Source organism: Flavobacterium pallidum (assembly GCF_003097535.1).
In the GTDB taxonomy this organism is placed as follows: Bacteria; Bacteroidota; Bacteroidia; order Flavobacteriales; family Flavobacteriaceae; genus Flavobacterium; species Flavobacterium pallidum.
The window spans coordinates 1-230686 of sequence record NZ_CP029187.1; the positions used below are offsets into that span (position 1 = coordinate 1).

175 protein-coding genes and 5 pseudogenes (1 of these 180 cut by a window edge) are annotated in these 230686 nt (G+C 44.9%); 33 read left to right on the plus strand and 147 right to left on the minus strand.

Annotated features, from left to right (window positions below; genetic code table 11):
* The 3 genes from dnaA to HYN49_RS00015 are packed head-to-tail and all read left to right on the plus strand — an operon-like array spanning position 1 to position 2663.
* Positions 1-1428, plus strand: coding sequence for a chromosomal replication initiator protein DnaA (gene dnaA, locus HYN49_RS00005; protein ID WP_108369182.1), 1428 nt, complete (start codon positions 1-3; stop codon positions 1426-1428).
* Entirely contained in the window at positions 1428-1895 is a 468-nt protein-coding gene (locus HYN49_RS00010) for a low molecular weight protein-tyrosine-phosphatase (protein ID WP_108902212.1), read from the plus strand. The genes dnaA and HYN49_RS00010 overlap by 1 nt, the downstream gene beginning before the upstream one ends.
* A 21-nt stretch (positions 1896-1916) precedes the next feature.
* Positions 1917-2663, plus strand: coding sequence for an SAM-dependent methyltransferase (locus HYN49_RS00015; protein ID WP_108902213.1), 747 nt, complete (start codon positions 1917-1919; stop codon positions 2661-2663).
* Between the two features lie 23 nt (positions 2664-2686).
* On the opposite strand, the gene HYN49_RS00020 is transcribed toward HYN49_RS00015, so the two are convergent.
* The 7 genes and pseudogenes from HYN49_RS00020 to dapF form a co-directional block, all read right to left on the minus strand.
* Positions 2687-2893, minus strand: a complete 207-nt coding sequence (locus HYN49_RS00020) for a helix-turn-helix transcriptional regulator (RefSeq protein ID WP_108902214.1) — start codon at positions 2891-2893, stop codon at positions 2687-2689.
* A complete protein-coding gene (locus HYN49_RS00025) occupies positions 2883-3359 on the minus strand; it encodes a hypothetical protein (RefSeq protein ID WP_146185021.1) in 477 nt (158 codons plus the stop codon). The genes HYN49_RS00020 and HYN49_RS00025 overlap by 11 nt, the downstream gene beginning before the upstream one ends.
* A gap of 180 nt (positions 3360-3539) precedes the next feature.
* Positions 3540-4178 carry a peptidoglycan-binding protein LysM gene (locus HYN49_RS00030; RefSeq protein ID WP_108904886.1) on the minus strand — a complete coding sequence of 213 codons (639 nt, stop codon included), beginning with the start codon at positions 4176-4178 and terminating at the stop codon, positions 3540-3542.
* A gap of 98 nt (positions 4179-4276) precedes the next feature.
* On the minus strand, positions 4277-5221 hold the full coding sequence (locus tag HYN49_RS00035) for a DUF2279 domain-containing protein (protein WP_108902216.1): 945 nt from the start codon (positions 5219-5221) through the stop codon (positions 4277-4279).
* Positions 5191-6231, minus strand: coding sequence for an endolytic transglycosylase MltG (mltG, locus tag HYN49_RS00040; protein WP_108902217.1), 1041 nt, complete (start codon positions 6229-6231; stop codon positions 5191-5193). Before mltG ends, HYN49_RS00035 begins: the two co-directional genes overlap by 31 nt.
* A gap of 11 nt (positions 6232-6242) precedes the next feature.
* Entirely contained in the window at positions 6243-6776 is a 534-nt protein-coding gene (locus tag HYN49_RS00045; protein WP_108902218.1) for a GNAT family N-acetyltransferase, read from the minus strand.
* Positions 6777-6780: 4 nt separating this feature from the next.
* Positions 6781-7562 (minus strand): annotated as a pseudogene (dapF, locus tag HYN49_RS00050) (diaminopimelate epimerase).
* A 151-nt stretch (positions 7563-7713) separates the two neighbouring features.
* Between dapF and HYN49_RS00055 the strand changes: the two are divergent.
* The 7 genes and pseudogenes from HYN49_RS00055 to HYN49_RS00085 all read left to right on the plus strand — a co-directional run bounded on the left by HYN49_RS00055 (position 7714) and on the right by HYN49_RS00085 (position 15526).
* Positions 7714-9110: pseudogene (locus HYN49_RS00055) on the plus strand (Do family serine endopeptidase).
* Between the two features lie 188 nt (positions 9111-9298).
* Positions 9299-10747 carry a glyceraldehyde-3-phosphate dehydrogenase gene (locus HYN49_RS00060; protein ID WP_108902219.1) on the plus strand — a complete coding sequence of 483 codons (1449 nt, stop codon included), beginning with the start codon at positions 9299-9301 and terminating at the stop codon, positions 10745-10747.
* A 197-nt stretch (positions 10748-10944) separates the two neighbouring features.
* Positions 10945-12117, plus strand: a complete 1173-nt coding sequence (locus HYN49_RS00065) for a transglutaminase domain-containing protein (protein WP_108902220.1) — start codon at positions 10945-10947, stop codon at positions 12115-12117.
* 309 nt (positions 12118-12426) lie between these two features.
* Complete coding sequence (locus HYN49_RS00070) at positions 12427-13917, plus strand: hypothetical protein (RefSeq protein WP_108902221.1); 1491 nt, start codon at positions 12427-12429, stop codon at positions 13915-13917.
* A gap of 12 nt (positions 13918-13929) precedes the next feature.
* Positions 13930-14508 carry a DUF6705 family protein gene (locus tag HYN49_RS00075; RefSeq protein ID WP_108902222.1) on the plus strand — a complete coding sequence of 193 codons (579 nt, stop codon included), beginning with the start codon at positions 13930-13932 and terminating at the stop codon, positions 14506-14508.
* A 73-nt stretch (positions 14509-14581) separates the two neighbouring features.
* Entirely contained in the window at positions 14582-14986 is a 405-nt protein-coding gene (locus HYN49_RS00080; protein ID WP_108902223.1) for a hypothetical protein, read from the plus strand.
* A gap of 66 nt (positions 14987-15052) precedes the next feature.
* Positions 15053-15526, plus strand: coding sequence for a hypothetical protein (locus HYN49_RS00085; RefSeq protein WP_108902224.1), 474 nt, complete (start codon positions 15053-15055; stop codon positions 15524-15526).
* Positions 15527-15605: 79 nt separating this feature from the next.
* Here HYN49_RS00085 and HYN49_RS00090 read toward each other — a convergent pair whose 3' ends face one another.
* Positions 15606-17873 carry an aconitate hydratase gene (locus tag HYN49_RS00090; RefSeq protein WP_108902225.1) on the minus strand — a complete coding sequence of 756 codons (2268 nt, stop codon included), beginning with the start codon at positions 17871-17873 and terminating at the stop codon, positions 15606-15608.
* A 286-nt stretch (positions 17874-18159) separates the two neighbouring features.
* Between HYN49_RS00090 and HYN49_RS00095 the strand changes: the two genes are divergently transcribed.
* Positions 18160-19308 (plus strand): hypothetical protein, encoded by a 1149-nt coding sequence (locus tag HYN49_RS00095; RefSeq protein ID WP_108902226.1) that lies wholly within the window; start codon positions 18160-18162, stop codon positions 19306-19308.
* On the opposite strand, the gene HYN49_RS00100 is transcribed toward HYN49_RS00095, so the two are convergent.
* From HYN49_RS00100 to HYN49_RS00170, 19 genes and pseudogenes are all read right to left on the minus strand, one after another.
* Complete coding sequence (locus HYN49_RS00100) at positions 19289-20242, minus strand: AAA family ATPase (RefSeq protein WP_108902227.1); 954 nt, start codon at positions 20240-20242, stop codon at positions 19289-19291. The genes HYN49_RS00095 and HYN49_RS00100 overlap by 20 nt on opposite strands.
* A gap of 45 nt (positions 20243-20287) precedes the next feature.
* The gene (locus HYN49_RS00105) at positions 20288-21667 is read right to left on the minus strand and encodes a peptidylprolyl isomerase (protein ID WP_245892215.1); all 1380 of its coding nucleotides are present in this window, start codon (positions 21665-21667) and stop codon (positions 20288-20290) included.
* 10 nt (positions 21668-21677) lie between these two features.
* Positions 21678-22523 carry a hypothetical protein gene (locus HYN49_RS00110; RefSeq protein ID WP_108902229.1) on the minus strand — a complete coding sequence of 282 codons (846 nt, stop codon included), beginning with the start codon at positions 22521-22523 and terminating at the stop codon, positions 21678-21680.
* Positions 22524-24488 carry a peptidylprolyl isomerase gene (locus tag HYN49_RS00115; RefSeq protein ID WP_108902230.1) on the minus strand — a complete coding sequence of 655 codons (1965 nt, stop codon included), beginning with the start codon at positions 24486-24488 and terminating at the stop codon, positions 22524-22526. It lies immediately after the preceding gene.
* 182 nt (positions 24489-24670) lie between these two features.
* Positions 24671-26608 (minus strand): OmpA family protein, encoded by a 1938-nt coding sequence (locus HYN49_RS00120; protein WP_108902231.1) that lies wholly within the window; start codon positions 26606-26608, stop codon positions 24671-24673.
* Between the two features lie 90 nt (positions 26609-26698).
* A complete protein-coding gene (locus HYN49_RS00125) occupies positions 26699-28651 on the minus strand; it encodes an OmpA family protein (RefSeq protein WP_108902232.1) in 1953 nt (650 codons plus the stop codon).
* A gap of 11 nt (positions 28652-28662) precedes the next feature.
* Positions 28663-29580: a PorP/SprF family type IX secretion system membrane protein gene (locus tag HYN49_RS00130; protein ID WP_108902233.1), complete on the minus strand. Its 918-nt coding sequence runs from the start codon at positions 29578-29580 to the stop codon at positions 28663-28665.
* 51 nt (positions 29581-29631) lie between these two features.
* Positions 29632-47331 carry an Ig-like domain-containing protein gene (locus HYN49_RS00135; RefSeq protein WP_245892305.1) on the minus strand — a complete coding sequence of 5900 codons (17700 nt, stop codon included), beginning with the start codon at positions 47329-47331 and terminating at the stop codon, positions 29632-29634.
* Positions 47292-61196 (minus strand): Ig-like domain-containing protein, encoded by a 13905-nt coding sequence (locus tag HYN49_RS00140; RefSeq protein ID WP_108902235.1) that lies wholly within the window; start codon positions 61194-61196, stop codon positions 47292-47294. The genes HYN49_RS00135 and HYN49_RS00140 overlap by 40 nt, the downstream gene beginning before the upstream one ends.
* Positions 61197-61244: 48 nt before the next feature.
* On the minus strand, positions 61245-61547 hold the full coding sequence (locus HYN49_RS00145; protein WP_108902236.1) for an Ig-like domain-containing protein: 303 nt from the start codon (positions 61545-61547) through the stop codon (positions 61245-61247).
* Positions 61548-61623: 76 nt separating this feature from the next.
* A complete protein-coding gene (locus HYN49_RS15105) occupies positions 61624-61752 on the minus strand; it encodes an Ig-like domain-containing protein (RefSeq protein ID WP_181368979.1) in 129 nt (42 codons plus the stop codon).
* A 58-nt stretch (positions 61753-61810) separates the two neighbouring features.
* Positions 61811-61978: pseudogene (locus HYN49_RS15270) on the minus strand (Ig-like domain-containing protein); the annotation flags it as partial.
* Between the two features lie 146 nt (positions 61979-62124).
* Entirely contained in the window at positions 62125-62271 is a 147-nt protein-coding gene (locus HYN49_RS15275) for an Ig-like domain-containing protein (protein WP_394336409.1), read from the minus strand.
* On the minus strand, positions 62211-62375 hold the full coding sequence (locus HYN49_RS15115) for an Ig-like domain-containing protein (RefSeq protein WP_181368980.1): 165 nt from the start codon (positions 62373-62375) through the stop codon (positions 62211-62213). The genes HYN49_RS15275 and HYN49_RS15115 overlap by 61 nt, the downstream gene beginning before the upstream one ends.
* Positions 62376-62711 carry an Ig-like domain-containing protein gene (locus tag HYN49_RS15255; RefSeq protein ID WP_181369010.1) on the minus strand — a complete coding sequence of 112 codons (336 nt, stop codon included), beginning with the start codon at positions 62709-62711 and terminating at the stop codon, positions 62376-62378.
* A 181-nt stretch (positions 62712-62892) separates the two neighbouring features.
* Positions 62893-63944: pseudogene (locus HYN49_RS15125) on the minus strand (Ig-like domain-containing protein); the annotation flags it as partial.
* Positions 63865-64665 (minus strand): Ig-like domain-containing protein, encoded by an 801-nt coding sequence (locus HYN49_RS00160; RefSeq protein WP_108902237.1) that lies wholly within the window; start codon positions 64663-64665, stop codon positions 63865-63867. The pseudogene HYN49_RS15125 and the gene HYN49_RS00160, both read right to left, overlap by 80 nt.
* Positions 64662-65939 carry an Ig-like domain-containing protein gene (locus tag HYN49_RS00165; protein WP_317045878.1) on the minus strand — a complete coding sequence of 426 codons (1278 nt, stop codon included), beginning with the start codon at positions 65937-65939 and terminating at the stop codon, positions 64662-64664. Before HYN49_RS00165 ends, HYN49_RS00160 begins: the two co-directional genes overlap by 4 nt.
* The gene (locus HYN49_RS00170) at positions 65834-80374 is read right to left on the minus strand and encodes an Ig-like domain-containing protein (RefSeq protein ID WP_108902239.1); all 14541 of its coding nucleotides are present in this window, start codon (positions 80372-80374) and stop codon (positions 65834-65836) included. The genes HYN49_RS00165 and HYN49_RS00170 overlap by 106 nt, the downstream gene beginning before the upstream one ends.
* Positions 80375-81265: 891 nt before the next feature.
* Between HYN49_RS00170 and HYN49_RS00175 the strand changes: the two genes are divergently transcribed.
* The gene (locus HYN49_RS00175) at positions 81266-84292 is read left to right on the plus strand and encodes a sensor histidine kinase (RefSeq protein WP_108902240.1); all 3027 of its coding nucleotides are present in this window, start codon (positions 81266-81268) and stop codon (positions 84290-84292) included.
* Here the strand turns inward: HYN49_RS00175 and HYN49_RS00180 are convergent.
* The gene (locus HYN49_RS00180) at positions 84282-84923 is read right to left on the minus strand and encodes a response regulator transcription factor (RefSeq protein ID WP_108902241.1); all 642 of its coding nucleotides are present in this window, start codon (positions 84921-84923) and stop codon (positions 84282-84284) included. The two genes, HYN49_RS00175 and HYN49_RS00180, sit on opposite strands and share 11 nt — an antisense overlap.
* A gap of 148 nt (positions 84924-85071) precedes the next feature.
* On the opposite strand from HYN49_RS00180, the gene HYN49_RS00185 reads away from it, so the two are divergent.
* The 3 genes from HYN49_RS00185 (at position 85072) to HYN49_RS00195 (ending at position 87905) form a co-directional block, all read left to right on the plus strand.
* Positions 85072-86661, plus strand: coding sequence for a peptide chain release factor 3 (locus HYN49_RS00185; protein WP_108902242.1), 1590 nt, complete (start codon positions 85072-85074; stop codon positions 86659-86661).
* A 210-nt stretch (positions 86662-86871) separates the two neighbouring features.
* Positions 86872-87084, plus strand: coding sequence for a hypothetical protein (locus tag HYN49_RS00190; protein WP_146185022.1), 213 nt, complete (start codon positions 86872-86874; stop codon positions 87082-87084).
* 86 nt (positions 87085-87170) lie between these two features.
* On the plus strand, positions 87171-87905 hold the full coding sequence (locus tag HYN49_RS00195; RefSeq protein ID WP_108902244.1) for a tyrosine-protein phosphatase: 735 nt from the start codon (positions 87171-87173) through the stop codon (positions 87903-87905).
* A 23-nt stretch (positions 87906-87928) separates the two neighbouring features.
* On the opposite strand, the gene HYN49_RS00200 is transcribed toward HYN49_RS00195, so the two are convergent.
* From HYN49_RS00200 to recR, 41 genes are all read right to left on the minus strand, one after another.
* Positions 87929-90349 (minus strand): GumC family protein, encoded by a 2421-nt coding sequence (locus HYN49_RS00200; RefSeq protein WP_108902245.1) that lies wholly within the window; start codon positions 90347-90349, stop codon positions 87929-87931.
* A 2-nt stretch (positions 90350-90351) separates the two neighbouring features.
* Complete coding sequence (locus HYN49_RS00205) at positions 90352-91056, minus strand: polysaccharide biosynthesis/export family protein (protein WP_245892218.1); 705 nt, start codon at positions 91054-91056, stop codon at positions 90352-90354.
* Positions 91057-91232: 176 nt separating this feature from the next.
* Positions 91233-93125 carry a polysaccharide biosynthesis protein gene (locus HYN49_RS00210; RefSeq protein ID WP_108904887.1) on the minus strand — a complete coding sequence of 631 codons (1893 nt, stop codon included), beginning with the start codon at positions 93123-93125 and terminating at the stop codon, positions 91233-91235.
* Between the two features lie 185 nt (positions 93126-93310).
* On the minus strand, positions 93311-94453 hold the full coding sequence (locus tag HYN49_RS00215; protein ID WP_108902247.1) for a DegT/DnrJ/EryC1/StrS family aminotransferase: 1143 nt from the start codon (positions 94451-94453) through the stop codon (positions 93311-93313).
* A gap of 72 nt (positions 94454-94525) precedes the next feature.
* A complete protein-coding gene (locus tag HYN49_RS00220) occupies positions 94526-95122 on the minus strand; it encodes a sugar transferase (protein WP_108902248.1) in 597 nt (198 codons plus the stop codon).
* A 3-nt stretch (positions 95123-95125) separates the two neighbouring features.
* Positions 95126-95866 (minus strand): YdcF family protein, encoded by a 741-nt coding sequence (locus HYN49_RS00225; RefSeq protein ID WP_108902249.1) that lies wholly within the window; start codon positions 95864-95866, stop codon positions 95126-95128.
* 4 nt (positions 95867-95870) lie between these two features.
* Positions 95871-96932, minus strand: coding sequence for an ATP-grasp domain-containing protein (locus HYN49_RS15210; protein ID WP_219928755.1), 1062 nt, complete (start codon positions 96930-96932; stop codon positions 95871-95873).
* Between the two features lie 6 nt (positions 96933-96938).
* Positions 96939-98225, minus strand: a complete 1287-nt coding sequence (locus HYN49_RS00235) for a phenylacetate--CoA ligase family protein (RefSeq protein WP_108902250.1) — start codon at positions 98223-98225, stop codon at positions 96939-96941.
* 1 nt (position 98226) lies between these two features.
* Positions 98227-98829, minus strand: a complete 603-nt coding sequence (locus HYN49_RS00240) for a sugar transferase (protein ID WP_108902251.1) — start codon at positions 98827-98829, stop codon at positions 98227-98229.
* 3 nt (positions 98830-98832) lie between these two features.
* A complete protein-coding gene (locus HYN49_RS00245) occupies positions 98833-99954 on the minus strand; it encodes a hypothetical protein (protein ID WP_108902252.1) in 1122 nt (373 codons plus the stop codon).
* Between the two features lie 6 nt (positions 99955-99960).
* Positions 99961-100476, minus strand: a complete 516-nt coding sequence (locus HYN49_RS00250; protein ID WP_108902253.1) for an acyltransferase — start codon at positions 100474-100476, stop codon at positions 99961-99963.
* A 35-nt stretch (positions 100477-100511) separates the two neighbouring features.
* Positions 100512-101657: a glycosyltransferase family 4 protein gene (locus tag HYN49_RS00255; RefSeq protein ID WP_181368982.1), complete on the minus strand. Its 1146-nt coding sequence runs from the start codon at positions 101655-101657 to the stop codon at positions 100512-100514.
* A 7-nt stretch (positions 101658-101664) separates the two neighbouring features.
* Positions 101665-102852: a glycosyltransferase family 4 protein gene (locus HYN49_RS00260; RefSeq protein WP_108902255.1), complete on the minus strand. Its 1188-nt coding sequence runs from the start codon at positions 102850-102852 to the stop codon at positions 101665-101667.
* Between the two features lie 2 nt (positions 102853-102854).
* Complete coding sequence (locus HYN49_RS00265) at positions 102855-103955, minus strand: glycosyltransferase (RefSeq protein ID WP_108902256.1); 1101 nt, start codon at positions 103953-103955, stop codon at positions 102855-102857.
* Positions 103952-104971: an NAD-dependent epimerase/dehydratase family protein gene (locus HYN49_RS00270; protein WP_108902257.1), complete on the minus strand. Its 1020-nt coding sequence runs from the start codon at positions 104969-104971 to the stop codon at positions 103952-103954. The genes HYN49_RS00265 and HYN49_RS00270 overlap by 4 nt, the downstream gene beginning before the upstream one ends.
* Complete coding sequence (locus HYN49_RS00275) at positions 104968-106086, minus strand: polysaccharide (de)acetylase (RefSeq protein ID WP_108902258.1); 1119 nt, start codon at positions 106084-106086, stop codon at positions 104968-104970. Before HYN49_RS00275 ends, HYN49_RS00270 begins: the two co-directional genes overlap by 4 nt.
* Before the next feature lies 1 nt (position 106087).
* A complete protein-coding gene (locus HYN49_RS00280) occupies positions 106088-107341 on the minus strand; it encodes an EpsG family protein (protein ID WP_108902259.1) in 1254 nt (417 codons plus the stop codon).
* 6 nt (positions 107342-107347) lie between these two features.
* Positions 107348-108400: a polysialyltransferase family glycosyltransferase gene (locus HYN49_RS00285; RefSeq protein ID WP_108902260.1), complete on the minus strand. Its 1053-nt coding sequence runs from the start codon at positions 108398-108400 to the stop codon at positions 107348-107350.
* Positions 108401-109039 (minus strand): HAD family hydrolase, encoded by a 639-nt coding sequence (locus tag HYN49_RS00290; protein WP_181368983.1) that lies wholly within the window; start codon positions 109037-109039, stop codon positions 108401-108403.
* Entirely contained in the window at positions 109032-109757 is a 726-nt protein-coding gene (locus HYN49_RS00295; protein WP_108902262.1) for a 3-deoxy-manno-octulosonate cytidylyltransferase, read from the minus strand. The genes HYN49_RS00290 and HYN49_RS00295 overlap by 8 nt, the downstream gene beginning before the upstream one ends.
* A gap of 3 nt (positions 109758-109760) precedes the next feature.
* The gene (locus tag HYN49_RS00300) at positions 109761-111296 is read right to left on the minus strand and encodes an aldolase catalytic domain-containing protein (protein WP_108902263.1); all 1536 of its coding nucleotides are present in this window, start codon (positions 111294-111296) and stop codon (positions 109761-109763) included.
* Positions 111297-111307: 11 nt separating this feature from the next.
* Positions 111308-112837, minus strand: a complete 1530-nt coding sequence (locus HYN49_RS00305; protein ID WP_108902264.1) for a hypothetical protein — start codon at positions 112835-112837, stop codon at positions 111308-111310.
* On the minus strand, positions 112830-114134 hold the full coding sequence (locus tag HYN49_RS00310; protein ID WP_108902265.1) for a lipopolysaccharide biosynthesis protein: 1305 nt from the start codon (positions 114132-114134) through the stop codon (positions 112830-112832). The genes HYN49_RS00305 and HYN49_RS00310 overlap by 8 nt, the downstream gene beginning before the upstream one ends.
* 12 nt (positions 114135-114146) lie before the next feature.
* Entirely contained in the window at positions 114147-115190 is a 1044-nt protein-coding gene (gene pseI, locus HYN49_RS00315; protein WP_108902266.1) for a pseudaminic acid synthase, read from the minus strand.
* Entirely contained in the window at positions 115190-116056 is an 867-nt protein-coding gene (locus tag HYN49_RS00320; protein ID WP_108902267.1) for a methionyl-tRNA formyltransferase, read from the minus strand. Before HYN49_RS00320 ends, pseI begins: the two co-directional genes overlap by 1 nt.
* On the minus strand, positions 116057-117016 hold the full coding sequence (gene pseG, locus HYN49_RS00325) for a UDP-2,4-diacetamido-2,4,6-trideoxy-beta-L-altropyranose hydrolase (RefSeq protein WP_108902268.1): 960 nt from the start codon (positions 117014-117016) through the stop codon (positions 116057-116059).
* 2 nt (positions 117017-117018) lie between these two features.
* Entirely contained in the window at positions 117019-117465 is a 447-nt protein-coding gene (locus HYN49_RS00330; protein WP_108902269.1) for a YhcH/YjgK/YiaL family protein, read from the minus strand.
* Positions 117466-117470: 5 nt separating this feature from the next.
* On the minus strand, positions 117471-119255 hold the full coding sequence (locus HYN49_RS00335) for a cytidylyltransferase domain-containing protein (RefSeq protein WP_108902270.1): 1785 nt from the start codon (positions 119253-119255) through the stop codon (positions 117471-117473).
* A gap of 22 nt (positions 119256-119277) precedes the next feature.
* The gene (locus HYN49_RS00340) at positions 119278-120048 is read right to left on the minus strand and encodes an SDR family NAD(P)-dependent oxidoreductase (protein ID WP_108902271.1); all 771 of its coding nucleotides are present in this window, start codon (positions 120046-120048) and stop codon (positions 119278-119280) included.
* Between the two features lies 1 nt (position 120049).
* Positions 120050-120889, minus strand: coding sequence for an aldo/keto reductase (locus tag HYN49_RS00345; RefSeq protein ID WP_108902272.1), 840 nt, complete (start codon positions 120887-120889; stop codon positions 120050-120052).
* Positions 120876-122066 (minus strand): UDP-4-amino-4,6-dideoxy-N-acetyl-beta-L-altrosamine transaminase, encoded by a 1191-nt coding sequence (pseC, locus tag HYN49_RS00350; RefSeq protein ID WP_245892220.1) that lies wholly within the window; start codon positions 122064-122066, stop codon positions 120876-120878. The genes HYN49_RS00345 and pseC overlap by 14 nt, the downstream gene beginning before the upstream one ends.
* Entirely contained in the window at positions 122066-123079 is a 1014-nt protein-coding gene (pseB, locus tag HYN49_RS00355) for a UDP-N-acetylglucosamine 4,6-dehydratase (inverting) (RefSeq protein ID WP_108902273.1), read from the minus strand. Before pseB ends, pseC begins: the two co-directional genes overlap by 1 nt.
* 32 nt (positions 123080-123111) lie before the next feature.
* The gene (rfbB, locus tag HYN49_RS00360) at positions 123112-124167 is read right to left on the minus strand and encodes a dTDP-glucose 4,6-dehydratase (protein WP_108902274.1); all 1056 of its coding nucleotides are present in this window, start codon (positions 124165-124167) and stop codon (positions 123112-123114) included.
* 80 nt (positions 124168-124247) lie between these two features.
* Complete coding sequence (locus tag HYN49_RS00365) at positions 124248-124718, minus strand: UpxY family transcription antiterminator (RefSeq protein WP_108902275.1); 471 nt, start codon at positions 124716-124718, stop codon at positions 124248-124250.
* Positions 124718-125239: a winged helix-turn-helix domain-containing protein gene (locus HYN49_RS00370; RefSeq protein ID WP_108902276.1), complete on the minus strand. Its 522-nt coding sequence runs from the start codon at positions 125237-125239 to the stop codon at positions 124718-124720. Before HYN49_RS00370 ends, HYN49_RS00365 begins: the two co-directional genes overlap by 1 nt.
* A 101-nt stretch (positions 125240-125340) precedes the next feature.
* On the minus strand, positions 125341-126738 hold the full coding sequence (locus HYN49_RS00375) for a UDP-glucose 6-dehydrogenase (RefSeq protein ID WP_108902277.1): 1398 nt from the start codon (positions 126736-126738) through the stop codon (positions 125341-125343).
* Between the two features lie 32 nt (positions 126739-126770).
* A complete protein-coding gene (locus HYN49_RS00380) occupies positions 126771-128045 on the minus strand; it encodes a nucleotide sugar dehydrogenase (RefSeq protein WP_108902278.1) in 1275 nt (424 codons plus the stop codon).
* Positions 128046-128060: 15 nt separating this feature from the next.
* Positions 128061-129032 (minus strand): SDR family oxidoreductase, encoded by a 972-nt coding sequence (locus tag HYN49_RS00385; RefSeq protein ID WP_108902279.1) that lies wholly within the window; start codon positions 129030-129032, stop codon positions 128061-128063.
* A 63-nt stretch (positions 129033-129095) separates the two neighbouring features.
* Entirely contained in the window at positions 129096-131582 is a 2487-nt protein-coding gene (locus tag HYN49_RS00390) for a polysaccharide biosynthesis tyrosine autokinase (protein ID WP_108902280.1), read from the minus strand.
* A 10-nt stretch (positions 131583-131592) separates the two neighbouring features.
* Complete coding sequence (locus HYN49_RS00395) at positions 131593-132384, minus strand: polysaccharide biosynthesis/export family protein (protein ID WP_108902281.1); 792 nt, start codon at positions 132382-132384, stop codon at positions 131593-131595.
* A 58-nt stretch (positions 132385-132442) separates the two neighbouring features.
* Positions 132443-133063: a recombination mediator RecR gene (recR, locus tag HYN49_RS00400; RefSeq protein ID WP_108902282.1), complete on the minus strand. Its 621-nt coding sequence runs from the start codon at positions 133061-133063 to the stop codon at positions 132443-132445.
* Positions 133064-133194: 131 nt separating this feature from the next.
* Between recR and HYN49_RS00405 the strand changes: the two genes are divergently transcribed.
* Positions 133195-134691: a sodium:solute symporter gene (locus HYN49_RS00405; protein ID WP_108902283.1), complete on the plus strand. Its 1497-nt coding sequence runs from the start codon at positions 133195-133197 to the stop codon at positions 134689-134691.
* Here HYN49_RS00405 and HYN49_RS00410 read toward each other — a convergent pair.
* On the minus strand, positions 134688-135053 hold the full coding sequence (locus tag HYN49_RS00410; protein WP_108902284.1) for a CoA-binding protein: 366 nt from the start codon (positions 135051-135053) through the stop codon (positions 134688-134690). The two genes, HYN49_RS00405 and HYN49_RS00410, sit on opposite strands and share 4 nt — an antisense overlap.
* Before the next feature lie 105 nt (positions 135054-135158).
* Between HYN49_RS00410 and HYN49_RS00415 the strand changes: the two genes are divergently transcribed.
* Positions 135159-135788: a MarC family NAAT transporter gene (locus HYN49_RS00415; RefSeq protein WP_108902285.1), complete on the plus strand. Its 630-nt coding sequence runs from the start codon at positions 135159-135161 to the stop codon at positions 135786-135788.
* Between the two features lie 49 nt (positions 135789-135837).
* On the opposite strand, the gene HYN49_RS00420 is transcribed toward HYN49_RS00415, so the two are convergent.
* From HYN49_RS00420 to HYN49_RS00430, 3 genes are read right to left on the minus strand one after another with little or no spacing between them, the layout of a single operon-like run.
* Positions 135838-136299, minus strand: coding sequence for a DoxX family membrane protein (locus HYN49_RS00420; protein WP_108902286.1), 462 nt, complete (start codon positions 136297-136299; stop codon positions 135838-135840).
* A gap of 2 nt (positions 136300-136301) precedes the next feature.
* Positions 136302-137726, minus strand: a complete 1425-nt coding sequence (locus HYN49_RS00425) for an HmuY family protein (protein ID WP_245892223.1) — start codon at positions 137724-137726, stop codon at positions 136302-136304.
* 6 nt (positions 137727-137732) lie between these two features.
* Positions 137733-139880, minus strand: coding sequence for a TonB-dependent receptor plug domain-containing protein (locus tag HYN49_RS00430; protein ID WP_108902287.1), 2148 nt, complete (start codon positions 139878-139880; stop codon positions 137733-137735).
* Between the two features lie 101 nt (positions 139881-139981).
* Between HYN49_RS00430 and HYN49_RS00435 the strand changes: the two genes are divergently transcribed.
* Positions 139982-140923 (plus strand): DUF6607 family protein, encoded by a 942-nt coding sequence (locus HYN49_RS00435; RefSeq protein ID WP_245892225.1) that lies wholly within the window; start codon positions 139982-139984, stop codon positions 140921-140923.
* 68 nt (positions 140924-140991) lie between these two features.
* Here the strand turns inward: HYN49_RS00435 and ctlX are convergent, their stop codons facing one another.
* Both ctlX and HYN49_RS00445 read right to left on the minus strand, forming a co-directional pair.
* Entirely contained in the window at positions 140992-141930 is a 939-nt protein-coding gene (ctlX, locus tag HYN49_RS00440; protein ID WP_108902288.1) for a citrulline utilization hydrolase CtlX, read from the minus strand.
* 207 nt (positions 141931-142137) lie between these two features.
* A complete protein-coding gene (locus HYN49_RS00445; protein WP_108904892.1) occupies positions 142138-143094 on the minus strand; it encodes an arginase in 957 nt (318 codons plus the stop codon).
* A 311-nt stretch (positions 143095-143405) separates the two neighbouring features.
* Between HYN49_RS00445 and HYN49_RS00450 the strand changes: the two genes are divergently transcribed.
* Positions 143406-144902: a T9SS-dependent choice-of-anchor J family protein gene (locus HYN49_RS00450; protein ID WP_108902289.1), complete on the plus strand. Its 1497-nt coding sequence runs from the start codon at positions 143406-143408 to the stop codon at positions 144900-144902.
* 275 nt (positions 144903-145177) lie between these two features.
* Here the strand turns inward: HYN49_RS00450 and HYN49_RS00455 are convergent, their stop codons facing one another.
* The 39 genes and pseudogenes from HYN49_RS00455 to rpsL form a co-directional block, all read right to left on the minus strand.
* Positions 145178-146461, minus strand: a complete 1284-nt coding sequence (locus HYN49_RS00455; RefSeq protein WP_108902290.1) for a citrate synthase — start codon at positions 146459-146461, stop codon at positions 145178-145180.
* A gap of 204 nt (positions 146462-146665) precedes the next feature.
* Positions 146666-148834, minus strand: coding sequence for a T9SS type A sorting domain-containing protein (locus HYN49_RS00460; RefSeq protein ID WP_108902291.1), 2169 nt, complete (start codon positions 148832-148834; stop codon positions 146666-146668).
* A 209-nt stretch (positions 148835-149043) separates the two neighbouring features.
* The gene (locus tag HYN49_RS00465; protein WP_108902292.1) at positions 149044-149805 is read right to left on the minus strand and encodes a LytR/AlgR family response regulator transcription factor; all 762 of its coding nucleotides are present in this window, start codon (positions 149803-149805) and stop codon (positions 149044-149046) included.
* Positions 149805-151760, minus strand: coding sequence for a tetratricopeptide repeat-containing sensor histidine kinase (locus tag HYN49_RS00470; RefSeq protein ID WP_181368984.1), 1956 nt, complete (start codon positions 151758-151760; stop codon positions 149805-149807). The genes HYN49_RS00465 and HYN49_RS00470 overlap by 1 nt, the downstream gene beginning before the upstream one ends.
* 119 nt (positions 151761-151879) lie before the next feature.
* Positions 151880-154321 carry a DUF7619 domain-containing protein gene (locus tag HYN49_RS00475; RefSeq protein ID WP_108902294.1) on the minus strand — a complete coding sequence of 814 codons (2442 nt, stop codon included), beginning with the start codon at positions 154319-154321 and terminating at the stop codon, positions 151880-151882.
* Positions 154322-154490: 169 nt separating this feature from the next.
* The gene (eno, locus tag HYN49_RS00480; protein ID WP_108902295.1) at positions 154491-155783 is read right to left on the minus strand and encodes a phosphopyruvate hydratase; all 1293 of its coding nucleotides are present in this window, start codon (positions 155781-155783) and stop codon (positions 154491-154493) included.
* 298 nt (positions 155784-156081) lie between these two features.
* Positions 156082-157182: a glutamine-hydrolyzing carbamoyl-phosphate synthase small subunit gene (carA, locus tag HYN49_RS00485; protein WP_108902296.1), complete on the minus strand. Its 1101-nt coding sequence runs from the start codon at positions 157180-157182 to the stop codon at positions 156082-156084.
* Between the two features lie 551 nt (positions 157183-157733).
* Positions 157734-158225, minus strand: a pseudogene (gene rplQ, locus HYN49_RS00490) (50S ribosomal protein L17); the annotation flags it as partial.
* 63 nt (positions 158226-158288) lie between these two features.
* The gene (locus tag HYN49_RS00495; protein ID WP_108902297.1) at positions 158289-159281 is read right to left on the minus strand and encodes a DNA-directed RNA polymerase subunit alpha; all 993 of its coding nucleotides are present in this window, start codon (positions 159279-159281) and stop codon (positions 158289-158291) included.
* A gap of 20 nt (positions 159282-159301) precedes the next feature.
* On the minus strand, positions 159302-159907 hold the full coding sequence (gene rpsD, locus HYN49_RS00500) for a 30S ribosomal protein S4 (protein WP_108902298.1): 606 nt from the start codon (positions 159905-159907) through the stop codon (positions 159302-159304).
* A gap of 87 nt (positions 159908-159994) precedes the next feature.
* Complete coding sequence (rpsK, locus tag HYN49_RS00505) at positions 159995-160378, minus strand: 30S ribosomal protein S11 (protein ID WP_023574076.1); 384 nt, start codon at positions 160376-160378, stop codon at positions 159995-159997.
* Positions 160379-160386: 8 nt separating this feature from the next.
* Positions 160387-160761 (minus strand): 30S ribosomal protein S13, encoded by a 375-nt coding sequence (gene rpsM, locus HYN49_RS00510; protein WP_108902299.1) that lies wholly within the window; start codon positions 160759-160761, stop codon positions 160387-160389.
* A 2-nt stretch (positions 160762-160763) separates the two neighbouring features.
* On the minus strand, positions 160764-160880 hold the full coding sequence (gene ykgO, locus HYN49_RS00515; RefSeq protein ID WP_084139925.1) for a type B 50S ribosomal protein L36: 117 nt from the start codon (positions 160878-160880) through the stop codon (positions 160764-160766).
* An 11-nt stretch (positions 160881-160891) separates the two neighbouring features.
* Complete coding sequence (gene infA, locus HYN49_RS00520; protein ID WP_007136545.1) at positions 160892-161107, minus strand: translation initiation factor IF-1; 216 nt, start codon at positions 161105-161107, stop codon at positions 160892-160894.
* A 4-nt stretch (positions 161108-161111) separates the two neighbouring features.
* Positions 161112-162455: a preprotein translocase subunit SecY gene (gene secY / locus HYN49_RS00525; RefSeq protein WP_108902300.1), complete on the minus strand. Its 1344-nt coding sequence runs from the start codon at positions 162453-162455 to the stop codon at positions 161112-161114.
* Between the two features lie 11 nt (positions 162456-162466).
* The gene (rplO, locus tag HYN49_RS00530; protein WP_108902301.1) at positions 162467-162919 is read right to left on the minus strand and encodes a 50S ribosomal protein L15; all 453 of its coding nucleotides are present in this window, start codon (positions 162917-162919) and stop codon (positions 162467-162469) included.
* Positions 162920-162930: 11 nt separating this feature from the next.
* Positions 162931-163113: a 50S ribosomal protein L30 gene (gene rpmD, locus HYN49_RS00535; protein WP_108902302.1), complete on the minus strand. Its 183-nt coding sequence runs from the start codon at positions 163111-163113 to the stop codon at positions 162931-162933.
* 12 nt (positions 163114-163125) lie between these two features.
* Entirely contained in the window at positions 163126-163644 is a 519-nt protein-coding gene (gene rpsE / locus HYN49_RS00540; RefSeq protein WP_108902303.1) for a 30S ribosomal protein S5, read from the minus strand.
* Positions 163645-163650: 6 nt separating this feature from the next.
* A complete protein-coding gene (gene rplR, locus HYN49_RS00545; RefSeq protein ID WP_108902304.1) occupies positions 163651-164001 on the minus strand; it encodes a 50S ribosomal protein L18 in 351 nt (116 codons plus the stop codon).
* 14 nt (positions 164002-164015) lie between these two features.
* Positions 164016-164558, minus strand: a complete 543-nt coding sequence (gene rplF / locus HYN49_RS00550) for a 50S ribosomal protein L6 (protein ID WP_108902305.1) — start codon at positions 164556-164558, stop codon at positions 164016-164018.
* A 16-nt stretch (positions 164559-164574) separates the two neighbouring features.
* Entirely contained in the window at positions 164575-164973 is a 399-nt protein-coding gene (rpsH, locus tag HYN49_RS00555; RefSeq protein WP_108904893.1) for a 30S ribosomal protein S8, read from the minus strand.
* A 158-nt stretch (positions 164974-165131) separates the two neighbouring features.
* Entirely contained in the window at positions 165132-165401 is a 270-nt protein-coding gene (gene rpsN, locus HYN49_RS00560) for a 30S ribosomal protein S14 (protein WP_108902306.1), read from the minus strand.
* A 3-nt stretch (positions 165402-165404) separates the two neighbouring features.
* Complete coding sequence (gene rplE, locus HYN49_RS00565; protein ID WP_108369286.1) at positions 165405-165956, minus strand: 50S ribosomal protein L5; 552 nt, start codon at positions 165954-165956, stop codon at positions 165405-165407.
* Between the two features lie 2 nt (positions 165957-165958).
* Entirely contained in the window at positions 165959-166240 is a 282-nt protein-coding gene (gene rplX / locus HYN49_RS00570; protein WP_108902307.1) for a 50S ribosomal protein L24, read from the minus strand.
* An 11-nt stretch (positions 166241-166251) separates the two neighbouring features.
* A complete protein-coding gene (rplN, locus tag HYN49_RS00575) occupies positions 166252-166620 on the minus strand; it encodes a 50S ribosomal protein L14 (protein ID WP_108369288.1) in 369 nt (122 codons plus the stop codon).
* Between the two features lie 2 nt (positions 166621-166622).
* Positions 166623-166883 (minus strand): 30S ribosomal protein S17, encoded by a 261-nt coding sequence (gene rpsQ / locus HYN49_RS00580; RefSeq protein ID WP_108902308.1) that lies wholly within the window; start codon positions 166881-166883, stop codon positions 166623-166625.
* Positions 166884-166893: 10 nt separating this feature from the next.
* Complete coding sequence (gene rpmC / locus HYN49_RS00585; RefSeq protein ID WP_108902309.1) at positions 166894-167085, minus strand: 50S ribosomal protein L29; 192 nt, start codon at positions 167083-167085, stop codon at positions 166894-166896.
* An 11-nt stretch (positions 167086-167096) separates the two neighbouring features.
* A complete protein-coding gene (rplP, locus tag HYN49_RS00590; protein WP_108902310.1) occupies positions 167097-167522 on the minus strand; it encodes a 50S ribosomal protein L16 in 426 nt (141 codons plus the stop codon).
* A gap of 21 nt (positions 167523-167543) precedes the next feature.
* Positions 167544-168317, minus strand: coding sequence for a 30S ribosomal protein S3 (gene rpsC / locus HYN49_RS00595; RefSeq protein ID WP_108902311.1), 774 nt, complete (start codon positions 168315-168317; stop codon positions 167544-167546).
* A gap of 5 nt (positions 168318-168322) precedes the next feature.
* Positions 168323-168733 carry a 50S ribosomal protein L22 gene (rplV, locus tag HYN49_RS00600; RefSeq protein WP_108369293.1) on the minus strand — a complete coding sequence of 137 codons (411 nt, stop codon included), beginning with the start codon at positions 168731-168733 and terminating at the stop codon, positions 168323-168325.
* Between the two features lie 6 nt (positions 168734-168739).
* Positions 168740-169018 carry a 30S ribosomal protein S19 gene (gene rpsS, locus HYN49_RS00605; protein ID WP_014085019.1) on the minus strand — a complete coding sequence of 93 codons (279 nt, stop codon included), beginning with the start codon at positions 169016-169018 and terminating at the stop codon, positions 168740-168742.
* A 7-nt stretch (positions 169019-169025) separates the two neighbouring features.
* On the minus strand, positions 169026-169850 hold the full coding sequence (gene rplB / locus HYN49_RS00610) for a 50S ribosomal protein L2 (RefSeq protein ID WP_108902312.1): 825 nt from the start codon (positions 169848-169850) through the stop codon (positions 169026-169028).
* A 16-nt stretch (positions 169851-169866) separates the two neighbouring features.
* A complete protein-coding gene (gene rplW / locus HYN49_RS00615) occupies positions 169867-170157 on the minus strand; it encodes a 50S ribosomal protein L23 (protein WP_108369295.1) in 291 nt (96 codons plus the stop codon).
* 7 nt (positions 170158-170164) lie between these two features.
* Positions 170165-170794 (minus strand): 50S ribosomal protein L4, encoded by a 630-nt coding sequence (gene rplD, locus HYN49_RS00620; RefSeq protein ID WP_108902313.1) that lies wholly within the window; start codon positions 170792-170794, stop codon positions 170165-170167.
* Complete coding sequence (rplC, locus tag HYN49_RS00625; RefSeq protein ID WP_108902314.1) at positions 170794-171411, minus strand: 50S ribosomal protein L3; 618 nt, start codon at positions 171409-171411, stop codon at positions 170794-170796. Before rplC ends, rplD begins: the two co-directional genes overlap by 1 nt.
* A gap of 246 nt (positions 171412-171657) precedes the next feature.
* A complete protein-coding gene (rpsJ, locus tag HYN49_RS00630; RefSeq protein ID WP_091141407.1) occupies positions 171658-171963 on the minus strand; it encodes a 30S ribosomal protein S10 in 306 nt (101 codons plus the stop codon).
* Positions 171964-171974: 11 nt separating this feature from the next.
* Positions 171975-174131 carry an elongation factor G gene (gene fusA / locus HYN49_RS00635; protein WP_108902315.1) on the minus strand — a complete coding sequence of 719 codons (2157 nt, stop codon included), beginning with the start codon at positions 174129-174131 and terminating at the stop codon, positions 171975-171977.
* Between the two features lie 9 nt (positions 174132-174140).
* The gene (gene rpsG / locus HYN49_RS00640) at positions 174141-174617 is read right to left on the minus strand and encodes a 30S ribosomal protein S7 (protein ID WP_108902316.1); all 477 of its coding nucleotides are present in this window, start codon (positions 174615-174617) and stop codon (positions 174141-174143) included.
* Between the two features lie 22 nt (positions 174618-174639).
* Positions 174640-175023 (minus strand): 30S ribosomal protein S12, encoded by a 384-nt coding sequence (gene rpsL, locus HYN49_RS00645; RefSeq protein ID WP_007136570.1) that lies wholly within the window; start codon positions 175021-175023, stop codon positions 174640-174642.
* A gap of 182 nt (positions 175024-175205) precedes the next feature.
* On the opposite strand from rpsL, the gene HYN49_RS00650 reads away from it, so the two are divergent.
* From HYN49_RS00650 to rlmB, 5 genes are all read left to right on the plus strand, one after another.
* Positions 175206-176867 (plus strand): BamA/TamA family outer membrane protein, encoded by a 1662-nt coding sequence (locus HYN49_RS00650; RefSeq protein ID WP_108902317.1) that lies wholly within the window; start codon positions 175206-175208, stop codon positions 176865-176867.
* A gap of 95 nt (positions 176868-176962) precedes the next feature.
* Positions 176963-180109, plus strand: a complete 3147-nt coding sequence (locus HYN49_RS00655) for a SusC/RagA family TonB-linked outer membrane protein (RefSeq protein WP_108902318.1) — start codon at positions 176963-176965, stop codon at positions 180107-180109.
* Positions 180110-180119: 10 nt separating this feature from the next.
* Positions 180120-181865 carry a SusD/RagB family nutrient-binding outer membrane lipoprotein gene (locus HYN49_RS00660; RefSeq protein ID WP_108902319.1) on the plus strand — a complete coding sequence of 582 codons (1746 nt, stop codon included), beginning with the start codon at positions 180120-180122 and terminating at the stop codon, positions 181863-181865.
* A 12-nt stretch (positions 181866-181877) separates the two neighbouring features.
* A complete protein-coding gene (locus HYN49_RS00665; protein WP_108902320.1) occupies positions 181878-182774 on the plus strand; it encodes a hypothetical protein in 897 nt (298 codons plus the stop codon).
* A 65-nt stretch (positions 182775-182839) separates the two neighbouring features.
* Positions 182840-183574 carry a 23S rRNA (guanosine(2251)-2'-O)-methyltransferase RlmB gene (rlmB, locus tag HYN49_RS00670; protein WP_108902321.1) on the plus strand — a complete coding sequence of 245 codons (735 nt, stop codon included), beginning with the start codon at positions 182840-182842 and terminating at the stop codon, positions 183572-183574.
* Here rlmB and HYN49_RS00675 read toward each other — a convergent pair.
* Entirely contained in the window at positions 183571-184368 is a 798-nt protein-coding gene (locus tag HYN49_RS00675) for a rhomboid family intramembrane serine protease (protein ID WP_394336398.1), read from the minus strand. The two genes, rlmB and HYN49_RS00675, sit on opposite strands and share 4 nt — an antisense overlap.
* Positions 184369-184466: 98 nt before the next feature.
* On the opposite strand from HYN49_RS00675, the gene HYN49_RS00680 reads away from it, so the two are divergent.
* On the plus strand, positions 184467-185744 hold the full coding sequence (locus HYN49_RS00680) for a replication-associated recombination protein A (RefSeq protein WP_108902322.1): 1278 nt from the start codon (positions 184467-184469) through the stop codon (positions 185742-185744).
* On the opposite strand, the gene HYN49_RS00685 is transcribed toward HYN49_RS00680, so the two are convergent.
* The 9 genes from HYN49_RS00685 to HYN49_RS00725 form a co-directional block, all read right to left on the minus strand.
* Complete coding sequence (locus HYN49_RS00685) at positions 185741-186502, minus strand: hypothetical protein (protein ID WP_108902323.1); 762 nt, start codon at positions 186500-186502, stop codon at positions 185741-185743. The genes HYN49_RS00680 and HYN49_RS00685 overlap by 4 nt on opposite strands.
* 3 nt (positions 186503-186505) lie before the next feature.
* Positions 186506-187192: a YjjG family noncanonical pyrimidine nucleotidase gene (locus HYN49_RS00690; protein WP_108902324.1), complete on the minus strand. Its 687-nt coding sequence runs from the start codon at positions 187190-187192 to the stop codon at positions 186506-186508.
* A 53-nt stretch (positions 187193-187245) separates the two neighbouring features.
* Positions 187246-187941, minus strand: a complete 696-nt coding sequence (radC, locus tag HYN49_RS00695) for a RadC family protein (RefSeq protein ID WP_108902325.1) — start codon at positions 187939-187941, stop codon at positions 187246-187248.
* Between the two features lie 54 nt (positions 187942-187995).
* A complete protein-coding gene (locus tag HYN49_RS00700; RefSeq protein WP_108902326.1) occupies positions 187996-189357 on the minus strand; it encodes a UDP-N-acetylmuramate--L-alanine ligase in 1362 nt (453 codons plus the stop codon).
* Positions 189357-190055: a tetratricopeptide repeat protein gene (locus HYN49_RS00705; protein ID WP_108902327.1), complete on the minus strand. Its 699-nt coding sequence runs from the start codon at positions 190053-190055 to the stop codon at positions 189357-189359. Before HYN49_RS00705 ends, HYN49_RS00700 begins: the two co-directional genes overlap by 1 nt.
* 105 nt (positions 190056-190160) lie before the next feature.
* On the minus strand, positions 190161-191081 hold the full coding sequence (locus HYN49_RS00710) for a lipoprotein (RefSeq protein WP_108902328.1): 921 nt from the start codon (positions 191079-191081) through the stop codon (positions 190161-190163).
* 6 nt (positions 191082-191087) lie between these two features.
* Positions 191088-191903 (minus strand): hypothetical protein, encoded by an 816-nt coding sequence (locus HYN49_RS00715; RefSeq protein ID WP_146185023.1) that lies wholly within the window; start codon positions 191901-191903, stop codon positions 191088-191090.
* An 11-nt stretch (positions 191904-191914) separates the two neighbouring features.
* Positions 191915-193447, minus strand: coding sequence for a RagB/SusD family nutrient uptake outer membrane protein (locus tag HYN49_RS00720; RefSeq protein ID WP_181368985.1), 1533 nt, complete (start codon positions 193445-193447; stop codon positions 191915-191917).
* Positions 193448-193458: 11 nt separating this feature from the next.
* Entirely contained in the window at positions 193459-196518 is a 3060-nt protein-coding gene (locus HYN49_RS00725; RefSeq protein ID WP_108902331.1) for a SusC/RagA family TonB-linked outer membrane protein, read from the minus strand.
* A 338-nt stretch (positions 196519-196856) separates the two neighbouring features.
* Here HYN49_RS00725 and HYN49_RS00730 point away from each other — a divergent pair, with 338 nt between their 5' ends.
* Positions 196857-197471, plus strand: coding sequence for a ribonuclease HII (locus HYN49_RS00730; protein ID WP_108904895.1), 615 nt, complete (start codon positions 196857-196859; stop codon positions 197469-197471).
* Between the two features lies 1 nt (position 197472).
* Here HYN49_RS00730 and lipB read toward each other — a convergent pair whose 3' ends face one another.
* Both lipB and HYN49_RS00740 read right to left on the minus strand, forming a co-directional pair.
* Positions 197473-198174 carry a lipoyl(octanoyl) transferase LipB gene (gene lipB / locus HYN49_RS00735; RefSeq protein ID WP_108902332.1) on the minus strand — a complete coding sequence of 234 codons (702 nt, stop codon included), beginning with the start codon at positions 198172-198174 and terminating at the stop codon, positions 197473-197475.
* A gap of 2 nt (positions 198175-198176) precedes the next feature.
* Positions 198177-198932, minus strand: coding sequence for a hypothetical protein (locus tag HYN49_RS00740; RefSeq protein WP_108902333.1), 756 nt, complete (start codon positions 198930-198932; stop codon positions 198177-198179).
* 131 nt (positions 198933-199063) lie between these two features.
* On the opposite strand from HYN49_RS00740, the gene lysS reads away from it, so the two are divergent.
* The 3 genes from lysS (at position 199064) to HYN49_RS00755 (ending at position 202061) form a co-directional block, all read left to right on the plus strand.
* Positions 199064-200773, plus strand: a complete 1710-nt coding sequence (gene lysS, locus HYN49_RS00745; RefSeq protein ID WP_108902334.1) for a lysine--tRNA ligase — start codon at positions 199064-199066, stop codon at positions 200771-200773.
* Between the two features lie 386 nt (positions 200774-201159).
* Positions 201160-201615: a hypothetical protein gene (locus tag HYN49_RS00750; RefSeq protein ID WP_108902335.1), complete on the plus strand. Its 456-nt coding sequence runs from the start codon at positions 201160-201162 to the stop codon at positions 201613-201615.
* 71 nt (positions 201616-201686) lie between these two features.
* The gene (locus tag HYN49_RS00755; protein WP_108902336.1) at positions 201687-202061 is read left to right on the plus strand and encodes a hypothetical protein; all 375 of its coding nucleotides are present in this window, start codon (positions 201687-201689) and stop codon (positions 202059-202061) included.
* 47 nt (positions 202062-202108) lie between these two features.
* On the opposite strand, the gene hemL is transcribed toward HYN49_RS00755, so the two are convergent.
* From hemL to HYN49_RS00775, 4 genes are read right to left on the minus strand one after another with little or no spacing between them, the layout of a single operon-like run.
* The gene (hemL, locus tag HYN49_RS00760; RefSeq protein WP_108902337.1) at positions 202109-203395 is read right to left on the minus strand and encodes a glutamate-1-semialdehyde 2,1-aminomutase; all 1287 of its coding nucleotides are present in this window, start codon (positions 203393-203395) and stop codon (positions 202109-202111) included.
* A 21-nt stretch (positions 203396-203416) separates the two neighbouring features.
* Positions 203417-204313: a glucosaminidase domain-containing protein gene (locus tag HYN49_RS00765; protein WP_108902338.1), complete on the minus strand. Its 897-nt coding sequence runs from the start codon at positions 204311-204313 to the stop codon at positions 203417-203419.
* Positions 204306-205211: a 1-aminocyclopropane-1-carboxylate deaminase/D-cysteine desulfhydrase gene (locus tag HYN49_RS00770; protein WP_108902339.1), complete on the minus strand. Its 906-nt coding sequence runs from the start codon at positions 205209-205211 to the stop codon at positions 204306-204308. The genes HYN49_RS00765 and HYN49_RS00770 overlap by 8 nt, the downstream gene beginning before the upstream one ends.
* Positions 205212-205214: 3 nt before the next feature.
* The gene (locus tag HYN49_RS00775) at positions 205215-205493 is read right to left on the minus strand and encodes a hypothetical protein (RefSeq protein WP_245892227.1); all 279 of its coding nucleotides are present in this window, start codon (positions 205491-205493) and stop codon (positions 205215-205217) included.
* Between the two features lie 76 nt (positions 205494-205569).
* Here HYN49_RS00775 and HYN49_RS00780 point away from each other — a divergent pair, with 76 nt between their 5' ends.
* From HYN49_RS00780 to HYN49_RS00790, 4 genes are all read left to right on the plus strand, one after another.
* The gene (locus HYN49_RS00780) at positions 205570-205755 is read left to right on the plus strand and encodes a DUF5522 domain-containing protein (RefSeq protein ID WP_108902341.1); all 186 of its coding nucleotides are present in this window, start codon (positions 205570-205572) and stop codon (positions 205753-205755) included.
* Between the two features lie 71 nt (positions 205756-205826).
* Positions 205827-207818 (plus strand): urocanate hydratase, encoded by a 1992-nt coding sequence (locus HYN49_RS00785; RefSeq protein ID WP_108902342.1) that lies wholly within the window; start codon positions 205827-205829, stop codon positions 207816-207818.
* 6 nt (positions 207819-207824) lie between these two features.
* The gene (locus HYN49_RS15130; protein WP_181368986.1) at positions 207825-207995 is read left to right on the plus strand and encodes a hypothetical protein; all 171 of its coding nucleotides are present in this window, start codon (positions 207825-207827) and stop codon (positions 207993-207995) included.
* 17 nt (positions 207996-208012) lie between these two features.
* On the plus strand, positions 208013-208543 hold the full coding sequence (locus tag HYN49_RS00790) for a DUF4136 domain-containing protein (RefSeq protein WP_108902343.1): 531 nt from the start codon (positions 208013-208015) through the stop codon (positions 208541-208543).
* Between the two features lie 346 nt (positions 208544-208889).
* Here HYN49_RS00790 and HYN49_RS00795 read toward each other — a convergent pair whose 3' ends face one another.
* From HYN49_RS00795 to HYN49_RS00875, 17 genes are all read right to left on the minus strand, one after another.
* Positions 208890-210953 carry an alpha-ketoacid dehydrogenase subunit alpha/beta gene (locus HYN49_RS00795; protein WP_108902344.1) on the minus strand — a complete coding sequence of 688 codons (2064 nt, stop codon included), beginning with the start codon at positions 210951-210953 and terminating at the stop codon, positions 208890-208892.
* A 128-nt stretch (positions 210954-211081) separates the two neighbouring features.
* Positions 211082-212158 carry a branched-chain amino acid aminotransferase gene (locus HYN49_RS00800; RefSeq protein ID WP_108902345.1) on the minus strand — a complete coding sequence of 359 codons (1077 nt, stop codon included), beginning with the start codon at positions 212156-212158 and terminating at the stop codon, positions 211082-211084.
* Positions 212159-212178: 20 nt separating this feature from the next.
* Positions 212179-213435: a dihydrolipoamide acetyltransferase family protein gene (locus HYN49_RS00805; RefSeq protein ID WP_245892229.1), complete on the minus strand. Its 1257-nt coding sequence runs from the start codon at positions 213433-213435 to the stop codon at positions 212179-212181.
* 78 nt (positions 213436-213513) lie between these two features.
* Positions 213514-214110, minus strand: coding sequence for an acyltransferase (locus tag HYN49_RS00810; RefSeq protein WP_108902346.1), 597 nt, complete (start codon positions 214108-214110; stop codon positions 213514-213516).
* A 47-nt stretch (positions 214111-214157) separates the two neighbouring features.
* Complete coding sequence (locus HYN49_RS00815; RefSeq protein WP_108902347.1) at positions 214158-214907, minus strand: enoyl-CoA hydratase/isomerase family protein; 750 nt, start codon at positions 214905-214907, stop codon at positions 214158-214160.
* Between the two features lie 74 nt (positions 214908-214981).
* A complete protein-coding gene (gene paaZ / locus HYN49_RS00820) occupies positions 214982-217477 on the minus strand; it encodes a phenylacetic acid degradation bifunctional protein PaaZ (RefSeq protein WP_108902348.1) in 2496 nt (831 codons plus the stop codon).
* Between the two features lie 309 nt (positions 217478-217786).
* Positions 217787-219004 (minus strand): 3-oxoadipyl-CoA thiolase, encoded by a 1218-nt coding sequence (gene pcaF / locus HYN49_RS00825; protein ID WP_108902349.1) that lies wholly within the window; start codon positions 219002-219004, stop codon positions 217787-217789.
* Between the two features lie 22 nt (positions 219005-219026).
* Positions 219027-219431 (minus strand): PaaI family thioesterase, encoded by a 405-nt coding sequence (locus HYN49_RS00830; RefSeq protein ID WP_108902350.1) that lies wholly within the window; start codon positions 219429-219431, stop codon positions 219027-219029.
* On the minus strand, positions 219432-220580 hold the full coding sequence (locus HYN49_RS00835) for a 3-hydroxyacyl-CoA dehydrogenase NAD-binding domain-containing protein (protein ID WP_108902351.1): 1149 nt from the start codon (positions 220578-220580) through the stop codon (positions 219432-219434).
* A 77-nt stretch (positions 220581-220657) separates the two neighbouring features.
* A complete protein-coding gene (locus tag HYN49_RS00840; RefSeq protein ID WP_108902352.1) occupies positions 220658-221437 on the minus strand; it encodes an enoyl-CoA hydratase-related protein in 780 nt (259 codons plus the stop codon).
* Between the two features lie 37 nt (positions 221438-221474).
* Positions 221475-221975: a 1,2-phenylacetyl-CoA epoxidase subunit PaaD gene (paaD, locus tag HYN49_RS00845; RefSeq protein WP_108902353.1), complete on the minus strand. Its 501-nt coding sequence runs from the start codon at positions 221973-221975 to the stop codon at positions 221475-221477.
* Positions 221976-222088: 113 nt separating this feature from the next.
* The gene (gene paaC / locus HYN49_RS00850) at positions 222089-222856 is read right to left on the minus strand and encodes a 1,2-phenylacetyl-CoA epoxidase subunit PaaC (RefSeq protein WP_317045879.1); all 768 of its coding nucleotides are present in this window, start codon (positions 222854-222856) and stop codon (positions 222089-222091) included.
* 54 nt (positions 222857-222910) lie between these two features.
* Positions 222911-223195 (minus strand): 1,2-phenylacetyl-CoA epoxidase subunit PaaB, encoded by a 285-nt coding sequence (gene paaB / locus HYN49_RS00855; RefSeq protein ID WP_219928760.1) that lies wholly within the window; start codon positions 223193-223195, stop codon positions 222911-222913.
* A 64-nt stretch (positions 223196-223259) separates the two neighbouring features.
* A complete protein-coding gene (paaA, locus tag HYN49_RS00860) occupies positions 223260-224198 on the minus strand; it encodes a 1,2-phenylacetyl-CoA epoxidase subunit PaaA (protein WP_108902355.1) in 939 nt (312 codons plus the stop codon).
* Positions 224199-224226: 28 nt separating this feature from the next.
* Positions 224227-225300, minus strand: a complete 1074-nt coding sequence (gene paaE / locus HYN49_RS00865) for a 1,2-phenylacetyl-CoA epoxidase subunit PaaE (protein ID WP_108902356.1) — start codon at positions 225298-225300, stop codon at positions 224227-224229.
* Positions 225301-225380: 80 nt separating this feature from the next.
* Entirely contained in the window at positions 225381-225950 is a 570-nt protein-coding gene (locus HYN49_RS00870) for a TetR/AcrR family transcriptional regulator (protein ID WP_108902357.1), read from the minus strand.
* Positions 225951-226221: 271 nt separating this feature from the next.
* Positions 226222-230686 carry the 3' portion of an Ig-like domain-containing protein gene (locus HYN49_RS00875; RefSeq protein ID WP_108902358.1) on the minus strand. It continues 551 nt past the right edge of the window, so 4465 of the gene's 5016 nt are visible here — the last part of the coding sequence; its start codon lies beyond the right edge, outside the window; its stop codon occupies positions 226222-226224.

The window sequence follows — 230686 nt, forward strand, 5'->3', positions numbered from 1 at the left end:
ATGAACAAAACTGCGCAATCAGTATGGGAGAACTGTCTTCTTTTCATAAAAGATAATATCCAGGATCAGGCCTATAAAACCTGGTTCGAGCCGATTAAGTCAGTAGAGTTAACCGACAATGCATTATACATCCAGGTACCCAGTAAATTCTTTTACGAATGGCTTGAAGAGCACTATGTCAAATTACTGAAAGTGGCCCTCACTAAAGAACTCGGAAAAAACGCGAAGTTACTTTATAAAATCAAGATGGAAAACACTTATGGCAATAAACAACCGTTTACGGAACAATTGCCCAGTGCGCACCGCTCCCCGATGAAAGCCCAGGAAGTCGATGCTCCATTCAAAAACCTGAACCCAGAACTCAAAAATCCATTTGTAATTCCGGGGATCAGGAACCTCAAAATCGAATCACAGCTTAATGCCAATTATAGTTTTGACAATTTCCTTGAAGGAGACTCAAACAGGCTGGCACGTTCTGCAGGTATGGCCGTGGCTAACAAACCTGGCGGAACCTCATTCAATCCATTATTGATTTTTGGTGGTGTTGGATTGGGGAAAACCCACCTGGCCCATGCCATCGGTGTGGAGATTAAAGACAAATACCCTGAAAAAACGGTGCTGTACATTTCAGCCGAGATTTTCACCCAACAATATATTGATTCTGTTAAAAAGAATAACCGCAACGACTTTATCCATTTCTATCAGCTGATTGATGTGCTGATCATTGACGATGTGCAGTTCCTTTCCGGAAAAACAGGTACGCAGGATGTATTTTTCCACATCTTCAATTACCTGCACCAGAATGGAAAACAGGTTATCCTGACTTCAGACAAAGCACCTGTGGATATGCAGGATATTGAGCAACGCTTATTATCCCGTTTCAAGTGGGGTCTTTCTGCAGAATTACACCAACCTGATTATGAAACAAGGATTTCAATCTTAAAGAACATCCTGTATCGTGATGGTGTGGAAATGCCGGAAGAAATCATTGAATACGTAGCACGTAACATCAAATCGAATGTTCGTGAACTCGAAGGTGCCATCATTTCTTTAATTGCACAATCTTCATTCAATAAGAAAGAAGTTACACTCGATCTGGCGAAAGCCGTGGTGGAAAAATTCGTTAAGAATGTCAAACGTGAAATTTCAATTGACTACATCCAAAAAGTAGTTTCTGATTATTTCCAGCTGGACATCGATATGCTGCAATCAAAGACAAGAAAACGTCATGTTGTTCAGGCCCGTCAATTGGCCATGTTCTTTGCGAAGAAATTTACGAAAGCATCTTTGGCCAATATTGGTTCCCAAATCGGGGATCGTGACCACGCCACAGTGCTTCATGCGTGTAAAACTGTTGATAACCTGGTTTCAACAGATAAACAATTTAAAAAATTCGTGGACGATATCCACAAAAAACTATCGTTGTAATGCCCGTAAGGATTTTAATGGTATGCCTGGGAAATATTTGCCGGTCACCACTGGCAGAAGGCGTTCTGGCTTCTAAATTACCAAGGGACAAATTCAGGGTTGACTCTGCAGGGACAGGAAATTACCATAGCGGTAAACAACCTGACCAACGCTCCATCAATATAGCAAACAGAAAAGGACTCGATATTTCGACGCAAAGGGCACGCCAGTTTAAAGCCGAGGATTTTGCAATTTATGACCATATTTACGTGATGGATCATAGCAACTTTCGGGATGTGATGCTTTTGGCGCCAAATAAAGAGGCCGGAAAGAAAGTTTCTTATTTGCTTGACGCATTATTCCCCGGCGAAAATGTAGATGTCCCGGATCCGTATTTCGGATTGGAAAATGGCTTCGAAACAGTCTATGAAATGATTGATGAAAGCTGTACGCTCATAGCTGAAAAACTACTCAAAGAAGTCGAATAACTTCTTATAACATCTTTTTTAATGGCAAATCATTCGACCGGAAAACTATATTTAATTCCGACTACTTTGGGCGTAGCAGGCGATAATGATACTGCCAGACAATCCGAACCGATGGACGTTTTGCCGCATTCCGTAAAGCGGATTGTGGAATTGCTGGATATTTATATCGTGGAAAATGAAAAGACAGCACGTAAATTCATCAAAAGCATTGTTCCCGATAAGATACAAGCGAAGCTTCAATTAAGCGCCTTAAATAAGCACACCCAAACTTCAGAACATACTGAAATGATTAAGCCGTGCCTCGAAGGCAAGGACATCGGCCTGATGAGTGATGCCGGTTGTCCTGGCGTTGCCGATCCCGGCGCTGCGATTGTGAAACTGGCTCACGAAAAAGGCATTCAGGTGATACCGATGGTGGGACCATCATCAATATTGCTGGCTATGATGGCTTCCGGGATGAATGGGCAGAGTTTTACTTTCAATGGATATTTACCCATAGATAAATCCGAAAAGAAATCAGCGGTAAAGCAGCTTGAGAAATTGTCGGCCGATAAAAACCAATCGCAATTGTTTATAGAAACGCCTTACCGCAATAATAAAATGCTTGAGGATCTATTGCAAACACTGCATTCTGAAACACATTTGTGTATCGCTGCAGACATTACACTGCCCACAGAATTTATCAAAACACATCAAATCAAAGACTGGAAAAAAGTCAAGGTTGATTTACAAAACCGCCCTGCGATTTTCATTATTCATAAAATGTAAAAGCCCCCGTCCGGAGGCTTTTTTTATTTCACATCGTCATCTTCCAATTGGAATATTTCTTCTACGGGCTTCTCAAAAAACCGCGCCAGCTTGAGTGCCAGGACCGTTGAAGGCACATACTTTCCGGTTTCCATTGCATTGATGGTCTGCCGGCTTACCTGTATCTTATCTGCCAGATCTCCTTGCGAAATGGAAGCCATCGCCCTTAAAACCTTAAGATTATTCTTCATCACTCGTGTCTTTTTTAAGTTGGTATAATTTATAATGGAACCTGATGATAAAAAAGAAAATCATCGTAAAAGTATTGTAAAACAACACATTCAGGAATGGGAAACCATAAATGAACATGGCCAGGAACAGGATGATACCGTAATTCACATATACTGCCCAAACGAGGCTCTCATGCCTTATTTTGGAAATCAGTTCATCTTCATTCTTCAATCTTGAAAAGCAGATAAAAATCCCACCAATGATGAGGCAAAATAAAAGCAACTCATCAACGATACTATTGTTTATAAAAGCAAAAGCCTGGGATTTAGAGAATATATTATCGTCATTCACCAGAGTAAATACACGGCATACCAGATAATTGTCCGTGTTGATATTGAAAATCGATATGTACAGGCTGACCAGAAATGCCGGAATAAATAAAATCCAGCCAATCTTTTTAAAAGGGTTTGGTAATAAAAATGGCATTTTCATTGTCTAAAGTTTTAAAGTTTATTCAAATGTAAAATAAACTTTACATATAGACAAATATATTTTACAAAAAGAAAAGTTTTCTTTACTAAATAAAATTACCCTTAACAATCATCGCTTTTTAGAATGATCGATAAGGGTTATATTTGCAACAACGAACGTAATTGCAAGAATATACTATCTGAAAACTACAGGATTGTCTTCAGCAATAATATGCGAGGTATCATAATCAGCGTATTTCCTGAGATAACTCTTCAATGAAGTGCCGTAACCATCTACGATTTTCCTCTTTCCATCATATTTAAGGAATTTTTTTACAGAGCCCGCACCAAGCAAATGTGCCGCTGCAAGCATTCCTGATTCGGTCATCCTGATCCCGGCAACAATTTTTCCTTCATACGCAGCAATTTCGTCCTTGAGTTCCCATTTGTTTTTAGCAATCAAAGCACTGAATGCCTTTTCCTGCAACTGTGGATTTCTCAAAAAAGCGGCATTGTCCTTAATCCCAACGGAACGCAAAGCACTCGCACCAAACTGGTACTTGCCCATATAACCGAACGAATTAATTAATTTGTACTGACCCTGAGACTCTTTGAAAGCAATGGCTTCTTTAAAACCGGTAAAGGATTTTCCGGTATAAATCAGGTTTGAAAAAGGATAATCTGATAAATCCTTTGAAGGAAACTGCACGGAAGAAGGTTCATTTTCGGCAGTGGAGAACCACGATGGATTCTGATTTTTGGCAGCTTTAAAACCTGAGGAGATGAAAGCTACGATAAGGGTAATGCTAGTGTAATATATCCATTTTTTTAACATAAATTGGTTTTCTTCCAAGTCTGTCACCCCGGGAAATTACTAAGGGACAAATATACGACAAATAATACAAAACTGAATATCAGCAAGTTAATATTTCCCTAAAAGTAAAATGCATGTACTTTGACCTTTCCTAAACCGTTGACCTCAAAGGCGGGAGCAGGAATCTTAATCGTGTTAAAAAGAGAAAAAACAGTCTTTAAAAAGTGGGATTTTGTCCTGATTTTTTCCAGATTCACGTCGAAACTAAGGTAAAATTGACGTGTTCTCGTCGGATATCCGCTCAAATCCGGTACAGCTTCCCCATTTCCGGAAACCAAACCGTCCGCACCATAGCCAACAGCTACATTAAACCACTTCGGAACCGCATTGCATTTGGTAAAAGCGTATAAATTGGCGGAAAGCCAATACGTCTGCCCATTATAATCTTTTAAAAGCTGCTCCTGAAACGAAGTACCCAATACATCAGGCCTTAATTTTGCATAATGTGTCTGATGGAATGAAAACTTAGGAATAATGCGTTGTTCTTTCCAGAGTAATTCCTGCCCAATAAATAACGCTGTTCCTGATACATTCGCAACCATATCACCCGAAGACGCGCCCCATTCCGCCGAATAGCCATCAAAAACCTCAACGACGGTCAGGAATGCCAAACCGAGTGTACTGCCGTAAACAAGGCTGTTCTGCCGACTTACACCACTCCATCGTAAAGCCTCAAAGCCTGCTTTTCCAATATGGTAAGATGAATATACATGTCCAACCTTATCCATCTGAAGCCAATCGTTGTTGTCGTTGATGAAATGAAACGAACTTTGAGGGTAATCCTTATACCAAACCTGGCTTAAGCCCACCAATGTCCCAGTAGCCAAAACCGTTTCCGTTCCAATTACGAAATTTCGCCGCCCGGCATCCAGGGTGTCCGAAGGTGTAAGGAATGTATCAAATCCGCTTTGAGCAAAGACAATGGTGTTTACAAAGACAAACAGTAAGATGATGTGGTATCTTGAAGCCAAGACTATCTTTTTATGCCCTGGCTGTTGATCCATGCCACATATTTCTGGCGGTTCGCCTCATGTTGCGCTGGAGTGACAGCAAATTCATGGTAACCGAATTTGGTTACACTTGCACAGAAATAAATATAGTTGTGCTGTTCCGGATTTAATACCGCTTCAAGCGCTGTGATGTCCGGCATCGCAATAGGACCCGGCGGCAAACCTTCATACATATAAGTATTGTATGGCGAAACGGTCTGTAAATCTTTATTAAGCACCCTTTTAATAACAAGGCTGAAATCGTTGGCGTTTTTCTTCACGGCATAAATCACCGTCGGGTCGGCTTCGAGTTTCATGCCGCTTTTCAGGCGGTTTAAATAGACTCCGGCAACCCTTGGCCTCTCGTCTTTCTTCACCGTTTCCTTATGCACGATGGAAGCCAACGCGGACACCTGCAATGGTGTCAGGTTTTGCTTTTCTGCCAATGCGATGCGCTCGGGTGTCCAGAACTTCCTGTATTCCTTTGCCATACGGTCACGGAATTTCTCCGCGTTCACATTCCAGAAAAATTCGTATGAATTCGGGATAAACATCGACAACACATTATCTTCCGTAAAGCCATTATCTGCTAAAAATTTCTTGTTGCGGAAGGCATTCAGCAAGGACAAACTATCGGCTTCGATCTGTTTTGAAACCCTCCCGGCGAGATCTTCAAGACGCTCCTGGTTATTGAATGTCAGGTCGAAATGTACATTCTGGCGCAGCGAATTGATGATATCGTTACTGCTCATATCCTTCTTAATCAGGAACTTTCCTGACTTTACATTTTTATCGTATGACTTCTTTTCGGCAACCATCTTAAAACGGTCCATATCCTTTACCAAAGGTGCCATGATCGTCGTTACCTGATTAAAATCGGCATTCGTTGGAATATACACGTACATTTCCTTTTGGTCAAAAGCGGTATTCGGTGCGAAGATTTTCCTGTACAACATATAGCCGTAAACTGAAGCGGCTGTAACAATAACAAGTGATAAGATGATGAGTAATTTCTTAGGTTTCAATTGGTATGGTATTAAAATTGATGATTTATTAATTGGTAAAGGGCTTCATCCCTGTACCTTCCGCCGATCAGGTTCCATTGCTCTTTCACTCCGATCCTGCGGAAGCCAAAATTAGTAAAAAGCTTAATACTTGGCTCATTTTCGGTATCAATATTCGCATACACCTGGTGCAGGTTCAATTTCGAAAAAGCATATTGTATCAAAAGGCCTAAAGCTTCAGTACCGGCACCTTTATTCCTGTCTTTGCTTGCCTGTATCAGTATTCCGATGCCCGCGCGATGGTTCTTCGGATCGTATTCAAACAAATCGATAAGCCCTATCGGGACAGGATTGTCATGGTAACAGATGGCCAGGCGCAATTGTTTCGCCTCGAAAATATCCTGCTGTGCATTTTCAAGGTATTGACGGATCAGGTAATAACTATAAGGAGTGTGGGTATTGCTGACATGCCAGATGCTTTCGTCATTCTCGACATCATAAATGAAATCCAGGTCTTCGGGTTCGAGTGCACGCAGGCGGATGTTGTCTCCTTTTAATGTGATCATGGTATCAGATCTGGAATTCTCCTTTAAACACAAATGTGGCAGGCCCTTTTAAGAATACATTCGAATACACGCCTTCGTTTACAAAGAAGGACACTTCCAACTTCCCCCGGGAACGTTCAGTGTTACCTTGTCAGCATGGGTTTTGCCTAAAGCATGCATCGCAATCGCAACCGCAGTCACGCCGGTACCACAGGATAGTGTCTCATCTTCTACGCCCCTTTCATAAGTGCGTACCTTGAAAGCGGTGTCATTTTCCTGTTCTACAAAATTGACGTTGCTGCCTTTCTGCCCATATAAATCAGAATAACGCACTTTGGCGCCATTGTTTTTCACATCAGTTGAAAGTACGTTTTCGACGAGTTCCACATGGTGTGGCGAACCCGTATCCAGGTATACATATTCCGGAGTGATTGTCAAGGAATCCACGTCTTTCATCTGCAATGAGACGATGCCTTTTTCATAAATGGTAGCATAATGCGCGCCATCGGTAGCGATGAAAGTCGTTTCAACGTCAATGATATCGAGTTTTTTAGCAAATGCGACCAGGCACCTTCCGCCATTACCGCACATCGAACTTTCATTGCCGTCGGAATTGAAATACACCATCCTGAAATCATAATCGGGATCGTTTTCAAGCAAAATCAACCCATCGGCACCAATTCCGAAACGGCGGTCGCACAATCGTTCCACCAGTTTGATATCCGCTTTCGGAAATTCGCCGGAACGGTTGTCAATCATGACAAAATCGTTGCCCGTGCCCTCATATTTACTGAACTCAATCTTCATTGGAAAGCATCGTTTTACAGGTTAAAAACGCCTTTCAAAGGTACGAATATTATAACAGAAAGTTAAACCGTGTTAATCAGGTGTTAAACCGTTTTTTCGAAAAAGTAAATCCTATAATTTTGCCGTTAAATAACTTAAATATATACTACAAATGAAAAGATTTTCTAATTTATTCTTGGTTTGCTTGTTAAGCGGTGCCACAACATTAGGAGCTTACAAGTTATTATTTGAAGGTGATGGATTGCTTTCCCCGAAGAAATCTGTTGTAACACTTGCGAACCCGAATTACAATAAAACAGTCGGTTTTTCTGCGGAAGGGGTCGACTTTGCCGAAGCTGCCGACAAGGCGGTGCATACCGTCGTCCACGTCAAGAACGTTTCCTACCGCACCGTTTCCAACCCGATCATGGAGTACTTTTATGGCTATCGCGGCGGGCAACAGCAGGAGCAGGTAGGTACCGGTTCCGGGGTAATCATCTCAGAAGATGGCTACATCGTCACCAACAACCACGTCGTCCAGGACGCATCCGATCTGGAGATCACCTTAAACAATAAGAAAGTATATAAAGCGAAACTGATCGGTACCGATTCTAAAATGGATATTGCCTTACTGAAAATCGATGCCGACGAGAAACTCCCTTATGCTACTTTCGCTGACAGTGACAATACAAAAGTCGGCGAATGGGTACTGGCCGTCGGAAATCCTTACAACTTAACTTCCACCGTGACTGCGGGGATTATTTCTGCGAAAGCCAGGAACCTCGACACCAACGGCATCCAGTCCTTCATCCAGACGGATGCTGCCGTAAACCCTGGAAACAGCGGTGGCGCACTGGTAAACACCCACGGCGAACTGATCGGGATCAACACGATGATTTCCTCACAAACCGGATCTTATGTAGGGTATTCTTTCGCAATCCCTTCCAATATTGCCCGTAAGATTATCGAAGACATCATGGAATATGGCAATGTACAACGCGGTATATTGGGCGTTCGCGGTGCCGAATTGAATGGCCCCGTATCCAAAGAACTCGGCCTGAACCGTACCGAAGGCTTTTATGTAGGCGGTGTCGACAAGAATTCAGGTGCCGAGAAAGCAGGCATCAAAAAAGGCGATGTGATCATAAAGCTGGACAACAGCAACATCAGTTCCTATGCGGATTTGTCCGGGTTTATAAATACCAAACGCCCGAACGACAAGATCGAGGTAACCTTAGTCCGCGATGGGGATACCAAAACCGTTCCTGTGGTTTTGACAAAGTATGAATTTGTCAACGCAGAGTTTAAAGGACTCGAACTCGAAGACATTTCACCTGCTGACAGCAAAAGATTCAACCTGAACTACGGCGTAAAGATCAAGGACATCTCTAACGAGCGTTTCGCGGCATACGCCAATGATTTAAAAGGGGCATCATCCTGAGCATCAACAATGCGAAGGTCAAGGATATCAAATCCGTAAACGAAATGCTTGAAAACGTCAACGATAATGAAAGCGTGCAGATAGAAATGCTGACACGCAACGGACAGGTAGTCAGGTTTATCCTTTAAAAATTACAACAGTTCAAATTAAGCCGGTTCATACCGGCTTTTTTTATGCAATCTCCTGAAATGCAATATTTCCGCTTTTGAAAAATTCATAATAAAAGTTCAAAAAATATTTTACGAAAACGTTTGAAATACATATTTTTGCATCAAATTTTAAAAAAACAACACTAACCTTATCAAATCACAACGAAATGAATAATACCGCTTCCTACGAAAGAGAGCTTTCCTTCCAGGCCGACAGAAGACGTGCCGGAGTTGAATTTATCAAGATAATCAGCGATTTATGGTATGACAAATCCATCGAGATGGTATTGTTCCGCAACCAACTGATTGACCGTAATGTAAGCGATATCATCAACTTACACGAATATGCAGGCGCCTTCGTAGGCAAACCGATTTCCATTTTTGATTCTGTTGAGATTGCCAAAGCGATTTTGTCTTTGGATTTACCGCCTTCCAAACTCGACATCGGTAAACTGACTTACGAATTCCACCTTGAAGACGATAAATACCCTAATGCGAAGCATTTCGTCATCGACAAACTGAAAGATGCCAAAGACATCAAGGATATCCAGCCAAAAGATGTCGTATTATACGGTTTCGGGCGTATCGGACGTTTATTGGCGCGCGAATTGATGTCGAAAATGGGCAAAGGGAACCAGATGCGCCTTCGTGCTATCGTGACCCGCGACAAGAATGATGCCGTGACTTTGGAAAAAAGGGCTTCCTTGCTGAGGAACGACTCTATCCACGGTGACTTCCAGGGCTCGGTCATTGCCGATCCTGAAAACAATGCGCTGATCATCAACGGCACCACGGTGCATGTCATCACGGCGAATGCCCCTGAGGATATCGACTATACCGTATATGGCATTTCCGATGCCTTATTGATTGACAACACTGGTGCTTTTACTACGCAGGAGGCTTTGGCAAGGCATTTGAAATCCAACGGGGTTTCCAAGGTGCTGCTTACTGCTCCGGGCAAAGGCGTGCCCAACATCGTGCATGGTGTAAACCAAAATGAACACAATCCTGATACGGTGGATATTTTCTCTGCTGCGTCATGCACCACCAATGCCATTACCCCGATATTAAAAGCGGTTGAAGATACGTTAGGCGTTGTAAAAGGCCATTTGGAAACCATCCATGCCTACACCAATGACCAGAACCTTGTCGATAACATGCACAAGAAATACCGTCGTGGCCGTGCCGCCGGCCTAAATATGGTCATTACCGAAACCGGTGCCGGAAGTGCTGTCGCAAAAGCATTGTCAAGCCTTGCCGGAAAACTGACCTCGAACGCGATCCGTGTTCCTGTGCCAAACGGTTCCCTGGTGGTATTAAACCTTGAAGTGAACAAGGAAACCTCTATTGAGGAAGTGAATGCCATCATGAAAAAATATGCTCTCGAAGGAGAACTGGTAGAGCAGATCAAATATTCGTTAAGCAACGAACTGGTATCTTCCGACATCGTGGGCACCTCAGCGCCTTCGATTTATGACAGCAATGCCACGATTGTTTCGGCCGATGGAAAGAACATCGTGCTGTACATCTGGTATGATAACGAATACGGTTACAGCCATCAGGTGATCCGTTTGGCGAAGTATATCGCTAAGGTAAGGAGGTTTACTTACTACTAATAGGTGCAGGGTACAGGGCCTTGACATCATCAATATAAATCCGCTTCAGTTGAGGCGGATTTTTTGTTTTATTACTTTCGCCATCCTGATGCAGCAAAGATTCTACCTCAATCATTCTCTCAGAACTCTGAACCCTGTGCCCTGCACCTTGCAACCTGTACCTTTTTTTAATACTTTTGCCCTCTCGAAAATTGACTATGAAAAAGATACTTTCCCTACTCCTGCTGGTCTGCATCACCCTATCAGCGCAGAAAAAAACCGTAAACCCTTACGCAGCCATCGATGCCAAAGCATTGCAAATCCCGGATTCCTTAACCCGAAGCACCGACAAGATGGCCGCCTGGTTCAAATCGTCGTTTGCGACTGAGAAGGACCGTACCCGTGCGGCATTCATCTGGATTGCCAAAACCATCCATTATGACCTGGACAATATGTTTGCGCTGAATTTCTACGAAAAGCGTGAGGAGAAAATCGATAAGGCGTTGAAGACCCGCAAAGGCATCTGTGCCAATTATGCCGAGCTGTTTGCCGACATCAGCAACAAGATGGGGATCAAATCCTATGTCGTTGAAGGTTACACCAGGCAAAACGGCTTTACCGATTACATCCCGCATGCCTGGTGTGCGGCCTTTGTAGACGGCAGCTGGTTCTTATACGACCCCACCTGGGGCTCCGGGTATGTTAACGGCGGGAAATTCGTACCAAGGATTAACAATGCATATTACGAAACTATGCCGAAGGTATTGGCAAAATCCCATATGCCGTTTGATTACCTGTGGCAGTTCATGAACTACCCGATCACTACGGCAGAGTTCTACCAGGGGAAAACCGAACTGGACCGCAGCAAGCCATTTTTTGATTATCCTGCACAGATTGCGGCATACGAAAAGCTCGACCGCATCGACCAGCTGAAGGCATCGGCCAAAAGGATCGAGGAAATGGGACTGCGGAATTCGATGATCTTCGACAGGCTGCAGCACATCAAAATGGAGATCGACAACGACAGCAATAAGCAGAAGACGACGCTTTACAACGAAGCCGTAAATGATTACAACACCGGCATCAACGAAATGAACGCCTTTATCGAGTACAGGAACAAGCAGTTCAAGCCCGCCATGCCTGATGGCGACATCGAGGGCATGCTCCTTACCTCAGAAAGCAAACTGAACAGCGCCGTGAAAAAACTCGAAGGCGTATCCAGGGACGATGAGCACCTGGGCGCCTCTAAAACCCAATTGCTCAAATCGATACAGGATGCGCTGAAACAGGTCATGGAATACCGCGACTGGTTGGATGTGTACTTCGGCAAAAGCAAATCACAGCGCAAGGGGATGTTTTATGAGAAAAGGAGCATCTGGTCGGGGAAGTAGGCACTGAGTTGCTGAGTTGCTGAGTTTTTTTCAGCTGGCGAGCATCACGCACGCCGGCAGGTACAGAAAAAATTCGTTACAGTGATCACCAAAACGATTAAGGGGAAACCCTTAAAAACCAAAAAGATAATTTAAGTTTATTAAGGGTTTTCCCTACATCATTTTATAGAAAATGTAGGGAAAACCCTTGATGATTTGTAGATTTAATATTTTAGGTTTACCGTGATGGCATGACCCTGTGCCTGTTACGGGAATAACAATCCTTTGCTGCCCGGCTGTCGCGAAATGTGGAGGGGAAACATTTAAAATATGAAAAAAACAAAGTGGCAAAAAAAACTTCTATTCTTTATGACGGCTGTGATGCTGGCGCTTTCTGCATGCCAGAGCGAAGACTTCATTGTAGAAGCCAGGAGGAATGATGAAATCACCAGCAGGAAAGTCTGCCTTCAGGAAATGTATAAACAGACCGGAACTGAAAAAGCGGTCGCCCCCTTCCTTAGGAGAGGGACTGGAAACGCTCTTGCTAAAAACCTCGTATACAACGAAAAATATGGCTTTTATGTAGATACCGATGAAATCCTGATGAAGCAACAGGGTGATGATATTACGTTCACGCTTATGGTGTATAGGGACAATCCTGATGAGAAAACGGAAAACCTTGCTCTTACGAAACAAGCTGACGGCAGTTATGCGGTGTATTTGATTAAATATGATTTATCTGAAGATGATAAGGCAGATTTACAGGAAGGGTTACCCGTACTTGACATAAACCAAAAAACGGAATTTTACACTTTTAATGAGACGGCACGAAGCGGTTCTAACGGCACTACCTGGCATGCAGGAGACATAGTTCACCTTAAAGATGGGAGATGCGCCCGTATTAACCACGTTAATATCTATCAGGATGGCAGTATTTTTTTCGATGTTGAATTTGTAACGTGTGGGCCTGAAGAGCCTGCCAATCTTAGTCTCGGTGAAGATGGCGATGGAGGCGGTGGTAATGGCCCGGCAGTTCCTGTCTGGCATGGCATACCTGTACACGGCGGCGGAAACAATGGGAATGGGACCGGCCCGGGCAATACCGGGAGCAACGGCGGCGGTGGGCAGGGTCCCGATGCACCGCCGGTCTTAACCGGGCCGCTGGCACCGGGCGCCAATCCGGACCCTTGCGAAACGGCGAATAAACTGAAAAACGATCCTGACTTTAAAGCCAAGATGGCTGACCTGAAATTAAGTACAAACCAATGGTTTGAAAAGGTCTATACCGCTTATGACTTCCCGAACCCGGACAATCTATATGACAACTACAATTATATTGATTTCAGTGGAACGAATGAACATCCGGAAATGAATTATAGAATATTTTATCCTGATAAATTCAAAGGATTGATGCATAGTCATTACGACGGTTTGCTGTCTGTATTTTCCGTTACGGATTTGGAAGACCTATATACACAGATGAAAAATCCTGATATTTCAGACAATTTGTTTTCAGCTTTGGTCACTAAAAGCGGCACACAATACCTGATGATTATTTCTGACCCTGTGAAATTTTTGGCTTTCGGGGATAGATATTTATCCAGTGAACATAAGAGGAATAAATTAATTGAACTATCACAAAAGCAATATGCTATAAATGAAAATGGCACAAATCAGGTAAACGAAAAGGGATTTGTGAAAATGTTGTCTAAATTAGCAGGAGGTTTGGATGTATTTTCCGGCAACGCTGATTTTACGAATTGGACGAAATTGACTTATAATGAACAAACTGATGCAGTCATACCTTCTGACTGCCTTTAAAATATATAAATTATGAAAAAAATATATCTGGCACTATTATTAATTGCAGGAATTTACAGCAATGCACAAATTACCGCTGGGCTTCATGATGGTTATTGGCTTGAAGACATGCCTGTTGGCAGCTATGTAAAAGACACTAACAATGAACTTGACCCTTTTGCGGGCAAATGGGTTTGGACCAATGGTGATGAAAAAGTGATTTTCAAATTGCAGAAAGTCGTTCACTACCTCTTCCCCTGCGGATCTTATCAGGACTTTATGATTGGAAATTATTCTTACACAAAGGATAATGGTTTCACAACTGTTGTAAATACAATTAATCAGGTTTTAAGTCTTGATCCTGAATTACACCCAATGTCGGCAATAGGAGCAGAAAATAATTCAAAAATAAAATTTACCTTTCAGGATATAGCATTAAATAAAAAATCTTGTTGGGCTTATTTTGAGTTCTTACCCGGAAGCACAACGCAAATGACAGTTAAATTTGAAAATCCCGAAATAATGGGCGTTGTAGTCGATCCTAACAATCCGCCGCCGCCTTACAATTATGGATTTACAATACCACAGGGAATTATTTTGACCAAACAGTAATTGTAAAAGCCATCTGAGAAGGTGGCTTTGTAGATTTAATGTTTTAGGTTTACCGTGAACTAACCAGATGCGTATGAAAACATTAATTATCCTCTTGTTTACAATCTCTTTTTGTTTCGGACAAAATGCAAAAGAGAAAGAAACACAGCAAAAACTAAGTCATAAATGGGAATTAAAGCAATTCGAAGATGCTGAAAAGAAGGGCGCTGTCGTAACAGTTACACTCGTAAAATATGCTGACAATGTCACATTTGATTTTAAAGAAGACCAAACACTGGAAGTCATTTATTCTGCATCAAAAACAGAAAAGTATTTTTGGGAATTTAAGGGAGACCTTATGGAAATCAAATCTGATGGTTCCCAAAACTTCAATCCTGAGATATTGGGAATTTTTGAAGTTCACTTTCAGGACAAAATTTCCCAGCTTTTTTTGCAGCGGAAAAACGATCCGCATCATGGAATTATGCTGAAACAATAGTAAGTGCCATTTACAAGGCTTCAGCATGCCACCCGTACTACCAAACCTTTTAAAATTAATTCAACTATGAATTCGAAAATACTATTACTTATCATGTTCCTTTGTTACAAAAACCTCTCTGCGCAGTATGAAATGAAAGGCACGCTGAGCAATAGCGAACGGAACACTGTAATCTCTGATCTTTCTAAATTAACCAATACCGAAATAGATACTTTAAAAACCATTGTCATCAATTTTTATCGCAGTCCCGATAAAAAACCAAGCGGAAACTGTATCGATTTTTATACATCTGATGCAAAATACATTAAGTTCTTCAAAAAGAAGAAATCAAATGCAGTACAGTTTTTCATCACGGAAAAAAGTTTCCATTACGAAAAACCATTCGTTAAAGAAGACACCAACAATGTGATAAAGAATCTGCTTTTTACAGATGCTAAGCAATGTGGCAACTATATCATCATAAAACCGGATGGGAAATTCTTAAAACGGCTGAGCGAATACCGCCAATCTGACATTCCGGATATCATCAAAAAAATGTGACGGAAATAGTCAAGCATTTTAACCTATAAAAAAACGCCCTGCATCAACAGGGCGTTTCTATTTGTAAAAACTTCATTAATTATGCATTGCCTGCCTGTGCAATCAGGTTCAATGCCGATCCTGCAACGAACCAGCCGATCTGGCCTTCGTTGTAAGTGTGGTTGGCCAGGATGACATCGACAGACCCGTCTTCGTGTTTGAACTCGAGCGTTAAAGGTACGCCCGGTGCAAACTCGGTCAGGTTCGTAAAGTTGATGGCATCATTTTCCTGGATCTTATCGTAATCGGTTTCGTTGGCAAACGTCAGCGCAAGCATGCCCTGTTTCTTCAGGTTGGTTTCGTGGATCCTTGCAAAGGATTTCACGAGTACCGCTTTCACGCCTAAGAACCTCGGCTCCATGGCGGCATGCTCCCTTGAAGAACCTTCGCCATAGTTATGGTCACCCACCACAATCGAAGGGATTCCTGCCGCTTTGTATGCACGTTGTACTGTTGGTACGGCTTCGTAAACGCCTGTCAATTGGTTCTTCACAGAGTTTGCTTTTTGATTGTATGCGTTGATGGCACCAATCAGCATGTTGTTTGAGATGTTGTCAAGGTGTCCACGGAAACGCAGCCATGGCCCGGCCATAGAGATGTGGTCCGTAGTACATTTCCCGAAAGCCTTGATCAAAAGTTTTGCGTTTGTAATATTCTTTCCATCCCATGGATCGAACGGCGCCAATAACTGAAGCCTTTCTGAAGTTGGGCTCACTACAACCGATACTCCGGAACCGTCAAGCGCAGGTGCCTGGAAACCGGCATCTTCCACTGCGAAACCTCTTGGCGGTAATTCATCGCCCGTTGGTTCGTCTAATTTTACTTCTTCTCCATCTTCATTAATTAGCGTATCTGTCAACGGGTTGAAGGAAAGATCTCCGGCAATCGCTAAAGCGGTTACCAGCTCCGGAGAGCCTACGAAAGCCAAAGTATTCGGATTGCCATCGGCACGCTTCGAGAAGTTACGGTTGAAAGAGTGAACAATGGTGTTCCTTTCCTCTTTCTCGGCCCCTTCCCTGTCCCACATCCCGATACACGGTCCGCAGGCATTTGCGAAAACGGTGGCTCCAATCTTGTCGAAAGTATCAATGAAACCGTCGCGCTCAATGGTATAACGCACCAGCTCAGAACCCGGCGTGATGGTAAAGTTTGATTTTGTCTTTAATTTTTTAGCGGAGACCTGTTTTGCTAAGGAAGCGGCACGGGCGATATCTTCATAAGAAGAGTTCGTACAGGAACCGATCAATCCGTATTCAATCTTCAAAGGCCAGTCATTTTTAATGGCTTCTTCTTTCATTTTCGAAATCGGCGTAGCCAAATCCGGCGTGAACGGGCCGTTTAAGTATGGCTCCAGCTCTGAAAGGTTGATTTCAATCACCTGATCAAAGTACTGCTCAGGGTTGGCATATACTTCAGCATCACCTGTTAGGTAAGACGCGATTTTGTTCGCTTCATCAGCGATATCGGCACGGTCGGTCGAACGAAGGTAACGGTCCATCGACGCGTCGTAACCGAAGGTTGAAGTCGTGGCACCGATTTCGGCACCCATATTACAGATGGTTCCCTTTCCCGTACACGACATGGCTTCAGCACCTTCGCCGAAATATTCCACAATGGCTCCGGTTCCGCCTTTTACGGTCAGGATTCCTGCTACTTTCAGGATCACGTCTTTAGGCGCCGTCCAACCTGATAATTTACCGGTCAGCTTTACCCCAATCAATTTAGGGAATTTCAATTCCCATGCCATGCCGGACATTACATCTACGGCATCAGCGCCACCCACCCCGATGGCTACCATTCCTAAACCTCCTGCATTCACGGTGTGTGAATCGGTCCCGATCATCATACCGCCCGGAAATGCATAGTTTTCCAGAACTACCTGGTGGATGATTCCCGCACCCGGTTTCCAGAACCCGATACCGTATTTATTAGATACCGATGACAGGAAATCGAATACTTCATTGCTTTGTGTCTTGGCGCGGGCCAAATCGGTTACGGCATCTACTTTGGCCTGGATTAGGTGGTCGCAGTGTACCGTGGTCGGGACAGCTACTTTTGCTTTTCCGGCGTGCATGAACTGCAGCAATGCCATTTGTGCGGTCGCATCCTGGCAGGCAACGCGGTCGGGAGCAAAATCTACGTAATCTTTTCCTCTTGTAAATGCCTTGGAAGGGTTTCCTTCCCAAAGGTGGTTGTATAAAATCTTTTCGGTTAGTGTTAATGGGCGGCCGACAATTTCCCTTGCTTTATCCACACGGGTCGTCATGTTCGCGTACACTTTTTTAATCATTTCAATATCAAATGCCATATGAAAAAGTATTGTTTGTTTTCGTGAGGCAAATTTAAGGAATTGAAAGTAAATTTGAACTATTTTTAATAAAAACCATGTTTCAAAGCATTATTATTCCTGAAAATGAATTTTTAGTGATTATTATTGACGAAATTTAGCTTTAGAATTAAAATTTTGCCTAATTGTTAATTTAAAGTGCTTTTTTTGTCAAATTCGGAATCCTGTACATTTTAAATGGCCATTTCCAACCGAAGAACCTTTCTAAATTACACGCAGCAAGGCAAAATTCATTAAGTTTGTCACTATGAAAGCCAAAAAAATCCTCAGCGCATTTTGTATTGCAGGTATCGTATTGCTGCTCACGACTGCTTTGATTTACCATAGGCTGACGAGCAGGAATAAGGCCGTTGCCAAAGGGATTTTTCTTTACAAGACCGGATTGGCAGACAAGAACTGGCAACTGAGAAATAACACTAAAAAGTATACTTTGACTTCGCCCGACTTCCTGATTGACGGCATCTACAAATCGATGGAAGGCCCAACGTCAATGCATGTCGTGGAGCTGACACAGGACACGGCTTTGATTTGGCTTACGGGTTTCAAAGTGCAGGCACTGGATGCGAAAACAAAAAAGAAAATTTCGAATGACTTTGTATGCCACACCAATTTCGATTTGAATGAAGTGAAGTATTATGACGGGCTGCATCTTAAAAACAGGATTGGCACGAAATACCCTCGCGTCACTTCCTTATCGCACGGCATGGAGTCGTTTCATTTCCCCAAAGGTTATGGCGTCCCGATGCGTGGCAACGATTTACTGAATGTGACTACGGAATCGCTGAACCACAATATTAAAGATACTGTGCTATGGGTTAAACACCAGGTGGATATCGAATATTCGCAGCAGGAACTCAAACCGTTGATGTTCGGAAGTGCGTTTATCATGCTGCCATACGATGAATACGACCCATACAAGGAACCGATGGATCCGTCAAAAAATTACTGCATCCCGATTGAAACCGGCGCGCACAATTATAAGAACAGCGAAGGGAAAAGGCTTTCCGGGCATTGGGTGATTCCAAAAGGGAAAAATACTTATAGAAGCAGCGCGAATACACAGCTTCAGATTAAGGACAGTTTGCGCCTGCATGCGGCCGCCATTCATGTGCATCCGTTTGCAACATCGATAACGTTATTTGATAAAACAAAAAATGCTGCCGTTTTTACGAGCAACATTGTGAATTTTAAAGATAGGATCGGTATTGAAAGTATCGAACCATTTTCATCAGAAGAAGGCATCTGGCTTTACAAATCCCACGAGTACGAAGTGGTATTGACGGTCGACAATACTACCCATATCGACCAGGATATGATGGGCACGATGTTCTTGTTTTTTTATGACAGCGAACTCGATGCGCTTTTACATCATAGGTCTAAAACAAAGAAGCTATGATCTTTTCGATTGAAATCCCTTCAGCATCTGCCTTGTAGTTCTTTACCACACGGTGCCTTAAGATTCCGGTAGCTACCGCTTTGACATCTTCAATATCGGGAGAGAATTTTCCGTTGAATGCGGCATTTGCTTTGGCAGCCAAAATCAGGTTTTGCGATGCCCTCGGCCCTGCTCCCCAATCGATGTAATTTTTAATATAATCATTGGAAAGCGCATTGTCAGGACGGGTTTTGCTGACCAGCGTTACGGCATATTCTATGACGTTATCGGCAACCGGGATCCTGCGGATCAAATGCTGGAAGTCGATGATTTCCTGTGCGGAAAACAATGGGTTCACCGTTACTTTCGCATCCGAAGTAGTGCTTTTCACTACCTGCACTTCTTCTGCGAATGACGGATAATCGAGTTTTATCGAAAACATAAAACGGTCGAGTTGTGCTTCAGGAAGCGGGTAGGTTCCCTCCTGCTCTATCGGGTTTTGCGTAGCCAATACGAAATATGGCAAATCGAGTTTGTAATTATGCCCGGCAATGGTTACCGCCCTTTCCTGCATCGCCTCCAGTAAGGCGGCCTGGGTTTTCGGCGGCGTACGGTTGATCTCGTCGGCAAGGATGATATTGGAAAAAATCGGTCCTTTTATAAACTTGAACTGGCGGCTTTCATCGAGGATTTCACTTCCAAGAATGTCCGACGGCATCAAATCCGGGGTAAACTGGATTCTTTTGAAATCCAATCCCAAAGCCTGTGCAATGGTATTGACCATTAAGGTCTTTGCCAAGCCGGGAACACCAACCAAAAGTGCGTGCCCGCCGGAGAAAATACTCAGTAGAATTTGATCTACGACCTCTTGCTGTCCGACAATAACTTTTGAAATCTCGTTTTTAAGTTCGTTTCTTTTTTGGACTAATTTTTCTACAGCGGCTACGTCAGACATGGTTTGATAATGGATTTGGTTGATGATGCGTTGGGCAAATATAAATTATTTTTTAAGCCAGTTATTGGCAAACACACAGTTTCTGTATTCACCGTTGATCTTGATATAAGTCTCCTTGATTTTTTCTTCGGTCCATTTTGCAATTTCCTTGATTTGTTTTTCCTTCAGCGCAAGGTCTTTGATCTTAAGGTAGTCCTTGGAATAGTCAGCAACATGTTCAGGCACTTTGTTGGTTACCATAACGATTTTATACATTTTCTTTCCGCTTTGGTCTTCGTCCTCAAATGGCGCAGAGATTTCTCCAGCCTTAAGGTCTGAAATCTGTGCGTACAGTGACGGATCCATTTTAGTCAGGTCAAACTTAGTATCCAGCGTACGTGGGTTGATCAGCGCGCCACCATTGGTTTTGGTTTCTTTCTCATCAGAAGAACTTCGGGCGGCATCAGCGAACGAAATTTCCCCGGCAAGGATTTTCTTCCTGATGTTAGTGATTTCCTCTTTGGCATCACGCATCGATTCTTCAGTAATTTTTGGCTGCAGCAGGATGTGCCTAAGGTCTACTTCCTGTCCACGGATTTTTTCAATGTAAATGATATGGTAACCATACGGGGTTTCAAACGGAGCCGAAATCTGCCCTTCATCAAGACCGAATGCAACGTCTTTAAACTCTTTTATGAAAGGCGTTTTCCGATTCATCTTGTAATAACCGCCATTGGATTTCGAGCCGGGATCCTGCGAATAAAGCACTGCTTTACTGAAGAAACTTGAGCCGCCTTCCTGGATGTCTTTCTTGAATTCATTCAGTTTGTCGATGACTTTCTGTTTTTCTTCCTGGGAAACCACCGGGTTAATGACAATCTGTGACACTTCGACTTCTTCGCCGAAAGTTGGCAATTCTGCCTGTGGGATTTTCTTAAAGAAATTGCGGACTTCCTCAGGTGTCACTTCTACTTTTTCAACAATCTTTTTACGCATTTCGCTCGTGAGCTTACCCATTCTAAGGATGTCGAAAAAATAAGTACGGAATTCCTCTTCACTGTTCTTTTTATAGAATTTCACGAGCTTATCAATGGTACCTCCGGTTTGCTCGAGCATGGCGGAAATCTTCTCGTCCATGATGCTGTTGATTTCCGAATCGGTAACGATGATACTGTCCTGGACAGCCTGGTGAGCATATAGCCTGTCTTCCATCAGCATGCCTAACATCTGGCAACGCGTGATGTCCTTGATGGAATTCCCCTGACTTTGCAATTCGATGAAATTTTTATCGATATCGGAATCAAGTATGAGGTAATCGCCGACTGTGGCCACAACACCATCAATCTTCTGCCTTTTGTTGCTGCTCTTTTTTGCAGGCACGGTATCTTTGATGATTTCCTGTGCGCTCGCATTTAAAACCGTCAACAGTATCACGGCGAATAACATTAAACCCTTTTTACTTATAAATCTCATACTTCTCATTTTTGATGGCATCATCGGTTATTTCTTTTTCAAACTGTTTGACGAGTTCTAATTTTCTTCTGTTTAATATGACCTGCACCAACGTTGGTTTCAGGTATTGGTAAGGACTGATCTGGTTCTTATCGATTACGTCGCGCACTTTAACGATGTAAGTATTATTCCCTTCCGGATGCTCAAATGCGATCCCGGCTGTAATATACTTATCCCTGTTGTCAGGGGTTATGAACGGGAGGCGGCGGTAAATCTGTCCCATGTCCACCCAGATGGAATCGTTCAACGCCGAGTTTTTAAACTGCACCTGGTACGTATCCCAGAATTTCTTATCCGATTTCCTGAAATCCAGGAATTTGCTCCTGATCGTCGAAAACTTCGGGTGGTCCTTGGGCACATTGATAAAACGCAGCCTTACCAAACTGCCGCTGGTCCGGAAATTATCCTTATTCGCGTCGTAATACTTTTTTAATTCTGTTTCTGAAACCACCGTGTCAATCGAGCGGTTTACGATTTCTTCAATGTATGCTTTGGTATAAAGGTCACTTTTGTATTGCTTTATCAAAGCATCGAATGCTGCTTTTTTATCCTTTCCGAGATTGACCTCGGCTGCTTTGATAAGCAATTTCTGGCTTGCCCAACGGTCGATGAAACTCCGGACAATCACCACACTATCCTGCTTGGAAGTACCGGGTGGGACCAGGTCTTTAAGATCGCTTTTGTACAGATAAGATTCATTTACCCGTGCGATGGCTTCAGGCTTTGCTTCCGGTTTCTGGCAGCTAAGCAAACCAAAGAAAAGAACCAATATGCCCTGGTTTTTGAACATTTATGATTTAATCTCTTTTTTCACACGTTCAAAAACATCCTGATTGACCTTAATTTTGAACTCTTTTTTCAGATCAGAAACCCAATTTTCTTCAAGGTATTGCTGGTAATCGTTAATGACTTTACCTTTACACTCTTCAAGTTTCTTGGTTCCTTCGGGAATCACTTTATTGACTTTGGCCGTAAAATAATAATCGCCTTTTTGTAAAGTCGGCACAATTCCCGGCTGTGGCGTAATATTTTTAGGCAGTACATCATTTCCTTCTTCAAAAACACCTTCATTAATCATGATGTTCACAGACTCCTTTGTATTCAGTTTCTCTTTGATAAAATCTGCTGATTTGCCCTGCTCAAGCATTTTCTGAGCCTTTTTGGCCATTTCAGGATTTGTTGAGGAAGCAATCAGGACATCATATCTTTTCTTCCATTTGTAATTCTGGTCATGGTTTTTATAAAAACCCTGTAAACCAATGGTATCGTTTTTAGATTTTTCCCAGATTTCCTTTTCCATCAAATCGAAAAGCAAAAGTCCGTCGCGGTATTCCTCCATCACATCAGCAAACTCCGGGAATTCTTTTTCTAGATCGTTGTTGTAATAGTCATTTAACTGTTCATCCACGAAATCTTCGTAAATTTTGTCAACCGCCTTTCCTACTGGCTTGATTTCAAGTGGTGCCTTTTGTTTTTTAGTTACAAATTGAAGAAAAGCATTTGCTGTTACTGGTTTGTCCTGAATTTTGAAGAGCGGTTTTTCAAAATCCTTTACATCTTTCGGGGCGTTCCAGGTGCTGGCGTAATAATCATCTGTAACGGTTTTTGCTGCCTGCGCATACAATTTATCGTCACGCTTAATGGGGAATTTTTTACGCAGTTTCTCATTCATTGAATTGGTAATCAGTCTTGAACGCTCATCTTTCCTGATTTTGCTATCAAGTTCCGACTCCATCTGATCGTAAGTTTTTACCGGAAATTTATCGAGTAGCTTTACGATATGCCATCCGAATTCAGATTGGAATGGTTCAGAAAGTGGCTTGTCTTTCGTAAGTGAAAAAGCCACATTCTCAAATTTTTCAGAGCTTAATTCCCCTGACGCAAACCTGCCCAGGTTCCCGCCTTTGGCTGCAGAAGATTTGTCGTCTGAAAATTGCTGTGCCAGGCTCTCAAAATTTTCGCCCTGCTGCAGTTTTTTGTAAATATCTGTTATGGTTGATTTTGCCTTTTCAGCCTGTGCCGGATCTGTAGGGTTGCTGATCATGATGTGTGCTACGCCTACTTCACCCCTGTTATCCCTGATGTCTTCGACTTTGATCAAGTGATAGCCGAAACGCGTACGCACGATGTTGGAAACCTTTCCTTTTTCGGTTTTGTAAGCCGCTGTTTCAAAAGGATAAATCATCCTGAATACGGAAAAATAACCCAATTCTCCTTTGTTTTCCTTGGCAGACGGATCTTGAGAGAACTGCACTGCCAGTTTATCGAAATCCTGCCCATCCATAGCTTTTTTACGGATGTCGAGTATTTGCTTGTAAGCCTTAAGCGTATCTTCAGGCGAAGCGTTTTCATCCACCATAATCAATATATGAGACGCTTTGATTTCCTTGAGCGAACGATTGTATGCTTCCTGGATGAGTTCTTTCGTAACCTTTGTATCGGTTAAGTAATTTTTAGCAAGCTGGCTCCTGTACGATTTAAGCTCAGTCTGGTACTTGGGATTGTTCTGAAGGCCGAGTTTGTTGGCTTTGTTGATTTTGAGTTTGTAACCTATGAAAAGATCAAGGTATTGGTTCAGGTCTTTCTGGCTTTCGTCTTTCACCAAATCGATATTTTTCTTGTAAACCCTGGCGAATTCGTCGGTGTAATAAGGTTTGTCATCAATAGAAAACAGAACTTCTTTTTTGCTGTTTTGGGCTACAGCGGCCAGATTCAGGGTCAGGAACAACCCTAAAAGCAATTTTTTCATTTTCATTATTGCTGAATTTTCAATTTAAATTTGATTGTTTTGGTTTTTGGCTTAAGGTTCCAGTGTTTTAATCAAATAACAATCGACAAAATTAACAATTCAAATACATTATGCAAGTATGTTAGATAGTATTAACAAAAAATTATACGCACCTTTAAACCGGCCGCAAACCCTTATAAATATTAGCTTTACATATCGGTAACAATGAACTGGCTCCGGCGGTTTTGCTGGTGTTCTTCTTCTGTACACTCCACGCCATCCTTACATTTGTTAACGGGTTGGGACTCGCCATAACCTTTAGCGGTAAGCCTGCTGGCGGCGATGCCTTGTTTTATGAGCCAGTTCATGGTGGCTTTGGCCCTGCGATCGGATAATTTCTGGTTGTATTTTTTTGTCTGCCTGCTGTCCGTATGCGAGCGTATATCGATTTTAAGCTTCGGATTGGATTGCATCAGCACTAAAACTTTCTGCAATTCCACGGCTGCTTCCGGACGTATAACCGATTTGTCCAGATCGAAATAAATCATCCGGATTCCTAATTTCGGCCCTACATCGTCCCCTTTGGCAAATTTCAGGCTTCTTTTATCCAAAGCGATATTCACTGCAGTCTTGCCATATTCTTTTGGTATGACAACGTTCACTTCTTTTGTTTCATGCTTGAGCTTGCTTGCCCTTAGGTAATATTGCCGGTCACAAAGCACCTGGAATTTATAATACCCCAGCTCACTGGCGTACATTTCTTTGATGATATTGAAATTGGAGTCCAGCAGCACCACTTGTGCATTGCCTAAAAAATCCCCTGTTTCCTCATCGGTGACATAACCGTCCAAAACCTGTTCACAGGTAATTTTCCGGGTTTCGGTGAACCGGTAAATATCATCCGAACCAATGCCTCCGGGACGGTTCGAGCTGAAAAATCCGTTCCTGCTTTTGCTGTCGATCATAAAAGCAAAATCATCTTGGCTTGAATTGAGCGGTTCACCGAGGTTGAGCACTTCTTCCTGTTTCCCGTCTTCGGTTATTTTTGAAACGAAAACATCCAGTCCGCCGAGTCCGGGATGCCCGTCAGACGCGAAGTACAATTCATTGTCATCCGATACAAACGGAAAAGTTTCCTTGCCCTCTGTATTTATAGACGGACCAAGGTTTTCCGGCTTGCTGAAAGTCCCGTCCGTATATACCTTAATCTTGTATATATCGCTTTGCCCGAAACCTCCAGGCATATCGGAAGCAAAATACAGGACGCGGTCGTTTGGGCTTAAAGCGGGATGTGCACAACTGAATTCCTCGCTGTTGAAGTCAAGCTCTTCGACATCAACCCATTCGATTTCGTCAAAAGTGGCGCGGTACAGTTTCAGCAACGTCCGCCTGTCCTTGCTCCTGCCCTTTTTGCCATCGGTATAATTGTTGCGGGTAAAGTACATGGTCTTTTGATCTTTGGTAAAAACCGCCGACGCTTCATTGAATTTTGAATTGAGAATGTTGGTGAATTTTTCAGGCTTAGCCATGCTGCCGTCCACTTTGGCTTTTGAGGAATACAGGTTGCTGAACGCCTGGTTGGACCATTTCATTTTGCGTACGAAAGGACCACCGGTGTCCCTTGCGGTGGTAAACACCAGGTCGTCACCGAAAAAAGCGCCACCATAATCAGATTGCTCCGAGTTGAGCCCTGCATTTTTGATGTTGAATCGCCCTGAGTTCTCTTTGATCTTTTCAAGGTAATCTGTGTTGGATGCATATATTTTTGCCCGATTATCCGCAGCTGATTTCTGGCTAAACAGGGCCATCATTTCGTTTGCCCGATCGTAGCTTCCAATGGATTTTAAAGATTGGGCATAGCGGTAATAATACTCTGCCTCCACTTCCTGGTTCAGGCTGAACAATTCCGTATACCAGATTGCAGATTTTTCAAAATCGGAATTGAAATAATAGGCATTGCCCAGTTTTTCGAAAAGCTCCACCGATTTATAGCCTTTCTTCGCCACCTGCTCATAAATCGCAATGGCATCGATATAGGAATACTGTTCGTATTTTTTATCTGCGGCAGCGAGTTTCCCTTTCTGTGGAAATGCATTTACACCAATTAAAGCGATAATCAGCAGGAGCAGTTTAGATTTGGTGGGCATAAACTGGAATGACTTTTATTATAAATGCAAATTCTGATTTCTAACCTTATCGGGTGTTAAAAATCAGAATTTACAAAGCGTTTTTAAGTATTAAAATTCAACCACGATGAATTGGCTTCGCCTGTTCATCTGGTGTTCGGCCTCGGTACATTTTACACCATCGGCGCATTTATTGACCAATTGTGTCTCACCGTACCCGCGGCCTGTGAGGCGTGAGGCATCAATACCATTTTTGACAAGCCACTCGATTGTGGATTTTGCCCTCTTCTCTGATAAAGCCATATTGTATTTATGTGTGGCACGGCTATCGGTATGTGAACGCACATCGATTTTCATCGTCGGGTACTGGTTCATTACCGCCAGTACTTTTTCCAATTCGAATGCCGCATCTTTCCTGATGTTCCACTTGTCAAGGTTGAAGTAAATCGTTGGGATATCGAGTACGCCACGATCAGCAAGGTCAATACCAGGCTCGATTTTCACGATACGTTTCTTAAGCGTTAACGGAAGGTAGGTGTTTCCGTTTTGCTTAGGTGCAAGGAAAGGCGTTTCGTTGGTTTCGTAATCCGTCTTATCGGCCCTGATGTAATATTTACTGTCACAATCTACAGGCCCGAAAGAATATTTACCTTCACTATCGGTATTTACGGTTGTGATTTTTTCCATTTCAGAATCATACAATACGACCTGGGCATCCGCAATCGGCTGATTGGACTCTGAATCGGTTACAATCCCTTCCAGGATCTGCTCACAGTTCAGTTTGCGTAATTCGGTGAATTTATAGATATCGTCAAAACCCTTACCACCTTCACGGTTTGATGTAAAGTATCCTGTCCTGGTTTTGGTATCCAACAGGTAAGCGAAATCATCCTTACGGCTGTTCAATGGCTGTCCAAGGTTCTGTATGTTGCGGAATACACCGTCTTTTCGGATTTTGGCGACAAAAATATCCAATCCGCCCAATCCGGGGTGCCCATCAGAAGCAAAATACAATTCGTCTTCATCAGTCACATAAGGAAACGATTCCTTCCCTGGAGTATTGATGGAAGGCCCAAGGTTTACAGGTGTGCCGAAAGATCCGTCTTCGTTGATGGCTACTTTATACAGATCTGATTCCCCGAAAGATCCTGGCATATCAGAAGCGAAATACAATGTCCTTTCATCAGCACTAAGCGCAGGGTGTGCACAACTGTATTCATCATTATCGAAAGGCAGCTCGGTCACATTTGACCACTTGTCGCCTTCAAGGGTGGCTCTGTAAATCTTAAGCAATACCACATCAAAGCGGTTTTCGCCCTGACGTCCCCTGTTAAAGTTATTCCTCGTAAAATACATGGTCTTACCGTCTTTTGTAAAGACTGGTGTAGATTCATGAAATTTGGTATTCACTTCTTTGGAGAATTTCGAAGGTTTTCCAAGGACCGCATCGAAATCCTGCTGCACTTCTGAATCATAGAGGTTACTAAAAGCCTTATTGTTCCATTTGTGCCTTCTTTTGACGATTCCGCCGGTATCACGTGTGGTGGCAAAAACAAGTTTATTGCCCACCATCGAACTTCCGTAATCCGAATATTCAGAATTGATTCCGGCATCTTCAATGTAGAACCTTTTGGAGTTCATCTTAATAACTTCGAGGTAGTTGCGGTTGTCTTTAAACAGTACCGCCCTTTTGTCATTTCCTGATTTTTCGTTGAATTTGACCATCATTTGCTCAGCCTCTGTGTATTTCCCCACAGATTTCAGCGATTGTGCATAACGATAATAATATTCTTCTTTTTGCTCAGGATTCATCGTAAAAAGCTCACGATAGGCACCTTCTGCTTTTTCAAATTCAGAATTAAAATAGTAGGCATTGCCAAGCCTTTGGAACATTTTCTCGTCCTTGTAGCCTTTTTTGGCAATGGTTTCATAAATCTTAATGGCATCCACATAGGCGTAATTGTCATACTTCTTCTCTGCTTTTGCAAGAGAAGTTTTCTGTGAATACATGTTTGCTGCACCGAAATTCACTAATAGTAGGATGAATAATACTTGTCTTTTCATGATAGTGCGTATTAGAAGAATCTTGGGGAAATAATTTTTTCGTAATTCCTGAACAATTCATACCTCAGGAATACTTCGTGTGACCCTGAGTTATAGTTGGCCAGCTTCGTGGTTTCAAGATCGTATCCGTAGCCGACAAAAATCGAGTCACTGATCTGGAATCCGACCATGGCGCTCAACGCTGCATCCCATCGATAGGCCACACCAAGGTTGAGTTTGTCATTGATCAGGAAGTTTCCTGAAATGTCTACCTGCAACGGCGCTCCTTTTACCATCTTGGTCAGTAATGCAGGCTTGAATTTTACATTTTCACTCAGGTCAAACACGCGTCCTGCAATTAAAAAGAAGTGCATTTTTTCACTCGCCACAGAGCTCGTATTGTCTTCATAATGGCTTGTTTCCAGAAAATGCGGAATTGACAAACCAATGTATGTTTTTTCAGAGTGGTAGTAAATACCGGCTCCGATATTCGGCGTAAAGCGGTTGTCGATATTGTCCTGCTGGCTGATGGCATAATCACCAGGATTTCTCAACGTCAGCCTGCTGAAATCAACACTTAGCAGATTGGCAGTTGCTTTAAGTCCAAAAGACAGTTTCCATTCTTCAGATGTTTTGATGGTATAAGATATATCTGCAGAAATGTCATTTTCATCAGAAATACCGATCTTATCATTGATCACCGAAAGGCCTAACCCGATTTTACTGCCTTCGATAGGGGTATGTATGGCCGCGGTGTTGGTCACCGGTGCGCCATCCAGCCCAACCCACTGTGTCCTGTGCAGTACGAAAACACTCATTACACCTCTTGAACCTGCATAGGCAGGATTGACGTTAACCGTATTGTACATATACTGTGTGAACTGCGCATCTTGTTGTGCATACAATCCACTGATTAACATCAAGGCAAAAAATAAAAATTTTGTTCTCATTCTTTATAAGTTTTATTTAATCCGGAGGGCCTGCACCCTCCGGAATTAACTTTATCGGGTTAAATGTAAGAATCCAGCTTTCTCTCTCGTATTCACACCATCTTTATACTTGATGACCCAGTAATAGGTTCCTTCAGGTAATCCGGCGGACTTGTCTATTGTTACCCTGCCTTCAGAGACGCCCCTGAACGCTTTGGTCGTATTGTCATAGCCTTTGGTTTCATAAACCAATATACCCCAACGGTTGTAAATCTCTACCGTGTTGTCTGGGAAGCAAACGATGCCCTGGATGTAAAGCTCCTCATAGAATCCGTCTCCATTCGGCGATACTAAGTTATAAACTTTAATCGTACATCCGTCGAACTCGATAATAGTTGGCTCTTCATCCACATCGTTGATATCAGACGAAACGTCCACAGCAATCTCCTCACCACTTGGGCTATAACCTCTTACAGATGCCTGGTTGGTTACACTGCCTCGTGTAATGTCTTCAGGAGTAAGGAAGTAATGTCCTAACAGTGTTGCGATTCCTCCAGGAGCTATAGTACCTATAATACCATTGTTATCAAGGATTACACCTGGAAGCGGATCGCTCACTGTAACGTTATACAGGGTCGTCAATCCGGTATTGGTTACTGTAAAGGTATAAACGATTTCTTCGCCAACCTGTGCAAAACCATCCTCATTGGTATCAATGAACGATCCTGTTTTCACGATTTGGATATCGCTTGACTCTTGCAGGATTACGATAGTTGGGTCATTTTCACCAACACCGTCATTATCCGAATCGTCACTTACAACACCTCCCTCAGGATTAGTTCCAGTAGCTACTGCAGTGTTCACCACTTGTCCGTCTGCCATATCCGCGGCGGTGATCACGTACGGAGCAGTTACGGTACCAACCTGACCTGGTGCTAAAGTTGCCGGTGCAATCGCGAGATTCACCACGCCAATCCTTGCATCATTGATGACAATGTTACTGATAGAACCTGTTCCTGTATTGGTTACCTGGAATGTATAAGTGATGGTATCACCTACAGCTCCGGTACCTCCTACGCTGGCAGTTTTAATCAGCGTTAACTTAGGAACACCAAGGTATACAATGGTTGGGTTATCGTCACCATTTGCAGCAACACCTTCATCCGACACATCTGAAACTGTATCTCCGTTAGGATCGCTACCGGTTACAGAAGCAGAGTTGATCACCAGACCTGCATTGATGTTCGTTTGATTGATGTGGTAAACAACTGGTGTCATAGTACCTGATTCCCCAGGGTTCAATGTTGATGGCGTAAGCGGTACTAATACCGTTCCTGTCAAGGCATCGTTTATCAGGATGTTGGTTACCGTTACGTTTCCTGTATTCCTGATTACGAAGGTATATACAACAGTATCAGCTGTATCTACGATACCGTTTGCATTGTCATCAACGTAAACCCCTGTTTTGATGAATTCTAATTCAGGGTTCATTGGGATTGGCGTTACAGTAGGCGTATCACCACCGTTGGTATCATCACCATCATTATCCGAAGTATCCGTTACGGTTGTTCCTCCAGGAGTAGTTCCTGAAACCACAGCCGTGTTCACGACCTGTCCTGCATTCACATCAGCTTGTGTTATAGTGTATGTGAAAGGAACACTCACAACCTGACCAGGAGTCAATGGTGATGGAACTGTTATCGGGTTTAACGATATAGTCGGATCACTAATGCTTACGTTATTCAGCAATACGTCTCCTGTGTTTGTCACTTCGAATGTGTAAGTGATCGTATCACCCGCACCGATTTGTCCATCATTATTCACATCATTGGTTACAGCTGTTTTCTTCAGTTTGATTGAAGGATGGATTGTAACGTTTATTGTGATGGTCACTGTTGCAGTCGACGTTTGTCCATCAGCATCAGTAATGGTGTACTGGAAGCTGTCAGGTCCACTGTAATCAGGGTTTGGTGTGTAAGTGACCGTATCATCAGCCTGTGTCGCGGTTCCGTTATCATTTACTGTTACGGTTCCGTTTGCAGGAGATGTAGCGATTGTTATCGGACCAGCCGTTGAAGGACCGTCTCCACCGAATGTATCGTTGCCCAATACAGTGATTACGACTGGTAAGTTCTGGTCTGTTACAGCCGTATCATCTACCGCAAGCGGCACATCATTCGGATTACAAGTGATGGTCACATTGACTGTTGCAGTTGACGTATTACCATCTGCGTCTGCAATGGTGTAAGTGAAGCTGTCAGTACCACAGTAATTTGCATTCGGAGTATACGTAATGGTATCATCCGCCTGGGTTGGCGTACCGTTGTCATTCACCGTTACCGTACCGTTTGATGGGTTTGTAGTTGTGATTGGAAGCATTATTGATGGTCCGTCCCCACCGAAGCTGTCGTTACCAAGTATACTGATGGTTACAGCAGTATCTTCAGCTGTAGTCACGGCATCATTCACGGCAAGCGGCACATCATTTTCACAATTAACGATTATAGTAACCGTAGCTGTAGACGTATCGCCGTCAGCATCAGTAATCGTATATGTGAAACTGTCAGGAGTAGCTGCAGTGTTACAGTAGTTGGTGTTTGGCGTGTACGTGATGGTATCATCTGTCGGATCATTTGGCGTACCTCCGTCATTCAATGTCGCCGTACCGTTTGCTGGCTGTGTAGCAACAATCACGGCTACAGTACCTTTTCCATCGTTTCCGAAGTCGTCATTATCCAATACGTCTATTGTGATCGCATTGTCCTCATTAGTCGTTACAGCATCTGCCACAGCGGTTGGGAACTCATCGATACAATTCACTACAATGGTTACAGTGGCGTTAGCGGTATCGCCATCAGCATCAGCAATCAGGTAAGTGAAGCTGTCTGTCGGGCCACCTGTATTACAATAGTCCGCAGCAGGCGTATAGACGATTGTGTCATCCGTCGGATCTGTTGGCGTACCATGAGTATCCACAACAGCAGTACCATGCAATGGTGCATCTACTACTATAATTGAACCTGTGTTTGGTCCGTCGCCTCCGAAACTATCGTTCGACAACACATCAATATCAATCAGCGTATCCTCATTGGTTGTAACAGCTTCATCTGTGGCATCAGGGAACTGGTCACAAGCCACTGTAATTGTTACTGTTGCTGTTGCAGAATCACCATCAACATCTGAAATAGTGTAAGTGAAAGTATCCACTCCACAGAAGCCTGCATTTGGTACATAAGTAACCATATCGTCAGCTTGTGTAGGGGTATTGTTATTGTCTACAATCACTGTACCATTTGCAGGGTCAGATGCGATTACGATTGTGCTTAGGCTTGGTCCGTCAGCACCGAAGCTGTCATTTCCTAGCCACAGGATTTGTACCTGAGTACCTTCAGTTGTTGTGGCAGTGTCGTTAACTGCTGTAGGTACAGCATCACAAATCACATCTACGGTTACAGTAGCGGTAGCAGTATCACCATTTGCATCAGCGATGGTATAAGTGAAGCTGTCCGCGCCACAGTAATTTGCATTTGGCGTATATGTAATTGTGTCATCAGTCGGATCGTTTGGCGTACCACCGTCATTTACGGTTGCAGTACCGTTTGCAGGTTGTGTTGCCACAACGATTGGGGTGTTGGAAGGACCGTCAGGACCGAAGTCGTCGTTGGTCAACACCGCAATCACTACAGGAGTGTCCTCGTTTGTTGTTGCAGCATCATCCAAAGCAACCGGCAATTCTGTATTGTCACATGTGACAGTCACTGTAACCATTGCAATATCAGTATCTCCATCAGCATCAGCAATCAAATAAGTGAAACTGTCAGGAGCAATGTTCTCGTTACAGTAATTTGCATTAGGTGTGTAGACGATCGTGTCATCCGTCGGATCTGTTGGCGTACCATTCATATCCACAACGGCAGTACCATTTGCAGGCTGCGTCATTACAATGATAGATCCTGTGTTTGGTCCGTCTGGGCCGAAGGTATCGTTTGTCAACACATCGATAGTAACCGCAGTGTCCTCAAGGGTTGAAGCAGCATCATCAATTGCATCGGGAACATCGTTACCGTCACAGGTCACGTTAATTGTAACTGTAGCCGTAGCAGTATCACCATTCGCATCAGCAATAGTATATGTGAAACTATCAGGCGTACCAGCCGTGTTACAGTAGTCTGCATTCGGAATGTACGTAATCGTGTCATCCGTTGGGTCGTTTGGCGTACCACCGTCATTCATTGTTGCAGTACCGTTGGCAGGTTGTGTTGCGACAACAATTGTAGTACTTGAAGCACCGTCAGGACCGAAGTTGTCGTTCGTCAGTACTGCAATCACTACAGGAGTATCCTCATTGGTTGTGGCAGCATCATCCAAAGCAACCGGCAGGTCATTCGTATCACAAGTAACCGTCACTGTAACCGTTGCAATATCAGTATCTCCATCAGCATCAGTAATCATATATGTGAAGCTGTCAGGAGTACCGCCTGCAGTACAGTAATTCGCATTTGGCGTGTAGATGATCGTATCATCCGTAGGATCTGATGGTGTACCGTTAACATTCAGGGTAGCTGTACCATTGACAGGTTGTGAAGCCACTACGATTGTTCCGACGTTAGGTCCGTCAGGGCCAAAGGTATCGTTTGCCAATACATTGACAATAACTGGCGTATCCTCAGGGGTTACTGCGCTATCATCATTTGCAATCGGAAGATCGTTGCCATCACAAGTTACGTTAATTGTAACTGTAGCCGTAGAAGTCTGTCCGTCAGCATCTGCAATAGTGTATGTGAAGCTGTCAGTTCCACAGAAGTTCGCATTTGGCGTATAAACCACGGTATCATCAGACTGTGTTGCAGTACCATTATCATCAACAGCTACAGCACCATTCGCTGGGTTCGAAGCAATAACTATCGGTCCGGAAACTGATGGTCCGTCGCCACCGAAGCTATCATTTGTAAGTACATTGATTGTTACCGCATTATCTTCATTAGTGGTTGCCGCATCATTCACTGCCGATGGGACATCGTTAGGTACATTGATAACATTGATTGTTACTGTTGCAGTTGACGTATCGCCATTAGCATCTATTATAGTATAAGTGAAACTGTCTGTTCCAACAAAGTCTACAGCCGGTACATAAGTAATGGTGTCATCAGTTGGATTTGTCGGCGTACCGTTAGTGTTCAACGTCGCTGTACCGTTTGATGGTTGCGTAGCTACAATGATGGTGCCCACGTTTGGTCCGTCACCACCGAAGGTATCATTGGCAAGTACTGTGATGGTTACTGCAGTTTCTTCATTAGTAGTTGCAGCATCGTCAGCAGCCACCGGCAGATCATTCACACAAATCACAGTGACTGTTACAGTAGCTGTAGACGTGTCGCCATTAGCATCCGCAATAGTGTAAGTGAAGCTGTCAGTTCCACAGAAATCTGCATTTGGCGTATAAGTTACCGTATCATCAGCCTGTGTTGCCGTGTTGTTGTCATTCACTGTTACATTACCGTTTGCAGGAGTCGTAGCAATAACAACAGGTCCTGAAACTGATGGTCCGTCGGTATTGAAGTTGTCGTTTGCAACCACATTGATTGTCACAGCATTGTCTTCATTAGTCGTCGCAGTATCATTCACAGCAACCGGCAATTGGTTAACTCCGCTGGCTGTTATACATACAGTAGCCCTGTCTGTATCACCATTAGCATCAGTAATGAGGTACTCGAAGCAATCAGTGCCAACGAAACCGGCATTTGGCGTATACGTAATCGTATCGTCTGCAGGATCGTTCGGCGTGTTGTTCGTATTCACCACGATGGTACCGTTTGATGGTGCCAACAGCGGGGTTCCCTGAACAACAATCGGGCTCGTAATAATCTGTACGTTGCCCTTTCCGTCACCACCAAAAGTATCGTTGATAAGAACGTTTACAGTCACAGGTGTATCTTGTGGTGTCGTTGCAGTATCGTCAACAGCAGTTGGAACGTCTGAATTGTCAGCTGTCACTGTAATGGTCACGGTTGCAGTAGCAGTTTGTCCATCTGCGTCAGCAATCGTGTAAGTGAAACTGTCGCTTCCAAAGAAGTTCGCATTCGGCGTGTACGTGAAGAAGTCATCAGTAGGATCTGATGGCGTACCGTTGTCATTTACAACAGCGATACCATTAGAAGGCTGAGTATTCATTACGATAGCACCGTTAGATGGGCCGTCACCTCCGAAGTTGTCATTCACAAGTACATTGATATTTACGGCCGTATCTTCCAGGGTCGTAGCCGAATCATTCACTGCTAATGGAGCATCAGCCGTAACCGTATCCGGTGTGATGGTAACCGTTACGCAAGCCGTAGCGGTTTGTCCGTCAGCATCCCTGATCGTATAGCAGAAGCTGTCTGTTCCATTGTAATTTTGATTCGGAACATAGGTTACCGTATCATCAGCCTGGGTTGGCGTACCGTTATTATTAACAATTACGCTACCGTGTAATGGTTGTGTGGTAATCGCTATCGCTCCAGCGAATGGTCCGTCACCTCCGAAGCTGTCGTTGGCCAGTACATTGACCGTAACCGGAGTATCCTCAACAGTAGTAGCCACATCGTTTACAGCAACCGGAACATCTGTCTGGTCGCAGATTACGTTCACGATTACGAAGGCCGTAGAAGATTGTCCGTCAGCATCAAAAATGCTGTAAGTAAAGACATCGTTTCCACAGAAGTTCGCGTTCGGGGTATACGTAATCGTGTCGTCCGTAGGATTGTTCGGCGTACCGTTCGTGTTTACAACTGCTGTACCGCTTAATGGGTTGGATGCAATCACGATTGGCGTACTTGATGGTCCGTCGCCTCCGAAGTTATCGTTAACAAGGACATTGATTGTTAGCGGTGTATCTTCAAGCGTTGATACGGCATCATTTACAGCAGATGGCTGGTCGATTGTCGGATCGTTTGCAATCACGGTAATAGTCACCGTAGCTGTCGAAGTCTGTCCGTCGGCATCAGTAATGGTGTAAGTGAAGCTATCCGTACCGCTGAAGTTTGCATTCGGCGTGTAAGTCACCGTATCGTCTGCAGGGTTATTCGGAGTACCGTTGTTATTCAATACAGCAACACCGTTAGAGGCCCCGCTTGCAATTACTACTGCACATGCGCATGGCCCGTCACCACCGAAGTCATCATTTCCAAGCACGCTGATGGTTACAGGTTGCTCTTCATTAGTCGTTGCAGTATCATTCACAGCCAGCGGCGCATCGGTTGTCGGTGCATCAGGCGTGATGGTGATATTCACTGAAGCCGTAGCCGTTGAACCGTTCGAATCAGTGATGGTATAGTTGAACGTATCGTTGCCATGGTAGTTGGCATCAGGCGTATACGTAATCGTATCGTCTGTAGGATCGTTCGGCGTACCATTATTGTTTACTACTACATCTCCATGCGTTGGCTGCGACTGGATCAGGATGGTACCTGAGTTCGGTCCGTCAAGGCCAAAGAAGTCATTCACCAGCACATTGATTGCCACAGGGGTATCTTCTGCAGTAGTTACTGTATCGTTATTCGCAGATGGAACATCGACGTTAGGATCATTAGGCGTTACGTTGATCGTTACGGTAGCCGTAGACTGCTGTCCGTCGGCATCCTCAATGATGTATGTGAAGCTGTCTGGTCCGTTATAACCCGGATTAGGGATATACGTGATGAAATCATCCGTAGGATCATTCGGCGTACCGTTCAGGTTCACCGTAGCGATACCGTTTGATGGCGTAGTGCCCACGAAAATGGCTCCGTTCGATGGGCCGTCACCGCCGAAGCTGTCATTGGCCAATACCGCGATATTAACACTGTTACCTTCTGTCAATGACACAGAATCATCTACAGCAGTCGGCACATCGTTAAGCGGATTATCAGGAGTGATTGCTATGAACAGCGTAGCCGTAGCAGTTTGTCCGTCGGCATCGGTAATCGTGTAGACAACAGCATCAGATCCGTTGTAATTCGGATTTGGTGTGTATGTAATTGTGTCATCAGTCGGATCGTTAGGCGTACCATTCACATTTACAACTGCAATACCATTTGCCGGAGGTGTCACAATGACGATTGGTCCAACTCCTGGTCCGTCACCACCGAAGGTATCATTGCTGAGTACGTTTACGGTAATTGGCGTGTCTTCAGGTGTCGAAACAGTTTCGTCATTCGCATCTGGTTGGTCAATTGCCACGTTATCAGGATTCACAGTGATTGTTACGGTAGCTGTGGATGTTTGTCCGTCAGCATCAGTAATAGTATATGTAAATGCATCTGTTCCGTGGAAGTTCGCGTTCGGGATGTACAAGATGGTATCATCCGTAGGATCATTGATTGTTCCCGCATTCAATACAACTGCAGTACCATTTGCAGGCTGTGAAGCTACAAGGATTGTTCCTGAAGTAGGTCCGTCACCTCCGAAGTTATCGTTAATAAGCACGCTTACAGTAACCGAAGTATCTTCATTGGTTGTTGCCGTATCATCCACTGCAACCGGAACATCATTCAACGGATTGTCTGCAGTAATCGTAATCGTTACGGTAGCAGTTGAAGTCTGTCCGTCAGCATCAGCAATAGTATATGTGAATGAATCTGTACCATTGAAGTTTGCATTCGGTGTATACGTAATGGTATCATCAGTAGGATTATTCGGCGTTCCATTATTGTTTACCGTGGCGATACCATTTGCAGGTATTGTGGCAACCACAATAGCACCGGTCGATGGTCCGTCGCCGCCGAAGTTATCATTCACAAGTACATTCACAGTAACCGCAACGTCTTCAGCAGTAGTTGATGAGTCATTTTGCGCTACAGGGAAGTCTGCTGTATCAGCATCAGGGTTAACAGTAACCGTTACACAAGTTGTAGCACTTTGTCCGTCCGCATCGCTGATAGTATAACAGAAGGTATCAGTTCCATGGAAGTTCGGATTAGGTGTATACAATATGGTATCATCGGTCGGATTGTTAGGCGTACCATTATTAATTACCACTGCAGTTCCGCTGGTAGCAGGAGTTGAAATTACAACTGGACCTACACCTGGGCCGTCACCACCGAAGTCATCATTAGTCAATACAGGAATAGTGACTGCAACATCTTCCGTTGTAGTAGCCGTGTCAGGCTGCGCTACAGGGAAGTCTGCATTAGGATCGTCCTGTGTAACGGTAACGTTCACACAAGCAGTAGCAGTCTGTCCGTCAGCATCGGCAATGGTATAGCAGAATGTATCCACACCATTGAAGTTTGCATTCGGTGTGTAAACAATCGTATCGTCAGTAGGATCGTTTGGCGTACCATTATTGTTTACCACAGCCGTACCGTTTGAGGCAGGTGTAGCAATCACGATTGGTCCGACACCCGGTCCGTCACCTCCGAAACTGTCGTTGACAAGTACATTGATCGTTGTTGGTGTACCTTCCTGTACAGTTACAGCATCGTTGACAGCAGTTGGCATGTCAATACTCGGGCTGTCTGCAGTAATTGTTATTGTTACTGTAGCTGTCGACGTTTGTCCGTCTGCATCTGTAATGGTATACGTAAACGTATCGGTTCCATTGAAGTTTGCATTCGGGGTATACGTAACGGTATCATCAGTTGGGTTTGTAGGCGTACCATTTGTATTCACAACTGCCGTACCATTGGTTGGCTGCGTGACCAAAATCGGGCTTGCAGATGGACCGTCACCACCGAATGTATCGTTGGCAAGGACAGTCACCGTTACTGGTGTATCTTCCTGGGTATTTGCCACATCATTTGCAGCTACCGGTTGGTCAGCAATCGGATTGTCCGGAGTTACGGTAACCGTTACACAAGCTGTTGAAGTCTGTCCGTCTGCGTCAGCAATGGTATAACAGAAACTGTCGATTCCGTTGAAATTCGGATTCGGGGTATAGGTAATTGTATCATCCGTAGGATTATTCGGTGTACCATTATCATTCACTACAGCATTACCGTTTGTTGGTGTTGATGCAAGTACAATTGGTGATGATGATGGTCCGTCTCCTCCGAAATTATCATTTACAATTACCGGAATCACTATTGATGAGTCTTCTGCCACCGCAGCAATGTCTGCAACTGCCGTAGGCGTATCGAAGGTCGGGCTGTCTGCGTTGATTGTTACAGTCACTGTAGCAGTCGATGTTTGTCCGTCACTATCAGCAATAGTATAAGTAAACGTGTCAGTTCCGTTAAAGTTCACATTTGGCGTATAGGTAACCGTATCGTCAGCCGGGTTGAATGGCGTGCCGTTAGTGTTTACAGTTACGGTACCATTAGCACCTTGTGTAACAGTAATTGGTCCTACACCGGCATTATCACCACCAAAACTGTCATTTACAAGCACATTGATGATTACCGCAGTATCCTCATTAGTCGTTGCCGTATCGTTCACAGCTGTTGGCGTGTCATTAAACGGAGAATCAGGATTCACTGTAATGGTAACCGTAGCAGTCGAGGTCTGCCCATCGGCATCACTGATAGTATAATTGAACTGATCAGTTCCGTTAAAGTTCGGGTTAGGCGTGTAAGTGATCGTATCGTCGGTAGGATCGTTCGGTGTACCGTTATTATTCACCACCACAGCACCGTTTGCTGCAGGGGTTACAGTAATTGCACAGGCACATGGTCCGTCAGTACCGAAGTTGTCATTTACAAGCACATTTATCACGACAAAACTATCCTCATTTGCAGTAGCCGTATCATTAACAGCCAATGGGCTGTCAGCACCAGGGGCATCAGGATTAATCGTCACGTTCACTGTCGCAGTCGAAGTATCGCCGTTTGAGTCAGCTATAGTATAAGTGAACGAGTCCGATCCGTTGAAGTTCGCATTCGGGGTATAGGTAACCGTGTCATCGGTTGGGTCAGATGGCGTACCGTTAGTATTCACTACGGCGCTTCCGTTAGATGGCTGGCTCGCCACAACGATCTGAACCACACCAGGACCGTCGCCTCCGAAGCTGTCGTTGGCAACAACAGGGATAACCACGGATTGGTCTTCGGTAACCGTTGCAAGGTCGTTAACCGCAACAGGTACGTCAGCACCAGGCGCATCAGGGCTAACCGTGATGGTCACAGTAGCCGTAGAGGACTGTCCGTCGGCATCAAAGATGGTGTACGTGAAGCTGTCCGTGCCGAAGAAGTTCGCATTCGGGGTATAGGTAATCGTATCGTCGGTCGGGTTGCTTGGCGTACCGTTGTTGTTCACCACAGCACTTCCGTTAGATGGCTGGCTGGCCACAACAATGGCGCTGGCCGATGGCCCGTCACCACCGAAGCTGTCATTGAGCACCACAAGTACGCTTACAGGGGTATCCTCACCGGTAGTGGCCGTATCGTTCACTGCCAATGGCATATCTGCAGTCGGCGCATCTGGGGTAACGGTAATGGTCACAGTAGCCGTAGCGGCCTGCCCGTCGGCATCAAGGATCATATAAGTGAAGCTGTCTGATCCGTTGAAGTTCGCATTAGGCGTATAGGTGATCGTATCGTCAAGAGGGTTGTTCGGGGTACCGTTGTTGTTCACCACAGCCACACCGTTGGATGGTTGGGTCATCACAAAGATAGGTCCTGCGAACGGCCCGTCGCCGCCGAAGCTGTCGTTTACAAGTACAGGGAGGCTCACCGATTGGTCTTCGCTCACCGTAGCGGTATCGTTCACCGCAGTCGGAGCATCTGCCGTATCGGCATCCGCAGCCACGTTCACGAACACTGTCGCAGTAGAAGTCTGTCCGTCGGCATCAGCGATTGTGTAAGTGAACACATCGTTGCCGTGGAAGTTCGCATTCGGGGTATAGGTAATGGTATCATCCGTCGGATTGTTCGGTGTCCCGTTGTTGTTCACCGTAGCAGTACCGTTAGAGGCGCCCATAGCGATCGTGATGGCTCCCGTAGATGGTCCGTCGCCGCCGAAGCTGTCGTTGGCAAGCACGCTGATCGTAACAGGGGTGTCTTCTGTGGCAGAGGCAAAATCATTGGCAGCTACCGGGAAGTCAGCTGAAGGATCGTTGGCGTTCACGGTGATCGTTACCGTAGCGGTCGAGGTCTGTCCGTCCGCATCGGCAATCGTGTAGGTGAAGCTGTCCGTACCGCTGAAGTTAGCGTTCGGGGTATAGGTGATCGTATCGTCGGCAGGGTTGTTCGGCGTACCGTTGGTGTTCACCACGGCCACACCGTTAGATGGGGTCGAAGCGATAGCGATCGCACCGGTAGATGGGCCGTCGCCACCGAAGCTGTCGTTTGCAAGCACGCTGATCGTCACGGCTAGCTCCTCATCGGTAGTGGCCGTATCGTTCGCTGCCAATGGCATGTCAACCGTAGGCGCATCAGCGGTGATCGTGATGCTCACGGAAGCCGTGGCCGTATCGCCGTTGGAATCCGCTATCGTATAGTTGAACGTATCGTTGCCATGGTAGTTGGCGCTTGGCGTATATGTGATCGTATCGTCGGTCGGGTTGTTCGGCGTACCGTTATCGTTCACGATCGCCGTACCGTGTACAGGCTGCGACTGGATCACGATAGCACCGGTAGATGGTCCGTCAAGGCCGAAGAAGTCATTGACAAGCACCCCGATCACCACAGGGGTATCCTCGGCAGTGGTCACAACATCGTTGTTGGCCGAAGGAACGTCCGCAGTAGGGTCGTTTGGCGTCACGGTGATTGTCACCGTAGCCGTAGACTGCTGTCCGTCAGCATCCTCGATGATGTACGTGAAGCTGTCACTACCGTTAAAGCCTGGGTTAGGGATATAGGTGATGAAGTCATCGGTAGGGTCGTTCGGCGTACCGTTAAGGTTCACCGTGGCGATACCGTTGGATGGCGTAGCACCTACGAAGATCGCGCCGTTGGATGGGCCGTCACCGCCGAAGCTGTCGTTGGCAAGTACCGCAATGTTTACGTTGTTGCCCTCGGTGATCGTCACACTGTCATTGGCCGCCACAGGGGCATCGTTCAATGGGTTGTCCGGCATCACACCGATGTTCACCGTAGCAGTCGAGCACTGGCCGTCGGCATCACAGATCGTATAGGTGAAGCTGTCGGCTCCGTTGAAGTTCGCATTCGGGGTATAGGTGATCGTATCGTCAGACGGATCGTTTGGTGTTCCGTTGGTATTCACCGTAACGGTACCGTTGGCACCTTGCGTCACAGTGATAGCGCCTACAGAAGGACCGTCACCGCCGAAGCTGTCGTTGCCAAGAACGTTCATCGTAATTGGCGTATCCTCAGCCGTAGCATATGTATCGTCATTGGCATCAGGCATATCGGTTGCAGGATTATCCGCAGTCACCGTAATGGTAACAGTAGCCGTAGAAGTCTGCCCGTCAGCATCGGTGATGGTATAGGTGAAGCTGTCGGTTCCGTGGAAGTTCGCATTAGGGACATACGTGATCGTATCGTCGGTAGGATCGTTCAGCGTACCCTGGTTCAGTACCACGGCAACACCGTTCGATGGCTGGCTCGCCACAGCGATAGAGCCCGAGGATGGGCCGTCACCGCCGAAGCTGTCATTGGTAAGCACCGTGATATTCACAAGGGTATCCTCTGCCGTAGTGGCCGTATCGTTCACCGCCAATGGCATATCGGTAAGCGGGTTGTCACCCGTAACGGTGATGCTCACCGTAGCAGTCGATGTCTGTCCGTCAGCATCAGCTATAGTATAAGTGAAGCTGTCAGAGCCGTTGAAGTTCGCATTCGGGGTGTATGTAATGGTATCGTCCGTTGGATCGTTTGGCGTGCCGTTGGTATTCACCGTGGCAATACCATTAGATGGGTTCGAAGCGATAACGATGGCTCCTGTAGATGGGCCGTCGCCGCCGAAGCTGTCGTTCACAAGTACGTTTACAGTCACAGGGGTATCCTCAATGATGCTCGCCGTATCGTTCGCCGCCACAGGGAAGTCAGCATTAGGGTCACCTGGGGTAACCGTTACCGTAACGGTAGCCGTAGAAGTCTGGCCGTCCGCATCGGCAATCGTGTATGTGAAGCTATCCGTACCGCTGAAGTTCACGTTCGGGGTATAGACAACAGTATCGTCAGAAGGGTTGTTAGGTGTGCCGTTGTTGTTCACCGTAACCGTACCGTTAGTGCCTTGCGTCACCGTGATAGGACCAACGCCTGGGCCGTCACCACCGAAGCTGTCGTTGGCAAGTACCGGGATGCTGATGGCAACCTCCTCAACAGTGTTTGCAGTATCAGGCTGCGCTACTGGGAAGTCCGCGTTTGGATCATCGGCAGAGACCGTAACGGTAACAGTAGCCGTAGCGCACTGTCCATCCGCATCACAGATCGTGTAGGTGAAGCTGTCAACACCATTGAAGTCCGTGGCAGGAGTATACGTAATCGTATCGTCGGTTGGATCAGAAGGCGTACCGTTGGTGTTCACCGTAACGGTTCCGTTAGAACCTTGGGTCACAGTGATCGCACCTACAGATGGGCCGTCGCCACCGAAGCTGTCATTGGCAAGCACGCTGATCGTCACAGGCGTGTTCTCCTGTACTGAGACCGTATCGTTGTTTGCGGTCGGCATATCAACACCTGGCGCATCAGCAGTTACAGTTACCGTAACCGTAGCGGTCGAGGTCTGCCCGTCCGCATCAGAGATAGTATAAGTGAAGCTGTCTACACCGTTGAAGTTCGCATTCGGGGTATAGGTAACCGTATCGTCGGTCGGGTTGAAAGGCGTACCGTTGTTGTTCACCGTAACGGTACCGTTGGCACCTTGCGTCACACTGATGGATCCCGATGATGGACCGTCACCGCCGAAGCTGTCGTTTAGAAGCACCGGTATGATAACCGCCGTATCCTCAGCGGTAGTGGCCGTATCGTTAACCGCTGCCGGCATATCAAGGGTCGGGTTGTCAGGCGTTACGATGATAGTAACCGTAGCCGTAGAGCATTGACCATCAGCATCACAGATCGTGTAGGTGAAGCTGTCAACACCGTTGAAGTCCGCGCCAGGGGTATAGGTCACAGTATCGTCCGTCGGATCGTTCGGCGTGCCGTTGTTGTTCACAACTGCAATACCGTTCGATGGGTTAGACCCGATCGTGATAGCTCCTACCGATGGGCCGTCGCCACCGAAGTCGTCATTGGCAGTAACGTTGATCACCACAGAGCCGCCTTCAGCAACACCCGCTGTATCGGCAGAGGCCGTTGGGGTATCGAAGGTAGGGTTATCGGCAATAATCGTAATGGTAACCGTAGCAGTCGAGGTCTGGCCGTCACTGTCCGTGATCGTATAAGTGAAGCTGTCGCTGCCGTTATAGTTCGCACTTGGCACATAAGTAACCGTATCGTCGGTCGGGTTGAAAGGCGTGCCGTTGGTATTCACCGATACCGTGCCGTGAAGGCCTTGGGTAACGATGATAGGCCCGACACCAGGTCCGTCGCCGCCGAAGTCGTCGTTGGTAAGCACCGTGATCACAACAGCCGTATCCTCATTGGTACTGGCAGTATCGTTCACCGCCAATGGCGCATCGTTGAATGGGCTGTCTGGGGTAACCGTTACAGTCACTGTAGCCGTAGCGCACTGACCGTCAGCATCACAGATCGTATAAGTGAAGCTGTCGGTGCCGTTATAGTTCGGGTTAGGCACGTAAGTGATCGTATCGTCCGTCGGATCGTTCGGCGTGCCGTTAGTGTTCACGCTCACGCTGCCGTTTGCAGCAGGGCCTGCAGTGATCGCACCAACTGATGGGCCGTCAGCACCGAAGCTGTCGTTTACAAGCACGCTCACTGTAACTCCGAAGCCCTCACCTGTCGTAACCGTATCATTGACAGCCAATGGGCTGTCAACGCCAGGCGCATCAGGGGCGATGGTCACGTTCACTGTAGCTGTAGATGTATCACCGTTTGAATCGGTGATGGTATAGGTGAACGAGTCTGATCCGTTGAAGTCCGCATTCGGGGTATAGTCGATCGTATCGTCGGTCGGATCGTTCGGTGTTCCGTTGTTGTTCACGGTAGCCGTTCCGTTCGCAGCAGGCGTGGCAATCACGATCGCTCCGGTTGATGGTCCGTCAGGTCCGAACGTATCGTTGGCTAGTACCGGGATATTCACCGACTGGTCCTCTGTAACGTTCGCCGTATCATTTGAAGCTACAGGCACGTCAGTGCCAGGCGCATCAGGGGCGATGGTCACGGTCACCGTAGCGGTCGAAGTATCGCCGTTTGAGTCGGTGATGGTGTATGTGAACGAATCCGATCCGTTGAAGTTCGCATTCGGGGTATAGTCGATCGTATCGTCGGTCGGGTCGTTCGGTGTTCCGTTGTTGTTTACGGTAGCCGTTCCGTTTGCAGCAGGCGTGGCAATCACGATCGCTCCGGTTGATGGTCCGTCAGGTCCGAAGGTATCATTGGCAAGTACAGGGATGTTCACCGATTGGTCCTCTGTAACGTTCGCCGTATCATTTGAAGCTACAGGCACGTCAGTACCAGGGGCATCAGGGGCGATGGTCACGTTCACCGTAGCGGTTGACGTATCACCGTTTGAATCGGTGATGGTGTATGTGAACGAGTCCGATCCGTTGAAGTTAGCATTCGGGGTATAGTCGATCGTATCGTCGGTCGGGTCGTTCGGTGTACCGTTGTTGTTTACGGTAGCCGTTCCGTTCGCGGCTGGCGTAGCAATTGCAATGGCAAATGCTGATGGGCCGTCAGGGCCGAACGTATCGTTTGCAAGTACCGGGATATTCACCGACAGGTCTTCTGTAACGTTCGCCGTATCGTTGGCTGCTACCGGCACGTCAGTACCAGGCGCATCAGGGGCGATCGTAACGTTCACTGTCGCAGTTGACGTATCACCGTTTGAATCGGTGATCGTGTATGTGAACGAGTCTGATCCGTTGAAGTTAGCATTCGGGGTATAGTCGATCGTGTCGTCTGTCGGATCGTTCGGTGTACCGTTATTGTTTACGGTCGCGGTACCATTAGTGGCAGGTGTAGCAATGGTAATCGCTCCGGTTGATGGGCCGTCAGGTCCGAACGTATCGTTTGCAAGTACAGCGATGTTCACCGATTGGTCTTCCGTTACGTTCGCCGTATCGTTGGCAGCTACAGGCACGTCAGTGCCAGGCGCATCAGGGGCGATGGTCACGTTCACTGTCGCAGTTGACGTATCACCGTTTGAATCGGTGATGGTGTATGTGAACGAGTCCGATCCGTTGAAGTTAGCATTCGGGGTATAGTCGATCGTATCGTCGGTCGGGTCGTTCGGCGTTCCGTTGTTGTTTACGGTAGCGGTACCATTAGTGGCAGGTGTAGCAATGGTAATGGCTCCGATCGATGGGCCGTCAGGTCCGAAGGTATCATTGGCAAGTACCGGGATGTTCACCGATTGGTCTTCTGTTACGTTCGCCGTATCATTTGAAGCTACAGGCACGTCAGTGCCAGGCGCATCAGGGGCGATGGTCACGTTCACCGTAGCGGTCGAAGTATCGCCGTTTGAGTCGGTGATGGTATAGGTGAACGAGTCCGATCCGTTGAAGTTAGCATTCGGGGTATAGTCGATCGTATCGTCTGTCGGGTCGTTCGGTGTACCGTTGTTGTTCACGGTAGCCGTTCCGTTCGCGGCTGGCGTAGCAATCACGATCGCTCCGGTTGATGGGCCGTCAGGGCCGAACGTATCGTTTGCAAGTACCGGGATGTTCACCGATTGGTCCTCTGTAACGTTCGCCGTATCGTTTGCAGCTACAGGCACGTCAGTACCAGGCGCATCAGGGGCGATGGTAACGTTCACCGTAGCGGTCGAAGTATCACCGTTTGAGTCGGTGATGGTGTATGTGAACGAGTCCGATCCGTTGAAGTTAGCATTCGGGTATAGTCGATCGTGTCGTCTGTCGGGTCGTTCGGTGTTCCGTTGTTGTTTACGGTAGCGGTTCCATTAGTGGCTGGCGTGGCAATTGCAATGGCAAATGCTGATGGTCCGTCAGGGCCGAACGTATCGTTTGCAAGTACCGGGATATTCACCGACAGGTCTTCTGTAACGTTCGCCGTATCGTTGGCTGCTACCGGCACGTCAGTACCAGGCGCATCAGGGGCGATGGTAACGTTCACCGTAGCGGTCGAAGTATCACCGTTTGAGTCGGTGATGGTGTATGTGAACGAGTCCGATCCGTTGAAGTTAGCATTCGGGGTATAGTCGATCGTGTCGTCTGTCGGGTCGTTCGGTGTTCCGTTGTTGTTTACGGTAGCGGTTCCATTAGTGGCTGGCGTGGCAATCACGATCGCTCCGGTTGATGGTCCGTCAGGGCCGAACGTATCGTTGGCTAGTACAGGGATGTTTACCGATTGGTCTTCCGTTACGTTCGCCGTATCGTTGGCAGCTACAGGCACGTCAGTACCAGGCGCATCAGGGGCGATCGTCACGTTCACCGTAGCGGTCGAAGTATCGCCGTTTGAATCGGTGATGGTATAGGTGAACGAGTCTGATCCGTTGAAGTCCGCATTCGGGGTATAGTCGATCGTATCGTCTGTCGGGTCGTTCGGTGTACCGTTGTTGTTCACGGTAGCCGTTCCGTTCGCAGCTGGCGTGGCAATCACGATCGCTCCGGTTGATGGTCCGTCAGGTCCGAAGGTATCATTTGCAAGTACAGCGATATTCACCGATTGGTCCTCTGTAACGTTCGCCGTATCATTTACAGCTACAGGCACGTCAGTACCAGGCGCATCAGGGGCGATGGTCACGTTCACCGTAGCGGTCGAAGTATCGCCGTTTGAATCGGTGATGGTATAGGTGAACGAGTCCGATCCGTTGAAGTTAGCATTCGGGGTATAGTCGATCGTATCGTCTGTCGGGTCGTTCGGTGTTCCGTTATTGTTCACGGTAGCCGTTCCGTTCGCAGCCGGCGTAGCAATCACGATCGCTCCGGTTGATGGTCCGTCAGGTCCGAAGGTATCATTGGCAAGTACCGGGATGTTCACCGATTGGTCCTCTGTAACGTTCGCCGTATCATTTGCAGCTACAGGCACGTCAGTGCCAGGGGCATCAGGGGCGATGGTAACGTTCACCGTAGCGGTTGACGTATCGCCGTTTGAATCGGTGATGGTGTATGTGAACGAGTCCGATCCGTTGAAGTTAGCATTCGGGGTATAGTCGATCGTATCGTCTGTCGGGTCGTTCGGTGTACCGTTGTTGTTTACGGTAGCCGTTCCGTTCGCAGCAGGCGTGGCAATGGTAATCGCTCCGGTTGATGGTCCGTCAGGTCCGAACGTATCGTTGGCTAGTACAGCGATATTCACCGATTGGTCCTCTGTAACGTTCGCCGTATCATTTGAAGCTACAGGCACGTCAGTGCCAGGGGCATCAGGGGCGATGGTAACGTTCACCGTAGCGGTTGACGTATCGCCGTTTGAATCGGTGATGGTGTATGTGAACGAGTCCGATCCGTTGAAGTCCGCATTCGGGGTATAGTCGATCGTATCGTCGGTCGGGTCGTTCGGTGTACCGTTGTTGTTCACGGTAGCCGTTCCGTTCGCAGCTGGCGTGGCAATCACGATCGCTCCGGTTGATGGTCCGTCAGGTCCGAAGGTATCATTTGCAAGTACAGCGATATTCACCGATTGGTCCTCTGTAACGTTCGCCGTATCATTTACAGCTACAGGCACGTCAGTACCAGGGGCATCAGGGGCGATGGTCACGTTCACCGTAGCGGTCGAAGTATCGCCGTTTGAATCGGTGATGGTATAGGTGAACGAGTCTGATCCGTTGAAGTCCGCATTCGGGGTATAGTCGATCGTATCGTCTGTCGGGTCGTTCGGTGTACCGTTGTTGTTCACGGTAGCCGTTCCGTTCGCAGCTGGCGTGGCAATCACGATCGCTCCGGTTGATGGTCCGTCAGGTCCGAAGGTATCATTTGCAAGTACAGCGATATTCACCGATTGGTCCTCTGTAACGTTCGCCGTATCATTTACAGCTACAGGCACGTCAGTACCAGGCGCATCAGGGGCGATGGTCACGTTCACCGTAGCGGTCGAAGTATCGCCGTTTGAATCGGTGATGGTATAGGTGAACGAGTCCGATCCGTTGAAGTTAGCATTCGGGGTATAGTCGATCGTATCGTCTGTCGGGTCGTTCGGTGTTCCGTTATTGTTCACGGTAGCCGTTCCGTTCGCAGCCGGCGTAGCAATCACGATCGCTCCGGTTGATGGTCCGTCAGGTCCGAAGGTATCATTGGCAAGTACCGGGATGTTCACCGATTGGTCCTCTGTAACGTTCGCCGTATCATTTGCAGCTACAGGCACGTCAGTGCCAGGGGCATCAGGGGCGATGGTAACGTTCACCGTAGCGGTTGACGTATCGCCGTTTGAATCGGTGATGGTGTATGTGAACGAGTCCGATCCGTTGAAGTTAGCATTCGGGGTATAGTCGATCGTATCGTCTGTCGGGTCGTTCGGTGTACCGTTGTTGTTTACGGTAGCCGTTCCGTTCGCAGCAGGCGTGGCAATGGTAATCGCTCCGGTTGATGGTCCGTCAGGTCCGAACGTATCGTTGGCTAGTACAGCGATATTCACCGATTGGTCCTCTGTAACGTTCGCCGTATCATTTGAAGCTACAGGCACGTCAGTGCCAGGGGCATCAGGGGCGATGGTAACGTTCACCGTAGCGGTTGACGTATCGCCGTTTGAATCGGTGATGGTGTATGTGAACGAGTCCGATCCGTTGAAGTCCGCATTCGGGGTATAGTCGATCGTATCGTCGGTCGGGTCGTTCGGTGTACCGTTGTTGTTCACGGTAGCCGTTCCGTTTGCAGCAGGCGTGGCAATCACGATCGCTCCGGTTGATGGTCCGTCAGGTCCGAAGGTATCATTTGCAAGTACAGCGATATTCACCGATTGGTCCTCTGTAACGTTCGCCGTATCATTTACAGCTACAGGCACGTCAGTACCAGGCGCATCAGGGGCGATGGTCACGTTCACCGTAGCGGTCGAAGTATCGCCGTTTGAATCGGTGATGGTATAGGTGAACGAGTCCGATCCGTTGAAGTTAGCATTCGGGGTATAGTCGATCGTATCGTCTGTCGGGTCGTTCGGTGTACCGTTGTTGTTCACGGTAGCCGTTCCGTTCGCAGCTGGCGTGGCAATCACGATCGCTCCGGTTGATGGTCCGTCAGGTCCGAAGGTATCGTTTGCAAGTACAGCGATATTCACCGATTGGTCCTCTGTAACGTTCGCCGTATCATTTGAAGCTACAGGCACGTCAGTACCAGGCGCATCAGGGGCGATCGTAACGTTCACCGTAGCGGTTGACGTATCGCCGTTTGAATCGGTGATCGTGTATGTGAACGAGTCTGATCCGTTGAAGTCCGCATTCGGGGTATAGTCGATCGTATCGTCGGTCGGGTCGTTCGGTGTACCGTTGTTGTTTACGGTAGCCGTTCCGTTAGCAGCAGGCGTAGCAATCACGATTGCCCCGGTTGATGGTCCGTCAGGGCCGAACGTATCATTGGCTAGTACCGGGATATTCACCGACAGGTCTTCTGTAACGTTCGCCGTATCATTTGAAGCTACAGGCACGTCAGTGCCAGGCGCATCAGGGGCGATGGTCACGTTCACCGTAGCGGTTGACGTATCGCCGTTTGAATCGGTGATGGTATAGGTGAACGAATCCGATCCGTTGAAGTTAGCATTCGGGGTATAGTCGATCGTATCGTCGGTCGGGTCGTTCGGTGTACCGTTGTTGTTTACGGTAGCCGTTCCGTTCGCAGCCGGCGTAGCAATCACGATTGCCCCGGTTGATGGTCCGTCAGGTCCGAAGGTATCATTGGCAAGTACCGGGATGTTCACCGATTGGTCTTCTGTTACGTTCGCCGTATCATTTGAAGCTACAGGCACGTCAGTGCCAGGCGCATCAGGGGCGATGGTCACGTTCACCGTAGCGGTTGACGTATCGCCGTTTGAATCGGTGATGGTATAGGTGAACGAATCTGATCCGTTGAAGTCCGCATTCGGGGTATAGTCGATCGTATCGTCGGTCGGGTCGTTCGGCGTTCCGTTGTTGTTTACGGTAGCCGTTCCGTTCGCGGCTGGCGTGGCAATCACGATCGCTCCGGTTGATGGTCCGTCAGGTCCGAACGTATCGTTTGCAAGTACCGGGATATTCACCGATTGGTCCTCTGTTACGTTAGCCGTATCATTTGAGGCTACAGGCACGTCAGTGCCAGGGGCATCAGGGGCGATCGTCACGTTCACCGTAGCGGTCGAAGTATCGCCGTTTGAATCGGTGATGATGTATGTGAACGAGTCCGATCCGTTGAAGTCCGCATTCGGGGTATAGTCGATCGTATCGTCGGTCGGGTCGTTCGGCGTTCCGTTGTTGTTCACTGTGGCTGTTCCATTCGCAGCAGGCGTGGCAATCACGATCGCTCCGGTTGATGGTCCGTCAGGGCCGAACGTATCGTTTGCAAGTACCGGGATATTCACCGATTGGTCCTCTGTTACGTTAGCCGTATCATTTGAGGCTACAGGCACGTCAGTACCAGGGGCATCAGGGGCGATCGTCACATTCACTGTCGCAGTTGACGTATCACCGTTTGAATCGGTGATGGTGTATGTGAACGAATCCGATCCGTTGAAATTAGCATTCGGGGTATAGTCGATCGTATCGTCGGTCGGATCGTTCGGCGTTCCGTTGTTGTTTACGGTAGCCGTTCCGTTCGCAGCCGGCGTGGCAATCACGATCGCTCCGGTTGATGGGCCGTCAGGTCCGAACGTATCGTTGGCTAGTACCGGGATGTTCACCGATTGGTCCTCTGTAACGTTCGCCGTATCATTTGAGGCTACAGGCACGTCAGTGCCAGGCGCATCAGGGGCGATGGTCACGCTTACCGTAGCGGTCGAAGTATCACCGTTTGAATCGGTGATGGTATAGGTGAACGAGTCTGATCCGTTGAAGTCCGCATTCGGGGTATAGTCGATCGTATCGTCGGTCGGATCGTTCGGTGTTCCGTTGTTGTTCACGGTAGCCGTTCCGTTCGCAGCAGGCGTGGCAATCACGATCGCTCCGGTTGATGGTCCGTCAGGTCCGAACGTATCGTTGGCTAGTACCGGGATATTCACCGACTGGTCCTCTGTAACGTTCGCCGTATCATTTGAAGCTACAGGCACGTCAGTGCCAGGCGCATCAGGGGCGATGGTCACGGTCACCGTAGCGGTCGAAGTATCGCCGTTTGAGTCGGTGATGGTATAGGTGAACGAATCCGATCCATTGAAGTTCGCATTCGGGGTATAGTCGATCGTATCGTCGGTCGGGTCGTTCGGTGTTCCGTTGTTGTTTACGGTCGCGGTTCCGTTCGCAGCCGGCGTGGCAATCACGATCGCTCCGGTTGATGGGCCGTCAGGTCCGAACGTATCGTTGGCTAGTACCGGGATGTTCACCGATTGGTCCTCTGTAACGTTCGCCGTATCATTTGAGGCTACAGGCACGTCAGTGCCAGGCGCATCAGGGGCGATGGTCACGCTTACCGTAGCGGTCGAAGTATCACCGTTTGAATCGGTGATGGTATAGGTGAACGAGTCTGATCCGTTGAAGTCCGCATTCGGGGTATAGTCGATCGTATCGTCGGTCGGGTCGTTCGGTGTACCGTTGTTGTTTACGGTAGCCGTTCCGTTCGCAGCAGGCGTAGCAATCACGATTGCCCCGGTTGATGGTCCGTCAGGGCCGAACGTATCATTGGCTAGTACCGGGATATTCACCGACAGGTCTTCTGTAACGTTCGCCGTATCATTTGAAGCTACAGGCACGTCAGTGCCAGGCGCATCAGGGGCGATCGTCACATTCACTGTCGCAGTTGACGTATCGCCGTTTGAATCGGTGATGGTATAGGTGAACGAATCCGATCCATTGAAGTTAGCATTCGGGGTATAGTCGATCGTATCGTCGGTCGGGTCGTTCGGTGTACCGTTGTTGTTTACGGTAGCCGTTCCGTTCGCAGCCGGCGTAGCAATCACGATTGCCCCGGTTGATGGTCCGTCAGGTCCGAAGGTATCATTGGCAAGTACCGGGATATTCACCGATTGGTCCTCTGTAACGTTCGCCGTATCGTTTGAAGCTACAGGCACGTCAGTGCCAGGCGCATCAGGGGCGATGGTCACGTTCACCGTAGCGGTTGACGTATCGCCGTTTGAATCGGTGATGGTATAGGTGAACGAATCTGATCCGTTGAAGTTAGCATTCGGGGTATAGTCGATCGTATCGTCTGTCGGGTCGTTCGGCGTTCCGTTGTTGTTTACGGTAGCCGTTCCGTTCGCGGCTGGCGTAGCGATTGCAATGGCAAATGCTGATGGTCCGTCAGGTCCGAACGTATCGTTGGCTAGTACAGGGATGTTCACCGATTGGTCTTCTGTTACGTTCGCCGTATCATTTGAAGCTACAGGCACGTCAGTGCCAGGCGCATCAGGGGCGATGGTCACGTTCACCGTAGCGGTCGAAGTATCACCGTTTGAATCGGTGATGGTATAGGTGAACGAGTCCGATCCGTTGAAGTTCGCATTCGGGGTATAGTCGATCGTGTCGTCTGTCGGATCGTTCGGCGTTCCGTTGTTGTTCACTGTGGCTGTTCCGTTCGCGGCAGGCGTGGCAATGGTAATGGCTCCGATTGATGGTCCGTCAGGTCCGAAGGTATCGTTTGCAAGTACCGGGATGTTCACCGATTGGTCTTCTGTAACGTTCGCCGTATCATTTGAAGCTACAGGCACGTCAGTACCAGGCGCATCAGGGGCGATGGTCACGTTCACCGTAGCGGTCGAAGTATCGCCGTTTGAATCGGTGATGGTATAGGTGAACGAGTCCGATCCGTTGAAGTCCGCATTCGGGGTATAGTCGATCGTATCGTCGGTCGGGTCGTTCGGCGTTCCGTTGTTGTTTACGGTAGCCGTTCCGTTTGCAGCAGGCGTGGCAATCACGATCGCTCCGGTTGATGGTCCGTCAGGTCCGAACGTATCGTTTGCAAGTACCGGGATATTCACCGATTGGTCCTCTGTTACGTTAGCCGTATCATTTGAGGCTACAGGCACGTCAGTGCCAGGGGCATCAGGGGCGATCGTCACGTTCACCGTAGCGGTCGAAGTATCGCCGTTTGAATCGGTGATGGTGTATGTGAACGAGTCCGATCCGTTGAAGTTAGCATTCGGGGTATAGTCGATCGTATCGTCTGTCGGGTCGTTCGGCGTTCCGTTGTTGTTCACTGTAGCCGTTCCGTTCGCAGCAGGCGTAGCAATCACGATCGCTCCGGTTGATGGTCCGTCAGGGCCGAACGTATCGTTTGCAAGTACCGGGATATTCACCGATTGGTCCTCTGTTACGTTAGCCGTATCATTTGAGGCTACAGGCACGTCAGTACCAGGGGCATCAGGGGCGATCGTCACATTCACTGTCGCAGTTGACGTATCACCGTTTGAATCGGTGATGGTGTATGTGAACGAATCCGATCCGTTGAAATTAGCATTCGGGGTATAGTCGATCGTATCGTCGGTCGGATCGTTCGGCGTTCCGTTGTTGTTTACGGTCGCGGTTCCGTTCGCAGCCGGCGTGGCAATCACGATCGCTCCGGTTGATGGGCCGTCAGGTCCGAACGTATCGTTGGCTAGTACCGGGATGTTCACCGATTGGTCCTCTGTAACGTTCGCCGTATCATTTGAGGCTACAGGCACGTCAGTGCCAGGCGCATCAGGGGCGATGGTAACGTTCACCGTAGCGGTCGAAGTATCACCGTTTGAGTCGGTGATGGTGTATGTGAACGAGTCCGATCCGTTGAAGTTAGCATTCGGGGTATAGTCGATCGTGTCGTCTGTCGGGTCGTTCGGTGTTCCGTTGTTGTTTACGGTAGCGGTTCCATTAGTGGCTGGCGTGGCAATCACGATCGCTCCGGTTGATGGTCCGTCAGGGCCGAACGTATCGTTGGCTAGTACAGGGATGTTTACCGATTGGTCTTCCGTTACGTTCGCCGTATCGTTGGCAGCTACAGGCACGTCAGTACCAGGCGCATCAGGGGCGATCGTCACGTTCACCGTAGCGGTCGAAGTATCGCCGTTTGAATCGGTGATGGTATAGGTGAACGAGTCTGATCCGTTGAAGTCCGCATTCGGGGTATAGTCGATCGTATCGTCTGTCGGGTCGTTCGGTGTACCGTTGTTGTTCACGGTAGCCGTTCCGTTCGCAGCTGGCGTGGCAATCACGATCGCTCCGGTTGATGGTCCGTCAGGTCCGAAGGTATCATTTGCAAGTACAGCGATATTCACCGATTGGTCTTCTGTAACGTTCGCCGTATCATTTGAGGCTACCGGCACGTCAGTACCAGGCGCATCAGGGGCGATGGTCACGTTCACTGTCGCAGTTGACGTATCGCCGTTTGAATCGGTGATGGTATAGGTGAACGAGTCCGATCCGTTGAAGTTAGCATTCGGGGTATAGTCGATCGTATCGTCTGTCGGGTCGTTCGGTGTTCCGTTATTGTTCACGGTAGCCGTTCCGTTCGCAGCCGGCGTAGCAATCACGATCGCTCCGGTTGATGGTCCGTCAGGTCCGAAGGTATCATTGGCTAGTACCGGGATGTTCACCGATTGGTCCTCTGTAACGTTCGCCGTATCATTTGCAGCTACAGGCACGTCAGTGCCAGGGGCATCAGGGGCGATGGTAACGTTCACCGTAGCGGTTGACGTATCGCCGTTTGAATCGGTGATGGTGTATGTGAACGAGTCCGATCCGTTGAAGTTAGCATTCGGGGTATAGTCGATCGTATCGTCTGTCGGGTCGTTCGGTGTACCGTTGTTGTTTACGGTAGCCGTTCCGTTCGCAGCAGGCGTGGCAATGGTAATCGCTCCGGTTGATGGTCCGTCAGGTCCGAACGTATCGTTGGCTAGTACAGCGATATTCACCGATTGGTCCTCTGTAACGTTCGCCGTATCATTTGAAGCTACAGGCACGTCAGTGCCAGGCGCATCAGGGGCGATGGTCACGTTCACTGTCGCAGTTGACGTATCACCGTTTGAATCGGTGATGGTATAGGTGAACGAATCCGATCCGTTGAAATTAGCATTCGGGGTATAGTCGATCGTATCGTCGGTCGGATCGTTCGGCGTTCCGTTGTTGTTTACGGTCGCGGTTCCGTTCGCAGCCGGCGTGGCAATCACGATCGCTCCGGTTGATGGGCCGTCAGGTCCGAACGTATCGTTGGCTAGTACCGGGATGTTCACCGATTGGTCCTCTGTAACGTTCGCCGTATCATTTGAGGCTACAGGCACGTCAGTGCCAGGCGCATCAGGGGCGATGGTCACGCTTACCGTAGCGGTCGAAGTATCACCGTTTGAATCGGTGATGGTATAGGTGAACGAGTCTGATCCGTTGAAGTCCGCATTCGGGGTATAGTCGATCGTATCGTCGGTCGGATCGTTCGGTGTTCCGTTGTTGTTCACGGTAGCCGTTCCGTTCGCAGCAGGCGTGGCAATCACGATCGCTCCGGTTGATGGTCCGTCAGGTCCGAACGTATCGTTGGCTAGTACCGGGATATTCACCGACTGGTCCTCTGTAACGTTCGCCGTATCATTTGAAGCTACAGGCACGTCAGTGCCAGGCGCATCAGGGGCGATGGTCACGTTCACTGTCGCAGTTGACGTATCACCGTTTGAATCGGTGATGGTGTATGTGAACGAGTCCGATCCGTTGAAGTTAGCATTCGGGGTATAGTCGATCGTATCGTCGGTCGGGTCGTTCGGCGTTCCGTTGTTGTTTACGGTAGCGGTACCATTAGTGGCAGGTGTAGCAATGGTAATGGCTCCGATCGATGGGCCGTCAGGTCCGAAGGTATCATTGGCAAGTACCGGGATGTTCACCGATTGGTCTTCTGTTACGTTCGCCGTATCATTTGAAGCTACAGGCACGTCAGTGCCAGGCGCATCAGGGGCGATGGTCACGTTCACCGTAGCGGTCGAAGTATCGCCGTTTGAGTCGGTGATGGTATAGGTGAACGAGTCCGATCCGTTGAAGTTAGCATTCGGGGTATAGTCGATCGTATCGTCTGTCGGGTCGTTCGGTGTACCGTTGTTGTTCACGGTAGCCGTTCCGTTCGCGGCTGGCGTAGCAATCACGATCGCTCCGGTTGATGGGCCGTCAGGGCCGAACGTATCGTTTGCAAGTACCGGGATGTTCACCGATTGGTCCTCTGTAACGTTCGCCGTATCGTTTGCAGCTACAGGCACGTCAGTACCAGGCGCATCAGGGGCGATGGTAACGTTCACCGTAGCGGTCGAAGTATCACCGTTTGAGTCGGTGATGGTGTATGTGAACGAGTCCGATCCGTTGAAGTTAGCATTCGGGGTATAGTCGATCGTGTCGTCTGTCGGGTCGTTCGGTGTTCCGTTGTTGTTTACGGTAGCGGTTCCATTAGTGGCTGGCGTGGCAATTGCAATGGCAAATGCTGATGGTCCGTCAGGGCCGAACGTATCGTTTGCAAGTACCGGGATATTCACCGACAGGTCTTCTGTAACGTTCGCCGTATCGTTGGCTGCTACCGGCACGTCAGTACCAGGCGCATCAGGGGCGATGGTAACGTTCACCGTAGCGGTCGAAGTATCACCGTTTGAGTCGGTGATGGTGTATGTGAACGAGTCCGATCCGTTGAAGTTAGCATTCGGGGTATAGTCGATCGTGTCGTCTGTCGGGTCGTTCGGTGTTCCGTTGTTGTTTACGGTAGCGGTTCCATTAGTGGCTGGCGTGGCAATCACGATCGCTCCGGTTGATGGTCCGTCAGGGCCGAACGTATCGTTGGCTAGTACAGGGATGTTTACCGATTGGTCTTCCGTTACGTTCGCCGTATCGTTGGCAGCTACAGGCACGTCAGTACCAGGCGCATCAGGGGCGATCGTCACGTTCACCGTAGCGGTCGAAGTATCGCCGTTTGAATCGGTGATGGTATAGGTGAACGAGTCTGATCCGTTGAAGTCCGCATTCGGGGTATAGTCGATCGTATCGTCTGTCGGGTCGTTCGGTGTACCGTTGTTGTTCACGGTAGCCGTTCCGTTCGCAGCTGGCGTGGCAATCACGATCGCTCCGGTTGATGGTCCGTCAGGTCCGAAGGTATCATTTGCAAGTACAGCGATATTCACCGATTGGTCCTCTGTAACGTTCGCCGTATCATTTACAGCTACAGGCACGTCAGTACCAGGCGCATCAGGGGCGATGGTCACGTTCACCGTAGCGGTCGAAGTATCGCCGTTTGAATCGGTGATGGTATAGGTGAACGAGTCCGATCCGTTGAAGTTAGCATTCGGGGTATAGTCGATCGTATCGTCTGTCGGGTCGTTCGGTGTTCCGTTATTGTTCACGGTAGCCGTTCCGTTCGCAGCCGGCGTAGCAATCACGATCGCTCCGGTTGATGGTCCGTCAGGTCCGAAGGTATCATTGGCAAGTACCGGGATGTTCACCGATTGGTCCTCTGTAACGTTCGCCGTATCATTTGCAGCTACAGGCACGTCAGTGCCAGGGGCATCAGGGGCGATGGTAACGTTCACCGTAGCGGTTGACGTATCGCCGTTTGAATCGGTGATGGTGTATGTGAACGAGTCCGATCCGTTGAAGTTAGCATTCGGGGTATAGTCGATCGTATCGTCTGTCGGGTCGTTCGGTGTACCGTTGTTGTTTACGGTAGCCGTTCCGTTCGCAGCAGGCGTGGCAATGGTAATCGCTCCGGTTGATGGTCCGTCAGGTCCGAACGTATCGTTGGCTAGTACAGCGATATTCACCGATTGGTCCTCTGTAACGTTCGCCGTATCATTTGAAGCTACAGGCACGTCAGTGCCAGGCGCATCAGGGGCGATGGTCACGTTCACTGTCGCAGTTGACGTATCACCGTTTGAATCGGTGATGGTGTATGTGAACGAGTCCGATCCGTTGAAGTTAGCATTCGGGGTATAGTCGATCGTATCGTCTGTCGGGTCGTTCGGTGTACCGTTGTTGTTTACGGTAGCCGTTCCGTTCGCAGCAGGCGTGGCAATGGTAATCGCTCCGGTTGATGGTCCGTCAGGTCCGAACGTATCGTTGGCTAGTACAGCGATATTCACCGATTGGTCCTCTGTAACGTTCGCCGTATCATTTGAAGCTACAGGCACGTCAGTGCCAGGGGCATCAGGGGCGATGGTAACGGTCACCGTAGCGGTCGAAGTATCGCCGTTTGAATCGGTGATGGTGTAGGTGAACGAATCCGATCCGTTGAAGTTAGCATTCGGGGTATAGTCGATCGTATCGTCTGTCGGATCGTTCGGTGTACCGTTGTTGTTTACGGTCGCCGTTCCGTTCGCGGCTGGCGTAGCAATTGCAATGGCAAATGCTGATGGGCCGTCAGGGCCGAACGTATCGTTTGCAAGTACCGGGATATTCACCGATTGGTCCTCTGTAACGTTCGCCGTATCGTTTGCAGCTACAGGCACGTCAGTACCAGGGGCATCAGGGGCGATCGTCACATTCACCGTAGCTGTAGATGTATCACCGTTTGAATCGGTGATGGTGTATGTGAACGAGTCCGATCCGTTGAAGTTCGCGTTCGGGGTATAGTCGATCGTATCGTCTGTCGGGTCGTTCGGCGTTCCGTTGTTGTTTACGGTCGCGGTTCCGTTCGCAGCTGGCGTAGCAATCACGATCGCTCCGGTTGATGGTCCGTCAGGTCCGAAGGTATCATTGGCAAGTACAGGGATGTTTACCGATTGGTCTTCCGTTACGTTCGCCGTATCATTGACAGCCAATGGGCTGTCAACGCCAGGCGCATCAGGGGCGATGGTCACGTTCACTGTCGCAGTTGACGTATCGCCGTTTGAATCGGTGATGGTGTATGTGAACGAGTCCGATCCGTTGAAGTCCGCATTCGGGGTATAGTCGATCGTATCGTCTGTCGGGTCGTTCGGTGTACCGTTGTTGTTCACGGTAGCCGTTCCGTTTGCAGCAGGCGTGGCAATCACGATCGCTCCGGTTGATGGTCCGTCAGGTCCGAACGTATCGTTTGCAAGTACCGGGATGTTCACCGATTGGTCCTCTGTTACGTTCGCCGTATCATTTGAAGCTACAGGCACGTCAGTGCCAGGGGCATCAGGGGCGATGGTAACGTTCACCGTAGCGGTCGAAGTATCGCCGTTTGAATCGGTGATGGTGTATGTGAACGAGTCCGATCCGTTGAAGTCCGCATTCGGGGTATAGTCGATCGTATCGTCGGTCGGGTCGTTCGGCGTTCCGTTGTTGTTTACGGTAGCCGTACCATTAGTGGCAGGTGTAGCAATGGTAATGGCTCCGATCGATGGGCCGTCAGGTCCGAACGTATCGTTTGCAAGTACCGGGATGTTCACCGATTGGTCCTCTGTAACGTTCGCCGTATCATTTGAAGCTACAGGCACGTCAGTGCCAGGCGCATCAGGGGCGATCGTCACGTTCACCGTAGCGGTCGAAGTATCGCCGTTTGAATCGGTGATGGTATAGGTGAACGAGTCCGATCCGTTGAAGTTAGCATTCGGGGTATAGTCGATCGTATCGTCTGTCGGGTCGTTCGGTGTACCGTTGTTGTTCACGGTAGCCGTTCCGTTCGCAGCCGGCGTGGCAATCACGATCGCTCCGGTTGATGGTCCGTCAGGTCCGAAGTATCTTTGCAAGTACCGGATATTCACCGATTGGTCTCTGTAACGTTCGCCGTATCATTTGCAGCTACAGGCACGTCAGTCCAGGGCATCAGGGGCGATGTAACGTTCACCGTAGCGGTGAGTATCGCCGTTTGAATCGGTGATGGTGTATGTGAACGAGTCCGATCCGTTGAAGTCGCATTCGGGGTATAGTCGATCGTATCGTCGGTCGGGTCGTTCGGTGTTCCGTTGTTGTTTACGGTAGCCGTTCCGTTGCAGCAGGCGTGCAATCACGATGCCCGGTTGATGGTCCGTCAGGCCGAACGTATCATTGGCTAGTACCGGGATTTCACCGATGGTCTCTGTAACGTTCGCCGTATCATTTGAAGCTACAGGCACGTCAGTCCAGGCGCATCAGGGGCGATGGTCACGTTCACCGTAGCGGTCGAAGTATCGCCGTTTGAATCGGTGATGGTTATGTGAACGAGTCCGATCCGTTGAAGTTAGCATTCGGGGTATAGTCGATCGTATCGTCTGTCGGGTCGTTCGGTGTACCGTTGTTGTTCACGGTAGCCGTTCCGTTCGCAGCTGGCGTGGCAATCACGATCGCTCGGTTGATGGTCCGTCAGGTCCGAAGGTATCGTTTGCAAGTACAGCGATATTCACCGATTGGTCCTCTGTAACGTTCGCCGTATCATTTGAGCTACAGGCACGTCAGTACCAGGCGCATCAGGGGCGATCGTAACGTTCACCGTAGCGGTTGACGTATCGCCGTTTGAATCGGTGATGGTGTATGTGAACGAGTCCGATCCGTTGAAGTCGCATTCGGGGTATAGTCGATCGTATCGTCGTCGGGTCGTTCGGTGTACCGTTGTTGTTTACGGTAGCCGTTCCGTTAGCAGCAGGCGTAGCAATCACGATTGCCCGGTTGATGGTCCGTCAGGGCCGAACGTATCATTGGCTAGTACCGGGATATTCACCGACAGGTCTTCTGTAACGTTCGCCGTATCATTTGAGCTACAGGCACGTCAGTGCCAGGCGCATCAGGGGCGATCGTCACGTTCACCGTAGCGGTTGACGTATCGCCGTTTGAATCGGTGATGGTATAGGTGAACGATCCGATCCGTTGAAGTTAGCATTCGGGGTATAGTCGATCGTATCGTCGGTCGGGTCGTTCGGTGTACCGTTGTTGTTTACGGTAGCCGTTCCGTTCGCAGCGGCGTGCAATCACGATTGCCCGGTTGATGGTCCGTCAGGTCCGAAGGTATCATTGGCAAGTACCGGGATATTCACCGATTGGTCCTCTGTAACGTTCGCCGTATCATTTGAAGCTACAGGCACGTCAGTGCCAGGCGCATCAGGGGCGATGGTCACGTTCACCGTAGCGGTTGACGTATCGCCGTTTGAATCGGTGATGGTATAGGTGAACGAATCTGATCCGTTGAAGTCCGCATTCGGGGTATAGTCGATCGTATCGTCTGTCGGGTCGTTCGGCGTTCCGTTGTTGTTTACGGTAGCCGTTCCGTTCGCAGCTGGCGTAGCGATGCAATGGCAAATGCTGATGGTCCGTCAGGTCCGAACGTATCGTTGGCAGTACAGGGATGTTCACCGATTGGTCCTCTGTTACGTTCGCCGTATCATTTGAGGCTACAGGCACGTCAGTGCCAGGGGCATCAGGGGCGATGGTCACGTTCACCGTAGCGGTCGAAGTATCACCGTTTGAATCGGTGATGATGTATGTGAACGAGTCCGATCCGTTGAAGTCGCATTCGGGGTATAGTCGATCGTATCGTCGGTCGGGTCGTTCGGTGTACCGTTGTTGTTCACTGTGGCTGTTCCATTCGCAGCAGGCGTGGCAATCACGATCGCTCCGGTTGATGGTCCGTCAGGGCCGAACGTATCGTTTGCAAGTACCGGGATATTCACCGATTGGTCCTCTGTTACGTTAGCCGTATCATTTGAGGCTACAGGCACGTCAGTACCAGGGGCATCAGGGGCGATCGTCACATTCACTGTCGCAGTTGACGTATCACCGTTTGAATCGGTGATGGTGTATGTGAACGAATCCGATCCGTTGAAATTAGCATTCGGGGTATAGTCGATCGTATCGTCGGTCGGATCGTTCGGCGTTCCGTTGTTGTTTACGGTCGCGGTTCCGTTCGCAGCCGGCGTGGCAATCACGATCGCTCCGGTTGATGGGCCGTCAGGTCCGAACGTATCGTTGGCTAGTACCGGGATGTTCACCGATTGGTCCTCTGTAACGTTCGCCGTATCATTTGAGGCTACAGGCACGTCAGTGCCAGGCGCATCAGGGGCGATGGTCACGCTTACCGTAGCGGTCGAAGTATCACCGTTTGAATCGGTGATGGTATAGGTGAACGAGTCTGATCCGTTGAAGTCCGCATTCGGGGTATAGTCGATCGTATCGTCGGTCGGATCGTTCGGTGTTCCGTTGTTGTTCACGGTAGCCGTTCCGTTCGCAGCAGGCGTGGCAATCACGATCGCTCCGGTTGATGGTCCGTCAGGTCCGAACGTATCGTTGGCTAGTACCGGGATATTCACCGACTGGTCCTCTGTAACGTTCGCCGTATCATTTGAAGCTACAGGCACGTCAGTGCCAGGCGCATCAGGGGCGATGGTCACGTTCACTGTCGCAGTTGACGTATCACCGTTTGAATCGGTGATGGTGTATGTGAACGAGTCCGATCCGTTGAAGTTAGCATTCGGGGTATAGTCGATCGTATCGTCGGTCGGGTCGTTCGGCGTTCCGTTGTTGTTTACGGTAGCCGGTACCATTAGTGGCAGGTGTAGCAATGGTAATGGCTCCGATCGATGGGCCGTCAGGTCCGAAGGTATCATTGGCAAGTACCGGGATGTTCACCGATTGGTCTTCTGTTACGTTCGCCGTATCATTTGAAGCTACAGGCACGTCAGTGCCAGGGGCATCAGGGGCGATGGTCACGTTCACCGTAGCGGTCGAAGTATCGCCGTTTGAGTCGGTGATGGTATAGGTGAACGAGTCCGATCCGTTGAAGTTAGCATTCGGGGTATAGTCGATCGTATCGTCTGTCGGGTCGTTCGGCGTTCCGTTGTTGTTTACGGTAGCGGTACCATTAGTGGCAGGTGTAGCAATGGTAATGGCTCCGATCGATGGGCCGTCAGGTCCGAACGTATCGTTTGCAAGTACCGGGATGTTCACCGATTGGTCCTCTGTAACGTTCGCCGTATCATTTGAAGCTACAGGCACGTCAGTGCCAGGCGCATCAGGGGCGATGGTCACGTTCACTGTCGCAGTTGACGTATCACCGTTTGAATCGGTGATGGTGTATGTGAACGAGTCCGATCCGTTGAAGTTAGCATTCGGGGTATAGTCGATCGTGTCGTCTGTCGGGTCGTTCGGCGTTCCGTTGTTGTTTACGGTAGCGGTTCCATTAGTGGCTGGCGTGGCAATTGCAATGGCAAATGCTGATGGTCCGTCAGGGCCGAACGTATCGTTTGCAAGTACCGGGATATTCACCGATTGGTCCTCTGTAACGTTCGCCGTATCATTGAAGCTACAGGCACGTCAGTGCCAGGCGCATCAGGGGCGATGGTCACGTTCACCGTAGCGGTCGAAGTATCGCCGTTTGAATCGGTGATCGTGTATGTGAACGAGTCCGATCCGTTGAAGTCCGCATTCGGGGTATAGTCGATCGTATCGTCGGTCGGGTCGTTCGGTGTTCCGTTGTTGTTTACGGTAGCCGTTCCGTTTGCAGCAGGCGTGGCAATCACGATTGCCCCGGTTGATGGTCCGTCAGGTCCGAAGGTATCATTGGCAAGTACAGGGATGTTCACCGATTGGTCCTCTGTAACGTTCGCCGTATCATTTGAAGCTACAGGCACGTCAGTACCAGGGGCATCAGGGGCGATGGTCACGTTCACCGTAGCGGTTGACGTATCACCGTTTGAATCGGTGATGGTGTATGTGAACGAGTCCGATCCGTTGAAGTTAGCATTCGGGGTATAGTCGATCGTATCGTCGGTCGGGTCGTTCGGTGTACCGTTGTTGTTTACGGTAGCCGTTCCGTTCGCGGCTGGCGTAGCAATTGCAATGGCAAATGCTGATGGTCCGTCAGGTCCGAACGTATCGTTTGCAAGTACAGCGATGTTCACCGATTGGTCTTCTGTAACGTTCGCCGTATCATTTGAGGCTACCGGCACGTCAGTACCAGGCGCATCAGGGGCGATGGTCACGTTCACTGTCGCAGTTGACGTATCGCCGTTTGAATCGGTGATGGTATAGGTGAACGAGTCCGATCCGTTGAAGTTAGCATTCGGGGTATAGTCGATCGTATCGTCTGTCGGGTCGTTCGGTGTTCCGTTATTGTTCACGGTAGCCGTTCCGTTCGCAGCCGGCGTAGCAATCACGATCGCTCCGGTTGATGGGCCGTCAGGGCCGAACGTATCGTTTGCAAGTACCGGGATGTTCACCGATTGGTCCTCTGTAACGTTCGCCGTATCGTTTGCAGCTACAGGCACGTCAGTACCAGGCGCATCAGGGGCGATGGTAACGTTCACCGTAGCGGTCGAAGTATCACCGTTTGAGTCGGTGATGGTGTATGTGAACGAGTCCGATCCGTTGAAGTTAGCATTCGGGGTATAGTCGATCGTGTCGTCTGTCGGGTCGTTCGGTGTTCCGTTGTTGTTTACGGTAGCGGTTCCATTAGTGGCTGGCGTGGCAATTGCAATGGCAAATGCTGATGGTCCGTCAGGGCCGAACGTATCGTTGCAAGTACCGGGATGTTTACCGATTGGTCTTCCGTTACGTTCGCCGTATCGTTGGCAGCTACAGGCACGTCAGTGCCAGGGGCATCAGGGGCGATGGTAACGTTCACCGTAGCGGTTGACGTATCGCCGTTTGAATCGGTGATGGTGTAGGTGAACGAGTCCGATCCGTTGAAGTTAGCATTCGGGGTATAGTCGATCGTATCGTCGGTCGGGTCGTTCGGTGTACCGTTGTTGTTTACGGTAGCGGTACCATTAGTGGCTGGCGTGGCAATCACGATCGCTCCGGTTGATGGTCCGTCAGGTCCGAACGTATCGTTTGCAAGTACAGCGATGTTCACCGATTGGTCCTCTGTAACGTTCGCCGTATCATTTGAAGCTACAGGCACGTCAGTGCCAGGCGCATCAGGGGCGATGGTCACGTTCACCGTAGCGGTCGAAGTATCACCGTTTGAGTCGGTGATGGTGTATGTGAACGAGTCCGATCCGTTGAAGTCCGCATTCGGGGTATAGTCGATCGTATCGTCGGTCGGGTCGTTCGGCGTTCCGTTGTTGTTTACGGTAGCGGTACCATTAGTGGCAGGTGTAGCAATGGTAATGGCTCCGATCGATGGGCCGTCAGGTCCGAACGTATCGTTTGCAAGTACCGGGATGTTCACCGATTGGTCTTCTGTAACGTTCGCCGTATCATTTGAAGCTACAGGCACGTCAGTGCCAGGCGCATCAGGGGCGATGGTCACGTTCACTGTCGCAGTTGACGTATCACCGTTTGAATCGGTGATGGTATAGGTGAACGAATCCGATCCGTTGAAGTTAGCATTCGGGGTATAGTCGATCGTATCGTCGGTCGGGTCGTTCGGCGTTCCGTTGTTGTTTACGGTAGCGGTTCCATTAGTGGCTGGCGTGGCAATCACGATCGCTCCGGTTGATGGTCCGTCAGGTCCGAACGTATCGTTGGCTAGTACCGGGATGTTCACCGATTGGTCCTCTGTAACGTTCGCCGTATCATTTGAAGCTACAGGCACGTCAGTGCCAGGCGCATCAGGGGCGATGGTCACGTTCACTGTCGCAGTTGACGTATCACCGTTTGAATCGGTGATCGTGTATGTGAACGAGTCCGATCCGTTGAAGTCCGCATTCGGGGTATAGTCGATCGTATCGTCGGTCGGGTCGTTCGGCGTTCCGTTGTTGTTTACGGTAGCGGTACCATTAGTGGCAGGTGTAGCAATGGTAATGGCTCCGATCGATGGGCCGTCAGGTCCGAAGGTATCATTGGCAAGTACCGGGATGTTCACCGATTGGTCTTCTGTTACGTTCGCCGTATCATTTGAAGCTACAGGCACGTCAGTGCCAGGCGCATCAGGGGCGATGGTCACGTTCACCGTAGCGGTCGAAGTATCGCCGTTTGAATCGGTGATGGTATAGGTGAACGAGTCCGATCCGTTGAAGTTAGCATTCGGGGTATAGTCGATCGTATCGTCTGTCGGGTCGTTCGGTGTACCGTTGTTGTTCACGGTAGCCGTTCCGTTCGCGGCTGGCGTAGCAATTGCAATGGCAAATGCTGATGGGCCGTCAGGGCCGAACGTATCGTTTGCAAGTACCGGGATGTTCACCGATTGGTCCTCTGTAACGTTCGCCGTATCGTTTGCAGCTACAGGCACGTCAGTACCAGGCGCATCAGGGGCGATGGTAACGTTCACCGTAGCGGTCGAAGTATCACCGTTTGAGTCGGTGATGGTGTATGTGAACGAGTCCGATCCGTTGAAGTTAGCATTCGGGGTATAGTCGATCGTGTCGTCTGTCGGGTCGTTCGGCGTTCCGTTGTTGTTTACGGTAGCGGTTCCATTAGTGGCTGGCGTGGCAATTGCAATGGCAAATGCTGATGGTCCGTCAGGGCCGAACGTATCGTTTGCAAGTACCGGGATATTCACCGACAGGTCTTCTGTAACGTTCGCCGTATCGTTGGCTGCTACCGGCACGTCAGTACCAGGCGCATCAGGGGCGATGGTAACGTTCACCGTAGCGGTCGAAGTATCACCGTTTGAGTCGGTGATGGTGTATGTGAACGAGTCCGATCCGTTGAAGTTAGCATTCGGGGTATAGTCGATCGTGTCGTCTGTCGGGTCGTTCGGTGTTCCGTTGTTGTTTACGGTAGCGGTTCCATTAGTGGCTGGCGTGGCAATCACGATCGCTCCGGTTGATGGGCCGTCAGGGCCGAACGTATCGTTGGCTAGTACAGGGATGTTTACCGATTGGTCTTCCGTTACGTTCGCCGTATCGTTGGCAGCTACAGGCACGTCAGTACCAGGCGCATCAGGGGCGATCGTCACGTTCACCGTAGCGGTCGAAGTATCGCCGTTTGAATCGGTGATGGTATAGGTGAACGAGTCTGATCCGTTGAAGTCCGCATTCGGGGTATAGTCGATCGTATCGTCTGTCGGGTCGTTCGGTGTACCGTTGTTGTTCACGGTAGCCGTTCCGTTTGCAGCAGGCGTGGCAATCACGATCGCTCCGGTTGATGGGCCGTCAGGTCCGAAGGTATCATTGGCAAGTACCGGGATGTTCACCGATTGGTCCTCTGTAACGTTCGCCGTATCGTTTGCAGCTACAGGCACGTCAGTACCAGGGGCATCAGGGGCGATCGTCACGCTTACCGTAGCGGTCGAAGTATCGCCGTTTGAATCGGTGATGGTGTAGGTGAACGAATCCGATCCGTTGAAGTTAGCATTCGGGGTATAGTCGATCGTATCGTCTGTCGGATCGTTCGGTGTACCGTTGTTGTTTACGGTCGCCGTTCCGTTCGCGGCTGGCGTAGCAATTGCAATGGCAAATGCTGATGGGCCGTCAGGGCCGAACGTATCGTTTGCAAGTACCGGGATATTCACCGATTGGTCCTCTGTAACGTTCGCCGTATCGTTTGCAGCTACAGGCACGTCAGTACCAGGGGCATCAGGGGCGATCGTCACATTCACCGTAGCTGTAGATGTATCACCGTTTGAATCGGTGATGGTGTATGTGAACGAGTCCGATCCGTTGAAGTTCGCGTTCGGGGTATAGTCGATCGTATCGTCTGTCGGGTCGTTCGGCGTTCCGTTGTTGTTTACGGTCGCGGTTCCGTTCGCAGCTGGCGTGGCAATCACGATCGCTCCGGTTGATGGTCCGTCAGGTCCGAAGGTATCATTGGCAAGTACAGGGATATTCACCGATTGGTCCTCTGTAACGTTCGCCGTATCATTTGCAGCTACAGGCACGTCAGTGCCAGGGGCATCAGGGGCGATGGTCACGTTCACCGTAGCGGTTGACGTATCACCGTTTGAATCGGTGATGGTGTATGTGAACGAGTCCGATCCGTTGAAGTTAGCATTCGGGGTATAGTCGATCGTATCGTCTGTCGGGTCGTTCGGCGTTCCGTTGTTGTTCACGGTAGCGGTTCCGTTCGCAGCCGGCGTGGCAATCACGATCGCTCCGGTTGATGGTCCGTCAGGGCCGAACGTATCATTTGCAAGTACAGCGATATTCACCGATTGGTCCTCTGTAACGTTCGCCGTATCATTTGCAGCTACAGGCACGTCAGTGCCAGGCGCATCAGGGGCGATGGTCACGTTCACCGTAGCGGTTGACGTATCACCGTTTGAATCGGTGATGGTATAGGTGAACGAGTCCGATCCGTTGAAGTCCGCATTCGGGGTATAGTCGATCGTATCGTCTGTCGGGTCGTTCGGTGTACCGTTGTTGTTCACGGTAGCCGTTCCGTTCGCAGCAGGCGTGGCAATCACGATCGCTCCGATTGATGGGCCGTCTCCTCCAAAAGTATCATTAGCAAGCACCGGGATGTTCACCGATTGGTCTTCTGTAACGTTAGCCGTATCGTTGGCTGCAAGCGGAAGATCATTAACGGAATTAACTGTAATAGTCAAATTAGCAGTATCGGTATCGGTACCATCAGAAATAGTATAAGTTGCTACCGGAACAGCCCCGTTAAAATTAGGCGCCGGAACAAATGTATAGCTACCATCAGCATTAATTGTCAAATCACCTTCAGTCAAATTAGCAGTTGATCCCGCAGGATAAGTGATGGCATTAACGACAAATTGCGTGATCACTAATGGATTCAGATCAATATCAGAATCATTTTGCAATAAATCATTAGGAGATCCATTGGCAACTGTCAATGTAGTATCTTCCGGAGTATTGTTAGAATCATCAACAGCTACCGGAGGAGTATTTGTAATAGTCGGCGTATTTATCGAAGCATTATTACCTGGCGTAGGATCGTTTTCTGTACCAGTAATCGACGCGCTATTCGCATAGGAGCCAGTAGCATTTACAGTAACAACTATATCGAGAGTCGCATTGGCACCATTGGCAAGCGTACCGATATTCCAGATTCCGGTTCCATTATCGTAAGTTCCAATAGAAGGGTTCGAACTTACATAAGTATAACCTGAAGGAAGTAAATCTGTAACAGATGTATTTGTGGAGGCACTTGGCCCGTTATTTGTCGCAGTAAGTGTAAATGTAATCGTGTTACCCACCTGTGGAGCTGGATTGCTCACATTTTTAACAACTGCCCTATCCGATTGGGGAACTGGTGTAGTATTCTCCCCTTCCGAGTTGTTACCCGGAGTCGGATCATTCTCAGTTCCTGTAATCGAGGCCGTATTCAGGTAAGGACCAGCAGCATTTACGGTAGCGGTAATAGTCAAGGTAGCACTTGCGGCATTTGCCAATGTACCGATATTCCAAACTCCCGTTCCATTATTATAGGTACCAACCGATGGGTTCGAGCTTACATAAGTATAACCTGCAGGAAGGATATCATTCACTACAGTGTTTGTGGAAGCGCTTGGACCGGCATTGCTTGCCAAGATTGTAAAGGTAACATTTGAACCTACGTTTGGTGTAGGGTTATCAACAGTCTTCACTACGCTTCTGTTGGATTGAGCAACCGGTGTAGTGTCCTCCCCTTCCGAGTTGTTACCCGGAGTCGGATCATTCTCAGTTCCTGTAATCGAAGCCGTATTCAGGTAAGGACCAGCAGCATTTACGGTAGCGGTAATAGTCAAGGTAGCACTTGCGGCATTTGCCAATGTACCGATATTCCAAACTCCCGTCCCATTATTATAGGTACCAACCGATGGGTTCGAGCTTACATAAGTATAACCTGCAGGAAGGATATCATTCACTACAGTGTTTGTGGAAGCGCTTGGACCGGCATTGCTTGCCAAGATTGTAAAGGTAACATTTGAACCTACGTTTGGTGTAGGATTGTCAACAGTCTTCACTACGCTTCTGTTGGATTGAGCAACCGGTGTAGTGTCCTCCCCTTCCGAGTTGTTACCCGGAGTCGGATCATTCTCAGTTCCTGTAATCGAGGCCGTATTCAGGTAAGGACCAGCAGCATTTACGGTAGCGGTAATAGTCAAGGTAGCACTTGCGGCATTTGCCAATGTACCGATATTCCAAACTCCCGTTCCATTATTATAGGTACCAACCGATGGGTTCGAGCTTACATAAGTATAACCTGCAGGAAGGATATCATTCACTACAGTGTTTGTGGAAGCGCTTGGACCGGCATTGCTTGCCAAGATTGTAAAGGTAACATTTGAACCTACGTTTGGTGTAGGATTGTCAACTGTTTTAACTACACTTCTGTTAGATTGTGGTACAGGCGTCGGCGCACTTGATGAGGAATTGTTACCAGGGGTAGGATCATTTTCCGTTCCTGTAATCGTAGCACTATTAACGAATGAACCGGTTGCGTTAACCGTGGCTGTAATTTGCAAAGTTGGAGTAGCTCCTACAGCAAGATTACCTATGTTCCAAACTCCCGTCCCTTGCGTATATGTTCCGGTCGAGGCGACATGACTTACATATGTATATCCTGACGGTAAAAGGTCATTAACAATCACACCTGTTGAAGCACTTGGACCTGCGTTATTTGCCGTAATCGTGAAAGTTACGTTTGATCCCACATTCGGAGTGGCGTTGTCAACGATTTTAGTAATTCCCCTATTAGATTGTGGGACAGGGACCGGCGTGCTTGTCGAGGAGTTGTTGCCCGGTGTCGAGTCATTTTCATTTCCTGTGATCGTGGCGATGTTGCCGTAGTTGCCTGTGGCAAGAACCGTTGCAGTGATGGTCAATGTCGGGGTGGCACCAACGGCCAAATTGCCGATGTTCCATACTCCTGTTCCTTGTGTGTATGTTCCTGTGGAAGCGACATGGCTTACATAAGAATAACCCGTCGGAAGCAAATCGTTTACGTTTACTCCTGTCGAGGCGCTTGGTCCGGCATTGCTGGCAGTGATTGTAAAGGTGACGTTCGAGCCTACGTTAGGCGTTCCGTTGTTCACGATCTTGGTTACGCCCCTGTCTGATTGTGGTACAGGGACCGGCGTGCTTGTCGAGGAATTGTTGCCCGGTGTCGGGTCGTTCTCTGTTCCTGTGATCGTGGCGATGTTGCCGTAGTTGCCTGTAGCCAGTACGGTCGCAGTGATGGTCAGTGTCGGGGTGGCACCAACGGCTAAGTTGCCGATGTTCCATACTCCCGTTCCCTGTGTGTATGTTCCCGTGGAAGCGACATGGCTTACATAAGAATAACCCGTCGGAAGCAAATCGTTTACGTTCACACCAGTTGAGGCGCTTGGTCCTGCATTGCTTGCAGTGATCGTAAAGGTGACGTTCGAGCCTACGTTAGGCGTTCCGTTGTTCACGATCTTGGTCACACCCCTGTCTGATTGTGGGACAGGGACCGGTGTGCTTGTCGAGGAATTGTTGCCCGGTGTCGGGTCATTTTCATTTCCTGTGATCGTGGCGATGTTGCCGTAGTTGCCTGTAGCCAGTACGGTCGCAGTGATGGTCAGTGTCGGGGTGGCACCAACGGCTAAGTTGCCGATGTTCCATACTCCCGTTCCCTGTGTGTATGTTCCTGTGGAAGCGACATGGCTTACATAAGAATAACCCGTCGGAAGCAAATCGTTTACGTTCACACCAGTTGAGGCGCTTGGTCCTGCATTACTTGCAGTGATCGTAAAGGTGACGTTCGAGCCTACGTTAGGCGTTCCGTTGTTCACGATCTTGGTTACGCCCCTGTCTGATTGTGGGACAGGGACCGGTGTGCTTGTCGAGGAGTTGTTGCCCGGTGTCGGGTCATTTTCATTTCCTGTGATCGTGGCGATGTTGCCGTAGTTGCCCGTGGCAAGAACCGTTGCAGTGATGGTCAATGTCGGGGTGGCACCAACGGCCAAATTGCCGATGTTCCATACTCCCGTCCCTTGCGTATATGTTCCGGTCGAGGCGACATGACTTACATATGTATATCCTGACGGTAAAAGGTCATTAACAATCACACCTGTTGAAGCACTTGGACCTGCGTTATTTGCCGTAATCGTGAAAGTTACGTTTGATCCCACATTCGGAGTGGCGTTGTCAACGATTTTAGTAATTCCCCTATTAGATTGTGGGACAGGGACCGGCGTGCTTGTCGAGGAGTTGTTGCCCGGTGTCGGGTCATTTTCATTTCCTGTGATCGTGGCGATGTTGCCGTAGTTGCCCGTGGCAAGAACCGTTGCAGTGATGGTCAATGTCGGGGTGGCACCAACGGCCAAATTGCCGATGTTCCATACTCCTGTTCCCTGTGTGTATGTTCCCGTGGAAGCGACATGGCTTACATAAGAATAACCCGTCGGAAGCAAATCGTTTACGTTCACACCTGTCGAGGCGCTTGGTCCGGCATTGCTGGCAGTGATCGTAAAGGTGACGTTCGAGCCTACGTTAGGCGTTCCGTTGTTCACGATCTTGGTCACGCCCCTGTCTGATTGTGGTACAGGGACCGGCGTGCTTGTCGAGGAATTGTTGCCCGGTGTCGGGTCGTTCTCTGTTCCTGTGATAGTGGCGATGTTGCCGTAGTTGCCCGTGGCAAGAACCGTCGCAGTGATAGTCAATGTCGGGGTGGCACCAACGGCCAAATTGCCGATGTTCCATACTCCCGTTCCTTGTGTGTATGTTCCTGTGGAAGCGACATGGCTTACATAAGAATAACCCGTCGGAAGCAAATCGTTTACGTTTACTCCTGTCGAGGCGCTTGGTCCGGCATTGCTGGCAGTGATCGTAAAGGTGACGTTCGAGCCTACGTTAGGCGTTCCGTTGTTCACGATCTTGGTCACGCCCCTGTCTGATTGTGGTACAGGGACCGGCGTGCTTGTCGAGGAATTGTTGCCCGGTGTCGGGTCGTTCTCTGTTCCTGTGATAGTGGCGATGTTGCCGTAGTTGCCCGTGGCAAGAACCGTCGCAGTGATAGTCAATGTCGGGGTGGCACCAACGGCCAAATTGCCGATGTTCCATACTCCCGTTCCTTGTGTGTATGTTCCTGTGGAAGCGACATGGCTTACATAAGAATAACCCGTCGGAAGCAAATCGTTTACGTTTACGCCCGTCGAGGCGCTTGGTCCGGCATTGCTGGCAGTGATCGTAAAGGTGACGTTCGAGCCTACGTTAGGCGTTCCGTTGTTCACGATCTTGGTCACGCCCCTGTCTGATTGTGGTACAGGTACCGGTGTGCTTGTCGAGGAGTTGTTGCCCGGTGTCGGGTCATTTTCATTTCCTGTGATCGTGGCGATGTTGCCGTAGTTGCCTGTGGCAAGAACCGTTGCAGTGATGGTCAATGTCGGGGTGGCACCAACGGCTAAGTTGCCGATGTTCCATACTCCCGTTCCCTGTGTGTATGTTCCTGTGGAAGCGACATGACTTACATAAGAATAACCCGTCGGAAGCAAATCGTTTACGTTCACACCAGTTGAGGCGCTTGGTCCTGCATTGCTTGCAGTGATCGTAAAGGTGACGTTCGAGCCTACGTTAGGCGTTCCGTTGTTCACGATCTTGGTCACGCCCCTGTCTGATTGTGGTACAGGTACCGGTGTGCTTGTCGAGGAATTGTTGCCCGGTGTCGGGTCATTTTCATTTCCTGTGATCGTGGCGATGTTGCCGTAGTTGCCTGTAGCCAGTACGGTCGCAGTGATGGTCAGTGTCGGGGTGGCACCAACGGCTAAGTTGCCGATGTTCCATACTCCCGTTCCCTGTGTGTATGTTCCGGTTGAGGCAACGTGGCTTACATAAGAATAACCTGTCGGAAGCAAATCGTTTACGTTTACGCCCGTCGAGGCGCTTGGTCCGGCATTGCTTGCAGTGATCGTAAAGGTGACGTTCGAGCCTACGTTAGGCGTTCCGTTGTTCACGATCTTGGTCACGCCCCTGTTTGATTGTGGTACAGGGACCGGCGTGCTTGTCGAGGAATTGTTGCCCGGTGTCGGGTCGTTCTCTGTTCCTGTGATAGTGGCGATGTTGCCGTAGTTGCCTGTAGCCAGTACGGTCGCAGTGATGGTCAATGTCGGGGTGGCACCAACGGCCAAATTGCCGATGTTCCATACTCCCGTTCCCTGTGTGTATGTTCCCGTGGAAGCGACATGGCTTACATAAGAATAACCTGTCGGTAAAAGGTCGTTTACAATAGTGTTGGTAGAAGCGCTTAATCCGGCATTACTTGCGGTAATTGTAAATGTAACGTTCGATCCTACGTTCGGTGTAGGATTGTTAACAACCTTGTTCACCCCTCTGTTCGCTTGTGGGACAGGGACCGGCGTGCTTGTCGAGGAGTTGTTGCCCGGTGTCGGGTCATTTTCATTTCCTGTAATCGTGGCGATGTTGCCGTAGTTTCCTGTACCAAGTACCGTAGCGGTAATGGTCAGCGTAGGAGTAGCACCCATTGCAAGGTTGCCAATTGCCCATACTCCAGTTCCTGGCGTATATGTTCCGGTTGAGGCAACGTGGCTTACATAAGAATAACCTGTCGGTAACAGGTCGTTCACATTCACGCCCGTTGAGGCGCTTGGTCCTGCGTTACTTGCTGTAATTGTAAAGGTAACATTCGAACCTACGTTAGGCGTGCCATTATCAACAATCTTGGTTACGCCCCTGTTCGATTGAGGGACGGGTACCGGGGTACTATTTGCAGAGTTATTACCGGCAGTCTGATCTAATTCATTGCCTGTTATAGTAGCTGTATTCGAGTAAGAACCTGTTGCTAAAACGGTACCGGTGATTGTCAGTACACGGCTTTGACCACTTGTCATATTCCCAATAGTCCAGACTCCAGTACCTGTATTGTAAGATCCAATTGCAGGTGAAGCAGAAACCAATGAATAACCTGAAGGAAGCAAATCATTAACGACAACACCTGTAGCGGCACCAGGACCATTGTTTGTAGCTGTTATGGTAAAGGTAACATTTGAACCTACGTTAGGTGTTGGATTGTTTACACTTTTGGTCACGGCCAAATCAGTAGAAACAGCCAAACCATAAGTTTTAGAACAGGCTGCTGCCCCGGCACCTGTAAAAGATACAGGATAAACAATTGGTGTCGAAGTTTGTGCATACGTTGCAGGAAGTGGCGTGGCCAATCTTACATTATAATTTGCAGCTGTATAGTCCGTATATGCAATTTGTACGTTATCAAATGTAACGGTATCCGTATTATCGCCGGAAGTACATTGGAAACGAATTGTTGTAGTTGCAGAAATATAAGGTGTAATATCAAATGATCCTGTGCTTGGTGAAGCACTTGCACTATTATAGGTGACCAAAGTAGTGAAAGGACCTCCTGCCGATGTCGCAGCTGATACCACGATGGCATCGCCCACTTCAAGTGAAGCGGTAGTATATGCAAATGTAAGTGTGGCAGCTTCAAATCCTGTCATATTTGCAGTTCTTGAAGCCCCTTTGTTAACGTTCCTGATTCTTAAGCCAGCCGCTACGACCTGAATGTCACCTGCAGCAAAACCATCCGCTTCTCCAACTTCTGTCCAGTTTCCTGCCCAGGCAGTACTACCATTACTTCCCGTCGCGCTTCCTACTGTATTGAAGTTATCCAGGAAAGTACCGTTCGTCGTAGGCGGTGTAATGTTAAATTGATAAGCACCCGTATTTGAAGTGGCTACCGTCTGATTGATTGTCTCACCGCCATCAACGACACCATTATTATTAGGGTCATTATAAAGGTTTACCGAAACGCTTTGGATGCCAGTTTCTCCCACATTCCGAACACCATTCTTATTAGTATCATTGTATATAAGACCTGCCACCACGTTTTGGTTAGGTATTGAAGCACAAGCAACCGCCAACGTCACTGTTGCAGTGGAGCACACCGTTGGATCATCAGCGCTACATACATTATATTGGAATGAATCAGGGCCGCTGTATCCACTGTTAGGTGTATAGGTTATTGTACCATTAGGATTAACAGTCACAGCACCGTTTGCAGGATTCGAAACAATAGTTACCGAAGAGGTGTTTGGCATACCCGGAGTATCATTTGCCAAAACATTTAATGTCTGCGGTACATCCGTTACTATATTATAGGAGTCATTGACGGCAGTAAGATGCGCGATCACCCCAAGGAAATTATTCTTATAACAATTACCCAATCCTGTAGCGGTAACAGCATAACTGTTTAGGTTGGAATTTGTAAATCTTCCACCGGTTCCACTTACATCCTGCCTTACTATATAACAGGTTGTATTTACCGAATAAGTTACCTGTACGTCATCAACGTAAAGAAAGTCGGTATTATCATTAAGGTTTGTAGAGGTGAAGGCTATCGAATTGACACCATTGGCATTAAAGTTTGCCGGAGGGATATTAATGGTAACGCTGGTATAAGCCGGATCAGTTGTAACAAGCCTGTTGATGGTCTGTAAAGTGGTGCCATTAACTGCAACGGTATAACTTTCCGTTGCTTCCAATTGTGACCTTCTGTACCTGAACGATAATGTAGCCTGCGTAGCACCCGTAAATGTAACTGTCCTGGTTGCCGTTTTATTTGCACCGTTTAAAATCAGGACATTTGAAAAACCTGCCGTAGGATCTGGACCAATGCTTGTAGGTGAAGCCGTAATGTCATTTGTTCCTGCTCCGGACTCAACCCAGTTTGAGGTCCAGTTAATCGTTCCATCATTACCATTGGCTGCTGCCGGCTCAAAATCGTCCCTTGCATAAAAACCAGGAACTACACTAAACGAATAATTTCCGGATAAATCGGAAGTTGTTGTCTGAATCAAATTATCTCCTGCGTTGATCACCCCATTACAGTTTGCATCATAATAAAGGTTAACAGGAATGCCGTCGATTAATTTTTCACCTACGTTGTAAGCGGTGTCATCCGGAAGTTGTTCCACGAAAACCTTGCCTTCGATAAGATCTTCCGATGCCCTTGCATTACAAGTAGTAATCTTTATGGTTACCAGCGCATCGTCACAGGTGTTTGTATATTCTTTGGAACAAACCTGGTAGCGGAAGGTATCGATACCTATATAACCATTATTAGGAGTATATGTAATCGTACCGTTGGCATTTACCTGTACTGTCCCATTCGTAGGTTGTGTCAATATCACCACCGATGACGGATTAGGCGTACAAAGGAAACCGGCATCGTTTGACAGCACCCCTACTATAATAGGTGTATTCGGTTCGGTCACTTCCTGATCGTCGTTGGCGATGATCAGGTTGGTCAAACACTTAGGCTGCATCACGGTTCCAACGTCCAGTGCGGGAGTTCCAGTCGAGGCGACGCTTGCATCTTCCCCGTATACCGCCGCAATGTGCGTACCGTCACAGGTGAATAATGCCATACCACCCTGGTTGCCGCTTGGGTTGAATAACCTCCATTGTTGCAGTGCCGTAACCGACAAAGAAACGTCGTAAGGAATTCCGCACGGACTCAGCGTGACGCCGCTGCCCAGGTTACCATCGTATTTTGCATAGATGGTAGTGGCCGCAACAGCCGTCGCCCAAATCGGGTTATAGTTGGTGCCTGCGGCGTTGTTTAGGGAACCGGGCGCCCAGGCGATACTGGTAAAATTCGTCAGCCTTTCCGCAGCGATCAGCGAGATGGCCCAATCGTAATTGGAACCGGCCGTATCGTCATCCATAATCTGGATGGCGGTATAGGCCTCACCTCCCTGGCTGATGAAATGATAAGCCGAACCGATGTCTGTACAGCTTACAATAGCTGATCCTCCCGCAGGCACCACTATAGGTGTAACCGGAGTATTTATACTATTATAATTCACCGTAATGGCGGTACCCAACGAGTTGTACAGGTGAACGATCGCCGGTGCAGTACGCGGCGGACCGTCGTTCCTGGTTTCAGAAACCGGGGTATAATATTCACTTCCGTAGAAAAGCGACTGGAAGATATTAATGTTCCTGGTTCCATAATTGTCAAGCCCTCCGAAAAGCACATCGACACCAACAGGGAAGTTCGACGTTACAATGGCACCCTCCTTAATATCATTGGCCTGGTTCACGTTCGCCAGTTTGACGGCGTTCGTATCGCCGGCAGAGTTACCTCCGGTACCGTCATAAAACCAAACCTCACCTTCATTTAAATTCTGGGTGGCATCAACCGTTCCGTTTCCGTCATAGTCCAGGTTTACTATGGTTCCATTCTGGGAAGCCCTAACAAACATCGCAGTATATCGGAAAGCATTTGAAATCGCTGCCTGGTCCTCACCAAAACCGATAACGAACAAGTTACCGAAACGCGTCGTGTCATACACATCGGACTTGGCTAATTGAAGCGCAAATTGGGCGTTGTCGCCCGTTACTTTTGAAACCGCAATATCATTGGTACTATAAATCTTATCCTTACCATCATAATGTATATCTGTTACCGGCGGCGTATTTCCCCGGTTGGCAATTCCATAAGCGAAGAAATCATCCAATACTATACTGGCACCACTCGGCAGGATATCGGTTGGGTAACCAGGAGCAACACCATTGGCAGTATTTCCGTCACCCCAAACCAAAGTGGTTGATTGTACCGGATTGGTAATATCAGCTTCATAGCCGTCTTCCCATTGGTCATAAGTAATAATAACATTAGGGTATGGGCTCTTGATACTTGTAATGTTCCTTACTCCATTTACAAGTGTATCATCTCCCGCATCATTCGAAGCCCTCCTGAACGCATCCCAAAGGTTGGCTTCCGGAAAAGGCATGTAGAAAGTCTTCGCCCTGTTCGCTTCAAGACATGGATCCTGGTAAGTCGGATTCACGGTAATGTTCACATCGGCCGTATCGCACAAAGGTGTCGGTACCGTGTTATCACAAACCCTGTAGGTGAATTGGTCTGCACCCACATAGTTCCCGTTCGGAAGGTATGTGATGTTCCCATTGGCACCCACCTGAAGTGTTCCGGCAGCCGGCTGAACCAGGATGACAATCGATGCAGGATTGATGTTTCCCGTATCATTCGTAAGCACATTGAAGGAAATTGGCTTCCCCTGGGATGTGGTCACGGTATCATCACCTGCAACAACCTGTGCTTTGGCAGTTCCGCCAAGCAATAAAAATGCTGTTGTTGCTAATGAGAAAATTACACTTTTGAATTGTAGAGCTCGTTTCATAAAGAATATATTTTGTAAGGAAATATAACTACGTAACTGAATAAACTTTTAATAAAATATTACAGAAAGACGACAAGCCTCCCTGCATTAAAAATGCTTTAACAAATTTTGATTCAAAGATAAAGTTCGTATGCAACCAAAAAAGTGATGGCCGAAAAGTTAAATATAACTTAACACCACAATATTTTTTTTACATACGAAATAGCTCCATTCTTGGATTTTACCTTTGTGAATCTGCCTTCGTATCATTGACATTTATTTTTTTCCACAAATAAATGTTAATAATAAGCAAAGGTCCATAAAATAATTCACCTTAAAAAAATTGATTTGTAGAATTATTACTACGCCGTAAAGGTCCAACGAATGTGCGGTTTACACAAAAAAAAGAGGTGAAATGCCTACCCAATGAGGAGTAAAGGGAACTAATAAATTTTAACAATAGATTATGGTAATTGCTTTTTTAACAAACGAATCTTAATTTTCTGTCAAAAAAATATTTAATAAGTAATATCTTATAATTTAAATCAAAAATCGCGCTATATATGAAATCAATCCTTATCAAAATGAAATTCAACAGGTGCATCGATTAAAAAGTGCAACGAATAAATATAAATGCAAAGCGCTAAAAAAAATCATCTTCATGGTCTTTCGGCATCATAGTCGAAAGGTTTATATGCTATAAAAAGTTTATTTCCAATAACATACATTGCAATACGTTTTGTATTTCAATTTTTTCAACAATTTGTTGTTAATTGATTTCAAAACATTTCCAGATATTTACAATCATATCAGCATTTCCAAAAGCGGATTGCCTTTTTCACTCATATAAATACCCAGCATTACAGGACTGATTTTTTTTAGCTACATTGCATCTCGCAAAAAATTGTCCGCATGGCATCATTGGCAAAATCTTTTACCTTATTTATCCTGTTGTTTTTTGCGTCGGCGGTATGGCCTCAGTCCGGCAGCCAGATCAGTTGGAGCACTGACAGCGAATCATTACCCCAGAACAGTATAAAATCCATAGCGCCCGATAAATATGGTTTTATATGGATGACAACCGAAAATGGGCTGGTACGATACGACGGCAGGGATTTTAAAATTTTCGATAGCGGCAATACCGGAATAAAGAATAACCGGATCACTTACCTGCGCGGCAGCTTAAAAAAAGATTCCATTTACACTTCAACAGAAAATACGGAAGACATAATTTTGATCAACCACCGAAGAGCGCTCAAGGTAGATCCAAAAAAACATAAAGCGCCATGGTTTGATGATCCTGGCAAAAACAATCTTTTAATCTGCGAAGGCATTCCAAGCTATTTTTTCGGGTTACCAAAAAGGCCTTACAAAATTCCGCTGCCCGGCGGAGATTATTATTCTATCGCAAATGATTCCGTTGCCCATTATGACAACAAAAAAAACCTGCTGTACAAAATCAAATTCCATTATGAAGCCAATAAGTACTTTTTCGTCCTTGGGCAAAAACTATTTTACCTTGCACCTGACGGAAAATATGCTGCTATCACGGAGCGCACAGTTTCCAGTAGCCAGCTAAAGATCAAGCCGGGAAATGATTTCCAGATCTACTGGAACATCGTGTCTGAACAGGTTTTCCTGTATAGCAATGAAAACCTGTACCAGCTTCATGCAGATTCCGGAAAACTTTCAGAAGGACTCCTTATCGAAAAGCAGGACCTGAAATCGGCTAATGTCTGGACAATTTATTTTGACTCAGGCAGTGGCATCATTTATCTTGGCAGCATAAAAAAAGGCCTCGGGATTTATAAAATAAAATCCTTCAAAACGATTACTCCGGATAAGAACCATCATCCTGAATTGTTCGAAATATTTTACGCGATACATCCTTATAATGATTCCACGGCCATTTCTTCTTCCGGCATTTTTATGGATGGTAACGAAATCATCCGAAATCTGGAATTTTACACCGATAAATATGACGTGGCGATAGATCAAAATGGCGATATATGGACCAGTTACTTCTCGCTGCTTCACCGTTACAAAAAATCAGACGGTTTTAAAAAAATGGAGGAATGGGATTTTATCGATGACATTTCTACTATTTATGTTGCCAAAAACGGAACGATATGGATGGATCTTGCCAAACGCCGGAAAAATTTTGGAAAGCTGTATCATTTCAAACCGGACCAAAAACCTGAATTCATAAAACAGGCCGATCTTAACACCAAAATCAACTGCATTACCGAAGATGCAAACGGAAAAATATGGCTGGGGACGAAAAACGGGTTGTATTTTATGGACAGCGTTTCCGGAAAACCCATTGCAGTAGCCGGTTCCGGCAATATAAAAGTAAGGAGCATTTACTTTGACAGCGATCAAAACTTATGGTTCACCTCTTATGAAAAAGGCTTCCTTCTTTACCGCAATAACAAAATCTACAGGTTCCCTACCGACAAAAATGGCTACCTGAATGCTTCGCATTGCATCCTGGAAGATCATAAGGGCTTTTTCTGGATCTCTACAAACAAAGGGCTCTTCCAGGTGAAAAGGAAAAGTTTACTGGACTACGCTTCCTCAAAAATGCACGCTGTTTATTACCAGTACTATGATAAAAGTTTCGGTTTCCTGACCAACGAATTTAATGGTGGCTGCCAGCCGTGTGGCACAAGGCTTGCCAATGGAAATTTCCTGTTCCCTTCCCTGAACGGCGTAGTTGTTTTTAATCCTGACAAGATTTCCCCTATCCTTCCCAACAAAAATATATTCATAGATGAGATTATCGTCGATGAAAAAAATATTACTACTGGCAAAAGCATTGAACTGAATCGCAATTTTGAAAGGATTACTTTTGTGGTATCCAGCCCTTATTTTGGCAACCAGTCGAACCTGAATTTTGAAGCCAGGCTCGAGGGGCCTGACAACCAGGACTGGATGGCAATAAAGGACCACCGTAGCATTACGTTTACAAAACTGCGTCCGGGAACCTATACCCTTACCATACGCAAGCTGAACGGTTTTGATTCCCGGTATGATTATACTAAAATAAAAATCATAGTGCCAGAGGCATTCTGGCAGACAGCCTGGTTCCAGTTCCTGATGATCACCCTTATCGTTTTATTGATATATGCAGGATATAATTTTCGCCTTAAATTTATCCGGAAGCGAAATATCCTTCTCGAAAAAACCATCAATGACCAGACCCATGACCTCAAAAACACCATCAGTACTTTGAGGGCCACTAAAGACAGTTTGCACGAGCAGGCAGAAAAAACAACAAAGCTTATGCAATACATCACGCATGATATCAAGACACCGTTGAAATTTATGTCCATGGCCAGCCAAATGATGTATGAGTCGGATAATTCCAATCCCGAAGAATTAAAAGAGAATCTTAAATCGATTTTTACCTCTTCTACCCAAATGTACAACTTCATTGACAACCTGCTCGAATACACAAAAGCGTATACCAATAATGAGGTGGACACCGAGGAATTCAGCTTGTACAGGATTGTTGAGGAAAAGATTGCACTCTTTCAGGGTATCGCCCAATCACAAAAAACAAGCATCAGGAACCTGATCATGAAAGATACTGCATTGGTTACAAACCGGCAGCTTTTTTCTATCATTATCCATAACATCCTTGACAATGCCGTAAAATATACCGGCAACGGATCAATCATTATCAGCGCTGTTTCCAGTCCGGAAAAATTGGAAATTGTGGTCAAAGATACAGGCGTAGGAATGAGCGAGAAAACCAAAAGACATTACACCGCATTGATGGAAAATTACGAAAATAACGAATCGAAGAAGAGTGCCAAACTTGGCCTGTATATCGTCATAGAATCGCTGCTGATCCTCAACGGAACGATAGAATTCACAAGCAAGGAAAACAGGGGAACTACGATAAGGATGAGTTTCAGGAAAATTAAGCCGTAAGATCGTAAGCTTTAAAAACGCTGATAAGCCCTACCACACTATTTACGGACAATTTTTCAAAAATCCTTGTTTTGTAGGTACTTACAGTGCTATTCTGCAATTTGAGTTTGTTGCCGATTTCAAGGTTTCCATCGCCGTTTACCAGCAACCTTGCAATTTCAAACTCACGGTTTGAAAGCATCTCTATCGGGTTATTGGTTTGTTTTTTATTATGTTGTTCCGCAAGTTTAGCCTTGATGTTGTCACTGGCATACCCTTCATTGTTGATCATTGCCAAAAAGGCAAGCTTGAACTCATCCTCAGAACTCAGTTTATTAAGGTAACCATTGGCACCGGCTTTGAGGTAGCGCATCGCGTAAATTTCTTCCTCATAAGCTGAAAAAATCAGGATTTTCACGTCCGGCTGTATGGCGCGTATCAGCTCAATCATTTTTACCCCCGAGCCTTCAGGTATCGCAATATCGAGTACAATAAAATGAAAGGTTTGTGTCCGGAGGTGCTCGAGCACTTTTGAAAAAATTTCGGCATGCACGACATTCACATTTTCAAATGCCTGCTTTAAAATCATTGAAGCGCCTTGCCGAACGACACTGTGGTCGTCAGCAATGAGAATGTTCGAAGGGTTCTGCATAAATGCTTAAGAATAACAGATTCTCCAAATATAGCAGAAATGTTTCGTAAATTTTAAAAAAAACAAATAAAATAAATCGGCTGTTATACGAATTCAAAACTATTTTAATTACCGAATAAACCTTACTTTTGCAGCCAATTTTAAGAGTATGAGTTTCACAGAAGAAATCAAAAGGAGGCGTACATTCGGGATCATTTCACACCCTGATGCCGGAAAAACCACATTAACTGAAAAGCTGCTATTATTTGGAGGCGCCATACAGGAAGCTGGTGCCGTAAAAAATAACAAAATAAAGAAAGCCGCCACTTCGGATTTTATGGAAATCGAACGCCAAAGGGGAATCTCGGTTTCCACTTCGGTACTGGCTTTCAACTACAAAGACAAAAAAATCAACATCCTTGACACGCCAGGACACAAGGATTTCGCAGAGGATACTTTCAGGACACTCACCGCCGTCGATAGCGTTATCGTAGTGATCGACGTGGCCAAAGGGGTTGAGGAGCAAACTGAAAAACTCGTAGCCGTGTGCAGGCTCAGGAACATCCCGATAATCGTTTTCATCAATAAACTGGACCGCGAGGGAAAAGACGCTTTCGACCTGATGGACGAAGTGGAACAAAAACTGGGGCTTACCGTAACGCCTTTGAGTTTCCCTATCGGAATGGGCTACGACTTCCAGGGGATTTACAATCTTTGGGAACAAAACATCAATTTATTCAGCGGTGACAGCCGTAAAAATATTGAAGAAACCATTGCTTTCAGTGATGTCCAAAATCCGGAACTGGATAAGATCATCGGCGAAAAACCGGCATCTAAGTTGCGGGAAGAACTCGAATTGATTGATGAAGTTTACCCAAAATTTGACAGGGATACCTACCTTGACGGAAAACTGCAGCCGGTGTTTTTTGGATCGGCTTTGAACAATTTCGGTGTGCGCGAATTGCTGGATTGTTTTATCCAAATCGCCCCTTCCCCACTCGCTAAGGAATCTGAAACACGGTTGGTAAAACCAGAAGAAAGTAAGATGTCCGGATTTGTTTTCAAGATTCATGCAAACATGGATCCGAAACACCGGGACCGTTTGGCATTTGTTAAAATTGTGTCCGGTGTTTTTGAAAGGAATAAGCCCTATTTGCATGTAAGGCAAAATAAAAACCTAAAATTTTCAAGTCCGAATGCGTTTTTTGCAGAGAAAAAAGAAATCGTGGATATTTCCTACCCAGGAGATATTGTCGGGCTGCATGACACCGGAAATTTCAAGATAGGCGACACGCTTACTGAAGGTGAAATTATGAGTTTTAAGGGAATCCCGAGTTTTTCACCGGAACATTTCCGATACATCAACAATGCCGATCCACTAAAAGCAAAGCAACTTGACAAAGGCATCGATCAGTTGATGGATGAAGGTGTGGCGCAGCTTTTTACGTTGGAAATGAATAACAGGAAAGTCATAGGAACCGTAGGTGCACTGCAGTACGAGGTGATACAATACAGGCTTGAGCACGAATATGGAGCCAAATGTGCCTATGAAAATTTCCCCGTACATAAAGCGTGCTGGGTAAAGCCGGACGATCCTAAAAATGAGGAATTCAAGGAATTTAAACGCATCAAACAGAAGTTCCTTGCGATGGACAAATACCAGCAATTGGTGTTCCTCGCCGATTCAGATTTTACGATTCAAATGACGCAAAGCAAATATCCTTCTGTGAAGCTATTTTTCACTTCTGAATTTGATTAATCGCGGTTAAAGTGCTGAAAAACACATTTTTTTTAATTTTTATTTATCAAAAAACGATTTCGTTTAAATTTTTATTTTAATTTTGCCAAAGATTAAGAGTTTTTAACACAGGTTTACATCTGGTTTTTTAAAAAATGCGCTTCTGCGTTGGTTTTATAAAAAAAAATGTTATATTTACAAAAAAGTTTAAAATCTAAAATCGATATTATTATGAAATTTCATTACAAAAAATTCTTGCTTTCGATAGTCATGTTGACTGCAAGTTTCGCGACTTTTGCACAAATTCCGGATCCGGATGAGGATCCAGGATCAGGAGGAGATGACCCAACACCGATAAATACTAAACTTATCTGGCTTGCTATATTAGGCGTTGCCTTCGCTTTTTACCAGTTCAAAGTATACAGAAAAAGGCAAGAAGCATAATATCAGTGATATTAAAGCAAAATTCGCACCAATATAGTTGGTGCTTTTTTTGTTTCTATACACTTCACTAAAAAAATTCAAAGAATTTGTTCTTTTTCAAAAAACCAAAACCATTTTTAAGAGATCTTTTAGGCGCCGACTATGTCGATATCCATTCCCATATATTGTTTGGGATTGATGATGGCGCTGCCACTTTTGAAGATTCAAAATTCCTGGTTGAAAGCATGATGGAATTCGGGACAACCGCATTCATCACTACACCGCACACTATTTTCAGCGTTTGGGATAATAGCAGGGAGGACATCCTTTCAAAAGAGGATGACACAAAGAAGTTATTGACCCAAAACGGCATCATTGTTCCATTTCGCACCGCTTCGGAATACCTGATGGACAATAATTTTGTAAAGCAGTTCCAATCTGAGCCTTTATTGACTTTAAAGGACAATTATGTGCTTGTGGAAATGTCTTATATCAACGCACCAATCCAACTCTACAACATCCTTTTTGATTTGCAGGTCGCAGGCTACACACCTCTCCTGGCACATCCTGAGCGGTATCTTTTTTACCACGGCAACTTTGATGAATACCGAAAATTAAAGAAGGCAGGCTGCGAATTCCAAATCAATCTATTGTCTGTTACGGGTTACTACGGTGAAGCCGTTTTCCAAACCGCAAAAAGACTTCTTGAGGCTGGAATGATTGATTTTGCAGGCTCTGACGCACACCATAAAAACCATATCAGGGCATTCAGCAATAAAGTCGGAATCAAGGACACAGAAGCTTTAAAAGCCGCTATTGCACACAACAAACTGTTTTTGTAATAAGCATAAATTAAAAAGGAAGCCTAAGGCTTCCTTTTTAATTTATTCATGAGGGTAACGTACCATGGATCCTTTTTGACTTCCACCCCGTAGCCATAGCCATAACCATAGCCGTAACCATATCCATAACCGTAGCCGTAGCCATAACCGTAGCCGTAGCCTTTCTTACTGTAGGTATCATTAAGAAGGATTGACATGTTCGGTAATTTCTTGTCTTCGTAAAGCGTTTGTGGGATCTTAAGCATACGCTTGTCAAGGAAATTCGCCCTGACCACATAGATGACAGAATCCGCATATTTAGCAATAAGCAAGGTATCAGTTACAAGGCTTACCGGTGCAGTATCTACAATAATATAATCGTACTCTTTCTTAATTTTTTCAAATAAAGTGCCCACTTTATCACTCAAAAGCAATTCTGCCGGGTTTGGCGGTATGACACCCGCAGGCAATACGTAGAAATTATCATAACCATCCAGCTTAATAATCAGGTCGTCTACGTTAACATCCTTAGAGGATAAATAAGTTGTGATCCCACGGTTCGGGAGCGTCATATATTCATCCAGCTTAGGGTTCCTGATATCAAGCCCTACGAGCAACACTTTTTTCCCTGACAACGCGAAAGTACCCGCAAGGTTTACCGATATAAAGGTCTTACCTTCTTTAGGGAAAGTAGAGGTCATGAATATGGTCTTTGCGATACCATCCTGTGTATCGGTAACAATAAAATCAAGATTTGTCCTGATGATACGCATCGCTTCCGCAGAACTTGAGCGGCTGTTCACCCTGATCAATTCATCATGCGTTTCTGATTTCGGGACATCTCCTATAAACGGAATGGTAACGCGGCTTTCCACATCAAACCTGTTGATAATTTTGCTGTTCAGCAGATCGCGGATATAAATAATCAGGAATGGGATTAAAAGTCCCAGGAACATTCCCAATAAGTAAATGAATTCCCTTTTTGGAGAAATAGCCGTTGGGTTAGGGTAAGCGGCATCAATGATCTTGGAATTTGCAGCAGTAGCAGCCAATGAAATGGCATTTTCCTCCCTCTTTTGCAACAGGTAAAGATACAATGTTTCCTTGATTCCCTGATTTCTTGAAATGCCCCTGGCAATTTTTTCCTGCTCCGGGATCTGTCCGATTTTACCCGAAACGATTTTTTCCTGCGCTTCAAGATCGCGTTTCTTAATTAGCAAGGTAGACTTAAGATTTCTTAGTGTCTTAAGCAAGCTTGTTTTCAAATCCCCAATTTCGTTTTTGAGGTTAATTATATAATCGTTTTCTTCGGTTCCTCCGGGTGTCACCCTGGCAAGGCGCGTAACTTTCGTATTGTAAGTAAATATCAATTCCGAAGCATCGCCATCCTGGACGAGGTTAGCAGGTATCACTTCATTGTTGGCATTTTTGTTAAGAAAATCGATGAGAAAATCCACCACATTAATATTAGATGATATTTCTATTATCTGTTTTTCGAAAGCATTTGAAGTCTCTACAAAAATACTGGCATCGGTAGCGAGATCGGTAATCTTGTTTTCCTTTTTAAATTTTTGCATCCCACCTTCAACACTGTCCAGTTCCTTGGTGATATTTACCAGTCGGCGGTTGATGAAATCCCTGGTTTTGCTCGACACATCATTCTTATCCTTGATGGCATCTTCATTATACTTGTAAATGAGCATATTCAGGAAATCGGCACCAATTTCCTTAACGGGATCGGTAACGGTAAGATTCAGCACACTTGTGGTCATTTTATTGGCAGGTTCCACCTTCAGCCTGGCCTGATAGGAATTCACCACTTTATTAATGGAAATCAGTTTCACCATCGTTTTGCCAACTTTTGGCGACTGGCCGTTTTCCAACACATTCCGTGTAATTACAATATCACCGAATTTGCATTTGATGGTTTCCCCGTAAGAATATCTGCCTTTCTTTTTCAGTAATTCATCCGCGAGCTCATATTGGGTTGGAGAGACTGCAGTAATTGTAAATGTGGTATCGGTATCATAAAAATTCGGGGCCTTATTGATGAAATTCACTTTAATCCCGGAGTTCTTATAGGCCTGAGAAGTTTTAAACCTACCTTCATTAAAGTAAGCCACATTCAGGTTTAATTCCAATATGGTATTTTTAACCAAAGTCCTTGAACGCAAGACCTCAATCTCATTATCGACGTTGCTTTTTACACCACCGAGAAGACCCAAATCACCGAATGACGTAAGCTCTGACGCAACACCTCCCTTTTTGTCATCCTTAATTAATATACTGGCTTCAATCTTATAAATTGGCGTAGCATAACGAAGGTAAAAATAGCAGGCAAACGTACAAAGCAGGCAAGAAAGCACAAACCATTTCCAATGGAAAATATACTTACCGATCTGCTCTTTGATATTATACTGACTTTGCGAAAAGTCTTCAGTAATAGAGGGTTTATTGCTTTGCATAATTATCTCGCAATCAATGCGATTATGGTGATTAATAAAGAAATTGCAGATATACCAACCGTTACATTGGGTCCGACAACTGATGAATTGACCTTGGTTTGATTTGGTTTCACATAAACCACGTCATTCTGATCGAGATAATAAAAAGGGGAATTGATAAAATCCGCAGAAGTGATATCTACAAAATGATGCGTCTTTACACCATCAACATCCCTGATGATCAGGATTTCTTTACGGTCTCCGTAAATGGTGAGGTCACCCGCCTGGCTCAAAGCTTCCGGCAAGGTAATCCTCTCCGTCTGTACCGTATAAAGCCCCGGACGCACTACTTCACCCATCACTGAAATTTTATAATTTACGATCCGGAGGTTGACGATTGGTGACGTAATGTATTTCTTAAGTGCTGTTTTAATTTTATCGACCGCCTGGCTTTTTGTAAGTCCGCCCACTTTAATCTGCCCCAAAATCGGGAATTCGATGTTGCCATCCTTGTCTATAAGATAAGTCTGATACCTTACGCCAGAGCCGCCGCTCCTGTCCTGGTCTTCAAGGCTGGAGGCAGAATAAGTAATCAGGTTGTATGGGACTGCAGCCTCAGGAACAGGCGATGAAATGATGATCAGCAGTAAGTCATCTGATTGTAACAGCGGCTCAAAATCAACTTTTTCACCCCCTTTAACATTCTCAATACCCTGAAAATAAACCAACTTTTTCTTCGATTGGCATGAAAACAGAAAAACCGCGAGACACAACAGACAAAATATCCTCTTTATCATAAATAATTTATTACATTTTCAGGCAGAAAATTCTTTTCAAAAAGCTTTTTAAAACGTTGCAAATATAGTCATTTAAGCTTAAATTCCCTGATATACTTTCATTTTGGTCAGTTGACTTTATCCAAAGAGGCAAAATCAGAATTCATACTTTTGAACTCAGGCACAATCATTTTCATTTTTGTAACTATTTTCTCATTTTCGCAATGATCATGGGCAATGGCAATCAAATCATGGATTTGTGCAGGAGTAATATCCGAATCATCATAAGCTTCCTGCGCGATCATGATTTTTTCATGGTGCGTCGGCAGGGTTTTCGCTGAATCATTCAACAATTCCTCGTATAATTTTTCCCCCGGCCTCAACCCGACAATCTGGATCTTGATTTCCTTGTCTGGTGTAAAACCGGCAAGACGTATCATTTTATTGGCCAGGTCTATAATTTTCACAGGTTTGCCCATATCGAAGATGTAAATCTCTCCTCCCCTTCCCATAGCTCCCGCTTCCAAAACCAACTGGCAGGCTTCAGGAATGGTCATGAAATAACGGATGATTTCCGGATGTGTAATCGTGACCGGCCCGCCTTTTGCGATTTGTTCCGTAAACAACGGCACTACAGAGCCATTGGACCCCAATACATTACCAAACCGCGTCGTAATGAATTTTGTCCTGCACTCGCCCGTATTTTTGAGCAGCCTGCAATGCAGCGACTGCACGTATTTTTCGGCGATGCGCTTGCTTGCGCCCATCACATTGCTCGGATTTACAGCTTTATCTGTTGAAACCATCACAAAACTTTCCACATTGTATTCACACGAAAGATCGGTAATGTTTTTTGTTCCCATAACATTCACAAAAACGGCCTGTGAAGGGTTTTCTTCCATTAAAGGAACATGCTTGTATGCCGCTGCGTGGTAAACGACATCGGGCTTAAATTTCGAAAAGACCTTTTCCATCGATTGCCTGTTCCTGATATCACCAATAATACTGGTGGTATGGGCCTCAGGAAAAAGTTTGCTGATTTCAAGTGTCAGGTGGTGTAAAGGCGTTTCGGCCTGATCGAGCATAATGACCCTTTTCGGACTGAAATTAATGACCTGCCTGGTAATTTCACTCCCGATAGAACCCGCAGCACCGGTAATCAAAACGGTCTTGTTGTGAATTTGTGCCGAAATCGACTTGTTGTCCAAAACGATCGGCTTTCTTTCAAGAAGATCCTGTATCTGAAAATTCTTCACCTTCTGCGAGATCTCCTTACGGTCTTCCCAATCAGAAATCAGCGGGACCGTATAGACTTTATAATTGTATTCGAGGCATTCATCCACTAAAGTCAGTTTTTCGTCCTTAGTGAGGCTTTTATCAGCAATAATCAATGCCTCGGCTTCAATAGAACGCATGATAACCGGAATCCTTTTTGACAGGTTCAAAATGGGAAGATTCAGGATCCTTTTAGAAGAATTCTGGTGCTGCTTATCCACAAAACCTACAATCCTGAAACGGGCAGGTTTTTCAGATTTCAGGGCATTGGCCACCGAAATCGCATTGGCATCCGAACCATAAATCAAGGCACGGATCAGGTCATTGGTCTGTCTTCCGGAAAAATAAATTTCGAAAGTCTGCTTTACCACAATCCGATACAGGAACAGCCCGCAAAACGAAAATATAAAGTTGATAAAAAGCCCTGCATTCATGAACAATTTATGCCCGTTAAGGAATAAGCAGCCATAATTGGTCAATACAAGGAAAAGCAATGTCAGGAATAATGCAATGAAAATCTTGACTGCGTCAATAAACGACGAGTGCCTGATAATCCCGGAGTACGTCCTGAAAAGCCAGAAGAAAAACAGGTTAAAAAGCAGGTAAGCCCCAACTATAAAAGGGATAAGTCCTTTATGGATAAAATTCTTATCCATTTCTGCCAGCATCTTGAAAGTCATAAACGCACAAAAAGAAACCACAAGCATATCGAGCGTCAGGATGATCCAACGCGGCAGATAACTCATGTTCCTTACGTCACCAATGCCTTTGAGCCTGTCGACAACAAGCTTTGTAAATGATACCAGGTTCCTTTTTCTAATCGCAGCCAATGATTCTAAATCTTTTAGTAAGGTCAGAATTTATTTAGCAAAAATAACTTAAAAAGTAGGTTTTACTATTAATAATTCCAAATATGATTATTTTTCTGAGTTTAACCAAAAAAAACTTTAATTGCCTCTAACATTCTGTCTTTGTCGTTTTGGGTCATGTTTGAGCCGGAAGGAAGGCACAATCCGTCATCGAATAATGTCTCGCTTACGTTCGTTCCATAATATGGATATACGGAAAAAATCGGCTGAAGGTGCATGGGTTTCCACAACGGGCGGCTTTCGATGTTGAGGGTTTCCATAAAAATCCTGAAATCTTCACGCGTTTTTCCGCCTTTCGTTTTTGCAGGATTGATAACAATGGATGTCAGCCAGAAATTCGGGAAATAATCACCATTCGGTACATCAAAAACGGTCACTCCATCAATATTTTCAAAAGCTTTCACATAAAAATCATGCATGTCCCTCCTTGCCTGTACATGCTTATCCAAAACCTCCATCTGCCCGCGGCCGATTCCTGCACAAATGTTGCTCATCCGGTAATTATAACCGATTTCGCTATGCTGGTAATGCGGGGCATTGTCACGGGATTGCGTGGAGAAAAATACGGCACGGTTTTTCAATTCCTTTGTTTTGGTGACGATAGCACCGCCTCCGGAAGTGGTGATGATTTTATTCCCGTTGAAAGACAACACACTGACATCGCCAAAAGTACCGCATTTACGGCCTTTGTAGGAGCTTCCCAAAGCTTCAGCGCTGTCTTCAAGGATTGGGATATTATATTGATCTGCCACTTTCCTGATGTCATCAATCTTATACGGAACGCCGTATAAATGTACCGGAATGATCGCTTTTGGCTTTTTGCCTTTTGAAATCCTGTCTTTAATAGCTTCTTCCAATGCTACCGGACACATATTCCAGGTATCTGCTTCGCTATCGATAAAAACCGGAATGGCACCCTGATACAATATCGGATTTGCCGATGCCGAAAAAGTCATGCTTTGGCAAATCACCTCATCACCCGCCTTAACACCAAGTAAAATCAACCCCAGATGGATTGCGGCAGTGCCTGAACTCAATGCACCTACATGCACTTCTTCTCCCAGGTATTTTTCCAGATCCTGCTCTAAACCTGAAACATTAGGCCCAAGCGGAGCCACCCAATTCGTATCAAAAGCCTGCTGAACAAATGCCTGTTCGTTGCCTCCCATATGTGGCGATGAAAGCCAAATTTTGTCGTTATTCATTTTGTATTTTATGTTGTGAATTTAAAAAAAGTCGCGTCAACTCCAAATAAGGCAAATGACGTATTGTGAAAACTATGCCCTAAATATAATCTTTTTGAAATAGGAGAACAGTACCGTGAAGTACTTTTTAAGGTCAAACCCGGTGACCAGATCGATATCCATTTCACACTTTACAGGCACGAGGGTTTCTTCGTAATATTTCACCGGATCATCAACCTTATCAAGCAATTCTTCCTCATTGCTGAATTTAATGGCCGATGGACTCAGGAGCCCTGGTTTAAGGATCAGGATCTTTTGGTAATAATTCCGGAATTTCTCGGCGTAAAAAGGAACCTGCGGCCTTGAACCCACCACCGACATCTGCCCCAGGATGATATTAAATAGCTGTGGCAGTTCGTCGATCTTATATTTCCTGAGTATAAAACCTATAGCCGTGATGCGTTCGTCATGGAGCCCTTTGGTAAGCCCTAGTTCATCTTCGCTGGATTTTTTCATCGTCCGGAGTTTATAAATACGGAACGGCCTGAAATCCTTCCCGCTTCGCACCTGTGAAAAAACAACCGGAAACCCCTGCCCTGCAATCATGATTATTGCTAAAATCAGCAAAAAGGGCAACAATATTATTGCGGCCACAGTTGAAATTACAATATCGAAAAAGCGTATCAGCATGGTTTAATTTTTGAACAACCTGTAATACCACATCCCGAAATATTCGTGTAAAGCCCGTTCACTCAATTGCATTTTTGACCAGGAAGGATTCCATGAATAAATGGATTTATCGGGATCTTTTTTTACCATGAAACCCGTCGGAACAGCCATCGGGTGTAATCCCGTCCTTCTGAAAGTTTCCATAGCGCGAGGCATGTGTATGGCGCTTGTCACTAAAAAAAAACTACCCTTATCTCCGAAACGCGCCTTAAAATCCCTGGCTTCTTCCCAGGTTGATGATGGTTTTACAAGCAGCAACGTGTCTTTAGGATTCACCCCCAACCCTACTGCTGTATTTGCCAAAACAGTTGCGTTCGGCATCCTGCCCGTGACCGAAAATCCGGAACAGATCAGTTTCCTGCCCGGTTTTTGCCGGTAAAGCATCACACCCTGTACCAAACGTCCCAAAGCACTTTCATTGAGCTGCCCGAAAGGTGGCAACGCGGCATCATTTACATGCCCGCCGCCCAAAACCATTATAGGAATGTCCAGATTCGCATTGGCATCTGAGTAATTTGAGGCATATTGGCTTTCAAGATGATGCACCAGCACAATCGGAAGCGGCGTGGCGGTGAACAGATACAATTCGGCTACCGCGAAAATGATCAGTCCTTTGCATGTTTTATAAAACCGGAATTTGTGAAATATCCCGGCAAGGATCAATAAAATCCAGAAAATCAACAACGGATTTAAAATTGATCCCACTATCTTATTTGCCTAAAAGTTGGTGTTCTTTCATCAGGATGGGCAATGAATCCACATCCCTCAGGAAAATCAGGTCTTTCTCAAACTCATACATTTTGTAACCATGGTCGAAATCAGCATCATTGTCCAAAAGCCTTACGGTATCTGAGGCAAAATTTGCCCCGCCGGCAGCAAAGCACTGCGTAAAAGCTACGTGGCGCACATTGACTTCGGTGATATAAGGCTTTCCGTTTTCATCTTCCTTAAAATCCACCGTAAAGAATCCGTGCTGTGCAGCGCCAGTATGTGCGAAAAGATGGTCCATCGCGCGTTTGGCTTCCTTCACAAGTTCAGGTTCATTGAGCAGTCGCCCGAAAGACGTATTTCCTGTGATTCCGGATGGTGCTACTTTAGCCATAATATAATTGACCCTTTCAGCACACGCAGTACGGAGTAGTTTCCCATTAAAATAAAGCATCTTACAGGCCAGATTCCGTCCCGGAAGGAATTTACTGGCGATAAACTGCGTCACATTCGGGTTGATCTGGATCCAGTTCTTCAACGAATCTTCGCTATCGACTTTAAGAGAACCCAGTCCGCTCGTACCGCTTGTGCTGCGCACCCAGAAATTTCCTTTCAGCGTATCAAATACTTCCTTAAGGCTTGCAATATCCCTCGAAAAACTCACCGATGGCGGCACCATATCGAGGTCTTTGAGTATTTCGGTCATTTTGGATTTATCGACAAGCAATTCTGCCATGGAATGATCCGGAATCAATGCTTTGCAAGGAAGTTCAGCAGTCATTTTCCTTTTGCTCCATTCCATCACTTCCATTTCCGGAAGGATTACGGCCGCATCGATATTTTGCTCCTTAATGATTTTTTCAATCGCAGTCCAGTAATCGGGACTTGACGCAGGCGGAATGACATAAGTCTTATTGAAAAGATCGTTTTGGTACAAACCGATGGCCAATGGATTGATGTCTGTCCCGAATAATTCAAACCGCTTGTAAAAACTGTATTTTTTTAATGCGATGGCAAAACTTCTTGGCGTCGGGCCGCCTACTCCTGTGATTAATATTCTCATTGTCGGCTATTTATTGTGATAGGTGTTCATGATTTTTTTTCTTTTTCCTGAGGATAAAAGAGGAATCTCGTCTACATATTCCACTTTGAAATTGGCATCTTTGCCAAGGTATTGCTTAAACTCCGCCACCAGTTTTTCTTCTTTGCCGAAAGCGCTGTCCGAATTGACCTTAAACAGGTAATCCTTCGGGCCATATTGCACAAACTGGTATTGGTTGATTTCAACATACTGCCACATGTTTTTGTAGACGATGTACGAAGAAATCAAATCGCCTTTGGTATCGTAGATCAGGTCCAGTTTCCTGCCTTCGATGGTTTGCAGGTAATTGTCGTCTTCTGTTGAAAGACAGCCGATATCACCGGTATCATAACGGATCATCGGCATCGCATAATTGTAAAAATCGGTGACGACGATGCGGCCCAATTTTCCTTTTTTCACCGGTATATCCGAATCCATGCCGAGGATTTCGATATGGTAACTCGCGGTATTGATCCGGAAACGCAATAATCCGTCCGTTTCCTGTTGTGCGATAATCCCGTTTTCAATATTGGAATACCGGGAAACGGCCTGTGTCCCGAAGAATTTTGTTAAAGTGTTTTTAGTGTATTCGTTAAGCCCTTCAGACATGGAAATGATCGAATTTACTTTCGCTTTTACGGGTCCGTGATAGGTCTTGTCAAGATAACGCGCTACGAGTTCCAATGCTGACGAATATCCTAAAAACCCCATATCTGATCCGTCATTCTCGATTTCTTTTATCAATTTCTCAATCTGATTATCATCAAGGTGGATTACATCCACAGGCGTGATGTTCTGCATATAGCGCAAAGAAAAACTCTTGTGGTTCAAAGCGCTCCAGATCTTGAAATAATACAGTTTTTCACCGACAGAAAATCCGGCCCTCGATGCAAAATAAATCGTATCGGCGCTGTTCCTGCTTTTCTTATTGCGGTCGTGGAAAACCTTAAACGGCGTTCCTGTCGATCCGCTTGTTACTGCAGCAATGCGTTGGTGTTCCTCAAAAGCCGATGACAGGAAAGAAGCGCTGTTCTCGCGGATGAAATTCTTGTCCATCACCCTGAAGTTTTCAATGCTTTCGGGCGAAATGCCTTTATAAATAGGCACTGTATTTACCGCGTGCTGCAATATTTTCTGCAGTTTTTCTGCACGTTCGGGACTTCCTTTTGCAATACTTGTGGCAATTTCATCGACATGTTTTTGGATGTGCCCGCCTTTAAGGGCATCTACAGTGCCGAAAGCCATTTTCCGTAGTTTTTCGGTGAATTTCGCCATCTTAATTGCTTCCGTTAAAAGGTTCCATCGGACGGTCATCGCTTTGGTTTACGCCTTCTTTCTTGAAGATTTTCATAAACGACATGAAGAAGATTTTGATGTCCAGCCACAGCGTCACATTCTCAACATAATACACATCCATCTCAAATTTTTCCGCCCAGCTAATCGAATTACGCCCGTTAATCTGCGCCCAGCCTGTCATTCCGGGACGCACTTCATGGCGGCGTAGCTGACGGTCATTGTACAGCGGAATGTATTTGAAAAGCAGCGGACGCGGCCCGATGATTCCCATGTCCCACTTCAGGACATTGAACAACTGTGGGATCTCATCAATCGAGGTTTTCCTGACGAAGGCGCCTACAGCAGTAATCCTTTGATTGTCGGGCAACAAATTCCCATCCGCGTCTTTGGCATCGGTCATAGATTTGAATTTGATGATGTCGAAGGGCTTTTGGTCTTTGCCCGGACGTCTCTGGTAGAAAAAAGGTTTTCCATTATTCTGGATGTAAAGCAGGATGGTCACGATGATGATAATCGGCGAAAAAACAACCAATGCCACCAATGCAGCAAAAGATTCAAGGAATGGTTTTAAAAATTTATACATAATTTATTTTTTTTCAGAAGCAATTAATGCTGCCAGTTCATTTGCCGACATAAATTCGACTTCAGGCCATCTTTTTGTAATTTCCGAAAGTATGGTCTTCAATCCGCTAAGTCCCTTCTCACGATTTTTTGGATCGACAAGACCGGCATAATTGACGCGGTGCGAGCTGATCACTGCCGGCTTATTCCAGCGGAAAGCGCTTTCAACCTGTTTCAATGCATGCTGTACCGGATCATAACCGCGTTTCATGATCGGTTCGAAAGCCACATTGCGTACCATAAAGGTTTGCCCGAATTCATTTTGTTTCCCGGTATAATTGAAGATCCTCTTGAATTTTCCGCCACCAAGGTGTTCCTTTTTGTCGAACGGCGTATCGATGTAGAGGATTCCGTTTTCCTTCAGCGTTTTGTGGAGCACCGCATTTTCGCGCCCGCCGGGAGCGTTGAAGTGTGTGGCACGGAAACCGAATACGTTTTCAAAAGCGTTCAAACCATCCACCACAATTTCGTCATGGGCGGCACATTCACTGAAATCACTGAAATCGAACGCGGCTGTGTATGACGGGTAATTTTTTAATGATATCGAAGTGTAGCAACGGTTTTTAAGTGCCACCAATGTGTTTTTATCCTGCCTTTGCAAAGCGTCGTTCAGGATTTTTACGTTTAAATGTTCGCGCCCGTGGAATTGCGGCACGATCAGTTTTTTTCGCATGCCTTCCTGCCATAGATTCCAGACGTTCTCATAACCTTTCCGTTTGCCAAAAGTTTCGGGCAGCAGTTCGTATTCGTATTTTTCATAATTGTTGGCCTTCATCTTGTCAAAATCGATGTTCGCCGGCAGTGCAAAAGCGGTGAAAACGGCATGGTTCCCATTGCGGTCCTTTACGCTTGACAACACTTCGAAAAGCTGTAGCAAATCTTCTTCGGTTTCTAAAGTGTCGTGGATGTCGAAGTGCGACAAAGGCTTTACACCTTCCTTTTCCATCTGCGCGATGGCTTCTGCAGAATCCACTTTTACATTTCCATAATCATCGACTGAAATCACGACAATTTTCCTGTCGGTTTTCCAGCCACGGATGTTTTTCATGTTATTGGCGACTGCCTGTTTTATATTTTTTAAGCTCATATCAATTTATTTCTGCAAAAATTTCGAATCATCCTGAGACAGCAGGAATGCCATTTTTTCTTTACGGCTCATTTTCTTGCAATTCAGGTTATAATCCATAATCCGTTCCTCAAGATCACTGATACTGCCGATCACTTTTGCCGGGTTTCCGCCTGCAATCGAATTGTCGGGGATGCTTTTCGTCACCACAGAACCGGCAGCGATCAGCACATTGCTGCCAATCGTAACGCCGGGCAGAATGATGGAACCATAACCGATGTAGACGTTGCTTCCCACTTTAATCTTACCGAAAAAGTCAAAATCCGGATGCTTTTCACGGAACATCCAGCTGGCTCCATGTGTAAAAAAATGCACATCAAGCCCCACCTGTACCCTGTCGCCAAGCTCAATCAGGTAAGGTTCACTGCCGAAGTTCCTACTGTAAATCGAGCAGCCTTTGCCCATTCTGACACCCATATCTTTTGCATGCCTTACACCGTCCCAGTAATTGAGTTTGTAATAATGTGCTAACTTTTTAAACATAACCTATAATTTAAAAATTTTACAAAAAATGCTTTCTATTTTACGGTGGAATAAATCTCATCCATGCCTTCCCAAATGATTTCGGGCCTGAAATTTTTTGCCCATTCGATGCCGTTGATACCCATTTGCTTTATTTCAGGCTGATGCTGGTAAAAATACCGCAGCATATTGACGAGTTCCCCTTCAGAATAGGGGTTGATCAGCCTGCCGTTGAAACCGTCCGAAACAGCGTCCATGCAGCCTGTGGCCTTCGTGCTGATAATAGGGACTCCCATCGCGGCGGCCTGTATCAGTACGTTCCCGAAACCTTCCCACCACGCGGGCAGTACGAAAACATCCATCAGTGACAAATATAATGGCACTTCGGGTTGTGGTTTCATGCCGGCCATGACAATCCCGGGATGGTTGTTGTAATCCTCGATCAACTGGGGGTCGGCTATCTGGTCCCAGAACGGCCTGCCGATCATCAGCAGGCGCGCTTTGTCGTTTTCTTTATAGTATTTATCGAAAGCGTGGTACAATTCCTTAATGCCTTTACGGTCGACGATGCGGCCGACATATCCGAAAACGAAACAACCTTCAAGCTGGTACTCTTGCTTTGCTGCTGCTGCTTTTTCTCTATCAATAGCATTTGGGTCAAACAATGTCAGGTTGATGCCGTTGCTGCTGCCTTTGGCGATGTGCACCGTTTTTTCATCAGGAAAAATACCTTCCTTCATTCCGAGGTCTTTCACCGAATTGCTGATGCAGATGACCTTGTGGGAACAAGAGGCAATAATTTTTTCAAGGAATATCAAAAATGATTTCATCTTTCCCTTTTCATGCTCAAAACGGAAGCCACGGCAGGTATAAATCCGAAGTGGAACGCCAGTGATTTTGGCTGCCATCATCCCTACGAGGCTCACCTTAGGCGTACCAAGATTGACAATGTCCGGTTTGATTTTCCTGAAAATCCCAATGATCTGGAACAATGATTTCAGGTCTTTCCACGGGCTGATGGTACGCTCAATCTTTATCGGCAGCAACGGCGCGTTTTCTTCGGCGCAGAATTTCGTCACGCGCGGCGCATCGGGAGCCATCAGGTACACTTCGTAGCCTTTCTTGATAAAATAATCGAGTTGGCCGTTCAGCAGGTCGACGCTTGGTTCGGCGGTGATGCCTATGATTAATTTCTTTTTCATTTCAGGATTAAGGTTTTGCGGCATTCGCATGCACGGCTTCTTTCAGGAAAAGATTGTAAAAATCTTTCCGGCGGTTGAACAGGATGTCTTTTTGGTATTCTTTGGCAGTGGTAAAATTCTTTTGGGCTTCGGCTTTCATTTCCTGCTGCCCGAAATTTTTAATCAGGGATGCGATCTGACCTGCATCACCAGGCCGGAAAATCTTTTCCGGTGACAACAATTCAGGAATTCCCGCGGTCCGGGCACCCAAAGCCGGGCAACCCACACTCATCGCTTCGATCAGCGCGCGCGGCAAACCTTCCTGCTTGCTCGGCTGGATGTACAAATCGATTTTTTCAAGGAATTCAAAAACCTGTTCGTGCGGCAATGCCCCGATGATTTCGACCTGGTTTGTTACTCCGTGTTTTTCGGCAATACTTTTTAAATAATCGGGTTTGCCCTGTCCGATCACATGATATTTTACAGTTACTCCTTGTTTCTTCAGGATGGAAATCGCCTTGATCACATCATCCTGGCCTTTGTACGGTACGTCTATTGCCGCAACCGTAGCCAGTGACATCGTTTCAGGAACGCCTGCGGCAATCTTTTCAAGCCTTTTATTTAATTTTTCTTCAGAAAGGTCTTTCAGCTCCACATTGGAACAATTGATGCTTTTACCTGTTGTAGGATACCTGTTTTGCAGGAATTCTTTGGTCACATAAATGACGTAAGGGCAATCCTTTATAATCTGCTGCTGTTCACGCAATTTATAATGCGCAATCATTTTGCCTTTCCAGTTGTAGTTCCAATAAGCGTCGAAAGTACAGGCTACAAACTCCACCAGATAAGGCTTCCCGAGTTTTCGCGCGGCTTTCACCGCAATCGTTCCTGAAGCGCTCGGCATACGCGCGACAACGACATCGTGTGAAGCGACTGCCTCTTCAATCGTTTTCACGGCTTTGGCTTTGTTCGGAAAATAATTCCTGATGCTTTTAAAATTCGGGAATTCGATAAAGCGGAAATGATCTGAAGATATGGGGCTGAACTTGCTGCTGTTGCCATCCTCAATCGTCCTGAGGCGCATGCAAAATGTCAGTTCGTCTCCCAGCATCAGGTACCTTGCCTTGATTTTATCGTTATAATGGATTCCGAAGAAATCGCCGCTTTTATTCTGGTAAAGAGGCCCGTCGTGCACAAAAAGGACTTTTGTTGCCATATTTATAAAAGGTCTTTGAAAAGGGTCAGGTTTTTATCGAGGTCGAATTTTACCTTCGCCCAATCTTTGCATTTAAATTCATTTTCGTTGATTCGCTGCGTTGAAAAACCGATCAGTAAATCCGCTACCGACCTTATTTCCAATGGATTAAAAACCATATGCTGGTGGTTTTCAGGCAATGCTTCACTTATTGAAGCGATATCGGCTGTGATTACCGGAAGCCCGCTCAGCATCGCTTCAATTAAGGCATTCGGCTGGCCTTCAGTGACTGAAGGGAAATAAAACACATTCATCGCCCTGTAAACCACCTCTAAATCATTCCTGAGGCCTAAGGTGATGCCGTTGTTGCTGATGCCGTTTTCAGCAAGCCTGGCTTTAAAATTATCGCTGTCGGTATCTTTCCCGCAAAAAAGAAAAAATACTTCCGGGTTTTCTGCAATCACTTTGGCAGCCACTTTGAAAATGGTATTGTGGTTTTTAGCCGGGTCAAAACGGCCGACATGCCCAATGACATAGGCATTTTCGTTTATCCCGAGTTTTTTCGCAGCGTCTTTCCTTGAGAGGGCAATATCAAATTTCGCAGCATCGGAACCATTTGGGATGACTTTATACCGCGGGTCTGTTTTATGGTATTTCTTATGGAAATTCTCAAAAGCGGCACGGCTGTTTGACAGGATTCCGGTGGCGTTTTTCCTGATCAGGAAATTCGCAAAATCATTATATTTCTTTTTGAAGAAATTATTCCCGAAAGCGTTCGTAGACCTTCTGTAGAAAGCCATCCGGTTTTTGATTCCGGCTTTTTTTGCAATCGCGATCGGGAGCCCGCCGAAATTTCCGTTGAAGGTACAAATCGTATCAAAACCTTCCGATTTCAGGAAATCATAAAATGCTTTTGCTTTTTTGATGTCGAGATATCCGATGGACCTGTAAAAGATTTTTGCACCGGCTTTAGCAAAATCATCATGCAGGTCTCCTTTCCTCAGTTTTACGGACAGCACACTGAAATCAAATTCCTCTTTGTAATGATTGATTACGCGGAGTGCATAATTCTCGGCACCACCGGCATCGAGCGTAGGCAATAAAAAAAGTATTTTCTTTTTCAACTTACTTTATAATATTCTTTATACCAATGTACAAATTGCTGAAGGCCTTCTTTAAGTGAGGTTTGTGGCTTATATCCGGAATATTGCTGCAATTGGTCGATGTCCGCATACGTCTGGAACACATCGCCGGCCTGCATTGGCAGGAAATCAAGTTTGGCTTCCTTTCCTGAAGATTCCTGGATGAATTTTATAAAATCCATCAATTTCTCAGGATTGTTATTGCCGATATTGAAAACGCGGTAGTCCGATTGTGACACTTCCTTGTCGATGATTCCGGTTACGCCCTGGATGATGTCGTCGATGTAAGTGAAGTCACGCCTTAAATCGCCATTGTTAAACACCTTGATCGGTTTGCCTTCAAACAATGCTTTGGTGAAAAGGAACGGTGCCATATCCGGCCTTCCCCAAGGTCCGTACACGGTAAAAAAACGCAAGCCTGTTGTAGGCAATCCGTAAAGATGTGAATATACATGCGCCATGAGCTCGTTGCTTTTTTTGGTTGCTGCATAAAGGCTTACCGGATGATCGACGCGGTCATTTTCAGAGAAAGGAACTTCATCGCGGTTGCCGTATACCGAGGAACTTGAAGCATAAACCAAATGCTTGATATTATTCTGGCGGCAGGCTTCCAGGATGTTGATGAACCCAACGACGTTCGATTGCACGTATACTTTCGGGTTGTCGATAGAATAACGCACTCCGGCCTGCGCAGCAAGATTGGCTACCACATCAAACTGCTCTTTTTCAAAAAGTACATCGAGGCGATGCTCATCGGTCAGGTCGAGCTGGAGGAATTTGAAATGGCTATGAGTGTTGCTACCCACTTCCTTTTGCCTGAGGAAATTCTCTTCCTGTACATCAATGCCAAGTTGCCTGAGGCGGTCAAGTTTCAGCCTTACATCATAATAAGCGTTCAGGTTATCGATGCCATAGACGTCGTGCCCGGTTTCGAGCAATCTTTTGACAAGATGGAATCCTATGAAACCTGCGGCTCCTGTAACAAGTATTTTTTTCATCTAAGCTTTTTTGATGATTTGATTAGATTGGCCAATTCGATTGTGGTCATGAATTCGGTTTGGGGCCATTTTTTGCAAATGGTATGCAGTAACTGCCCAAGTTGCTGAAACCCTTTTTCGCGGTTCGATGCGTCGAGCGTTCCCATAAAATTGTGCCTGTGGCTGCAGATTACCGCTGGTTTTCCCCAGCGGAAAGCAATTTCGATTTCTTTTAATGCTTTATCAACCTGTGATGTCTTATGAGAACCCGGTTCAAAAGTGACGTTGCGTACGATATCAAGCTGTCCTGCTTCATTTACCGATCCCATAAACCTTTTTACGGTTGGTTTTTCATTTGCATGTAAAGGCTGTTGCTTCCTGACGCGCGCGCCCTGAATGACATCGACGCCATTTTCTTTAAGGAAAGGCAGCAACTTCGGGTGCATGGTATTTTGCGGAGCGATTACCGACCTGGATGTAAACCCAAAGATTTTTTCGAAATGCTGAAGCCCTTCGCGTATTGTTTTTTTTACGTTTTCCAATTCCGTTTCGGAAGCAGCGTTGAACGAAGAAAGATATCCTTTAGCATTAATTTCATTACGCCCAAAACCAAAGAAACCATGTTCAAACCCGATCAAGGTTTCGCGTTTTGCTTCCATTAGGTCTCTCATCCAATATTCCACCTGAACGTGTTCCCGACCGTGAAATTGCGGATAAAAAATACCTGCATTGATTCCGTGTTGCACTTTTTCAAAGGCATTTCCACAATCATACCGCTCATATGAATTCCTGAAATCCTCATAAAAATATTGCTCAAAACGCGAAGCTTTTATTTTTTCAAAATCAGGATTGGCGGTGAGGAAATTGGCGGTGATTTTGGCGTGGTTTCCATTTTTATCTTTTACAGCATTAAGGCATTCATAAAGCATGTCCATATCACTTTCAGTTTCGAGCGAATCCACACGATTGAAAGGATTGTCCTTAAGCGCAAACTGCTGCGACATGGCCGCGAAAGCATTCGCAGACTGCATCCTGATGCTTCCCCAGTCGTCGCTTTCAATGACCACAATTTTCCGTGGCGTGGACCAGCCGGAAATGCTGTAAAGGTTATTTTTAATTAAATCTTTAAGGCTCACTTTACTTGATAAAATTAATCACGCAGATGTAGGTCTGCGAAATGAATGCCACAATTGGGTTGGAGATAAAGGTATCGACCGTAGCGGTGTCAAACCAGATACGGATTTCCACGATGATGTAAAACACGGTGGCAAAAACCTGCAATGGATAAAATTTCTTATACCATTGCTCGTCACCATTAACCATAAATAAAAACAGGAAGGCGTAGAACATCAGCAGTGAAGTACGGAAATAACGGAAAAACGTTGGCACTTCCCCCATAATTGCATAGGACAACGACATCAGTAAAAGCGAAAAACACAGCAATGAGAGGTATTTGCTTTCCAGAAGTTCCTTTCTTTTCCTGAAATATAAAAATGCGATAAGCAGAAAAGTCGTAAAATTCAGCGGCTTTACCTTGAAAGCTACGTACCAGTTCAGCTCGGAAGCCACTTCGGCCCTGCCCTCGATATAATCGTCGCTGGTGTAACTGGTGGTTTTTTTGTTGAGTGCGTCCAATGAGGTTTCCGGAATGTACGACTGTATGTTCACCACCGGAAAACTGTTGATGACCAACGATGCCAGGAATATCATAAAATAGATGTGAAGCCTGTTCCCCGCCAGCTTATACACCGCAAAGACGACCAGTGTAAAGAAGAAACCGAAGTGTATGAAGGGCGTCGCAATCAATCCTATTAAATGTCGTTTCTTCTTTAAGACCAGGTAATTGTAGCCGTAAAACATAAACATCTGCGCCCCAATCCAAAACCTGAACGAGTTGATTTCCCAAGGTCCAATGACGAAAGCTACTGTAAAAAGCACAATGCCAAGGTTGCGGGTCAGTTTGTCCTTACAATGGTCAACCAGCAGCCAGATATTCCGTGACAGGTAATACCCGAAAAGCAACCCGAGTATCGCGTAAAAAATGCCGACATCATCTGTAAAACGGCTTACAACGAACTTAAGCAAGGGCATGAAAACGTCAACATATTTTACATCTTCACTATAGAGCCTGGAAGCAAACTGGTCAAAAGTGATATCAGTCTGGCTGGCCCACTCGACAAAATCCTCGCGGTGCCGGAAAGAATCCATGGATTCCCTCACCGGATAGAACGTGAGTCCGTAAAATCCGCAGAAGAGCATCACGATGTTCCTCGAATATCTGGATAAGTAATTCTTAATAGAGAACACCAACGAGAAGAATGGGTTGATCAAAAACAGGATCAGCATCCATAACGAGTCGTCTTTCTGCGTATTTTCAGTGGTTTGCTGCATCAGCTTTTAAAATTGGATGTCGTTAATGTCTTCCACTTCACGGATATGCTTTGTCGGATTGACGATGGACCACCAATCCATCAGTTTTTGCTTTTCCAGCAATTTGTGGATCCAGTAAAATTTATTCGACGGATTTCCGATCAGTAATGCAGCCGACCAAAAACTGAACACGATGCTGTTTTTGAGGTTGATGATAAAAAGTTCGGCAGGAACGGTACTCCTGTTAAGGATAATGCGATCCATTTTCTCAAATTTTTCGATCTGGAAAGCGTGCGTATTGGGGTGCAATTTGATATAAATCGTCTTATCCGGAAATTTATCCAGGATCGCCTGAAGCACTTCGAGTTCAAAATCATACACCTTAAATTCCACATACCACTGGTTGATGTAAAACAACATTCCTTCGGTTTGCGGCATCTCTTTGGTGATATCGAAATTAAATATTTCGGATGCTTTTTTTGTTTCACCTTCTGAAGTGTACAATGAAATCGGAACTACTTTTTTATGCGTGACATTCTTGTAACTTTCCGGATGGTTGATCCAGACTTCATCGGTCTGTTTTAAAAAGCCATTTTTATTGCTCACAATGTATAGCCGGTTTACAGAAAGTCGCTGCGTCTTGAAAAAACGGTAGTTTTTGATCGTCGCCCTGAGCCTTGAAGGGATTGCCGCTTTCGCAATCGTGATGTATGGCCTGGTCCCTTCCGGCGCAATGCAGATGGTGGTGCCTTTCGGAGACAATTTGTTGATCAGGTATTGATTAATCGGAGCCTGTTCCAGAAATAAAATGAGCTTTTCGTAGGGTTTTGAAAGTACATAATCGAGTGCCTGCTTCACTTTAGGATCATAGACTTTGCTGGTAATATCGATTTCAACAACCACAACCTCAACGCCCAGTGCCTCAAAATTCAACTGGTTCTTAAAGCGGTTTGCCTTTATGTTTACATGCAATAAAACGGTCACATGGTATTGGCTTTTGTCTGAATACAATTGTTCTATCAGGCTTGTAATAACCAATACATGGTACTCAGTGTTTATGGCAAAAAGGATATTCTTCATTTAATTCCTGTTTAATATTTGGGCTACCTTCGTCAGATCAGTAAGGAATAACGGCGCGTCCTTCAGGCTGTGATGGTGGTAGCCGATGAATTTGATTTGGTTGAATTCAGCCGCTTCGAGGTCATTTACGGCATCACCGATCAGTACGATTTCTGCTGGCGAAAAATCACTGGAGCTGATGATATCGGCCACCAGTTGCTTTTTCGGCGTGGGCGATCCTGATATGATTTTGAAGTGTTTCGCAATGCCGAGCGTCTGGCAAAGATAGTTCAATTCCTTGCCGTCTGAGCCTGAGGCTATGGAATGCACGTATGCACCGCCAATTTCCTTCATCAACTCAATCCATTCCGGATTCAAAAGGTTCACATTAACAAGAGCATCTTTCATAATCACCGAAAAATTATCGGCAAGCCGGTTCACTTCTTCTTCTGTAATGGATTGATTCAGGATTTTTTCATAAAAATACCTGATTTTCACATAACGGGACAAGCCTCCGTTTTTCAGGTGGAATTGCACCAATTGCTCAACCTGATCTTCAGGATGGGTTTCAAAAATTTTCCTGAAACCGTACTCACGCACTGCATCCGACAGTAAAATGACACCGTCGAAATCCCAGATGATTTCTTTTATATTATTCATCTTTGAGCCTTTCCAAAACTTTTTCCAGATCTTCGGGATGGTCCACAGGCACTGAATCGTTTGACAATTCGAGCATCCTGACTTCATAACCCATTTCCAAAAACCTCAGGATTTCGATATCCTCCATATCCTCTAACGGTGTTTTTTCCTTTATGGATGCAAATTCAGCAAGCGCTTTCTTTGGAAAAGCATAAATGCAGACCTGCCTCCACGATTTTATGAAAGTATGGTTTTTATTCCCCGGAATCGGGCTTCTCGACATGTATAACATCCTGCCATCGGGGCGGAAAACCACTTTCGGGACTGAACTACTACGGTATTGTTCGTCTGTATCGATGGCACAATAGCCGTTGATGACTTCACCGTTGCATTCTTCGAGTTTTGAAATAATCGTTGTGATGTCTTCGGGGTTAAAAACCGGTTCATCTCCCTGAACATTGATGTAATAATCGGCATCTATCTGCAAGGCTGCTTCAGCAATCCTGTCGGTTCCCGTAAGGCAATCGTCCGAGGTCAGGATCGCCTGCATGCCATGGGCTTCGCAATGCTCGACGATGCGGTTGTCTTCTGTGGCAACATAAATTTTTTCTTTCGGGAACGCTTTGGCACATTGCTCAAAAACACGTAAAATCATGCTTTTTCCTTTAATGTCCGTCAGCGGTTTCCCTGGAAAGCGCGTCGATTTGTAACGCGCCGGTATGATTAAGGCTATTTCCATAAATTATGTCAGGTGTGCGTAAACGGAATCGGTTCCGAGGCCTTTGTAACGTGTCGGTGTGAGCGAATGCAGCGTGATTCCTTTTTCAGAAACGGCTTTGAAAAGCGCTTCATTTTCCACAAAAAGTTCCTGCTCTTTCGTGCCGATCTTGTCATCGCTGTAACCATCATATCCGGTGAAAAACAGTTCTTCAACACCAAGCTCCAAAGCCGTCTGCAATGCCAGTACGGTATGTGAATCGTCCACGATATCGGTAAAAACACTTTCGAGCTCAAAACTGTGGCTGCGGATTTTTTCCGGGATAAAGGTCCCCATTTTCCTCGGGAATGGCGGAAGGACGCAGGTTCCCCTGAAATTTTCAATTTTGTCGAATACAGCTGAAAGCCTGAAACCTTCGTTGCCGACAAGGCTGAAATACTGGTCCTTATCGGTATCTACAAAATAACCTGCATTTTTCGAACTCGCGAAAATCAGGCACAAATCATCTGTCCCTTCAATAAAATTATGCAATGCCGGGCGGTGTTTCAATGATGAGGGCCCGCCTCCGATGACCAATGCTTTTTTATACTTTTTATCTGAAGCGAATTTTGGCAGGTGCTCATTGTCCTGTTTCTTCTCTTTTTGGTTGTGCAGCGCTCTAATGATGCTGTTAAAGGAATAATACCTCTTGCTGACCCATTCCATGACGTCTTTCTGCGGCAGCGAATTGGCTCCGGACACCATATACGGCAGGTTGGTGCCCCATTCATGCTCTTTCTGCAGTTGCTCGAAAGCATCGGTGACCTGGCTTAAGGCATTGAAATCAACTTCGAGGTTTTCACGTGCGTTGAGCGCCGTAAGCAATAATTCGGTTTTCAGGTTTCCGGCGCCGCGGCCCATTCCGGTGATGGTAGAATCGACGATATCGGCACCACATTCGATCGCTGTAAGTGTATTGATCAATCCGAGTTCCATATTATTGTGCCCGTGGAATCCGATCGGTACGTCCACTTTTTCCTTCACAAGGTTATACGTATTCCTGACATCGTCCGGGAAAACGCCTCCGTAGGAATCCACCATATAGAAAATATCGCAAAGGCCCTGAACATCTTTAAGCTGCGCCAGGAAATCCGGATGCTCACGCCAGTTCGACATGTACATTACGTTAAAACCGACTTCGAAGCCCATTTTCCTGACTTCTTCCGCCAGGCCCAAAGCACGCTTGAAACTTTTAGGGTCGATGGCCATCCTGACCATTGTAATGATGCCGAGGCACGGCTTGAGAAGTTCCACAACATCTTCTCGCAGAACGTCTTTTTCATCGAGGATGATGACAAGTTTTTTGGTCGAAAGCTGCTTGACCTTATCGAGTACATAATCCGGGCAGTAAAAAAACTCGCCCAGGTATTTTTTCATGGGTTTTGACCTGTAACCGATTTCGAGGTATTCTACCGGCAGGTGGTTGAAGGAAGTGAAATAGCGGTTTACGATGTCAGTACTGAAATCCCAGTTGGTGTAATATCCTCCGTCCCTTAGTGTACAATCTAATATTTTTGCCATAATTCTTATTGCTACATTCCTTTGCGGGGAATCGTTAATTTTTTATTTTTTCTTAATCCTAGGATTGATTTATAAGCGGCCAGTTTCAGTTTGTAAAGTAATGGGCTGCCTAACACGGTAAGGTGTTTGTGTCCCAGCCCCGTGCTTTTCCCCATGAAACTGATTGGGAAAGGATTGAAGGCATTCGGGCGCATGAATTTCTCAGCGCCGGACAAATAGTAGCCATATTTGATGGCATCCAGTTTGGATCCCGGGCTCAGGTCCTGCTCCAGCAAAGCCACTACTTCATCAACATTTTTGGGTTTGTAGCCAATGTCCAGATGATAATACCAGCAGGCAGCCAGAATGATAGAAGGCTTTCTCCAATAAGCCGCTTCTGCACCCACAGTAGAGCCAAAGGCCAATGTCACATCCGAATAGTCGATCAATGCATACGTGCTGATCCTCGATTTGGGATCAATCACGGTCACATTATCATACATCCCCTGAAAATCCTGCAGCCTGGTCACATACGAATACTTTACCGCTTTGAGGTTCGGATGCACCCTGATGTAGAAATGGTAGCCCTCACGATTACCCATCTGCTGCAATATGGCATGGATGCCTTCTTCCTGTGTCCGGAATACGGCCAGCTTGTCAAAAATATCTCCGATCGCCGCAAATTCATCTTCCGAAGAAATGAAAATGCCAATATTCTTTTTGGAGGCATCCCAGTTTTCCGGCAGCAATTCCTTGTCCTGGCCTGCAACGTAATTTCTTTTTTCAGAATCGGCGATGCCGTTTTTCCGTTTTTCGTAAAAATCGCTCCCGAATCTTATCCTTTCCTCTACCGATTCCGGAGCGTTTTCCCAAACACTTAAAACCCGCTGATGATTGAAATCGATATCGTGAGGCAGACAATTGAAAAACTCGTTTATGAAGAATTCCTGGTCGTTTTTCTTGGCAAATTCCAAAGACACAAACGGGATTTCCCTTGTCTTGCAAATGTCATACAATGGCCTGGTATCTGCGGTGCGGCCATTGAAAAAGTAAGCGCTTCCGATTTCCTTTTGCTCGATAATATCCAAAACCACATCGGTTAGCATGACCTGGCTGGCGAGCATTTTGTCAAAATATTCCCGGAACTCAGAATCCATTATCGGCTCGAGGTTCCTCGTTGCAGAGATATAGGTTGAAAAAGCGCCATAGCCAATCTGCACGTCCTTGTATCGTAGTTTTTTAATATCCGGCACGGAATTGTATTCAAATGTCGGAACACTATACTGCCTGTTGTAATCCGAAATCTTCAATACCTCGACCTGGCCTTTATATTTGCTTAAAGCGGTATCATTGTTAAACTGGCATAAAGTACATTTTGCCGGATCGCCTTCACGATTGGTATGGCAGGGCTTCAACACGCCGTCACAGCTTAAGAAATAGATTTTCCCTTCGCCTTTATTTTGTGCGATGACGCGCTCGAGCTGCTCAATCACCACCCCGAAATGCACGGGATTCAATTGCCAGGCAAAATAAAATAATATGTTTTTCGGATGATCAGGCATATGATTTTGAATTTGAAAGCCACGGCATTGGATATACTTTCTGGCTGTAAATGATGATGATAAATGCTTTAAGGAAACTGCCTACCAAAAGCGAATAGGCGGCACCCATGGTCCCGAACCAGTTGACGAGCGGAATCACGCTGGCCGCCTGTACAATGGCGATGGTCATGGTGAATATCCCTAAGAATTTGGTCTTTTTACTGTAAAAAACAAACATCGACACGATGTTGTATATGAACCCGAAAAAGATGCTTACAAAAAAGAACGGCATGTAAAGGATCGCATCTTTGTATGACGAATCAAAGCAGAGTTGTATGAACAGCGCCAGCAAAATATAGGAAACCACCAACAAAACCCCGAAAATTAAAGTCGCCAGATAGCACGTTTTCACGATTTTCTTTTTGATGCCGAAATCCTTCTCTATTTCATCTTCCCCAATTTTAAGCTGTTTATACACATAAGGCGTGAACGCTGCGGAAAAAGAATTTACGAAAAGCGTCACCGCATTGGAAATATTCGATCCGAAGGAATAAATACCTGTCGCATTAATGCCCTGTTTTTTAGTAATGACGAGACGATCGAAACCGCTGCGTATCCAGGTGGAAAGCCGGTGTGGAAGCAACGGTATGCCAAATTTCAGCGCATCTTTCACCATCGCTTTGTCATACTTGAATTTCAACAGGTCTTTTTTTGCGAAAGCGATCGCGGCGATAATAAAAAGAATCAGGTTGCTGAGGAATAATGCATATACGCGCCCTTCCCATGACATCAGGAATACCGTAATGAAAACAAGGCTCAGCAGCGCCGACGACAACGAGGTCATCAACTGGAAACGGCTGTATTGCTTCAGTTTTTCCTCCATCCTGAGGTAGATTACAAACAAATCCGTGAAGGCTGAGAAGAACATCATCAGGCTTCCAAGCAACTGGAATTCCAATCCGATCACAAAAAAGTTCTTGATATAGCCACTTGTCAGTAAAATCACAATACTTGCTATGAGCATGATGACAAGATTAATGGCAACGAGATTGGTGAGTAATTTTGCCCGGTTTTTAATATCCGTACGGTAATAATCTACCGAAAAATATGACTGCGTCCCAAGCCCGATAAAAGCACCCACCATATTCGTATACACCATGTAATTACTGGCAATACCGAATTCAGCCGGTTTGAGGTATAATGCAATAATGGGCATGATCAGGAAAGGAACCGCCTTGCTAAGCCCGTCCGTGAGTGCATACACCATCATCCGTTTTACAACGGGTTGCGACAGTCCTTTTTTTATCTTACCGATCATGGTTGGAGGTGATTATGCTTCAATAAAATCAAGGCTGAAAGCGATGCCTTTTTCGATATCGCGATTTACTTTTTTGCCTAAGATTTCCCTGTAATGTTTTGGATGCAAACCATAACCCGGCCTGATGGAACGCACGTTTTCGGGCGTGATGGTGTCGCCGGATTTCATATCGCCGACAACGTATAGCGAACGTGAAAATTCGCGGCCGCTTTTCTGTTTATCGGTTAATTTATAGTCTACCGTTCCAATCGCCGACTCGGCTTCGCGGACCGCTTTCACCATGGCGGTAAATTCTGCTTCATCCATAGAGAAAGACGCATCTGGCCCACCGATGGAATGGTCGAGTATGAAATGCTTTTCTATAATTTTCGCACCCATGACCGTCGCTACGATTGGCACTGTGCTGCCCATAGTATGATCGGACAAACCGCTGATGACACCATATCTTTCCGCGAGGTCCTTTACCATAATCATATTGGCTTCTCCAATAGGTGCGGGATAACTTGACGTACATTTCAACAAGGCGATATTGTCATTGCCCATCCTTTTGCACGCTTTCACAGCAAGATCGATATCCTCAAGTTCTGCAATTCCGGTAGAGATGATGATCGGTTTTCCTTTTGAAGCTGTCAATTCAATCAGAGGGATATCAGTAATTTCAAAAGAAGCGATCTTGTAAGCCGGCGCATCCAGGTCTTCAAGAAATTCGACCGCCGTCGGATCAAAAGGCGATGAAAAACAAACCAACCCCGCTTTCTTCGCTTCATCAAAAAGCTGCTTGTGCCATTCCCATGGCGTATAAGCTTCCTGATACAAATTATAAAATGTCTTGCCATCCCAGATCGTACCCTGCTTCAGCCTGAAATCATCCTTATCAGAATCGATGGTGATGGTATCGGCAGTATAAGTCTGCAATTTTATGGCATCAGCCCCTGCCCTTTTAGCCGCTTTGATGGTTTCAATGGCCACTTCAATGCTGCCGTTATGGTTCGCGGAAAGTTCAGCTATGATAAAAACGGGGCTGTCCTTACTGATTTCAAAGTTGTCGATCTTCATTATCGTAAAATTTTATCTTGTTTTAAAAAATCTTTGTTTTCGCGTATTTGTGTCAGTTCAATCACGCCATTTTGTGTCTTAACAAGAACGGCGGGATCTGTCTGTAGAATTGTTCCGTTTTCCATGGAAGAATCAAACCCGAAATCAGAAAACGTAACCTTGTCAATCGTGATTTTTTGTCCATCAAGGAATGTAAAAGCACCCGGATACGGATGTGCCTGTGCACGCACCCAGTTTTTGATCCGTTCTTTCTGCCAATTCCAGTCAATCTGTCCATCTTCAGGGGTTCTTTTACCAAAATAGGTCGCTTTGCTATGATCCTGAACAGTAACCGAAAGGCTTCCGTTTTGTATTTTTTCATAAATCTCCCGAATCATAATCGGGTAATAAGTTTCATATTGCGCCAGCACTTCGGCACCTGTCATTTCAGGTCCGATCATGATTTGTTTCTGCAATACGATATTACCGGTATCACATTGGTCATCGATGAAATGTGCCGTAATTCCTGTAACGGATTCATTATTGATGATGGCCCAGACGTGCGGTGTCCGTCCCCGGTATTTAGGCAATAAACTACCATGAAAATTGATGCAGGAAGGTATCGCATCTAAAATATCCTGCTCGATCAGGAACAGGTAATTTATGGAGAACAGTAAGTCACAGCTCAGGGAATTTTCGTTTAAAAATGACAGGAGCCGTCCGTTTCTGGGATTTCCGGTAAATAGCGGAATCTGCTTTTCTTTAGCAAAATCGATAATACCATCTGACTTCGAATCGGCGGCAATAAAAACAGGATCCAGCAGGTCGCTGCATTGCTGCAAAACCTTTAATCCGAGTCCGCCCGAAGCTAAAATCCCTATTTTCATTTACAATTCACTGATTAATTGAAGCAGGCGTTTTCCTGACAAACCGTCGATAACCTGCCTGGTTTCTATATTTTCAATATTCAGGAACAATTCCTCTGAAATATCTTCAAAACTTTCGAGAGGTATTATGGCCTGCAAGTCACGGAAACCGTCAAATATTTCACGTTGATTATCTACATACCAAGAACTCATCACTTTGCATCCTGCGGCAAGCGCTTCAAAAACGATGCCGCTGGAAGGTACAATCGCAAGGTCTGATTTTTTCATCAGGTCGAGCATTTGCTTTTCGGGTATCGCACTGAAATGTGTGATTTCAGGATAAGCAGCGCAATAAGCCGATAATTCCTCTGTAAAGGCATAGGCCGCACCGGTAATCACAAAAACCTGATAGTCATTTCTTAAACCTGCAACAAACGCCGTGATTTTCTGTGTCAGGTTTAAATAATCACTTCCGCCGAAACAAATCAGGACGGTTTTTATTTTATTTTTCTTTTCAGAGGTCTTCGCCGCCTCAAGGAAAGCCGGACGCAACAATGCATAATCCGGTCCAAGGGCAAATTTTGTATCCGGCAGCGCTTTATAATCGTCCTCAGAAATTCCGGGGGCATGGTTTATAATCACGTGGGCATGGAATTCCTTTTCGTGAAGGTCATCAATACATATCACTTTACAATCCTTTGCAATTATGGCTTTGTGGAAATCCACGTTCAGGCCATAGTGATCGATGATGACAATGGCATCGGTTGGAAGTGAGTTGATGAAATCATTTTCGGAAGCAATTTCCCGTACTGAAAAATCTTTGGTAATGATATCCTGCTTTATGATATCAGGAATTTCCATGCAGACAAATTCAATGTCAAAGTCGTCCTGAAGCATTTGTGCCAATGCGAGGCATCGCACCAAATGACCAAGTCCGGTTTGTGCACTTCCGTCTGCCCTGAAAAAGACCTGTTTTTTCAAACTTAAGCGTTAAATTTTACTACAATCTTTTTCACATCCTGATGGCCTGCATACAATGCCATGTGCGCAAACTGGTTCGGGATAATGCAGAAATATCCGGCGGGAACGGTAATGGTTTTAATATTATCGGAATGGGCCAGCAAATAATCACCATCCTTATCATACTCCTTAAAAATGGCGCTCTCTTTATCCAAATCTGCGTAAGCGACCACATCGACACCCGAAAGCGTAATGTGGATGTCCATTTGTACCTTATGCGCTTCCAGTACGCGCGGATCGAAATTGTCACCCGGCTTTTCGCTTTTCAGCGGAATCAAAGTAATGGTCTCCAAAGCGGTTTTTGTATCCAGATCTGAAAGAGAATGATTTTCCAGATAAGATGCCAATTCAGAAATTGCAGGATAAATAGCCTGGTACTCTTTAATATTTTCCAATGTTCCGGTAATCATAGCGGTTACAGTTTAATTTTTGTTTTTTCGTTTAATGTATCTATCAATTCCTGGTTGATCATATAAGCCGGATTGATGTGGCTGTTGATTTGGGCAAGTTCAGGATTGGCATCCAGTACTGCGATGACATCTTTTAAGGTATAATCGGGAACACCGGAAAGTTTCTCATGGATCTGGTTGAACAGCTGCAGATCTTCGTCGTAATCCAGTGTAAGCCTGTAATCCCTGACATACATTTCAGGAAGGTCTACGAGGTTGATCTTGAAATGCTCCTGATTGTTCATGAAATACCACGTCATGTATTCAGAATAATCGGCATTCGGGAAATGGCTTTTTACCTTTTCCAAAGCCTGTGCGTTCATGATTTCAATATTGGTGCCCACACTGGCGTTTTTTCCGGCGGTATAATCGGCGCCGCTTTCAAAATGCGATTGGAGCAAAATCTGGCAAATGTCATTGTCCAGGTATGGGTTGTCAGCGGTCACACGGATTACGACATCGATCTTAAGCTGCCTGATAATGTCGAGGTATCTTTGAATCACATCCTCAGGGTCGCCGCGGTGGAAAATCACGGCATCACTGTATGTATAATCCTTCAAAGGCGCATCGGTTTCGAGCGTCGATGTGGCCAGAATAACATGATTTACATTTGTAAAACGGCAAAGGTTCTTCAGCGAAAATGATACCGATGGAAGATCACCAATATTCAGCAACGCCTTTTGTTTCAGCCTTGAAGATTTCAACCTGCATGCCGAAATTACCGCAATATTGGCTTTCTTAAAATCGGTGGCCTGCAGTGTATCTCCTGCAGCCTTATTCGTGCTCAGGATGTGGAAACTGGCAATCCTGTCACTGATTTCCTTCGAATTCAAACCATTAAGTCCTGATCTTTTATAATCAAAATCATGGGCTACGGAAAGCATTTGTCCTTTGACCTTATCGGCTTTCAGGATGGGTTTCATAATAGAATTCTTGAGGTAAGTCCGTTCCCTTTCATTGATGAACCCGGCCTGGTCGAGTTCTGAAAAATTGGTAATGATTTCAATCATTTCAGTAAACTGTGCAATATCAAGGCTCGAATATTTATCGTATTTGGTCTCCATATTGTCAAGTAGCACGTGCTTTTCGATGATATCGGCACCTGAAGCCATGGCCATGGCCGGCATCCATATTGCGTATTTCGATTCCCTGTCAATGTGGTCGGCGAACACGATTTTCTTGCCGAAATGTTCCTTTACGATCTTGATTTTTGAAATTCCGGAATCCAGCAGTTGCGTCGGGTAACCCTGGAAACCGACTTCGAGTAAAATCTCAGACGGATTTAAATCAGATTCAAATTTATTGAGGAAGTACTCGATTTCATGCAATTCCAGTGCAGCGATGTTCAGGATCAGTTTCTTGCCCGATAAATTAAGCGTCGAAAGTTCCCTGATGACAACAGCATTAAACAACACCGAAACCTGTAACTTGATGCCGTAAACGGAGTCAAAATTTTCTTTCAATATCTGCACCCCATATTCATCAAAAATATCGAGCCATACGTTTTTGGTTTCATTCGCAAGCGATATCAAACCGCGCCATTCTTCAGAACTGAAAAGTAATTCCTGATAAATCGTATAGGCAGAGAAATTAGGTGTCGCCAGTTTATCCGGATGCAAAGGCTGGAATTTGATGCTGTAATCCTGAAATTTTTCAAATTGTTTTATCAAAGCCGTGATGTAGCTGATATCGCCACCATGCGTATTTGCAATTTCAATGATAACCTGGTTTCCCAATGATGTATTTTCCATTATGAAGTCAATTTTGTGTCGATTATTTGCTGGTCCAGCCGCCGTCCACGACGATGTTCTGACCTGTGATAAAGTTTGATGCACCTGAAGCAAGGAAAACGAAAGCGCCAGCCAGGTCTTCGGGTTTTCCAATCCTGCCCAGGCTGGTTTTCACTTCGAGCGCTTTGATGAAACCTTCTGTCTCCTGTACCGTTCCAGATGGGAAAGGACCGGGAGTTACGGCATTTACATTGATATTATATTTTCCGAGATAGTTTGCATAGTAACGCGTCAGCTGCAGGATTCCCGCTTTTGCGGCGCCATAGTGCGGCGGATTTAAAAACTGCGGAAAATCGTCATACACCTCAAACTGCGGTGCGACCATGCCGTACATTGAGGAAACATTGATGATTTTCCCCGATCCCGACGCTTTGAAATAGGGGATAATTTCCCTGATGCATTTGAAAACGCTGTTCAAAGTACCGTCTATACCTGTGGCCCAATCTTCATCGGACATGGTTTCAGGGGATTGCCCTTTGCTGAAAAAAGCATTGTTGATCAGGATATCGATCGGGCGGACTTTGTTTATTGCTTCAAAAGCCTGCTGGATGCTTGCCGTTTCCGAGACATCGCAGGTTTGAAAAAAAAGATTGTCCTTATCTTCAAATGTATTTTCGAAACTTTCCTCATTCCTGCCAAGCACATATACCAATGCGCCGTGAAAACGCAGGCTTTCGGTGATGGCTTTTCCAAGATATCCGTAACCGCCTGTAATGACGACGGTTTTTCCGGTAAGCGAAAAGGTTTGTATCATATTATTTTGGCCAGTTTGAAGGCATTAATAAAGTGTCGGAAATGATATTTTTATTTTCGGGCATGAGCAGCGCAGAATCAATACCGGTAATATTATTCTGAAGCTGCTCCAGGTTTTCGACACCCATGATTACCTTGTCGATGTAAGGCAATGACAGGGTATATTTCAACAACGCGCCTGATAAATTAGTTCCGAAATCATTTTGGAGCGCATTAATCTGCTCTTTTACACCATCGAAAAAAGCAGGAAGTTTTGTAGTATCTGCGAAAAAAAGCCCCTGTAAAAACGCAGAGCGTGTATGGATTTCGCAGCCTTTGCTTTTTAATTCCTGCATCAGTGGCGCAAAACGGTTGTCGAAATAGTTGAACGGCACCTGGATCAGATCCGGAAAACAGCCTTTATCCAGCAATCGTTCCAATTCATTTACGGAATTCAGTGAAAACCCGATTTTTTGAACTTTTCCCTGTTGTTTTAAACCGAGCAATGTCTCCCACTCTTTCTCATTGTCGAGCAAAGCCAACGGACGATGTGCAAGGTAGCCGTACAACGAATTCATTTTCAGGTTTTGCAGCGACTTTGTAAATTGGGCCGAAATCGGCATGTAATTTTCAGCACTCAGGAATTTGGAAACGATTTTGAAACGGTTCAGGTCATTCTGTCCTAGCGTTTCTTCAGCGTTTCCATAAGCAGAAGCCGTATCGAGGGTATCAATCCCGTTTGCAGAAGCATACCGGAGAATCCTCGAAACTTCATCGGCCGGGGTCTGCCCATTGCTGTTCGTCACGCCGTAAGGAATGCCAAACTGGACCGTCCCGAGTCCGATTTTATTATTCAGCCTCATAGAATGTATTGATCGCCGAAATCACATATTGTTGCTGTGCTTCCGATAATGTCGGGTACATCGGCAGGCTGATGCATAATTTGTAATAGTTTTCAGAAAACGGGCGATCGCCTTCCTTCCAGCCAAATTGCCTGTAATAAGGCATCAAATGGCATGGGATGTAATGGATCTGCGCGTAAATCCCGTGTTCCCTTAAATAATTGTAAAGCCCAAGGCGGTTCTCCACTTCAATGATATACAAATGGTAGGCATGCCCTTCCACGACACCGGATTGTCCCTGAATGTAATCTTTGCCGTTGAAAGCATCGAAATAGGTTGCGGCAATCTGCCTTCTCCTGTCAATACCTTCATTCGCACGCGAAAGCTGGCTTAAACCAAGCGCTGCCTGGAAATCAGTAAGGCGGTAATTGTATCCGAGATCCTGCATTTCCATATACCACAACGGATATTTTTCGTCGCCGCCTGCAAACGCAATGGAATTGGTGTATTGGTCTTCGGACTTTACGATCCCGTGAGTCCTTAACTTCAATAGTTTTTTGTACAAGGCCTCATCGTTGGTCGTAATCATGCCGCCTTCACCACAGGCAATGTGCTTTACGGGATGAAAAGAGAAAATGGCGAGTTCGGCAAAATTGCCGTTTCCGCACAGTTGCTGCTGCCCTTTCGAATCGGTGAAATAACCACCCGGAGCGTGGCATGCATCTTCAATAATCCACAAATTATATTCATCTGCGAGTTTTTTATACGCTTCCAAATCCACGGCCCTTCCGGCAAAATCAACCGGGATAATGCCCTGATAGGTTCCTTTAGGGGAAGCTTCCAAAAGTTTCCTTACGGAATTGATATCGAGTAAATACGTTTCCGGATCGATATCTCCAAAAACCACTTCACCTCCGCAATACCTTACACAGTTTGCAGAAGCGGCAAAAGTAATCGGGGTGGTGATGACTTTCTGACCTTGCTCAACATCCAATGCCATTGCACACAAATGCAACGCAGCGGTTCCATTGGCGATGGCAACAGCATATTTCGCACCGACGTATTTCGCAAAAGCTTCTTCAAATTCGAGGATTTTCGGGCCCTGGGTCAGGTAGTCCGACTGTAAAGTCTCGATGACCACTTTGATGTCTTCCTCGGTGATGTTCTGTCGGCCGTAAGGGATATTCATTTTTTCCATTATGCTTCGAAATTTGGATCTACGTGCTCAACAATCAATCTTCTTAAATCATCTACAGAATCCCATTCGGTATTGGTTTCAGAATTGTATGCGAAATTTTCAGGCACGCGCACGGCATTAAATTTTTCTATAAAATCAGCCAGTTTCCAGCCATGCGTCGAAGGGAGGATGGTATAATACTTCCCTAAATCGTAAGTGTAAAATGAGTCCGAAGGCGTAATCATTTCCTCATGGATTTTCTCTCCAGGACGGATTCCGACAACATCCAGCGTACACTCAGGCGCTACTGCTTTCGCTACGTCCGTAATTTTATAGGACGGAATTTTCGGAATGAATATCTCGCCGCCCCAGGCATGCTGAATCGCATGCATGACCATGTCTACTCCACCCTGAAGCGAAATATTGAAACGTGTCATGTTTGGGTCTGTAATCGGGAGTTTGCCTTCCGGCCTTTTCTTCATGAAAAACGGGATGACCGACCCGTTAGATCCCATCACGTTTCCGTATCTGACTACAGAAAATTTGATCGGGTTCATCCCTTTAATGTTGTTGGCGGCCACGAATAATTTATCCGAGGTCAGTTTTGTAGCACCATATAAATTGATTGGTGCGCAGGCCTTATCGGTTGACAGTGCCACGACATTTTCAACATTGGTCTGCAACGCGGCGTGAATGACATTCTGTGCCCCGCCGATGTTGGTTTTAATGCATTCATCAGGATTGTATTCTGCCAAATGCACGTGTTTCATTGCTGCAGCGTGGATGACGATGTCAACGCCCTGAAAAGCCCTGATCAATCGCTCCTGGTCCCTGACATCCCCTAAAAAGAAACGGATTTGCGGATATTCGCTCAATGGGAATTCCTGTGCCATCTGGAACTGTTTCTGCTCATCCCTGGAAAGGATGATCAGTTTTTTGATTTTCGGATACGTTTTGAAAATGTGCGCTGTGAGGGCTTTTCCAAGAGATCCCGTCCCGCCGGTAATTAAAATCGATTTATTTTCAAGTGTCATACTGCAGATTTTAAGATTAATAATTTGGTTTATTAGTGATATTGTTTGTCGTAATAGTTTTTGTAATCACCTGAAGTGACATGGTTCAGCCAATCTTCATTTTGCAGGTACCAGTCAATAGTCAGCTCCAGGCCTTCTTCAAAAGTCACTGACGGTTTCCAGCCGAGTTCCTTATTGATTTTAGACGCATCAATCGCATACCGCAAATCGTGGCCGGGACGGTCTTTCACATACGTAATCAACTGCTCTGAAGTCCCTGCCGGCCTATTTAGTTTTGCATCCATTTTTGCGCAAAGCAATTTCACGAGGTCGATATTCTGCCATTCATTGAAGCCGCCGATATTGTAGGTCTCATGGTTTTTACCTTCATGAAAAACCAGGTCAATGGCCAAAGCATGATCCTTTACAAAAAGCCAATCCCGGGTGTATTTGCCATCGCCATAAACCGGCAGGGCCTTATTTTGGATGATATTATGAATCAGTAATGGAATAAATTTTTCAGGAAAATGGTTCGGGCCGTAATTGTTGGAGCAATTGGTAATGACATAAGGCAATCCGTAAGTCTCACCATAAGCCCTTACAAAATGATCTGAGCCCGCTTTTGACGCGGAGTAAGGCGAATTCGGGTCATAAGGTGTCGTTTCAGTAAATAATCCGGTCTGGCCCAGGCTTCCGTAAACCTCATCGGTGCTGATGTGGTAAAAACGCTTTCCTTCGAAATGGCCTGCCCATGAAGCCTTTGCGGCATGCAGTAAATTCACCGTCCCGATGACGTTTGTCTTTACGAAAGACATCGGATCTGTAATGGAGCGGTCCACGTGTGATTCCGCAGCAAGATGGATTACGCCGTCAAAATGATGGTTGGCAAATAAGTCGTTGATAAAATCCGCATCAGTGATATCGCCTTTTACGAAAGTGTAATTCGGTTCCTTTTCGATATCGGCGATGTTTTCAAGATTCCCGGCATACGTCAGCGCATCAAGGTTTACGATGCGGTAATCCGGATATTGTTTTACAAACCTTCTGACGACATGCGAACCGATGAATCCGGCACCTCCTGTAATCAATATTTTCTTTACTGACTTCATATTTTTAATACTTTTTTAAATGGCTTCGCCGTGTCAGTCCCACAATGTGGCCTGACCTGGCAATGATTCTATTTTCAGTTTTAAGCGCTTTCGTGCTTAATGAGCGTGATAAGGATCCCCATTTCCTGAAGGATAATTTTCACACTGTTTTTATTCACCTGGCTCACCGTTCCCAGTTTTCCCTGAAAAGGACCGTGCGGGATGCTGATCGGGCTGCCTGGTTTCAGGCTTGTTATTTCTGTCTTAAATACCGCCTCTTTCAGGCTGTCCTTAAGCGCTTCAATTTCTTCGTTCCGTATCACCGCGGGCTTTCCAAGCCAAAAAAGATAACGTACGACTCCGGGGACCTGGAATACTTTTTCCCTTTCATTTTCAGTGACATTTACAAAAACGTAAGAACTGATCAGCGGTGTTTCCACTTTTTTCTTCCTGTCCGACCATTGCCTGATTTGTGTTACCAGCGGGCAATAGACTTCTATTCCGATATTTTCCAGGCGTAAGGCAACTTTTTTTTCATTGCGTGCCTGCGTATAAATTACAAACCAGGGCATTATACCGTCGGTTTGTGGTTTTCATAAATCACGAGGCCCTTGTCATCGTCATAGTCACTCATTAAAAAGAACTCGACCTTGCGCTTTATCTCATTTTCAATCTTGGCCCCCAGTTTGTCAATGTAGCTTGCATGCAAATTCTGCCCGACTAAAATCACCTGGATCGTACCGCTGTCATTGCCATTGGCATAATCCCCGATGATTACTACCTTTTCCACATCGCCCATACGTTGCAGGATCATTTCGACCATGGCCTCGATCCCGATATGGTGACGCACGATTTTTTGTATGATGGCAAACAGCGGATGCTTGATATTCGCCTTGTAAATAATTTTATTTTTGCTGGTTTCCTTTTCCAGGAATCCGGCATCCATCAGGTTGTTGAGCTCTTTTCGGATGGCGTTTGTGGATTCGTTCAACTCTTCTGCCAGGCCACGCAGGTAGCCATTGGTAGCGACATTCATGAAAAATTTCACCAATATCCTTAATCTCGTCTTTGAAGTAATAAGTGATTCGAGCATGAGTTAAACCGAGTGAGTAACAAAAGTACTCTTTTTAACATAAAAAAAACAAAAAGCCCTTAAAATTTTAAGGGCTCATATTATTTGAAAAATAGTATTTACTAATTTGTACTTCCTACCGACTGTACAATGAATCCTATAGCGGTCAGTTTTGGAGTATCCAAAATGTTCCTGCCATCAAATACGAATGCTGGTTTCTGCATATTATCATAAATTTTCTGCCAGTCGTATTCCCTGAATTCATCCCATTCTGTAAGGATGGCCACCGCATGGGCACCTTTGCAAACTTCATAAGGATCATCCATCACATTAATACCTTTCTTATTAAGATCTGACGGGCGTGACTGGAGGTAATCCAAATCGGCAAGTACCTGTTTTTCTTTTACCTGTGGATCGAAAACGGCGATGTTGGCCTGTTCGTTCAGCAAATAATCCGAAACATAAATTGCTGCGGATTCGCGCGTATCGTTGGTATCTTTCTTGAATGCCCATCCGAGGAACGCAATTTTCTTCCCGGAAACCGTGTTATATAATGTCTGTACGATGTTTGCAGCAAACCTCCTTTTCTGGTGGTCGTTCATGATGATGACCTGCACCCAGTAATCGGCCACTTCATGGAGTCCGTAAGACTTGGCAATATAAACCAGGTTCAGGATATCCTTCTGGAAACAAGACCCGCCGAAACCCACTGATGATTTCAGGAACTTCGGCCCGATACGGCTGTCCATCCCGATGGCGCGCGCCACTTCATTGACATCTGCGCCGGTCTTTTCACACAATTCGGACATGGCATTAATCGAAGAAACCCTTTGCGCCAGGAATGCATTTGCCGTCAGTTTTGACAGCTCCGACGACCACACATTGGTGGTGAGGATGCGTTCTTTAGGAACCCAGTTGGCATACACTTCCACCAAAGAATTGATGGCCTGCTCGCCTTCCGGACTGGTTTCTCCACCGATGAGCACACGGTCCGGCTGGAGTAAATCCTGCACCGCTGTACCTTCGGCTAAAAATTCAGGGTTTGATAAAATCTGGAAATGAACGCCGTTTCCGGTATTCTCCAAAATACTCTTTATGGCTTCGGCGGTCCTTACCGGAAGCGTCGATTTTTCAACTACAATCTTATCGTTTTTGGCAATGCTCGCAATCTGGCGCGCGCACAGTTCGATGTATTTCAAATCAGCTGCCATTCCTTTACCTAATCCGTAGGTTTTTGTAGGCGTATTTACGGAAATAAAAATCATCTGTGCTTCATCAATGGCCTTATCCACCTCAGTTGAAAAAAACAGGTTGCGTCCGCGTGCTTCCCCAACCAGTTCACTCAGTCCCGGCTCATAAATCGGAATATTCTCCACGTTCTCATCATTCCATGCAGCGATCCTCTCCGCATTCAGGTCGACAACGGTCACTTTAATATGAGGACATTTCTGGGCTATGATTGCCATGGTCGGACCGCCCACATAACCGGCCCCGATGCAACAAATGTTTGTAATTTTCATTGTATTAATATTTCAAAAGGATTGAATTCTTATTATAATTTACCGTCGGCTTTACTGCCGAGTATGCCTTTTACGTCATATAAAACCGCATTCGGCTTTTTCAAAACATCGTAATCAATATCGCGGAATTCATGATGCGAAACGCCGAGCACAATGGCATCGAATTTTTCATCAGGAATGGTATTGGTCGTTTTCAGTTTGTATTCGTGCTGCACTTCGGCTGGATTCGCCCATGGATCATAGATAGAAACACGGATGCCATATTCTTCCAATGCAGCAATCACATCAACGATTTTAGTATTCCTTACGTCAGGGCAATTCTCTTTGAACGTAATTCCGAGCATCAGCAGTTCAGCACCATTTACGACAACACCATTCCGTATCATCAGCTTAACGACTTCGGAAGCCACATAAGAGCCCATACTGTCGTTGAGCCTCCTGCCCGCAAGGATGATTTCAGGATGGTAACCGCACTCCTGCGCTTTTTGCGCAAGGTAATACGGATCCACACCGATGCAGTGCCCGCCAACCAATCCGGGACGGAAGGGAAGGAAATTCCATTTGGTACCGGCGGCTTCAAGGACGTCGTGCGTATCGATTCCGAGCTTGTTGAAAATCTTTGACAGTTCGTTGACGAAAGCAATGTTGATGTCGCGTTGTGAATTTTCAATCACTTTGGCAGCTTCAGCCACTTTAATAGTCGGTGCGAGATGCGTTCCGGCGGTGATTACGGATTTGTATAACTGGTCTACTTTCTGTCCTATTTCAGGCGTAGAACCAGCGGTTACTTTCAGGATTTTTTCGACGGTATGTTCTTTATCACCGGGGTTGATGCGCTCAGGGGAATAACCTGCGAAGAAATCAACATTGAATTTCAGTCCGCTGATCTTTTCAAGCACCGGCACACATTCTTCTTCAGTAACACCGGGATAAACGGTCGATTCATAAATCACGATATCGCCTTTTTTAAGCACTTTACCCACCGTTTCACTTGACTTATATAAAGGGGTAAGGTCCGGGCGGTTGTTTTTATCAACGGGTGTCGGAACGGTCACTACGTAATAGTTGCAGTCCTTGATATCTTCAGGATTTGCAGAGCACCAAAGTCCATTGGCGTTATCCGAAGCGCTTTTAAGCAAAACGGACTGCAGCAATTCTTTTTCAATTTCGAGGGTATTGTCCACTCCTACATTAAGCTCGTTAACGCGGTTCTGGTTGATGTCAAATCCTACAACGGAGTATTTGGTTGCAAATAATCGTGCCAATGGCAAACCAACATATCCTAAACCTATGACTGCTATTTTCATTTTTTACGCTTTGTGTTATTTGAGATTGTTCCAATACCAGTTTACGGCCTGTTTTAATCCTTCGCGCATGGAATATTGGGGATTGTAACCCATCAGGTTTTTCGCTTTGTCAATGCTGGCAAGCGAATGCGGAATATCACCGGCGCGGTTCGGTCCGTAAACCACTTCAACATTGGCTATGGCCGGATCGTGTTCAGCCAGGAATTCCCTGAGGTAACCGACGAGGTCGTTGAGCGTGGTGCGGTCGCCGAAAGCCGTATTGTAAACTGTATTTACCGCTTCGGGATTTTGGGTGGTCATCGCCAGTTCATTCATCTGGATGACGTTATCAATATAAGTGAAATCCCTTGAATAATTTCCATCGCCGTTGATGACGGGACTTTCGTAATTCATAAACTGCATCACGAATTTCGGGATTACGGCAGCATACGCCCCTTTTGGGTCCTGCTTCCTTCCGAATACATTAAAATATCTTAATCCGATGGTTTCCAGCCCGTAGGTCTTACTGAAAATATCGGCGTACAATTCATTTACATATTTTGTGATGGCATAAGGGGAAAGCGGTTTCCCTATAACATGCTCTACTTTTGGCAAACTTTCAGAATCACCATAAGTGGAGGAACTGGCAGCAAATACAAACCTTTTCACATTGGCATCACGCGAAGCCACCAACATATTGAGGAATCCGCTGACGTTTACATCATTGCTCGTCACGGGGTCATTGATAGACCTTGGAACTGAACCTAACGCAGCCTGATGCAATACATAATCCGCACCGCCGACTGCTTTTCTGCAATCGTCTATGTTCCTGATATCGCCTTCAACCAATGTGAAATTTGGATTTTCAAACAGGTGCTGGATATTGTGGCGGTGACCGGTGGCAAAATTATCAAGGCAAACCACCTTATAATTTTTGCCAATAAAATGTTCACAAAGATTAGAGCCTATAAATCCCGCCCCACCCGTAATCAATATAGTTGACTGCATATTTGAAAATTTGTGCAAATATATGATTTATAATTTCATTAACAGCTGTTGCGTAATCGCAGTTTAGTCGCCTTTGTTTTTACGCAGCGAAATATCGCCAATGATAAACTTGAGGGCCCTGACAAAAATATTCCCTTTCTTGTCATCTTCATGGTAACCGTTGGAATAGCTTCCGTAACCGTAGCCATAACCATAACTGTAACCGTAGCCATAACCATATTTTGCCTTGCTTTCGAAACTGTTCAGGATGATGCTGACATTGTCAATTTCATCCCGCTTGTATCTGGTATTCAATAGGGTAATCATGTCCTTTTTGGTAAAATTCTGCCTGATGACATACAATATCACATCAGAATATGGTGCCAGTTCCAACGCATCAGAAACCAACCCGATAGGAGGCGTGTCCAGGATAATGTAGTCATATTTTTCCTTCAGCAGCAAAAGCATGTCGCGCATGCCATCGCTAAGGATCAGTTCGGCGGGGTTTGGCGGAATCGGTCCGGAGGTAATGACATCCAGGAAGGGGATGTGTGTCGGCTGGATGATTTCATCAAGCGTTTTTTGCCCAATCAGGTAATTCACGGCACCGATATCATTGCTGATTTTAAAATCCCCGAAAATCTTAGGCTTCCTTAAATCCAACCCAATAATGATGGTCTTCTTTTCGCTCATTGCAAACACGGTCGCGATATTAATGGAGCAAAAGGTCTTGCCTTCACCGCTCACCGACGAAGTAATCATCAAAGTCTTGGCTCCCGATACGTTTTGTTTTTTGTACAGGAACTGCAGCGAAGAACGGATGGCCCTGAAAGATTCGGACAAGGCCGACTTTGGTCTTTCAAATACAGAAAGGTTCGAGTCGGTGTGCTTTTTACCGATGACACCTATCAATGGGATTGTCGTCAGTTTGGACACATCATCGGTATTCTGGATGGAATTGTTGACGAAGAAAATCCCGAATACGAAGAGCAATGGTATAATAAAACCTAAAAATAACGCCAGCACATAATTGACACCTGTTTTCGGGCCTACCAATCCGCCACCGACATCTTTTGCAGGGTCGATAAATTTGATATCGGATACATTTGCGGCCTTGACAATATCCGCCTCGGTCCTTTTTTTCAGGAAATCATTGTAGATATTGCTGTTAAGATCGTATTTTCTCTGGATTTTAAGGAGTTCCTGCTGGTCTTCCGGAAGTTGTTTTATGGAATTGTTGGCCTTATTCATATTCCCGGTCACCATATTCATTTCATATTGCAGCGCCGATTTTGCAGAAACGATATTTTCAAGCAATATGTTTTTAATAGCGTCCATCTGGTTGTCAAAATCATCAAACATCTTCTTGCTCTTCACTGCGTATTTCATTTCTGAACGTTGCGTGGAAAGTGAAATCAGTTTTGAGACGTTTACCACAATATTCGGGTCTTCTATGCCTGCTACTGCCGGTGCCGTTAGTTTTGAAAAATCACTTTCGTTTTTCAGGTAATTCCGTAAATTGTTGTAATAGGCAATTTTTCTGGCCACTTCATCTTTTTTGATCTCATATTCCAAAAGTTGCCCGTTGATTTGCGCACCACCTCCTTCAATCTGCACGAGGTTTTTTCCTTTTGTAAATGCTTTGAGCTCATCGCCTGTACGCTTAATCTGGTCTTCCATGGCGATCATCGTACTGTCTATAAAGTTGATGGTGTTGGTCGCAAATTGGTTTTTCGCAGCCAGCTCATTCTCTTTCAGGACCTGTACCGTAGTGTTAAGGTATTTTACGATCCTGGCTTTATTGGTGCCCTGGAGTGACAACTTCAGTATTGATCCACCTTTCGCATCCGCTTCAACATTGATGCCCTGGTATCCGGAAACGGTGCCGTCAAAACTGTTAAACCGGACAAAATATATATTTCCTTTGTAAAAACCAGGGTTGTCTTTTATAAACAACTTCCAGTTCAGGAACGGCAGTTTTACTTTTTCGCCCGTCCTGAAATTGGCTTTGAATTCCCCTTTGGATACGGCTGTGCTGCTATTAGAATTATCGGAATAATTGATCAGGCCGGCGCTGTCACTCTCAAAATTGATATAGACCTGGTATACGCTTTCGCTCAAAAAAGTAATCCTGATAGGGATCCCTGCAAGCTGTCCGTACTTTTTATCAAATTCAACATAAAATGGTGCCTCTCCATAAGCATCAATCATGTTGTATTTACCTTCCTTAAGATAATCGATGAAGAAATCAAGCTTACTGACCACCAATTCATTGTGTGACCGTGACCTTAAGGTGGAAGCAATCGTCTGGACCTGGTCTGAAGTACCGCCCCAGTTGAAGACCAGGCTGGTATTCGCTGTAAAAAAAGGGTTGTTCTCTTCTTTCACGGAAATGGTGGTTTCCAATCCATATATTTTCTCCTTCCTGATATTGACCTGGTATGCAATCGTGAAAGCAACAATCCAGCTTACCAGGAACCAACGCCAATAACTGGCAGTCTTTATCAGAAAGCCTTTAAAATCAAAACTGTTCTCACTTTCAAAAAAAGAAAAATCCTTGGTATCGAGCATCTAATACGTTTTAATTTTTAAGCAATAAAAAGGTTGTTGTTGCCAAAGACAGGATGGTAATTATCGTGGTTAACGATTCTATACCGGTTTTCCCTGTTCCCCATGACTTTTGCTTTAAGGGCTTGACATAGATGTAATCGTTTGGCTGGATAAAATAATAAGGGCTTTGCATGGATTTTACATCGGTAAGGTCGATATCATGCATTTCGGTGCCGTAGGGGAACTGCCTGATGACCGTCACTGCCTTGCGGTCGCCGGTTATCGTGATATCCCCGGAATTTGCAAGGGCTTCCAGGATGGTCAGCTTTTCTGTAAAAAGCGTTTTGGATCCCGGACTCACAACCTCCCCGTTTACGGTAAATTTTATTCCTGCGAGCTTTACATTGACGAATATATCCGCTTCCTTGTTAAAATACGTTTCAAGCAATTCCTTTTCGATCTTCTGCCGGACTTCATCAAGCGTAAATCCCAGCACATTGACTTCGCCCAGAATGGGTATCCTGATGTTGCCGTGGTCATCCACCGTAAAACCATTGAAATACAAGCTGGATTCTGATTCTCCTCCGCCGCCTTCAGCATTGGAGTTTTGGCTAAAAATCGCCACCAGTTTCTGGTCTATTGCTTTGATCGTAATGCTTATGATGTCATTGGTCTGAAGCCTGTATGGCTTTAAGGAAACCGGATTTATGGGACTTACCGCTACAGTATCGGATTTATTCTGAAGGTAAACCATGTCTTTCGTGGGAATACAGGAAGTAAAAAATGCGCACAGCAATAATAAACACCACAATCTTATCTTCATTTGAAATGTATTAGCAAACAAATATAGTTATAATTATAAAATCCATTAACCCTATTGCTTAATGGTTCCCGAAAGAATTCTCAAAAGGAACCCTTTGCAGTATACTCCGCCCCAAAGTCACCTCATCAGCATACTCGAGTTCATCGCCCACCGCAATCCCGCGTGCAATCGCAGAGGTGATGATGCCAAAATCACTGATTTGCTTATAAATGTAAAAATTCGTCGTATCGCCTTCCATGGTCGGGCTTAACGCAAAAATGAGCTCATGTACTTTTCCGGACTTCACTTTGTCTACCAACGCCGCAATCTTGAGCTGTCCCGGGCCTACCCCGTCAATCGGGGAAATTTTCCCGCCAAGCACATGGTAGATTCCCTTGAACTGGCGCGTATTTTCAATCGCCATTACATCGCGGATATCTTCCACCACACAAACCAGTGCATGATCGCGTTTCGGGTTGGAGCAGATTTCGCACACTTCCGAATCTGAAATATTGTTGCAGCTTTCGCAGAATTTCACATCCTCGCGCATCGCCACAAGCGCCTGTGACAGGAAGGTGGTCTGATCAACGGGCTGCTTCAATAAATGCAGCACCAGCCGGAGCGCTGTCCGCTTGCCTATGCCGGGCAATTGCGACATTTCATTGACTGCCCTTTCGAGTATTTTCGACGAAAATTCCATGGGGCAAATGTAGTTAAATTTAGTATTCAGTCGCAGTCTCAGCAGGCAGTTTCAGAGATGAGGTAAAACTGTTAACCGCGACCGCGACTGATAACTTAAAAATTTGTATTTTGCCCCACAAACCACCAAACATGTCTCCGGCAACCATCCTCACACTGATTATCGTCTATTTCGGAATGCTCTTTATCATTTCCTATTTCGTAAGCCGTAAAAACAGCGATAACGATACATTTTTCAAAGCCAATAAAAATTCCAGATGGTACCTCGTCGCTTTCGGGATGATCGGGACGGCGCTGTCCGGGGTGACTTTCATTTCTGTTCCCGGTGAAGTGGGCAATCCGGACCTGCAATTCAAATATTTCCAGTTTATCCTTGGGAATGCCATCGGGTTCCTGATTATTGCCAAAGTACTGCTGCCGCTGTATTACCGCATGAACCTGACCTCCATTTATGGTTATATTGAACAACGCCTGGGGGTTGTAAGCTACAAAACGGCTGCATCCATTTTCTTAATCAGCCGTACGATCGGCTCGGCTTTTCGTTTGTATCTGGTCGTGATCGTGTTGCAGCGCTATGTTTTTGATGCCTTCCAGATCCCGTTTGCACTTACGGTTTTAATTTCGCTGGGGTTGATTTTTGCGTATACCTATCGCGGTGGATTAAAGACCATCATTATTACGGACACGCTGCAAACGTTCTTTTTGGTTTCATCGGTATTCCTGACCATTTATTTTATTTGTGACAGCCTGGATTTATCCGCATTTCAGGCTTTTGAAACGGTAAAGGAAAGTAATTATTCGAAAGTTTTTTTCTTTGAGGATTTCCTTAAAGGCAATTATTTCTGGAAACAGCTTCTGGGCGGAATCTTCGTAACCATTGCCATGGTTGGTCTGGATCAGGATCTGATGCAAAAGAACCTCAGCTGTAAAAACATTGGCGAAGCCCAGAAAAACATGTTTACGTTTACCGGAATTTTTGTGCTGATCAATATCTTCTTCCTGAGCGTCGGGGCGCTGCTATACATGTATGCCGAGAAAAATGGCATCGCAATCCCGATGGTTGATGGCGTGGCAAGAACCGATTTGCTATTTCCAGAGATTGCATTCCACCACCTCACAATCGTTCCGGCAGTGGTCTTTTTATTGGGATTGACCGCCGCAACTTTCGCTACAACCGATTCGGCTTTAACGGCTTTAACGACTTCTTTCTGCGTGGATTTCCTTGGCATGGATAAAGCCGGAAACCAAAACAAGCCCAATGCTGTGAGGACCCGCCATTGGATACACATTGCCTTTTCACTGCTGATGTTTCTGGTAATCGTGATCTTTAATTCGGTTAATGATGCTTCAGTCGTGAAGATGATCTTTAAGATTGCCTCCTATACCTATGGACCGCTTTTAGGTTTGTATGCGTTTGGGCTTTTTATGAAATCGAAAACCGTCAATGACAAACTCGTTCCGTTCATCTGCCTGGTATCGCCGGCAATCTGTTTCTTTATCAGTAAATATTCGGAAGCACTTTTTGGCGATTATGTATTTGACAACGAACTGATTATCGTAAACGGGCTGATTACTTTCTTCGGCTTATGGCTTATCAGCAGGCCCGCGGATTCTGAAACGAGGTTTTAATACTGATTTGTCGCCAGCATCACCAGGGTACAGGCCACTTCAATCTGGATTCCGTTAGCACGCAGCAATTGGTATAATTCCGGATTTTCGGTGCCGGGGTTGAAAATGACCCTTTTGGGTTGCAGGCCGATGATGTAGTTGTAATAATCCCTTTGGCGCTGCGGATTCAGATATAACGTCACTGTGTCAATATTCGTAAAAGGCAGCTGTTTGGTCTGGATTTTAACACCGGCCACATCACCTTCCTTCTGCCCGATGGCAACCACAGAATGGTCGTGCCCTGTCAGGCGGTTGATGGCCATATTGGAATACCTTGCAGGGTTTTCAGACGCACCAAGTACGAGTGTTTTTTTATTTTTCATATTGCAAAAATACGCAATAAGTCATTTTGTCTTTTTATGATAATGATTTTTTATTTATAACTTTACAGAAGAGGCTGGTTCCGAAATTAATTTTGCAAAAAAAACATGGAGTTATTTATTTACTTATTTGCCGCACTTTTTTCAGTCCTGAATCCCATTGGTACCGTCCCGATATTTGTAGGGCTGACGCAGGATGATGATAAAAAGGAGCGTTCGCGGATTTCACTCTGGACTGCCATCGATGTATTCATTATCCTGATCATTTCGTATTTTATCGGACAGTATGTACTGACGTTTTTCGGGATCAGTATCGAGGCGTTACGGATTGCCGGCGGATTGATTATCGTAAGTTCGGGATTTTCACTGCTTACGGGAAAATTCAGTAAAACCCGCGAAATCAATAAAGAAGTGGCAAGTGATGTCCAGAAACGAAATGACATTGCATTAACGCCCTTAGCCATCCCGATGCTCGCCGGTCCGGGCTCCATTTCATTGTTGATTGCATTTTACCAGGAGCATCATAAAACCGAAGAAATGCTGATTGCGGTGTTGTCGATATTGGCTGTGGCTTTTGTGATTTTCCTGATTTTGAGAAGCGGCCATTACCTGGCCAAAATCCTGGGCGCTTCAGGGATTGTCGCGATTTCAAGGATTGTAGGTTTTATTGTGATTGCGATCGGGATCCAATATATCGTAAGTTCCATCGTAAGCATCATACGCGGAAATTTCCTTTAAATAAAAAGGCCTCCCGAAGGAAGCCTTTCAAACAAACAATAAAACAAAACTATCCTAAGCTTAGGATTTTCTTATCATACAACAACGGTTTCCATGTTTTGTATGTAAACCCGATCAAAATCAGGTTGATCAATAGCAACCCGCCGGTTTGAAGCAGTTCGCCGGTTTCTTCAAATTCAAGAAACAGGTGGAACAGGAAAATATTTAAGATGACCGGTAACGCAACCAATGCCCCGATTCCGGAAAACACCTGACTGATCAGCAATACGCCGGCAGCCAGTTCCACAACGCCTAGGAATTCCCAGAAAAATCCGGTTTGCTTCATCCCGAAGATGTAATTCTTGATTTGAAGGACTGCTGTATTCGGCGCTACTTCCTCCCCTTTTTTCACTTTTTCAACAATTTCTGTTGGCGATGGCATGGGCTTGTCAAATTTCATGATACCGCCATAGGCCAGCATGCCGCCAAGGATCAGATTGAAAAGTATCCTGATGATGTTTTTTACTTTCATGATTATTGCAATAAAGCGTATTGGAATGTTGGGTAACCGCGTTCTCCGGCAGTATTAGCACCACCGGTAAATTTCAGCTTATAGATATTTCCTGCAGGATCTTTAATGACAAAAAAGCGGTCGGTCTTTAAAACAAATTGTGAAACAGGACCATTCGGGCCGTTTACGCTCGTGCTTCTCCAGTTTGACCCAATATTGGTTTGGTTGTCGGTAAAGTTATCCTGTACTACGTTGGCTTTCGTAAAACTGTCATAAGTCACTGTATCAGTAATCGAAACCATATACGCTTTGGCACCGCCTTTTAAATTGGTTACAACGAAATCAGGAAAATAATACGGTGTGGTTCCGCCCAATAAATTCGTAAAGGTGGTAAAGTTTAAATCCCATTGTGTTTTTTGAGGTTCCACCGGTACTACATTTTTTGTGGTTAAACTGAAAAATGTAAAGTTATAAGCCGTATCTTTCGATATGGTAACTTCCTGATGCGTAATGGATGCAATATCAGCATATTGAATCTTATAATCATTCCCGTTCCTTAAAACACGGATTTTCATCCAGCCCCTCAATGATCCTGAACCTGAACCGTCCGCACCGATGGCTGGCGCATTCGCAGCAGGATTGCTTCCCATATTGACAAGGTAGACTTTATTGTCGGCATCGTTTGCAGAAATAGCATCGATTGCCGTGTCGTGTGTACTGGCATCGTTGTCGAAAACGCCTGTCGGGTTGTCAACCTGGCTGGCAATGCCTTGCCCTTGTGCAATAATCATCGTTTCGTCAGCTGCCTGCACTTCATCGATATTGGTAGTTTCGAGTTTTTTTGCAGCCATTTTCAAGGAACTGTTCAACACCACACGAAAATCAGTCCCGGAATAAAATCCCAAATCCCAGGAAACCCTTTTTGCCATCGTCATGGTGCCGCTGCTCAAATCGATATACACCTGGTTTGGTTGTGTCGGGCCGCCAGTTTCAGCGGCTAAAGCCGAACCCAAAGAGGCGGTTTCGTTAAAGTTAAGCTGAATAGAATCATTAGCCGAAATGGTTCCGCCAAAAGAAACTGCAGTTACTGTAAATGCTACATTCTTTACCTGGCCTTCAATCGCGTCAATCAGTTTGTTGAAGGTGAAGTGAACTGTTGTTGCACCGGCTTCGAAAGGAACGACGACGGTATTGCCGTCAGCAGCGGGAAGTGTGGAGAAATCCGTACCGTATGTTACGGCGTTGGCATCGAAAGTCAGTGTCACAGTACCGGCTGCAGGCGCAGCATCCGAGAAAACAATCGCAACAGGCGTGGCAGCAGCGGATAGATTCATCGACGGCACGGAAAAGGCTACGGAAACATCAGCAGCATTCTTGCTATCATCGTCGTTGCAGGCCGTAAAGGCAAGCGTTACACAGGAAAGGAATAAAATTAACTTGTTTTTCATGGTGATTTATTTATTAAAATTTAGGTTATACGTAAGTTTAAGGAATGCCGAGCGGCCGTAGCCCAGCAGCATGTCCGAGCCAGCAGCATGGATTCCGGTGGTTCCGGTAGTCATACGGACGGTTTTTACATCGAACAGGTTTCGCGCACCGAGGGTCACTTCCAGCTTTTTACTCAAAAAATCTTTTCTCACCGAAGTGTCCATCCAGCTGTAGGCATCGATTTCTGAAAGCAGGAAAGTCGCGTTATTGTTTATATCGGTTGCCGAAACATATTGCTGCTGCCTGCCGTTGTATTTGCAATAAATGGCTAAAAGCACATTCCATTTCGGGATGTTGTAAGAAACACTTGAATTGATTTGCAGCGTATACAGGAAACGGTCGTCAGAAGTGGTGTTCAATGCCGCCAAATCTATTTTCTGGGAAATCCCCACCAGTGCAAGCCCTAAACTGGTGTTCCAGTTTTTATACGAAAATTGGTTTGTCGTAGCAATATTCCACATTTTATAACTGTCGATATTCAGGTATTTATAGCGCTGCGCAGGTGTAATCTGGTCCAGCACAAGACTGATGCGGTCATCTACATCGAGTAAAGTCACCGCCAGCGTATTGGAAATTTTCGTACCCGATTCAAAAAAAGTGTTCTTTTTTACACTTGCCTCATAAGACATTCCCGTTTCCGGAGACAGGTTTTCATTGCCCTGCAAATTGTGGTTCGAATCGACGAAATAAGTATACAATTCATCAAAATTCGGCGTACGGTAGGACTTTCCGATAGAAATCCTTGCTTCAATCCCTTTCGCGAAAAGGTAACGCAATCCGAGAGAGGCGGCATATTGGTCGTCAAATTTCGACTGGAACGAATACCGCAGTCCTGGGCGGATTGAGAATGCAGCCGTCATATTGATTTCTGCGGAAGCGAAAAAATCATAATTCTCCAACCGCTTCCGGATGTTCGTCAATTGCTGGTTGTCGTCCTTGAAAATTCCGGCGCTCGAGTCATAAAAGCCATTTTCACTGACGGCTTCATAACCCAACTGCAGGTCGAAAGATTTGTTTTTGAAGAAATTGCTTAAGGTTCCGGTCGAATAGAACACCTCTTTTGATTGGTAATTTTCCCTTTTGTTTGCCGATTCCTGCTGGGTTTCCAATTGATAATTGAAACGCTCGAAATCGCGTTGCTGCCTCTGGTGCGACACCGAAACATTATAGGAAAGTGCGAAAAAAAGCTTTCCGTAAGCGTTCAAATGATGGTAAAAACGATTCGAAATGTACCTGCGGTCATTTGTGTAATAGGTTTCCGGGAAAGGGTAATTGTCCTGCGGGATGACGATGGGATTGTAAAAATCGACGTTTTCCCCGAAATAATCGAACTTGTAAAAAAAGCGGAAATCGTTTTTGCGGTAACCGATTAAAATATTCGTAGCAAGTTGCTCTTTCGGGAGCCAGACATGGCCACGCAAACCGTCGTTGACGCTGTAATCCTTCCCTTTGCTGTTGGCATAATAACCAGCAAAATCATTGCGGTTGAAGCCAGTGGAGACGAACCAATTGCTGTTGAAATTATGCGATATCTTAAAGGATTGTATGTGCCTTCCTTTGTCAAAAAAAGCGAACTCATCCGAAACCGTTTCTTCCTGCGCGGTTGCTGAAACTTCCCAATCCTGCGCCGATTTCTTTTTGGTGATGATGTTTAAAACCCCGGTAACAGCATTGGCGCCGTGCGTGACAGCCATGGAACCTTCGATGATTTCAATCTGTTCGACATCGTCAAGATTCACCTGCGTCAAATCGATGTTGTTTCCTAAGCCGGTGTCGCTTACGAGGGGAATATTATCAACCAGGATCTTGAAATATTGCGCGTCGAGACCAAACATAGAAACCTGTGAACGCCCATCGCTGCCACTGGTCCGGATGGAGATATTCAAATACTGATTCAATACATCGCTAAGGTTGTTGGCGGCGAGTTGCTTGATATCGTCTTTCGTAATAACCCTTACATTATAAACCGATTTTTTTAAGGCCTGTGGTTCAAATTGTCCTGTGATGACGACTTCCTGAAGCGCAGCCGTTTTGAGAGAATCGCCAGTTTTTTCCTGCGCTGAAACAGAAAGTGTGAGGAAAAGAAGAATCGTTATAGATAGGTTTGGCTTCATTATTTAGATTTGTTCTTAATAATTCTGCAAATATATATTGTTATTTTTAATTGTTCTAAATAAAAATACTATTTTTGCGTCAGAAATATTTAACCTTTTTTATGAAATCACAACAACCTAAAAATCAAATCAATTACAAATCTTCAATCCACAACTGGCTATTTTTGGCTGTGGCAACTCTTGGATTTTCGCTTGCAAATGCCCAGGAAAACAAAAAAGCAGAAGACATCAAGGCAATCAAATCGATGTGTGGCTGCTATGAAGTAGAATTCAATTTTGCTGAAACATTTCAGTATTCCAAGGACGAAAATTATAAGCCCTCAAAAACAAAACTTGATTCCGGTTTAGAATGGGTCGAACTGGCGGAAGACCAACCGAATAAATTGGTGTTGCAGCATTTATTATTGGTTTCAGATTCTATTATCATAAAGCATTGGCGCCAGGACTGGGTGTATGAGAACAACGATTTCTACACGTTTTTCAAGGATAAAACCTGGAAGTACAATGCCTTGCCGAAAACAGCCGTAAAAGGGCAATGGACACAAAACGTGTACCAGGTCGACGACAGTCCGCGCTACACCGGAACCGCAACCTGGATCCACGCCGACGGAAGGCATTACTGGACTGACGTAGCTGACGCGCCGTTGCCAAGAAGGGAATATACCATCCGTAACGATTACAATGTCCTGAAAAGGACCAACACCCATGAAATTACGAAAGAAGGCTGGATACACGACCAGGACAATGAGAAGATCATTCGCGACGATACCGGAAAAGATGTGTTGGTCGCTAAGGAAAAAGGATATGACGTGTACCGCAAGGTAGCCGACTCAAAATGCCAGGCTGCGCGTGACTATTGGAAAAAGAATGCCGCGTTATGGAAAAACATACGCACAAAATGGCAAACGGTTTACGAACGCAAAAAGGACCTGAACCTTGAAACCAAAGTAAAAGACACTTTTCTTTACGAGCAATTGTTTGAGCTCAAAGCAGATGCTGCTAAAGCGGACAGCGACAAGATCATTGACAGCTTCGTGAAGTAACGCAATCAAATTCAAATAGAAAATTCCAAATCCTAATCAACATTGGGGTTTGGAATTTTTTATTTAAGTTATTTTGTATGGGGTAAGAACACTTCAGCTATCATACAGCGTACACTTCCGCCGCCACAGGCTTCGATTGTTTTTAAATCGGAACTCAAGATTTCAGCATGTTTCTGAAGTTTATTGATTTGGTCCTCTGTGAGGCTTTCTTTGGCTGCAGCGCTCATTAGAACCAGCTTCTTGTCATCACTGCCAAGTACTTCGAGCATATTTCCGGCGAAAGCATCAAGTTGGCTTTCTGTGATGAAAATAATTTCCTTACCGTCATCTTTAAGGCTGTCGAGCACCATTTTACGTTCTTTTTTATCGTCAATGGCATCAGCGAAGATTACGGCAAATTTTGAACCGATACATAACATGACATTGGTATGGTAAATCGGTTTCCTTTTGTTATTATTTGCATGAAATGCTTCAAAAATAACAGGATGCAAATCAAAATCCTCGCAGAACTCAATAAACAATTCCTCATTGCTGCGCTCAGACAGGCAGCAATACGCTTTTCCGTTCACGCGGTCCAGCACCACACTTCCGGTACCTTCAAGAAAGTAGCCGTCAGTTTCGGCATCAGTATAATCCATTACATTTTCTATAAGGAATCCTTTCCCTTCAAGGATATCAAGAATGTCTTCCCGCCTTTCGGGTCGGCGGTTTTCAGCGCGCATCGGATATAGTGCAACATCACCATTCTCGTGGAATGAAACCCAGTTGTTCGGGAAAATGGAATCCGGGGTGTCTGGTTTTTCGGTGTCATCGATGACAATGACTTCAACGCCTGCTTTTTTTAGGACATCAACCAGGGCATCAAATTCCTGCTGCGCTTTTGCGTTGATCGCAGCAGGCAGCATTCCGCCCATACCTTTCTGAAAAGCATTGTCAATGGTCGTTTGGGGATTCATCCGGAACGAAACCGGACGGATCATCAATAGGGTATTGGTGGATTGGTGCATCAATTTGACGTTTTGAGGGATTGCGCATTGCCATGCAGTGTGTATTTTATTGGCAATGATTTAAAATTTAACAAATGCTACGTACTTTCCGTATTGAATAAATGTTGTGAATGCGTAGGGCTAGCATTTTCCCTTCCCCGAAGGTAAAATACTCTTTTTTACTGATACTCTTTTACGTAAAAAACACATTAATTGTTAAAGTTGATGTCACTTATTTTTTAAAACATCACAAGTCGATGCAATAAGATCAAAAGCAATCTCCGCCATACGGTTCTTCTTTTCATCCAGGCATGGATTGACTTCAACGACTTCCATACATACCAGTTTGGTGTGTGATGCCATGGCCTGCATGATTGCTTTGGCTTCCTCTGGTGTTAATCCGTTTTCTACAGGCGTTCCGGTACCGTGTGATGACAGCTCTGGATCCATCGAATCCACATCGAATGATACATAAACCATATCACAGTCGGTAAATTTTGCATTCACAATCGCAATAATTTCGTCAATGCCTTTTACGCGGAGTTCTGCCACGGCAATATTTTGGATGTTCAGTTCCCTGATAATGCAATCTTCTTGTTCTTCGGTATCCCGCACAGCAATATACATCATGTCTTCGGGCTGCACTTTTGGGTGATTTCCGCCGATTGATTTTAGCATTTCCCATTTTGAGATGGTTTGTGCATCCACATCATTGACTTTACATTCCATATTGTCTGTGTGCAATGCTATTGCTAAAGGCATGCCGTGCATATTGCCGGTTGGCGTGGTGTAAGGCGTATGGATATCGGCATGCGCATCAATCCACAAAACCCCAAGCCTTTTCTCAGGAAAAGCAGTTTTGATGGCGGCAATCGTACCTCCGGCAGAACCATGGTCGGCAGCAATAATGAAAGGAAAAGCCCCTTCGCTGATGATTTGCGGAACCGCCTTGTTCAGTTCGTTGTAAACAGAGATCACCCCTTCTATGTTCTTTGCTAAAGGGCAAACGGCAGGCTTGTCCAGCAAATGATTCATATTGGGCAGGCGTTTCACTTCATTCTCCGAAAAAAGGAAGCTATTTGCATTACGTGCCGCTGTCATAATCGCATCAGGCCCCAAGGAAGCGCCGCGGGTGCCAGCGGTGATTTCGGATTGGTTTAAAAGGAAAGTAATTTTCTCGTGCATAAATCCTGTTTTGGGATTTATCTCTAAAATCCCGGTTTCAGCAAAGATATATATTTCGCACAATCTGCAAAGTGTGTCGTTGATGATTTGATGGTGGGATAATTTAGTGGGCAGCAGGCAGTCGACTCGGCAGGAAGAATATTGTCCAGTTCGAAAAATTCAAATTATTTACGCCAATTAATTTACAAAACAATCATTTCTTCAATAATGCAGGAAAATTAACTATCCAGTACCATCAAAGCGTGCATTTTATGATTTTGATAACATTTTTTAAAACTAACTTTACGCAATTAATTTAAAAAAATTGCTTTATGAAAAGAATTACGCTTGTTTTATTAGGCTGCTTATTTTCAGGTGGTGTGTTTGCACAGTTCACTGAAGATTTTGATGCAGACACTACGCTCCCGGCCGGATGGTCAGTAATACAGGGAGGCGATGCTGCCAATACATGGCAGGTAACCGATATGATGGATTATATCGGGTTGGACGCGCACTCGGGAACGAATGCTGCTATTATCGAATATGATACAGATGAGGCACATGATGATTACCTGGTAACGCCGGCAATTACGGTTACTGCGGGTCTTAATGACTACTTCTCGTTTTGGGGCCGCAGCCTCGATCCCGGATATCCAGAAATGGTTGACGTATTGTTATCTACAACTGGCGCGAATGCTGCCGATTTTATGGTAACGCTACAGGCAAACGTGGCACCTCCTGGTGGAGAAGATTACTACAAATTCTCTTATGACCTGAGCGATTATGTAGGACAAACGGTATATATCGCCTTTCATTCGACTACAACCAATGAATTTATTTTTGAGGTGGATGACGTGGTTAGCACTGCGTTGCCAAGCTGCCTTGAGCCAACTGCAATGACGGCTTCAAACATTACTGATACGTCGGCAGATGTGAGCTGGGCTTCAGCAGGAAATAATTTCGAGATTGAATACGGCCCTGAAGGGTTTATACAGGGAACCGGCATTATGGCTACGTCGACCACGCCTTCAGTGTCATTGTCTAACCTTGACCAGAATACGGTATATGATGTTTACGTAAGGCAGAATTGCGGTGCCAATGGTTTCAGTGAATATGCCTTGTTTTCATTCATGACAATAGAAACTCCTGCGGTTAATGATGAGTGCAGCGGGGCAGTGGAATTGTTCCCTGGAGTTGATTTTGATGGCGGTGTGCTGGATTCAACCAATCTTGGTGCTACTTCCTCCAGTGATCTTCCAAGCTGCCAGGCTTCTGCGACAAGGGACGTTTGGTTCAAGGTAGTTGTGCCTGCGGATGGAAACCTGACACTAGAAACGGCGCTCGCCACAGATTCTGAAAACGACGATACAGTGATGATTGCTTATACGGGAACCTGTGGAAACCTTACAGAAATCGATTGTAATGACGACAATACCGCGGATAACAGCCTTTTCTCGAAACTGGAACTCACAGGGCTTACGGCGGGTGAAACAATTTATGTTGCGGTTTGGCAGTACGACAGCGATTTCTTCGGAAGTACTCCGGGTGCTTTCAGGATGTCGGCTTATAATACGCCTTTGGCTGTAGGGAATCAGGATGTGAATGCCTTTAAATATTACCCAAATCCGGTGAAGGACAAACTAAACCTGTCTTATGACCAGAGCATCACCAGTGTGGCTGTTACGAATATGTTCGGGCAGCAGGTTTTGGCTAAAAACATCAATGCATCTGCAACGGAACTTGATTTGTCTGCGCTTGCACAAGGCACTTATGTGGTGAAAGTGAATACTGCTGACGCTGTGAAAGTGGTGAAGGTGGTGAAACAATAAATAAATTCTCCTTAAGATAGTAAGGCCGTCCGTTTGGGCGGCCTTTTTTTGTGATTGAGATGGGGACAGCTGAAATTCTTAGGCTCTGAGATCGGAATGCGTTACATTTTGCGGTTGTGTAAATTTGTCAGTAGAACAAATTAATTTTTGTGTGTTTTTACACAAAGCTCCTGAATAGTGGAATGTGCAGGCAATGTAAATTAACTAAGCAGAAGTATGCAGTTTCAAAAAAAAGCCCCGCTTCCGCAGGGCTTTTCATATAGTAGGTCTAAAATCTATCTTTGCTCAAAAGGCTTGAAATCACGTAAAGGATGTCCGGTGTAGATTTGCCTTGGCCTTCCGATCGGTTCCTTGTTTTCGCGCATTTCCTTCCATTGTGCAATCCAGCCCGGAAGCCTTCCGATAGCAAACAATACGGTGAACATATCGGTTGGGATGCCTAAGGCACGGTAGATGATCCCGGAGTAGAAATCGACGTTCGGGTATAATTTCCTGGATACGAAATAGTCATCTACAAGTGCTGATTCTTCCAGTTTCTTGGCGATCTGCAACACCGGGTCGTTTACGCCTAAAGTAGCCAGAACCTCATCGGCGGCCTTCTTGATGATCTTCGCCCTTGGATCGAAATTTTTGTACACCCTGTGTCCAAAGCCCATCAGACGGAACGGATCATCCTTGTCTTTAGCTTTTGCCAGGTATTTATCGGCATCGCCACCGTTCTTCTGGATTTCTTCGAGCATTTCCAGAACCGCCTGGTTAGCACCTCCGTGCAATGGACCCCAAAGTGCGGAAACCCCGGCTGAAATCGATGCGAATAAACCGGCGTGGGATGACCCTACCATCCTTACGGTTGATGTGGAACAGTTCTGCTCGTGGTCGGCGTGGAGGATGAACAATTTATCCAAAGCATCGACCACGGTTGGATTAATGCTATACGGGCCCGTAGGCAATTCGAACATCAATCGCATGAAGTTCTCTACATAGCCTTTGGTATTGTCATAATAGTTTAGCGGGTATCCAGAAGATTTACGGAATGTCCATGTAGCCAAAACGAGGAATTTACCCATGGTCTTTACGATGGCTTCATACATTTCAGCCTCATTTTCAACATTGACCACTTTTGGGTTGAAGGCAGTCAATGCGCTCGTTAGTGATGACAATACACCCATAGGATGGGCATTTTTAGGGAAACCGTCAATGATGTTTTTCATCTCTTCATTCACGAGCGAATACTTGCGGATGTCGGTCTCGAATTGCTCCAATTGCGCCCTGGTTGGCAATTCCCCGAAAATCACAAGGTAAGAGACTTCAAGAAAGCTGGCTTTGTCTGCCAGATCCTCAATAGCATAGCCCCTGTAACGCAGGATGCCTTCTTCTCCGTCAAGGAAAGTGATGTCGCTTTTGCAGGAACCTGAATTTTTATAACCCGGATCCATTGTAATGGCACCGGTTAAATCACGAAGTTTGTTAATGTCGATGGCGACTTCATTTTCGCTTCCGACGATGACCGGAAATTCGAATTTCTGGCCGTCCAATTCTAATATAGCTGTTTTTGACATGGTAGTTTGATAATAAAATCCGTTTCAAAATAAAAAGTTAACAAACTTAAGTAATTTCGGATTAATTAAAAAGAGAATATTGCAATCAAATCGTTAATTATATTATAAATACTTCAAATCGCGGCCTTGATTTTTGCCATAAAAAAAACCCGCAGCAATACACCACGGGTCTCTCAATAAACAACCATTTAAACTAAACTAAAACTATTTCTTTATAACCTTTTCCGTCTTTATTCCCTGTGCCGTCGTAACACGCGCATAGTAGACTCCGGCAGCGTAACCTGACATATCGATACCTGCTTTGTTGCCGGAATTCTTTTTCACCAAAAGCAGCCTGCCGTGTGCATCAAAAAACTCGACTGAACTGATGTTACTGATGGCATCCACATAAATCATACCTGATGTCGGATTAGGGTAAATATTCAGGGAATCGTCTTTGATGGTATCTCCACTGCTGAGTACATCGAAAAGCGTTTGGACAATATCCGTATTTACAGGGAAATTGTAATCGAAAAATATCCCGGCCTGTCCGGTTACAGTAGTCCCTTGCGGAAGTGTCGGATTGGTCCTTATCTTCAATAGTATGTTGCCATGGCCACCTGTTCCAAGCTCGATATTTTTGAAGATCAGCTCCAGGATGTTGTTGCTCAGCCTGGCATCAAGCGGCGCCGAGGAGTTTAATATCTGCAATGACGACAAATCAAATTTAGCAGCATCGAAGATTTGCCTCACCACCACATTTACAGCCGAAGCCGAGCCTATATTTTCAAAATTGATGATATAATGCAGGTATTTCCCTACTTCTGTTGGGGCTACAAGATCGCCTTCAAGACATTCAATCTCATTAGGATCCAGCGAATTCACCACGGTTTGCGTATACGAAAAAGTATTATTCGCAGGGATGTCATCAGCAGCTGGCGTAATATTTACACTAAAATCGAGATGATCACCATCATTGACTGCTGGTGTATCTGTGGGGGCATTGAGGTGCATGGTCACTTCGATATACCTGTTTTCAAACGGAAGCAGGTTGGCATAATTAAAGAACAAATGATCTGCCCCCTGAGCATCCGGAGCGGGAGCCGCGTTAAGGAAATTCAATACGCTGTCTTCAAACATCAGATCGATGGTGCCTGAAAGCGTCTGGTTGCCATTATTTTTAAAAGCGATGATGTATTTGGCATCAAAACCTGGCCTTGCCGCATTGATTGGGGCAACAACCACTTCAACCTCAGGATGGACTCCGTTCGGGGAGATACAGAAATCCTTCACTGAGGTCAGGTTATTTGCTCCCGGGAAAGAGACCGCTGCTGTAGCCGGACTGACATTAAAAAATGACGGGTTCTCAAAGTTGGGCGCTACGGTGAAATTGCCCCCTGCGGTAAAGAATTTATACACCGAATCTGAATTGGTAAACGCAGCATACTGGTTGCTTCCCTGTGTCAGTTTCATTTTTGCCAACGGAAATTCCGGGTCCGAGTCGTCACAGCCATTGGCATCCAAATCATTGGTAAGTTTCCCTGTAATGGTATTGTAATTACCACCCGGGGTGAACGTGCAATAATTTCCGGCATAAGGATAAATGGCAAAATGCGGCATGCTGCTATTATTCTGGATAAAATCGATGGCAGCCTGGAAAGCGGGTATTTCATTCGGGTCTGCACAAATGTACCGGAGGTTAGGGTTATCGGTTGCCGTCATCGAGACAAAATTCGCCGGGGATTCCGTATGACCGTTTTTCAGGATCAATATTTCCAAAAACGCATCCTTTACCAACAAGCTGGTGATGTTGGCGATTTTCGACAGATTAAGCGTTGTGAAATGATTGTTCTCGATGTCCAATGTACCAAGCGCCGGGCTTCCCGTAAAATCGACATCAGTCAGTTGCGGATTGTCGAGGCATTCCAGGGAAGTGGCTGCAGGACAGGCATTGATGCTTATAAGCGGCAATACGGCGTTTGAATTGATATGCACATTGGTCATCACCGGCATGTTTGAAATCTGTAGCGACGCAAGCTGCGGATTTGAAGTAATACCCCACAATGTCTCGAGGTGCTGCAAACCGCTTAAGCTTATCTGCGTAACGGCGGTATTGGCAATCGACAATGACTTGATATTCACAAAGGCCTCAATACCCTGAAGGTCAAGGATGCCGGCACCGGTAACCGTCAGCAGGAAAGCAGATGCCGCTTCAGTTGCCTGTACTTCCCCATCGTTGTCGAGATCGGCATCGGTGTCGTATGTACCGTCGTTGTTACTGTCGATGCAGTTAGCGGTAAGGAGGTAGTTCTTGAAACCTGGGTCTGGGATATCTACAATCTGTGCCTGCGCTATCCCTGCCGTCAGCAATAAGAGTAAGTAGATTTTTTTCATTAGTTTATTGTTTTTGGTTGTAAATTCTTGTTTTAGTTTTTAATAAATTTTTTGGGGTTTACATTTATGCCGAAATACGAACATAATAATTTCTATCTGAATACTTTGAGATATCAAATCTTAATTTTTATAAATCCATTTAAGTAAAGTTATCCATCCACAATGTTTTTCATAACCCCAAATGAGCAAAAAGCCGTTTTGAATTAGAATTACATCGACTTCAGGATTTCCTGAAGCCTGTCTTTTTTTCGTTGCGATATCGGCAGGTTGCTGTTGTCTGACATAACAATGTATCCGCCGTCTTTCTTGATATACGATTTCAGGTAAGCCAGGTTGATCAGGTGCGACTGGTGGATCCTTTCAAATCCATGCTCTCCCAGCAATTCCTCGTATTCCTTGAGTGTCTTTGAAATCAGTACCGGCTTGTTGTTCCTGAGGTAAAACCGTGTGTAATTGTCTTCGCTCTCACAGCGGATGATGTCGCTGACTTCAAACAGGTGTATGCCTTCCGCGGTGGACAGGGCAATCCTTTTAAAATTATCCACTTTCTTGCGGATGTTTTCGAGCAACAAATCGATATGGGCATAATTGTCATTCTTGTCCAGCACCTTTATAATCTTATCAATGACCTTCTGCAATTCTTCCGGATCGACCGGTTTTAGCAGGAAGTCCAAGGCACTGAAGCGGAATGCCTTCACAGCGTATTGCTCATGCGCAGTAATGAAAACGATGTGTGAAGACGATTTGCCGTTTTTCAACGCCATTTGTTCCAGGATGTCGAAACCGGTGCCGTCATTAAGCTGTATGTCCAGGAACACCACCTGAGGCCTGAGCCTGTCCATGGCTTCCACGCCGTGCTGCACGCTATCGGCCTCGCCTATGATCGTAATTTCCGGGGCATACATCGCCAGCAGGCCTTTCATGCCGTTCCTTAAATTGATGTCGTCGTCTATGAGTAAAGCTGTTATCATTATTTTGAAAGGTATTGTAAAGGCAGTCTTAGTGTGACTTTAGTGCCTTTGATGGAATTTCCGTCTTTTAGTTCCTCAATCTGCAGCCGGGCTTTCACCGAAGTGGAATCTTCAATCATCTGCAAACGCTTTTTCGTAATATCAATCGCCATGGATTTGTGTACCGATACTGATCCTTCCTTCATGCGCTGCGATTGATAAATCCCGACACCGTTGTCGATAATGGTACATACCAGATGCTTCTCCTCAACAACAAATGCGATGGCGAGATGCCCTTTTTCCTTAATCGGGATTAATCCGTGGATGATGGCATTTTCTGCAAAAGGCTGCAACAGCAACGGTGGGATTGCCATGTCATCTTCAATAGCAGGATTTTTATGGATGTTGAAGGTAAACTTCTGGTTGAAACGCAATTGCTCGAGTTCGAGGTAATTCTGCAGGCTTTCAATTTCCTTATCAATCGGAATCAGGGGCTCTTTCGAATATTCAAGCGTAAGACGCATCAGTTTCGAAAATTTAGCCAGGTATTTAATCGCCGAATCCGTGCCATTCTGTACGATGAAACTCGAAATCGACCCCAGGCAGTTGAATACAAAATGCGGGTTCATCTGTAAATGGAGCGCCTTTTGCTCATACTCTGCAAGCTCCTTTTGCAGTGTCAGTGTCTTTTTGAGGTTGATGCGGCTGTAAATCAACAAAGCGATCCCACCGAGCAAGAGTACGAACAACACCACAAAAAATGTCTGCATAGTATGTCTTTTAGAGGCTTCGGCAAAAAGCAATTCTTTTTTTTCCATTTCCTTTTTCTGCAGCGCTTCCCTTTTATCGAACTCAAAATTCATCTCGGCTTCCACACTTTTGCGGATGCTTTCATGATTATTCAGGCTGTCTTTCGCCGCATCGAAAAGCCTCATGTGCTGCAGGGCCTTTTTCGTATCGTTCAGCGCGGCATAACTGTCGCTTAACAATTTCTGCGACGCGGTGACCTGTTCCAGCACCGCCGTTTCTTTTGCCAGTCCCAAAGCCTGGTTGGCATATAGTATCGCTTTAGGGAACTGCTTTTGGTCAAAATAAAACTGCCCGAGGTACAATTGCGTATCGGCGAGCCCAAAACGGTCGTCAATGTTCCTGAAGGCGGCAGTCGCCAAATCCCAGTTTATGATGGCATTTGCTGCATCGGACTGGGATTTATAATACAGCCCGAGGTTGTTGTACAATTCGCCCAGTCCCCTGGCATCGCCATGTTTTTCGAGGAATGCTTTGGCTTTGGAATAAAACTGGAATGCCTTGGCCATGTCTTTCTGCCTGGCGTAGCAATTCCCGATATTGGTCAACGTAATGCCCTGGTTCGGATCTTTCGTTTGCTGTTGTTTTTTCCAGGATTTAATGAAATAGTCCAGCGCCTTGAAATCCTGCTTCTGGGCCTGGTAAATAATCCCGATGTTATTGTAGATCCGCGCACAACGCCGGATGTCGTTCAGTTGCTCATAAATGCTTACTGCCTTGAGGTCGAACTGCAGCGCCTTTGCATAACTGCTTTGCTCAGAAAAAACGACGCCCATGCTGCCATACGCGCGGGCAAGGCCTTTGCGGACTTCCTCTTTTTTATTGCCGGCGTTGAGTTCACTTTCAAAGATGAATTGTGCCTCAGCAAACAAACGAAGCGCCTCGCGGTAATTCCCGGAAATGATATCAGCAATCCCAAGGTTGACTTTCGCATTGGCTTCTTCTGCCTTATAACGGATGCTGACAGCCAATTGCAGGGCTTTACGGGCATACGCCGAGAGTTGTTTTGGGTCGATGGTCTTATACTCATCTGCCACCTGGTTCAGCAATCTTGCCCTGTCGATATCATTTTTAGCACGCTCCAATTCCTTCTTCAGGCTATCAACGGCACTTTGCTGGGCAAAAGTCATCGACATCCCGAAAAAGAGGCATACTAAGATTAATTTCATTTTCATACAAAGGGCAACTTGGCAAACAAAAGTAACATTTCCAGTAAGTAACGAAACAGTAAATTAGAATTTAGTGGTTTTGAAAGAGAATTTGCAAAACCACCTCAAAGCCGTTCACGTTACTTTTTAATGATTTTTTGTATCACAAAACCGTTTTGGGTATGCGCTTTTACCAAATATACTCCGGAAGGAACTTCGGCAAGGCTCACGAAATCATTTGCCGAAACGCTTTGCAAAAGTCTTCCCTGTAAATCGAAAACTTCTATTTTACGTATGACTTCACTCGATTTTACATGGAGGACTGAAAGGACCGGATTCGGGTAAAAAGAAATATTATGATCCGGATTAAGGCTTTCCATACCCAAAGTATCAAAAGCCGTCATCGCCACATTTGTCGCTACAGGGAAATTGTAGTCAAAATAAATATCCGCTTTTTGTGACACCGAATTTCCGGCAACCAGCGTGTTTTTGGTCTTGATTTTAAAAGTGACATTCCCGTGTTCCGAAGCACCGAGGTTGATGCCTTCAAAAATGAATTCGACTTTGTCATTTGTGATCCGCGGTGTCACCGGATGGGAGGCATTCAGCAACTGCAATGTCGAAATATCAAATTTCGTCAAATCGATCATATCCCTTACCACGATATTTTCTGCGGCAGCGGTACCGGTATTTTCAAAGTTGATGTTGTAATGCAGGTACTTCCCGATTTCTGTTGGGTTAACATGTTCGCCTTCAAGGCAGGTGATGTCGTTCGGGTCATACGAGCCGATGACGGTTTGCCTGAACGAAAACGTGTTGTCATTTGGCGTTATATCACCCGAAACAGGATTGGCCTGAGCAGAAAAACTGAGTTGGTCACCTATGTTTACCGATGGCGTTTCCTGTGGCGAATTTACATTCAGCCTGACTTCGACACTTCTCGATTCAAATGGATACAGATTGCTGAAATTCCACGACAGACTTCCGGCAGTTTGTGCATCGGGGGCTGTGGAGGCATTCACAAAATCAAGTTCGTTATCCTGGTAGGTAAAATCTATATTTCCTGATAAGGGCTGGTTTCCTTTGTTTTTGTAAATGATTTTATAGGTTGCATCAAAACCGGGACGGGCGGGTGATAATGGAACAATTATTGTTTCGAGGTCATTTTGGATGCCGTTTGCCGTGATGCAGAAATCCTGAGTCGTCACGTTATTATTATTGGTGCCGAATACAATGGTAGCCAATGGCGGTGTAATAGTAAACAGCGAGGCATTTTCCATCGCCAGGCCGACGTTAAACATACCGGTTTGCCCGAAATAATTGAAATTACCATCAGGTGTAGTGAAAACCGAATGATTGTTATTTCCACTCGTCAGATTGAGTTTGACATATGGCTGGTCAGGATCTGTGTTATCACAACCATTATTATCTGCATCAAAAGTGACATTACCGGTAATGGTGTTGTAATTACCGCCGGGAGTGAAAATGCAATATGGGCTAAATACAGCATTGGGAGGCGACGAACCACCAATTAAATCAGACTCATCAATGCAGACATACTCGAGATTAAAATCTCCAATAAATGACAGGTAATCTGAATTTCCATTTTTCGCAAAAAAGGTTTCAAGATATGGGTTTGAATCGATGTCTATCGAACAAAATGAGCTAATACGAATTGCGCCGCTTAAATCTACCGTCTGGAAATTATTGCCATTAAGATATACGGTATATATTCTGGTTCCCTGAAAATTAATAGAAGTCAGGTTATTATGGTTAGCATTTAAATCCCGCACATATAGACCAGACACGTCCAGATTTACAAGCTGGTTGTTGTCTAGCCGGAGGTGATTATACTGCGTATTCGGATTTAGCGAAATGGAGGCAAGATTATTATGACTTGCGTCAACACCTTGGATGGGGCTGTTCGATAAGTCCAGCGATGTCAGGTGGTTGTAACTTAAGGCAATATCGGTGGAAACATTTGTCCCGGTTACATCTAAGGTTGTCAATGCATTATGACTGAAGTCAAGCATTATCAGATTCCCCATATCTGAGGCATCAACGGATGTTAATTGATTATATCGCGCAAGCAGGTACCCCCCATCACTACTCACCCAACCTGCAAGATTTAACGAAGTCAGCTGGTTATTGCTAACGTCAAAGTTATACAAATGAATAAGTCCTGAGGTATCCAGGCTCGTAAGTGCACAGTTTGAAGCGCGGCAATTTGCAAGTGATGTACACCCCGATAAGTTTAACGATGTCATGGCTGCATTATGACCACAGTTCAATTCCCCAAGATGCGTGAGACCGGAAACATCCAATGCTGTGAGATTCAAATTATAACAGGTAAGACTGGTCAGGTTTACAAATGATTGTATTCCTTCCAAACTGGAAATATTTAAATCTACCATGCCAAGGCTGGTTACCGCTTCTGCTTCAGAAACCTGTATGTCGCCATCTGAATTCAAATCAATCCCTTTGTTAATCAAATCTGCTTTAAAGTTAGCATCCGGGATATCCACAACCTGCGCCTGGGAAACGGCTGAAAGGAAAAGGAAAGAGAGTAATAGTTTCTTCATATAAATTGCTTTTGGTTTAAATCAAAGGCTTTCAACCTTTTTGATTTGAATCAAAAATAATGATTTCCTATATTACTACTGCCGCGCAATTAGAATTTGAAGGATTTGGAAAAGAATTTGCATTAAAAAACCCGCTCAATGGCGGGTCTTATATAAATCACAAAACGGTCTATTTCACCTTAAAAGCTTTCTTTCCGGGAAAGTACGCCGTTTCTGCCAATTCCTCTTCAATACGCAACAACTGGTTGTACTTCGCCATACGGTCCGAACGCGATGCTGATCCGGTCTTGATCTGTCCGCAGTTTAAAGCTACAGCAAGGTCAGCAATCGTATTGTCTTCAGTTTCTCCGGAGCGGTGGGACATTACCGAAGTATAGCCGGCATTTTTCGCCATGTTCACCGCTGCAATGGTTTCCGTTAAAGTACCAATCTGGTTTACTTTGATCAAAATCGAATTGGCGATGCCTTTATCAATTCCTGTGGAAAGCCTTTCCACATTGGTTACAAATAAATCGTCCCCGACCAATTGTACCTTATCCCCTATTTTGTCGGTTAAGTATTTCCAGCCGTCCCAGTCGTCTTCATACATCCCGTCTTCAATGGAAATGATCGGATATTTTGATGCCAGTTCCGCAAGGTAATCCGCCTGCTCTTCCGAAGAACGGATTTTACCGGTCTCCCCTTCAAATTTTGAATAATCGTACTTTCCGTTCACATAAAATTCTGAAGCCGCGCAGTCAAGGGCAATCATCACTTCATCTCCAAATTTATACCCGGCATTTTCAACCGCTTTACGGATGGTATCCAAAGCATCTTCAGTTCCGCCCGCAAGGTTCGGCGCAAAACCCCCTTCATCGCCTACTGCCGTAGACAGGCCACGATCGTGCAATACTTTCTTCAAATGATGGAAAATCTCCGTTCCAATCTGCAATGCCTGCGAAAAAGATTCGGCTTTTACCGGCATAATCATAAATTCCTGGAATGCGATCGGTGCATCCGAGTGCGAGCCTCCGTTGATGATGTTCATCATCGGCACCGGGAGCGTGTTGGCTGAAACACCACCGACATATCGGTATAAAGGCAGGCCCAGCTCATTCGCAGCGGCTTTCGCAGAAGCCAGAGAAACACCGAGGATGGCATTGGCACCCAGGTTGGATTTATTAGATGTGGCATCGAGTTCGATCATCATCTGATCGATCTTATTTTGCTCAAAAACAGAAGTCCCCACCAATTCCCTTGCAATAATGGAATTGACATTGCTTACCGCTTTCAGTACACCTTTGCCCATATAGGCTTTTCCCCCGTCGCGAAGCTCTACCGCCTCGTGTTCGCCGGTTGAAGCGCCAGAAGGTACTGCAGCGCGGCCCAAAACGCCGTTTTCGGTAATCACATCAACTTCAATGGTTGGATTCCCGCGGGAATCGAAAATCTGCCTTGCATGGATTTTGATAATAATGCTCATGTTTTGATTATTTGTTATTGTTCTTATCAAATTTTTCCGAATTTACGGAATTACCCGCACCCGAAAAAGTACATTTTTATAAAGTTATAAACTCAAACGTTTTAGTTTATATAATGTTTTTTATTTTTATGGCAACCCCTGCGGGCCGGGCTGTCCGCTACATCTTTTTTGACTCCGCTGCGCTCTGTCAAAAAAGGATACCGCTCCCATCCCTGTTGCAGATTTGTCATACAAATTGAGTACTTCCGTATCAATTCCCGATAATAAAAAACCTGCCGTAATACAGCAGGTTTGGTATCTATTTTTGCATCCGTTGGATAAACTCATCAAATAAATAAGAGGAATCATGCGGACCCGGACTCGCTTCGGGATGGTACTGCACCGAAAAGCAGTTCTTCGACTTCATCTTCATTCCGGCTACCGTATTATCGTTGATGTGAACCTGTACGATCTCAATATCCGGATGCGCTTCCACCTCTTCGCGGTTTACGGCAAATCCATGGTTTTGGGATGAAATTTCCCCTTTGCCGGTAATCAGGTTTTTCACAGGATGGTTGATGCCGCGGTGACCACCAAACATCTTAAAGGTTGAAATGCCATTGGCCAGACCTATGATCTGGTGTCCGAGACAAATACCGAATAACGGCTTGTCGTTGGCAAGGATTTCCTTTGCCACTCCGATTACGCCCTCCAATGGCTCCGGATCGCCGGGGCCGTTCGAAAGAAAATACCCGTCCGGATTAAAAGCAGCCATCTCTTCGTATGTGGCGTTATACGGGAATACTTTAATGTAGCAATCCCTTTTGGCAAAATTGCGCAGGATATTGGTTTTGATGCCTAAATCCAAAGCGGCGATACGGTAAGTGGCGTTTTCGTCCCCATAGAAATAAGGTTCTGTAACGGACACTTTCGAGGCCAGTTCGAGGCCTTTCATATCAGGGACGTCGGTAAGCAGTTTTTTCAAATCTTCGACGGAAGTGTAATCGGTGCAGATGACGGCATTTTGCGCGCCATTGTCGCGGATGTATGCGGTCAAAGCCCTGGTATCGACATCAGAGATACCGATTAGATTTTGGTCTTTAAAATAATCTTCAAGACTTCCTGATGCATCATCACGGGAATAATTGTAACTGAAGTTGCGGCAAACGAGGCCGGCAATTTTAATGGTATCGGATTCCACTTCTTTGTCATTAACACCATAATTCCCTATGTGTGCGTTTGTAGTGACCATGATCTGCCCGAAGTAAGACGGATCGGTAAAGATTTCCTGGTAGCCGGTCATTCCGGTGTTGAAGCAGAGTTCCCCGAAGCTCTTTCCTGAAACGCCGATGGATTTCCCGTGGAAGATGGTGCCGTCGCTCAGGAGTAAGATGGCTTTTTGTCGTGTGGTGTATTTCATTCGTCGTAGTTGTTTTTTTTCAATGTTCTCATGCTAAAGTCATTATTAGTGATGAGAATTGAGTATTGAGTAGTTAGATATTATGTTGTGTGCACAAATTTAATTCAAATGAGAATGAACTGAAAATTTAGTTATGAAAACCGAATGTTCATAATTCCACTTGCGCCTAGCCCCGATGGTAGCGGTATCCTTTTTCTTTTTTCTTTAAAAAGAAAAAGATATAGCGGACAGCGGGAAAAAGCTCCTGATTAAAAACCAAAAAAAAAGGACAAACTATTAAAAGTTTATCCTTTGATTTTATGGGAAGCTGATAATCATTATTCAGCATCTTCTTTTTTCTCTTCGTCAGTCGAAGCATCAGCCTCAGGAGCAGGTTCTGTTTCCGCTGCAGGAGCTTCAGTTTCAGCCTCAGCAACTGGAGTTTCCACTTCAGCTTCAGCAGCGGGTGTTTCAACTTCCGCAACCGGAGTCTCTTCAACCGCAGGTGCCTCAGCAACCGGAGCAGTCTCCTCAACTTGTGGAGTTTCTACTTCAGGAGTTTCAACAACTGCTTCTGGAGCTTCCACTACAGGAGGTTCAGCAACCGGAGCCGCTTTTGGAGCAGCAGCAGTTGTAGTGGCACCTTTCGCTTTGCTACGACGGCTTCTTCCTTTTTTCTCTTCTTTCTTGCCTCCGTTGTAAAGCTCGTTGAAGTCTACCAATTCGATCATGGCCATATCAGCGTTGTCACCAAGACGGTTACCTACTTTAATGATACGGGTATAACCTCCCGGACGGTCACCTACTTTAGCAGCTACGTCGCGGAACAAATCCGTTACGGCATACTTGCTTCTAAGGTAAGCGAAAACGATACGACGGTTGTGTGTAGTATCTTCTTTCGATTTTGTAATCAGCGGCTCAACGAATTGTTTAAGTGCTTTTGCTTTAGCAACAGTGGTGTTAATACGTTTGTGCTCGATTAATGAGCAAGCCATATTAGCCAACATAGCTTTTCTATGTCCTGTCTGTCTGCTTAAGTGGTTGAATTTTTTTCCGTGTCTCATGACGTGTTTTTTAAACCTTCATCTTGCTACTATCCTTTTTGGAGAGCAAAATATGAAGAAAATTTATTCTTTATCTAATTTGTATTTTGCCAGGTCCATTCCGAAGGTAAGATTCTTTACAGCCACAAGTTCATCAAGTTCTGTTAAAGATTTCTTTCCGAAGTTACGGAATTTCATCAGGTCATTTTTGTTGAAAGATACCAGATCTCCAAGCGTTTCCACTTCGGCTGCTTTAAGGCAGTTCAAAGCCCTTACGGAAAGATCCATATCCACAAGCTTGGTTTTAAGCAACTGACGCATATGCAATGATTCTTCATCGTAAGATTCTGTTTGTGCAATTTCATCTGCTTCAAGAGTGATTCTTTCATCAGAGAAAAGCATAAAGTGGTGGATCAGCACTTTTGCAGCTTCTGTAAGCGCATCTTTCGGGCTGATGGATCCGTCCGTTTTGATTTCGAAAACCAATTTCTCGTAATCTGTTTTTTGTTCTACACGGAAGTTCTCGATTGCATACTTTACATTTTTTACCGGAGTAAAAATAGAGTCAGTAAAAATAGTTCCGATAGCCACATTCTGTTTTTTGTTCTCTTCTGCCGGCACATAACCACGACCTTTTTCAATGGTAAGCTCGATGTTCAGGCTTACTTTGCTGTCAAGGTTGCAGATGACCAGTTCCGGGTTCAACACCTGGAATCCTGAGATATACTTTTGGAAATCACCTGCAGTAAGCTGGCTTTTTCCTGAAACAGAAATTGTAACCGATTCGTTATCGACATCCTCGATCTGGCGTTTGAAACGTACCTGCTTTAAATTCAGGATGATTTCAGTAACGTCTTCAACAACTCCGGAAATAGTAGAAAACTCGTGGTCTACACCTTCTATTCGTACAGAGGTGATTGCGTATCCTTCCAAAGCGGATAGCAGGACCCTTCTAAGAGCGTTCCCCACGGTCAATCCGTAACCTGGTTCTAAAGGGCGAAATTCGAATTTCCCTTCAAAATCGGTTGAATCGATCATGATCACTTTATCGGGCTTCTGAAAATTAAATATTGCCATAATTTCGATTAAGTCAATTATTATTTGTTGTACAATTCGACGATCAGTTGTTCTTTGATGTTTTCAGGAATCTGCAATCTTGCAGGCACTGATACGAAAACACCTTCTTTAGTATCGTTATTCCAGGTAATCCACTCATATACACGAGAAGAATTAGCTAATGAACGCTCGATGGATTCTAATGATTTTGATTTTTCACGAACAGCCACTTTATCGCCTGGTTTCAGGTGGTAAGAAGGAATGTTCACATTCTCTCCATTAACAGTGATGTGCCTGTGTGAAACGATTTGACGGGCACCCCTTCTTGAAGAAGATATTCCCATTCTGTAAACTACGTTGTCCAATCTCGCTTCGCAAAGCTGGATCAGTACTTCACCTGTTACACCACGTGCTGCAGATGCTTTTTCAAAAAGGCCCCTGAATTGTTTTTCAAGAATTCCGTAGGTGTACTTCGCTTTTTGCTTTTCCATCAACTGAATTGCATATTCAGATTTTTTACCTCTTTTTTTCGCCATTCCGTGTTGTCCCGGCGGGTAGTTTCTTTTTTCGAAGGCTTTGTCTTCTCCGAAAATAGCTTCGCCGAATTTACGGGCGATTTTGGTTTTTGGACCAGTATATCTTGCCATTTTAAAAATTTTTGGGCAGCGATTATGAATTCAGGTCTAATCCTTCGATAATCTTGTTGCTGTCCCGGTTATACTATAAATTACTAATTAGACTCTTCTTCTTTTTGGAGGCCTACATCCATTGTGCGGCATTGGGGTAACGTCGATGATTTCGGTTACTTCAATCCCACCGTTATGAATCGAACGGATAGCAGACTCACGTCCGTTACCTGGTCCTTTTACATATACTTTTACTTTTTTAAGTCCAGCTTCCAAAGCGACTTTGCTGCAATCTTCTGCGGCCATCTGGGCTGCGTAAGGAGTGTTCTTCTTAGAACCCCTGAAGCCCATTTTACCAGCTGAAGACCACGAAATCACTTCACCTTTCTTGTTGGTCAACGAAATGATGATGTTGTTGAAAGTAGCGTTGATGTGCGCTTCTCCTGTTGACTCAACAATGACTTTACGTTTTTTTGTACTTGCCTTAGCCATACTACTTATTATTTAGTTGCTTTTTTCTTGTTGGCAACAGTTTTCCTCTTACCTTTTCTTGTCCTTGAGTTATTCTTGGTCCTTTGTCCCCTTAAAGGAAGACCGGCCCTGTGACGAATACCCCTGTAGCATCCGATGTCCATCAAACGTTTGATGTTCAAAGACACTTCAGAACGAAGTTCACCTTCAATTTTGTAGTAAGATACCGCATCACGGATGGCGCCGATCTGATCGTCATTCCAGTCCTGAACTTTAATATCTTCGCTAACGTTGGCTTTTGCCAAAATCTCGCTGGCCCTGCTGCTACCGATTCCGAAGATGTAGGTAAGAGCAATAACGCCTCTTTTGTTTTTTGGGATGTCTACCCCTGCTATTCTTGCCATAATTATCCTTGTCTTTGTTTAAATCTAGGATTCTTTTTGTTGATTACGTATAATCTGCCTTTTCTGCGAACGATGACGCATTCGGCGCTTCTTTTCTTAACTGATGCTCTTACTTTCATGGTAATATGCTTTAATATCTATAAGTAATTCTTGCTTTTGACAAATCGTAAGGGCTCATTTCCAGTTTTACTTTATCACCAGGTAATAACTTGATGTAATGCATACGCATTTTTCCGGAGATGTGTGCGATTACGATGTGACCGTTTTCTAATTCCACACGGAACATAGCATTCGACAATGCTTCTATAATTGATCCGTCCTGCTCTATTGCTGATTGTTTAGCCATAAAATTAAGCTACTGCTTTTCTGTTTTTACCGCTCTTCATCAAGCTGTCGTAGTGCCTGTTCAATATATATGAGTTGATTTGCTGAATTGTATCTATCGCAACACCAACCATAATGATTAACGACGTACCTCCAAAGAACATCGCCCATTGCTGCTGTACTCCTGCATTGTGTACCAAAGCCGGGAACACGGCGATAAGTGCAAGGAATAAAGATCCGGGAAACGTTATTAAAGACATGATTTTATCCAGGTAATCCGAAGTTTCAACTCCCGGCCTGATGCCAGGGATAAATCCACTGCTTCTTTTCAGATCATCGGCCATCTTGTTAGTAGGCACGGTGATTGCAGTATAGAAATAAGTAAAGATGATGATCAGCAATGCAAATACCAGACAATACCAAAAACCGAATACGTTACTGAATTCAGCCGCAATGGACTGGGAAATGTCAGACTGTGACAATTTAGCCAAAGCAGCCGGAATGAACATAATCGCCTGTGCAAAGATGATTGGCATCACTCCGGAAGCATTCAGCTTTAAAGGAATAAATTGCCTGTTTGCACCGTTGGCATCCTGCTCGAATTCACCTGAAACGGTCCTTCTTGCGTACTGTACAGGAATTTTCCTTACGGCCATAACCAGCAATACACACGCGATGATAACCAGCAACCAAACGATGATTTCAATGACCAATAACATTGGCCCACCATTATTGTTTGTGATCGTCGAAGTGAATTCCTGTGCAAAAGCCTGAGGCATCCTGGCTAAGATTCCCACCATAATCAATAATGAGATTCCATTGCCGATTCCTTTATCAGTGATCTTTTCTCCAAGCCACATTGCAAATATCGTACCGGTCACAAGGATCGCTACAGAAATGAACAGGAAGTAGAAAGAGAAGAATTCTGCATTGAAAGCCGTTGCCGGTAATGTCTGTCTCAGGTTATAAATGTAACCAGGGCCCTGTACCAAAGTAATCGCGATGGTCAGCCAACGTGTAATCTGGTTCAGTTTCTTTCTTCCGCTTTCTCCGTCCTTCTGTAGTTTTTGCAGGTAAGGAATTGCAATTCCCATCAACTGTACTACGATCGATGCAGAGATGTAAGGCATAATACCCAAAGCAAGAATAGAAGCTTTAGAGAAAGCACCGCCTGTAAACATATCCAGGATAGACCCGATTCCGTTTTTCGTTTGTCCGGTCAGTCCGTCCAACTGCGTCGCATCAATACCTGGTAATGTAACGTGTGCACCAAAACGATACACGAGCAGCAGTCCGAGTGTAAACACGATCCTGTTCCTCAATTCGTCTATTTTCCAGACATTGGCTAAAGATTCAAAAAATTTCTTCATACTGATAGAAATTATAATGTTACCGCTTCACCACCAGCAGCTTCGATAGCAGCTTTGGCAGTAGCCGTAAATTTGTGAGCAGTTACTTTTAATTTTGCTTTCAGTTCACCTCTTCCCAATACTTTCACCATTTCATTTTTTGTAGCAAGACGGTTTGCAACAAATACTGTCATATCAACAGTATCCGTAACAATTCCATTGTCTACCAACATTTGCAATGTATCAAGATTAACACCTTCGTATTCTTTACGGTTGATGTTTTTGAAACCAAACTTAGGCACACGTCTTTGAAGTGGCATCTGACCTCCTTCAAAACCAATCTTTTTAGAGTATCCTGAACGGGACTTAGCTCCTTTGTGACCACGTGAAGCGGTACCACCTTTTCCGGAACCTTCTCCGCGACCTAACCTCTTATTCTGATTGTGGGTTGAACCCTCAGCAGGTTGTAAGTTACTTAAATTCATAAGGTAATTTATTATTTAACTTCCTCAACGGAAACTAAGTGTTTAACTTTATTGATCATCCCAAGGATTGCAGGATTTGACTCATGCTCCACAACCTGGCCCATTTTACGAAGGCCTAAAGCTTCAAGTCCTCTCTTTTGCGTAAGCGGACAGTTGATTTTGCTTCTAACTTGTTTTACTAATAATTTTGCCATAATTTCCTGTAATTATCCTTTAAATACTTTCTCTAAAGAAATACCCCTTTGTTTTGCAACGGTATGAGCACTTCTCATTTGCAGTAAAGCATCGAAAGTTGCTTTTACCACGTTATGCGGATTTGATGATCCTTGTGATTTTGACAATACGTCGTGGATACCCACCGACTCCAATACCGAACGAACGGCACCACCGGCGATAACTCCCGTACCATGCGAAGCAGGCATCAGGAACACACGCGCTCCACCAAATTTTCCTTTTTGTTCGTGTGGAACTGATTGTCCGCTCAAAGGAATTTTCACAAGATTTTTCTTTGCATCTTCCACCGCCTTAGCGATTGCCTCAGAAACGTCCTTAGATTTTCCCAATCCGTGACCTACTACTCCATTTTCATCACCTACCACTACGATTGCAGAGAAACCGAATGCACGACCCCCTTTTGTAACTTTGGTAACACGATTTACACTTACCAGACGGTCTTTAAGTTCAAGTCCGCTTGGTTTTACAGATTCTATATTTCTATTTTTCATAATAAATTAGAATTTAAGTCCAGCGGCTCTTGCGCCTTCTGCTAATGATTGAATACGACCGTGGTATAAGTAACCACCCCTGTCGAATGTAACTGTTTCGATTCCGGCCTTAAGCGCTTTTTCAGCAACAAGTTTTCCAACTTCCCCTGCAGTAGCGATATTAGTACCTTTATTTACTCCTTTTTCTCTTGAAGATGCAGCCAATAAAGTCACTCCATTCACATCATCAATGAGTTGTGCATAGATTTCCTTATTGCTCCTGAATACAGAAAGCCTTGGTTTTGCAGCAGTTCCGCTTACAATCTTTCTGATTCTGAATTTGATCCTCTGTCTTCTATCGGATTTTGTTAATGACATAATCTTTAAAATTTTTAAGCTGATTTACCTGCTTTTCTTCTTAATACTTCACCTACGAACTTAACTCCTTTTCCTTTGTACGGCTCCGGACGACGGAAACCACGGATTTTCGCGGCAACGGCACCTAAAAGCTGTTTGTCAAATGAAGTTAATTTAATGATTGGGTTTTTACCTTTCTCAGAAATGGTTTCCACTACTACCTCAGGAGCAACATCGATTACGATGTTGTGAGAGAAACCTAAAGCCAAATCTAATTTTTGACCTTGGTTTGAAGCCCTGTAACCAACACCTACCAATTCTAATTCTTTTGTAAAACCTTCAGAAACACCCACAACCATATTGCTGATCAATGCTCTGTAAAGACCGTGTTTTGCACGTTGGTCTTTTGAATCGGAAGATCTTTCTACTAAAACCTGATCTCCTTCCATCTTTATTGTAACATCAGCAAACTCTTGTATCAACTGACCTTTTTTTCCTTTTACCGTAACCATGCCGTCTTTTACTTCAACAGTAACTCCTGCAGGTACTACAACTGGGTTTTTACCTATTCTTGACATCTTCTAATCTTTTTAGTTAGTATACGTAACAGATAACCTCACCACCTACATTCAGTTGTTTCGCTTGCTTTCCGGTCATAAGGCCTTTAGAAGTGGAAACGATAGAAATACCTAATCCGTTAAGGATTCGAGGCAATTTGGCAGCACCTGCGTACTTACGTAAACCTGGTTTACTAATTCTTTGGATATCCTTGATTACAGGCTCTTTAGTATCTTTATCATACTTCAAAGCAATTTTGATGGAACCCTGAACGGTATTCTCCTCAAATTTGTAACTCAGGATGTAACCTTGATCAAATAAGATCTTGGTAATCTCTTTTTTAAGATTAGAAGCAGGGATCTCAACAACTTTGTGGTTTGCAGCCACAGCGTTACGTACCCTTGTCAAATAATCCGCGATTGGATCTGTGTACATATTTATTAAATTGCGGTCTTGGTATTCCGTCCGGACCATCCGGCAGAACCTGAAACCATTAAAACTCTATTATAAGTTAACAGACAGTTGTAAGTTGCCCGTTAAAAGCGTGCAAACTTACAACTATCTGTTGAAATATCAAAATGGTAAAAAAAAATTTACCAGCTTGCCTTTTTTACTCCTGGAATTAATCCATTATTAGCCATTTCACGGAAAGTTACACGTGAAATTCCAAATTGACGCATGTAACCCCTTGGTCTTCCAGTGAGTTTGCAACGGTTGTGCATACGAACCGGAGAAGCATTTTTTGGTAATTTCTGCAGGCCTTCATAATCTCCGGCTTCTAGTAGAGCCTTCCTTTTTTCAGCATATTTCGCTACCGTTTTTTCTCTTTTCACCTCGCGGGCTTTCATTGATTCTTTAGCCATGTCTTAATTCTTTTTAAAAGGTAAACCTAATTCAGCCAACAACGATTTTGCTTCTTTGTCTGTAGCAGCAGTCGTCACGAAAGTGATGTCCATACCAGTGATTTTGTTCACTTTATCGATATCGATTTCCGGGAAGATGATCTGCTCCAGGACACCAAGGTTGTAATTTCCTCTTCCGTCAAAGCCTGTAGCTTTGATTCCGCTGAAATCACGAACACGTGGTAAAGCTGAAGTAATCAACCTGTCAAGGAATTCATACATTCTTTCGCCACGAAGCGTTACTTTAGCACCAATCGGCATTCCTTTTCTCAGTTTGAATGACGCAACGTCTTTCTTGGAGATTGTAGAAACTGCTTTCTGACCAGTGATTTTTGTCAATTCATCTACAGCATAATCGATAAGTTTCTTGTCAGAAACAGCTGCACCAACTCCTTTACTCAAAACGATTTTTTCAAGTTTAGGAACCTGCATTACGTTTTTGTAACCGAATTCTTCTTTAAGAGCAGACACAACGCGGTCTTTATACTCTTGCTTTAGTCTTGGAATATATGCCATCACTATGCTTTATTAGCTTTCTTTGATTCTTTTTTCGCGCCTTTATCTGCTGCTTTGCCTTCTACTAAAGACAGGTTAGAGATATGGATAGGAGCTTCTTTCTTAACGATGCCGCCTTGTGGGTTTTTAGCGCTTGGCTTAGTGTGCTTGGACACCATGTTCACCCCTTCAACGATCGCTTTGTTTTTCTCAGGATACACACGCGAAACAGTTCCCGTAGTACCTTTATGGTCACCTGCAATTACTTTTACAGTGTCTCCGCTTTTTATTTTCAGCTTTATCATCTTAAAATAAATTAAAGCACTTCTGGTGCCAATGATACAATTTTCATGAATTGTTTCTCACGAAGTTCTCTCGCAACCGGACCAAAAACACGGGTTCCTCTCATTTCGCCCTGCGCGTTCAGAAGAACACATGCATTATCGTCGAAACGGATGTAAGAACCATCTGCTCTTCTCACCTCTTTTTTGGTACGTACAACAACTGCAGTTGAAACCGCTCCTTTTTTCACGTTTCCGTTTGGAGTGGCATCTTTAATAGAAACTACAATTTTATCTCCGACAGAGGCATAACGACGTTTCGTTCCACCTAATACACGAATAGTCAAAACTTCTTTTGCTCCCGTGTTGTCTGCTACTTTTAATCTTGATTCCTGTTGTACCATAATTACTTAGCTCTTTCAATGATTTCAACCAATCTCCAGCATTTTGATTTACTCAAAGGACGCGTTTCGCTGATCCTTACCGTATCTCCAATGTTGCAGTCATTTGTTTCGTCGTGTGCAACAAATTTCTTTGTTTTCAATACGAACTTACCGTATAATGGGTGTTTTACTTTAGTTACCTGCGCAACAACGATGGACTTGTCCATTTTGTTAGAGGTTACTACACCTATTCTTTCTTTTCTTAAGTTTCTTTTATCTTCCATTTTCGCAGAATTATTGTTGCTCTCTTTTGCTCAATTCAGTAGCCAGTCTTGCAACTGTTCTTCTTACACTTCTGATCTGAAGCGGATTCTCTATAGGAGAAATAGCGTGGGCCATTTTAAGATCGTTATAGGTCTTTTTAGTCTGGCTCAGTTTTTCCTGCAATTCAGCAACGGAAAGATCTTTTATCTCTTTTTGTTTCATAATAATATAAATTATGCTTCGAAATCTCTCGCAACGACGAATTTGGTCTTCACTGGTAGTTTTTGCGCAGCAAGTCTTAAAGCTTCTTTAGCTACAGACAATGGCACACCACCAACTTCAAACATAATTCTTCCTGGTTTAACAACGGCAGCCCAATATTCAACGGCTCCCTTACCTTTACCCATACGTACCTCGAGAGGTTTCTTGGTGATTGGCTTGTCCGGGAAAATTTTGATCCAAAGTTGTCCCTCCCTTTTCATGTAACGGGTTGCAGCAATACGCGCAGCCTCGATTTGACGTGAAGTAAGGAACATTCCATCTTCGTGTACAGATTTAATTCCGAACATTCCGTTAGAAAGTTCATGCCCTCTGTTGGCATTTCCTTTCATTTTACCTTTCTGTACCTTACGGTATTTTGTTCTTTTAGGCTGTAACATTTTTCTTTACTTTTTAAAAAATTACTTTCTTTTACGGTCTCCACCGCCACCTGGTTTTCTGTCTTTGTTGAAAGGCTTACGATCACCCCTTGGGCCATCGTTGCGCTTGTCACCACCACCAGTACCAGACTTTTGTTTGTCCATTCCGACAAGTGGAGAAAGATCTCTCTTTCCGTAAACTTCGCCTTTCATGATCCATACTTTGATACCCATACGACCATAAGTCGTGTGTGCTTCAGCCAAAGCATAGTCGATATCGGCTCTGAAAGTTGATAGAGGAATACGTCCTTCTTTGAAACCTTCTGAACGTGCCATCTCAGCACCGTTCAAACGTCCGGAAATCAAAACTTTGATACCTTCAGCGTTCATACGCATAGAGGCAGCAATAGCCATTTTGATTGCCCTTCTGTAAGAAATACGGCTTTCGATCTGACGGGCGATGCTGGTCGCAACCAGATAAGCATCAAGTTCAGGTCTTTTGATTTCAAAGATGTTGATTTGAACCTCTTTGTCAGTAACTTTCTTAAGTTCTTCTTTCAGCTTGTCTACCTCCTGGCCGCCTTTCCCGATGATGATACCAGGGCGTGCGGTGGTGATAGTAACGGTTACAAGCTTCAAAGTCCTCTCGATGATTACTTTTGATACACTAGCTTTAGATAAACGGGCGTGGATGTATTTCCTGATTTTGTAATCCTCAGCGATTTTATCGCCGTAGTCATTACCACCAAACCAGTTAGAGTCCCATCCTCTGATGATCCCAAGTCTGTTTCCGATTGGATTTGTCTTTTGTCCCATTTCTCTTAGTTGCTTTGTGTGTTATCTAATTGTCCGAGCACGATGGTTACGTGGTTCGAACGCTTTCTAATTCTGTGTGCTCTTCCTTGCGGCGCAGGACGAAGCCTTTTGAGCATCATACCTCCGTCTACACGGATTTCTTTCACGATCAACCCTGCTTCAGCTACGTTACCGTCAGCATTTTTCTGCTCCCAGTTATTGATTGCAGATAACAACAGTTTTTCAAGCTTGCGTGAAGCTTCTTTAGTGCTGAACCTTAAGATGTTCAACGCTCTTTCTACCTTCTGACCTCTTACCAAGTCTGCTACTAAGCGCATTTTTCTAGGTGAAGTAGGGCAGTTATTCAACTTTGCGAAAGCGATCTGCTTGTTAGCTTCTTTGATGCCTTCGGCTCTTTCTCTTTTACGAACTCCCATTGCTTCTTATTTTTTACCTTTATTTTTTGCTCCAGCATGACCACGGAATGATCTTGTCGGCGAAAATTCTCCTAATTTATGACCTACCATGTTTTCTGTTACGTAAACTGGTACAAACTGACGACCGTTGTGTACAGCGATCGTTTGGCCTACGAAGTCAGGCGTAATCATAGAAGCGCGAGACCATGTCTTTACTACTCCTTTATTGCCTTTTTCAATGTTTTCCTGAACTTTTTTATCCAACTTATAGTGAACAAAAGGGCCTTTTTTTAATGAACGTGCCATATCTTAATTATTTCTTTCTACGTTCTACGATATACTTATTACTCGGGTTCTGCTTAGCACGCGTCCTGTAACCTTTAGCTGGCAATCCTTTTCTTGAACGTGGATGTCCACCTGAAGAGCGTCCTTCCCCACCACCCATCGGGTGATCGACAGGGTTCATCGCTACCGGTCTTGTTCTTGGCCTTCTGCCCAACCATCTTGACCTACCGGCTTTACCGGAAACGATCAACTGGTGGTCAGAGTTGGAAACTGCTCCAATAGTTGCTGAACAAGTCAACAAGATCAATCTTGTTTCTCCTGAAGGCATCTTGATGGTAGCATATTTTCCGTCCCTTGCCATCAATTGCGCAAATGTTCCTGCAGAACGAGCGATAACAGCTCCCTGACCTGGACGTAATTCAATACATGAAATTACAGTTCCCAATGGAATTTTGCTCAATGGCAATGTATTACCGATTTCTGGTTGCGCTTCAGCACCAGAAACTAATTTCTGACCTACCTGCAATCCGTTTTGGGCAATAATATAAGTTTTCTCACCATCGGCGTAAGCCAATAAAGCGATGAACGCAGTTCTGTTTGGATCGTACTCGATTGATTTCACTGTAGCCGGGATTCCGTCTTTAGTTCTTTTGAAATCGATAATACGATAACGCTGCTTGTGACCACCACCCGTATAACGCATGGTCATCTTTCCTTGACTATTTCTACCTCCTGAGTTTTTTATCGGTGCGATCAATGAACGCTCCGGCTTATCAGTCGTAATAGCGTCAAAACTATTTACAACTCTAAATCGCTGACCCGGGGTAATAGGTTTTAATTTTCTAACTGACATAATGCTGCCTTAATGTTTAGATATTATTGTAAAAATCTATTGTTTCTCCTTCTTGTACTTGTACGATTGCTTTCTTGAAGGCATTCGTCTTTCCACTGATCATACCACTTTTAGTGTATTTTGTACTTCTGTCCGGACGAACGTTCATGGTATTCACACTAACAATCGTTACGCCATAAGCAGCTTCAACAGCTTTCTTAATTTGTACTTTGTTGGCTTTTTTGTCAACCACGAAACCGAACTGGTTCAAAACCTCACCTTGTTTGGTTACTTTTTCAGTTACTATGGGCTTAATTATGATGCTCATATCCCTATTATTTGCTTAAATTTTCTTCAATTCCTTCTAAAGAACCTTCCAAAAGCACAATATTATTTGCGTTAAGGATTGCGTAAGTACTTAATTCTGAGCTACTTACAACGTTAGAAGCCTTTAAATTGCGTGACGACAAATATACATTTTTATTTGCATCACCCAACACGAACAATGATTTTTTGTTTTCTAACCCTAAAGATTTCAATACGTTAATGAAATTTTTAGTGTTTGGAGTGTCAAAATTGAAGTCTTCCAAAACGATCAGGTTCGATTCCTGAACTTTCAAAGAGAAAGCAGATTTTCTTGCCAGACGCTTCAAAGATTTGTTCAATTTGAAAGAGTAGCTTCTTGGCCTTGGGCCGAAAATCGTACCACCACCTTTGAATAATGGGTTTTTAATAGAACCCGCACGTGCAGTTCCCGTACCTTTTTGTTTCTTGATCTTACGAGTAGATCCGGTAACCTCTGCACGTTCTTTCGCCTTGTGCGTTCCCTGCCTTTGGTTAGCCAGATACTGTTTTACGTCAAGGTAAACAGCATGCTTGTTTGGCTCAATTCCAAAAACGTCATCAGAAAGCTGTACTTTTCTTCCAGTTTCCTTACCGCTGATATTTAAAACGTTTACTTCCATTACTTCTGAATGATTACATAAGAGTTGTTGTGTCCCGGAACAGCACCTTTAACCAAAATAAGGTTCTTGTCTGCCAAAACTTTCAATACTCTAAGGTTTTGTACTTTAACATTATCTCCACCCATTCGTCCAGCCATACGCATTCCTTTGAATACGCGTGACGGATAAGATGAAGCTCCCACAGAACCAGGTGCCCTCAAACGGTTGTGCTGACCGTGAGTTGCTTGTCCAACACCACCAAAACCGTGACGTTTTACAACACCCTGGAAACCTTTACCTTTGCTAACGCCCTGCACGTCCACAAACTCACCTTCTTCAAAAATAGTCACGTTGATCACGTCACCTAATTTTTGCTCCGTTGCGAAATCCTGGAATTCAACGACTTTTTTCTTAGCAACAGTTCCAGCCTTTTTGAAGTGGCCGATAGCCGCTTGCGTGGAATGTTTTTCAGTTTTGTCATCGAAACCAAGCTGCAACGCTTCATACCCGTCAACACCTTTGGTTCTGACTTGGGTAACAACGCATGGTCCAGCTTCGATCACGGTACAAGGGATGTTTTTCCCGTTCTCGTCGAAGATGCTGGTCATGCCGATTTTTCTACCAATTAACCCAGACATATTAAATATTTATAAATTACTAAATTTGAGAACAGCACATACTGCTCCCATTCGAGCGTGCAAAAGTATAACATTTATTTGTTTATGCAAACTATTGATTCTCCTTTTTTTAAGATTTTTTTTAAACTGTCAAAAAAATACCAAAAGCCGCCCAAATTAGAGCTACTTTTCAATTTCTTCTAGAAGAATAAAAAAATCCGCCGGAAGAAATTTCCGACGGATTTATAATTAAGAAGCTGCAGATACTTATACTTTGATCTCTACTTCAACTCCGCTTGGCAACTCTAATTTCATTAGGGCATCAATGGTTTTTGAAGACGAAGAGTAAATATCAATTAGCCTTTTGTAAGACATTACTTCGAACTGCTCTCTCGCTTTCTTGTTTACGTGCGGAGAACGAAGTACTGTAAAAAGTTTTTTGTGGGTCGGCAACGGAATTGGACCAGTTACCACTGCACCTGTACTTTTTACTGTTTTTACGATCTTCTCGGAAGATTTATCAACCAACATGTGATCGTAAGATTTCAATTTTATTCTGATTTTTTGACTCATTTTCTTTAGAATTAAGCGTTACCTTTTGCTTTTTTGATTACAGCTTCCGAAATGTTGGCTGGTGTCTCAGCGTAGTGTGAAAACTCCATGGTAGAAGTTGCACGTCCTGAAGATAATGTCCTTAATGTAGTTACATAACCGAACATTTCAGAAAGCGGCACATCAGCCTTGATGGTTTTCGCACCATTCCTGTCACCCATGTCATTCACCTGGCCGCGACGACGGTTGATATCACCTACGATATCCCCCATGTTCTCTTCCGGTGTAATAACTTCCATTTTCATGATAGGCTCCAGAACAATCGCACCGGCAGCTTTTGCCACTTCTTTGTAACCAAGCTTTGCAGCCAATTCAAAAGAAAGTGCATCAGAATCCACAGGGTGGAAAGATCCGTCCAAAAGCGTTACTTTCAGACTGTCTACCTGATAACCTGCCAAAGGACCTGTTTTCATCGCTTCACGGAAACCTTTCTCTACAGAAGGGATGTATTCTTTTGGAACGTTACCACCTTTTACGGCATTAACAAACTGCAATCCTACAGGCACTTTACCGTCTACTTCATCAGCTGGCTCAAGAGTAAACACGATATCACCGAATTTACCACGACCACCCGATTGTTTTTTGTAAGTTTCCCTGTGTGTAGCAGATTTTGTAAATGCTTCTTTATATTCAACCTGAGGTTCGCCCTGGTTTACTTCTACTTTAAACTCACGCTTCATACGATCCACAAGGATGTCAAGGTGAAGCTCACCCATTCCTGAAATGATCGTTTGGCCTGAAGCCTCGTCTGTACGTACCGTAAATGTCGGATCCTCTTCAGCCAATTTAGCCAAAGCCATACCCATCTTATCTACGTCAGCCTTGGTTTTTGGCTCGATCGCGATACCAATTACCGGAGCAGGGAATTTCATAGATTCCAGGATGATAGGATTTTTCTCGTCACACATCGTGTCACCAGTCTTGATATCCTTAAATCCAACAGCCGCACCAATATCACCAGCCTCGATGTACTCGATCGGGTTTTGCTTGTTGGCGTGCATCTGGTAAATCCTTGAAATACGCTCTTTGTTACCTGAACGTGTGTTCAGAATATAAGAACCTGCATCCAAACGTCCTGAGTAAGCACGGAAGAAAGCCAGACGACCTACGAATGGGTCAGTAGCAATCTTAAATGCCAAAGCAGCGAACGGCTCCTTTACATCCGGACGACGCAAGATCTTGGTTTGGTCTTCTTCCAACAAATCAGCATCATCAGGATGGATTCCTTCGATACCTTCTTTATCCAATGGAGAAGGCAAATATTTACAAACTGCATCCAGCATGAACTGCACTCCTTTGTTTTTGAAAGAAGAACCGGCAATCATCGGGATGATGGCCATATCCATAGTAGCAGCACGCAATGCATTGTTGATCTCTTCTTCAGTGATAGAATCCGGATCTTCCATGTATTTATCAAGCAGGTTCTCATCGTAATCAGCAACTGCTTCGATAAGGATATCCCTGTACTCTTTTACTTCATCCACCATATCAGCAGGAATCGGCACGATATCGAAAGTAGCGCCCTGGGTTTCATCATGCCATACGATAGCCTGATTCTTTACCAAGTCAACTACACCTTTAAAGTCTAATTCTTCACCGATTGGAAGAGTGATCGCTACAGCGTTTGATTTCAACATATCACGAACCTGTTGGCAAACCCCAAGGAAGTTTGACCCCTGACGGTCCATTTTATTCACGAATCCCATACGCGGCACACGGTACTGGTCAGCAAGCCTCCAGTTCGTCTCTGATTGCGGCTCAACACCATCAACAGCAGAAAACAGGAAAACAAGACCATCCAATACACGAAGTGAACGGTTTACCTCTACGGTAAAATCCACGTGCCCCGGGGTATCGATAATGTTAAAGTGATAAGATTGTGAGCTTGGGATTAATTTACCCTGCTCAGTCGGGAAATTCCACTCGCATGTCGTAGCAGCCGAAGTGATCGTGATACCACGCTCCTGCTCCTGCGCCATCCAGTCCATTGTTGCAGCACCATCATGCACTTCACCAATTTTGTGTGATTTTCCGGTATAAAAAAGGATACGCTCTGTCGTTGTCGTTTTACCGGCATCAATGTGAGCAGCAATTCCAATATTTCTTGTGAATTTTAAATCTCTTGCCATTTCTTATGATTAAAATCTAAAGTGAGAGAATGCTTTGTTTGCTTCAGCCATCTTATGAGTATCCATACGTTTCTTAACGGCAGCACCTTCTTCTTTAGCAGCTGCTAAAACTTCAGAGGCCAAACGTTGCGCCATGGATTTCTCATTTCTTCTACGAGCGTAAAGGATCATCCATTTCATTGCCATGGAGATTTTACGGTCTGGGCGAATTTGCATCGGGATTTGGAATGTCGCTCCACCCACACGACGCGAACGTACTTCTACGTGCGGCATCACATTAGTTAAGGCATCTTTCCAGATTTCCAGTGATGATTTTTCAGCATCCTGTTTCTTAGCCTCTACGATGTCAATCGCGTCGTAAAACACTTTGAATGCTGTTGATTTCTTTCCGTCCCACATTAAGTTGTTCACAAAACGGGTTACCAGTTGGTCATTAAACCTCGGATCTGGTAAAAGGGGTCTTTTTTTGGCCGCTCTTTTTCTCATGTCTTTTTCTTAAAAGTTTAAATTACTTTTTAGCTTCTTTAGGGCGTTTTGCTCCGTACTTAGATCTTCTTTGCGTTCTTCCTGCAACACCTGACGTATCAAGTGCACCACGAACGATGTGATACCTAACTCCAGGCAAATCTTTTACCCTTCCACCCCTAACTAATACTATCGAGTGCTCTTGAAGGTTGTGTCCTTCACCAGGGATGTAAGCGTTTACTTCATTACCGTTAGTCAAACGTACACGCGCTACTTTACGCATCGCAGAGTTTGGCTTTTTAGGTGTAGTGGTGTAAACACGCGTACAAACCCCTCTTCTCTGAGGACAAGAATCCAAAGCTACCGATTTACTCTTCTTAGTTATCTGGGTTCTTCCAGTTCTTACTAATTGTTGAATTGTTGGCATAATTAAATACTAAAAATTTCTTGTTTATAAAATTCCCGCTTTTTACGGGGTTGCAAATGTAGTGATAATTTTAAACGAAACAAATCTTAAAACATTAATTTTCAATACAATTATCCAACACCGTAATTTTTACAACAAATAAGCGTTTTTTTGAGTTATTTTTATCCGAAAATCAAATCGCTTTGAAACGTTTCCTTTTGCTGTTTTTTATTTTTTTTGCTTCCGCAGATGGGATCGCGCAGCAACTGACCTTGAAGATTTCAGGCGGAAATGATATTGAAAACCGGATCATCGATTCGGTTTCCTATAAGAAAAAGCATGCGGACCTTAAGTCTGTCAAAAATGCTGTCACTCAATTTTCGGAAACGCTGACAAAAATCGGTTTCCTTGAAAATACCATTATCGCTTCAGAAAAACACAGCGACACGATTTACAATTACGCCGCTTCTTTAGGCCAAAAAACAAAATCGATATTCCTCTCGATTCCCGTCGGGCTACAAAATGAAATCGCAATCGACAGTAAATCCGGAATCGCAGAAGTCGGCATCACTTCTGCGGAAGCGTTTTTAAAAAACATCACGTCACAACTGGAAAACCGAGGCTTTGCTCTGGCAAAAATCAAACTGGACAACTTCAGGAAAAATGGCAACAACCTTTATGCAGACCTTATAGTGGATTTCGGGACGAAAAGACAACTCAATGATATCGTCATCAAAGGCTACGAAAAATTCCCCGAAGGCCATCTGGCGAACATCAAAAGGCAATACCGCAAAAAAACGTTTTCACAACAAAACCTGAAAAGGATTTATGACGACTTTGAGAAATTCCGTTTTGTAAAGCAGACCAAATACCCTGAAATCCTTTTCACGAAAGACACCACGAAAGTGTATGCCTACCTTGAAAAAGCGAAACCGAGCAAGTTTGAAGGTTTCATAGGCTTTTCAAACAATGAGCAAAGCAATGTGAAGCTTAACGGCTATCTTGACCTTTTGCTGGTCAATATCCTGAATTCCGGCGAGGAACTTTCCTTATATTGGAAAAGCGACGGCGAAGACCAGAAAACGTTCAACCTCGGACTGGAACTGCCTTATATCTTCAAATCACGGCTCGGGCTGAAGACTTCCCTGAACATCTTCAAGCAGGACAGCACGTTCCAGAATACAAGGACAGCGATAGACCTTGGCTATTTTTTCGATTACAACAAACGACTGTATTTAGGCTACCAGTCCGCCGAATCAAGTGACATACAAAATCAAAACACAGCTTCCATCAGCGATTATGAAAACGCTTTCATCACCGCTGATTTTGAATACCGTGGTTTCAAAACCGGCGATTTCCTTTTCCCTGAACAAACAAGGCTCAGCCTCAAAGCAGGAAGCGGATCACGCAGATCGAAACTCAATGCTGACAGCCAGGCATTCATCAGTCTCGATGCATTCCATAATTTTTACCTGGACGAAAAAAACATCTTTCATATCAGGACGCAAAATTATTACCTCAAAAGCACACATTACATCATTAATGAATTGTACAGGTTTGGCGGCATCAACTCGGTAAGAGGATTTAACGAAAACAGCCTGCAGGGAAACACGTTGCTGACTATATTAACGGAATACCGATTTCGCATTACGCAAAGCTTATACCTGCACAGCATCACCGATTATGGATATTTTGAAGACAGTGCTGCTAAAAATAATGGCACTTTGTTCGGTTTTGGGTTTGGCTTCGGGCTTTTGACAAAGAACGGCCTGCTTAATCTTGTTTACGCAAATGGCAATGCTAATCATCAGGAAATCAAACTTTCAAACTCCATTGTACACATAAGTTTTAAGACAAATTTTTAAAGATTGTTGTTAAATAGTGCAGTTCTTTAAACAAACACTTGGATTGTTAACGAATTTTTAAGATATTTGGTTATAACTAAATCAAATTAATAAATATGAAACCTAGATTAACAAATTACTTTGCAGTACTTTTTGTGCTGTTTGTGCAATTTGCATTTGCACAGGAAAGGACGGTTAGCGGGACTGTTTCAGACAATAGTGGCTTACCGCTTCCTGGGGTAAGCATTGTTGTTAAGGGAACGCAAACCGGTACCCAGACCGATTTTGATGGTAAATTCTCCATCCAGGCAACACCTTCAACCGTATTGGTGTTCAGTTTTATCGGCATGAAGACACAGGAAGTTACTGCATCTTCCACAAGCCTGAGTGTAAAAATGGTTGAAGATGCCGTTGAACTCGAAGGCGTTGTAGTGACGGCTTTCGGAATTAAGAGAAATCCTAAAGACTTAGGATATTCGGTCAGCAGTGTAAAGGCTGCGGACCTTACTGAAAATTCGGAGCCGGATTTGGTGAGGTCCCTTAATGGAAAAGTTCCTGGTGTAAACGTTAATGTTTCCAGTGGTGTTGCGGGAGCTGCAAACCAGATTACGATCAGGGGTATTTCTACCTTCGGCAATAGCCAGCCATTGATTGTGGTAGACGGGGTTACGTTCAGCAATAATGAAATCACTACCTCGAGCCAGGTCACAGGCGGCGGTGGATATGAGTCAGCCTTATCCAGTTTGGACCCGAATGACATCGCTTCTGTTAACGTGCTTAAAAGTGCTGCGGCATCTGCTTTGTACGGTTCAAGGGCTTCGAATGGAGTAATTGTCATTACGACAAAATCAGGTTCACCAAAATCGAAGCTGGATAAAAAACTAAGTGTCAATGTCGGCACAGGCACCTATTTTGAAACTATCGCGAATCTTCCTGAGTATCAAAATAAATATGGAGCCGGTTCTAATTTTAATTATGGCGCAGCATCAAACGGTTCGTGGGGGCCAAGTTTTGAATCCCTTACCACAATCCCGACCTGGGCAAATCTTCTCGAAGCTTTTCCTGAGTTAGGGCCAACTCAGCCGTATGTTGCCCATCCAAATAACGTGAAAGATTTATTCCGTACCGGAACTGTTTTGGAAAACACGTTAGGATTAAATTATTCAGGTCAGGATGGGAGCTTCAACCTTACTATTTCAGATTTAAATCAGGATGGTTATATCCCATACAATACTTATGACAGGACCTCGGTTTCTACAGGAGGTAATTTCAAACTTCCAAACGGACTTACCGTGGGTGGAAATATGAGCTATTCAAAAACGACGCAGATTGGCGGTTTCTTTGGAGAAAATCAATTTGACGGATCCTCGTCTTCTTTCGCCAGAACCTTATATTTAGCAAGGAACTGGGATTTTAATCTGCCTTACGAAGACCCGGTAACAGGACAGTCTGTAATACCTAATTCAGGTTATGACCATCCATTATGGTCATGGAAACATGACAGGATTATAACAAACACCAACAGGACTGTGATCGGCGGTAATTTGTCTTATAATTTTAATGACCATATTTCTGCATCGTATCGTCTTGGATATAATAAATATGACCTGGATCGTCTTGAAATCAGGGATAAATATTCAAGAGCTGATGGTGGTGTGGGAACATTGCTTTCAGACCGTTTCACTAATACCGATATAGAATCCACATTATTATTCAACTTTAACTATAAGTTAAATGCAGATTTTGGATTGGAAGCCATCGTCGGAAGTAATATATTAGATACGCAATCCTCGAGGATTTCGTTTCAGGGGAAAGAAATGATTCTTCCAAACATTTACAATCTGAAAAACACCAAGAATATTGCCGATCTGCTTGATGAAGGCACCAGGAAGCGTAATGCAGGGGTTTTTGCAGATGTCACATTTTCGTTCAGGGATTACCTTTTCCTGAATGCTACAGGAAGAAACGAATGGAGTTCAGTATTGCCGAAGGATAACAATTCTTACTTCTACCCTTCTGTGAGTACTTCGTTAATCCTGACCGACGCGTTAAAAATGAATAGCAAGGTTTTAACTTTTGCAAAACTTAGGGCTGCCTACGCAAAAGTCTCTAAAGACACGGATCCAGAATTTTTGAACATCGTTTATTCATTGGGTCAGGCATATCATGCCCAACCGGTTATCAGCAATAATACGCAATTGGGCGACCAGCAAATCACCCCAGAATTTTCGAATGAATTTGAATTTGGTACAGACCTCGAGTTTTACAACCGAAGAATCGCCTTGGATTTAAGTATATACAGCAAAAAGACTACAGACCTGATCAACCAGGTGAACGTGCCTATAACCAGCGGTTACCAGACATATACTACCAATGCAGGCGACATGACTAACAAAGGGGTGGAAATTGGCTTAACACTCGTGCCAGTGCAGACACAAAGCTTTAAGTGGTCCGTCCTGACTAACTTTACAAAAAACAAAAATGAGGTTACCAAAATTTTTGCAGGCATCAGTAAATTACAGCTAGACCCTAACGAGATAGGATATGCAATGGTAGGCCAGCCATTCGGTGTATTTTACGGTACAAGGTTTGCACGTGATGCGAATGGCAATTATCTTATAGACCCTTCAACCGGAGGAATACTTGCCGATCCGGAACTGGGTGTAATCGGCGATCCGACACCGGATTTTAAAATGAACTTCATTAATACTTTTACCTATAAAGGATTCACTTTAAAAGCGCAGGTAGACTGGAGAAAAGGTGGCGATATCAGTTCAACTACAATTGAATCGTTGCTGGGCCGCGGTGTTACAAGAGATACTGAAGACAGGGAGCACACATTTATTATCCCAGGCTACTATGGAAATCCTGACGGAACTCCAATGCTAGATGGCAACCAGCAACAAATCCCAAACACCTCACAACTTACCATGAATGAGCTTTATTTCTCACCTGGAAGCAGCAACACTTTTGCAATCAACAGTGTTGATGAAGCGGATATTTATGACGGAACGGTAATCAGGTTAAGGGAAATAAGCTTAACTTATGATGTCCCTAAGAAATTGCTTGAGAAAACTCCGTTTGGAGGCATTAGCTTCAGCTTGATGGGCAGCAACCTTTGGTACAATGCTCCGAATGTTCCAAAGTATACGAATTATGACCCTGAAACAACAAGCTACGGCTCATCGAGGCTTCAGGGAATTGAAGTTACTGCAGCGCCAACAGCCAAAAGATATGGCTTTAAACTTAATTTAACTTTTTAAAAAAAAATATATGAAAATTTCAAAGAAAATATATCGCAACAAAAGTAAGATCTTTCTTTTGGCGGGCACATTGGCTTTTCTGAGTTGCCAGGATTATCTTGACGTAGATACCGATAAGGACAACTCCACCGATGCACCATTAAGCTTACTGTTGACCAATATTGAAGTAAGTGTTGATAATACAACCGACTTCCTTAATTACACCGGGGATATACTGCAGGTATATACACACCAAATGGTTGTAAGGGAAGAACAGGATCAATATGGGACAAAGGTCAATAACATTAATGTCCTTAATGAATGGAATAACACTTATCTGACACTTACAAACATTGAATCCCTTATAAACCAGGCAACTGAATCAGGAGATATGGTATATGTGGGGATCGCGCAGTTGCAAAAAGCATACCTAATGTCTGTTGCAGTTGATTTATGGGGAGATGTACCATTCACCGAAGCGACACAATTGGCAAGCGGAGGAATTATCAGTCCGAAGTTTGACGATCAGACTGAAATTTATGCTGCCATCATGCAACTTATTGACACCGGTAAGGCGAACGTTGCGTCGGATACCGGAATCCAGAAACCATCTGATGATGATTTGTTTTACGGCGGCGACATTGACAAGTGGGTGAAATTTGCAAATACATTCAAGTTAAAGTTATACAATCAGACAAGATTATCTCCTAATTTCGACCAGACCGGCTTTGATGCATTAATAACCGGAGGTAATTTCTTTACATCAAACGATGACGATTTCCAGTTCAATCATTACAATGCATTATCGCCATCTGATGAGAGAAATAAATTTTTCCTTGAATCATACAACAGCACACAATTCTCAACTTACATGAGTCCTTGGTTTTATGAAATCCTTAAAGGTGTAAATCCAAACATACACTTTGGAAATCAGGATCCAAGAATTCCGTACTATTTCTTTAATCAACTTGAAGACGGACAGCTGCCTATCGACCTTGGAGACCCTGTAACCGGCAATCCAAAAGCGGATTACTGGGATGCTTCATCAGGGTTCTTTACCATTCGATTTGGAAGTATCGGCCCATATAGGGATTTCAGCACAGAAAATTCATACACTTATCCTGGAATCTTTCCAACAGGCGGCCGTTATGATGATAATCAGGGAGGAAATATCAACGCCATGATGAGTGGTACTCCAGGAGCTCCTGCAAAGCCTACCGGAATCGCACCACACAGGATACTGACTTATGCAGAGTTCCTTTATATTCAGGCTGAATTAATACATGTAGGGAAACTTACAGGCAACGAAACCACAAAACTTCGTGATGCCATGGAAGCTAGTTTTGATAAAGTTGACGAGGTTGTCATAGCGAACAATGCGCCACAAGACATTCCGCTGTTTACGGACGCTGCGATGGTTCCTGTCAAAACAGCCTTCATTGATGGTGTTATCAACGAATTCAATGCGGCTTCAGAAGCAAAAAAATTAGAAATTATCATGACCCAAAAATGGGTAGCTACATTTGGAGATCCTTTCGATCAATACAATGATTACAGAAGGACCGGATATCCTATACTGGCAAATCCAAACAGCCCAACTCAGGAATACCAGTTAAATAATGGTGATGCTTTCCCGCTGTTAGATTCTCAGACTGTACTTAATAATCCTTACCCGCTGTCTTTCTATTGGCCACAAAGTGAATTGGAGGTTAATTCAAATGCTCCGACACAAAAAGTGACGCTGGGAGAATACAGGATATTCTGGGACATTAATTAAAAAAAAGTAATTATGAAAAATATTAAATTAATATTCGCCTTACTCGCAATGATATTGCTGGTTCCGTCATGCGAAAATGATGGAGGGGATTCAGTAATCAAAACTCAGAATGGCACTGTTCCTGATATCCAAAAAATACAGGCATCTGACCAGGTAATCAACTTTGTCTCGATTAATAACGGCGGAGATGTAAATCTGCAATTCACAGTTGATATCGGATTAGGGGAGGAGAATTTCCAGTCAATGGATGTAGTCCTTTTCTATATCAAAGGTGATGGTACAATCAACAAATTCGTACTAGATCAGGATGTAACGTCATTTCCTAAAACGTATACCTTGACACTTGCAGATATTTTAGCAGATTTTGCTGATGTAAATGCAGTCAGTGATATCACGATTCAGGACCAGTTGATTGTTTCGACTGAAATTACGCTTAAAGATGGCACACTGATTAAAATGACTAATGATGATGGTAGTGCAAATTATGCGCCTAATATCGCCAGTTCATCACTTTATTCGGTAATCCAGACTTATGATGTTTCGTGCCCAATCGATGACGCGTCAAACTTTAGCGGAAACTATAAAGCCGTAAGCGATGCATGGGCAGACTATGCAGCCGGCGATGACATTCCTTTGGAATATCATCCAGAGGACGGCCAATATACTTTTAGGATCTTGAGCACGAACAATCCTTACTTAATCAATTATGATACAAGTTATATTCTTGTAACAATTGATCCGGCTACCGGAAAAGTAACGGCTGTTTCTAATGAGGACTTCAACTATGGTCCTGGAAGTGAATACGCAGTTACCGGAACCGGTGATGTAAAATCATGTACTGGTGCTGTTACCCTTGATTTATTATTCTCCGGAAACGGTCCATATAAACTCGTGATCGAAAAGGAATAAAACCAAAATCTGTAAATATAGCCGTCACCTAAAAGTGGCGGCTTTTTTATTTATATCTTTGCCGCATGGAAAAAGAACAACAGATTTTTGGGATCAGGGCCATCATTGAAGCGATTACAGCTAAAAAGGAAATAGATAAAGTATTCATTCAGAAAGATGCTGCAGGCGAACTGATGAAGGACCTGATGAAGGTCATGAAACGCAATAACATTAATTTTTCCTATGTCCCGGTTGAAAAACTGAACCGCCTTACCGCAAACAACCACCAGGGAGCAGTCGCTTCCATATCGCCGGTGAGTTTCTACGACCTGGAATCTTTAACCGAAAAGGTTGTGGCTACAGGAAAAATGCCATTATTGCTCATTTTGGATCAAATTTCAGATGCACGGAATTTCGGGGCTATTATCCGTACCGCGGAATGTACGGGCGTTGACGGCATCATCGTCCAGAAAGCCGGCTCGGCTCCTGTAAACGGCGACACTGTTAAAACTTCGGCCGGAGCCGTTTTCAATGTTCCTATATGCAAAGTCGAACACATTAAGGATGCCATCTTCTACCTCCAGGGTTCAGGCATAAAAATCGTAGCGGCCACTGAAAAAACGGAGCAAAACCTGTATGCCGTCAATTTGAATGAACCTCTGGCAATTATTATGGGTTCTGAAGATCGCGGCATCAACCCTTCAGTATTGAAAATCGTTGAAGAAAAAGCCAAACTTCCAATGTTCGGGAGCATTGGTTCCCTTAATGTATCTGTCGCCTGTGGGGCATTCCTTTATGAAGTAGTGCGCCAACGCAGTTAATCCTCTTGCGGATTGTCTTCATTCCTTTCCGGAATAAAATTATAAACAAACGTATATCCTGGAAAAATCTCAGGCTCAGGCTCAGGCGGTGGTGGCGGATTTACAAAGTTTCCGTTTTCATCAAAACGCTGCATGAATTTATCTTCCGAAGAATCATAGCCCGGCTTTTCCCAGTCATAACGGATTTCTTTCTGGTAATCAGGGGTTTTATATAGCAGGGAGAATGCAAAGCCCGTAATCAATCCGCTAAGATGCCCTTCCCATGAGATGGCCTCATCGACCCCGGGAAAAACGAACCATATTAAGCCTCCATAGATCACCACAACCATCATTGAAAGTGCTACAAGACGATAATAACCGGTCCGGATCCCTTTAAAGAAAATAAAACTGACCAACACATAAATCAATGAACTCGCACCAATATGATATGCATCACGGGCAATAATCCAGGTCAAAATTCCTGAAAATAAAATGCCATAGCCCAAAACCTTAAAGGTAACTTCACGGTAAAAAAAACGCAACGCTGCCAACAAGATGAACAATGGGATGGAATTATTGAAAAGGTGGCTGATATCACCATGAAGGAACGGACTGAAAATAATTCCCCGCAAGCCTTCTAATGTGCGCGGATAAATTCCGTATTCGCGAAGATGCAACCCGAATCGGGCATTGGCCCAAAACACGGTCCACAACAACAGTACTGAAAACACAGGCAGTGCTATTACGGACAGGGAAAATTTAAAATAATTGTCTTTCATCGTTATTGGAATGGTTGTTTCGGTGGTATCAAACATTTGCCCAAAGCACAATTGATGCTAATTTGTCAGTTATCACGACAAATCACCACCAAAAATAAAAAAACCGATGCGCTAAAAATTGTAATTTTGCAACTATGGAAGCACCATTAGCAGAACGCGTTCGCCCAAAAAAATTAGAAGATTACATCAGCCAGGAACATCTTGTCGGACCGAAAGGCTCGCTGACGCAACAGATTGAGAAAGGGATTATCCCCTCACTGATTTTTTGGGGACCGCCGGGAACAGGAAAAACGACGCTGGCGGAAATCATCGCTGAAGAATCGAAACGTCCGTTTTATATACTGAGTGCCATCAATTCCGGTGTGAAGGATATTCGTGATGTAATCGATAAAGCAAAGCAAAGCGGTGGCCTTTTTACTGCGAAAAACCCTATTTTATTCATTGACGAGATCCATCGTTTCAGTAAATCCCAACAAGACTCATTATTGGCAGCTGTCGAAAAAGGCTGGATCACACTGATTGGTGCCACAACAGAAAACCCAAGCTTTGAAGTGATCCCCGCATTACTGTCGAGATGTCAGGTTTATGTACTGAATGCCTTTTCGCGGGAGGACCTTGAAAAACTCCTCCGGCGTGCCATTGAAAAAGACGCTTTCCTGAAAACCAAAAAGATCGACCTGAAGGAAACTGAAGCTTTGTTAAGGCTTTCCGGCGGCGATGGGCGTAAACTGCTCAACATCTTCGAATTGGTCGTGAATGCTTCTCCAAAAGACAAAATCACCATCACCAATAACGAAGTATTGAGGCTCGCGCAGCAAAACACTGTGCTTTATGATAAAACCGGCGAGCAGCATTATGACATTATATCGGCATTCATAAAATCAATGCGTGGCAGCGATCCGAATGGCGCTGTGTATTGGCTGGCACGAATGATAGAAGGTGGCGAAGACCTGAAATTTATCGCACGCAGGATGCTCATCCTGGCCAGTGAAGATATTGGCAATGCAAATCCCACCGCACTGATTATGGCAAACAACACTTTCCAGGCCGTCACCACTATCGGTTATCCTGAAAGCCGGATCATCCTGAGCCAATGTGCTGTGTACCTTGCCACTTCGCCGAAAAGCAATGCCAGTTACATGGCTATCGGAAAAGCGCAGCAAATCGTGAAACAGACCGGAGATTTGCCGGTACCGCTCCATCTGCGCAACGCCCCGACAAAACTGATGAAGGAATTGGGTTATGGCGACGATTACAAATATTCACATGATTTTGCAAACAATTTTGCCGAGCAGGAATTTCTTCCGGATGCCATTGCCAACACCATAATTTATGATCCCGGAAATAATTCAAGGGAAAATGCCACGCGTGATTTCCTGAAAAATCGTTGGAAAAACAAATACGGATATTAAAATTTCAGGTCGGTTTGTTCTGAAATCAACCTGTCATTTTGATAATACTCAAAAAACCACGCATTACCTTTCTTTAATAACACCCCTTGCCTGCCCTGCGATGTGGCAATGAAAACTTCCGGATTGGTAGTTTTTGACAATTTGAATTTTACGGTCGATGTACTTTCTTCAATCACAAGGTATCCGTTGGCAGTAATCTCAACGGAAAGTTTTGAAGCCGAAGACATCATAGTCGGTTTGGCTTCAGGAGCTACACTTTCCCTGACAATATTGCCCTTCTGCCTGATTTCGCTGCTTACAGGCGTTTTTGCCGCAATGGGCGACTGTTGCCCTGAATATTTGTAGTTAATCGCAGAAACGGATTCAAAAGCATGCGTTAAGGCATCTGCATAGGCTTCGTTGAAATCTTTTTTCTTACTGACTCCCTGAGTGCTTTTAAAAACGACTACGTTTTGGCAATCTTTGAAAATGACAATCAATTTCGTTGCAAACATGGAATTGTCCCGGTCGATATCAATAAAAAGATTATCACAACGGTTTGAAGCCGCAGTTTCAGGAAGTATTTCGTTATCATAAAATGTCTTAAAACCGATTTCGTTCAGTTTCATTTTAGCGATCGTACTCACACGATATTGATTTTCCTTTGACATCCAATCGAATTTTACCGGTACAATGGCGTTTTGGAAATCATTGATACTTTTCTGGGCAGAAGCCAAAAAAGAAACAAAAAAGAGGATAAGGTAAAGTGGTTTTTTCATGGTTTAAAGATATTCTTTTAAGTGTATCAGATGTGCTACACATTTAATATTTTCAGTTGTTGCAGGCTTTTCAGGATTAAAAAGTATGGCATCCATCCCGCAGTTTATCGCGCCCAATACATCGGCTTCAAGATTATCGCCGATCATGATGCAGTTTTCCTTCTGGACATTAGCCTGTTTAAGCGCATATTCAAATATCTGCGGATGCGGCTTCTTTACTCCTGCCGTTTCAGAATTTGTTATCGTACGGAAATAATGATGGATATTCGAATTCCTGAGTTTGTTGCCCTGGACTTCGTGGAATCCGTTTGTAATGATATGAAGCCGGTATTTTTTACTTAAGTATTCCAGAATTTCCTCAGTCCCTTCAAATAAATGGTTGAACTGCGGCAGGTATTGGATGTATTCTACAGATAAGATGTTGATCATATCATCTACGATCTCATACCCCAATTGGTCGAAAGCCTCTTTGAGGCGGCCATAGCGCAGTTGATCCTGCGTAATCTTATCATATTGATACAACTCCCAATATTTCAGGTTGATCGGGATGTATATTAAAAGAAAATCCTCCAGATTAACATCAATGCCATATTTCATGAACACTTCCCTGAACGCCAGCGCCGAATTTTTCTCAAAATCCCACAGCGTATGGTCAAGGTCAAAAAAGATGTCGGATACTTTAACTTCCATAAATTGATATTGTTTACAAATGTCGGAAAGTTATTCAATCAGGCAATGCCTTTTTACAAAATACCCGCATCGACAAAACTGTAATAATTACTTTCTGTGACAATAAGGTGGTCGAGTACTTTGATATCAAGGTTTTCGCCTGCCGAAACCAGTTTCCTTGTAATCGATTTGTCAGCATCACTCGCTATCAATGTTCCTGACGGATGATTGTGACAAAGGATGATGGCTGTTGCGCCAAATTCAAGCGCATGCTTGTATACCAGCCTGACGTCGACTAGAGTCCCTGTGATGCCGCCTTTACTGAGTTGGCGTTTTGTAATGACCTTATTGGAATTATTGAGATAAATGACCCAAAATTCTTCATGTGGCAATTCGCCGATTATGGGATGCATCATTTCAAAAATCGAACGGCTTGAAAGTACTTTTTCTGCCGCAGGGGCATCAGTTATCTTTCTTCTGCGTGCCAATTCGAGCGCGGCAATGATAGCAATGGCTTTTGCTTCACCGATTCCTTTAAAAAGCATCAATTGTTGCAATGATAGTTTTGACAACTGATTGAGGTTGTTTCCGGAAGCGGCGAGGATGCGTTTGCTGAGATCGACGGCAGTTTCATTCCGGCTTCCTGAACCGATAAGGATTGCGATGAGCTCTGCATCGCTAACGGCAGCTTTTCCTTTGAGCATTAATTTTTCGCGTGGTTTGTCATCTTCAGACCAACTGCGTATTGGAAATGGGGCATTTTCAGACATGTTGCATGGCGTTTATTCCTGCAATGTAACGAAAATGCTTTAATTTCCTGATGATTATTGCATCAATTCTTTGATATCGTCGAAATGAAGTCCGCCGTAATTACCCGAACTCATCAGCAACAGTGCTATACTTTGCGTATCAAATTTCAGATGGAAAAGATATTCCCTGAATGCTTCGGGATTGGTGTAAATGATCAGGTCATTCCGGTTGAAAGCTGCGCCAATCTGGTCGGCAGTGATCTCATCGAGCTGCTTGATTTTCACGGCATCGGGAGAATAAAATACCACGGCGACATCGGCAGCTTCCAGCGCACCTTCATATTCTTTCAGGAATTCGGGATTAAGGCTGCTATACGTATGGAGTTCAAGGCAGGCAATCAGTGTTCGATCCGGGTATTGTTCTTTTACGGCTTTAGTCGTTGCAGCCACTTTACTCGGCGAATGGGCAAAATCCTTATAAGCCACATTTCTTTTGTTTTCTGCAATCTTTTCAAGTCTTTTTGATGCCCCTTTGAAACTGGCAATTGCTTCATAAAAGTCGGCTTCATCGACACCCATATTCTGGCAAATCCATTTCGCTCCGGCAAGATTGTTCAGGTTGTGCGCCCCAAAAACCTCGATGGGCATATTGCCTTCATTGGTGACCAGAAAGGTCGTGCCATCTTTTACAAAATAATCAGGTGTACTGTACGGTAATTTCCTGATAGGGTTTGTAGCCGCTTCAGCTATGCGTTTCACTTCGGGATCATTTTCATTATATACCAAAATACCGCCGTTGGTAATCATACTGATAAAGACCTCAAATTGCTCAACGTAATTTTCATACGTCGGAAAAACATTGATATGATCCCAGGCGATTCCTGAAATCAGGGCAATATTAGGGTGGTATAAATGAAATTTCGGGCGACGGTCCATCGGTGATGAAAGGTATTCGTCTCCTTCAAGCACTATAAAGTCATTGTACTCCGTCAGGTGGACCATATTGTCAAAGCCCTCAAGCTGGGCACCAACCATATAATCCACTTCGATATGATGGTAATGCATCACGTGCAGGATCATGGAAGTGATGGTCGTTTTACCGTGTGAGCCGCCTATTACAACACGTGTCTTATTTTTGGATTGCTCATAAAGGAATTCAGGGTAAGAATAAATTTTCAGTCCTAATTCCTGTGCGCGAAGCAATTCGGGATTGTCGGCTTTTGCATGCATTCCTAAAATAATTGCATCGATATCAGCCGTGATTTTTGCCGGGAACCAACCCAATTCCTCAGGAAGAATACCTTTCTTTTTCAACCTGGTTCTGGAAGGCTCGAAGATGGCATCGTCACTTCCGGTAACCTGATATCCTTTATCATGTAATGCCAGGGCAAGGTTATGCATGGCGCTGCCTCCAATGGCTATAAAATGTGTTCGCATCAGGATTTATTTTTTTCGTTGTATTCGGCCAAAGCCAGTCTGGCCTTTTCAGGCTGGTTCATTTTATTTTTATACAAGTCGGCAAGTTTTTGGTAACACACTTTAGAGCTTCCCAATTCAATGGCTTTTCTGTATTGCTTTTCCGCTTCACCATATCTTTCAAAATATTCAGCAATATGGCCTTTTGACAGATAGCCGTCGATAGGTGAAATCTTCTTTAGCTGTTCAGAATAGGCAAGTGCTTTTTTTTCACTTCCGCCGATAATTCCCGGTAGTTGCAGGTAGAGTTCGATAAGTGCCCACCTTGCCTCAATATGTTTTGGGTCGAGCTTGATTGCTTTTTCAAAAGAACTGCGTATTTCTCCAATCATCCCGAGCGCTTTAAACTTATTGGATTCTTTGGCAATCATTCCTAATACCCCACCATATTTATAGATATAATTGGCTACTTTGGGTTGCAGTTGCTTTAGCTTTTTATAATAGGCTAATGCGGGTTTCCATTTTTTTTGTACTCCCTGTATATCCCCCAGATACTCCATAGCTTTGAAGTTATTTGGGTTATCTTTAAGCACTTTTTCAAATAATGCCTGTGATTGGGAATATTTTTGTTGCTGGAAAAAAACTTCGGCTTTCTCAAAATCATTTTGGGAAAACGAAAAAAGGGGAATTAATAGAAAGAGTGAAAAAAAATATTTCATTTTGCTCTGCTGATTTCCAAAAATAATAAAAATACTCGTATTGTCCCATTAAGATATAAAAAAAGCCCGCTGTTTAGCGGGCTTTAATATTCTGAAATATTTTGATTATTCAGCTGGAATTGGAGAATAAATAGTCCTAACTGTAAACGGAGAATTAAAGACACCTTGATTCAACATAATATCAAATGTATTCGTACAAGCATTATAAGTACCTTTCCCACCAGGATACCTGTTAGGTGATGCAGGATCGTTAATACCTGCAACGTTAACTACATATGTACCACTAACTTTGTTCCCGGCACCATCTTTGTATACCACGTCAGTGATGGTAATAGTAGCTGGATAAGGCCTGTTCACATTCTGTCCAGACAAAGCCTGTACAAACGTCGGACCCCACGCAGAAGTCGTAGTAAATTGTAGAGGAGTTCCTGGTACAGTATTGAGCGTTTGTGTATATTCAGGACCTACGAAAGCTGGTGTTGGAGGAGTTCCTGGCAGATATTGAACCGAAGTACCTGCATACTGATAAGCAGGGCTTCCAAATGCACGCACCACTACTCGCTTTACAACTGGCTTAGAGTTGTCTGGCAAACCGATGGTAACCTGTGACTTGCTTGTCGTAGTCAGCGTTACATCGAACTCTACTGTTTCAGCAAGACCTGCATCTGTGACATTAAGCACGATATTCTTAACCATCCTTCTACCTGTAATACCACCGTTTTCCTGATCATCAGCGGTAATTGTAATGGAACCTGAACGCTCAGGAACAATTGCAGTAGAATTCCCTACTACATCGCTTAGCGTATAAGAAACATCAGTACCGTCTGAATTTACAGGCACGTACAATTCTACAGGTATAGTGATCTCAGAAGTAGCTCCATAAACTATGCCTGCACAATCTTCTGAAAATTGCACCCACCCACCTGTTGGGTCAGCATCGAATCTTCCGTAATTCTTATCATTTTCATTACAAGAAGAAAGCAAAGCTACAGCACCTAAGAAAAATATATAAATGGATTTTTTCATTGTTTATTATTGTTTTGTTAAAACTACATTACTCGCTCCGAAGCTTCCTGCCTGTACCCTAACCCTGAAGTTAAGCGTAATTTCACCAATACAAGCATTTACTGTACTTGCAGGCAAAGCCGAATCACTATCATCTACATACGCATTACCATATTGTGAATTCACGTAAAGGAAGTTTTCAAGATAAGGAGGATAAACAATCGTTGTATCGGTATCATCTGTTTCGTTAAAGAAGATTGAGGTAGTAGAGTTTGGATCAACATCCCAGATATTCCTCAAAACCAGCTCATTTGGCTGAGTCCCTGCCTGAGCCACAACGGTATAGTTGTATGGGCCAGGAGTTTCTACCGCAGCATACGTCCCAATAAACTCATCTCTAATCACTGGGCAAACCTGCTCAACACTGATAGAAACCCTGGAATCGAAAACAGTATTCTCATCAGCAGTGGTGAGTTCTAAAACCAAAAGCTTTGGATCAGCAGGCTCAATACCAACATCCTGACCAGTAATTGTAAATGTTCCATTATATGAACCGGCTGGAACTGTAAATGTAGCCGGAACATTATACATAGCCGGTAAGGCTGTAGTGGCATCTTCAACAACCGTAATGTTGAAAACCCTGTCGACATCAGAAATCTTACTTACTTTAACGCCTACATCGACACTGCCTGTAGCATCAACTTTAACAGGAAGTTTGTAAACCGCCGAGTTGAACGTTAATAAGGTTTGATCTGAATCACTTCCGTTGTATACTGCAGTATCAGCTTCACCACACGAGGCGAAAAATACAGCAATAAACAATAATCTAAAAATTGTTTTCATAACTTTTTTTTTTAATTAGTATAACCTGGATTTTGAGTAATGTTATTGTTACCATTTAATTCAGATTGAGGGATAGGCAAGGTAAACCTATGATCATTGGCAAGAAGATCTTTAGGAGCTGCAAAAGTAGCGGCATCTGCGTCCAGACGGCTAACTCCAATATTCAATTCACCACCCAATCTTTTAAGGTCCAAATAACGGTGTCCTTCAAAAGCAAATTCTTTACGCCTTTCAAGAAGGATTGCAGTTAAAGCCTGCTGAACGTTTCCAAATACTGGAGTTGGAGGCGCATCAGCAGTATAACGCGCATCGGTCAGTTGCTTAATAGAATTCGCTGCAGCAATAAGATTTCCTGCACGAGCCTCAGCTTCGGCCCTGATCAACAGGAACTCAGACGATCTGAAAATTGGCACATCGTTTGCCAATGGTGTCAAAGCAGTACCCGGATATTTTGTGATAAGGTATACATCGTTACCATCAACATCCTGAGTCTTTGTGATATTAGTATCTCTCCTGATGTCATCGGACGAACCGTCACCATTCAAATCATACAAATCATACAATTGCTGGGAAGCCTCAAAGAAAGGATTACCGGCAAGGCTGACACCATTCGCATAATAATTAGCAGCTATGTCAGAATCAGCCGGACGCCTGATAAGCGAAAAAATTAATTCACCCGCTTCACCCGCTCCAAGTGATCGTGAAAACATAGGTGTGTAAGTATCAGGCTGAGCCAAAGGGAAATCTCCTACCAATTCAGCAGAAAGTTGACCAGCAAGTACATAATCCCCTGAAACCAGAGCCAACCTTGCCTGGATGGCTTTAATGGTATTTTTATTTATAAAATTCACGGATAAGTCACCTTGGTTAGCTTCTCCGATAAGGCTTGCTGCCTCTGCAAGATCCGCTTTGATGAAAGCCAAAACTTCCGCAACGGTATTTCTCTCCAATTGGTCTTCAATTGCAGGAACATGGTCCATAATGATTACTGACAAATCAGAAGCATTGCTGTAATTAACGGTGTAATACTCGAATAAATCAAGATGGCTTAATGCCCTTAATGCAAGCAATTGCGCCTTGACCTTCATAGCGCTTGGAAAATCCTCAATAGCAACGTCCTCGCCACCCTCAATTTCCACTTCATCTTCAACAGGAAGATTTGGTGCAATCCTATCTAGCGCACGAAGCACCCTGTTCACACTATTGATAGTGGAATAACGGCTTGACCATACTGATTCGGCCTGATTGGTTGTAGGGTCAATAATGAAATTATATTCTGTCGAGCCCTGTCCCAGATTGTCGTGTCCCTTTCTGAGGTTATCTGTGAAAAGGTCGTTCAGCAGAATGGCATCTCCACTACCATTTCCACCAGCGTCAGGCGCATAGTTCGAATAGGCACCATATAGACCTGATTGCAAATCGGCAACAGTCTGGAAAGCAGCCTCATCCCCTAATTCTGAATCCTGGATGATATCGGTTGCATCATTACAGGATACTGCACCAAACAGCAATAATAATAATCCTGTTTTAACTATTTTTTTCATTTTCATTTTTTTTAAAAATTAATTGTAGCTCCTAGAGTAAAAATTTTCGGAGTTGGGTAGTTTCCGCGATCTGTAGTTCTGAATCCAGCCTCAGCATCCCAGCCTCTGTAAGAAGAAAAAGTAAGTAGGTTTTCTCCCTGGATAAAGAATTTTAAAGCCGTAAAAGGAGTCTTTTTCAATAAATCCTTATTGAATGTATATCCAAGAGAAACGTTACGCAAACGTAAGAATGAAGCATCTTCAAGATACCTGTCGGTAGAGTTGATATAATCAATACTATTGAACGGATTACCTACCCTTGGAACAGTTGTAATATCTCCAGGGTTTTGCCATGCCGTAAGCACGGAAGTTGACCTGTTACCACCGTCAGAAATAGTACTTGTTTCCTCAACAGTACCCATATCCAGGTTATTCCTGTATACATCAGCTAACCAACTCCATTGGGTAGTAAATTCAAAACCTTTGTACCCGATGTTTGTGCCAAAACCTCCCTGCCATACAGGGTAGACTGACTTACCGGTTTTCACCCTGTCAGCCTGAGACAATTGCTCAGTAAGGTCACCATCAGCATTAAGGAACAATGCATTACCATTTGCAGGGTTAACACCTGCATAACGAATTACATAAAACGAGCCTATTGCTTCACCTTCCATTAAAGGCGCTGAAGAACCATCGTCAGCTATGCCTTCATAACTTTTAGGCAACTCCCTGATTTTGTTTTTGTTGTATGAAAAATTTCCGTTAACAGAAATATTCCAGTCATTTTTATCGTATACAACATATTTAAGTGTAGCTTCGATACCCTTATTTTCCATAGCACCGATGTTCGCATCAATTTCACTAGTACCATTTACCCATGAAATTGGTCTTTTCTGGAAAAGATCTGTAGTTACTTTACGGTAAACATCCACATTACCACTCAGCTTGTTTTTCCAAAGACCAAAATCAATACCGATGTTAGCTTGTGCCAAATCTTCCCATTGCAAATCCACGTTTCCAAGCTGAGAAGCAAAAGTAGAAGGATTACTGTTGTAACCTGCTCCCTGCGAATACAAACTTCTTGTCAGGTTTAATGCACTGTATTGTGCATTCTGAATTCTCTGATTACCGGAAGTACCGTAAGATGCACGTAATTTAAGCATATTCAAAGCAGTCTTATCTTTAAGGAATGCTTCCTGGTCAATATTCCAGGCACCACCTAAAGACCAGAACGTACCCCATTTGTTATCATCAACAAAACGGAAAGAAGCATCACGTCTTACACTAGCATTAAATACATATTTTGAATCATAATCATATTGTAAGTTTCCAAAATAAGAAAACAAACCTTCCTGTACCTTAAAAGAACCAATTGACGGAGTATAGATCTCCTGTCCAAGTTCGATTGTATTGACATTAACAAATGCAGCTCCTGTACCTACAATCCTTGGATCAAGACCTCTGGCCGTGAAATTGATACCGCTGTAGTGCGCTTTGTTATATTCAACATAGGCAGTTACATCGATAGTGTGTTTGCCAAAAGTATTGTTGTAGTTCAGGCTTGTTGTATTATTAAACCTGAAATCCCTTGTAGAAGCCTCACTTTGAGTTCCTCCAAAATTCGTATTACTTTGACCTGTAATCTGGAATGGCCCAAGGATACTGTTAGGATGCAATATCTCCAATGTAGTATAATCAGAATAATCAACACCAAGCTGCACAGAAGCAGTCAGGTTTTTTGCAAAATTATAGCTTGCAGACAAAGACGTATACAATTTGAATTCGTCCTCAACATCCGTATTCATTTTTGCAGAATTCAGCAATACATAAGGGATTTTATCAGCGGTAACAGCGTTATCATCACCAGGAGCAATTCCTCCGTCACTCGTAACTGATCCATCAGCATCAAATGGCGAAAGATATGGAAGGCCTCTCAAAGCGGCCGAGAAAGGCGCAAAGAAAATAGCATTAGATCCAGCTCCGTCAATACCGTTCGAACGTGAAAAGTTCGCAGAAATATTGAATGTATTATCAGCAGATTTTCCAGTAAAGTTATTCCTTGCACTGAAACGCTTGAAGTTGGTATTGATAAAAATACCTTCCTGCTCAAAATATCCTAACGACGTAAAATTAGAAGAGTTTTCAGAACCTGTACTGATAGAAAGGTCATGAGATTGTGTAGTTCCTTTTCTGAAAAGGTAATCAGTCCAGTAAGTATTTGTCTGATTAGCAATTGCATCGATCTCAGCATCAGATAAGTTTCCTCCAACACCACCACCATACTGCTGCTCTAATTTCAGCATTTGCCTTGAGTTCATCAATTCAATATTCAAACCCTGCAACTCCGTAACACCAAATTGCGAAGAGTACTTCAATGTCATTTTATCACCATATTTCGCCTTTTTTGTAGTAATAACGATTACACCATTACCTCCTCTGTTACCATAAATAGAGGTGGCAGCAGCATCCTTAAGTACAGTAATAGTGCTGATATCATTTTGGTTGATACTTCTGAATCCATCTTCATCCACCGGTACACCGTCTACGACAAATAGCGGCTCAACATTACCATTAATTGTACCAACACCACGTAGTATAATGGTACTATCAGCTCCTGGCTGACCACTTCCTGTAGAAATGTTCAAACCCGAAACTTGCCCCTGAAGGTTCTGGATAACAGAAGCGTTAGCCCTTTCTTCAATTGCATCTATAGAAATAGTTGATACTGCTGTTGGGTTTTTTCTTTGAGTTGTAGATTTGTATCCCGTATTAATTGTAACAATTTCCAGATCAGTCTGAGCCGGAACAAGTTTCACATCAATAGTACTGGAAGCACCAACTGTAATTGTTTGCGTTGCCATACTTACGTACGTAAACACTAACGACTGCCCCTGAGCAGCAACGATGGAATATTTACCATCGATATCTGTGTTGGCACCTTTGTTAGTTCCAGCTACAGTAACGGTAACGCCCGGCAAAGGAAATCCTTCGTTATCTTTAACGGTACCTGTCACAGTTTTTTCCTGCGCAAAGGTCACTTGCACCGAAAATGCCAGTAAAAGCGCAAAAATCCATTTGAATTTCGATCTCATAATTAAATTTAATTTGAATTAGTTATTCCGCAAACTTCTTAATAATTTCTTAATTAAACAAATAATTACATTTATTATTCGAAAATTAACTTTTACGGATTGCCCAATTCTTTACTGAAATTTTACCGTATTTAAAACTTAGATGATATTAATTTAAAATGGTTGCGTAAAAATCATTTTTTTTAACTTTTATGCAATCGCGCCATTTAAAGCCTTGTTAAAACCCTCAGAACACTCTTCTAAAAATTTGTTAAAATAATTTTATTAGTGCAATATTATATTAGGTATGGTTTTTTGTTTTTATAAAATATTATTTTTGACTAATAAATATGCATTTGATGCTTTTAAGTAATTTTTCAGAATTCATCCTTGAAACCGGCACAGACGAGGCTGGGCGTGGCTGCCTCGCCGGTCCTGTAACCGCTGCCGCAGTATTATTGCCTGCTGATTTCAGGCACGAGTTGCTGAACGACTCGAAACAACTCACGGAAAAGCAACGCCAATACCTTCGGCCAATTATTGAGGACGCTGCCATCAGTTTTGCAGTCACACACCTCGATCCGTTAGTGATTGACGAAATCAATATCCTTAACGCTTCGATCAAAGCCATGCAGGAATCCGTTTTAAAACTTGACCCTTTACCTTTATATATTATAGTAGACGGAAACCGTTTTAAACCCGTCGGTAATATCCCGCACAGCTGCATCATCAAAGGCGACTCGAAATACCTGAGCATTGCAGCAGCTTCGATCCTGGCCAAGACGTACCGTGATGATTATATGGAATCAATACATGAGGAATTTCCTATATACAATTGGAAACAGAATAAAGGTTACCCAACCACCGAGCACCGCAAAGCCATCAAAGCCTTTGGCCCGACAAAATACCACAGGATGAGTTTCAGGTTATTGCCTGAGGAGCAATTGGAATTTAACCTGGATTTTAAAATATAGTTTAAACAAAAGTGGCATCAAACAATGCCGCGAAGTGTTTCATGATTTTCTCTTTCACCTGCTGCTCATCAACTTTATCAACACCCAGTTCGACATTCAGCGAAGTCACTGCCTTGCCGCGAATCCCGCAGGGAATGATATTATCAAAATAACCCAGGTCGACATTCACGTTCAAGGCAAACCCATGCATCGTTACCCAGCGCGAAGCCCTAACGCCCATAGCGCATATCTTCCTGGCAAATGGCGTGCCTACATCGAGCCACACGCCGGTCTCGCCTTCGCTCCTGCTGCATTTGAGCCCGTATTCTTCTAAAGTAAGAATGATAGCCTCTTCCAGGAAGCGCAGGTATTTGTGGATGTCCGTAAAGAAATTCTCAAGGTCGAGGATGGGATAACCTACCACCTGCCCAGGACCGTGGTAAGTAATGTCGCCGCCACGGTTGATGCGGTAAAATGTCGCGCCTTTAGATTCAAGCTGGGTTTCACTGAGCAGTAAATTATCGGCATCGCCGCTTTTACCTAAGGTATAGACATGTGGATGCTCGACAAACAAAAGGTAATTCGGCGTTTCCTCATCAAGTCCTTCACGGCGGTTCCTGATCTTCAAATCCACAATGCCATTGAAAAGCGTTTCCTGATAATCCCAGATTTGTTTGTAATCCTTAAAGCCGAGATCTTCTAACCCAACCGTCTTATTTTTCATGGCTATTTTTCAAATTCCACATCAAAATTGAGCTTTTCAGGCTCCTTCATATAATCCATAAACGGATATTCAACAGTAACCGTTTTCTTATCGCTGCTTAACATCGCACTGGCGTTGCTTACTTTTTTAACCTTTTTCGGGAAATGATATTTCACTGTGTATGTTGAGGATTCATAAATCATATTAAAAGCTTCTCCCAAAGAATCATTTTCGGTTTCAGCAGTTTCTTTCTTAAGCAGCGTCGCTTTCCTGCTGAATTTCTTCCCGTCATACGAGTATTTCAGCAACGAATTGTTGTTCCCGATCCCTCCGGCCTGCGCCATAGGATTGGTTTTTCCCATCCCTTTATCCAAAGCCGACATTCCGGACATTGCGGACCAGGCATCCTCTAATTCCCCTATATTTTTAAAATCTGTCGCCATCGTAAACAGCATCTGCTGCTCCGCCGCATTCATTTTCATCGAAACCGTATAATTTTCCAGCTTCCTGAGGCGTTCCTGCTCGTCTGTGGGCAATTTTGCAATACTGTCTTCTTTAGCCGCAAACAACTCCTTAAAGCTGAAAGTCGAATCAATCACTTTTCCTGCCTGCGGATCATTTTGCATCTCTTTGCCAGCCATCGCCGCCAATTGGGAACCATCCAATTGTATCGAGAATTTCCCGCCGCCATCATTGTTTACATAAATCTCTTCGGTAAAATTGCAGCTCGTAAGTGCAACCGCAGTAAATAAAGCTAGTAGTAATTTTGTGACTTTCATATCTCCAGTTCTGGTTTTGGTTAAACTCTGCCAAAGATACATAAAAGTCCGAAAGTACAGACTTTTCTAACTTTCGGACTTTCCTAACTTTCAGACTTTGCCTATCTTTGCGGTCTTAAAAATCAAATACCATGGCATTATCCGAACAGGAAGTACTCCGCAGGGAAGCGCTTCAGGAATTGCGCGGCCTGGGCATCGAGCCTTATCCGGCAAATGAATTCACAACCACCGCTTATTCATCACAAATCCTCAACGACTTCGAAAAATACGAAGGCAAACAGGTCATTTTAGCCGGAAGGCTGATGGGCAAACGAAAGATGGGCAAGGCTTCATTTGCGGAACTGAAGGATTCTGAAGGCCGGATACAGCTTTATGTATCCCGCGACGACATTTCCACTGATGCGGAAAATACCATGTATACGACCGTGTTCCTGAGGTTGCTTGATATCGGCGATTTCATCGGGATTGAAGGCAAAGTTTTCAAAACACAGGTGGGCGAAATTTCAGTCCATGTTACCAAACTGACTGTTTTAGCCAAAGCCTTAAAACCGCTTCCGGTGGTAAAGACTGATGCTGACGGTGTAGTGCATGACGCTTTCGCAGATGCAGAGCAAAGATACCGCCGCCGCTATGTCGACCTGACCGTAAACGACCATGTAAAGGAAACGTTCATCAAAAGGACAAAACTGTTCAATGCGATGCGCGATTTCTTCAACGCCAAAGGATACCTCGAAGTTGAAACCCCGGTGTTGCAACCCATTCCGGGTGGCGCTGCCGCAAGGCCTTTCACCACACACCACAATGCGCTTGATGTGCCTTTGTATATGAGGATTGCCAACGAATTATACCTTAAAAGGCTTATCGTAGGCGGATTCGAAGGTGTTTATGAATTTTCGAAAAACTTCCGCAATGAAGGCATGGACCGTACACACAATCCGGAATTCACCGCGATGGAGATATACGTAGCCTACAAAGATTACAACTGGATGATGGCGTTTACCGAAAACCTCCTTGAGCATTGCGCGATGGCGGTTAACGGTACTTCGGAAACTGTTTTTGGAGAACATAAGGTCAATTTCAAAGCACCTTATGCCCGTGTAACGATGACCGATGCCATAAAGCAATATACCGGTTTTGACATTTCCGGCAAAAGCGAGGCCGAATTGTTTGAAGCTGCCAGGAGCATGGGCATCGAAGTCGATGCCACGATGGGCAAAGGCAAACTGATCGACGAGATTTTCGGGGCGAAGTGCGAAGGGAATTTCATCCAGCCTACTTTCATCACCGATTATCCGAAGGAAATGAGTCCGCTTTGCAAACAGCACCGCGACAATCCAGAATTGACGGAGCGCTTTGAACTGATGGTTTGCGGCAAGGAAGTGGCAAACGCCTATTCTGAGCTGAACGATCCGATTGACCAGAAGGAACGCTTCGAACACCAATTGGAACTGGCCGAAAAAGGCGATGACGAAGCCACACAGTTTATTGATTACGATTTCCTGCGCGCGCTCGAATATGGCATGCCGCCCACTTCCGGTCTTGGCATCGGGATGGACAGGCTCATCATGTTCCTGACCAACAATGCCTCGATACAGGAAGTATTGTTTTTCCCTCAGATGCGCCCGGAAAAAAAACAGATACAGATCGAACTTTCAGACGATGAGAAACTGATCGTTTCGCTTTTACAGGCCAATGAAGGGAAAATGGATCTCGGCACTTTAAAAGTAAAAACAGAACTCAGCGGCAAGAAATGGGATGCCGCCACCAAGGCATTGTCCAAACACGGCATGATCAAAGTGGCTGTCGAAGGCGACTTCAAAACGATGGAATTGGCAGGATAAATTTCTCATTTTCAATCGGGAATTTTGTATAAAATTTGTTTGATCGGGATTTCCTGACTTTCAAAATAATGCAAAGTTCCCGGTTTTTTTTATACCATTGCGCCTCCGTTATTGCTTCCTGCGTCGCCATAACGGGATCGGGCTATTCACTGCAAGTCCTCGCTCGTTCCTCGCTGCGGGCTTTTCGTTGCTATCCCTGGCGCGCGAATCCTGTCCAATGAAGCAATTGTTCAAAATGTATGTTTTTCCTTCCACGATCCCATTTCGTTACCATACTTCCATAAGCTTATATTCCTCAAAATGTTAAACTCCTGCTAAAAACTATCGTTCATTAAACCAAAGCAGGCCATAAAGGTCATACGGGCCATAACTTAAATTCTTAAACAATGAAAAAAATGATTGCAATGGCAATGCTGGTATCAGGAATGGTATCTTTTGCCCAGGAAAAACCAAATGCGCCTCAAGACGCAAAACAAAAAATGGGGCAACTCACCCCCCAGCAAAGAAACGAACTCCGCGTAAAAGAGCTTACCCTAAAGCTTGACCTGAATGCTTCACAGCAAAAAGAAATGTCGAAGGTCATCGCTGATGTCCAGATGAAAAGGGAAAATGCAAAGGAAGAAATGAAAAAAATGAAGGAATCAGGAAAAAAACCTACTGCCGACGAGCGTTTTGCCATGCGCAGTAAAATGCTCGACGAACAGATTGCAGTAAAAGAAAGGGTCAAAAAAATCCTGACTGCTGAACAGATGGCGAAATGGGAAAAGATAACCGAAGAGAAAAAAGACCATGCAAAGCAAGCTATGAAAGAACATCGCGGTAAAAAGCAAAGGCGTGATTGAGCAGAAAATAATTTGTCATCGTATTTAAAAAATAATTAGATTTGGCGTACTTAATTTTTAATCACCAAACTATGAAAAATCTGATTATAGCTTTCTCCCTGTTTTTTGCAGTAGGCGCAAGTGCTCAGGCTAAAAAACAGCTTACACCGGCTAAAGCTACACCGAAGGCGGCAGTGGTTGCGGCTCCGAAATTAACAAATCTGGAAAAAGCACAAAAAAACGTAGCTGACCTGAATGCTTTCATTCCATTATCTGCAGAGAAGCAGGCCACTTTTACGGAGCTTTTTACCACCAAATATAAAATGCTGGAAGGCGCAGGGGATTCTGCTGACAGAAAGCAGATTATCTCATACCAAATTGCCCGTAAAATTGAAGCTTCAATCGATGCTGAAAGTTTCGAGAAGATCAAGAGCAATGAAACTTTATTTCAAAAGCTTACAAATTAATTCAAATTAAAAGTATAAATAAACGTCCCAATTGGGACGTTTTTTATTTACAGGCTTTTTGACACTTTATCTATAGCTGCAATGGTAAAATCCAGATCTTCATATGTCAATGCATCGCTTATAAACCAGGTTTCATATGCTGAAGGTGCAATGTAAACCCCTTCTGCTACAAGCCCATGGAAGAACTTCCTGAAACTTTCATTATCTCCTTTGCCAGCAGATTTAAAGTCAGTTACAGCACCTTCATCAAAATGCACTGAAATCATGGAACCCACACGATTAATCGTATATACGACACCATTTTCCGATAGTACATTCCTGATTCCCGCCTCAAGATAAGCAGTTTTTTCTTCTAATCTTTTGAAAACTGATTCATCTTCGTTGAGCTTTTGCAGCATCGCCAATCCCGCAGCCATAGCCAACGGATTTCCTGATAATGTCCCCGCCTGATATACAGGCCCTAATGGCGCAAGATGGTTCATAATTTCTGCACGTGCCGCAAAAGCACCTACTGGCAATCCACCTCCGATTACTTTCCCGAAAGCGACAATGTCTGCTTTTATATTGTACAATTCCTGTGCCCCGCCTCTTGCCAGACGAAAACCTGTCATGACTTCATCAAAGATTAATAAGATTCCGTTGGCATCACACAAATCCCGAAGTCCCTGTAAAAATCCTTCAGCAGGGGGAATACAGCCCATATTGCCGGCCACAGGCTCAATAATGATAGCCGCAATTTCATTTGGATTGGCTGCAATCAAATCATGTATATTACCGAGATCATTATAAGCCGCCAATAATGTATCCTTTGCTGTACCAGCAGTTACTCCCGGGCTGTTCGGTGTACCGAAAGTTATTGCCCCGCTTCCTGCCTGAATCAGGAAAGAATCAGAATGCCCGTGGTAACAGCCTGCGAATTTGATGATCTTGTCCCTTTTTGTAAAACCTCTTGCCAAACGTACCGCACTCATACAGGCCTCAGTACCCGAATTCACAAAACGTATTTTATCGATTCCGGGAACCATACTGATGGCCAAAGCGGCAATCTGCGTTTCCAGTTCCGTGGGCATCCCAAATGAAGTGCCCAGTTTTGCTTTTTCAGTAATAGCATTTACGACCGGTTCATAAGCATGTCCTAAAATCATCGGGCCCCATGAATTAATATAATCAATCAGGCGATTGCCATCCTCATCATATAAATAGGCGCCTTGGGCACTTTTAACGAAAATTGGTGTCCCTCCTACTGCTTTAAACGCGCGTACCGGGGAATTTACGCCGCCCGGAATTACTTTTTCAGCTTCAGCAAAAAGCTGGCTGCTTCTTTGGTATAACATGCTATGTTTTTTAGATGAAATTTATTGGACAACCAATCGCTGCCCTATTGAAATGGCATTTTCGGTCAAATTATTTTTTTGCTTAAGCTGGTCTACCGTAAGCCCGAACTTTTTTGAAATCGAGTACAGCGTATCGCCTTTCTGTACTTCATAACCTCCGGCGGAAGCAGTCGACGAACCCGCATTTGAAACCTTAACAGGTTGACCCTCAAAAGGCACATATTCCGTTCCAAGTACCTGCGAATCATATTGATGCAGATTATAACGTTCAATATAACCAATGAGTTTTTCAGGGTATTTCGGATCAGTTGCATATCCTGCGGCGCGCAATCCTTTGGCCCAGGCTTCATAATCACCTTTTGGCAATTTGAATAATCCTGAATACCTCGTCCGCGTAGTGAGGAACAACGCATGGTCTCGGTACGATTCGGAAGGATCTTTATACTTGCGGAAGCATTCCTGATCAGAATCATCATCATGCCGCACGGTTTCTCCTGTCCAGTCATTATGGCATTTAATTCCGAAATGGTTATTGGCACTCACCGCCAAATCTCCTTTACCTGCACCGGATTCCAGGATTCCCTGTGCAAGGATAATACTCGCGGGAATACCATACGTTTTCATATTACCCATCGCGATGTTCTTGAAATCATTGACATAATTGTTGACGACTTCCGTGTAAACCACCGTTTTGGAAGTGGACACAATCACTTCCTCTCCCTGCTGGTTACCCGCCTGGTTTGTGGATTTAGGAGGCTGTGCAGTAGCTACAGGTTTTGTCCCTGTCGTTCTTTTTGGCGTACGCGAAACAGTTCTTGTTTTTGGTGGTACTTTTTTAGTAGTCCTGACAACAGTTTGCGTCGTATGACAGGCTGTGAAACTGATTAACACAAATAAAAGAAATGCTTTTTTAAACATGCGTATTGATGATTGGTAGTTTGTTGTTTTGCAATTTAATGTTCATCCCTTGTATCCCCTGCAATCCGCCTGTATGTATCAATAGGATTTTGGAATTATCAGGAAAATAATTGTTTTCAATCATATCCATAACGCCGAAAACCATCTTTCCTGTATACACCGGATCGAGTAGGATTTTATTTATTTTAGAAAAATCATTTATAAACGAAATCAGCTTTTCATCCACTTTTCCATATCCGCCGAAATGATAATCCGGGATAAGATCCCAATGACCGCCCGGGGCAAAAATACGAATTTCATCTTTTAAAAAATCTCCTTTCAATGCCGGAAATCCTAAAACTTTCTGATGTGAAAGCGCACTGTTGATGATTCCTGAAATCGTTCCACCGGTTCCCACCGCACAGCAGATAAAATCAAAATCAGCGTCTGATGGCGTTAGGATTTCCTCACAACCTTTTATAGCCAAAGCATTTGTTCCGCCTTCCGGCAAAAGGTGAAAATCGCCAAATTCGTTACGCAGATTATTTAAAAAAAATATTTCATTTTTCAGCCGGTAATTTTCCCTGGTCACAAAATGCAATTGCATCCCACAGGAAGCCGCAAATTTTAATGTAGGATTCTCATCGATTTTATCTGCCAATTCTTCCCCGCGGATTACGCCGATTGTTTTCAAACCAGCCTCTTTTCCGGCATAAGCAGTCGCGGCAATATGGTTTGAAAATGCCCCGCCGAAGGTCAGCAATGTACCTTTACCTTCCGCTTTTGCCTGAATCAGGTTGTATTTCAGTTTCCTGAATTTATTTCCGGAAACTACAGGGTGGATTAAGTCTTCGCGTTTGATATAAACCGCCACATTTCGTAGGCGATCCGTAAATAGAAATTGATTTTGGGTCCCCATCGCCTACAGGTATTTGATAAAATTCCAAAAATCGCGATGCTGGAGAAACCCAACCTGACTTTCATTTGCATACGCTTCGGCTTCAAAACTGATTTTTCGGTACGCTTTCTGATGATCCCAAATCTGGCATAACCTGATCAAATATTCCAATCCGTACCATATGAAAAAACCGATTACCAATAATTCCATTTGCTGCCTGATGTGAATGCTTTCATGGTTTATCAGGACTTTATTCCGCCTGTCTTCCAAACGCCCAATGATTATAAAAGGAAAAATAGCCATAGAAGCATATCCTTTTGGAATTAAATATTGGGAAGTAACAATAAACATCAGTGATAAGTTTATAAATTTGTAGCTTATGAATGAGCAAAATAACGAAAATAAACCAATCGAAGGTGAAGATTTCTACTATACACCCGAAGGTTATAAATGTTTCACAGAAAAATACCATCTTAAACGCGGCTATTGCTGCCGAAGCGGATGCCGTCACTGTCCTTATGGGTTTGACAAAAAAACGAATACCATTAGAAAATTGGACAATTAGATAATTAGAAAATGTCCTCACAACCTAAAAGTGTTACAGTCTTAAAATCTTATAATCCTACAATCTAAAATATGACTTTCAAAGAACAAATAAAAGAAGGAATTCCAACCATCTTACCACAACCGAAACCATACGAACCCAATATCAATCACGCACCTAAAAGAAAGGAAATTCTTTCTGCAGATGAAAAAAAACTCGCTGTCAGGAATGCGTTACGTTATTTCAACCCAAAAGACCACGCCGTTTTGGCAAAAGAATTCCTTGAAGAACTGAATACTTACGGACGTATTTACATGTACCGCCTTCGTCCTGACTATAAAATGTATGCACGCCCGATTGATGAATATCCGGGCAAATGTGAACAGGCAAAAGCCATTATGCTCATGATCCAGAACAACCTGGACTATGCCGTGGCACAGCATCCGCATGAACTGATTACCTATGGCGGGAATGGTGCCGTGTTCCAGAACTGGGCGCAATACCTGCTTACGATGAAATACCTGTCGGAAATGACAGAAGAACAAACGCTCACCATATATTCCGGGCACCCGATGGGATTATTTCCGTCACATCGCGATGCGCCAAGGGTCGTTGTCACAAACGGCATGATGATCCCGAATTATTCCAAACCGGATGACTGGGAAAAATTCAACGCGCTTGGTGTTACCCAATACGGACAAATGACCGCAGGAAGTTATATGTACATTGGGCCACAGGGAATTGTTCATGGCACAACAATTACGGTTTTAAACGCAGGAAGGAAAATTGCAAAAAACAAGGAAAGTCTCGCGGGGAAATTATTCGTCACTTCCGGATTGGGCGGCATGAGCGGCGCGCAGCCTAAGGCAGGAAATATCGCCGGTTGTATTACCGTTTGTGCAGAAGTAAACCCGAAAGCGGTAGAAACACGCCATTCACAAGGTTGGGTTGACGAAGTGATTACTGATCTGAACGAATTGGTAAACCGCGTCAATTCGGCGAAAGCCAAAAAAGAAACCGTTTCCATTGCCTATCTTGGTAATGTGGTCGATGTATGGGAAAAATTTGATACAGAAAACTTATACATTGATTTGGGAAGTGACCAGACTTCACTTCATAATCCATGGGCAGGCGGATATTATCCTGTTGGCGTAGATTTTGAAGAAGCCAAAAACATGATGGCAGACAATCCCGAATTGTTTAAGGAAAAAGTACAGGAAACCTTAAGAAGACATGCCGCAGCGGTAAATAAACATACTGCTAAAGGCACTTATTTCTTTGATTACGGAAACGCCTTCCTTTTGGAAAGTTCACGTGCAGGTGCCGATGTTTTTGCTTTGAGTGGCATTGATTTCAAATACCCGAGCTACGTTCAGGATATTTTAGGCCCGATGTGTTTTGATTATGGATTCGGGCCATTCCGCTGGGTCTGTACTTCAGGAAAACCCGAAGATTTACAGAAAACGGATGATATTGCATGTAAAGTATTGGAAGAGATGGCTGAATACGCCCCTGCCGAAATCCAACAGCAGATGCAGGACAACATCCAATGGATTAAAGGGGCACAGCAAAACAAACTGGTTGTAGGCTCACAGGCCCGTATCCTTTATGCAGATGCCGAAGGCCGCATCAAAATCGCTCAGGCATTTAATGACGCTATAAAAAAAGAAGAAATCGGTTATGTCGTTTTGGGCCGCGACCATCATGACGTTTCCGGAACGGATTCACCTTACCGTGAAACTTCGAACATCTATGACGGTTCGCGTTTTACAGCAGATATGGCAATACAGAATGTCATCGGGGACAGTTTCCGTGGTGCGACCTGGGTTTCCATCCACAATGGTGGCGGAGTCGGCTGGGGCGAAGTAATCAATGGTGGATTTGGCATGGTTCTTGACGGTTCCAAAGACGCTGCGCGCAGATTGGAATCCATGTTGTTCTGGGATGTCAATAACGGTATTTCAAGACGCAGCTGGGCGCGTAATGACGAAGCGATTTTTGCCATAAAAAGGGCGATGGAAACGCAACCTTTACTACAGGTAACCATCCCTAATAAGGTCGATGACGCAATTCTCGATTTTTAAATCCCGATGAAAAGATACAGCAGCATATTGCTCTTGTTATTCGGGACATTGTTAATCCCGGTTGCGATGTATACTGAGAACATTTATCTCAGGTACAGCCTGCTTTTCACCTCCATCATCATCAGTGTGATTGCGGTCATAAAAAGCTTCATCGACAGGAAAAACGACAAAAAATAATTTTTAACTATTGGACTATGAAAATGATCAGAATTATTCCGTTGTTATTCATTGCCGTTATGGCGTCCTGTTCCTCAGTACGTGTGGCAAGCGATTATGACAAAACCGTTGACTATTCCCGCTTTAAAACCTTTGCGTTCCATAAGCAGGGTGTCGATAAAGTAGAAATCTCAGACCTTGATAAGAAAAGAATCCTGCACGCAATTGAAGACCAGATGGCCTCAAAAGGGCTTACCAAAAGTGAAAACCCGGACTTAGTTGTCAATATCTTCACCAAAGCAAGACAGGAAGTCAATGTAAACCAGTTTTACTCCGGATGGGGTTATGGTTGGGGATGGGGATGGAATCCATGGGGTTTCAATAATTCGTATGTAACTACGAATACGGAAGGCACATTATTCATCGATTTAATCGATGCAAAAAAGAAAGAACTCGTCTGGCAGGGTGAAGGCTCGGGCTATTTAACTAAAAATCCGGAGGCCAAAGATGCCCGTATTAAGGAATTTGTCACAAAAATCCTCGAGCAGTATCCTCCGGCAAACAAATAAGGCAGTTGACAGTATTTGCTTAAAACGAAAACCCGCTGATGAAGATTCGGCGGGTTTTTTATTTTCTTGGAGCTTATTCCTGCTCTCCGCTATATCTTTTTAAATCACCTTCGCTGCGCTACGGTGATTTAAAAAGGATGCCGCTGCGATCAGGGCTAGGGATTGTTCTGATAATGACGCAATTTTTCCAATTAACGTTCACGCGCTAGCCCGGAGTGGAACGGAAAGCTTTTTGAAAAAGACGCCGTAATTTTGCCTGATTAAAAAAGCGACCGGAGGAAGCTCTTTTTAATACAGCAAAATAGGCGGATTTGAAAAAACTTGCAGTGGAAAGCCGGATTGGCTTCTAATAATGAAGCAACTCCTCCATCTTCACTTTCACCTTCTCCATCGACGGAATCATCGTCTGCTCCAAAGTCATGTTTAGCGGAATCGCAGGCAGGTTCTCAGACCCGATTACCATCACCGGCGCATCAAGATATTTAAAGCATTTTTCCTGAATCATTCCCGCCAAACTTCGTGCAAACGAATTATTCACAGGCTCTTCAGTAACGACAAGGCATTTTTTCGTTTTCTTAACCGACTTCAGAATCGTTTCCTCGTCTAAAGGATACAGCGTCCGTAAATCAACGATTTCGACCTTATCCTTCATATCTTTTGAAGCATTCAAGGCCCAATGCACGCCCATACCGTAAGTGATTACCGTCATCGTTTCTTCCATATCCTGTCCCCAGATTTCCTGGACGATATTGGCTTTGCCAAACGGTAAGATGTAATCCTCAGAAGGCTCATTTACGCGCGCTTCGTCAGTTCCTTTTACTTTAGACCAGTACAAACCTTTGTGTTCCAGAATCACGACCGGATTCGGGTCATAATACGCCGCTTTCATCAATCCTTTTAAATCGGCTCCGTTGCTTGGGTAAGCGATTTTGATACCGCGGATGTTCGTCAGCACACTTTCGACAGAAGACGAATGATAAGGCCCACCACTGCCATACGCACCAATCGGGACACGCAGTATCATAGACACCGGCCATTTTCCGTTGGTTAAGTATGAGGAACGGCTGACTTCCGTAAACAACTGGTTCAATCCAGGCCAGATGTAATCGGCGAATTGCACCTCAACAATCGGTTTTAATCCTACGGCTGACATTCCTACCGTGGAACCCACAATAAATGCTTCCTGGATGGGCGTATTAAAAACACGTTCGTCTCCGAATTTCTGCGCCAATGTAGCCGCTTCACGGAATACACCGCCCAATCTTCCACCGACATCCTGTCCGTATAAAAGGCATTCCTTGTGTTTTTTCATCAATTCCTCGACCGCAAATAATGCACAGTCGACCATGACGACTTTATCTTCACGGATTGGATTTCTTTCTCCTTTTTCCTCCGTAACCGAAGTGGGCGCAAAATCATGTGTAAACAAATCTTCCGGTTTTGGATCTTCTGCCTGCAACGCCTTATCGTAGTCGGCCTGTACTTTTGAAACGGCCGTACGGTTTATCTTTTCTATTTCCTCTGATGAAAATCCCGCATCAGTCAATTGCTGCTTCAACACCGGAAACGGATCGCGTGATTTCGCTTCGTCCAGATCATCACGGTACCATTCCATACGAACCCCGGAAGTATGGTGGTTCAGCAATGGCACTTTGGCATGCACCAAAAACGGACGGCGCTCGGCACGCATCGTTTTCAGTACTTTCTGTATCGTCAGATAACTTTCGGTAAAATCAGCTCCGTCAATGGAAACCGCTTCAAGACCATGAAATCCTTTGGCATATTCGAACGCATTCTGAGCACGCGTTTCCTTTGCATTCGCTGAAATATCCCAGCCATTGTCCTGCACTAAATATAAAATTGGCAATTGCTTTAAAGCCGCCATCTGGAATGCTTCAGCAATTTCTCCTTCCGTTACCGAGGCATCGCCTAAGGAACAGATCACAATAGGCTTTTGTTCATTCTCATCCTGAATTCCAATATTTTCCTTGTACCAAAATCCCATTGCCGCACCTGTAGCAGGAATCGCCTGCATACCTGTCGCCGAGGATTGATGCGGAATTTTAGGCTTATCTGCATCACGTAAACTTGGGTGGCAGTAATACGTACGTCCGCCTGAAAATGGATCGTCTTTTTTCGCCATCAGTTGCAGCATCAAATCATAAGGTTGCATACCAATTCCGAGCATCATTGCATCATCGCGGTAATACGGAAAGGCATAATCCTGCGGCAATAATTGCATTGCAAGTGCGATCTGTATGGCTTCATGCCCACGCGATGTGGCATGTACGTATTTGGAAACTGTCTTGAAATTTTCCTCATACAGCTCCGTCATCGCCTTGGCAGTTGCCATCGTCGCAAACGCCTTTTCTAAAATAATCTTATTCAATGTGCTTTCTGCAATCTCCATTTTATTTTTTATTTTTTGGGCAGCTTATCCCGCTATCCGCTGCAATCTTTTCCCGTCAGTTCGAGTGTGCCTGAAGGCATGTGTCGAGAACACGGGAAAAGGATTTCCGCTTCTATCGGGGCTGCGGTTTACGCATCAACTGACGCATCTAATTCAACCGGAACAATCCACCCGAACTTATCCTCGATTTCCTGATGCTTGATTTTTTCCAGGGTCTGCTTCACCTCCTCTGAAACCGGATTTTCAGCCGGGAATTTAATCTTCATATCCTTATATCCGATTTCCTCCACCATCGCAATGCCAACGGCAGTTCCGGCTCCGAAAGCTTCTTCGAGTGTACCATTTTCAAAAGCGGCGACAATTTCCTGCATCGTAATTGGTCTTTCGGACACTTCAAATCCTTTGTCACGCAATAAATCAATTACGCTCATTCTTGTAATCCCTGCAAGTATAGAACCTCCGAGATTCGGTGTAATCCATTTTCCGTCAATCTTCAGGAAGAAATTCATCGTCCCTACTTCCTGTACATATTCGAAATCGCGTGCATCAAGCCACAATACCTGGTCGTAGCCTTTAGTTCTGGCTATTTCCGTCGGGCGAATCGCAGCAGCGTAATTTCCAGCAGCTTTGGCTTCTCCTGTACCGCCATTTGCGGCACGAATAAATTTGGTTTCAGCCCACAATTTTATTGGCTTACTGAAGAACGGCCCAGCCGGTGATGCAAAAATGATGAACTTGTATTTTGTCGCGGCACGCATTCCGATAAATGCTTCATCAGCATACATGAACGGACGCAGGTACAACGCGCTTCCTTCACTCGTCGGAATCCAATTGTGTTCTATTGCCATGAACCTTTTCAATCCTTCTATGAATAAATCTTCAGGAAACAATGGCATTCCCATACGGTCCGCACTGAAGTTCAATCGCTTTGCATTTTCATCGGGACGGAACAACAATGGAGATCCGTCTTTTCCTAAAGTGGTTTTCATTCCCTCAAAAATTGCCTGTCCGTAATGCAATGCCATAGCGGCAGGATGCGTCGGAATTTCGTGCATCGGTTCGATACGTGGATTTTTCCATTGGCCATCTTCATAATCGCAGATGAACATGTGATCTGTAAAGGCATGCCCCATTACGATGTTGTTGATATCCACTTCATTAATCCTTGAAGCCGTTGCTCTTGTTTCTTTAATATTGTAAGCCATAGTGTTTATATTTTATGCAATCAGATTGCCGTATTGATATCAAATTGTTCGAGGTAATCGCCTACTTTTCGCAGGAACGATCCTCCTAAAAATCCGTCCACAACGCGATGGTCAAACGACAGCGATAAGTACATCATGCTACGAATCGCAATCTCATCTCCTTTTTCAGTCGTAATCACTTCCGGGCGTTTCTTGATGATTCCCAAAGCCAAAATCGCAACTTCAGGTTGGTTGATAATCGGTGTGCCCATTAAGCTTCCAAATGTCCCAACATTGGAAATCGTAAACGTGCTTCCCTGAACCTCATCGGGTTTTAATTCATTGTTGCGTGAACTTTCGGCCAAATGATTTACTGTGGCAGCCAATTCAGGCAAATTCTTTTCATTGGCGTTTTTAACGACCGGGACAATCAGGTTTCCGTTTGGTAAAGCCGTCGCCATTCCGATATTAATATCGCTGTGAACAATAATGTTCTTGCCATCCACTGATACATTAATCATTGGATAATCCACAATCGCTTTGGCAACAGCATCAACAAAAATGGGTGTGAACGTCAATTTCTGGTTGTGCTTTTCAGCAAAAACATCTTTATTCTTATTACGCCATCCGACGAGATTCGTCACATCCACTTCAATGTATGAAGTCACGTGCGGTGATGTCTGTTTCGAATACACCATGTGATCGGCAATCATCCTGCGCATACGGTCCATTTCGACGATGCGATCTTTGCCTTCTACATAGTTGATTTTTGGTGCAGGGTACAGGGTTGAGGGTGCAGCGTTTTGCGGCGTGCTTTTTAAAGGATACTTCCTGTTCTTCAGGTAGTTGAAAACATCGCTTTTCTGAATCCTTCCATCTGCACCAGAACCGGGAATGCTTTGTACTTCCTCTAATGACAGGTTTTCTTTTTGTGCAATACTGATGATTAATGGGGAAAGGAACGCGTCGGGATTGCTCCTGGCCTGTAATTTCACTTCCTCCTTTTTGGTATCATTCGGCAGTGGTTTTGCTGCCTGTTTTACTTCCTCTGTTTTTCCAATCGTTATTTTTTTGCCCGCGACATTTCCATCTGCGTCGATTAGCGCCAGCACCTCTCCTACTTTCACCACATCATCTTTCCCGAAACGTATTTCAGTAATCACACCTGAAACCGGCGACGGCACATCGCTGTCAACCTTATCTGTGGCCACTTCCAAAATCGTTTCTTCTGCATCGACAGGATCCCCGACATTTTTCAGCCAGTTGATAATGGTCGCTTCGGAAATACTTTCGCCCATTTTGGGCATTTTAAATTCTGTTATCATTTTATAGTTTCAAAGTCGCAAAGTTGCAAAGTTGCAAAGTTTGAGAACTGATTACTTCTTCCTAAACTCCTCTAACGTCATGTAATTCGTTTCCTGAACTGGCCTGTCTTTCGGGATTTCCCGTAAAGGTTCGACTGCTTTCAGGGTTTCGTATAGTGCTGCCGGCAATTGCTGGTACAACTGCGTGCCTTTGGTTTTCCAGGCAATCATTTCGTCGCTGATGTCCTTTACAATCACAGCCGGATTCCCAACGACCATTTTGCGGTTCGGGATTTTCATTTCGGCTTTGATGAAGGTTAAGGCCCCAACGATGCATTCATCACCCAACTCGGCGTCATCCATGATTACGGCATTCATTCCTACAAGGCAATTTGCTCCGATATTAGCCCCATGGATAATCGCCCCATGCCCGATATGCGCTCCTTTCTTCAAAGTAATGCTCTTTCCCGGAAACATGTGTATCGTACAATTTTCCTGTACATTACAGCCATCTTCAATCACAATCCCGCCCCAGTCACCGCGAATTGCTGCGCCGGGTCCAACATATACATCCTTACCGATAATCACGTTGCCGGTAACCGCAGCCTGCGGATGGATGAAGCTGCTTTCGTGGATGACGGGGATAAAGCCTTTGAATTCGTATATCATTTTTAGACACGCTTCGCTACAGAAACGCTTCGCTTTAGATTATCAGACTATTTAAATTTCTCCAGTGTTTTCTTCGTAAAATCACTCAACACCAATCGTCCGCTAATCGCAGCACGTTCGGCTAAAAGATGGTCCCAATCGTCTGTTCCTTTCCAGAAAATCTTTTTCATTTCAGTCATGGCTTCGGGATTGTAAGTACATAAATGTTTGGCAAATGCTTCCACTTTTGAATCCATTTCCTCAATCGATTCGGAAACTTCGGCAAACAATCCTTTGCTTCTCGCCCATTCCGCTTCGTAAAAAGTGTTTGCGTCGATTGCGATTTGTGACATCGCAGAAACACCCATTTTCCTTTCAATGGCCGGTGAAACCACAAATGGTCCGATACCGACATTGAGCTCACTTAATTTTATTGCAGCGAATTTCGTCGCAAAGCAATAATCCGTCGATGCTGCTATCCCTACGCCGCCACCGACAGTTTTCCCCTGAATCCTTCCAATGATGAATTTCGGGCATTTGCGCATCGCGTTGATGACTTTGGCGAAACCTGAGAAAAATACTTTTCCTGTTGCCGCATCATTAATATTAATCAATTCCTTGAAGCTCGCTCCGGCACAAAACGTGCGGTCGCCACCGCTTTTAAGGATGATGACTTTTACATTGTCGTCATTTCCTGTCTTTGTAATCGTTTCCGCTAATTGCGCAAGAATATTTCCCGGCAGTGAATTCTGCTCCGGATGGAAGAATTCAATCGTCGCGATGTTGTTTTCGATGTTTGATTTTACGTATGCGTCCATTTTTTTTGTTTAAGGTCTAAAGTTTAAAGTTTGAAAGTTGGCAGACCAACTTTTAAACTTTAAACTTTAAACTATTATAATATTCCAAACTGCTTAAAATGATGGTCAAAATGCTTATTAGCCAATAAATCCCATTCGAATTTATCCATCATCCCAAACACTACATTTTTAGTACGTGCTTCAGGGTTTTCCTTGAAGTATAGTTCGTAAGCGTCCATGGCTTCGAGTAATTTCATTTTCGCCGTTGGCAAATCTGCATGTTCTAAATCTTCATTGCCTTCTGCTTTCATCAGCGGATGCTTATGTCCCTGTGGCATTGGCCTGTGGTTAAATATTGTTTCACGGTATTTATCCAGATGCTCCGCCGGGGTAGCGATTTCAAAATCACCTTTCTGGCTTGACGCAAAACGGTATTGCTGCTCCATGTGTTCTACCATGTGCTGTGGTGTCATCGTGCCCCAGTTCGCTTTATGATTTACGGTAAGTTTCGTCAGATACTCATCGATATTTTTCCTGTTGATTTCCGGGAAAGGCGACTTTTTCTGTACCATCGTAAGGATGGTCGCAATTGCGGTAAGCTCATCATTCTGGTCAAAAACCTCTACGAACCATTTCACGATTCCGGAAGGCAATTCCTCGCCTCGGCTGTCGCGCTCCACTTTCTGTTTGCATGTCAGGCGCACATACATAGTATCATTATGGTAAATCGGCCGCAGGAAACGGCATTCTTCAAGGCCGTAATTCGCAGCAACCGGACCTTTGTTCGGCCATACGAAAAGCCCTGCAGCGGCGGCCAAAATAAAATAACCGTGTGCGGTACGCTTCTCGAAAATACTTCCTTTCAGCGAAGTGATATCAGTATGGGCATAAAAATGATCCCAGGTCAGGTTTGCAAAATTGATGATGTCCGTATCAGTAACCGTGCGCTTGTGCGTTTTCAGCGACATGCCCGGCTCGATATCGTCCCAGTAATATTTAAACGGATGCTCCGGTGCTTCTTTATAAGCAGCATTCGGCTGGTAAATTCCTGTGATTTCCGTCAAAGTCGTTGGTGAACCCTGTATTGCGCAACGCTGCATATAATGCTTTACACCGCGGATACCGCCCATTTCCTCTCCTCCGCCTGCCCTTCCCGGACCGCCATGTACCAATTGTGGCAATGGGGAACCGTGACCAGTACTTTGTTTGGCGTTTTCGCGGTTCAACACCAAAATCCTTCCGTGATGGGATGCTGCATTGACAACATAGTCTTTGGCAATTGTATCTGAATTGGTCACAATCGAAGAAACCAAGGAACCTTTGCCCAGTTTCGCCAATTCAACCGCTTCCTCGATATTTTTGTATGGCATTAAAGTTGCTACCGGACCGAAAGCTTCGGTTTCATGAGCGGTTATATTTTTAAACGGATGGTCTTCCCTTAAAAGCATCGGACTGATGAATGCGCCTTTTGAGACATCGGCACCCACCGTAGCAATCTTATCATAATCGCCATAAACGATCGAAGCCGTTTTCGCGATTTCTCTCGTGCGCATTTTCACTTCATTGACCTGATCATTGCTGACAAGCGAACCCATACGGACTTCTTTCAATCTCGGATTACCGATAGTCACTTTATCCAAAGCTTTTCCTAAGGCAATCTGTACATCTTCCATGAGATTTTCAGGAACGATGATACGACGGATTGCGGTACATTTCTGACCACATTTTACGGTCATTTCTGAACGTACCTGGTTTACGAACAAATCAAATTCAGGTGTTCCGGGAATGGCATCTTCGCCCAAAACAGAACAGTTCAGGGAATCCGCTTCCATATTAAAAGGAACGGCTTCGCTGATGATTTTAGGATTTGATTTCAGCTTGCGCCCGGTATCGGCAGAACCTGTGAATGTAACCACATCCTGAGATTCAACGAAGTCGAGTATATTATGTGCGCTTCCGCAGATCAACTGCAATGCACCTTCAGGCAAAATTCCTGATGCGATAATCTCTTTTACAACTGCTTCCGTAAGGTATGAAGTCGATGTTGCCGGCTTCACGACGGCAGGCATTCCTGCCATCCAGTTTACGGCACATTTTTCGAGCATGCCCCAGATTGGGAAATTGAACGCATTGATGTGCACGGCAACGCCAGGTTTCGGAACCAGGATGTGATGTGCCATAAATCGGCCGCCTCGTGACAAATCGATTGGGTCGCCTTCCACATCATAAGGTTGGTTTGGGAACAATTTACGCAGCGATGCATTGGCAAACAAATTTCCGAAACCGCCTTCGATATCAATCCAGCTGTCTACACGTGTAGCACCGGTACGGTAACTGATTTCGTAGAACAGCTCTTTTTTCTTCGTAAGGTACAAGGCCAGTTTCTTCAGCATATTGCCACGTTCCTGGAAGGTCATTTTGCGCAGTTTAGCGCCGCCCGTTGTCCTTCCGTAATGCAGGATTTCTTCGAAGTTCAAGCCTTCTGTGGAAGCATGCGTAATAATTTCCCCAGTAACCGAATCGAATAAAGGTGCGCCTTCGCCCTGCCCTGCTGTCCAGTGCCCGTTTACATAGTTTTGTAATTTACTCATATCTTTTTATTTATTGCAGTGCATGGCACTACTTTATATCTATTGCTTATTAAAAGCCGATTAATCTATCAATTGGAAGATTTAAATTACTTAAAAGAAGATTTAATCATCTGTAAGTGGGGTATAAATCTTCGATAGGAACGATTAAATCTGCTTTTTTGCTGATTTATACTGCTCGTCAGAAAATTTATTTATCCATATCGCAGTGTTAATCATTCTTATCGCAGTATTAATATACTCAGCGGCAGTGTAAATCATTCCTATCGTAGTATTAATATGCTCATTAGCAGTTTTATACTGCTATTGCTGCTATTTATCTATCCTACCTTCATTTTCAATAATTACTGCATAGCCCTGTCCAACGCCAATACACATGGTAATCAATGCATATCGTTTGTTTGTAAGACTCAATTCCAACGCCGCAGAATACGCAATCCTGGCACCGGTTACTCCCAGTGGATGTCCGATGGCAATCGCACCGCCGTTCGGGTTGATTCTTGGATCATCATCTTTTAAACCCAATGCGCGTATGCAGGCAATGCTTTGTGCTGCGAACGCTTCGTTGAGTTCAATGATATCGATTTGATCTAATCTCAGGTTGGCTTTGGCCAGGGCCTTCTTCGTGGCTTCAACCGGCCCGATCCCCATAATCCTTGGCTCCACACCAACAACTGCCGAACTTACGATTTTTGCCAATGGCGTTAAACTGTATTTTCTAACCGCTTCCGCAGATGCGATTAACACTGCCGCGGCTCCATCGTTTAAGCCGGAAGCATTTCCAGCCGTGACAGTACCTTCCTTACGGAATGCGCCACGCAGTTTCGACAATCCTTCCATGGAAGAATTCGGTTTGATGAATTCGTCTTTGTCGAAAACGACCGGGTCGCCTTTTCTTTGCGGAATTTCAACAGCTGTGATTTCTTTTGCCAAACGTCCATTTTGCTGTGCTTTGGCTGCTTTCAGTTGGCTGTTTAATGCAAACGCATCCTGATCTTCTCTTGATATCTGGTATTGATCCACGAGATTTTCAGCGGTTTCGCCCATCGCATCAACACCATACATTTGTTGCATTTTCGGGTTGATGAAACGCCAGCCAAAGCTTGAGTCGTACATTTTTGAATCGGTTCCGTAAGCCGAAGATGGTTTTGAAACCACAAGCGGTCCGCGGGTCATGTTCTCGACACCGCCGGCGATGAATAAATCACCGTCACCTGCTTTAATCGCACGGTTCGCATGAATCACTGCTGACAATCCAGAGCTGCACAAACGGTTTACGGTTTCCCCCGGGACGGTTTGCGGCAGGCCTGCCAATAACAAAGACATACGCGCTACGTTGCGGTTGTCTTCCCCGGCCTGGTTGGCACAGCCCATAATCACGTCATCGTAATCGCTTTGCGGAATTTCCGGATGCTTTTCAGCCAAAGTTTTTATGACCAAAGCGCCAAGGTCGTCAGCGCGTACTGCAGCTAATGTTCCCTGGTAATTCCCGATTGGCGTGCGTACGCCATCAATTATATAACTTTCCATAAAATTCAAATTCCAAATTTTATTAACTCCATTCTTTATCACTCCGAAACACCGTACCCTTAAACAAAGCCACGACTGTTTCCCCTTTTTTTATCTCGACGGTATAAAAACCAAATTTATTCTTTAATGCATTTTCTTTGGCTACAGCCAAAATCGTATCGCCTTCCTTCAGTGATTCGATGTGGTTTATTGAGGTATCAATGCTTAATGCCTGCCTGCCGTGTGAATTTGAGGCAAACGCCAGGGCACTGTCGGCAATCGAGTATGTAATTCCGCCGTGTGCAATCCCGAAACCATTCAGCATGTCTTTGCTAATGGTCATTGACAAGGTGCAGCTTCCTTCGGAAATATCCTCAACAACAATGCCGAGCCATTGGCTGAAAGCATCATTGTCGAACATTTTATGGACTATTTCCTTTGGTGCCATTTAAAAGAACTTTTTGTTTTCTGTATTCATTTTACGCAACAGCGGACTGCAGCGGTATCGGTCTTCGTGATATTCGTTGTAAAGATTATCTAATGTTGAAACGCACCAGTTGATTCCCATTTCGTCTGCCCACGCCAGCAACCCTTTCGGGTAATTGACACCTTTGGTCATGGCATTGTCTATGTCTTTTGCGGAAGCGATATTCAGGAACAAGGCTTCGGCGGCATCATTGATCAGCATGGCTAAAACGCGTTCGAAAATTTGTTTTCCCAAAACGGCATTTTCGTTTGGCTTTGGCATTTCCTCGGCGTAATTGTAAAATCCACGTCCGGTTTTCCTTCCTAAGAATCCTGCTTCCATTAAACGTTTCTGCGTGAATGACGGCTTGTATCTCGGGTCGAAATAAAATGCGGTGAAAACGGTTTCAGTTACTACATAGTTTACGTCGTGCCCAATGAAATCCATCAATTCAAAAGGACCCATACGGAAATTTCCGAATGTCTTCATGGCCCAGTCGATTGTGGCGAAATCTGCTTTGCCTTCTTCATAAATACGCAATGCTTCGCCATAAAACGGACGTGCGACACGGTTTACAATAAATCCGGGCGTGTCTTTGGCCACCGCGACAACTTTCTTCCAACTGGAAATAATTTCAATTGTTTTATCTAAAACTGTTGTGTTTGTTTGCACTGCCGGAATCACTTCAACCAACTGCATTAACGGCGCAGGATTGAAAAAATGGATGCCGATGACACGGTCTGATTTCTTACATGAAGCGGCAATCGATGCGATGGATAATGAAGAAGTATTGGACGCTAAAATGGTGTTTTCAGAAACGACGCTTTCGAGTTCACTGAATAATTTACGCTTGATGTCAAGGTTTTCGATGATGGCTTCTATGACCAGGTCGGAGTCAGCTAAATCCTCGATGGAATTCGCATAAGCGATGTTTCCGTGAATCCTGGCTTTTTCTTCGGCGTTGATTTTGCCTTTTTCCAAAAGCGTCGCCATGGTTTTCTCCAATGCGGATTTGCTTTTGGCGATGGCTTCTAGATTGGTATCATAAATCTTCACCGCACAACCGGCTGTAGCCGCGACTTGTGCGATGCCGCTTCCCATTGTTCCGGAACCTATGACTGATACTTTCATTTTTAGATTTTAGGATTTTAGGATTTTAAGACTTAAGACTTCATTGTCTTAAAATCTTACAATCTTATAATCTGTTTTTATTTCCCTTTAAATACTGGTTGTCTTTTTTCTACAAATGCGGTGACGCCTTCATTATAATCATACGATTTCGCCGATTGAATCTGCAATTCGGATTCGAGGGCGAGTTGTTGCTGCAGGTTATTTGTCATGGATTCGTTCAGCAATCGCTTTGTCAGGCCCAATGCTTTTGTAGGCATGTTTGCCAATGTCACTGCGAGTTTCGAAACTTCTTCTTCGAATGATTCCAATGGAAATGTTTTATAAATCATGCCCATTTGCAACGCTTCCGCAGAAGTTACCTTGTCACCCAACATCATGAGTGCCATGGCTTTCTGGAAACCGACCAATCTTGGCAGGAAGAAAGTTCCCGCGCTGTCCGGCACCAATCCTATTTTGCTGAACGCCTGGATGAATGCCGCATTTTCTGAAGCAACGACGATGTCACACGCCAAAGCGATATTGGCTCCGGCTCCGGCAGCCACGCCATTCACCGCTCCGACAACAGGCTTTTCAATGGTTCTTATTCTTTGTATGATCGGATTGTAATGTTCTTCAAGGATTTTGCGGAAACCCGGCATTAATTCCGGCGTGGTGACTTCTTTTAAGTCCTGTCCGGCGCAAAACGCTTTTCCCGACCCGGTGATTACAATCGCGCGGACGGTATCATCCGATTGGCATTCGTCGAGTGCAGCCTGCATCTCCAAAGCCATTTCGCGGTTGAAACTGTTGAATACTTCGGGGCGGTTTAGGGTTATAAAACCGATGTTGTTTTCTATTTTAAGTACAATTGAGCTCATATTTCTGTTCGCAATTCGTAATTTCTAATTCGTAATTCTATTTCAGGCATTTAAAATAATCAAACGGTTCCTGGCAGTCCTGACATTGGAAAAATGCCTTACATGCCGTGGAGCCGAACTGGCTGATCATTTTTGTATTGTGTGAGCCGCATTGCGGGCATTTCACTATTTTTTTATTCCCGAGTAAAGCGTCCAAATCAGCTTCAGGTTCCAATGGGGCAGCGATGCCGTATTTTTCCAATGCATCCCTGCCTTTGGGCGTAATCCAGTCGGTGGTCCATGCCGGGGACAATACGAGACTGACTTTGCTGTCGAAGCCTTTTTCTTTCAGTGCTTTTTTAATATCATCACCGATTACATCCATCGCGGGACAGCCACTGTAGGTTGGTGTGATTTTTATTTCAGCTACACCATCCTTCATTGCTGCTGAGCGCACTACACCCATTTCCATAATCGACAGTACAGGAATCTCGGGATCGGAAACCGATTCGAGGATTTGGGCGAGTTTGGGGTCGATATGTGGTTGTGTGTCTGTCATTTCATTCTAGTTCGGAACCCTAGCCCCGATTGCAGCAGAAATCCTTTTTACAATGTAGCCTGCGGAATTGTAAAAAGATTGCAGCGGAAAGCGGGAAACAGCTCCTCAAAAAACTACCAGTTCATATCCGGATAGGTGCGTTGCATGTACTGCAAATCGGCCAGCAGGTAACCCATATGTTCGCTGTGGATCCCGTGCTTGCCGCCTTTCTGGAAATATTTCATATCCGGAACCTGCAATGTCGCTTCTTCCAGGATTTGTGTGATTTTAGAAAAGAACGCGGCTTTTAATGTTGTTACATCTACCCCTATACCTTCAGAAACCATGGATTTGTCGGCATCGGTCTGGTGGAACAATTCGTCAGTGAATGTCCATAAATCGTTGATTGCCGTTTGCATCCTTTGATGACTTTCTTCGGTACCGTCGCCAAGCCTTTTCACCCAATCCGATGAAAAACGGTGGTGGTAACTGACTTCCTTAATGCTTTTTTTGGCAATGGCAGCAAGCGTTTCGTCTTTGCTGTGCTGCAATTCCTGCAAAAGCAACAGGTGGAAGGCATCGTATAAGAACTGCCTGCCGATTGAATAGGCAAAATCGGTATTGGGTTGTTCTACCAGTAATACGCTCTTGTATTCCCTTTCGTTACGCAGGAATGCGATGGTATCTTCTGTCGCATCGCCACCTGAAAGCTGTGCAGCGTATTGATAATAACTGCGTGTCTGACCGAGCAGATCGAGTGCGATATTGGTCATGGCAATGTCGACTTCGAGGTTTGGGCCGTGACCGCATAGCTCTCCGAGGCGCTGGCCGAGGATGAGTGCATTGTCTGCGATACCGTAGATGTATTGGACTAGATTCATTTTATTTGGTTCAGGGTTCAGGGTTCAGGGTTCAGGGTTTGACTTGCACCCTATACCCTGAACCTTGTACCTATTTTACATATGCTTTAATTCCTCCGGCAATTCGTAAAATGTCGGATGGCGGTATGCTTTGTCTTTTGCCGGCTCGAAAAATTCTCCGTTGTTTTCCGGGTTCGAAGCCGTGATTTCGCTTGATGGGACTACCCAGATGCTGACGCCTTCCATTCTGCGGGTATACACATCGCGGGCATTTTCCAAAGCCATTGTTGCATCGCTCGCGTGGAGGCTTCCGCAGTGGCGGTGTTCGAGTCCGTTTTTAGAGCGGACAAATACTTCGTAAAGTGGCCAGTTCTTCATAATCAATAGTTTACAGTCGCAGTCGCAGTCGTAGTTCTGAAAACTGCGACTGCGACTGCCAACTCATTTATGCTGTTTCTAATTGCTCTTGTTTCTCCGCATACGCCATTGCGGCATCGCGTACCCATTCGCCTTTGCTCCAGGCATTGCGGCGGGCATCCATACGGACTTTATTGCATGGGCCGTGGCCTTTTACGACCTGCCAGAATTCGTCCCAATCCATTTCGCCGAAATCGTAGCGTTTGGTTTCTTCGTTCCATCTTAAATCCGGGTCCGGAATCGTCAATCCGATAAGGTCGGCTTGCGGAACAGTTTGGTCTACAAACTGCTGGCGTAATTCGTCATTTGTTTTGCGTTTCAGTTTCCATTTCATGGATTGTTCGGTGTGCACAGATTCTGCATCAGTTGGCCCAAGCATCATCAGCGATGGCCACCACCAGCGATTTAATGCATCCTGTGCCATAGCTTTTTGTTCGGGTGTACCATTGGCTAACGTCATCATGATTTCGAAGCCTTGTCTTTGGTGGAAACTTTCTTCCTTGCAGACACGAACCATAGCACGGGCATAAGGACCGTACGATGTTGCCGTAAGCGGTACCTGGTTGATAATTGCCGCACCGTCAACGAGCCAGCCGATGGCACCCATATCAGCCCAGGTTACGGTTGGGTAATTGAAGATAGACGAATATTTAGCTTCGCCGGAATGCAGTTGGTCGTATAATTGTTCACGGGAAATCCCTAAGGTTTCGCAGGCACTGTATAAATATAAACCGTGTCCGGCCTCGTCCTGGACTTTTGCCAGCAAGGCTACTTTTCTTCTCAATGAAGGCGCGCGTGTGATCCAATTGCCTTCAGGGAGCATGCCGACGATTTCGGAATGGGCGTGTTGGGAAATCTGGCGGATGTGCGTCTTGCGGTATTTCTCCGGCATCCAGTCTTTCGGCTCAATCTTTTGGTCATTTGCGATTTTTCTTTCGAATTCCGCTTCGAGTTCCAGTTCTGACATAACTTTAAGGTTTAGTTATTTATTTTTTCTAAGCGCCGAAATCAACCACAACTTTCTCTGAAGTCGGTACGGCCTGGCAGCTTAATATATAATTTTTCGCCACCTCGTTTTCGTCGAGGGCATAATTGATTTTCATTTCTACGGTTCCTTCGACGACTTTGCAACGGCAGGTACTGCATACGCCACCTTTACAGGCAAATGGCAGATCGGCACCGGCCGCAAGTGCGCCATCGAGGATGTTATCATAGTCGTCCTCCATGATGAAGTGGAATTCCTTTCCGCCATCGATGATGGTGACATCGGTACCTTCTACTTTCTTTTCCAATATCCTGCTTACACGGGCTTTATCTTCTTCAGAGGTTCCGGTATTGAAGAGTTCGAAGTGGATTTTCTCTTTTGATAAACCTGCCGCCGTCAGTTCGTCACGGATCAGGAAAATCATCTGTTCCGGGCCACAGATGAAACATTCGTCTGTTGTACCTATATCGATAAGGCCTTTAATGATGGTTTCCATTTTCTCTTTGGTGAACCGGCCATTGAACAATTCAATGCTACGGAGTTCTTTTGTAAGGAAATGGAATATTTCGAGACGTCCGAAATAACGGTTTTTCAGCTGCTCGATTTCTTCCTTAAAGATAATTGATTTTACGCTGCGGTTCAGGTAAAACAGCCTGAAAGTACAATTTGGTTCTAAAGCCAGATGTGTTTTCATAATGGAAAGAATCGGGGTGATACCGCTTCCGGCAGCAAAAACGATGTAATTCTTTGCTTTTTCAGGCTCAATCGGTGTATTAAAGACACCGTTTGGCGGCATAATTTCGAGTGTATCGCCTTTTTTCAGTGTTTCATTCACAAACGAAGAAAACAGTCCCCCATTAATCTTTTTGACGGCAACTTTCCATTGGTCTTCGACAGGGCTGGAACATAAAGAATAGGAACGGCGGACTTCCTGCCCGTCGACATGGGCTTTCAATGTGAGGTGCTGCCCATGAGAATATTTAAAGTCGGATTTCAATGCTTCCGGAATTTCAAAGGAAATGACGGAACAATCCTTCGTTTCCTTATAAACATCCTGCACTTTTATATTGTGGAACTTTGCCATATGGATAATACAACGTTTGATTTTAACTAACACTTGTTAGTTTACTATGCAAATTTAGTAATAATTTCTTAATGTGAAAGTTAAATTATACCATGCAGCAGAATTTCCTTTAGATTCTTTTCCAGGATGTTAGCTGAGAAATCCTTCTTTTTCCCATACCAAAGATACAGCGTCCGGATGGTGGAAAGTATCGTGAAAATCATCACTTCAGCATTGTGGTTCCTGATTTCGCCATGGGCAATGCCTTTTTTGATAATGCTACGGAAAATGTCTTCGTATTCTTCGCGCATGTGCAGGAAATACTGCAATTGCGTATCCGGCAAATGCATCCAGTCGTTGTTCAGTGACGCCAAAGCTTCCGGATTCCGTACTGTAATATCGATGTGGAGCTGGATGACCTTTTCGATCTTGCTGACCGCAGATTCGTCCGACGCTTCTATCATACGGATGGTGTGCGTGTATTCCTCGGCAATTTCAATAATGATGAGCTCGAGGATTTCCTGCTTGGATTTGATGTGGTTGTAAAGGCTAGCCGCTTTAATATCCAAAGCCTGGGCGATGTCGCGCATGGTCACGGCACTGTAGCCTTTCTCTTTGAAAAGTGAGGCTGAAATGTTGATGATTTCGGATTTGCGGTCGGTGGGTTTCATGGTTGGTAAATGTAATTGAATTTGTCGAAAGTCAAAAGTCGGAGTTGACGCTTGATATATACGAGGGACCGCGCGAGGGATTCCTACGGCAGTTGCTCCGCTCATGTGAAGCGGAAAGCCCGCAGCGCAGCGGGGACTAAAGCCGAAAGCCCGGCCCGTAGGGCGCGCCATAATTAGTATTCAGTGGGCAGTAGCAGTTGGCAGTAGTACCCATATAAAAAAAAGAAAACCACCCGAAGGTGGCTTTCCAAACAAAACAGGGAACAAGATGTTACCTCTTTATAATCTTGATGGTTTTGAAAAGGTTGTCTGCGGAAACCTTTACAAGATATGTCCCTGCGGCGAGGTGTGACATATCGAGCCTGGTTTCAGCGGTACCGATTTTCTTATCCAGTACGATTTGCCCGATCATGTTTATGATCTGGACATTCGCGATATTTTGTGAATAAGAAACGTTCAGGAAGTCGGTCACCGGGTTCGGATACACATTCAATACATCCGATTGCAGGTTGTCGACATTTAAACAAGCCCCGGTAGTTACCGTAACGGCCAATCTCACATCGCTGTCGCAGCTGCCATCGTTTTGGGAAGCATAATATGTTGCTCCATTTACGAGTGGTGCGCCATCGGCGATAAGATTTCCGTTTGAGGGCGCGTCATACCAGCTGATGTCGTTACCGCTTACGAGCAATTGCCCGACGGTTTCGCCATTACAGAAGGTTTGGTTTGCGTTTCCTGTTGGTGTTGCCACAATATTAACTGTAGCGGTGACCGCAGTACGGGTTGACACACAGGTTCCGTTTACCGCCTCAGCGTAAAAAGTGGTCGTGCCGCTTAGCGCATTGGTTTGGTATAAACTTCCGGTCGACAATAAGGTACCTCCTGTGGGTTGGTCATACCAGTTGACAGTGCCTGCACTCGAAATGGCTTCAAGCATCACATCTCCGCTGCCGCAACGTGAGGCGGGAACAGTGGAAATGATTTCAGGATTGCTTATTGTTGCTATTACTGCAGTTCTGGGAGAATTACATCCTATCGCCCTGGCCTCAACATAATAAGTTGTAGTTACGGCAATTACCGGTGTGGCAAAAGTGGTTCCTGTGCCCAATAGTGAACCGCCAGTTGGCGCAGCATACCATCTCAGGTTGCCTGCACTTGCCGTTGCGCTTAATGTTACTGAACCAGCATCACAACGTTCTCCCGGCGTAACTGAAGTTACTGTTGGCGTTACGTTTACAGAAGCCAGGACTGCAGTACGTACAGAAGTACAATTTCCATTAGTTACTTCAACATAATAAGTCGTTGAAGTATTCATTGAAGGTGTTGCAAAACTGTTTCCTGTGCCAATGGCAGTGCCTCCCGAAGGTGCAGCATACCAATTCAGTGTACCAGAATCGGCAGTCGCCTGAAGGGTTACGCTGCCGGAATCACAACGTGAAGCCGGAGTGGTCGACGTGATTTGCGGTAGGGCATCAACAGTAGCCAATACGGCAATCCTTGCAGAAATACACGTTCCGTTTACTGCTTCAACATAATAAGTTGCTGTTGCTGAAAGGACAGGCGTATTGAATGACGTTCCGGTTCCCAATACGGTGCCGCCATTCTGGACGCTGTACCAGTTCAAAGTTCCTGAACTTGCAGTAGCCCCAAGACTAACGATACCGTTTCCGCATCGCTGACCAGGAACGGTTGCTGTTACTATTGGTGCAGCTGTTATGGTTGCCGTAACGGCCAGCCTTTCAAAACTGTCGCAATTGCCGTCGTGCTGTGAAGCATAATACACTGTCCCGTCAACGAGCGGTGTGCTGTTGGAAAGCAGTATGCCGCCGGTTGGTGCGTTATACCATGTTATATTTGTACCATTAGCCACCAGCTGGCCGATCGTAGCTCCGGAGCAGAAAGACTGGCTCGCGCTTCCTGTTGGGCCTTCCAGAAGATAAACATCCGCTTCAACTGCCACTCTCGAAGAAGTACAGCCGCCATTGACTGCTTCTACATAATAGAAAGTTGTTTCACTGATCGATGGTGTCGTGAATTCAGGTCCTGTGCCAAGCAATACGCCACCTGTTTGGGCGCTGTACCAGTTCAGGGTACCAATATTGCTTTCAGCTTCGATTACCACTTCACCCACGCTGCAACGCCCGGCAGAAGTCGTGCCTACAACTACAGGCATGGTATTTAAAGTAGCCATAATGCTCACCCTTGGTGAAATACAACTTCCATTAACCGCTTCAACATAGTACGTTGTTGTGGCAGAAAGGAAAGGCGTATTGAACGACGTTCCGGTTCCTAATATGGTACCGCCCGTCGGTACGTTATACCATCTGAGTGTTCCCGCACTGGCAGTTGCACTGAGGTTTACAATACCATTCCCGCATCGTTCTCCCGGAACGGTGGCTGTTACCGATGGCGTGGTGTTTACCGATGCAATAACCGCAATACGCGCAGACACACAACTTCCGTTTGCTGTTTCCACATAATAAGTTGTGGTTGTACCTATAGAAGGAGTGATGAAAGTGCTTCCGCTTCCAATAGCGATTCCACCATTCGCTACATCAAACCAGCTGATAATTCCCGCGCTGGCTGTCGCTGTTAAAGTGACCGTACCGGCATCACATCTGCCGGAAGGCGTAGTATTTGTAATAACAGGAGTAGCACTTGCTGTTGCCAAAACTATTGTCCTTGCAGAGGTGCAGGTTCCATTTGTAGCTTCAACATAGAAGTTGGTATTGCTGCTGATCGCAGGTGTTATGAAAGATGTTCCTGTACCCAATACAGTGCCGCCATTCGGGACGCTGTACCAGTTCAAAGTTCCTGAACTTGCAGTAGCACCAAGCGTTACGCTTCCTGAATCACAACGGCCCGCCGGTGTAGTGGATGTAACTGTCGGTACCGGATTGATGGTTGCCAGCACGGCTACCCTTGCAGAAGTACAGCTTCCATTCACAGCTTCAGCATAGAAATTCGTATCGGCACTGATCGCAGGTGTTACAAAAGAAGTTCCCGTTCCTAACACACTTCCGCCTGTGGATACATTATACCAATTGATGGTTCCTGCTGTAGCAGCGGCACCTATTGTCACACTTCCTGAGCCACAACGGTTGCCCGGCGTAGCTGCACTGATTACAGGTGTAGCATTTACAGTGGCCGTAACAGCAGTTCTTGGCGATGTACAGTTTCCGCTCACGGCTTCAACATAATAAGTAGTCGTAGCGCTGACGGACGGCGTAACAAAATTATTGCCTGAACCCAATACACTGCCGCCGGTCGGCACATCATACCAATTCAGTGTACCGGCGCTTGCCGATGCACTCAATGTTAGCGTACCGGTATCACAACGCGACGCAGGCGTAGTGGTGGTGATCGTTGGCATTGTGCTTACGGTGGCCGTTACGGCAGTTCGTGCAGAAGAACAACTTCCGTTTACAGCTTCAACATAATAAGTAGTTGTTACGGCGATGTTCGGAGTTGCGAATGCTGTTCCGGAACCTAATATAGTTCCGCCGACAGCTATTCCGTACCAGTTCAGTGTACCGGCACTTGCGGTAGCACCGAGCGTTACGCTCCCAGTCCCACACCGGCCTGCTGGTATAGTTGCTGTCACCGTTGGTGTAGCCGTAACCGAAGCGATTACAGGGACACGCGTGGAGATACAGCTTCCATTGGCAGTTTCAACGTAGTATGTTTTTGTAGCGCTGATCGACGGCGTGATAAAGTTGGTTCCGTTGCCGATGGCAGTTCCACCATTAGCCACATCAAACCAGCTGATCGTTCCCGCACTGGCAGTGGCGCTCAGGGTTACCGTACCTGCATCACATCTGCCGGAAGGCGTAGTGCTTGTAATGGCAGGAGAAGGACTTGCAGTTGCTAAAACGACAGTCCTTGCAGACGTACACGTACCGTTGGTAGCCTCCACATAGAAATTCGTGTTGCTGCTGATAGACGGTGTTACAAAAGAGGTTCCGGTACCCAATACAGTGCCGCCATTCGGGACGCTATACCAGTTTAAAGTTCCTGCACTTGCAGTAGCAACAAGCATTACGCTTCCTGAGTCACAACGGCTTCCCGGAGTAGTGGAAGTTACTGAAGGTACTGAATTTATATTGGCTAAAACAGCTGTTCGTGCTGAAATACAGCTTCCGTTGGCAGCCTGCACATAATAAGTAGTATCGCTGCTGATTGATGGCGTGGCAAAAGAGGTCCCTGTTCCCAGGGCCACCCCTCCGTTTGCTACGTCAAACCAGCTTAAAGTACCCGCACTTGCCGTGGCACCCAATGTCACGGAACCCGTACCGCAGCGTGAACCCGGCGTGGTTGCCGTAACCGTCGGCGTGGTATTTACCGTAGCGACTACAGCGGTACGTGCAGAGACACAGCTTCCGCTGGCGGCTTCCACGTAGAATGTAGTAGTTGTGTTGATGATCCCGGTTGGAAAAAAAGTCCCTGTTCCTAGTATCGAACCGCCATTGGCAACATTATACCATCTTAGTACGCCGGCGCTTGCAGTAGCCTGAAGGTTGACTACACCCGCATCACAGCGGGAACCCGGAGTTACGGAAGCTACGGCAGGAATGGCAGTTACAGTGATGTAACCCGCAATGGTTTTGGTATTGCTTCCGTTGTAGTTTGTCGCGGTTAAACTTACGGCATAAGTCCCCGGCGCATTATACGTCACCGAAGGATTTTGTACCGTTGAAGTAGCGGGTGTACCGCCAGCAAAGGTCCAGCTCCATACG

Coding starts and splice junctions, on each gene's coding strand:
- dnaA (WP_108369182.1), top strand. CDS start 1: ATGAACAAAACTGCGCAATCAGTATGGGAGAACTGTCTTCTTTTCATA.
- HYN49_RS00010 (WP_108902212.1), top strand. CDS start 1,428: ATGCCCGTAAGGATTTTAATGGTATGCCTGGGAAATATTTGCCGGTCA.
- HYN49_RS00015 (WP_108902213.1), top strand. CDS start 1,917: ATGGCAAATCATTCGACCGGAAAACTATATTTAATTCCGACTACTTTG.
- HYN49_RS00020 (WP_108902214.1), bottom strand. CDS start 2,893: ATGAAGAATAATCTTAAGGTTTTAAGGGCGATGGCTTCCATTTCGCAA.
- HYN49_RS00025 (WP_146185021.1), bottom strand. CDS start 3,359: ATGCCATTTTTATTACCAAACCCTTTTAAAAAGATTGGCTGGATTTTA.
- HYN49_RS00030 (WP_108904886.1), bottom strand. CDS start 4,178: ATGTTAAAAAAATGGATATATTACACTAGCATTACCCTTATCGTAGCT.
- HYN49_RS00035 (WP_108902216.1), bottom strand. CDS start 5,221: ATGGATCAACAGCCAGGGCATAAAAAGATAGTCTTGGCTTCAAGATAC.
- HYN49_RS00045 (WP_108902218.1), bottom strand. CDS start 6,776: ATGATCACATTAAAAGGAGACAACATCCGCCTGCGTGCACTCGAACCC.
- HYN49_RS00060 (WP_108902219.1), top strand. CDS start 9,299: ATGAATAATACCGCTTCCTACGAAAGAGAGCTTTCCTTCCAGGCCGAC.
- HYN49_RS00065 (WP_108902220.1), top strand. CDS start 10,945: ATGAAAAAGATACTTTCCCTACTCCTGCTGGTCTGCATCACCCTATCA.
- HYN49_RS00070 (WP_108902221.1), top strand. CDS start 12,427: ATGAAAAAAACAAAGTGGCAAAAAAAACTTCTATTCTTTATGACGGCT.
- HYN49_RS00075 (WP_108902222.1), top strand. CDS start 13,930: ATGAAAAAAATATATCTGGCACTATTATTAATTGCAGGAATTTACAGC.
- HYN49_RS00080 (WP_108902223.1), top strand. CDS start 14,582: ATGAAAACATTAATTATCCTCTTGTTTACAATCTCTTTTTGTTTCGGA.
- HYN49_RS00085 (WP_108902224.1), top strand. CDS start 15,053: ATGAATTCGAAAATACTATTACTTATCATGTTCCTTTGTTACAAAAAC.
- HYN49_RS00090 (WP_108902225.1), bottom strand. CDS start 17,873: ATGGCATTTGATATTGAAATGATTAAAAAAGTGTACGCGAACATGACG.
- HYN49_RS00095 (WP_108902226.1), top strand. CDS start 18,160: ATGAAAGCCAAAAAAATCCTCAGCGCATTTTGTATTGCAGGTATCGTA.
- HYN49_RS00100 (WP_108902227.1), bottom strand. CDS start 20,242: ATGTCTGACGTAGCCGCTGTAGAAAAATTAGTCCAAAAAAGAAACGAA.
- HYN49_RS00105 (WP_245892215.1), bottom strand. CDS start 21,667: ATGTTATTCGCCGTGATACTGTTGACGGTTTTAAATGCGAGCGCACAG.
- HYN49_RS00110 (WP_108902229.1), bottom strand. CDS start 22,523: ATGTTCAAAAACCAGGGCATATTGGTTCTTTTCTTTGGTTTGCTTAGC.
- HYN49_RS00115 (WP_108902230.1), bottom strand. CDS start 24,488: ATGAAAATGAAAAAATTGCTTTTAGGGTTGTTCCTGACCCTGAATCTG.
- HYN49_RS00120 (WP_108902231.1), bottom strand. CDS start 26,608: ATGCCCACCAAATCTAAACTGCTCCTGCTGATTATCGCTTTAATTGGT.
- HYN49_RS00125 (WP_108902232.1), bottom strand. CDS start 28,651: ATGAAAAGACAAGTATTATTCATCCTACTATTAGTGAATTTCGGTGCA.
- HYN49_RS00130 (WP_108902233.1), bottom strand. CDS start 29,580: ATGAGAACAAAATTTTTATTTTTTGCCTTGATGTTAATCAGTGGATTG.
- HYN49_RS00170 (WP_108902239.1), bottom strand. CDS start 80,374: ATGAAACGAGCTCTACAATTCAAAAGTGTAATTTTCTCATTAGCAACA.
- HYN49_RS00175 (WP_108902240.1), top strand. CDS start 81,266: ATGGCATCATTGGCAAAATCTTTTACCTTATTTATCCTGTTGTTTTTT.
- HYN49_RS00180 (WP_108902241.1), bottom strand. CDS start 84,923: ATGCAGAACCCTTCGAACATTCTCATTGCTGACGACCACAGTGTCGTT.
- HYN49_RS00185 (WP_108902242.1), top strand. CDS start 85,072: ATGAGTTTCACAGAAGAAATCAAAAGGAGGCGTACATTCGGGATCATT.
- HYN49_RS00190 (WP_146185022.1), top strand. CDS start 86,872: ATGAAATTTCATTACAAAAAATTCTTGCTTTCGATAGTCATGTTGACT.
- HYN49_RS00200 (WP_108902245.1), bottom strand. CDS start 90,349: ATGCAAAGCAATAAACCCTCTATTACTGAAGACTTTTCGCAAAGTCAG.
- HYN49_RS00210 (WP_108904887.1), bottom strand. CDS start 93,125: ATGAGTTATCTGCCGCGTTGGATCATCCTGACGCTCGATATGCTTGTG.
- HYN49_RS00215 (WP_108902247.1), bottom strand. CDS start 94,453: ATGAATAACGACAAAATTTGGCTTTCATCGCCACATATGGGAGGCAAC.
- HYN49_RS00220 (WP_108902248.1), bottom strand. CDS start 95,122: ATGCTGATACGCTTTTTCGATATTGTAATTTCAACTGTGGCCGCAATA.
- HYN49_RS15210 (WP_219928755.1), bottom strand. CDS start 96,932: ATGAGAATATTAATCACAGGAGTAGGCGGCCCGACGCCAAGAAGTTTT.
- HYN49_RS00235 (WP_108902250.1), bottom strand. CDS start 98,225: ATGGCGAAATTCACCGAAAAACTACGGAAAATGGCTTTCGGCACTGTA.
- HYN49_RS00240 (WP_108902251.1), bottom strand. CDS start 98,829: ATGTATAAATTTTTAAAACCATTCCTTGAATCTTTTGCTGCATTGGTG.
- HYN49_RS00245 (WP_108902252.1), bottom strand. CDS start 99,954: ATGAGCTTAAAAAATATAAAACAGGCAGTCGCCAATAACATGAAAAAC.
- HYN49_RS00250 (WP_108902253.1), bottom strand. CDS start 100,476: ATGTTTAAAAAGTTAGCACATTATTACAAACTCAATTACTGGGACGGT.
- HYN49_RS00255 (WP_181368982.1), bottom strand. CDS start 101,657: ATGAAAAAGAAATTAATCATAGGCATCACCGCCGAACCAAGCGTCGAC.
- HYN49_RS00260 (WP_108902255.1), bottom strand. CDS start 102,852: ATGGCAACAAAAGTCCTTTTTGTGCACGACGGGCCTCTTTACCAGAAT.
- HYN49_RS00270 (WP_108902257.1), bottom strand. CDS start 104,971: ATGAAAAAAATACTTGTTACAGGAGCCGCAGGTTTCATAGGATTCCAT.
- HYN49_RS00280 (WP_108902259.1), bottom strand. CDS start 107,341: ATGCAGCAAACCACTGAAAATACGCAGAAAGACGACTCGTTATGGATG.
- HYN49_RS00285 (WP_108902260.1), bottom strand. CDS start 108,400: ATGAAGAATATCCTTTTTGCCATAAACACTGAGTACCATGTATTGGTT.
- HYN49_RS00290 (WP_181368983.1), bottom strand. CDS start 109,039: ATGAATAATATAAAAGAAATCATCTGGGATTTCGACGGTGTCATTTTA.
- HYN49_RS00295 (WP_108902262.1), bottom strand. CDS start 109,757: ATGGAAATAGCCTTAATCATACCGGCGCGTTACAAATCGACGCGCTTT.
- HYN49_RS00300 (WP_108902263.1), bottom strand. CDS start 111,296: ATGGCAAAAATATTAGATTGTACACTAAGGGACGGAGGATATTACACC.
- HYN49_RS00305 (WP_108902264.1), bottom strand. CDS start 112,837: ATGCCTGATCATCCGAAAAACATATTATTTTATTTTGCCTGGCAATTG.
- HYN49_RS00310 (WP_108902265.1), bottom strand. CDS start 114,134: ATGATCGGTAAGATAAAAAAAGGACTGTCGCAACCCGTTGTAAAACGG.
- pseI (WP_108902266.1), bottom strand. CDS start 115,190: ATGAAGATCGACAACTTTGAAATCAGTAAGGACAGCCCCGTTTTTATC.
- HYN49_RS00320 (WP_108902267.1), bottom strand. CDS start 116,056: ATGAAAATAGGGATTTTAGCTTCGGGCGGACTCGGATTAAAGGTTTTG.
- HYN49_RS00330 (WP_108902269.1), bottom strand. CDS start 117,465: ATGATTACCGGAACATTGGAAAATATTAAAGAGTACCAGGCTATTTAT.
- HYN49_RS00335 (WP_108902270.1), bottom strand. CDS start 119,255: ATGGAAAATACATCATTGGGAAACCAGGTTATCATTGAAATTGCAAAT.
- HYN49_RS00340 (WP_108902271.1), bottom strand. CDS start 120,048: ATGATACAAACCTTTTCGCTTACCGGAAAAACCGTCGTCATTACAGGC.
- HYN49_RS00345 (WP_108902272.1), bottom strand. CDS start 120,889: ATGAGGCTGAATAATAAAATCGGACTCGGGACGGTCCAGTTTGGCATT.
- pseC (WP_245892220.1), bottom strand. CDS start 122,066: ATGGAAAAAATGAATATCCCTTACGGCCGACAGAACATCACCGAGGAA.
- pseB (WP_108902273.1), bottom strand. CDS start 123,079: ATGACACTTGAAAATAAATCGATTTTAATTACCGGCGGGACGGGATCT.
- rfbB (WP_108902274.1), bottom strand. CDS start 124,167: ATGAAGTCAGTAAAGAAAATATTGATTACAGGAGGTGCCGGATTCATC.
- HYN49_RS00365 (WP_108902275.1), bottom strand. CDS start 124,718: ATGCCCTGGTTTGTAATTTATACGCAGGCACGCAATGAAAAAAAAGTT.
- HYN49_RS00370 (WP_108902276.1), bottom strand. CDS start 125,239: ATGCTCGAATCACTTATTACTTCAAAGACGAGATTAAGGATATTGGTG.
- HYN49_RS00375 (WP_108902277.1), bottom strand. CDS start 126,738: ATGAAAATTACAAACATTTGTTGCATCGGGGCCGGTTATGTGGGCGGT.
- HYN49_RS00380 (WP_108902278.1), bottom strand. CDS start 128,045: ATGAAAATAGCAGTCATAGGTTTAGGATATGTTGGTTTGCCATTGGCA.
- HYN49_RS00385 (WP_108902279.1), bottom strand. CDS start 129,032: ATGCAGTCAACTATATTGATTACGGGTGGGGCGGGATTTATAGGCTCT.
- HYN49_RS00390 (WP_108902280.1), bottom strand. CDS start 131,582: ATGCTCGATACCAAGGATTTTTCTTTTTTTGAAAGTGAGAACAGTTTT.
- HYN49_RS00395 (WP_108902281.1), bottom strand. CDS start 132,384: ATGAAGATAAGATTGTGGTGTTTATTATTGCTGTGCGCATTTTTTACT.
- recR (WP_108902282.1), bottom strand. CDS start 133,063: ATGGAATTTTCGTCGAAAATACTCGAAAGGGCAGTCAATGAAATGTCG.
- HYN49_RS00405 (WP_108902283.1), top strand. CDS start 133,195: ATGTCTCCGGCAACCATCCTCACACTGATTATCGTCTATTTCGGAATG.
- HYN49_RS00410 (WP_108902284.1), bottom strand. CDS start 135,053: ATGAAAAATAAAAAAACACTCGTACTTGGTGCGTCTGAAAACCCTGCA.
- HYN49_RS00415 (WP_108902285.1), top strand. CDS start 135,159: ATGGAGTTATTTATTTACTTATTTGCCGCACTTTTTTCAGTCCTGAAT.
- HYN49_RS00420 (WP_108902286.1), bottom strand. CDS start 136,299: ATGAAAGTAAAAAACATCATCAGGATACTTTTCAATCTGATCCTTGGC.
- HYN49_RS00425 (WP_245892223.1), bottom strand. CDS start 137,726: ATGAAAAACAAGTTAATTTTATTCCTTTCCTGTGTAACGCTTGCCTTT.
- HYN49_RS00430 (WP_108902287.1), bottom strand. CDS start 139,880: ATGAAGCCAAACCTATCTATAACGATTCTTCTTTTCCTCACACTTTCT.
- HYN49_RS00435 (WP_245892225.1), top strand. CDS start 139,982: ATGAAATCACAACAACCTAAAAATCAAATCAATTACAAATCTTCAATC.
- ctlX (WP_108902288.1), bottom strand. CDS start 141,930: ATGCACCAATCCACCAATACCCTATTGATGATCCGTCCGGTTTCGTTC.
- HYN49_RS00445 (WP_108904892.1), bottom strand. CDS start 143,094: ATGCACGAGAAAATTACTTTCCTTTTAAACCAATCCGAAATCACCGCT.
- HYN49_RS00450 (WP_108902289.1), top strand. CDS start 143,406: ATGAAAAGAATTACGCTTGTTTTATTAGGCTGCTTATTTTCAGGTGGT.
- HYN49_RS00455 (WP_108902290.1), bottom strand. CDS start 146,461: ATGTCAAAAACAGCTATATTAGAATTGGACGGCCAGAAATTCGAATTT.
- HYN49_RS00460 (WP_108902291.1), bottom strand. CDS start 148,834: ATGAAAAAAATCTACTTACTCTTATTGCTGACGGCAGGGATAGCGCAG.
- HYN49_RS00465 (WP_108902292.1), bottom strand. CDS start 149,805: ATGATAACAGCTTTACTCATAGACGACGACATCAATTTAAGGAACGGC.
- HYN49_RS00470 (WP_181368984.1), bottom strand. CDS start 151,760: ATGAAATTAATCTTAGTATGCCTCTTTTTCGGGATGTCGATGACTTTT.
- HYN49_RS00475 (WP_108902294.1), bottom strand. CDS start 154,321: ATGAAGAAACTATTACTCTCTTTCCTTTTCCTTTCAGCCGTTTCCCAG.
- eno (WP_108902295.1), bottom strand. CDS start 155,783: ATGAGCATTATTATCAAAATCCATGCAAGGCAGATTTTCGATTCCCGC.
- carA (WP_108902296.1), bottom strand. CDS start 157,182: ATGAAATACACCACACGACAAAAAGCCATCTTACTCCTGAGCGACGGC.
- HYN49_RS00495 (WP_108902297.1), bottom strand. CDS start 159,281: ATGGCAATATTTAATTTTCAGAAGCCCGATAAAGTGATCATGATCGAT.
- rpsD (WP_108902298.1), bottom strand. CDS start 159,907: ATGGCAAGATATACTGGTCCAAAAACCAAAATCGCCCGTAAATTCGGC.
- rpsK (WP_023574076.1), bottom strand. CDS start 160,378: ATGGCTAAGGCAAGTACAAAAAAACGTAAAGTCATTGTTGAGTCAACA.
- rpsM (WP_108902299.1), bottom strand. CDS start 160,761: ATGGCAAGAATAGCAGGGGTAGACATCCCAAAAAACAAAAGAGGCGTT.
- ykgO (WP_084139925.1), bottom strand. CDS start 160,880: ATGAAAGTAAGAGCATCAGTTAAGAAAAGAAGCGCCGAATGCGTCATC.
- infA (WP_007136545.1), bottom strand. CDS start 161,107: ATGGCTAAACAATCAGCAATAGAGCAGGACGGATCAATTATAGAAGCA.
- secY (WP_108902300.1), bottom strand. CDS start 162,455: ATGAAGAAATTTTTTGAATCTTTAGCCAATGTCTGGAAAATAGACGAA.
- rplO (WP_108902301.1), bottom strand. CDS start 162,919: ATGAATTTAAGTAACTTACAACCTGCTGAGGGTTCAACCCACAATCAG.
- rpmD (WP_108902302.1), bottom strand. CDS start 163,113: ATGGCAAAATTATTAGTAAAACAAGTTAGAAGCAAAATCAACTGTCCG.
- rpsE (WP_108902303.1), bottom strand. CDS start 163,644: ATGAAAAATAGAAATATAGAATCTGTAAAACCAAGCGGACTTGAACTT.
- rplR (WP_108902304.1), bottom strand. CDS start 164,001: ATGTCATTAACAAAATCCGATAGAAGACAGAGGATCAAATTCAGAATC.
- rplF (WP_108902305.1), bottom strand. CDS start 164,558: ATGTCAAGAATAGGTAAAAACCCAGTTGTAGTACCTGCAGGAGTTACT.
- rpsH (WP_108904893.1), bottom strand. CDS start 164,973: ATGTACACAGATCCAATCGCGGATTATTTGACAAGGGTACGTAACGCT.
- rpsN (WP_108902306.1), bottom strand. CDS start 165,401: ATGGCTAAAGAATCAATGAAAGCCCGCGAGGTGAAAAGAGAAAAAACG.
- rplE (WP_108369286.1), bottom strand. CDS start 165,956: ATGGCATATATTCCAAGACTAAAGCAAGAGTATAAAGACCGCGTTGTG.
- rplX (WP_108902307.1), bottom strand. CDS start 166,240: ATGATAAAGCTGAAAATAAAAAGCGGAGACACTGTAAAAGTAATTGCA.
- rplN (WP_108369288.1), bottom strand. CDS start 166,620: ATGGTACAACAGGAATCAAGATTAAAAGTAGCAGACAACACGGGAGCA.
- rpsQ (WP_108902308.1), bottom strand. CDS start 166,883: ATGGAAGATAAAAGAAACTTAAGAAAAGAAAGAATAGGTGTAGTAACC.
- rpmC (WP_108902309.1), bottom strand. CDS start 167,085: ATGAAACAAAAAGAGATAAAAGATCTTTCCGTTGCTGAATTGCAGGAA.
- rplP (WP_108902310.1), bottom strand. CDS start 167,522: ATGTTACAGCCTAAAAGAACAAAATACCGTAAGGTACAGAAAGGTAAA.
- rpsC (WP_108902311.1), bottom strand. CDS start 168,317: ATGGGACAAAAGACAAATCCAATCGGAAACAGACTTGGGATCATCAGA.
- rplV (WP_108369293.1), bottom strand. CDS start 168,733: ATGGGAGTTCGTAAAAGAGAAAGAGCCGAAGGCATCAAAGAAGCTAAC.
- rpsS (WP_014085019.1), bottom strand. CDS start 169,018: ATGGCACGTTCATTAAAAAAAGGCCCTTTTGTTCACTATAAGTTGGAT.
- rplB (WP_108902312.1), bottom strand. CDS start 169,850: ATGTCAGTTAGAAAATTAAAACCTATTACCCCGGGTCAGCGATTTAGA.
- rplW (WP_108369295.1), bottom strand. CDS start 170,157: ATGAGCATCATAATTAAGCCCATAGTAACTGAAAAAGTAACCAAACAA.
- rplD (WP_108902313.1), bottom strand. CDS start 170,794: ATGGAAGTAAACGTTTTAAATATCAGCGGTAAGGAAACTGGAAGAAAA.
- rplC (WP_108902314.1), bottom strand. CDS start 171,411: ATGTCTGGGTTAATTGGTAGAAAAATCGGCATGACCAGCATCTTCGAC.
- rpsJ (WP_091141407.1), bottom strand. CDS start 171,963: ATGAGTCAAAAAATCAGAATAAAATTGAAATCTTACGATCACATGTTG.
- fusA (WP_108902315.1), bottom strand. CDS start 174,131: ATGGCAAGAGATTTAAAATTCACAAGAAATATTGGAATTGCTGCTCAC.
- rpsG (WP_108902316.1), bottom strand. CDS start 174,617: ATGAGAAAAAGAGCGGCCAAAAAAAGACCCCTTTTACCAGATCCGAGG.
- rpsL (WP_007136570.1), bottom strand. CDS start 175,023: ATGCCAACAATTCAACAATTAGTAAGAACTGGAAGAACCCAGATAACT.
- HYN49_RS00655 (WP_108902318.1), top strand. CDS start 176,963: ATGAAACCTAGATTAACAAATTACTTTGCAGTACTTTTTGTGCTGTTT.
- HYN49_RS00660 (WP_108902319.1), top strand. CDS start 180,120: ATGAAAATTTCAAAGAAAATATATCGCAACAAAAGTAAGATCTTTCTT.
- HYN49_RS00665 (WP_108902320.1), top strand. CDS start 181,878: ATGAAAAATATTAAATTAATATTCGCCTTACTCGCAATGATATTGCTG.
- rlmB (WP_108902321.1), top strand. CDS start 182,840: ATGGAAAAAGAACAACAGATTTTTGGGATCAGGGCCATCATTGAAGCG.
- HYN49_RS00675 (WP_394336398.1), bottom strand. CDS start 184,368: ATGTTTGATACCACCGAAACAACCATTCCAATAACGATGAAAGACAAT.
- HYN49_RS00680 (WP_108902322.1), top strand. CDS start 184,467: ATGGAAGCACCATTAGCAGAACGCGTTCGCCCAAAAAAATTAGAAGAT.
- HYN49_RS00685 (WP_108902323.1), bottom strand. CDS start 186,502: ATGAAAAAACCACTTTACCTTATCCTCTTTTTTGTTTCTTTTTTGGCT.
- HYN49_RS00690 (WP_108902324.1), bottom strand. CDS start 187,192: ATGGAAGTTAAAGTATCCGACATCTTTTTTGACCTTGACCATACGCTG.
- radC (WP_108902325.1), bottom strand. CDS start 187,941: ATGTCTGAAAATGCCCCATTTCCAATACGCAGTTGGTCTGAAGATGAC.
- HYN49_RS00700 (WP_108902326.1), bottom strand. CDS start 189,357: ATGCGAACACATTTTATAGCCATTGGAGGCAGCGCCATGCATAACCTT.
- HYN49_RS00705 (WP_108902327.1), bottom strand. CDS start 190,055: ATGAAATATTTTTTTTCACTCTTTCTATTAATTCCCCTTTTTTCGTTT.
- HYN49_RS00710 (WP_108902328.1), bottom strand. CDS start 191,081: ATGAAAAAATCCATTTATATATTTTTCTTAGGTGCTGTAGCTTTGCTT.
- HYN49_RS00715 (WP_146185023.1), bottom strand. CDS start 191,903: ATGAAAACAATTTTTAGATTATTGTTTATTGCTGTATTTTTCGCCTCG.
- HYN49_RS00720 (WP_181368985.1), bottom strand. CDS start 193,447: ATGAAAAAAATAGTTAAAACAGGATTATTATTATTGCTGTTTGGTGCA.
- HYN49_RS00725 (WP_108902331.1), bottom strand. CDS start 196,518: ATGAGATCGAAATTCAAATGGATTTTTGCGCTTTTACTGGCATTTTCG.
- HYN49_RS00730 (WP_108904895.1), top strand. CDS start 196,857: ATGCTTTTAAGTAATTTTTCAGAATTCATCCTTGAAACCGGCACAGAC.
- lipB (WP_108902332.1), bottom strand. CDS start 198,174: ATGAAAAATAAGACGGTTGGGTTAGAAGATCTCGGCTTTAAGGATTAC.
- HYN49_RS00740 (WP_108902333.1), bottom strand. CDS start 198,932: ATGAAAGTCACAAAATTACTACTAGCTTTATTTACTGCGGTTGCACTT.
- lysS (WP_108902334.1), top strand. CDS start 199,064: ATGGCATTATCCGAACAGGAAGTACTCCGCAGGGAAGCGCTTCAGGAA.
- HYN49_RS00750 (WP_108902335.1), top strand. CDS start 201,160: ATGAAAAAAATGATTGCAATGGCAATGCTGGTATCAGGAATGGTATCT.
- HYN49_RS00755 (WP_108902336.1), top strand. CDS start 201,687: ATGAAAAATCTGATTATAGCTTTCTCCCTGTTTTTTGCAGTAGGCGCA.
- hemL (WP_108902337.1), bottom strand. CDS start 203,395: ATGTTATACCAAAGAAGCAGCCAGCTTTTTGCTGAAGCTGAAAAAGTA.
- HYN49_RS00765 (WP_108902338.1), bottom strand. CDS start 204,313: ATGTTTAAAAAAGCATTTCTTTTATTTGTGTTAATCAGTTTCACAGCC.
- HYN49_RS00770 (WP_108902339.1), bottom strand. CDS start 205,211: ATGGGGACCCAAAATCAATTTCTATTTACGGATCGCCTACGAAATGTG.
- HYN49_RS00775 (WP_245892227.1), bottom strand. CDS start 205,493: ATGGCTATTTTTCCTTTTATAATCATTGGGCGTTTGGAAGACAGGCGG.
- HYN49_RS00780 (WP_108902341.1), top strand. CDS start 205,570: ATGAATGAGCAAAATAACGAAAATAAACCAATCGAAGGTGAAGATTTC.
- HYN49_RS00785 (WP_108902342.1), top strand. CDS start 205,827: ATGACTTTCAAAGAACAAATAAAAGAAGGAATTCCAACCATCTTACCA.
- HYN49_RS15130 (WP_181368986.1), top strand. CDS start 207,825: ATGAAAAGATACAGCAGCATATTGCTCTTGTTATTCGGGACATTGTTA.
- HYN49_RS00790 (WP_108902343.1), top strand. CDS start 208,013: ATGAAAATGATCAGAATTATTCCGTTGTTATTCATTGCCGTTATGGCG.
- HYN49_RS00795 (WP_108902344.1), bottom strand. CDS start 210,953: ATGGAGATTGCAGAAAGCACATTGAATAAGATTATTTTAGAAAAGGCG.
- HYN49_RS00800 (WP_108902345.1), bottom strand. CDS start 212,158: ATGGCTTACAATATTAAAGAAACAAGAGCAACGGCTTCAAGGATTAAT.
- HYN49_RS00805 (WP_245892229.1), bottom strand. CDS start 213,435: ATGGGCGAAAGTATTTCCGAAGCGACCATTATCAACTGGCTGAAAAAT.
- HYN49_RS00810 (WP_108902346.1), bottom strand. CDS start 214,110: ATGATATACGAATTCAAAGGCTTTATCCCCGTCATCCACGAAAGCAGC.
- HYN49_RS00815 (WP_108902347.1), bottom strand. CDS start 214,907: ATGGACGCATACGTAAAATCAAACATCGAAAACAACATCGCGACGATT.
- paaZ (WP_108902348.1), bottom strand. CDS start 217,477: ATGAGTAAATTACAAAACTATGTAAACGGGCACTGGACAGCAGGGCAG.
- pcaF (WP_108902349.1), bottom strand. CDS start 219,004: ATGGAAAGTTATATAATTGATGGCGTACGCACGCCAATCGGGAATTAC.
- HYN49_RS00830 (WP_108902350.1), bottom strand. CDS start 219,431: ATGGCACCAAAGGAAATAGTCCATAAAATGTTCGACAATGATGCTTTC.
- HYN49_RS00835 (WP_108902351.1), bottom strand. CDS start 220,580: ATGAAAGTATCAGTCATAGGTTCCGGAACAATGGGAAGCGGCATCGCA.
- HYN49_RS00840 (WP_108902352.1), bottom strand. CDS start 221,437: ATGAGCTCAATTGTACTTAAAATAGAAAACAACATCGGTTTTATAACC.
- paaD (WP_108902353.1), bottom strand. CDS start 221,975: ATGACAGACACACAACCACATATCGACCCCAAACTCGCCCAAATCCTC.
- paaA (WP_108902355.1), bottom strand. CDS start 224,198: ATGTCAGAACTGGAACTCGAAGCGGAATTCGAAAGAAAAATCGCAAAT.
- paaE (WP_108902356.1), bottom strand. CDS start 225,300: ATGGCAAAGTTCCACAATATAAAAGTGCAGGATGTTTATAAGGAAACG.
- HYN49_RS00870 (WP_108902357.1), bottom strand. CDS start 225,950: ATGAAACCCACCGACCGCAAATCCGAAATCATCAACATTTCAGCCTCA.